Genomic DNA, 230,686 nt, shown 5'->3' on the forward strand with positions numbered 1-230,686 from the left:
TACGCGGTGCGTTGATGCGCTTGTAGCTGTTCACCGTCGGGTTGGTGATCGCCGCAAGCGCGCTTGCATGTTTCATGATACCGCCAAGGAAATACTTGCCCTGTTCGCCAAGTCCAACCTCGCCGGTCGGACCGTCGCCTTCGCCCGCAAAGACGTTGGTTTTGGCGTCCGCTCCGGGTGCATCCCAGACCGAGATATGAGCATGGCAGCCATTACCGGTCAGCCCTTCGACAGGCTTCGGCATGAAGGTGGCCCGCAGCCCATGCTTTTCGGCCACTGACTTGGTCATGAACTTGAAGAACGAGTGCTTGTCGGCGGTTTTCAGAACGTCATCGAACTCCCAGTTCATTTCGAACTGGCCATTGGCGTCTTCGTGGTCGTTCTGATAGGGCCCCCAACCGAGTTCCAGCATATAATCACAGATCTCACGCACCACGTCATAGCGGCGCATCACCGCCTGCTGGTCATAGCAGGGCTTTTCGGCGGTATCGAACGGATCACTGATCTGCTCACCATCGGGGGTCAATAGGAAGAACTCTGCCTCGATTCCGGTTTTGACATGCATGCCCATCTCGGCGGCCTCGCTAATCAAGCGGCGCAGCACATTGCGTGGGGCTTGGGCGACATCCTTGCCTTCCATCACGCAGTTGCCTGCAACCCAGGCGACCTCAGGCTTCCATGGTAGCTGAATAACCGATGACGGGTCCGGTACCGCCAGCATGTCAGGATGCGCGGGGGTCATATCCAGCCAGGTGGCGAACCCGGCAAAACCTGCGCCGTCTTCCTGCATCTCGGCAATCGCCTGCGCGGGCACCAGCTTGGCCCGCTGCCCACCGAACAGGTCGGTGAACGAGATCATGAAGTATTTGACGCCTTTTTCTTTTGCGAAAGCTGCGAGATCTGTCGTCACGATGGCTTTCCTTTCCCTGTTGAATATTTAATTTCCAAAGCAAAAACGCGACCCCTGTTAAGGAGCCGCGCAATATCAGTTCAGAACCCTTCCTTGCCCGGGTACCAGTTTGTCCCGGCCAACGGGACACGCGCCATTGCGGCGGCCTCCATCGTCAAAGCACACAAATCCTCGGGTTCAAGGTTGTGGAGGTGATTATGACCACAGGCCCGCGCGATGGTCTGCGCTTCAAGTGTCATCACCTTGAGATAGTTTCGCAGACGGCGCCCTGCCTCGACCGGGTTCAGACGGGCCGCCAAGTCGGGATCCTGTGTGGTGATACCTGCGGGGTCCTGGCCTTCGTGCCAGTCGTCATAGGCCCCGGTGGTGGTGCCCAACTTTTGGTACTCGGATTCCCATTTCGGGTCGTTGTCGCCAAGCGCCACCAGCGCGGCGGTGCCAATGGCCACTGCGTCGGCGCCAAGGGCCATTGCCTTCGCCACATCGGCCCCGGTGCGGATGCCGCCCGAGATCACCAGTTGCACCTCGCGATGCACGCCCAAATCCTGCAGTGCTTGCACGGCAGGGCGAATGCAGGACAGCGTCGGTAGACCTACATGCTCGATGAACACGTCCTGCGTAGCGGCAGTGCCGCCTTGCATGCCGTCCATCACCACCACATCGGCCCCTGCCTTTACCGCCAGCGCGGTGTCATAATAGGGGCGCGTCGCGCCAACCTTGACATAGATGGGCACCTGCCAGCCAGTAATCTCGCGCAGTTCGAGGATCTTGATTTCCAGATCATCTGGGCCGGTCCAGTCCGGGTGACGACAGGCTGAACGCTGGTCGATGCCTTTGGGCAGCGTGCGCATCTCGGCCACGCGGTCACTGATCTTCTGTCCCAGCAGCATACCGCCGCCGCCGGGCTTGGCACCCTGACCAACCACAATCTCGATCGCGTCGGCCTTCCTCAGGTCGTTTGGGTTCATGCCATAACGAGAGGGCAGATACTGATAGACCAGCTTGCTGGAGTGACCGCGTTCTTCGGGCGTCATGCCGCCGTCACCGGTAGTGGTCGACGTGCCAGCTGCCGACGCGCCCCGGCCCAGGGCTTCTTTCGCCGGCCCAGAGAGAGCGCCAAAGCTCATGCCCGCAATGGTTATCGGAATGTCCAGTTCGATCGGCTTCTTGGCAAAGCGTGTGCCCAGTGTCACCGAGGTGTCGCAGCGTTCGCGATAGCCTTCCAACGGATACCGTGACACCGACGCGCCCAGAAACAACAGATCATCGAAATGCGGTACCTTGCGTTTGGCTCCGCCACCGCGGATATCATAGATACCGGTGGCCGCAGCGCGACGGATTTCCGCATTGATCGGATTGGTGAATGTCGCCGACTGAATCGGCAGGGTGCGGGGGATCTGATCGTCCATGTCTTTCATACCCTTCTTCCTCAGTAAGCAGCGGCGTTGTCGACGTCGAAGTTATAAAGCTGACGGGCGGAACCGTAGCGTTTGAATTCTTCGGGGTTGGCATCCGCGCCCGCGCGGTCCAGCAGGTCCTTCAGGATATCCAGATGTTCGGGGCGCATCTCTTTCTCGATGCAATCGGCGCCCAGGCTCTTGACCGAGCCGCGCACGAACAGCTGCGCCTCGTAAAGCGAGTCTCCTAGTGCGTCGCCTGCATCACCGCAGACCACAAGATTACCGGCCTGCGCCATGAAGGCCGACATATGACCGATATTACCATGCACCACGATGTCGATGCCTTTCATCGAGATGCCGCAGCGCGAACTTGCGTTGCCCTTGATGACCAGCAGACCGCCATGGCCGGTGGCGCCAGCATATTGGCTGGCGTCGCCTTCGACAACGACCTGACCGGACATCATGTTCTCGGCCACGCCGGGCCCGACCGAGCCTTCGACCTTGACCGTCGCCTGCTGGTTCATTCCCGCGCAGTAATAGCCAGTTGAGCCCTTGACCGTCACTTCGATAGGCGCATTCAGCCCAACGGCGATCGCGTGGCTGCCTTTGGGGTTCACGACTTCCCAATTGGTCTGGTTAGTCTCGGTAGATTGCGACTGCAGGGTGGTGTTCAACCCACGCAGGCCATCTGCTTCAAGATCATAGGTTTGCATATCATGCGGCCTTTTCGTTGGTCGTGGGGCTGTCATTGTGGGACCAGAAGTAAACCGTTGCTGGCTCCGGCTCCCAGACGCGGGCCTCGTCGATTCCCGGCAGGTTCACCAGCGCCCGATATTCGCTGCCAAAGGCCACGTATTGATCGGTTTCGGCCATCACCGCAGGCTTACAGGCGATCGGATCGCGGACCACGCCGAACCCATCTTTGGTGCCGACGACAAAGGTGAAGAAGCCATCCAGATCCTCAAGGCTGCTTTCCAGCGCCTCACCCAAGGTGGCCCCGTTCATCATCTTCCAGGTCAGATAGGCAGCTCCAACCTCGGTATCATTCTCGGTTTGGATCACTACACCTTCACGGCGCAGTTTGCGGCGCAATGAATTGTGGTTCGACAGCGAGCCGTTATGAACCAGACACTGATCTGGCCCAGTGTTGAACGGGTGCGCGCCCATCGTCGTCACGGCAGACTCTGTAGCCATGCGAGTGTGGCCAATGCCATGTGTGCCGCTCATACTGCTTATGTCAAAGCGCGCGGCCACGTCCTTGGGCAGGCCCACCTCTTTGTAAATCTCCAGCATCTCGCCCCGGCTCATGATCCGGACTGAAGGCCGGATTTCCGCCAACGCAGCCCGTGCTGCTTCAAACTGCCCTGCTGGAATGTCCAGAACTGTGTGCGTGTCATTATCAGTCTGGCTTACCACCACGCCCAAGTGCTGCCCCAGCTCTTCGGCTAGACCGGCAAAGTCGTCCTTGGGATTGGGCGACTGCAGTGTCACCTTGGTCTGACCACCTGATTCCTCGCCATAAATCGCTATCCCCGCGCTGTCGGGCCCGCGATCCGTCATCGTGATCAGCATGTCTGTCAGCATATTGCCCAGTTGGGGCGCAAGAGACTGGTCTTTGAGGAATAATCCAACAATTCCGCACATGGCTGGCAGATCTCCTTGTGTGTTTCGCTATGATTCTACGGTACCAACAATTCAAACGGACATCAATAATCGTAGGAAATAAATTTTCCTGAGAGGCAATGGGCAAGAATTTAGATTTATGCCCATTGCCAGCTTTCAAAGCTGGATCAGTATCGTTCCAGCTGTGCTTTCACTTTTTCTTCGTCGCCAGTGTGGCGGGCCTTCTCGAGGTGTTCGCCTTCTCGGACAAATTGGATGCGATGCCAACCTATCCAGAATACGACACCCACGATGACCATAAGGACTTCGTAACCTTGGAAGGGATAGATCGGTCCGACCTCGGCCAGATCAACAGCCCAGCTTGTATATCCATTTGTAGACATTCTTTTTCTCCCTTACTCAGCTGGTACGCCACGGGCAGCCAGTTCTTCTTTGTCGGCTGCAATGATCGCGGCTTTGGCGTCTTCATAGGCATGGTGTTCAGCGTAATCGAGGCCCTGAAGTTCGACTTCTTCCGGAATTCGAAGCACACCTGCGGCCGATTGGATTTTCGCAAGAATCCAACCAGGCAAGAAGCCAAGAACAAAGAACATGATGACCGCGCCGGTGATCTGGCCGACCGGGTTGATCGTTGCATAGCCTTCGTATGGCGATGAAGGAACTCCCCACAGGACAAAGCCGGAAATCACCAGGCCAACGAACCCTGCATAGCCATGCACGGCAACGGCACCAACGGCATCATCCAGCTTGAACCGACGCTCGACCCAATAGTGCAGCTTGTACACGATCACGACACCGATCGCGGCGATGATCATTGCCTGCACCGGGTGATAAAGATCGTTACCGGCAGATGCGGTGATAATACCGGCCAAACCGCCCGAGAACGTCCAAAAGGCGTCACCTTTGGAAATGACATACGCTGCCATCAACCCGCCAGACAGAGACATCAGGAAGTTGAAGGTAATCGCGGAAAGCGTAGTCGGAGCCAGATAGATATTGGTCGCGGTCCACGTGACACCCGTTATCTGACCGTCGATTGCCTCCGGAGATATCGCCGGGACATTACATGCGGCATAGAATCCCCAGAAACCTGTGTAGATCAGGAATATCCCGATGGTCAGCAGCCATGGGTTATGCGGCGGAATATCCCGCGGCGTACCATCTTTGGCAAATTTGCCTAGGCGGGGACCCAGAACCATGATCACCCCAAGTGCATAGCCGCCTGCGATTGCGTGAATAACCCCGGAAGCATAAGCATCGTGGTACCCAAGAACGCGCACCATCCAACCGCCGTAATGCCAACCCCACGCGGCGTCGATGATCCACCAGACTGAACCAATCATCACGGCATGGACCCACAAGGCCGAAGATCTAATCCGCTCGATCACAGAGCCAGATACAATCGAGGCTGCCGTCCACGAGAACAGCAGGAACGCCGCCCAGAAGACGCCGGTGATTCTGTCGCCCAGATTGGTCGCCATGGTGTCGGCCCATGGCAGATTTGCAGCGCCCGCTTCGGTATCTAAACCGCCCCAGAACGGAAAGTTCGGAAAGGCCCAGTAAATCCACCAGCCGAAGAAGAAGAACGTGACCGTCACCAGTGGGATGATCATGATGTTTTTCATCAATGTGTGCATATGGTTACGGGCACGGCTAGCACCGACCTCGTACATGCAAAAGCCCACATGGATGAGGAACATGAAAACGACCGTTACCCAGTAGTAGAACTCGGTAAAGACCGTCGTTAGTGCATTTAGATTACCATCCACTTCGTAGTCTCCCTGTTGTTGCAGCAGGAGATCTTTCTGCGAAGAATTTCCTGCTGGGAATAATTATCTACTCAGGGGACAATTTCATTGGCGACCTGTCAATAGATATGTGGGGCAAACATCTTTTAGGCATTTGGTTCATGCACTTTCAGACCCGTCAAAATACAACCCATAACATTGATAAATAACCACTTTTACCGTTCTCGATAATTTGTACTAGGGTGCACAAATTACAGCCTAATATTCCCAACAGGAAAAAAATCTGCACATGGGTGTTGATTTTCAATCTGACATCGGCCTCAATATGGCCAACAAAAAAGCAATCAACGGGAGAGCTGAACAATGGCCATTCTTTGGAGGACGTCCGCCCTTGCGCAGCGCCATGCCGAGATCGGCGGCGAGCTTGAGGACTGGAACGGTATGGGAACCGCATGGTTCTATGACCATAGCCCGGAACGCGCCAAAGCGGACTACGAAGCCATCCGCACCAAGGCGGGTCTGATGGATGTGTCGGGTCTGAAAAAGGTTCATGTGGTCGGCGAAGATGCGGCTTATGTCATTGACCGCGTCACCACGCGGAATGTGGAGAAAATCATGCCGGGCCGGTCGACCTATGCGTCGATTCTGAATGCCGAGGGCAAATTTGTCGACGATTGCATCATCTATCGCCTGTCGGTGAACACGTGGCTTGTCGTGCACGGCACCGGAACGGGGATGGAACAGCTGACTTCGGTGGCCGCAGGTAAGAATTGTTCGGTTATTTTTGACGATGACTTGCACGACATGTCGTTGCAAGGCCCGGTAGCAGTTGATTTTCTGGCCAACTATGTGCCGGGTATTCGCGATCTTGCCTATTTCGGGATCATGCAAACCAAATTGTTTGGTTGCCCGGTGATGATTTCGCGGACCGGCTACACCGGTGAGCGTGGGTATGAAATTTTCTGTCAGGCCAAGCATGCCGTGCATCTGTGGGACAGCATCCTGGCCGAAGGCAAGGACATGGGTATTGTTCCGGTCCAGTTCTCGACGCTCGATTTGCTGCGCACCGAAAGCTACCTGTTGTTCTATCCCGGCGACAACTCAGAAACTTATCCGTTCGACGATGAAACATGCGGCGATACGCTTTGGGAACTGGGCCTGGAATTCACGGTCTCACCGGGTAAAACTGGTTTTATCGGTGCCGAGAACCACTATGCCTCGCAAGGCAAAGAGCGGTTCAAGATCTACGGTGTCATGCTGGACGGTACCACTCCGGCGGATGAGGGTGCTGACCTGCTGCAGAACGGTGAAAAGGTCGGTGTTGTCACCTTTGGCATGTATTCCGAAATCAATGGGCACAATGTGGGTATCGCCCGAATGCCAGTTGACTGCGCGTCGCCGGGCACAAAGCTGACGGTCCGCAATAGCGACGGAACCGAGATTGCGGCTACAGCTGAAGAGATGCCGTTCTACGACAGGGACAAGGCCATCCGAACCGCAAAGGGCTGATACTCAGGGGGCGCGACGAAAAAAGATCGTGGCGCTCTTTTCTTTTTTGAGGGCACAATGTCAAAGTTCGAATTTCCCAAGTCAATCGCAAGCCGCCCGGTCTGGGGCACGCTAGAGGTTCGCGCAGGTGAACATCATCTTATGATCGCCGAGGCCGAAGGGGCCGAAGCAGTAATTGACATAGCGACACCCGATCTGATGGCTAAAACCCATCTGATCTACATACCGAAAGGCACAGATTTTTCGGAAAGGCTACAGACGCTAAACCCCGCACAATTCTACGAAAGTCCGTCCTATGCGGCCGCGCTGCATCGTATTCGTCGCGTTCTCGAGGACGCGCATATGGGGTTACAAGTCTATCTGACCGGCACCGAAGGCATAATGGGTCAGGCCATGAACGAAGTGATGGCCGTCGGCCTGCCGCATACTGCGATTCAAACTGAACATCGCGGTTCTGTTGCACGCCGGATGCAATGTGTACATTGCAAAGGTGTCACCGAAGATGTCGAGGTCGATCCGTTTGTTTGTTCGCACTGTGGTCTCAACCTGTTTGTGCGCGACCACTATTCCCGCCGCCTTGCCGCCTATCAAGGCGTCCGAGTTGATGCCGAGGACCATGGCAACGTGCCCGAGCCGAAGGGGATCTACGAATGAGTGGTGCCGAGAAAATTCAGGTCAAAGTGACCGAAATTACCCCGCTGAACGAATTGGTGACGCGCTTCCGGTTTGAGCGCGTTGACGGCAGACAATTGCCAACCTTTTCGGGTGGTGCACATACCGTGGTCGAAATGCAGGATGGCGGCATCACGCGACTCAACCCATATTCCCTGATGTCCGATCCGTTCGATCAATCGTCCTATACGATCTCGGTTCGGCGCGACGATCAGGGCAGGGGAGGGTCGTTGTTCATGCACCGTCAGGTCAAGCTGGGCGACGAGATGACCATCAGTTACCCGGTCAACCTATTCTCGCTTGATTTGCGGGCCCGCAAACACCTATTTCTGGCCGGTGGTATCGGGATCACCCCGTTTCTGGCGCAGATCAAACAGCTCGAATTGCTGCACGGTCATTGGGAACTGCATTATGCGTGCCGTAATCAGGCGCTAGCATCTTATGCGGATCAACTGACAGACAGGCACCCGAACGCAACGCATCTGTACTACGACGATCAGAGCCAGGTGATTGATCTGGAAAACCTTCTCAGCGGGCAACCTTTAGGCACGCATGTCTATGTCTGCGGCCCAAAGGGCATGATCGATTGGGTGCGCAATACTGCCGCCGCCGAAGGCTGGCCCGAAGATTGTGTGCATTACGAAGAGTTCTTGGCGCCTCAGCCGGGCAAACCATTCGAAGTGCGTCTGGCGTCTTCCGACAAGGTCATTCATGTGGGCGAAAACGAAAGTCTGCTTGAGGCCATCGAACGTGAGGGAGTCGACGCCCCGTACCTGTGCCGCGGCGGGGCCTGTGGTCAGTGCGAAACCGTAGTTTTGGATCACGACGGAAATTTTGTTCATCGCGATCACTGGCTGACTGATGAAGAAAAGGCAGCAGGCAAGAAGATCATGCCCTGCGTATCGCGTTTCGAGGGAAAGTCCCTTGTGCTGGACCGCTAAGAGGAGGCCCAACATGACCATTCAATTCAACGACGAGTCCTTCCGCGACGACTATACGTTCCACAATTCGGAGTGGGCGATCAAACGTTTTCCGTTTCCATTCCACGAAGACAGCTACATGTATTCGGTCAACATGGAGCAGCATCGGGGTGGCCCCGAGGGCTCGGTCTACGAGATGCGGTTTGATGTGGACGAACACTACGTGTCCGAGATGAAAGACCGTGCGATTGTTCTGGACCAAGATCCGCTGCGTTGTCAGTCTTTGCCGCATATGACCTTGGCGGGCTGGGATTTGTTGGAACTGATCATGGTCAGCAAATCCGAAGACTATCCGGACCTGTTCGAGCTGCATCGCAACGGCAACCAGTGGCGATGGATCAACAAACCCTTGGGAATAGATCACAGCTTTACCTTCATGGATGAAACCACGCTACCTTACGGGCCAATGGAGTACATAACTCGTCAGGCGCAAGGTGATTTCGCAGTGCTGGACCAGCGGGACGAGATGCTGTGGATGGACGCTGGTATGGTCACGACCCAGGCCGATTGGAGCCTGGATTTCGACATCGGCATGAATTTTTTCGAATGGCACGCACCTGTTCCAAAAGCCCATGAGATGGGGATTTTCAAGCGTGCGCTGAAGTTTCTGTTGAACATTCAACAAGGCGCTCCGGCGCGCCGGCTGAACTGGACCATGACAGTGAACCCGCTGCTGGATACCAGCCCTGAAAACTATCACAAATGGGGTATCCAAAAAACGACTCTGACGCCCGAAAACATCGCGCATAAGCAGCATCTGCGGGTCGAGTTACAGACCTTCTTCCGCCTGCCGCGGTCCAACGCGCTGGTGTTCCCGATCCGCTGCTATCTGTGCAGTTTTCAGGATCTGATGACTGTTCCAAAATGGGGTCGTCGTCTGCACCGCGTTGTACGTGATCTGCCGGTTGAACTGGCGACTTACAAAGGGTTCATCGACAACCGTCCAATGATGCTGGACTACCTCAGTCATTTTGATGATGGATTGCCGACTTCCCCCGGAGTCTGGCCGGATCTGGAAACGGAACCGCCTTTGTCAAAATAAACGAGCATTACGAAGTGTTTTGGCTTTATGACTGAACCGGACAAAACACTTTGGCTCATTCCGAGCGATGATGCCGCATTGTATGACGCGCTTGCGCTGCTCCGTGCGTCATTTCAGTACATGGATGCCCGGATCGACCCTCCGTCTTCTATCCATAGTCTGACCGTGGGCGGGATGCAGGCGCATTGTCGGAAAGGCGGTGAAATCTGGGCCACGGGCCGACCGCTTATTGCGTGCATGTTTTTGACGCCCAAAGCGAACACTTCGTACCTTGGAAAACTGGCGGTGAAGGAAGGAATGCGGGGGCGGGGTATCTGTCGCACATTAGTAGATCACGCTGCAAGTCGTGCAGCAGACCTTGGTCTATCAGCGTTGGAACTGGAAACGCGCGTGGAACTCACTGAAAACCATCGCGTGTTTTCAAGGCTTGGGTTTACAATCGTAGGTGCCGGCAGCCACGTTGGCTATGACAGACCCACGGATTTCTTGTTACGCAAGCCGATCAGTTTGTCTGCGGATAACTGATCACTGAAATGTAGCGTGCTGGCAGGTTAACCAACCGTTCCGGTCCATGCGGCGCATCGGCGTCAAAGAACAAGGTATCACCCGGTTTCAGGTGGTATATCTTGTCGCCGTGTCGGTAATCTACCTCGCCCTCAAGCATGTAGATCGTCTCGATTCCGCCATGTTGAAACGTTGGGAACACGTCGGATTCAACGGTCAGGGTAATCAGGTAAGGCTCTACAATTACGCCAGAACCATTGGCACCAATATGCCCCAACAAATTATATTGATGGTTGGCGCGTGTTCCTTCGCGCTCTAACTCGACGCCCTCGCCTGCTCTGGTATGAACCGCCTCGCGGCGCTCTTCAAATTGTCTGAAAAAGCTTGTCAGAGGAACTGAAAGCGCATCAGCGAGCGATTGGAGAGTCGTTAAGGAAGGCGATGTGTTACCGTTTTCGATCTTGGATAACATACCAATCGACAATCCGGTCAGCTGAGCCAATTCCGCAACCGTAGTATTCTGCTGTTTGCGAAAAGCACGAACCTCGCGACCAATGGCAACTTCAAGAACTTTTTCTCTGTCACCCGAGCGTACAGAATGCGGGTCCTGTGTCAGATTGGTCGCCATTTCTTTGTCGTTATTTTTCAATTTCATTCTTTCAATGTCTTGCTACACTTGTCCAAACGGGCTCTGCAAGAAGACAAGCTGCATTACCCAATCCAGTTCGGGCTACCATAGCATCAATTTTTCCTGTTAGTAAAATATTAATGCTGGCAGAAAAATACTAGAAATCGAAATCCAATGGTTTTACGGCTTTCCGATAGCGTGCCTAACCTCAGTCATAAAGCCGTTGCGAATAGCAAATGAGATTACACTGAATCTGGATTCGTGGTCGTCCATAAGTCTTAATGTTCGTACTGAACGCAACTATTTCATAATCCAAAAGCGGGAAAGAGCCAAACATGGCTATTGGTCTACAACTCGGCTACAGCGGTTCATGCTAGCAGCTTGAGCATTCGGAAGCCTGATTGCGCTCCGGCAGTTAATCGCTCCGCATCAATAATCCGATTTCACCAACTCGCAGTCTTTGGCGTCTGAAACTCCGCCACTTGCTCAGCTTGAAATTCGAACATCAGGATTTCTTTGTTGACCCGAAGTATATGTCACGACGCCTCTGCACCATTGATCCCTTAGAAACCCGGAGATCGCTAATAAAGGATCTAAAGATCTGCCGTTTTTTTCGCCCGCTTTCACGCGTTAGATCCAAGCAATAAAACCTGAATGTCGGCAACATTGGTTCCGGTTGCTCCGGTCATCAGAAGATCACCCGACAGCGTCAAAGCCTTATGACTATCGTTGCTTGCCAACAAGGAGGCAGGGTCATGTCCAGACGCATGGATTCGGGCGATCGTACCTGCATCCACTATCGCGCCAGCTGCCGGGGTTGGGCCGTCGCGGCCATCCGTACCGCCGCTAAGAAAAACCCAGTTGCCGGGTATCGTGCGCTCATGCGCCAATTGGGCGACGCGCAGCGCCAATTCCTGATTGCGCCCGCCGCAACCTGTTCCTGTCAGGCGTACAGTCGTTTCACCACCAAACAGCAAGGCGGTTGGTTGGTCAAATTTGGCAGACATGGCTGCCTGAAAAATCTGTTCGGCTGCATCGGACACGTCTCCAATCAACGCGTCGGACACAATTTCAGCCCTACAGATCTGCGTTGCACAGCGAAACGCGGCTTCAAGACTGATCGTGTTCGATCCAATCAGGTTGTTTGCCGCCTCAACTGCTATAGAACGTTCAGGAATACTCTTCTCCAGGTGGGCACGGGCGGCTTTTGGGAACCGGTGCCAAATTCCGGCCTCGATGCAGGTCCTGCGGGCGTCCGCGTGGCTGCCGATTGGTGAGGCAGTTGGTCCGCTGGCTACGGCCCGAATGTCATCGCCTATGACATCCGACAGGATATACGCCGTGATCGGGGCAGGCGAACCGTGCCGCAAAAACCCGCCGCCTTTGAGCTGGCTCAGGTGCTGACGCACAAGGTTCATCCGAACGATGTCCAGCCCGGAAGATAGCAAAACCTCATTGACCGCGATTTTGTCCGAAAGAGTCAAGCCATCAACAGGCGCGGGGACCAAGGCCGACCCCCCGCCAGAGATCAGTGCAATGATCTGATCCTGCTTACGTGCTGAGCTGAGCAATGCGATGATCTGTCGCCCGGCTTTCAAACCGCGTTCATTCGGGATGGGATGCCCGCTGGTCAATACCGTCGCGCCGGGAACTTCATTCCAGTTGTCGCTGTGGGTTACAATCAGGGCGACGTGATCGCCCTGAACATGCTGCAATGCCTCCTCCATCATGGCAGGGGCAGCCTTCCCAATTGCGATCAGGAAGCTGCGCCCGTTCTGTTCTGGTGATGGCAATGGGTCTGATTGCAACCGTTGGCGCAGGGACATCGCGGGATCTGCTGCTGCGACGGCCTCGGCAAAGATGGCGGCGGCGCTGTCGCGCAGCGATACGGACGATTGCACGGTCATGATGCGATCAAGCTGCAGCAATCTGTCCGGCTTTTTCCACCAGCACTTCGGCCTGACGGATTGAGGCATAGTCGATCAGACGACCATCCAGAGAAACGGCGCCTTTGCCCGCGGATTCAGCCTCGGCCATAGCGACGAGAATTCGCTGTGCTTTGGTGACTTCGGCATCTGAAGGTGACATGACCTCGTTAGCTAGGGCAATCTGGCTGGGGTGGATGGCCCATTTGCCTTCACATCCCAGAACTGCCGCCCGTTTTGCCGCGGCTTTGTAACCGTCCGGGTCCTGAAAATCGCCGAAGGGTCCGTCGATTGGGCGCAGGCCGTTGGCGCGCGCGGCGACCACCATGCGAGCCAGCGCATAGTGCCACATGTCGCCCCAATGCGTCATACGTCCTCCGTCAGCATCCGGGTCAGTCAGAACTGAATAATCGGGGTTTACACCGCCGATGATCGTGGTCCGGGCACGGGTAGAAGCGGCATAGTCGGCAACCCCGAAATGTAGACTTTCGTTGCGTTTGGAGGCGGCCGCAATCTCGCCGACATTCTGCATGCCAAGCGCAGTTTCGATGATATGTTCGAACCCGATCCGTTTCTTGTAGCCTTTGGCGTCCTCGATCTGTGTCACCAGCATATCGACCGCGTAAACGTCAGAAGCTGTGCCAACCTTGGGGATCATGATAAGGTCCAGGCGTTCGCCGGCTTGTTCGACCACGTCCACCACGTCGCGATACATATAATGTGTATCCAGCCCGTTGATCCGCACCGACATGGTTTTGCTGCCCCAATCGATATCGTTCAGGGCTTCGATGATGTTCTTGCGTGCCTGTTCTTTTTCGTCAGGCGCAACCGCGTCTTCCAAGTCGAGGAAGATCACATCTACATCTGTTTGTGCAGCCTTTTCGAACATTCCGGGCTGGCTGCCTGGGACGGCCAGTTCGCTGCGGTTCAGGCGCGCAGGGGCTTGGTCGATGTTATGAAAACTCATGATTTGGGTCCTTCGTATTACAGGTTCGGATAGATCGGAAACTTGGCGCAGAGGTCTGCGACCTCGGCTTTGACCTTTGCTTCGACTGCGGCATTGCCTTCTTCGCCATTGGCGGCCAGACCATCGACGACTTCGATGATCCAATCTGCGATTTGACGGAACTCGACTTCTCCAAAACCTCGTGTCGTGCCAGCAGGAGAACCAAGGCGGATGCCGCTGGTGATAGTTGGCTTTTCGGGGTCAAACGGAACGCCGTTCTTGTTGCAGGTGATATGCGCACGACCCAATGCTTTCTCGGTCGCATTACCCTTAACGCCTTTGGGGCGCAGGTCGACCAGAACAACATGGGTGTCGGTGCCGTGGGTCACGGTGTCGAGACCGCCCTTGATCAACTGATCTGAAAGGGCCTGAGCGTTCACGATAACCTGCTTGATGTAGTCCTTGAACGAGGGCCGCAGCGCCTCGCCAAACGCTACTGCTTTGCCAGCGATCACATGCATCAGCGGACCACCCTGAATACCGGGGAAGATTGCCGAGTTTACCTTTTTCGCGATCGCTTCGTCGTTGGTCAGGATCATGCCGCCACGGGGGCCGCGCAGCGTCTTGTGCGTGGTGGTTGTCGCGACATGCGCGTGCGGGAAGGGCGAGGGGTGCTCACCCGCCGCAATCAGTCCTGCGATATGGGCCATATCCACGTGCAGGTACGCACCAACCATATCGGCGATCTCGCGCATGCGGGCAAAATCGATAATACGCGGAATGGCCGAACCGCCCGCGATGATCAGCTTGGGCTGGTGTTCTTTGGCCAGCGCTTCGATCTGATCATAGTCGATCAGATTGTCTTGCTTGCGCACGCCATAGTGGACTGCATTGAACCATTTGCCCGATTGGTTTGGGGCTGCACCGTGGGTCAGGTGACCGCCGGCATCCAGGCTCATACCCAGAATCGTGTCGCTAGGTTTGATCAGCGCCTGGAACACCCCTTGGTTTGCCTGCGAGCCCGAGTTTGGCTGGACATTGGCGAACTCACAGCCGAACAGCTGCTTGGCCCGATCGATAGCCAGATTTTCGGCAATGTCGACGAATTGGCATCCGCCATAGTAACGGCGGCCCGGATAACCTTCGGCATATTTATTGGTCATCACCGAGCCCTGCGCTTCCATGACAGCGGCAGAGACGATGTTTTCCGATGCGATCAGCTCGATTTCATCGCGCTGGCGGCCCAATTCGGATGTGATCGAGCCAAATAGCTCGGGGTCACGATCGGCAAGGGATTGGGTGAAGAAACCTTCGATGCGTTGCGGGGCGTTCACGTTGAAACCTCCTGAAAAGGGTTAGCCAGTCCAGCCAAGGCCAGCGGAAATGGCGTTCATGGATTGCAGCAAAGGCACAGGTACCGATCCTGCCTGCAGCTCGCTTCGCGCTTGTCGCAGCAGTTCGACTTGCAGTGTGTGAATGCGATCCAGTTCCGCCCGTTTTCGATCGAAGCGCTCGCGCAGGCGGGGGAAACGGTGGCCGATGGTCTGATCGCCGGTCAGAAACTGTACTGCTCTGCAGGCCCTTTCGTATTCCGCTTCGATTGCCTGCGATATGTTCTGGCGGAATTCCTCGTCGCACACCAACTCGCCGTATTTCGCAGCGATGCTCATATCTGCCTGATAAAGCGATTTCTCCATCTCATCGACGGCGAGACGGAACAGACGGGAGTGCTTAAACATGTCCTGCAACACTTCATCACCGCGCTGGCCCCGGAATTTACGGAAGCTAGCCATAGCGGCCCCAAACCCGTACCAACCGGTGATCAGGTGGCGGTTCTGCGACCACGCGAAAACCCACGGAATGGCCCGCAGATCATCCAGACTGGCCGCGCCGAACCGACGGGCCGGGCGTGACCCGATCTTAAGGCGGGCAAGCTCTTCGACCGGGCTTGCCTGCTGGAAATATTCCAGAAAACCCGGCATCTGCAGAAGCGAGACATAGGCTGTCTGCGACAGTTCAGACAAGGCATCCAGCGCATCGTCGAATTCGGGCCGGGCAGGGGTTTCGCCTGGGTTGGCTGTATGGCGCAGCGTGCTTGAAAGCAGCAATTCCAGATGCGCCGCAGCCGTCCCACGGTTGGCATACTTAGTTGAAACAACCTCGCCCTGTTCGGTCACGCGCAACCGTCCGGCAATCGTTCCACTGGGTTGCGCAGCTATGGCGCGTCCGGTAGGTGCGCCGCCCCGACTGACCGAGCCGCCGCGACCATGGAAAAATGTGACCTTGAAGCCTTGCGAGGCAAGTGCCGACACAATCCGGCGTTGGGCGCGCTCCAACTCCCATGTTGAGCAGAAATAGCCACCGTCCTTTCCGCTGTCCGAATATCCAAGCATGACCTCGATTGTGTTGCCGTCGGTTTTGAGACTGCGACGAGCGAGTGGTACGCCCAGTACATCCTGCAGGATCGCCGGAGCATTGCGCAGGTCTGCAATCGTCTCAAACAGTGGGACCACTGATATATCCAGAGTTTCGGATCCAAACCCGGCGTAGCGGGCCAGTAGGTAGACGCCGAGAATATCATCGGCAGAACGGGTCATGGACAGGATGAACGGACCGATTGCCTTGGGATCTGGCTCTGATCGCACGCTGTAGACCAACGCCAGAAGGGCGAGCAATTCCTGTGCCTGATCGCTCAGCGCGTCGCGGTTTTGATAAGGCAGGTTCTGATCCGACAATTCGGTTCGCAAACGGGCAGACCATTCGGCCGTGCCATAGTCCGGAGCCTGGCCGGATTGTGACCAGATTTCGGCCAGAACATCGGTTGTGACGGTCGAATTCTGGCGGATGTCCAATGTTGTGGTTCGGAACCCAAAAACCGTTGCGGCGCGGCGCAAAGGGCGGACATACCGTCGTGCCAGAATATCGGCGTTGACCGCGCACAATGCGTTATCAAGCGCATCAAGATCACTCACAAATTGTGAGATGTGATCATAGCCGCCATCTGTCAGCCGATGGCGAATGGCATTAAGAGCTTGCCGAAACGGTTCGTTACGATTGCGGCCAGCTTCTGGAAACCGGTTGATTATTTCTTGTATACGCGCCCTATTGAGATCGGGCAGCGGCAATATGAGGGCACTGATACTCAGCCTGCTTGCAGCCTGTTCAAGGGCCTGACGGTAGAGGTCCAGAACCGTTTCACGCCCGCGTTGCAAAGCCACTGCGGTCATCTCGGTCGTGACATTCGGATTGCCATCCCGATCGCCGCCGATCCAGCTGTGAAAGCGGATATCGGGTGTTTCGTTCAGGGTCTTTCCCAGCATATGCAAGCAGGCCTGATCGAACCGATCCATGACCTGCGGGACGGCGTCAAAGATTGCATCCCGGAAGAATTGCAAACCCCACTCGATTTCATCGCGCAGGCTTGGGCGCGTCAGGCGAAGTTCACCGGTCAGCCACAGTAGATCGATCTCACCTTCCAGTCCTTTCAGCAATTTGGCGCGCTCGGTTGGGGTCCAGCGTTGCGTTTCAAGACAGACAAGGTTGCGATAAATCCGCCGGTGGATTTCCAGTACAGTGACCCGTTTGGCCTCGGTTGGATGCGCGGTCAGGGTGGGGCCAGCACAAAGATCAGCGGTCAGTTTTTCCATTTGGCTGTCTGTCAGGGACAGGTCGGACAACACCTCGGAAAACCCGCCTTCGACCGCTTCGGGGCCGCTATTGGTCTCGGCCAGGCGACGATCTCTGACTTCGGCGTTTTCGTCGATGATGCGCAACAGTTGGAACCAGATCGACAGGGCCTGCAAATACGGAGTCGCCTCGGGCCCGGCGGGAATAGGCTGCAGCGGCGAAGACTCGGCCCATGTCGCTACATGAGGCGCCCGTTTCAGCAAAATGTTCCGCCACAACACCCGCAATTCCGAACGCAACCCTTCGGCATAGTTCGAAGGTTCTGGGGTGGGCTGAATATTCCGCGCCAGTGCTTGCATCAGATCACCTGATCCCGTGGAGTGCGGCCCGCAAAAAAGTCGCTGAGATTGTCGAGTACACGGAACCCCATGGCTTCGCGGGATTCGCGCGTGGCGCTGCCCAGATGGGGCAACATCACCAGATTGTCGCACTGCAGCAGGTCCGGGCTGATCCGAGGTTCGCCGTCAAAGACATCCAGCGCCGCGCCGCCGATCGTGTCGAACATCAGCGACTGTACCAGAGCGTGCTCGTCCACAACTTCGCCGCGTGCGGTGTTTATAAGGAATGCGTCAGGCTTCATCAGGTCGAGCCTGCGCCCGTTGATCAGGTGCCGGTTCGTCGATCCTCCGGGGCAATGCAGCGAGACGAAATCGCATTGTGGCAGCAAGTCATCGACCGTTTCGACCTGTGCTGCATTGAACTGTTTCAGCACCTCGGCCGACACTGCGCTACGGTTCTGGACCAGAATTTTCATGCCAAAGCCGTGATGTGCGCGCCGCGCCATTTCCTGACCGATCCGTCCAAAGCCGATAATGCCAAGCGTCTTGCCGCTGACCTTCGTGCCGACAAGGTGGGTCGGACGCCAACCGGACCAGTCTCCAGCGCGCAATTCGCGCTCGCCTTCACCGGCGCGACGGGCAACCATCAACAGCAATGTCATGGCCAGATCGGCGGTACATTCTGACAGGACATCCGGTGTATTGGTCACGGTCATCCCAAGATTGCGCGCCGATGGTTCGCAGATATGGCTGTAACCGACGCCATAATTGGCGAGGATTTTGGTCTGTGCTGCGGGTACGTCCAGCGCCTCGGCGCTGAGTGTGTCCGTAACTGTGGGCAAAACCGCGTCATAGCTTTTCAGCGCATCGCGGAATTCGGCCGGGGACATTGGTTTGTCTCCGGTGTTAAGCACAGCGTTGTAGTTCTCGGTCAACTGCGCTTCGACCGCAGCAGGCCAACGACGGGTGACAAGAACCGAAGGCTTGACCATCACGCAGCCTTTCCCATGACACGGGCGATCGTTTCACCGATGACGGCAGGGTTTTCGGCAACGGTCACACCGGCGGCGGACAGAATCTCGACCTTTTCCGATGCACTTTCACCAAAAGCCGAGATAATCGCACCGGCATGGCCCATAGTCCGCCCTTTTGGCGCGGTCAGACCAGCAACATAGGCAATGACGGGTTTCGAGATGTGATCGCGGATGTATTCTGCCGCTTCAGCCTCTTGCGGCCCGCCGATTTCGCCGATCATGGCGATAACCTCGGTGTCCTCATCCCATTCAAAGCGTTCGAGGATGTCACGGAACGAGGAACCGTTGATCGGATCACCCCCGATGCCGACGCTGGTCGAAACTCCGATCCCGCGCTCTTTCAGCTGCGCCGCAGCCTCATAGCCAAGCGTCCCCGAGCGGCCAATTATGCCGACATTGCCCGGCAGGTAGATATGTCCTGGCATGATCCCCAACAGAGCTTTGCCAGGGCTGATCGTTCCGGCACAGTTCGGGCCCGTCAGCACCATGCGCTTGTCCTTGGGATAGCGATACATGTAGCGTTTGACGCGGATCATGTCCTGAGCCGGAATGCCGTCGGTGATGCAAACGCAATAGCGGATACCCGCGTCGGCGGCCTCCATGATCGAATCCGCAGCAAAAGGCGGCGGGACAAACACAAGGCTTGCATCTGCGCCGGTGGCTTCGACAGCCTGTTTGACGGTGTCAAATACGGGCACACCTTCTACGGTTTCGCCGCCTTTTCCGGGAACGACGCCGCCGACTACATTGGTGCCATATTCCAGCATGTCCTTGGTATGAAAGCGCGCCATGCGTCCAGTGATACCTTGCACGATAACGCGCGTGTCGCGGTCGAGAAGAATGCTCATTACACGGCCCTCATCTTGGTGTTTTGGGTCAGATCGTTCTGCCATGCGCCCACGGCCCGTTCGGCGGCTTCCATTAGCGTTGTGGCGCGGATGATCGGCAGGCCGGACTTGGCGAGGATCTTCTGGCCTTCTTCGACATTTGTCCCGGCTAGCCGCACAATAACGGGGATGTCGATTTCCAATTCGCGAAGTGCCTGCACGACACCTTTGGCAACCCAGTCGCAGCGATTGATACCGGCAAAGATATTGACCAAAACCGCCTGGACATTGTTGTCGGACAGAACCAGGCGAAAGGCCTTGGCTACACGCTCCGGCGACGCCCCGCCTCCGATGTCCAGGAAATTTGCGGGCTCGCCACCCGCCAGTTTGATTGTGTCCATCGTGGCCATGGCCAGACCAGCACCATTCACGATACAGCCAATATTGCCTTCGAGACCCACGTATGAAAGCCCCCGATCCGCCGCGCGGCTTTCGCGCGGGTCTTCCTGGCTTTTGTCGCGCAGTTCGGCGATCTGCGGATGACGAAACAGGGCGTTGTCGTCAAAGCTCATCTTGGCGTCCAACGCCAGTACACGGTCATCCCCTGTGATGACTAGCGGGTTGATTTCGACCATGGTCGCGTCAAGTTCGCTGAACGCGGCGTAACAGCCCTGCAACGTCCGGACCATCTGCTGAACCAGACGGGGTTCCAGCCCGAGATTGAAGGCGATCTCGCGTGCCTGAAACTCCTGCAGCCCGACGGCGGGTTCCACGATTGAACGGACAATGCTGTCAGGGCGTTCAGCCGAGATCTCTTCGATCTCCATTCCACCTTCCGAAGAGGCGACGATCATCACGCGCTGGCTGGAGCGGTCCAGAACAAAGCCCAGATAGATCTCGCGATCGATCGGCACGGCGGATTCGACATAAACGCGGTAGATGCCTTTTCCTTCCGGCCCGGTCTGGTGGGTCACCAGCTTGCGCCCGAACATCTCGTCGCAGGCTGCGTGGATCTCGTTTTCGCTGTCGCACAGCTTGACACCGCCGGCTTTTCCTCGACCGCCTGCATGCACCTGGGCTTTGACAATCCACTTGTCCCCACCCAGCTCACGCGCGCGGTAGGCCGCTTGCTCGGGGCTGTAGGCCAGCGCGCCGGATGGTATGGCAACACCGAAATTCGAAAGAACTTCTTTCGCTTGGTACTCATGAATATCCATCTGCATTCCTCCCGTTCATGCAGTGTGATCAGGCCGCAATCGACGTGCCGTATCGGCTTTCGAGCAGCGCCTCGATCTCCTCGAAATCGACGTTGCCACCAAGTTCTCGCATCGCGTCTGCGAACAAACGGATGATCTGACTAATCGCCTGGCGATTGAGTTGATTGAGGATGCCGATCCGGACCTGTACCGGTGCGCTGAGCGTCGGCCAGATGCCGAACCCACGCGCACGGCAATTCTGCACAAGCTCCATCTCGCGCCCCGCCAGTTCCGGTGGCAGATTAAGGACCAGAAGACTGGGCATGTCCGAGGTCACCTCGCATCCCATTGCGGTAACGGCGTCACGCAGCACCTTTTCATGTGTGCGGTACGAGGCTGACCGCTTAGCCAATCCTTCAGTCAGCGTCAGACGAAGGGATTCATGGAAGGCGGCCACAGCGTACCCGGAATGGGTCCGGTGATAGGTGCCTTTCTCGACGTCCTGCCCATCGACGATTCCCCAATGACGGGCCTCGAAAATGGGATTGTGGACATAGCTATAAGCACCCGAAGATTTCAGGCTGTCGATATAAGTGTCCGTAAAGCTGACCGGTGCGTAGGTCAGCGGCAGACAGCACAGGCCCTTTTGCGGGCAAGATGCCCAGCCTGCGATGCCCGGGTTGTCATCAATTTGAAAATCCTCGACACCCAAAGACGAAACTGCATCGATCAGACCCATAGCGCCATGGCGTTCACAAGCATCGGAGAACCCGCGCAGATCATTGATACGACCTGAACCCGTTTCCCAATGCGCCATGAACGCCCATTTGGGTTTGTGCTTGGCCAAAGCAGCCTCGACCATTTCGCCGGTCACCGACTGACCATGCGGCACGTCGATGACAGTGACACTTGCAGCCTGTGGGTCCAGAGGGTTGATTGCATGCTCTTCCGGCGTTGCTGCCTTGATGCGTAGGGTCAGTGTATCGATGCCGGAAAAGGTACCGTTGTTGAATGCAACAACCTTGTCGCCGGGCATGACGGCCGAAAACATGGTATCCAGCGCGCTCCAACCAGTGCCCGCGACCGCGAAGGTATAGGTGTTCGAGGTGCCCCAGATCTCGCGTAACATGAGTTTGCATTCGACCATGCCGCGCAAAACATCACCCTGCATATGGTCAGCTACCCCTGCGCTTGCGAATGCCTGCAGAACGCGGGCGTCGGTATTTCCCGGTCCCGGGCCGGCAGCCAAGGTCTGGGGGATTTTGAGCGTGGGATAAATCTGGGAATTCATTCGATCCTCCTTGATCATTGGGGTGTTCAGCCACACCCAAATACCGTGTTGTGGATCAGGAAAGCCTTGCTTGCATCGGCACGCAACGTAACTTACTACTGCTTTAGGACTTCTAATAGAATGGGGAAAAACCTACCCGTTTTGGCAAGAATACTAGAGTATACTAATTTTGCACTTATACAAATGGGTAGTAAGTTTGAATTTTGGATGTAAAATCAATGTCAGAGCTTCCACAACAACCGATTGACGTTATGTTGGCCGACAACAATCCGCTGGTGTTGTCGGCCATGTCGGAGATTTTTGAACGTGATCCGCGATTCTCTCTAGTTGCCACATCAGCCACCGCCGAAGGGTTTCTGGGCGCGGTCATGAGGGTACCAGTCAAGGTTTGCGTAATTGCATGGAATTTGCCGGTTCTCGGTGCGGCCAAATTGATCGAAGTTCTGCGGGAACAGGAAAACGTACCCCGATTTGTCATCTATGGCGATGAGGTCGGAGATGTTCCGCGCCTCGCCATGCAGGCAGGCGCGGCAGGGTTCGCATCCCGGTCGGGTGAGGTTGAAGTATTGCTGGAAACTTGCGCGGACGTGGCGGCTGGTAAAATGGTGTTTCCATTCATCGATGTACGGAAGATGCAGCAGGACCCAATTCACAGCCTTTCCCGCAAAGAGCGCGTCATCCTTGAAGCGCTGGCCAAGGGCCTATCCAACCGCGAACTTTCGAAGGACCTGCAAATCTCGACAAATACCGTCAAATTTCACCTGAGCAACATCTATGAAAAGCTCTCGGTTAAAAACAGGACGCAAGCGATTGCTTTCTACTATTCTTCTGGCGCAGCCTCAGATTAACCAAATTGCGCCTATGGCCGAGCATCTACTAGCGATCTCGCAATTCCGGTGGGTAAGTTAAACTATGTTAAAAGTGGCAGCATGATCTGCTGATCATACCGCATGAAAGGCAGCCGTCCGACGTCGACCGCCATTGCAAGACGCATCCGATTTTGGCGAAATTGACCGTCATCTACGGCTTTCTGGGCGCCTAGCACATCATAGAGCGGGGTCATGCGGAGTCCGCCTGGACGCAAAGCAAAGCTGAAATTCTTGGCGTGCCCGTCTTTCGCTCCTAAGAGCCAAAACAGCACCTGTGTGCGCAAGAACGCGCGCTCATCTGCCTCGGGGTCATCACTACCCACTAGCAACCCGACGCTTTCTTTGATCCTCGGCCCACCGTCTAATTGGTATTTCTGGCTAGGCAGGAATGTGAGCGCTTGGCAAAAGTCTTCCTGCGGGAGGCGGATCAATCGACCATCCTTGGCCCAACGCCGATCAAACCGTTTCACAACAAGGCTCCGCACGTCCTCGAAGTCGGCAATCTCGACCTCCGCCACCTCCATTCCCATGACGCGACAAAAGCTCATGCAGAAATACTCGTTCTCGACGCTGTCGGATAAATCGATCCCTGCAGGCAGAACACCAAGCTGGGTTTTGAGGATATGGGTTGTAGGGTTGAACCCAGACGGGCGGATCCACGCGCCATCGTAGCGCAGCAGCGCCGTTTTCTCCTGCGCCCCTGCTATGGAAATGCGGAAGTCGTCGTCTGCGTCCAAGCCAAGGGGCGCGCTCGCAAGGTTGCGCAGGGTTCTGTTGCAATCTTTTGGGAACGATGAACTGTTTAAGCGATTGCAGGGGAGCTAAACGGCCAGTGCTGCGAATTGACGAAACGGACAGATTCCGGGCGTGAACTGACCCTTGCGGATCATGTTCGCGACTTCGATTCCGTCCAGCGTCCCGGACGCGGATGCGAAGGCTTTGAGCCCCATCAGCGGGCGCGTTCGCCTCTTGATGAAACGGTGGTCCTGCTCAACGATATTGTTCAAGTATTTCCGTCTGACCATCTCAATAGGGATCAGAGAGCCAAAGCTCTTAAGCATCTTGTTGATGGTCTTAATGCCTGCGGTGTTGGCGCCGCTTTTGTCGATGACGATCTTTCGAGGCAGGCCATTGGCTTCCAGCATTCGGGCGAAGAACTTGGTGGCAGCTTATTTGTTGCGACGCCGGGATAAAATGAAATCTAGTGTCTTGCCGTGTTTGTCGACGGCTCGGTAGAGATAGACCCACGCGCTTTTCACTTTGATGTACGTCTCGTCCATTCTTCAGGAACGGTCGCACGGCCTTTTTCGTCGACGCGCTGCTTCTGCGATTGCAGCGGGATACTGTGTGACCCAACGGTTCAGTGTGGTGTGATCAACCGATAGGCTCGTTCGCGCATGATCTCTTCAAGATCTCGGTAAGACACGCCGTGTCTAACATAGAAGAACACAGCAAAGAGGATCACATCCTTCGGATATTGTTGGCCTTTAAAGGAGATTATGAATAGACTTTCGACTTGATAATTCTGAAGGTCATTCACCTGTTGGTGGCGCGAGCGTCAATGGCTAAAAGTTTGCAACAGATCCCCGAGATGGGCTCGGTGCGGTCGTTCGTCGAATTGTGGTGAGTAACCGCACTGCCGACAAAGTCGCTTTCAAAGGCAAAATATAGAGCGCGTGCCGCTAATCAACCAGTCGCGTAAATCTAGAATGCGAAGGCAAAAGTCGGAATTGTAGAGTGACCCGAAGACAGATGACAGCGGATGCCATTCATTGAATAATCAGTTCATTTTGAAAGCCTATTCTTGATTAGTATCGCGTATCTCAGCATGATCCAAAGATGTCGGCTGGAATAGACAAGTGGTTAAACGATCTCGATCTGAGTCAGTACGCGGATGTATTTGCGGAAAACGATATTGATGCGCGCGTTCTGCCATTACTATCTGGCGACGACTTAAAAGAGCTTGGAGTTAGCCTTGGTCACCGCAAAATCATCCTTGCTGCAATTCACGAGCTAGACGGCCAAAGACCCGCAACCTCACCGTTACCAGCAGCTGGTGTTCAAGCGCCTGAAGACGAACAAGCGCTGACCTTAGACGATTCACAAAGTGATGATCTGCGCAAACAGAAGTATGTTGAACCGCCTACTGCAGAAAGGCGTCACGTAACAGTTTTGTTTGCCGATCTTGTCGGCTCGACTGAACTCACCAATCGCTTTGATCCCGAAGACATGCGGGACTTGCTACAGAACTATCAAGATGCCGTTGCAGGAGCCGTAAGCCGATACGGTGGCTACGTTGCAAAGTACTTGGGTGATGGTCTTCTCGTGTTTTTCGGATGGCCGCGGGCTTATGAAGATCACGCAATTCGGGCGGTAAAAGCCGGCCTTGAGTCTGTTCGCCGTGTCAAAAAACTCAAGACGCCTGACGGAGAGTCTTTGTCCGTCAGACTGGGAGTTGCGAGCGGTGATGTTGTGGTCGGCGATACCATTGGTGAAAACACATATGAGGAAGGGGCCATGACTGGTCCGGTCGTCAACCTTGCGGCACGGCTTCAAGAACATGCAGAGCCAAACTCAGTCATTTTGTCAGTTGAGGAAACCGAGACAACTTTGCATCGGATATTCGAGTTCAAATCTCTTGGGCAGGCAGAGCTAAAAGGGTTTGCTGAACCACGTAGTCTGCAGAAAGTGGTGTCGGAACGCAGTGCGGAAAGCCGGTTCCGCGCCTCACATCGAGACGATGTCGACAGCGTCATGGTTGGCCGGGACTACGAAAAGGGTATCCTACTGCAATCATGGCAACGTTCTCAGAACGGTCACGGAGACGTTGTTCTACTCTCCGGTGAAGCCGGAATTGGAAAGTCACGGCTTACAGAGGAATTCCTTGCAGAAATCACTGAAAACGACCAAGCCGATGTCATAAGGCTGAATTGTTCCCCCTATCTCAGCAGCAGCCCATTTCATCCGGTAGCCCAACGAATATCCCAGGATGCGGGTGTTGAACCGGACTTTGATGACAATCTGATCCTTGATCATGTCAGAAAGATGCTTGAAGGACGGCCAGGGTTGGATTGGGAACAAGTTCTGCCTGTCTTTGCAGCATTGGTCGCACCTCGTAGTGCGCTCGCCCAAAAGGTGCTCGAGATGTCGCCTCAGGAGCAGCGCGACACGACAATCCAAACATTGATCCACACAGTGCAGGTGCGGTCGAGCGTACGCCCGGTTATTCTTTGCGTAGAAGATGCTCATTGGATTGACCCATCCACACAGGCCTTGTTGGAGCGGTTTAAGTCGATATGCACCGATCTTCGTCTGATGATCTTGATAACCCACAGACCCGGGTGGGAATTCGCCCGTGTTGATGGGGACACACACGTACAGTCTCTGGTTTTGCGCCGATTTGATTCTGCGCATGTCTCAAACCTTGTCGAAAACATTACAGGCAAGAGACCGGACAAAGCTTTGATCACCACAATAATTGAAAAAACAGATGGTGTTCCACTATTCGTGGAAGAAGTGACCCGAGCCATTGTCGAATCCGGCGAGCAGGGGCAAGGCTACATACCATCGTCATTGAAAGGCGCTTTGATGGCGCGGCTCGACGCAGTTTCACCAGAGGCAAAACAGGTCGCCCTTACTGGATCGGTTATTGGCCGGGAGTTTGAGCCGAGCATATTATGTGCCGCGAAGGGCCTTGAAGAATCCGATATCAACAAATGTCTCGAAGAGCTTTCTCGAACAGGCTTGATCTTTGAAAGCGGACACAATCGAGGGCACTTCGTTTTCCGCCATGCGCTTATTCGCGATACGGCTTATCAATCCATGTTGAGTTCAACCCGGAGACAACAGCACGCAGACGTGGCGCGTGCTCTGATGCGGATAAGGCCATCTGAGATCGAGCGTCGCCCTGAACTGGTCGCGCGCCACCTTTCAGAGGCTGAGGACTGGAGTGCCGCGTTTGAAAAATGGCAGATTGCGACAGAAATGGCATTGGTGCGATCTGCCAGCCAAGAAGCGATGACGAACGCCAAGGAAACTTTAAGAGCCGCCGAAAAACTTGGCTCAGACTCCAATACAGAATTGATCAAAGGCAAGATCTTGGTCGGCCGCAGCTATGACAGTCTGGGCCAATTGCCTGAAGGTATAGCAGTTCTGAAAGACGCTTCCAACGCGGCCCGGGCGCTGCACAACGTGGAGCTAGCCGCTGACGCGGCCAACCACTTCGCTGACTCATGCATGATGTCCAGCGAAAGGCACAGCGAGGCGATCGAACTCTGCGATAATGCACTGAAAGATTTGCCCGATGATGATGAAGTCCGTCGGTGCAGATTGATGAGCCAACTTGCGCGCGCCCATATGTTCGTAGGTCAGTTTTCCGAAGGTGCGCGTTTCGGGCAGCAATCCATGGAACTGGCCGCAAAATTGGGCGACTATAAATCCCAGTTCTCGGTAATGATGATGCATTTTGGAGCCCCATTCGTTGCGCGTAAGGGAAGAGAAACCCGCCATTGGCGCGAAAACCTGGAGGCTATGCATGGTGTGGCCGAGCATCTTGGCAGTATCGATCAAGGACGAAACCGGACTCTCAGCTTGTTTTTAGGTGCCGAGATGGCCGACCGCGAGTTGATGGACCAATCTCTGGGCTTGCTCACCGAGATTTCGGAAAAGGACAATCATCTGCAACTCTATTGGGTTCAGAAACACGCACGCGCCATGGTTGCAATTATGGACGGCGATTTTGAGCAAGCGGAAAAACACGCCACCGAGGCGGTAAAGATCGGTCGAAAGACCCATGGGGAACATGTTGAGGGCGTCTTCGGGGTTCAGATGTTCACCATCCGCCGCGAGCAAAACCGACTACACGAGGTCGCGCCTGTGATCAAGAAATTGATGGCGGACAGTCCCGAAGACATCTCGTGGAGACCAGGATTTGGCCTTATCGCGTCCGAGCTCGGATACAAGGAACCTGCTGAACGTATACTGAATGAAATGGCCGACAATGGCTTTGATCTTCCACTCGACGCTATGTATTCAACGACCTTATCTTATCTGGCTGACATATGCGTCGCCATTGAACATCAGGGACATGCCAAGACGCTCTATGAATTACTGGCTCCGTACGAAGAACTGACTATCACTGCAGGTGCAACGACGGTGTGCGCAGGTGCGGCAGCGCGACGCCTTGGCGGTCTGGGCACGGTGTTGAAAGACTGGGATGCCGTAGACACAATGTTCCAGAAGGCTATTGAAATTGACACGCGCATGAAATGCCCGCCTTGGATTGCGCACAGCAAAGCGGCTTATGCATCCGCATTGAGGCGACGGGGACGCCCCAAGGATGTGGAACAGGCGTTTCAACTGGAAGGGGAAGCGTTGGCAATTTCGCAGAAATTGGGTATGGTTTCCCTAAGGTCAAAGCTCGAAGGAGTAGCGAGTTAAGGTACTTAAACTGTTTGGGGGACTTAATGCCTAGATACATAATTGAAAGAAATTTTGCCGAGCAGCTAAACGTCAGTGAAGATGACAAAATTCACATCAAAGAAATCAATGACGAAGTCGGCGTCGAATGGATTTTTTCGTTCCTCAGCGCAGATAAGCGCAAAACATACTGCTTGTACGAAGCCCCTGATGAGGAGAGCCTCAGAAAGGCGGCTGAGCGACTGAATATTCCTGCCGATGTCATAACACCTGTGGATCGGATTGATCCGGCAATATTTGCCTGATCCGCAGTCATTTTTACCCACCTCAATGAAACGACTTCGCGAGACAACGCGACGGAAATAGCAATTAGCTGAGGCAGCCTTGCAAGAAGCCCGACCTGACTATTGGGAGGCTTACGCATGTTTGATCTGAAAACACTCGACGGTGGTACGGCAACAGTGGACCAAGACGCGTTGGGCGCTCTTGATGCATCGCTTCGTGGCGGGGTCTACCAGAAAGGCACCCCGGAATACGAAGACGCAAGAACAACGTGGAACAGCATGTTCGAACGTTACCCAGGTTTCGTGATCCGCGCTCTGGGAGCAAGCGATGTGCAGAAGACAGTGAATTTCGTACGAGACACCGGCCTCGTTATGTCAGTTCGGTCAGGTGGGCATCAGATTGCAGGGCACGCCGTCGCAGATGAAACAGTCATGCTCGATTTGTCCCAGATGCGGTCGGTTCACGTAGACCCTGTCAGCAAGACTGCTCGGGTTGAACCGGGTGCTCTGCTAGGAGATGTGGATCGTGAAACCCAGGCACATGGACTTACCGTTCCCGTTGGCATCAACTCGACCACGGGCATCGCGGGCCTTACCCTTGGTGGCGGTTTTGGATGGACCACCCGGAACTTTGGCATGACGATCGACAACCTGCTCTCAGCGGAAGTCGTGACTGCGGACGGAGCCATTGTAACCGCATCCCCTGCAAGCCACCCGGAACTTTTCTGGGCAATCCGCGGTGGGGGTGGAAACTTTGGCGTGGTGACCTCATTTGAGTTCCAACTGCATGAGCTAGGACCCGATGTCCTGTCTGGCCTCATTGTTCATCCGATAGAAAATGCGCCAGAGCTCCTCGCTGAATTTGCTACGATTGCTGACAATTCCCCGGATGAGCTGACCGTCTGGAGCGTGATGCGAAAAGCGCCCCCGCTACCGTTCCTGCCAGATGAGTGGCATGGGCGAGAGGTTTTGATCTTTGCTGCCTGCTATAGCGGGCCCATGGACGAAGGTGAAAAAGCTATGGCGGCACTACGCGCGCTAGGTGAACCAATCGCCGATGTGATATCTCCCCACAAGTTCGTAGACTGGCAGGCCGCCTTTGATCCTTTGTTGACGCCAGGCGCCAGGAACTACTGGAAGAGCCATGATTTCGATGCACTTTCTTCGGATGCAATATCAGGGCTCTTGGAGGCGATTTCCAGCCTTCCTGACCCGGCGTGTGAAGTTTTTATTGCCCATGTGGGCGGAGCAATGGCGCGCGTCGAGGCCGGTTCCACCGCTTATCCCCAGAGATCTGCTCACTTCATCATGAATGTTCACACGCGTTGGGAGGATCCCAGCAAGGATGCCGAGTGCATTGCTTGGGCGCGAGATCTTTACGACCAGATGCGACCGCACGCGACCGGTAGTGCGTATGTCAACTTTATGCCCGAAGACGAAGCGGATCACATGGCAGGAGCATATGGTGACAACGGTGAGAAGCTTTCTAAGATCAAGGGCACATATGACCCCACCAACTTGTTCAGGGTAAACCACAATATCTTGCCTGCGTGATCGAATCCAGAACTGTATAATTTGATCCAGATTGATGTTGATTGGTCTGCTTTGTCGTCACGCCGCATTTCTCGTTCCTGCCGATCATCCAACCGGATCCAGGTTGCGTTACGCCCGTAAAAGCCGCCATCTGTTGTGTTCGCAGTAGTGGGGTCACGTGATCCGCGAAAGCAGCTGAAACACTGGCATCAGTTTGGCGAACTCGGCGGCTGTGAGTTCCGTCAGATTCGACTTCAAAACAAAGGCTGGGGTCTCGGTATCCATCCAAACTGCAAAGCCCTTGCGCCGCAACGCTTCCTCATGGGGGTGGTCTTTGTCGAATCCGGGCGGGATGCGCTTCAACTCCGGGTCACCGATCCTGAAACCCCGATTTCGCATCTCTAATGTGATCTGGGTTAACTCTGCGCCCAGAGGACCCGCCATCGCATCGCGGAAAGTGTCCAAAGCCCCTTTGTCGTACTGCAACACCCCACATCCGAGTGACAGCTTTTCTGGGGAAAGGCCAAAGAGCCACATTGGCGGCTGAACCGCCTGTCCTGTCGGTAGGAACGCAAGGTGCAGATGCGCGTTATAGGGTGTCTTGTCTTTGGAAAACCGAACATCGCGATGAATCCGAAAGATTTTGCTGCTATGATCCTGCCCAGTCAAGTCGCGTAGCGCCAACTCCATATCTTCGGCGAACAGCTTGCTGGGTGCTTTAATGTGAGTCTCATACGTCGCCTTGTTCGCTGCAAACCAGTCCTTGGTATTGTTGGCCTTCAGTTCTTGCAGGAAGCCCACTGCCTCGGCATCAAAACAATCGAATTGGGCCATATGATCCTCCGTTCAGTCTTTCTTGGGCAACGCCGCGGCATGTTCGAGGCATAGCTGTAGCCACCGTAGTAAGGCTGCGTCATCGCAATCTGATGCGTCAACGCGAACAAAACCGCCCAGCTTGCGGGTTCCGTGAATCACAGCGCGGGCTGTGGGGTCCTGCAATGCCGTGGGCTCGTTCACCTTTCCCACCCTAAACATGAACCGACCCACGCCATCCTGATGTCTGCGCGCACCACAAACCATGTTGCCATTCAAAAAGAAGCACAGGCCGCCCATCATCCGCTTTTCGGAAATGCCCACATGCGCGGCCAGAGGATCTCGCATGCGGGCGTTGAGTGTTTCATCCACTGGCATCAGCTGTAGATCCAAAGCTGCCAGAGGATTGCCAGCGCAAGCACCAACATGGCCAAGGTCGTCAGCGCCGCCCCTACCGCACGCCCCTTGCCATTCACCGAAGTGCTGAGGCTGAAATAGTGGACGAGGCGGGCAAGCAGCAGCACACCACCGCAGGCGGCGACCAGCCAGGATGGGGTTCCTGCGATTTCTGCCCCCGCCAGGGCAAGCAATGCAAGCGGCACGTATTCGATGAAGTTCCCATGCGCCCGCATCAGCCTCAGCAAGTTTTCATCCTCACCGTGAAGCAAAGAGATCCCGGTCTTGGTGCGACGCACACCAACGGCGATCGCCATCGGAATACTCATCAAAACAAAAATAGCAGTGACGACCAGCGCGATCTGCGGAAACTGTTCCATGTTATGCCTCCTCTTTGATTGCGCTTAGGACGCCATGCTCTCATATGTGATTAGCGCAAACCGTGCCCCTTGCGGGTCAGTCAGAGTGGCCATGCGACCGACCCCCGGCATATCCATAGCAGGCTGGACAATCGCGGCACCTTTGGCCTCAGCCTTGGCGACGCTGGCGTCCACGTCGGCCACGGTAAAGAAGATCGTCCAGCTACCGTTATCCTCTGGCATTGGGGAAAAGCCACCAATTGCGGTTTCGCCAACAACGGCGGCTGAATAGCTTGATCCGTCCTGCATGGGCATGTCATTGATCGTCCAGCCCAGCACCTCTTGATAAAAGGCTTTGGCTTTGCCCTGATCGGGGCCGGAATGTCCGATCCAGCCGGAGTTTCCGACAGTGGTCATCTCAAGAATACTCATGTGCTTCTCCCTTGGTTACGCCCGCCACATACGGGTCTGATCCAAGGACGCGCGATATCCAGCGATCCCTACACGCCGCGTAATTTTTTCTGGCAAATCTCTATTTTTTCCGTGATCGCAACACGTTCGGGTGCGGTTGGGCCAAGATTCATTACCGTTTCAAAGGCGGCAATCGCCGCGTTGTGATCGCCGGTTTCCTGCAAAAGCCCTCCGCGCATTGCGTGGAACCAGCGATAGGTGGACAAATCCTGCGCCAGAGTCTCCATCGCCGATAACGCATAATACGGGCCGTGCAGCTTGGCCTGAGCCGCAATCTGATTGAGACGGATGACAGGTGTTGGCTGCAATGCGTAGAGAGCAGCGTAATGACTTTCGATCGACGCCCAGTCCGTGTCATCTACCGAATCCGCATGGGCATGTGTTGCGGCGATTGCAGCCTGTACGATGTAAACACCATGATGACCAGTCCGCTGAGCCTTCTGCAAAAGACCCGTCGCCTCGGTGATGCCCGAGCGATCCCAAAGGCTGCGATCCTGATCGTCCAACGCGACAAGCTTTCCGTCCGTATCAATTCGCGCATGACGCCTAGCGTGCTGGAACAGCAACAATGCCAGCAAGGCAGCCTGTTCCCCCATCGCCGGAAACAGTGCCGCAAGCAGACGGGCCAAACGGATAGCCTCTTCGCACAAGGTAAGCTTGATTTGATTTTGACCCGCTGAGGTTGACCATCCTTCGTTGAACATCAGGTAGACCATCAAGGAAACTTCACCCAAGCGTGCACCCCGCTCAGCTGGGCTGGGTGTTTCGAAGGCAACCGGATTGCTCGCAATCTTCTTTTTTGCACGGGTGATCCGCTGTTCCATAGTTTTTGGCCTGATCAGAAATCCGCTCGCGATTTCGTCTACGCTCAGCCCCAAAACCACGCGCAAGGCAATGGCAATCTGGTCCCGCCGGTCGAGTTCCGGATGGCAGCAAATGAACAGCAGTCGCAATACATCATCACGCATTTCGTCAGGGTCCGGTGTTTCGGCGGGCATCAACTGAAATTCCTCACTGCGACGCGCCAGAATTGCCGCACGACGCTGTGATTTGCGCACATGATCAAGGCCCGAGTTGCGTGCGGTCGTCAGCAACCACGCCAACGGATCACGCGGCGCACCGTCTTTGGGCCAGACCGTCAGCGCCTTCAGGCAAGCTTCGGCAAATGCCTCTTCTGCCGTGTCGATATCCCGGAACAATCGGGTCAGGGCCGCAAGCGCGCGCGGTCGGTGCAGAGTAATTGTAGCCTCAAGCCAGTCCGACATGACTTATTCCGATGAGATCACGCCACCCGCCCAGGCAACCGGGCGCACCTCTAGCCGTGCGACAGGGGATGAGATCATCTTTGCGTATTCCAACGCTTCATCAAGGTTTTTGAAATCAGCGGCATAGAACCCAAGGAAATTCTCTTTTGTCTCTGCAAACGGACCGTCGGTGATCAGGGGAGCCGCGCCTTCGGTCGTAGCTGGCTCGACCATAACAGCAGAGGTTGGCGGCATCAGTTTCATCGACACAAACTCGCCCCGGTCCGTTAATGCCGATTGCAGCGCGCCGTGTCCCGACATCACCTCCTCCTGGCGATCTTTGGGCAGCGCTTCGAACACGCCCGGCTCCCCATAAATCGTGATTGCGTATATCATTTTCGCCTCCATGCATCAGTCCCATGGTGCAAGGACGCGCGAGGACATGCAAATCCGACAACCGATCCCAAGATAGCCAGTTGGAACACCGAGAGGCTAATCAAATGCTAGGCGGGTTCCCAAAGCTCAATTGGGTTTCCTTCTGGATCATTGAGCCACGCGAATTTGCCATTCGGATATGGCGATTCCGGATCTCGGCGGACGTCAACACTATTGGATTCGAGCTGCGCGATCATTTTCTCAATGTCACGAACACGAAAATTCAGCATAAATGCCTTTTCGTGGTCCCCGAAATACTCTGTTACTTTTTCGAACGGGGCGAATACGGTCTCGCCTGCTTCCCGCGTCCAACACTGTGTTTCATAGTCGTTTGGTACGAGATCAATGCCCAAATTGTCACGGTACCATGCCGCCAAAGTAGCAGGCTCGTCTGCCCCGAAGAACAACCCGCCAAATCCCAGCACTTTTTCCATCTTCGATTTCAAACCCGGATACGCTATCGGAAAAGACTACTCCCATATGTGGAATTTGATAAGCGCGGCCCGTAAGAGACATTCGTCGCCCACCCGCGATGCTGCGGGCGCAGCCCGCTTTGCGGACCTACGCTGCGACTGCGAAAGTGGGCGCCAGTAGAACTGTCACTACAAGCACAGAGCCTCTGATCAATGGATGTGACCATTCAGTTATGGATGGTCTAATACCACACCGGTCGTTATGCAGAGGAAGGGAGGTGAATTTGGAGCGACGGCTTGCAGCAATTCTGGTCGCCGATATGGTCGGCTATACTCGTCGCATGGAGCGAGACGAAGCTGGAACGCTTGATGCGTTGACCGCTCACATAGATGGAACAGTTGCAACACTGATCAATCGTCACCACGGACGGATTGTCAAACTTATGGGTGATGGCATTTTGGCGAGCTTCACTAGTGCTGCAGACGCGGTTTCTTGCGCCGTTGAATGGCAACAATCACCCATGGAAGAGCCAGACCCGTTGCTTTTCCGCATTGGCATCAATCTTGGTGACATCCTCATGCAAGAGGATGATGTCTTCGGCTCTGGTGTTAACCTTGCCTCGCGTTTAGAGCAACTTGCCCCGCCAGGAGGTGTGCTCGTCTCGGACGCTGTCTATCGCGTGGTTGGCAACCGCATTTCGGTCGTGTGGGAGGATGCGGGCACACATACCATCAAGAACATTGCCGAGCCCGTTAGGGCCTGGCGCATTGGGGGAGCGGAGCAAGCACAGCCTGACGCGAAGCCAGCAGCTACACCCCGTAAAGCTACCATCGCAGTCTTACCACTGCACAGTTTGAGTGACGACCCGGAGCAGGCATTCTTCAGCGATGGCATCGCAGAAGACATTATCACCGGATTGTCTCGATTTCGTACTCTTCAGGTTGTCTCCAGAAACGCATCTTTCCGTTTCAAAACACGGGAAACCGATCCGGCAGAGATCGCAGCAGAAGTGGGAGCCGATTATCTCGTAATAGGCAGCGTTCGAAAGGCCGGTAGTCGGGTAAGAATTTCCGTACAGCTTGCGGAAGCCAGTACGGGCTCGCAGCTATGGTCAGAACGATATGATCGCGAGTTGGAAGACATCCTATCCGTTCAGGACGAGGTGGCCCGCAACATCGTTGCGGTCCTTCCGGGACGTGTTCAACACAACGTTGCCGACCGATCATCGCAAAAACCAGCAGATGAGATGAAGGCCTATGAGCTGATGCTTCGAAGCAAAGCTCTTCGAGATGGCCTAAATGCCAGGGATACGGCTAAAGCACGCGCTTTGCTGGAACGGGCCATTGCGCTCGATCCGTCCATCGCTCGGTCTTACATGTACCTCTCAGACACCTATGTTATCGATCTTTGGCTGGGATTGGCGGGCTCTGACGCTTCCGATCACATCCTGCATATCGCCCGCAAGGGTGCTGCACTGGACAACCAGGACGTCTACATTCAAGACCAACTGGGTTTTGCTTATCTCTGCGCAGGCCTCTGGGACGAAGCAAATGCACAGTTCGAAAAGACGTTATCGCAGATCGAAAACGAAGCAGAGTCCATGGCGTGGTGCGGTTATGCATTTCTGTTGCTGGGGAGGCACGAAAAAGCGAGAGAAGTCGTATCGCAAGCGATGCGGTTAGATCCGTTGCATCCCCCTTCGATCGATTGGATCATGGGGCAGATAGAGTTCTTCTGCGGAAACTACGAGGAAGCAATCGGCTTTTTGATGGGAGAGGCACGGCTCAACTCGTTAGCTGCGGCATTCGTGGCAGCATCTTACGCGCATCTTGGTCGGCAATTTGAGGCGGCGGCTGCATTGCAGGAATTTATCGCGGAGCGCTATGACGAATTTGGGAGTCGTGGCATCGAAGTGCCCAAAGACAATCTCTCCTCTCTTGCGCGTGGTTATGAATCTATGTGGCGGTGTCGAGACGATTTCGAAGTTTTGGCGACTGGTCTGCATAAAGCTGGTTTACCGGTCTGACTTACTTAATCAAAGGTCCGTGTAAGGCGTTATGCAAATCGATCTCGGCGTCTGAGATCCCGGAATCTTGCCGTTCAACCCTGCTCATTCTGGTAGGATCAATTCGCTTTGCTAGCAATAATCGGAGCAACTCTTTGACTTTTTCGCATAAGGCATACGCACTTTTGACTCCTGAGACCGGGACTTCACGATGTGGTACAAAATCACGAGAATAGGCGTACTTCATGGATCTCTCCTTTAGTAATCATGCACCTACTTTCTTAAGAATCTTGACATCCCACAAACGCCGTTTCTTGACATCCATTGTTCCAAAAAGTCACAATCGATCATGCCAAGAAACTTACCTCCCCTAAATCCGCTGCGTGCCTTTGAGGCAGCTGGGAGGTTGGGTAGCTTTACCCGTGCAGCGGAGGAATTGAACGTATCGCACTCCGCAATTTCCCGTCACATACGCGGGTTGGAAAAGCGGTTGAACGTGCATCTTTTCCGGACGCAAAAATCTGGTGTTGCCCTCACCGAACAGGGACAAATCTACTTGGGACAGATCACGCCTGCTCTTGACCAAATTGCCATCGCAACTGACGCTCTGACGTCTGCGCCCAAAGGTGTTGTTACCATGACAACAGAGAGCGCCGTCGCGCAAAAATGGTTGGTGCCACGGCTACCACGACTGAAAGCCGCGCATCCAGAGATAGACTTACGTCTTTCGATCACAACAGAGGTCATGGATATTGAGGCGCACGATTTCGATCTGGGCCTAAGATATCTTCGCACCCACCCAGACGAAGGGTACGACATGTTGTTTCCGTCACTGGTCAGAGCTTTTGCCGCGCCAAACTTTGCGCCAATTGTTGGTTCTGAGACCGACCTTAAAGTTCTGGCCACGGGCCCATTGATTGAAGAGGCAACATTCCGTCTTTGGCCAGAATGGTTCTCGAAATCTGGTTTAAAAGAGGTTCCTACTCTTGATCCGCCTCATCCATTAGGAGCACTCCTGTCAATCCAATCGGCCGTGGCGGGCCTGGGGGCTGTTCTGATGGACAAGCACCTTTGTCAAATAGAAGTTGAGACGGGTGCGTTGGTGAGCCTTAACGACGTAGAAATTCCCTTTGGAGGGTATTACCTCGCCACCAACCAGCGCGCGGGACGGCGGCGAGCCGTCCGTGTTGTTCGAGAGTGGTTGCAACAGGAGGCGCAATCCCCGGAAGGTGTGGCTACTGCTTAATTTTGCTATGCGCAGAATCAAACCGTGCGCACCGGTCGGTCCGCCTTGAATCCCTAATCGACCTCAGAGAAAACGAAGTGTCTTTTGATTTGATTGCTCGTTAGCGGCGGGCTCCACAGCGAAACCTGCCAAACCCTATATTAGAAGTAGTCTGATCCGCGCCTGCGGAAATCATTCCAAAAAATGGAAGCTCAAGAGATGAGAAACTCTCCCCTTATCACCCAAGGCTAGAGTGCGTAGCTTCTGCAATGACGCAAGAGTATCGAGACCCCAACGGTTCGGCGTGGCGTAATCTACTGATATACCGCGTTCACTCGATATTTCTTCCGAGTCTCGGTATGAAACACCGCACCGGACATAAAAGAACACGGAGACAGGATCACGTCCTTCGGGTATTGCGCGCCTTTATACGAGATCATGAGCTGATAGTCGGCCTGACACTTAATTGTATCATGAGCTCACGACATCCATGCCCGACATAGTAGTTCGTGGAATTGGTTGTTTAACCTTTTGGTCGGGTGGCCTTTCCATGGTAAGCAACGAATGTAAGGTCAGAACCAAAACATACCGCTAAAATAAATCGAAACGCACCGGGTTTCTGGCCCAGTACACTCTTGCCGCTAGCAAGAGCCGTTCTTTCGGATCCTCCAGTGCGGCGTAGGGAATGGGCACTCTGTTCAAAGCAGTTGCGTTTTCCAGAGATTTTAGAGTCTGCGCTCCAACCTGGCCGTCTACTTTGATACTTTCACCTAATTCGTTCAGTGCCATCTGGAGAGCACGGTCCAAGGCCTCGCGTGGTACATTGTCCAACTGCGATTGTGCCTGGGCGGCTGCTTCAGTATCTGCCAACAACGCCGCTTTTGCAGCTCTGAGGGCGGCGTCTGCCGGGCCTTTTCCAGAAACCTGACCGTCGAGAATGATATAAGCGCCGTTTGCCCCACCCCAAGCATCGCCCCTTGCAAGTGATACATCATACCACTCCAACGCTTCAGAGCGAGATCGGCCTTCAAGCTGGCCACGCAAGATCATCCGCGCGATGCTAGCCGGGGCAGTTGGGTGACCGCCTTCGGAGGCTGCCATGAAATATTGCAATGCCTTGTCATAGTCGACAGGGTTTCCGCCGAGGCCAAGCAGTGCGACATAGGCGAGGTTGTCGTAGCCATAGATGTCTTTTCGCAATTCAGACGCCCGGAGATATCGCATGCCTCTCTCCGGTATGTAATGCGCCGAGTCTTCCCGCAGGAAATACAGTCCAAGCTCGTTCATCGAAAATGTGTGTCCAAGTTCAACTGCACGCTCGAGAAGCTCAAACCCACGGCTCTTTTCCTGTTGGGTATCACCTTCTCGAAGCAGCTTTTTCCCAAGGCGGTGCATGGCGTACGGGTCTTGTTCGGCGGTGCCCTGTTCCAGCAGGCTGAGCGCTTGTTGAGGGTCATACGGAATTTTGGTTACACCACGGTCGATCCGTTCCGAGTCGAGGAGCATGGCCAAGGCAAATTTCGCCCGTATGTGGCCAGCTTGTGCCGCCGCAGATATATTGGCATGTGCATCTACCAGTTGCCCGGCGGCCTGTTGCACCCGCCCAAGCTGATATCGAAAACGGGCATTATCGGGATATTCGGCGACAGCTGTGCCACACGCCTTCAGGCCGGCCGGGATGTCCAGTTCGTTTGGAAGGCGAAATACACCGACACCATTGAGATCAAGTGCATCACCTGCCTCGATGTCGCATGCGTTAATGTCCAGCTGCAATGAGACGTCGACGCGTTTACGTTCCTGATCGGAAGTGACAACTTCAACGCTAAAACTGTCCCGAACGCCATTATTGCTTATCTCGACCGCTCGGACATCTGAAATTTCAGGAGCATATGAAATCGAGGCGGTTTGCTGAGTATCTTCCAGCGCGATTACACCTTGTTCAGGGCGTTCGACAATCTGAACATCAGTGATTTCGGTCCCGAGCGCTTGCGACAACGTTTGGATCAGTGGAATGCTTTTGTCGAACTGCTGAACGAGGTCCAGCGACTGGCTGGTTTCGCTCGGAACGGCCTGGGGTTGCTGTTCAACCTGGTGTTGGGCCAGGTAAAAAGGTTTCACCAGCGTAGAGCTTTCCCACGGTATTTGGCGCCCACCCGTCGCTTGGTGGACACGTTCCCTGATGACCGGGAACAATTGTTGGATGTTTTCATATGGAGTGGCCCGTGCAGCTTCTAATACGGCTGAAGTGTAGGGGCTGTTCTGGCCGATGTCGCCATCGCTGGCGACGGCACCGGGTGAGGTCGAATATGCGACTAGTGAATTCAAAGGCGTGCTAAAAACATCAAAGCCTGGTCGCGTTTCGAACAGGTTTGCATCAAGATCCGCTGCCAACCTGATATCGCTGAACGGATTGTCCCGGCATGAATCAAGGATCGCCACATGGGCTGAACTTCTGGCAGATAATGTGTCGATAATCCTGTCCAGTGTCATCGTTGCCAAAGGAACGTCGTAAATGCTTTCGAATTTTGCATCGACCGGTAACAGGTAGTTGCGTCGTCCAATCTGAATGCCATGGCCGGCATAATAAAATAGGACGTTGGCTGAATCAGGAATGTTTAGAACCGCAGTTCGAAGAAGCTCCTCGAATTCTCGCTTTTCAAGATTGTATCCGTCGTAAACCTTAAAGTTGAATTCCCGTAACAGAGCAGCAATGTCTTCTGCATCTTTTTGCGCATTAGCAAGGTCGACGACTTCGGAGTAATCCTGATTACCAATCACAATTGCAATCCGAGGCGCTTCAGTAATCTGCGCTGTGCTCTCAGAACTTGATTGCGCCCAAACAGAGTCGCTTGCCGCAGACAAAGCGACTGTGCCCCCGAAGAGCGCGCCTAGCAGACTACGCTTCAACATGTTTTATATCCCTGCGCTAGTTCCAGCTACCGCCGCCGCCGCCGCCGGTTCCACCGCCGCCGCCACTACCGCCACCACTGCCGCCATCATTTCCTCCACCGCCATCATTTCCTCCACCGCTATCGCCACCTCCGTCGCCTTGGCGCTCTTCGCCGGAGATCAACGTGCTTTCGGTTGGTGCGGGAGCAGTTTGGACCACTGGGGCCGACACTTGGGTAGGTGTTGGCGAAGCCGCTGAAACAGGTTGTGTTGCGGGGCTTGATGGAACGGTTTGTGTCTCTGCAGTCCACGGCAGTTCGCATCCTGCCAAAATGAACGTACCCGACAATAGTATTGGCAGTGAAACTCGGGCCATAATAGCCTCCCAACTCGCTGAACTAATCAATTTCATCTCCAAGCTTACGCTTGGTAAACTCTCTCTGTCCATTGTTGTTTGCCACACAACCTAGGCCCAGACTGTAATCTGCATCACATCAGAAGTTATGTTGCAATCTTGCCGTGCGAACAGATCCGTGCTTTGCGGTGAAAACGAGTATCCGCGCACCTGCCAAGGCATAGGTTTGTGGCTGATACGAAACGTATCCATCGATGTGTGCCTCAATTAACTCTTATGTAAAAAGACGATGTCTACCGCTCGGTCGTAGTGATGAAGAAGTAAACCCATTCTCCTTTGAAGTTCGGGTTGCTTTTGCGTGCTTCGGCAATTCGTGATTTCAGGAAATTCAGATATCCCTCGGCAGGTTCAACCAACGGTCGATCGTCTTGATACAGCGGTTCCGACGCTGCGAAGGCGACAGCTATTTCCTGCCCATAAGGTGGCCCTATCGTAACAAAGAGGCCCGCGTCACCCGGTTTCGCTGCGCCGATCTGCAAAGCAGCCTTTGCAGGCGTCGGCGCCATTGGAGTTGACACGTTTGGCCTGAGGTGGATCACCTGACCTTCGGCATCGAAATAATCGACATAGACGAAAGCGTCGTAATCCGCCCCGGTCAGGTCCAATATCAGCTGCTGTCCTTTAACATAGTGAAATTCGCGCGCATGAATGTCCTTTCCGATGAGAAGCGGATTGGTGATTTGATCTGTAGATTGCGGCAATCCGACATCCGCGATGCCACTGAGCGCGCCACATTGTGGGCGAGGTAGGATGTGAAGCTTGTCGTCAACCCGTATGTTGTTTCCCATTTGTGCCTGAAGGGCTGTCAGTACAGGATTGCGCAATCCGTCTTCGGGGATATGACCGACGACCTGCAATGTGTTGGTGTCGGGTTGAAATTGAACTTGCAACCGCGCACACGGGATTTGCGCCAGCAGCCCATCGATTCCATCCCGCAGATTCTGAGCGCTATTCCCGGCGTCTTCGGGTCGCATGAAACTCTGGATCGCCGCCAGAGAGACGGGGTCGATCGGTTCATTGCCCGTGGTTGAAAAAACCTCGGACGCGTTGGTGGAAGGGATATCAGGGACTGTCTGCTTTAGGGCGACGGGTTGGGGTCTCACAGGCTGGGCCAATTCCTGTTTTGGAGGTTTGGGGGGCAAAGCCTGCTCTTGCGGTGAGCTTGAAAGGATCGGATTCGCCTGCAAAGTAGCTGGGACCAACCGAGATGGTGACACTGCTGCGGCTTGTAAGGGCTGAGGCGCGCCGGTGACTTGCTGTATCGGCTTGGCCAAATTTTCAAGCGGTGCCAGAGCATCCGGTTTCGCCTGGGTTGCCGCAAGCGTCTGCTGTGGGAGTTGCTTCGAAGCTGCGGTCGATTGATGTATCGCGCTTTGATCCAGCTGCGCCCCAATTGCATCCGTTGTCGGCGCAGCCTCGACTTCCGGTCGTGCTTCGATAGCCTCGCTTTGTTTGACCTGATGGGCGGACAATTGCATCCGGGTCTCGGGCACGGGCTGCTTCGTCACCGGGTCTGGCTCAACACTCCAAATCAGGGCCAGAGCGCCGCCGACATGAAGGGCAAGCGAGCAGACTAACCCAACCCCCCATATGAACGGCCCCTTGATCACCGTGCAGGCCCCGGAGGTGTCACCACCAGAACTACGTCGCGTGCACCCATCGCCTCGAATTGGGCGATCCGGGGCAGGATGTCGCGTAATGCAGCGTCGCGATGCGCGTTGATCCGGATCAGAATGTCTGGATCGGCCTCCAGTTGGGACTGAATGCGCTGATTAATGTCTTGCAGAAATACCTCTTCGCCGTCTAGCGCCATCGTCCCATCGGCCGCTACGGATAACGTGATGCCTCCCGCTGGCATGTCCGCCCCGGTCAGGGCCGTTGGTGGGGTTACATCAAACGGCGCAGTGGCGTCCATGCGGCCGATCAACATAAAAAAGACCAGCAGGAAGAACACCACATCGATCAGGGCGATGATCGTCTCGGGGTGATGGCGACGAGCAGGGCGAGATATCCTCACTGGCGGGCCTCCAGTCGGACCACGCGCATGTTCACGGCCCCAGCGCTTGTGATAATATCCATGACAGTTACAAGCGACTGTAGTCGAGCACCTCCGGTCGGCAGGATGATGACCTGAAGCGCAGGGTTCCGATCAAGGCGGACTGTCAGCAAGCTGATTAGTTCGTCCCGGGTGTAATCCTTACCTTGATGAAAGGGGGAACCGTCTGTTCCGATGCGAATAAGCAGTGTTTCGGATACAGTTTCGGTTTTGGCTGCCTGCGAGGGGACCGGGCGGTTGGACTGTGCCAGCGCCGGAATCATGTCTAGGTTCAGATAAGTCGACGTGACCATGAAGAACACCAGCAGGATCAACATTACGTCGATCATCGGAACCAGAGAGATCAATGGCCGGGTCGGCTTGCTTCTGTTCAGGCTGATATCGCTGTACATCGAAGCTTCCTTAATGCGCGCCGCGCTCCTCAAGCACCATCAGATTGCCAACAGCGTTCTCTATGGACTGCGCCCCTGCTTCGGCACGTCCGGACAGCAAAGAGGCGCCAATGGCAGCTGGAATGGCGACCAACAACCCGGCAGCGGTCGTCAACAGCGCCTGCCAGATACCACCCGCCAGGACCGAGGCGTTAGCCGCACCCTGCGCCAGCTCCAATTCCTGAAACGACTGAATCATTCCGGTCACCGTGCCTAAAAGCCCCAGCAAAGGTGAGATCATGGCGATCAATTCTAAAACGCGAATCCAGCTGTTCATTACGGCGAATTCTTGATTGCCGCGACGCGTCAGCTCGGCCATCAGCGCAGGCCCTTTGAAGCCATCGATAAGCGCTTGCATGGCATAGGCACAAACACGGTCCGCCGGTGATTTACCTGCGGCGACGGCCTGTTGCGCAGATTTTTTGTCTCCGACCGACCATTGGACAAATGCCGCGTCCCGAGCGGGCCCTCCAGCGCGTACCGGCGCGAGCCTGATAACCTTGACCACGATCACTGTCAGCGACAGCAAGGACAGTAGGCCAAGAAGGACGATGATTGGGCCTCCGGTGCCCAGATTTTCCAACCCCGGCATGGCTTATTGCGCCAGATTCGCTGTTGTCTTGCTGTCCAACGCTAATAGCGGGAAGCAATCCACAGGGTTTTCGTTCTGAGGTTTGCACGCGGGCAGGTCGTGTAAAAGCACCTCGGAAATATCTGAGCAATCAATCTCGGGAATCTCAAAGAGCTTTAGAACGGTCCGTTGTACCGGTAGGGGGGCTGCGTCGATGGACAGCAAGCGATCGATCACTCCGTCGCCGTCGAGGATCGCCAGTGACATTTCAAATTCTTCAAAGCTGTTACCGGTCTGGTTGCGAAACAAAAAGAAAGCGCGGCAGCCCCCAGCCTCGCCAGTTTCAAACTTGTTCAACTCAATGGACAGTTTACCTTCGTCAGCCTGCGCCATCAAGGCTGCAAGTGTCAGTGCAATGACTGCAAATATCCCTGTTTTCATTTTATTCCCGTTCTCGATTGCCGATTTCTCCTAGTCGTCCGCAGGCGTCGTCTGTGAAGACGGTGTGCCAGGGTCCGTTCGATCGGGTTCGGACCTTCCATGATAATTGCAGCATCGGACTGCATGCGAGAAGAGGAAATTTTAGTCCTCGGCATCTAACTTCTTCGGCGAAACGAAAAAAGCGTGCCTTATAGGCGTAGCGGCCAAACCATGTCGTAAAAAAAACGTATTTATTAGGTTTGACTTTGGGCCTGGTATGGGGCTGATTCATAACAATGACTGCGCATAAAACGCGAAATGTTTGCAAGCTTTGTCATCGTGTGAAGTAGTTCATATCGGTTGTCGGGAATATCACGTTAAGCGGTGCCAACAAACGGACAAGCGGCAGACAACCGCCACGTTATTGGGGAGAGTATGGAACTATCATCTTATCTGGAGCCTAGAAGCGAAGATCAGCCAAGCGGTGAAAACCTGGAATATGATCCGGCATTTACTGATCTTGAGATCGCGGCTCAGCCAGGGGAAGAACGTCAGATGGGCGACGAGGTCGTCGCCGCTGAAGAACAAGATTGGGCTGATGTCGAGGCCAAAGCGCTAGCGGTTATGGAACAGAGCCATGATTTGCGCGCCGCGATCTACCTGGCCGAAGCGGTTTTGCATACAAAGGGTCTTACTGAATTTTCAGCTTCGATAAATTACGTCAGATCTCTGCTGGATGAATTCTGGGATACTTGTCACCCTGAGTTGGACGAAGATGATGGCGACGCGACGATGCGGATCAACGCGGTGCGTGGTCTGGCCTCGACTGAACGTATGGTACGAGCGCTACGTCGCACTGGCTTGACGGAAAGCAGAACTTTCGGACGCATCACCCTACGTCATCTGGATGTTGTCGATGGCCGTATAAACATGCCAGCCGATCTGGACGACATCCCGGACGAAAACAGCGTTGCCGCCGCTTTCAAGGATACTGATGAAGAAACACTTTCCGCCAACGCGGAAGCGGTTGCATCAGCGCTTGAGAATGTAAACTCTATCGATGCTGTCTTTGCCGACAAAACGCCGGGAGAAGGCCCGAATCTGGACCCTTTGATTGACGCATTGAAGAGCATCAAGCAGGCGTTGTCCCGTTACGCTGATGTCGGTGACGCCGCAGATGATGACGTGGACGAAATGGATGCACCAACGGCTAAATCAGGATCAGGTCCGACTGCTGCGCCTGCAGGCGGTGGTGCGGTCAACTCGCCCGAAGACGTTACACGAATGTTGGAACGCATTATGGATTATTATGCGCGCTGCGAACCTTCCAGCCCGCTACCGATTTTGTTGGAACGGGCAAAGCGGCTTGTGAATGCAGATTTTATGACGATTATCGAAGATATGGCCAAAGAGGGTCTGGACGAAGTGCGCCAGATCGGCGGATTGAAAGATGATGATGACGATGGATTTTGATACGTTTCCGGCGATAGCGCTGGAACGTGGATCGAAACAAAAAGCTGACGGATGAGTCGAGGAGCAACAGATGGCTGACAGTTCACAAAAATTCATAGCCCGGAACAGGGCTCCGAGAGTTCAGATCGAATATGATGTCGAGCTTTATGGAGCCGAGAAGAAAGTACAGCTGCCGTTTGTCATGGGCGTCATGAGCGATCTGGCTGGTAAATCCGAGGTCGAGCAGCCCGCCGTTGCAGACCGGAAATTCCTGGAAATTGATGTAGACAATTTCGACGACCGGATGAAATCGATGGCGCCGCGCGCTGCGTTCACGGTGCCCAACACCCTGACAGGCGAAGGCAATCTGGCAGTAGATATCACCTTTGAAAGCATGGATGATTTCAGCCCGGCCGCGATCGCGGCCAAGGTCGAACCGCTGAAAGAGCTGCTGGATGCGCGCACACAATTGTCCAACCTCATGACCTATATGGATGGCAAAACCGGGGCCGAGGATCTGATTTCAAAAATTATGCAGGATCCCAGCCTGCTAAAGACACTGGCAGCCCAGCCCAAGCCGGGCAACGACGCTGCCGAGGAGGAGTAAAAGATGGCCGATGAAGAAGCCAAGGTAGAAGCCGCCGAAGGCGCAACCGCATTTGGATCATCCGAGTTCGAAGCTCTGCTGACCAAGGAATTTCGCCCGAAATCGGACCAGGCCAAGACTGCCGTTGAAAGCGCAGTGAAGACACTGGCCGAACAGGCCCTGGCCAACACCGGCCTTATTTCGGACGATGCGCTGCGCTCGATCGAAGGCATCATTGCTGAGATCGACAAGAAGCTGACCGAACAGGTTAACCTGATCTTGCACCATGCCGATTTCCAGCAGATGGAAAGCGCGTGGCGTGGTCTGCACTATCTGGTGAACAACACCGAAACCGACGAGATGCTGAAAATCCGCGTGATGAACATCTCGAAAAAGGACATGCACAAGACTTTACGCAAGTTCAAAGGTACCGCGTGGGATCAATCGCCGATCTTCAAGAAGCTCTACGAAGAAGAGTTTGGCCAGTTTGGTGGTGAGCCTTATGGCTCATTGGTTGCAGACTATCATTTCGATCACAGCCCTCAGGATATCGAACTGTTGGGTGAAATGTCGAAGATTGCCGCTGCTGCCCATGCGCCGCTTATCACCGGTGCCAAGCCCAGCCTGTTCCAGATGGACAGCTGGTCAGAATTGGCTAACCCGCGCGACCTGACCAAGATCTTCCAGACCCCGGAATATGCTGCTTGGCGGTCTCTGCGTGAAAGTGAAGATTCCAAATATGTGGGCCTGGCCATGCCGCGCTTCTTGGGGCGTCTTCCCTATGGTTCGAAAACCGAACCGGTTGAGGAGTTTGCTTTTGAGGAAGACACCACCGGTGCGAATAGCGACAGCTATAGCTGGGTGAATGCGGCCTATGGTATGGCGGTAAACATCAACCGGTCCTTCAAGGAATATGGTTGGTGCTCGCGGATCCGCGGTGTGGAAAGCGGCGGTACCGTTGAGGGCCTGCCAGCGCACACCTTCCCGACCGACGACGGTGGCGTTGACATGAAATGCCCAACCGAGATTGCGATTTCGGACCGGCGCGAAGCGGAACTGGCCAAGAATGGCATGATGCCGTTGATCCACCGCAAAAACAGCGACGCTGCCACCTTCATCGGTGCGCAATCGCTGCATAAACCCGCCGAGTATGACGATGCTGACGCGACTGCGAACGCCAATCTGGCTGCTCGTCTGCCATATCTGTTTGCGACCTGCCGGTTTGCTCACTACCTAAAATGCATGGTGCGGGACAAAGTTGGTTCGTTCAAAAGCCGTCAGGATATGGAATCCTGGTTGCAGGACTGGATCAACCAGTATGTTGACTTCAACGCTGATATTTCTGCTGAAGCTGAGAAGGCGCGCAAACCGCTGGCTTCCGCCGAGGTTGTTGTTGAGGACGTAGAAGGGAACCCCGGATACTACACGTCCAAGTTTTTCTTACGCCCACACTACCAGCTTGAGGGGCTATCGGTGTCTCTGCGCCTAGTTTCGAAACTTCCGTCGGAAAAAGCCGGTTAAACCGAAAAAAAAGTGGCGGCGGGTGAAGTGCTTCACTGCCGCCATTTCAAACCTCGAATATCTCAGTGTCATCATTAGCCCTTGAAGGAAGGTAAAATGGAAAACGTATTCATCAAGATGGACTTCCCCGGTGAGGCCAGGGAAAAACAACATACCGATTGGATCGCTTGTAAAGAGATCAGCTGGGAGGTTGCGCGCACCCTGGATATGGGCGACATGGGCACCACCCAGCGTGGTTATGCGAATGCAAATTTCGGCAAAGTCACGCTGAGCACCGAGCTCAGCAAAGCCTCGGCCAAGCTCATGACCTATGTTGCTTCGGGCAAGTCCAACGGCGAGATGACGATTCATCTGTGCCGGTCGGGTGACGATGAGAAGAAAGGTATGGAGCCATATCTGATCTTCACCCTGCGCGACGCTATCGTCGACAGCTATTCGGTTAGTGGGGGCGAAGAATCGATCCCATCAGAACAGTGGACCGTTGCGTATCGCGGCATCTCGATCAAGTACAAGATCGCCGATTTCAAAACCGGCAAACTCAGCGACTGCAACGAGTTCAAGTGGAATCTGGAAACCGGCGACGTCAGCTGATTTTTGGAGAAAAAATTGGCCTTGGCGGTATATTGTCCGCCAAGGCTATTTCCTTTTTTAACATCCTGACGACGCGAGGGCTTCATGACGCCGGAAGAACATCTAAGAACAGGCGATCTGACTGCCACGCTAACTGCGTTGCAAGATAAAATCCGCACAAATCCAGCCGATGCTAAGCTCCGGATTTTCCTGTTTCAATTACTTTGCGTCATGGGAGATTGGAAACGCGCGATCACTCAACTGAAGCTGAGCGCGGAAATGGATGAGGCGGCCACAATGATGGCCAAGACCTACCGCGAGGCCATCATTTGCGAAGTGTATCGCGAAAAGGTCTTTGCGGCCGAGAAAACTCCGATGATCTTTGGCGAGCCCGAAGAATGGCTGGCGCATCTGATCGAAGCCCAGAAGCTGACCGCGGGTGGGAACCTTGAACAGGCTGCCGAGATGCGGGCGAAAGCCTTCGACGCGGCCCCCGCAACGTCAGGTACTGTGAATGGCGAAACGTTCGAATGGATCGCGGATGCCGACATGCGTCTGGGTCCGGTGCTGGAGGTTATTGTGAACGGGCGCTATTTCTGGCTTCCGTTTGCTCAGATTGCCCGACTTGAAATCGAACCACCCAGCGACCTGCGTGACGCCGTCTGGACGGCCTGCACTTTGACTGTTGCCAGTGGTGGAGAAATTGCGGCGTTGATCCCTACCCGATACCCGGGCACGACGGAACACGGAGACGATGCCGCTCGGTTGGCGCGCGCGACAAGTTGGGTCGATGCGGGATCTGATACCTTTACCGGCCTGGGTCAGCGCATACTGACCACGGACAAATCCGATATTGCTTTGTTGGATGTGCGCGAATTGGTACTGAACGTGGCCGCCGAGGCCGGGGAAACGGCGGGAGATGGCTGAGAAGACCCTTGCCGAACGCTTGCAGCCTTCGCTTCTGGATCGGCTGACGGACGACGCGCCGGATCAGAAAAAGGAAGGGCGTGACTCTCGTGTGATCGACGTGGGCCGCCTGAGAGAAATCATTCAGCGTGATCTGTCCTTGTTGCTCAATACCACAGATCAATCCGATCTGATTGACGAAGATACTTATCCCTACGCGTCGAAATCTGTTCTAAATTACGGCATCCGCGAAAGCTCGGGGTCGTTTTCAACACTGCGACAAGCCCAGCGAATCCAACGCTCTATCGCGGATTCGATCGAGGTATTCGAACCTCGTATTATGAAGGGCTCGGTCTCGGTTGATTTGCGGTCCGAAAAAGGATCGGGCGAAATGCATGTAGAATACGATATTCGCGCTGTAATGTGGGCTCAGCCGATGCCTTTGGAGCTCTACCTACGCAGTCGCGTTGATATTACGACCGGCGAAGTCGCGATCGAGCGGAGTTAGTGCGATGGATACCCGCCTGCTCAAACACTACGAAACTGAACTGGCCTTTCTTCGCGAAATGGGGGCAGAGTTCGCTGCCGCTTATCCCAAGATCGCGTCCCGTCTGGGGATGGAAGGGATCGAAGTTGTCGATCCCTATGTAGAACGCCTGCTAGAGGGGAGCGCTTTTCTGGCGGCGCGCGTGCAGTTGGAACTGGAAATGCAGTTCCCGACATTCACGTCGAACCTTCTGGAAATTGTCTATCCGCATTATCTGGCGCCGACACCATCCATGATGATTGCGCAGTTTGAACCGGACGTTGGTAATGCAGCCCTCAAAGAGGGCTATACGATTTCACGTGGTGCGACGTTGCGTTCTTACTTGGCAGAAGGGGAGCAGACCGCGTGTGAATTCAGGACCTCGGCCGACATGACGCTGTGGCCGATAGAGATTACCGAAGCCGAATACATTGACGGGCGCGGTGAACTGGTCGCAGCAGGTGTGGCCAAGGAAACTGACGCCCGGGCTGGCATCCGGTTGCGTTTGAGGCGCACCGACGGCGAACCTATGGCAGAACTGGGTTTGGACGATCTTGTGCTGCATCTGGACACCCAGAGCGGCAAGGCATGGGCGCTTCATGAATTGCTGGCGACTCAATGCGTAGGCCTGACAGGGCGGTCGACAGATCGGCGTGCGGACTGGACCGTTCGCCTAAACCAGGCAGATGTTATCCCCAAAGGGTTCGAGCCTGACGAAGCTTTGCTGCCGACACCGCGTCAATCCTTTGACGGCTATCGTCTGTTGCAGGAATATTTCGCAATGCCCGAACGTTTCCTGTTCGTCGAATTGACCGGTTTGCAACAGGCTTTGAAACAGTCGGCGGGCAGTGATGTTGATATTTATATCCTGCTGCAGGACGGGATGCGCGATGTCGCTCCGGCGGTTACGCCTGCGGCATTTGCGCTGAACACAGTTCCGGCTGTCAATCTGTTTCACCGCCGATGTGACCGGGTTCATATCACGCAAATGGACACCGAGCACCATGTTGTGCCGAACCGGACAGCTGGTTTGGATTATGAGATATTTTCGATTGATCGCGTGACCGGGATTCAGTCCGATGAAGAAGGGGACATTCCTTTCCGCCCGTTCTACAGCGACACCGATCTGACAGCTGCGGGCGATAACCACTCGGCCTATTACACGGTCAAGCGTCGGATGCGGCAACGGAACGAAAAAGAACGGTTGCGCGGAGTTCGCACATCTTATCTGGGCTCTGAAGTGTATCTGACGCTGGTAGATCGGGCTCAGGCACCTTACCCCGGATCGCTTGACCAGTTGGCGGTTGAGGCGCTGTGCTCGAACCGGGATCTTCCCATGCTGCTTGCGGCGGGTGGGACAGATGTGTTCCATCTGCCAGAAGGTGGGCCAGTTAAATCGGTACGCACACCCGTAACCCCAACTCGACCTCATGCGACGTTGGCTCAGGGGGATGCAGCCTGGAAATTAATCAGCCATTTGAGCCTGAACTATCTTTCGATCTCTGGTGATGGCGCGGAAGGCGGTGCAGGCGCGCTGCGCGAGTTGTTAGGGATCTATGCTCCTCTGGGAAATCGGGTGACCGAAAAACAGTTGGAGGGCGTGGCGTCTGTTACCAGTCGCCCAATCGTGCGTCGGATGAGCGACGAAGTGCTCAGCACAGCCGTGCGCGGTTTGGAGATTACGTTGGGGTTTGATGAAAGCTTTTACGAAGGTACCAGCGTATATGTTCTGGGTGCCGTGCTTGAACGGTTCTTCCGTAAATATACGACGATCAACAGTTTCACGGAAACCGTTCTGAAAACCGAAAGACGAGGAGAGATTGCCAGATGGCGACCAGCAGCCGGTCTGGGCAGGATCATTTGAGCCTGCTTGCCGCGCTGGCGGCAGACCCTGAAAGACATCATGTCTTTCAGGCGCTTCGGGTGATCGAGGCGCATTATTCCGATGCACCGAGGTTGGGTGAATCCCGCCGTCCGCGCGAAGATAAAGTGCGGTTGGGGCAGGATGTCTCACTGGCCTTTCCTCCCAATACTCTAACCCGATTTGAACCGGCGTCAGAAAACGCACCCAGCAAGCTGAACAACCTATTCTTTGGATTCTTCGGCCCGCAAGGCCCTTTGCCGTTGCACTTGACGGAATTCGCCCGCGACCGGCAACGTAATCACCGCGATCCTACATTTGTCGCTTTTGCCGACATGCTGACGCACCGAATGATGAGCTTGCTGTACCGCGCATGGTCAGCAGCCGAACCGGCACCCAGCTTCGATCGTGGGGATGATCCGTTCGAACAGCGGGTGGCTGCTTTGGCCGGTTTTAAAGGGCAGTCGTTCGTAGATCGCGATGCGATGTCGGACATTCTACGCCGATTTTTCGCCGGGCATCTGGGATCGGGCACCAAGACAGCTGAAGGTCTAATCGCGATACTGTCCGACTATTTCGGCGTCGAGGCACACATCCAACAATTTGTAGGATCCTGGTTGGAACTTGAGCCCGATGATACCTGGCAACTGGGTGGGCCCGCTCGTCTGGGACAGTCAACCAGCATCGGAAGCCGGGTTTGGTCTCGGTCGGCCAAATTTCGAATCCGGATAGGGCCGGTTTCACTAGAAGACTACAAACGCCTGCTTCCCGGCGGCCTGTCGCAGCAGCGGTTAGAGGCGATCCTACGCACCTATGTCGGCGACACTCTGGATTGGGAGATCAATCTGGTTCTGGCCGGTGACGAAGTGCCCCGCGCATCGCTGGGCGGCACGACGCAGCTGGGTCACACAAGCTGGATCAAAAGCCGCGATGAAGCGGAAACAACCCAACCGGATGCAGATGATCTGATTCTGTACCCCGGCTACACGACACAAGAATTCGAGGCCAAAGAACTGGCCCCCAACGAGAGGTATTGAATATGACGGAAATCAGCCGTGTTTCGCTTTTCGGCAAGCTAAACAAGCTGGGCTATCAAGCGATCGAAGGGGCCACTGTATTTTGCAAGATGCGGGGCAATCCTTATGTCGAGATCCAGCATTGGTTGCATCAAATCCTCAATGGTCAAGACAGCGACATTCACCGGATCATCCAGCACTATGATCTGGATCCGGGCAAGATCGCGTCGGAACTGACCCGCAGTCTGGATATGCTGCCGCGCGGGGCGTCCTCGATCTCGGACCTCTCCGACCACTTAATGGATGCGATGGAACGCGGCTGGGTCTGGGGGTCGCTTTTGTACTCCGATAGTAAAGTACGCACGGGTTATCTGATTTTGGGCATGCTCAAGACGCCCGCACTGCGCAATATTCTGGGCAGTATGTCGCCCGAGCTTGCGAAGATAGGCGCGGATGATCTGGCCGACAGCTTTGCCGAGGCCACAGATGGTTCTCCTGAGGATACGTTGGGCGCACAGGATGGTTCCAATGTTGGGGGCGGGGCCGAACCTGGTGAGGCCAGCAGTGCGATGGCACCCGGCGCGATGGGTAAAGGTGAGGCGTTGGAGCAGTTCTGCACTGACCTGACCGAACAGGCGCGCAACGGCGAGATCGATCCGATTGTGGGTCGCGATGAGGAAATCCGTCAGATCGTCGACGTGTTAATGCGCCGCCGTCAGAACAACCCGATTTTAACTGGTGAGGCTGGCGTCGGTAAAACGGCTGTGGTTGAAGGGTTTGCGCTGCGGATTGCCCGTGGTGACGTGCCACCTGCATTGAAGGATGTGCGCTTACTGGTGTTGGATGTGGGTCTCTTACAGGCCGGGGCCTCGATGAAGGGTGAGTTCGAAAACCGCCTACGTCAGGTGATTGACGAGGTGCAGGCCAGCCCGACGCCGATCGTAATGTTTGTTGATGAAACGCATACATTGGTTGGTGCTGGTGGTGCCGCAGGGACAGGAGATGCGGCCAACCTACTCAAACCAGCGCTTGCGCGTGGTACATTACGTACAATCGGTGCGACTACATGGGCTGAATACAAGAAATACATCGAGAAAGACCCGGCCCTGACCCGGCGTTTTCAGGTCGTGCATGTTGAAGAGCCAGATATTCCAAAAGCTGTCCTGATGATGCGCGGTATCGCCTCTATGCTGGAGAAACACCATCGTGTGCAAGTTCTGGACGAAGGGATCGAGGCGGCGGTGACGCTATCGGCTCGCTACATCCCCGCGCGTCAGTTACCCGACAAATCAGTCAGCCTTCTGGACACCGCCTGTGCCCGCGTTGCGGTATCCCAGCACGCGGTTCCGGCGGAAGTCGACGACAGCCAAAGGCGGATCGAGGCATTGACGACTGAGTTAGAAATCATCGAGCGGGATGAGACAGCAGGGTATGACGTAGCCGAGCGGCGCGAAGCGGTGAATGCCGCGAAAGTGGCTGAGGAAGCGCGACTGGCAGAATTGACTGGACGTTGGGACGCCGAGAAAAAGGTGGTCGAAGAAATTCTCGACCTGCGTGCCAAGCTGCGCGAGGGTGGTCAGGAGGTTGAAGGAACTGGAACAGCCGAGGGTGAAGCCGCGACCGATGAAGCCCCGGATACGCAACCCGTCGACCGGGAGGCACTGCTGGCCGAATTGAAGGCCAAGAATGCAGAACTGGAAAAGTTACAAGGCGATATCCCGCTGATCCTGCCCATCGTCGATCATCAGGCGGTGGCCAGCGTCGTCGGTGACTGGACAGGTATCCCCGTCGGCCGCATGGTCAAAGACGAAATCGAGACCATCCTGAATCTCGAAGAGCGCCTGGCCAAGCGTGTGATCGGTCAGGACCATGCGATGAAGATGATCGCCAAGCGGGTTCAAACCAGCCGTGCGGGACTGGACAATCCGAACAAACCGATCGGTGTGTTCATGCTCGCAGGTACCAGTGGTGTTGGCAAAACGGAAACCGCGCTGGCACTGGCCGAGGTTTTGTATGGTGGCGAACAGAACGTCATTACGATCAACATGTCCGAATATCAGGAAGCTCATACCGTCAGCAGTTTGAAAGGGGCACCTCCGGGTTATGTCGGCTACGGCGAAGGCGGTGTGCTGACCGAAGCGGTAAGACGCAAACCGTATTCGGTAGTTCTGTTGGATGAGGTCGAAAAGGCGCATCCTGATGTACACGAAATTTTCTTTCAGGTCTTCGACAAGGGCGTGATGGAAGATGGCGAGGGTCGCGTAATTGATTTCAAGAATACTTTGATTCTGCTGACTTCGAATGTCGGGACCGAGATGATCATGGATATGTGTGCGGACCCCGACTTGATGCCCGACCCCGAGGGGATGGCCAAAGCGCTGCGTGATCCGCTGCTCAAAGTTTTCCCGCCCGCGCTTTTGGGACGTTTGGTCACGATCCCCTACTACCCGCTGAGCCCTGAAATGTTGGGCGAGATCACCAAACTGCAACTGGGCCGGATCAAAAAACGTGTTCAGGACGCTCATGGCGTGCCCTTCGAATACTCCGACTCAGTGGTCGAAGAGATCGTCAATCGTTGCCAGGAATTGGACAGCGGAGGCCGTATGATCGACGCGATTGTGACCAATACGATGCTGCCTGATATCTCGGCTGAGTTCCTTCGTCGTATGATGGAAGGGCACGAAGTTTCAAAAGTGGTGATCGAGGTCACAGACGGCGAATTCACTTATGGGTTTGACTGACAAAGGCCGCCATTCGGACGGATCATAACTCAATAGATTATCGCCAGTGGAGGAGTCCCAATATGGCAAAGACAACAGTTACCAAGCACAAGTTTTACGTCGTCGATCTGATCCGGTCGAAGCCAAAGCTTGAATACATCGAAATCCCAAAATACCGGGTTGATGTAGATTTCGAGATCACGAAATCGGGTAAGCTGAAAAAGCCCGCACCGGTACCCTCAACCGCGCTGAAACGTCTGGAAGATGCCGGCATGAAGGTGCTGGACGACTACGAAAAGACGATCACTCAAGAGGCTGTCCGGCTCGACAAAAAAGTCGGGGAGTTGATGAAGACGCCTGGGAAAAAATCCCAGGACGAGGCGGAAAAGCTGATCCAGGGCGTCAATCAGTCGATCAAGAATGCCATGGCCTCCGCCGAAGGTGCGGCCAAGGTGGCGATCGAAAAGAAGCTGAAAGACGAAGCGAACAAAGACAAGCTGCTGAAAGAGGCGCGCATAAAAACCACGGTGAAGGTAACCATGGGCGTCATCAAGATCAGTGGCGCAGTCGCGAGGTTGGTGGCATCTTCGGGTGCAGATGCGATGGCCTACAAGACCATTGCCAAGCAAGTGTATTCTCTGGGCAAGGAGCTTCAGCAACAGCTCAAGGGTGAGGAAAAGCTGCGCAAGGATCTGTATAAGGCAATCCAGAATTACATGAAGTTGCGTGAATCTGTCATCATGCAGGCGGCCGAGCGACAGGGTATCACGGATACATCCGGTATTTCGCCGAAAAAGCCGTTGGAGGCGATTAAGAAATTCACCGCCAAAGCTATTGCGATGGGTGAGGAAGTTACAAAGGGCAAAGACCCCAAGACCATCGCCAAGAACATGCTGGATTTTGCAGCGAAAGCGGTGAAAGGCAAGGCGGAGGACGCAAAGAAAGCACGCGAGAAATACCGCGAGCATACGACGAAGACACGTCATAAAGTGGATGATCTGGGCGCTTCGGCAGACAAATTGATGAAGGCGGCCAGAGGCTCCAAGACCCTCAAAGAGGGGATCAAGTTGGGTGCTGAATGTATGAACGTCAAACGCTCGGCCAGTGAACTTTCAAAGAAGCTGGAAGATCGCGAGAATTTCCTAAATGATATGAACGCGTTGATGGAAGGCAATGGTCTGAAAGTGGACGACACCGCGATCATCGACAAGATCAAGGCGTTGGATAAGAAAACCATCGCGACGGAAGCCAAGAACATGTTCACCAACATCAAGACCGTGAAAGGTATGATCGACAACATCAGCGACGCTGTAGGTTGATCGAACCCTTACACGTTGGGCGCGCCACTTGTGCGCCCAACTGATGCTAGACGACAGGAGGCCATGTTGGATACCGGTATCGAGAAGAGCGAAACGCTCCGCGACACCGTGCGTGCATTTGTTGAACGCAAGGCTGTGACCAACACCATTCTTGGCGTGATCATTTTCAATGCGATCACGCTGGGATTGTCGACTTCGGCGTCCATACAGGCCAGTGTTGGCCATCTCCTGACCACGTTTGACAGCATCGTCCTTGGTATTTTCGTAGCCGAGTTGCTGCTGAAATTTTATGCTTACCGGCTGAGTTTCTTCAGAAATGCATGGAACATCTTTGATCTTGTGGTCGTGACACTAGGCCTGTTGCCCAATCGCGATGGCCTTTCAGCCTTGCGAGGGCTACGGGTCATTCGCGCTATGCGCCTTTTGTCAGTCATTCCGCAGATGCGCGCTGTGGTACAGGCGTTGCTTGATGCGTTGCCGGGCATGGGCGCAGTGATCATCATGATTTCGATCGTGTTCTATGTCTTTGCTGTCATGGCTACGCTGATGTATGGCCCCGATTTTCCCGAATGGTTCGGCACGCTGGGCCGGTCCTTGTATTCGCTGTTCCAGATCATGACGCTGGAAAGCTGGTCGATGGGCATCGTGCGTCCCGTGATGGAAACACATCCAACTGCGTGGTTATTCTTTGTTCCATTTATCGTCATAACTGCGTTCTCAGTGTTGAACCTGTTCATTGGTTTACTGGTCAATACGATGCAGTCAGCGGTCGAAGACGAGTCAGTCGAAGAGTTTTCGCATCTTCGTGAACTGGTACGCAGCGAAACGGACATAGTTGACGATCGCGTTAAGGAACTGCTTGTCGAAGTGAAAGCATTGCGTCGCGAGGTTGCGGAGTTGAAAGGGCAGGGCGATGGCTGACAGTTCTCAGAAGTTCATTGCACGCAACAGGGCGCCGCGGGTTCAGATCGAATACGATGTCGAATTGTACGGGGCCGAGAAAAAGGTTCAGCTACCGTTCGTGATGGGAGTTCTGAGTGATCTGTCCGGGAAGTCCAAGGCCGAAGCCGTCTCGATTTCCGACCGCAAATTTCTCGAGATCGACGTCGACAACTTCGATGACCGCATGAAGGCGATGGCTCCTCGTGTTGCATTTTCGGTGCCCAATACTCTGACAGGTGATGGCAATCTGTCGGTGGACCTGACATTTGAGAAGATGGGTGATTTCAACCCGGCCCAGATCGCGGCCAAGATTGAACCCCTGCAGAAACTACTGGACGCGCGCACTCAGCTAGCCACGCTCATGGCCTATATGGACGGCAAGGCCGGAGCCGAGGCGTTGATCGAAAAGATTCTGGCCGATCCTGGACTGTTGGCGACGCTGGCAAGCGGCCCGGTTGAAGATCCTGACCCAGCGTCGACACTGGATGCATTGCGGGAGTTGGCCCCCGAAGACACCCCCGAGGATCACTCGGTGGCCGAGGCATTGGCGACGCTGCCCCAAACTGAGGTCGTCGAACATCCGGATGAGACGTCAGACGTCTTATCGAACCTATCTGTCAATGCTCCCGAAGACCCGCCTGAGGATACGTCCCTGGACGATGCTTTGGCTTCATTACCGGAAGCGATTACAAGCGACGACGAAACCGACATGACCGCTGGCGTGCTGTCTGATCTGGCAGGTGCAACCCCCGAAGAGGCCGTAGAAGATACTTCGGTTGAAGACGCCTTGTCTTCAGTTCCAGACGTGGCAGAAGACGAGGCGCAAGATGAGGCAGCAGGCATTTTGTCCGACCTCGCAGATCAGGCCTCAGATGCTGTTGCCGAGGACAATTCCCTAGAAGAGGCGCTATCGTCCCTCCCAGAGACAGAAGAAGCAACCGAAACCGATTATTCCGAAATCCTGTCCGACCTTGCCGAAGCAGAGCCGGAGGTCGAGTCTGAAGACAGTAGTGTTGATGATCTGCTTGGTGAACTTGCCGAAATGGCGCCGGTTGAGGACACCGCCGAGGATAGTTTAGCCAGCGATGCTCTGGCGTCGCTGCCTGATGTTGTCGAAGCCGAGGACATCGACGACAGCAGTGACATCCTGTCCGATCTCGCTGATGCTGCGCGAGATGATGCCCTGGATGACAGCACTGCAGATGGCCTGCTGAGCGACCTCGCGGATTTGGCACCAGATGACGAAGCGCTGGAGGATACCTCCTCAGCAGACGCGTTGGCCTCGCTACCGGTCGTTGAAGAGGCCGATGACGACGACGAGAGTGATGACATACTATCCGACCTTGCCGACGCTGCGCCCGAGGAGGACACTGAAGACAGCAGCATCGATGATCTTTTGGGCGATATTGCCGACATGGCACCAGAGGACATGGATCAGGATGATGAAGCGGATGATATCCTTGCAGCAATTCCGGATCTCGATAGCGCGGATGATGCAGAAAATTTAGATGATGTTCTCGGCGATCTGGCAGAGAACGTGCCCGAGGAAAGTGCGGATGACGGTGACGATCTGGATGCTTTACTAGGCGATTTGTCAGACAGCGCGACCGAGGAGGAGACCTCGGATGAGGTTGAACTGGACGATCTGCTCGGAGACCTGGCCTTGGATGATGAGGGTTCCGAGGCTACTGCGGAGGAAGCAGACGGGGACGATTTGGACCTCGATGATATTTTCGAAGATGACTCGTCAGACGATAACAGTCCCGTATCAGAAGGCGATACCGACGACCTCGATCTCGACGACCTGCTAGACAGCGACGCGACCGAAGGAGAAGACGCTGGGGATACTTCTGAGGCGGACCTCGACGACTTGGATTTGGACAGCCTGCTTGGCGATGACGACGCGACCGGCGAAGCGGAAGAAGCTGAAGGCACCGAGACCGGTCAGGACGATTTGGATTTAGACAGTCTGCTGGACGACACGGATGAAGAAGATCCTGTGCCTGATGAGCTGGATGACCTCGATCTGGACGATCTGCTAAGCAGCGACGCGTCTGAGGATGATGAAGCGGCGGATATATCCGAGGAAGACCTCGACGATTTGGATTTGGACGATCTGTTCAACGAGGATGACTCCTCCGATGACGCATCAGGATCCGAAAGTGCCGAGACTGATCTGGACGATCTTGATTTGGACAGTTTGCTGGAAGACTCGGATGAAGAAGAGACTATGTCCGATGACGCAGATGACTTTGATTTGGACGATCTGCTGTCGAACGATGACGAATCCGAGGGCACCGATAACGAGGTCGCTTCGGAAGGGGCCAAACCGGATGGGGAACCGATGCTCGCATTTGGTCGGATGAGCGCCGACAGGCCCGATCCTGAACGCTTGAAGCGTAGCCGTTTTCGTATAGCAGTTTTTGGCGATTTCTCGGGCCGTTCTGCGAGGGGCCAGATCGAGACGGGGGACGCTTTGGCCGCGCGCAAACCGATCCTGCTGGATTCGGATACGGTTGAGGATGTGATCGCCGGCTTCGCCACCACCCTTGTGCTGCCTATCGGGAAGGATGGCGCAGGGATTGAGGTGAAACTGAATGAGCTCGACGACCTGCATCCCGATGAGCTTTACGAAAACGTTGAGCTATTTGAGGGTCTGGCGGGCCTGAAAGGCCAATTGAGTGCCGGAGCAACGGCGGATCATGCGGCAAAACAGTTGACGGCATGGGGAGAGGAATTTGGCCAGGCTGTGGTTCCACCGCGCAAGTCTTCGGGTGGCAACACCGTACGAGCTGATCTGAAACTGAGCGATTTTCAGAAGCTAATCGGTGATACCGGCGGTGAATTGGCGCAACCCTCTCCGGTGGACGATCTGTTGAAGCGCGTGGTTGGGCCGCATATCCACAAACTACCCAGTCCCGATGTCGCCGCTATGCAGATTGCGGTAGATGACGCGCTGAGTACGGCGATGCGGCTGGTTCTGCATCATCCCGAATTTCAGTCAGTCGAGGCGCAATGGCGCAGTCTGGATTTGATCGCCCGCAGCGTCGAAGATGACGATACGCTGGATGTGATCCTCTACGATGTATCCGCTGAAGAAATCGCCGCCGATCTGGCCGCCGAAGAGGATCTGGCCCAAACCGGGCTTGTGCGTTTGCTGACCGAAGAACCCCTGGACGAGGAGAACGGACGCGGGGGATATTCTGCGCTGATCGGTCTTTATACTTTCGAGGAGACACCGCCCCATGGAGAACTTCTCGGGCGCGTGGGCCGGGTTGCTGCACATGTGGATGCGCCCTTTATCAGCGCTATTACACCCGCCTATCTGGACATCAAGAAAGACGACCGCCACCCATTGGTGGTCAAGGCTTGGGACACGTTTCGCATGATGCCTGAAGCCGGGCACGTAGGGCTTGCATCGCCACGTTTTCTGCTACGTCGGCCATACGGGGCCAAGTCCGAACCAATCTATGAGTTTGAATTCGAGGAATTCACCGAGGCTGAAGGATTGCGCGGAATGCTCTGGGCCAATCCAGCGGTGCTGGTGACGATCTTACTTGCACGGTCTTTCAAGCAGAATGGCAAAGCGATGAATTTGGGTTCAGTCATGAGCCTTGGTGGAATGCCTTATCATTTCGTAAACGACCGCTATGGCGATCAAGTGGCTCTGCCCTGCACCGAGCGCAATATCAGTTTGGACAAGCACGAACATTCGGTTCAGCGCGGTTATATGCCCCTGCTGTCTGTCAAAGGGCGGGATGAGATCAGGCTGGGATCCTTCAATTCGGTCGCGGGTCAGGAGCTGCTAGGGCCGTGGTCAGGCGTCCCGGCTCCGGCGCCATCACCGGATGTGCCGGATGAGCCCGAGGCGGAAGAGGCGGCCTCGGACGATGAGTTTGATATCGATGATCTGGGTCTGGACGATGATTCCGATCCAGATCTGGCCCTTGACGATGACGACACATCGGATCTGGATGACGATGACTTCGACCTGGATCTTGAGGACGATGACTCTGGCGGTCTGGATGATTTTCTCTCGGCATTTGATGATGATGCCGGGGATGACGGGGATGAAGATGAAATGGACCCGGAACTGGCGGCTCTGCTGGCCGATCTGTAACGGCGTGTCGAACGAGATTTGGAAGGAATGGTAAATGGCGGAAAGTCTTCAAAGTAAAGAGTGGCCCCTTCGGATCACCGGTTCATATCCATACAAGGGTAGTGACGACAAAGACGATCTGGTCCTCAGGCGCGCCATCGTGACCGAAGAGCTGGGAACACTAACCGAGATTCAGGTCGAATTCATGTCGGAGAAGACGACGATTGAACTGGACAAGCTGTTGGGAAAGGTGATGACGATTCACCTGGCCGCAGAGGACGGGGCAAAACGCAAATTCACCGGTACCATCGTTCGGGTAGAGCGTCTGGCCCTGCGAGACGGGTTGGTGCAGTTCTTGGCCGAGCTGCGCCCGTGGTTCTGGTTGCTGACACAGAGAACCAATAGTCGAATTTTTCAGGATATGTCGGTCGTCGAGATTTTTGAGAAGATTTTCAAAGAAGATCACAATATCTCGGATTACAAAAAGAGCCTGACCAACACACACCCCAAGCGTGAATACTGCGTTCAATACCGAGAAACCGATTTTGATTTCATCTCGCGTTTGATGCAGGAAGAAGGGATTTATTATTACTTCGATTGTTCGGACGCCGACGGTAAAAACGAAAAGCTGGTTCTGTGCGATAGCCCTTCTGCGCATACGCCAATAACAGGAGAGCCCAAGGTAGAGTTTCGTGGCGGTGACGATTATGAACAGCGTCTGGGGGACTTTATTACAGAATGGGCTGCATCTGAATCGATCAGATCGGGTGTTGTGTCGCTCGGGGATTTTGATTTTGAAAAGCCCTCGGCATCTTTGGACGCCCGTTCGAAAACGGGCACAAAGCCGGGCCATTCCTTCAAAGAGGACTTGGAGTTGTACGACACGCCCGGGCACTACAAGGAAACTGGGCTGGGTAATACCAGAGCAAAAGTGCGTATGACCGCACAGGATGCATTGTTTTCTCGACGCCGGGCACGGGCTTCGGTTCGATCTCTGGAAACAGGCCGGAAATTCACGCTCAAAGACCATCCGGACAAAGAGCAGAATGGGGAGTATTTGATAACAAGTGCCAAGTATTTCCTTCAGACCACCGAAGGATACGGATTTGAGAAGAAGGATAAAGATCTGGACACTGGCGCGCTGGAGTTTCCAGAAGACAACAGCGAAATGTTCATGGTCGAGTTCGAGGCTCAGCCCGCCAAGACCGAATTCAAATCCCTTTGTACCATTCCCTGGCCCGAGATATCGGGTCTGCACACTGCCATTGTGACCGGCAAATCCGGAGAGGAGATCTGGACTGATAAATACGGTCGCATCAAAGTTCAGTTTCACTGGGACCGCGAGGGTAAAAAGGACGAAAAAACTACCTGCTGGGTTCGTGTGGTGACCCCGTGGTCAGGTAAGAACTGGGGCATGGTCCATATACCGCGGATCGGACAGGAGGTTGTAATTCAGTTCGAAGAGGGCGATCCGGACCGTCCGATTTGTACCGGTATGCTGTATAACGCGGAAACCATGCCGCCGTACAAGCTGCCGGATAATCAAACTCAATCTGGGATAAAAACGCGGTCTACCAAAGGTGGCGCCACCAATACGTTCAACGAACTGATGTTCGAGGACAAAAAGGACGCGGAACTGGTGCGCTTTCAGGCGCAGAAGGATCATGAAAAGCTGGTCAAGAACAAGTCCACAATCACCATTGGCTACGATGAGTTGGACACAGGTGGGAATGGCGGTGATGGTTGCCTGAGCCAGGTGGTTAAGCAGAACGTTGACGAAACGATCAAGAAAGGGGATCACACCTTTACGATCGAAACGGGCAGCCAGACCATCGGCATCAAAACCGATCAAACCGAAACGATTGAGGGCAAATCCACCCGGACGGTCACAGGGAATGTCGCTGAAACCGTAAAGACGGGTAACAAGACAACCACCGTGAGTACCGGCAACATTCAGGTCGATGCGAAATCCGGTAAGATCACAATGACCGCAATGCAGTCGATTGAACTGAAAGTGGGCGGGTCATCGATCAAGCTGGATCCTACAAGTATTACAATCAAGAGTACGATGATCAAGGTTCAGGCGAATGCCAAGCTGGATGCAAAAAGCCCGATGACGACCGTGAACGGCGATGCCATGCTGACCCTCAAGGGCGGCCTGACGATGATCAACTAGGGGGCTGACCGATGAGTGAACGATTTGCAGATATGGTTAAGGTCCCGCAGGTACCCGCCGCCCGGATGTTGGCCGACGCCAACGCGCGGCTCAGTGTTGAACTTGATGCACCGGCCAGCGCTGCATTGGATGTTGTTCTGGCTGAATTGGAAAAAAAGGAAGCCTACATTGATGTGCTGCGTCTGTTGGGTGTTGCGCTGCCGCCACGTGAGCGCGTGTGGTGGTCTTGTCTGGCCGCACGCGATTTCATCGGCAAAGCGCCGGACAACAATACCCGCGCTTTAGCTGCATCCGAGGAATGGGTGTTTCGCCCAACTCCCGAAAACCGGCAAAAAGCGGGGGAAACCATTGATCTGGCCGACCCGGATGATGAAACCGTGAATTGTGCCATTGGCGTGCTCTATTCAGATGGCACGCTGGGAACCGGCGATTTAGCGACTATGCCAGCCCCGCTCGGGGCGGCGGAAATCGTGGCGTTTGCAATGAATGTTGTTGCGATGGACAATCACGAAGGCGATTTTGATGCCTACCTACAGTTGCTGATTGATCGCGGCGTCGATATTGCTCGGGGTGGGAATGGTAATCTGGACCGCGACGGTGCCGGTCCAGGGACGGAGGAATAAACATGGGATTTCCACAGGCCCGTGTAACTGATCTGCACGCATGCACGCTGCCGGCACCGCCGCCAGCGCCGCCGCCTCCTGCGCCGGTACCGATGCCGATCATGCCACCTTGTTGTCCAACCGTTCTGGTTTCGAAACTGCCAGCGGCGCGTGTGACAGATTTGGCGACACCTGCATTTCCGCATCCTATATTGAAAGGATCGGCGACGGTGCTGATTGGCAAGCTTCCGGCGGCGCGGGTTATGGATACTTGCGCCTGCGGTGGTCCGATCCTGCCGCCTTGCTGCCCCACCGTTCTGGTTGGAGGATGAAGACAAACGAATGACGGTCACACTAAAATTTCAATCCACCGGCATAGTGCCGGGCGACGGGCGCCCGGTGTCGATGCAGGGGGGTTCTTTGACCGTGGGGCGTGGACCGGCCAATGACCTTGTCCTCCCCGACCCAGAGCGAACGCTCAGCAAGAACCATTTTGTAATCGAAGATCACAATGGCAACGTGGTGATTGTGGACTTGTCGACCAACGGCACTTTTCTCAACTACTCTAAGATTGCCCTGGGCCGGACGCCCACACCGCTGAACAATGGCGATGTGCTGACGGCGGGTGGGTATGAAATGGTGGTCGAAATCGGCGCTGATCTGCCGTCGTTCGAAGAGATGATTCCTCAGCCGACGCAACAGGATCGAGTCTCGCCGGGGCAGTCGCAAAATGCGCCGGACCCGTTGGCTCTGTTGGACGATTCAGGGCCGGGCGGGGATTTCCTTGATGATTTGTTGGGGGGAGATGCGCCGAAAGGGCCGGGCCAAATTTCAACGCCTGACCCGATGGATGAGCTGTTGCCGCCCTTGGATGATGACGACCCATTTTTTGCGAAACCAAAAGATGCGCATCAGGAAATGGGGGCCAGCGATCCGATGCACAATCCGTCAGCCTCGGATGCGTTTTCAGCTCCAAGCAGTGGCGCAAATCTGATCCCGGATGATTGGGATGATGACCTGCTTTCGCCACAAGGCGCGTCACCCACAGACCCTTCCGGGGGCGCACCACAAAACCCGGCTCCGCCGCCAACTAAACCGACACCGGGTGGGCTGGCTGCTGCACCACCACCGATCCCCAAACCCGAAGCTGCATCTTCCGAACCTGCGCCGCAACAAGCAAAAGTGGACGTACAGGCCGCTACGCCTGTCGCGACTGGGGATCAGGCGGCGGCGCGCGCTTTGCTTGAGGCGCTTGAGGTGGATGATCTACGCATTGACGATGCTGACCTGCCCGCAACGATGGGCCGGTTGGGCCGTGTGCTGCGAACGATGATTGTTGGTCTGCGCGAGATCCTGATGACGCGCACCTCGATCAAGTCCGAATTCCGGATCGATCAGACGATGATCAGCGCTGGTGGGAATAACCCGTTGAAGTTTTCGATCAGCCCAGAGCAGGCAATCGAAGCGCTCGTGAAGCCCCGTGTCAAAGGCTATCTGGCTTCGGAAGAAGCGACCGAGGAGGCGCTGAATGACATTAAGGCGCATGAGATCGCCATGGTGACAGGCATGGAGGCGGCATTGAAAGGCGTGCTGTCTCGTCTTGATCCCGAAGTTTTGGCCGGAAAAATTGAAGGGTCTGGCAAACTTGGGTCACTTTTCAAGGGTAAGAAGACCCAATATTGGGAAGTCTATGAGAAGATGTACGCGGAGATTTCGGATCAGGCAGAGAATGATTTCCACGATCTATTCAGCCGCGAGTTCGCACGTGCCTATAAGGAACAGTTGGAGAAGCTGAAGTAACGTCCAGATTGGGCGCGATAACAAGGGAGGGCAGCCATTGTCCTGGGACAGCAAGGTGCTTTGGACCGAAGGGTTGTTTCTGCAGCCCCATCATTTCCAGCAGGCCGACAGATATACTGAGGCTCTGGTGGCCGGGCTTGCGCGTAGAATGACGCCCTATGCCTGGGGTCTGAGTGCGCTTGAGATTGATGACGAAGTACTCAAGGTCGGTCAGATCGCGCTCAAGTCTTGCGCGGGTCTGACATCGGATGGGCAGGTGTTTCGCGTCCCGCAGGCCGAAGATCATCCACCGGCGCTGGAAGTGCCCGAGTCGATCAAGGATTGCGTGGTATATTTGACGGTTCCGCAAAGGCGGCAAGGCGCGTCCGAAGTAGACCTGAGCGGGGCTGAACAGTCGGTTAGCCGTCTGCGCCCGGCAGAGCAGGAAATCACGGATGTGATGAGCCAGCAAAAAAAGCCGGTGACCCTTGGTGTTGGCAAGCTGCGCCTGCAGTTTGCACTGGCTGTTGACGATTTGGCCGACAAGCTTGCCATTCCGATTGCCCGGATCATCGAAGTGCGTCCGGACAAAGAAATCATAATGGACCGTGGCTTTATCCCCTCGGTTATGGATGTTCGCGCGGCTCCGGCACTGGCGGGCTTCATGAACGAGCTTGAGGGTATGCTGTCACACAGGATGCAGGCCTTGGCCGGAAGATTATCTGAAGGCGGTCCTGCCAAGGGTGCTGCCGAGATATCGGATTTCTTGTTGTTGATGGTGATAAACCGAAACTTGCCTCTTGTTCGCCATTTCGCAAATATCGAAAATGTGCATCCTGAACATGTTTATCGCGTCTGTGCCGCGCTGGCCGGAGAGCTTGCGACCTTTATGAGTGCCGAAAAGGAAGCCGTGCAGTTTCCAGCCTATCAGCATGACAATCTGACCGAGTCTTTTGCACCAGTGATCCGCGTTCTGCGCCAGTACCTGAGCTCAGTTTTGGAGCAGACGGCGATCTCGATCCCGCTGGAGCCACGGAAGTACGGCATAAGCGTAGGGGTAATTGCCGACCGCAAGTTGATCGGAAATGCCGGGTTCGTTCTGGCCGTCAATGCCGATATCCCAGCCGAGGATGTACGGAGGCATTTTGCGGGCCAGGCCAAGACCGGGCCAGTCGAGGAAATCCGTCAGTTGGTGAACTCGGCCTTACCGGGAATCACGCTGCGCCCGCTCCCGGTTGCTCCGCGCCAAATTCCGTATCATTCGGGCGTGGTGTACTTCGAACTGGACGCCGCCAGCCCGTATTGGAGCAAAATGACTACCTCGGGTGGGATCGCGGTGCACGTGTCAGGACAGTACCCAGGTCTGCAGATGGAACTTTGGGCAATCCGCAATCAGTAAGCGTTCGTTTGAAAGACGAGGCCTTGAGTGGTTGCCAAGAAACAATTTGATGGGGCTGTCCGCGTGGGTCACAGTAAGATGCGGGGGCCTTGAGGAAGCAGGTAAACGATGTCCGACAACGATCCTTTTGCCGAACCGGACGACACAGACAAGACGGTGATCCGACCTAACCCGGGTGGGCGGCGTCAGCCCGGCGGTACGCAGCAGCAGCCTGCCGCGTCTCAGCAACCGGCAGGTTACCCGATGGAGACTCCACCTCAGCAGCCAGCGGCGGGCGGGGCAGAAATTGGCGTACCACCTGCGCAGGCTTCGCAACCGCGCACGTCGCAGGGTGGTACAGGGCAGGTGGCAACCACCGGCATGAACCGCCTGAATGCCTGTGCCTCGCCTTTGTTTTCGCTCATCAGTCGAATTCGTAACCGCGCGCAACACATGGACCCCGACAAGCTTCGCCAAAGCGTAGTAGCTGAAGTGCGCAGTTTCGAGAACGCAGCATTGCAGGCGGGTATCCCAGCCCAGTCAGTAAAGATCGCACGCTATGCGCTCTGCGCCACTTTGGACGATGTGGTGTTGAATACACCCTGGGGCGGGCAATCCAGCTGGGCCACGCAGTCTCTGGTCGGGACCTTCCACCGTGAGACGGTTGGTGGCGATCGGTTCTATGATCTTCTGGCGCGGCTGGAACAAGAGCCTGCGAACAACATCGAATTGCTAGAGTTCGTCTACATGTGCCTGTCACTGGGTTTTGAAGGGCGCTTGCGGGTGGAACAGGGAGGTCCGGACAAGCATTTGCAGATTAGGCAAGGTCTTGCGCGGATCATCCGGGCTCAGCGCGGCCCGGTTGAACGTGACCTTGCTCCGCATTGGGAAGGCGAAGATAAACCATATCGAGCGCTCAGCATGTGGAAACCGGTTTGGATCGCGCTTGGCGTGACGGCCCTTTTGCTGATGATCGAGTTTGGTGGCCTGTCCTACGCGCTGTCTAATAAAACAGAAAATCTTGTAGGACAGATGTCGGTAATTGATGCGGGTCCTGTGACCGAATTGCAGCGTCGTGCACCTCCACCTCCACCGCCTCCACCGCAGGCACAGGTGGAAAAGGTCGTGGAATTCCTGAAGCCCGAGATCGACGAAGGATTGGTCGAGGTATTTGAGAAGGGCAATACACTGGTCATTCGCATCAAAGGCTCGGGCATGTTTGGCTCGGGTTCGGATCATCTGCAGGATAAATTCCGCGAGCCCGTGCGCCGGGTTGCGGTAGCGCTGAACGACGAACCGGGTTCCGTGATCGTGGCTGGGCATTCGGACAACGTGCCGATCCGGTCCTCTCGGTTTCCGTCCAATCTGGCCCTTTCACTGGCTCGGGCCAAATCTGTCATGAACCAGATGGCGGCGGATTTGTCCGATCCCAAACGGCTTAGCGCTGAAGGTCGGGCCGACAGTGAACCAATCGCCGACAATTCGACTCGTGAAGGTCGCGCGACCAACCGTCGGATCGAAGTCCTGTTGGTTCAGGAGGAAACCCCATGATCGTCCTCAGATTTCTGAAGTTTGTTTTCCTATCCATCTACACGGTTCTGTTCTTTACCGCGACTGCTCTGTCGCTGAGCTTGTATTTCTTCGGGCCTTTGATCGGATCGGATGAATGGCGCCCGTTGGATGGTGTGGCGGCGCGCCTGATCTGGTGTGGCGTCATATTTGCCATCTTTTTGGTTATCGCGCTGACGGTATTCTTTGTCCGCCGCAGACGCGAAAAGAACCTAACCGAAGAAATCACCGAAGCCGTCAGTGATGGCGGCGATATGATCGACAGCGAGATTTCCGAGCTGCGTGGCAAGTTGAAAACGGCAATGGCGGCGCTGCGTAAATCCAAGAACGGACGACGCCATCTAAACGAATTGCCATGGTATGTGATGATTGGCCCGCCAGGCGCAGGCAAGACCACGGCGATCGTGAATTCTGGCCTTAACTTTCCACTGGCCGATGAAATGGGAAAAACAGCGATTGGTGGCGTCGGCGGAACGCGCAATTGCGATTGGTGGTTCACTGAAAATGCTGTTCTTATCGACACTGCGGGGCGGTACACAACGCAAGAAAGTGACGCTGAAGTCGACAATGCGGCCTGGATCGGTTTTCTTGGGTTGCTCAAGAAATATCGTAAACGCCAGCCCATTAATGGCGCGATGATTGCGATTTCGCTTTCTGATCTGTCTCTGCAGGATGAAATCACTCAGAAAGAGCACGCGAAAGCCGTTCGCCGTCGGCTTGAGGAGCTGCGCGAGAAGTTGGGTGTGCGCTTTCCGGTCTATATACTGTTTACCAAAGCTGATCTGATTGCCGGTTTCGCCGAATTCTACGACAATCTGGGCAAGGAAGATCGTGAACAGGTGTGGGGCTTCACACTGCCATTGGACAAGTCTCGATCCGAGCAATCTCCTGTTGCTGCCTTCGATGAAGAGTTCGCCTTGCTGCTGGGCCGCCTGAACGCCCAATCGCTGGAACGGATGCAGACCGAAACCGACCCACAGCGCCGCGCTCTGGTTGCCGGTTTCCCGATGCAGGTGGCATCCTTCCGGAAGGTTGCGCATGAATTTCTAACCGAGGTTTTTCAGGACAGCCGCTATCAGCATCGCCACATGCTGCGCGGAGTGTATTTCACGTCTGGAACGCAGGAAGGCACACCGATTGACCGGCTGATGCTGGGGATGGCCCGGACCTTCGGGATCGGGCGTCAGGCCATTGGTACGGGGCAGGGTTCAGGGCGCTCGTACTTCCTGACCAGATTGTTTGATCAGGTGATTTTCCGTGAAGCAGGTCTGGTCAGTGCAGATGATAAGGTTGAACGCCGGTACAGGATTACCAAATGGGTTTCGGTCGCCGCGACTGTTATGGCGGCCGTGACGGTTGGCGCTTTGCTTGTGCGCAGCTTCTCGGGAAATTCCGAGCTGATTGCCGAGGCGCAGGAAGGTGTGTCCGCCTATCAGGCTGCTGCAGCAACGCTTCCGCCCAGCCCGGTGGGAGATACCGATCTTGTACCTGTCGTGCAGGCTTTGAATACGTTGCGCGATCTGCCTGCGAATCCGACACTGTCAGATCCGGATCCGGAAACGCGCCTGACATATGGTCTGTATCAGGGTGACGTAATTGGTACGCAGGCGGCGCAGACCTATCGCGCCGCATTGAACCAACGGTTCCTACCGCGCTTGCTGCTGCGTCTGGAGGAGCAGATGAGCGCGAATATCAACAATCCCGATGTTCTATATGAAGCGCTCAAGGTTTACCTGATGTTGGGCTTGCAGGGTCCGATGAACCCGAACCTCGTCAATGAATGGATGAATATCGATTGGACGGTTTCGTTCCCTGGCCCCTCTCGTGAGGAATTTCGCGCCGACCTGAATGATCACCTTGAAGCTTTGCTGAGTCAGCCGATGCAGGCCGTTGCCTTGAATGGGCCGATGGTGGAACAGATCCAAGGTATTTTATCGGAGCTGCCCTTGGCGCAGCGGGTGTATAATGGGATCATATCCAGCCCAACTGCAACGGCCTTGCCGGAGTGGCGCATTACCGAAGTTGGCGGCCCTGCCGTTGGTCGCGTTCTGGTCCGGTCGTCTGGGAAGCCGTTAAATGACGGGATCGAGGGGATCTTCACCTACAAAGGCTTCAACGACGTATTTTTGGGCGAAGCGGTCGGAGTGGCCAAACGGGTACAAAAGGAAAGCTGGGTTCTAGGTCCTCGCGGAGAGGCCGAGCAAACCGAACTGGCCCTTGCGGCGCTTAGTCGAGATGTTCTGGACCTGTACTACAACGACTACATCGCGCGCTATGACGCCATGCTAGGCGATATCGACATCGTTCCTATGGAAAGCCTGAGCCATGCAGTTGAGGTGACCAACGTACTGTCAGGCCCGACGTCGCCTATCGTGAACATCCTAAATTCGATTTCTGACGAGACGAAACTGACAGAAAGCCGTTCAGCCCTGCCCAATACGGATGCGTTGAACGAAGGGTTGTCAAATGCCGCCAGCCTGGAAGTGCAGTCCGCAACCTCCGTCCAGACACAAATCCTGCTGGAAGCGCTGGCCAAGTCCAGCGGTGCAACTTCATCAGAGCCGGTGCAAGAACCGGGCCAATATGTCGAAGATAGGTTCTCTTGGTTGCATCAGTTGGTGGAACAGCAACAGGGACAACCCTCGCAGCTTGATCTTCTGATGGGATCGCTGACCGGTGTGTATCAAGAACTGAACAAGATGTCCTTCAGTGGTGTCACTGGCGCGGAATCCGGTCAAGCGCTGCAGCAGTTCCAGCAGGAAGCGGCGCGTATTCCTGGCCCGATGGAACGCTGGGCATTGCAGATCATCGATGGGTCATCTGGAATCACGTCGGACAGCACGCGCGCATCTATTAATGCGCGCTGGCAGGCTAATGTACTGCCCTTCTGTGAACAGGTTGTGACCGATCGTTATCCGTTCAACCGCAGATCGGGCGCGGATGTTGCCATGGGTGATTTCAGCAAGCTGTTTGGCCCGCAAGGTTTGATTGATACGTTCTTCAACGAAAACCTCGCGAAGCATGTGGATATGCGTACCCGGCCGTGGTCTTGGAAAACCAGTTTAAATGAGGCCGATCTGGGGATCAGTCAGGCAGTACTGACCCAGTTTCAGAATGCAGCAGAGATCCGAGAAGCGTTTTTTGCAGCTGGCCCCCAGCCGCGGATACAGTTTCAGATCATGCCCGAGGCGCTGGACCCCAAGGCCAAGGGCGTGAAGCTGGAGATTGACGGTCAGACGCTGGAGTTCCGTCATCGTGGCGGGCTTCCGTCACCGATGGCCATTGCCTGGCCGGGTCAGGTTGGGCTGGCGCGCGTTAGCTTTGAACCGGAAAAGCGCAACATTGAAAGCGTCTTGTCCAAGGACGGACCGTGGGCCTGGTTCCGGTTACTTGACGCAGCCGAGGTGCGGCGCACAAACGTGTCAGACCGCAAGAAGGTAATATTCAACGTTGGCGGTCGCATCGCGATTTTCCAGCTGCAATCAGGATCGGTCATCAACCCCTTTGCCTTGCCGGCGCTGCAGAAATTCAGCTGCCCCAAGTCTTTCTGATGCCGAAGGCTGGATTTGGCGCATTCGGGAAGATGCCCTCGGTCGGAGATTTCTTTCGGCTCGGGGTAGCACCCGAGTTTGTCCAGCCCTGGGACACCTGGATACAGCACAGCATGCTTGCCGCGTCCGAGTCGCTGGGGCCTGCTTGGGATTCGCATTACATGTCGGCCCCTATCTGGCGCTTCTGCCTTGCCCCAGGCTTGGCAGGTCCGCAGAAAATGCTGGGCGTTCTTATGCCTTCCGTGGACAGAGTAGGGCGACGCTTTCCCCTGACATTGGTTGCAGCGATTTCGAACGAGGGTTCTGCTATTCTATCTCATTTTCGGGCTGCGGAGATTTACGGTCAGCTCGAAGATCTCGCATTGGCTGCGCTCGAGGACGACATGACCCGTGACAAGTTGGCTAAGGAGCTTGAGGCTTTGATCGTTCCAGTGCAGGAGCCAACAGCCCCGGTTCGTGCACAAGGCAACACCTTGGTACTGACGCGCGGAGAAGTATCCGACGGCCTGCTGCCCGATCTTGCTTCGGGATTAGTATCTGATCGTTTTCGGATGCCAACAATTTGGAGCACTGAAATCGGTGGTGTGCCTCGAATGATGGTCTGCGAAGGTTTACCGGAAGGGGCAAACATGCAAGGTTTGTTCAACCTTCACGCTGCAGTCTGGACCGAGGCAAGGCCAATATGAATTCAAGTCACCGCGTTCGGTACAGCGCCCGCAGCCATGTTGGCCTCAAGCGTAAGCTCAATGAAGATGCGGTGCTTGCACTGCCCGAGGAAAACTTGTGGCTGGTTGCGGATGGGATGGGCGGTCACGAGGCGGGTGATTACGCCAGTCGGCTTGTTGCGGATATGGTTGCGGCCATCCCCGCGGGTCTGCCACCTTCAGACCGGATGGTCTCATTGCGCGATGTGCTTCGGCAGGCTCATGCGGCGATCCGCGCCGAGGCCGAAGCACGCGGTGGCGGAACCATCGGTACGACTGTTGCCTGCATGATGTTGGCAAATGGCCATTTTGTTGGGTTGTGGGCCGGAGACAGCCGAATTTATTTGTTGCGGAACAATCAAATTCAGATGCTGACCACCGACCATTCCGTGGTCGCTGATCTCGTTTTGGCCGGTCAGATGAGCTGGGACGAGGCTGAGCAACACCCTCAATCCAACGCCATCAACCGTGCGGTGGGAGTTGGGGATGAGCTGGAATTGGACAAGATCCGTGGCGAAGTTCAACCGGGGGACCGGTTCCTGATATGCTCGGACGGATTAAGCAAATATGCTACTTTTCCGATGCTCGAAAAAGCACTGTCCGAAATGCCGATTGAGACAGTGGCAGATCAGTTGATCCAAACCGCTCTGGATGGGGGTGGCGCAGATAATATCTCGGTGATTGTTGTCGACATTCCTTGAAGGCAAATGATGCCTTCAGGCGTCGCTAATGACCAATGGCTTGCAGTTCGAGGCCAGGTTATTGTTCCAGGGTAGTCAGAATACGGCTGTCCAGCGACAGGATCTGCGTATCGACGTTGCGATCTTGCTCGCGCAGCGCTTCGGCATATCCTGCTGCGGATTCGGTTGTTGGTCGCAGGGTGTCGAATAACTGTTTGTCACTATGCAACACGATGACTTTGCTTTTGCCCAAGGTGGAATCGTCAACCTCGAAAGCAATGCCTCCGTTTTCCTGGCTCTCTGGTATCGAATAAGCAACGCGTACTGACATGGGTCCTGTTTGGCCTTCCCTTAAGGCCGGAATGCCGTTTTCCTGGCGCGTCACATTGGGCAGCAGGTGGAATACGTTTCCTGAGACATCAAGAACTGAAACAGACAGAAATCCGTCCTGCGCATCATCTGGCAGTTTGACGTCGATCACCGGGTTCTGGCCGACGATAAAATCACCATTGGGATTTGGCGCGTTACCCTGTTCACCATTATAGAATGCGATCGAAATATCGCTTGTCGGTGCAGTTGGAAGATAGTTCTCGATCAGACACAGGGTAGGATTCAAGAGCGCAATCTGGTCCAAATCCACGGGTCGCGTGCCAACAAGCGCCGTCAAAGCGGTTTCAAGCGCGATTAAGCTGTCCTGAGACGCCAGTGTGCCGCTCACCCGTACCGAGGTTTCAAGTCCGTATCCGGTTGTAGGCGGGTCAACCAATTGCAACGTGCCACAATCGGCCAAGCCTGCCAAAATTGGTCTGATCTCTGCTGCTGTAACGAATAGAGGTTCAAGTTCCAGATCAACTGTTCCCTGCAGCCCAGCCGGTAATCCTGCGGAAAAAAGCTGCTCCAACTCTGTGTGCAGGGCCTTGTTCGTGGTCTGTCCGGTCAACTGGGCGTCATTGCCGTTTACGACCAGACGCCATTCTTCCAGGTCCATCACCGCGTCTACGACATCGCTGACGGCGCTTCCCCAGTTTTCTGAAATGTCGCCCGATGCCAATGTCAAATCGACCGTACCGCCATCTCCGGTAATCTCGCGTGTCATAGCATCCCGAGTTTCTTCCGATGGTACGAACCCGACCGCACGCGGGGGCTGCCCATCGCGTTTGTCCGCTACCAATGTGTAGGGCGCGACGGCGGGGTATGACGGGCCCAACAGTCCATCGAAGGTGCCGCTTAGATAGCCGCCAATTCCGGCCCCTCCGACGATAACAACGCCCAAAGTCGCCATAATCCCTGTCCGTGACTTTTTTGCGGTTGCAGGCTGAGAGGGCTTCGGCGTCTGCACTTCCTGAGAAGGCGTGGATTCAGGCGCGGCCATCGCAGGTGCGGGAGCGCTACTTTTAGGAACAATTATAGTGGCATCTTCATCAGTGTCAGGGATTGCGCTCTCAACTGGTTCTGATCGTGCAGAGGCAAGCGCCCTTAGTACATCACCGGCCGATTGAAATCGGTCATTTGGATCCGGGGCGGTCATCTTGTCGAGGATGGATTTCAGAGGCTCAGGCACATTTGTTGTGTCCAGGGGCTCTTTCTTGCTTTCGACAACCTCCAGCAGGTTGCGCCCTGAGTTTGCTTTTTTGCCCCGGAAGTTTGCAAGTAGCAACGCGCCCAAAGAGTAAATATCTGTGCGTTGATCGGTTTTACCCGACAACTGCTCGGGCGCTGCATAGGCATATTTGCCGGCAAATTCACCACCCACGATAGTCTCCGCGCCAGGATTGGTGTCCTTGGCAATACCGAAATCGATAATCACCGCCTGTGCAGGATCGCCATCACGTAGGATGATGTTATCCGGGCTCAGATCGCGATGGACGATATTGCGGGCATGGGCGGCCTCCAATCCCTCGCACACCCGTTTGCACACAGTGAGAATTTCAGGCGCAGACATCGGACCCTCGGCCAGCTTCCGGTCCAGTCCGGGTCCGTCAACGTAATCCATCACCAGATAGACATGTCCGTCGGCGGTGCGGTTATTTTCAGAATACCGCACAACCGCGTCGTGGCGGATGTCGCGAATTTCTTCTTCTCGGGTCAGAAGGACAAGATAATCGTCGTTACTGGAGAATTCGGCCTTCAATACCTTGAGTGCGGCAAGGCGCCCCGAAATCTCGGAGCGTGCCCGGTAAACGTCTGACGTTCCACCCCGCCCAAGGATCGCCTCGATCCGATAGGTATTGTTCACCAGATCGCCCGGCTGAAACAGGTCACCTGTGCGGGATTCAGTCATGCCGCCCTCGAATTTAGTTGTTATCAGAGGAGACTAAATCAGCCGAGAGCCTGAAATTCAACGCGGCGATTTTCATCAGCACGCGGGTTATCCTTATTCAGAGGTTGTGCTTCACCGACGCCGAGCACTTCAAGGCGTTGGTCCGAGATGCCGCAATCGCTGACAAGAAAGCGTTTGACCTCTTTTGCGCGCAACAGAGACAGGTTTTGATTGTACTCCGCAGATCCTGCGCTGTCGGTGTGTCCGATAATCTGAAAGACATTCACGTCGACGTTCTTCATCGCCTGACAGAGCGAGGCCAATTTCGGTTTTTCATCGTCCCGCAGTGCGGCCGAGGCGAAATCGAAACGAACCTGAATGTTGACCTGATCTTCTGTTGCGACGGGCTGATACTCGGCGGGCGCTGCAGCAACAGTGGTTTCAGCGGTGTCTTGTGTAGTTTCGGTGCCGGAATTTGAGGGCACGATCACAAGTCCGCGTGTTTTTTGTTTGTTGAATGCGTCGGTGATTTCGTCGGCTGTCAGTTCATTTGACTGCGCCAGTGCAAATTGTGTCGCACATACAAATGCAAAAGCCGAAGCCCCGATAGTTTTCGTCGATGAAAATGCAGGCATTACTGAAGTCCTTCCATATTTGAGACAAAGAGTACCCCTGCCTCTGAGCAGCGACAATGAAGAAAGTCACATATGAGATTAACAATTTCGGGCAAAGACGTGACATCCTGTCCGTCGACTTCTAGGTTGATGCACAAAGGCAGTGAGACACAGGAAAACACAGCAGATGCGCACCGTTCCAGCGATAATCCTTGGTGTGGCGATAATCCTTGCCCCGATCATCTGGTATGTCTTCCCTATAATAGTCCCTATTGAAAGTGATTTTGAGGGGCCCGCAATCGACTCAGGCGCTCGGATCGAGATTGAAATGCTGAGCCAGCAAGTCGAAGACATGCGCAATCAGATTGAGCAGTTATCTCTGGAAATCTCCCGATCGCAAAGCGGTGGACCTTTGTTGCAACAAGGTGCCGACGGTGCCGACGATTTTGGCTATGACAGCACCACACCAAACGACATCATCGATGCCTATGCTCAGGTTGTTCTGATTGCCAATCGTAAAAAGGTGAACCAGCAACTTCAGCTGGCAAATTCAACATTCTTGAAAGAGACGTTTGGTCTGCCGCGCGAGGACTTAACAGACAGTTGCCAGTCAATGACTAATCCGCGTCTGGAAAGTCTGCTGATCCTTGAAGAAGTGGGGCCTGTTCGTGTGCGGATGCTGAAACCTGCAATCGATTCCCTGCGCACTGTATTCGACAATATCCGACGAACCGATCCTGATTTATTTGCCCGTATTAATACGGCAGGGTCTTTGTGTGTCCGCCGAATTCGAGGAGCGACTTCCTCAGCCTCGGCGCATGCTTATGGACTGGCTGTTGATCTGAACATCGACGGTGTGCTGGATACTTTGGGCGATGGGAAAACTCAACTTGGCCTCACTATCCTTGCCGATTTTTTCCGCCAGGAAGGCTGGGTCTGGGGGGCTGCATGGGGGCGCGAGGATTCCATGCATTTCGAAGTCAGTCGAGACAAGATAGAAGAGTGGCTGGAACAAGGTCTGCTGTAGTTGCGCGTTATGTGAAGTGGGACACGGACTTCAAAGCCACTAAACGTGATACCCAGAACAGTAATTCCAACGAGTTTTCGTAAATGGTAAATACAATCTTGCTTTGGCGTATACGCTGGGTTTTTCTGAGTACTGTTTCTCGCCTTCACCAAAGGTCACCAATGTCGAAGCTACTCCCTAGGAAGTTTCAGCGCCTCCAAAATATCAGTGTGATATTTTCACTTGCCGCCGGCAGCTTGAACATTCTTGCGGATAGCGTCTGGGCGCAAAGCGCGTCCAACATTGCGCCTTCGACGTTTCAGCCACAAAATCAGCAAAGCACTGGGCCAGTGACTGTGGCGCGGGATCCGGGTGCTCCGATCCCGGAGGGTGCGGACCGGTTATTCGTGACGGTTGGGCGGGTCGCTATCGAAGGTGCTCTGCCACAGATGGAGAGTGCAAATACCGCCTTTATTGAGCGGTTGTCGGGCAAGCGCGTCGCGGCGTCTGAAATCTTTGCGGCGACCAACCGTCTGGAAAGCGCGTACGCCAATGCCGGGTTTGTTCTAAGTCGTGTGGTTTTGCCGCAGCAGACTCTGCGCGACGGTGGAACCCTTCGCATTGTTGTGGTTGATGGGTTTGTAGAGCGTATCGATGCCCGGAAGGTTCCCGAACAAGTTCGCGACCGGGTGGTGGCGATCACTGAACCACTGATCGGCAAACGCGGTATCAGGCTGCAAGAGATTGAACGGGCACTATTGCTAGCGGGTGATACATTTGGAGTTCGGCTGGCATCGACACTATCAGCCGGGGACGCCAATGGCGGAACGATTCTAACACTGGACGGAGAATTCAAAGAAATTACCGGCTCATTTGGGTTCGACAACACGTTATCGGATGAGCTTGGTCCCGTGAACCTGAGCCTGGGGCTTGAGATGAACGGTTTTCTCGATCTTGGAGAGACCTTCTACTTCAATGTGGGCGGGTCCCCTACGCGGTTTTTCTCGAGTGACCCTGAATACCGAATAGTCGCGGCAGGTACCGTATTCCCGATTGGCTATGATGGTCTGACGTTTAATGCAGAAGTAACATCCAGTAAGGCGCGCCCCGAAACAGACCTTGTTCCGAATGAAAGCGAATTCGAGAGGTTGTCTCTGAGGCTGTATTATCCTTGGATTCGATCGAGGCAGCTAAATCTGACATCGCAGCTGATCTTTGACCGTATCAGCGATTCTCAAGATTTGCTGATCGGATCAGATTCAGTCCCGGTATACGACGACGATACAAGCGTCTTGCGCGCAACATTAGATGTTACGCGAAACTATGATAATGGGGCATTCTTGCGCGGCAGTGCTATCCTGTCTCGTGGGTTAGATGCATTTGGAGCCAGCACATCGGTCGGGCCTGATGAAGCACCTTTGTCTCGGCAGGGTGCCAGTGCCGAATTCACCAAACTCGTTTTGGCCGGTCAATATCAGCGCCCGATAAATGCCAATTGGTCGTTGAATCTAAGCGGCCGCATTCAATCTAGTTTTGGCGATCCGCTGGTTACATCAGAGCAGTTCAGCGTCGCCAGCTCGAGCGAGCTGTCAACGTTTGACGCGGGCTCGCTACGTGGTGATGATGGTTGGGTCGTGCGGTCCGAAGTGGGTCGATCTCAACAGATTGAACTCGCCGGAGTTCCGCTGCTGTTGAAGCCCTATATCTTTGGTGCTTATGGGGAACTGGGATTAGAACAGCCAACGATATTTGAGCAAAGCACCACCACGGCCTATTCCTATGGGATCGGCGCTGATTTGTTTATCATTGAAAACTCGACCTATAAGTCGGGTTCGTTACGAGTTGAGTATGGGAGAGGTGAACGCGATGACCTGGGAGCTGATGGAAACCGCTTCAGTATCGTTGCGAGCCGGAGATTCTGAGCGCACCGACAATATACTTCGGACTGCGATAGTTTCAGCCACGGCACTGCTTTGGGGCACGACTGCGATGGCGCAGTCCTTGCCGACAGGTGGTTCCGTGGCCGCAGGCAGTGCGACAATATCGCAGCCCAGCAGCACACAACTGGACATAACTCAAAGTTCAGACACCGCTATTGTGAACTGGGACGGATTTTCGGTCGGTTCCGGTTCGACGGTTAACATTCATCAGCCCAGACAGCAGAGCGCCATCCTGAACCGGGTGACGGGTGATACCACTAGCCAAATCCATGGGCAGCTGAATGCGAACGGGCAGGTGTTTCTGGTCAACCCCAATGGCATTTTCATTGGGCCGAACAGTCATGTAAATACAGGCGGATTTGTAGCCTCGACCCTCGCTATCTCGGATGATGATTTCCTGAACGGGAGATATCGTTTCGAAGGTAGCGGAAATTCAGCTTCGGTTGAGAATGCCGGAACGATCTCCATCGTTCCCGGTGGCTATGCCGCGCTGATCGGCGGCAAGGTATCTAACTCGGGCTTGATCAGGGTGCCATTGGGCAAGGTCGGTTTGGGTGCTGGTGAACAGGTAACCCTTGACGTCTCAGGCGATGGGTTTTTGCAGGTGGCGGTTCCATCGGACAGCGATGATGCCACGATGGAGGCCTTGGTCACCAATTCGGGGCGGATCGAGGCCGAGGGTGGTCTGGTTCATCTGAAAGCAGCCAGCGCGCGCGATGCCGCGCGGCAGGTGATCAACATGTCCGGTGTGATTGAGGCGAAATCCGTCGGAGGCGTTTCCGGCGCAGTTGTTTTAGGTGGTAGCGGTGGAGCGGTTCGTATCAGCGGAACAATCGACACTTCGGCCCGCGAGACGATTGTTGAAACCTCGTTGCGTCCAAGGGTTCGTGCGCAAGATGGTGGAACAATCACGATCACGGGTGAAGCGATTGCATTAGCCGGTGCCACGCTGAGCGCTGATGGGGCTGGTGGTGGTGATGGCGGCACAATCTTGGTGGGCGGAGACTATCAGGGTGGCGGTACGCTGCAGACAGCGCAGACAACCAGTGTGGACGCAAGCTCTACCCTGACCGCCGATGGTGGTGAGGAGGGCAATGGCGGACGCATCATCGTTTGGTCTGACTATTCTACGATCTTCTCAGGCTTCAACTCAGCCCGCGGGGGCGAACAGGCGGGTGATGGCGGATTTGTCGAGGTTTCTGGTAAAATCGAGCTCAGCTACCGAGGACTGACCGATACGCGCGCGCCCAGCGGTTCTCATGGGACGTTGCTGCTTGACCCGTCTAATATTTTTATCAATTCGAGCGGCGCTCTCGGAACAGTCGACCCGGCGACGATCGTTGCCAACCTCGACCTTGGTGATGTTATCATCACCACTGCCGGAACCGGAGAGCTTATCCCCGGCAGCGGCCCGCCAGTGGATTTGGGTGGACCTGACGGCCAAGCGGGGGACATCACTGTCGAAGAGGCTGTTGTCTGGGCTAGCTCTTCCAACCTTACCCTACGTGCGGACAACGACATTGATATCAACGCCGCTATTACAGCGCCTGATGGCGGATTAACGATCGATGCGGTTGGTGACGTTGAAACCGGCTCTGGCGGTGCAATCGATGTTGCGTCGTTCACTCTGGAAAGCGGCTCATGGGATCAGAACGGCGGCGCGCTCCCTTCTTTCGCGGCGGGCGATTTCTCGATCACGGACGGGGCCACATTCCTGAGGGTGCTGGGTGGTAGCGGAACTGCCGCTAGCCCTTATCAATTGACGGATGTCTATGGTCTGCAAGGGATCGACAGCAGCGGGCTGGATGGTGACAGCTTTGAATTGGTGAATAACATCGATGCGTCGGTCACATCCGGCTGGTCCGGAGGTTTTGATCCGATCGACACGTTCTCAGGCTCGCTGGATGGTAATCGGTTTGCGATTGATGGGTTGAACATTGATCAGGGTGATGGCCTTGCCGCTTTCTTTTTGGCAATTGAGGAGGCGGGCTCGGTATCGAACCTTAGCATTACGAATGCGGACATTGATGGAGGTATTGCGTCCGGGGTCGCTTTGTCGAACTCAGGCCTTATTAGTGGCGTTTCATTCGGTGGAACTGTGACAGCGCAGAACTTTAGCGGCGCATCACAAGCGTCGGGTTTGGTTGGATTCAACGAAGGTACGATTGAGGACAGTTTCTCGACCGCACGCGTCGAAGCAATATTCCCGCCAGATGCCTCTGACGCAGCAATAATTGGTGCCGGGCTTGTCATTGATAATGTTGGCACGATTGAGCGGTCGAACAGTTCCGGGCCAGTCATCCTGACTAGTTTGACAGGCTCTGGCGATGCCCTTGGCGCAGGTCTGGCGGCGTTCAATTCTGGAACAATCCGGGATTCCTATTCAACGTCAGATATTACGGCCAACAACGTCGATGACACTGTGACCATTGGTGGTCTGGTGATCGACAATGATGAAAACCTTGATTTTGGAACCGTTGGTACGATCGAACGCACATTTGCAACGGGTGCCATAACCTCGAACGGGTCGGCGTCAACAACCTTCGGCGGCCTGGTTGTCTTTAACGATCCCTCAGCCTCGGTTACGGCTTCATTCTGGGATAGCCAATCTACGGGGGTCAGCACGAGTGACGGTGGCACCGCGTTGACCACATCGCAGCTGCAGGACACCGAGAGCTTTTACCGACGGGCCTCTTCTCAGGGATGGGATTTCACCAGCGTGTGGGCACCGGGAACAGGCAGCACAAACCCTGCGAATTACACAACTTCGCCCGTGCTCTTCGCCATACCTGACGATGTTGCCGTCCCGGCCGGCCAGACATCTAGCGCCTCCACGACGGGTACGGTCTATGGTGGGCCATCGCTTTATCGGTTTGGTCCGGCATCCGATACACTGAATACTTCCAGCGTTTTCAGTCCGTTGAATTTCGCCAGCACTTCACCCGGGGCGACGACCTTTACATTGGGCAGAAGTTCAGTGACCAGCAGCGGCGGGCAGGTCTATACGATTGCCGCTTTGCCGGGGGCGGCCGTCATTACAAACGGTACGATTATTACAGTTCCTCCGACGCCTACAATTGAGGTTACGCCGACAGTAGACACAACAATCACCGGCGGAGGTGGCGGAGGCACAGCCGTGACAACTGTCGCCGAGGCAGAAGCCGCGTTGGGGACAATCGAAAATGTGTCGCAGGAATTTGACGAAGAGATTGCATCCTGTGCCAGTAGTGGTGAAAGCGTTAGCGAATATCTTGCCTGTCTGGCCCAAGCGATGGATGAGTATGCTGCCGATCTAGATGGGATCGTTAAGGGCCTACCGCCGGGACTGGATTCAGTTGGGGATATCATCCGCGGTGCCAGTGCCGGTATCCGCGAAACTGGCGAAGAAGCCAGCCGCCGTCTGTCGCTTGCCACGACTGCCGAGGAACGCAACGCGATTCGACGCGAAGCTGTCCAGCAAGCACGGCGTCAAATTCGTCAGGCTCAGAGGGAGATCCGAAAAGCTATCACGTTGATAAGAGCAAGCGATCCCGAACTTGCCATCATCCAGAACCAGCAGGTAGAAACGATTGTGGCGGCTGTTGGTCAGGCGGAAATCGGACTGACGCGCGCCATCGGTCTCTAAGACGTCGGAGAACTTAGCCAGTGTACCTGAAACGTTGCCTTGCGGCGCTTCTACTGTTGATGTTCGGTGCTTCAATGGCACTGGCTGACAAACGTGTTGCGCTAGTCATCGGCAACTCGGACTACCTGTCGGTGAGCCCGTTGGACAACCCGATCAACGATGCGTCCGATCTGGCCATCGCGCTTGAAGGGCTCGGGTTTGAGGTGTTTCTGGGCACCGATCTGACGCATGATGAAATGCTGTCACTCGCAGAATCTTACGGTGCAACTGCGGCGGATTCTGATGTGTCGCTGCTTTTTTATGCAGGCCATGGGTTTCAAGTGGGCGGGCGCAATTATCTGGTCCCAGTTGATGCTCAGATCACGGAACCGGATGACATTCCGGAACAGACGATTCAGATGGACGAATTCGTTAGCCGAATGGAACGGTCAGACGGTATTCGACTGGTTTTTCTTGATGCCTGTCGCGACAATCCTTTTGTAGGCACCGGGATTGAGGTTGGCGGTGACGGGCTGGCACGTGTTGGCAGCGCCGCGGATTTCATGTTTGCTTACGCGACCCAACCTGACAACGTGGCCTATGACGGCACTGGTCGAAACAGTTTTTTCACCGAAGCGTTGCTGAGCCATATCTACACGCCCGGACAGGACATCTCGGATCTGATGATTTCGGTCCGCAAGGATGTTCTGGCTTCAACGGGGGGACGTCAAATTCCTTGGGACAACTCGTCTTTGACGCGGCAGTTCCGTTTTGACAACAGCCCAGTTACTGCCTCGGAAGAGACGTTGCTGTGGCAGGTTGCGGCTAATGCGCAGGATGCCTCGCTCATGCAGCTTTACATAGATCGCTATCCGCAAGGCGCACATGTGAACGAAGTTGTGGCATTTCTGGACCGGGCAGGGCAGGCGCAAACGCTGACCCGCGCGGTGACCGTCGAAGAGGAAGACGAGCAAGCCGAACGTCTTTGGAAACTAGCACAGCGCAGCCGCATGCGCCCGCTGCTCGAATTCTATCTGGAGCAATACCCCAACGGTGCTCATGCCGGTCAGGCGCAGCGCTTAATTTCATCAATTCCGCGCCCCGAAGACAGTACCCCGGGCGGTATATGTGAACGTCTTGCGACCCATCCCCGAGACCGAACGGCCAGCATCCCTGGGGTGCCATTCAGCCGCCTTCAGGAAAACGCATTGACGGCTATACAGGCCTGCAGTGCTGCCACTGCGCAGACGCCTGATCTGTCGCACTACGTAGCCTTATTGGCGCGGGCAACCATTGCTGCAGGGGATGTGGATCGCGCCGTTACGCTTTACAAGCAGGCGGCTGAGGCAGGTGACTTGCGGGCGATGGTTTCGCTGGCGCAACTGCATGAAAGCGGAACAGGGGTGCCACAGGATCAGGACATGGCGCTGTCTCTCTACGAACGCGCGGCAGAAGGCGGCAGTTTTGACGCCATGATCAATCTGGCTGTGACACTATTCGAAGGGAATATCGTGCCTAAGGACGAGGCGCGCGCGATCGCGCTATTGCAGCAAGCCGCCGAAGGTGGATCAGCCAAAGCAACCTTCAACCTTGGTGTGCTGGCGCAGGATGGGGTTTCCGGAGAGCCAACAGAGGCGCTGAACTACTTTGAGAAAGCCGCGCGCGATGGTGAATATCAGGGGTATCTGGCGGCGGCGATCTTGTTGGATGAGGGGCGTGGCGTTGCACAAGACCCCGTCGAAGCAGCCCGCATGTTGCTGCGGGGTGCGGCAGAAGATAACGGCACGATTGTGAACCAGTTGTCACTGGCCTCGGATCAGTGGACACGGGACACTTTGATGGAAGTGCAAAAACTGCTGCAAAAAGCCGGCTACTACTCCAGTACCATCGACGGTGTGCCAGGGCCGAATTTCATTTCAGCCCTGCAACAATGGCGCAGCGGCGGTTTCAAACCGATTATTCTGGCCGGGGATTGAGCCCTTGTTCTTCAATTTCGGTTAATTCACCGGCACAAATTCGATCCGACGATTGCGCCGTTTGCCTTCGGCCGTGTCGTTTGAAGTCACAGGACGGCTTTCACCATAACCGACGGTTACAAGACGTTCGGGTGCGATACCCTGATTGACCAGATAGGTGTTGACGGCCTGCGCGCGACGTTCGCTGAGCACCCGATTTGCTGAATCCGAGCCGTCACTGTCTGTATGGCCTCCGATCTCGATCGTCAGTTCAGGGCAGCGATCAACGATATTGTGCAGGTTGGTCAGCAGCGGAATGGACGCATCTGACAAGCGGGCGCTGCCCGAATTGAAGTAGATGTTGCCTGTACGCGAAAGAATCTCCATGCGGCCTTCACAGGCTTCGCGGTCAAGATTGCCTTTGGTTTCAAGCGCTGCGGCCCCGGGGGTCGTCGATGCCGCGACAAGTTGCGGAGGGGTGCCCGCTTGCGCCCGGTCGAACACGAAGCCAAAGCTGACGAAACCGAAGGGCAGGATGTCGACGCCCGCAGCCTCTTGCAGTTTGCCCCGCCCTTCTTCGAGGTTGAAATCGGGCAGTGCGATTGCAATCGGTGTAGTATTTGCCACAGCGACACGGTCATTGTCGACCAATGTGATGGCAACCTGCGCGACACCGTCCTTTGTTACGCCGTGCAGCGACAAGGTATAGGGCAGGTCAATGATTTTGTGACGTGCCTGATGCAGGTCAACCAACTTTTCAGGTGGAAGCTGCGCTGTGATGACAGCCTCAGGATAATTGAAGGTCTCAAAAAACAGAAATCGCATGCGCACATTGCGCAGATCAATGTTGGTGTCGACGCTGTCCATCAGAACTCTGATCTCTGCGGCACCATCCGGGTTGATCACACCTGTGAGTGTTGCAAATCCACTGTTTTCAGCCACCGAATTTTTCTTAACGGACAAAAACTGCAATTCGGAGGTTTCGGCATCAAGCGTCCAGCCATGCTCAAATGGATCAGCGCTCTGTGCCGATGCGGCATTCGAAAGTACCAACAGCGCGATGGCAATAAGAACTCGCATCAAGGTTGAACGTGGCATGTGTGAACCTCTTCCTATGCTTGATACTCAAATCGGAATATGTCAGTCCGTGGCCATAATAAAGCCAAAAGACACATATAACCAATTTCTAGCTGGCTTGATGTCTCGGCGTCACGGATATGCTAGGATGATGGTGGCAAAGGATCTGGCGTGTTTCGCATTTATTACGTTCTGATTGCGATGATATCGATATCATGGGCCGCTCAGGTAGGGGCCGAGACGCGTATTGCGCTTGTGATTGGGAATTCTGCCTATGGTTCAGTCTCGCCGTTGGACAATCCGGTCAATGACGCAAAGCTGATTTCGGAAAAGCTCACTGACCTTGGCTTTGATGTCCGAAATCTGACGGACAGTAATCAGATTGAGATGAAAAGGGCGATTTCCCAGTTTGGCCGCGACCTGCGTCAAAGTGGTGAAGATGCGGTCGGGCTCTTTTACTATGCCGGACATGGCGTACAATCCTTTGGTTCGAATTACCTGCTGCCGGTCGATATCTCACTCAGTGATCCGGCCGATCTGGATCTGATGGCAGTGGAAGCGCGTTCTGTCCTACATCAGATGGCATCAGCACATAACAAGACCAATATTGTCATTCTTGACGCTTGTCGGAACAATCCTTTCGAAAGTCTTTCGAACATGGATGACAATGGCCTGGCCGAGATGAAGGCCCCGACGGGCACTTTTCTTGCCTATGCCACCGATCCCGGTGGGGTTGCACTGGACGGCGAAAAAGGCAACAGCCCGTTCACACTCAGTCTGGCAGAACATATCGAAACACCGGGCATGGCCATCGAACAGTTGTTCAAAAAAGTTCGCGTTGACGTACTGCAAGAAACGCGCGGCCTGCAAACCCCTTGGGATACATCGTCTTTGACACAGGATTTTGCATTCTCACCGCAGATCCAAACGCAAATTGCCAAAAATCAAAGTGAAGATGAACTGTGGCAGGAAGCGATTACCACACGCGACCCTGTTCAAATCATGCTCTTCATGCGGGCGTATCCCAATAGTTCGCGTGCCGAAGAGGCTAGCAGTCTTTTGCAGACGGTTATGGCAGAGTCCTTTGGGACATCCCCGCTGCTTGGAGCGAATGCGCCGGAGCAGCAGGAGGAAGTTGCCGAGGCTAACGAGACAGAACGCCTGATGTATGAGCTCGCTCTGGCCGACGATACCGTTCACGCCTACGAAGTGTATTTGCAGAGCTTTCCCGAAGGTGTGTTTTCGAGCAAAGCGGAGGACCGTCTGGCGGCCCTGCGGTATGGACAGGAATCCGTGACACGTAAGACTGCGCCCGATTCCGACGTGTCAGAGCCCCAAGGCGGGGTTGATGCGTCAGCAGATGTACTGGTTACGCTGGACTCTCTGCTTGATTTTGGAAACGCGTATGTACGCGGGCAAACCATCAATCAACTGGTGGTGGGCACGCCACAATTTCCGCCAATCGAGGGGTTGCCGGACGAGTTGTGGAAAGACCAGAACTGCTCCAATTGCCATCAATGGACACCCGAAGCCCTTTGCGATCAGGCACAGACCTACGTGAATCGCCCCGAGGCCGGGAATGTTACCAAACAACACCCCTATGGAGGTGGCCTAAAGGTCAATCTCCGCCGCTGGGCTCTTGGTGGGTGCCAGGGTTAATGCGCTGAGGCGGATCAACCCGACAGTTTGGCAAGATCGGCACTCAGGGCGCGGGCTTCAGCGATGCTCTTTTGTAATGCAGCCAGTTTATCATCCGGGGTTGCACCGGTAGGCGTGTCGTTAAGCACACGGTCGATGCGGGCAGCCGTTGCGGCGTCGCCCCCTCCGATTGCATCGCGCTGTTGTAGAATATTCAACTTCAATTGTGCCAATTCGGATTCAGAATTCCGGATTTGCGCGGCGAGGGCTTCGTTGCGCGCCTCTGCGGTGGCCACATCCCCCTCGGCAGCAGCGATGCGATCATCATAGGCTCCGGTTGTGATACCTGAGACTCCGGCAAAGAAACCGCCGTCCGCCGGATCGGTCGTGGTCTGACATCCGGCCAGCAATAGGCAGGGCAGGGCGGCGAAACGAGTTGCTGTGCCTATCGTCATAGCGAAGATGCCAGATCGTTTGCGATCCCGCGCATTTGCGTGATCTGGTTCGATAGGGCTGCTAAATCTCCGTCAATCGGTGAGGCGGTCTGACCGCGTTTAATCGTCAGGTTCCGGGCCTCATTGAATTCAGCCTGACGTTTGGTAGCTCCGTCAATTGCAAGCTCCATCTGAGCAAGATTGCCATTAGCCTCGGCAAGCTCTTTTGTGACCTCCGCCTGATCGGCTGTGCCCGCTGCTACGCTGGCGTTCAGTGCATCAAGTTCGGCTCTTTGCGCCGCAAGAACCTGGTTCATAACGTTCAGCGTCGTTTGCATTTCACTGGCATTGCGATCCAGATCTTTTTTGATTTGCCTCAGACGTGCCTCGCGGCCAGCATAGTTGCGCTGAACGAAGGCGACGTAGGTTCCGGCCAGGGCACCCGCCCCGAGGCCAACTGAAATACCTGTCCCAATATCGTCACTACCGCCAAGGCCAAATCCGATCGCGCCACCGGTGACACCACCTGCGATGGCACCTTGCAGGATTGTTTTCTGCATCGCCGCGGCCTGTTTCGCTAGATCGGCCTCAGCCTGTGTTGCTCCCGTGGAGCCAGTCGCAGGGGCCGAGGACTGACTGCTATCCCCGCAAGCCGAGAGGGCAAGAGATACCGCAACAAGTGCAGCACCTATTCGGGAGGGATGAGATCGGTCAGCCATTGGTAACTTCCTTTTCTACTATCTTCTGCCTGCGAAACGTGCCGCAAAAAAAGAGCTGCGTCGTTTGTCATTCGCGCATCGGCGATGTTCAGATCCCGCGGTGCCGATGCTTTGCTTATTATTGACGCATCGATGCCAGGAGGGAAGAAGATGACAGCGCGATTTAGAACTTCTTCGTAGTAGCTTCGGCTTTGGTCCAGACGGCGCAAGATGATTCCGCGCGATCGATAGATATCATAAATGTCGTTGCGCGCCTGTTGCAAAATGGGCAAGGCATTTGCGTCGGTACGGGCAATATCCTCGATTTGCCGCAATGCATCTTCGGCGATACCAAGCGTGCGTTCCAGGCTGCGCAACGCCACAATATCGGTGCGTAGTCTTTGCAGCGTGGTGGTGGCCAGAAAAATCGACACTTGCGCCGCGTCTTGAAGCAGGCGGTCAGCCGAGGCAGTTTCGCGTTCTGGCAATTGGCTACGATAATTGTCCAATGCCGGGCCTAGATCGCGCGTCTGGGGGTCATTCAAATACCCCAGAGCTACCAATGCCGAGGCAATTTTGTAGGGATCGGCTTCGGTTAGCGAGGCGTTGATCGGCGCCAGCGAAGCTGCTGGTTCCGGTAGGGGAGCGGCTATCCTTTCGCGCGCAAATGAAGCAAACAATCCCTCCGGGTGGGCCTCTAGGTATCCCTCGAAATCCTGTGCATCTGAACTGGAGGCGATGCGCCGCCAATGTTCCAGATCAATAGTGTATTCGTCCTTAGGGGCACTGCCAGTCAGAACCGGCGCAAAGCTGTACTCATCCAGAACGGATTCCTCGACCCAGGGAATTTGGCGTCCATCTGTCTCAAGAACGACCTGTTGGCGTACGCGACCCAACATCAGTCGGACGTCCAGATTGGGTGTCGCAATGTGATCGAGAAGACCCGAGGTGAAAACGCTGTTTTCTTCCAATCCATCATAGGCCACATTGCCGGGGTCAGTGGCATAAGCGATCAGCAAACCGGCTCCGCCACGAATTCTGACCAACCCATTTTCGACCATCCCACTTTCGGTAAACGGGTTGTTGCGACAAGCGTCCAAGAGCAAGATCCCGATATCTGGTCCGGCCCTGGACATCACATCGCGCACCAAATCTAGGGTCATCGAGCTTTGCCTGAGCGCCGATAGATCGTTGCCTGCAAAATCTGTGCCAATCAGATGGTTTTCTCCTCCGATCTGAACACCGTGTCCGGCGTAGAAGAAGACCGCCATCTCAGCACCCTTCGCTGCGACGCCGAATTGCTCTACCGCCCTTTGCATGGCCCTTGCGTTCTGATCCGTGGCTTGGATGACGGCAAATCCAAGCTCCTCCAATGCATCGCTCAAGGCTGCGACGTCATTTGCGGGATTGCGCAATGACATTTCTGGGGCTTCATAGTTTGAATTGCCGATTAATAATGCCACACGCTCTTGGGCATATACCTGCGTCGCAAAAAACAAGACGTTCAAGAACGTCATTATGAGAAAAATGCTAGTTCGCTTGGCCGGATGGAGCGGGCTCATGCAGTTAGGTTAGCGCAATAGATTGAAAATTTACAATTGGAGTTTGTATGGTTTGGTTTGCCCGCAAGCTATTCTGATAGATCGGCTCCATTGAAACTCTTTTGACCGCAAAAATCGCTGAGATCAAAGAGAGTACCGTCAAAGGGCAGAGTGAGCAGAAACCTTGGGGAAAGCTCTGCATTCATGTTGTTCCAGAATGATTTTTGTTACGCCAGGTCTGAGCAAGATCAGCATTGAGGCAGCAATTCCTGTAAACGATGACTGATCTAATGGAAGAATTCACGCCAGATTGCTGACTCTACTACCATTTGAGCACCACGCGGCAAAATTAAGAGGCTTTCCCACTCTTTTCCACTTGTGATGCCAGCTGCGAAGGATGGAGGGGCCCGTCCGAAGTAATCATCCAATTGGACAAGGTTTTGTCCATGTGGCGCATGCGATGCCGTAACATCTCCTGCGTCATTTGGGTGAGGACCTGCGAAAACTCAGGTCGTTCTGCGACGTTTTCCATTTCGCCTTTGCCTTTGTGGTCAAAAAGCAGGGGTGGTAGGTCGGCTCCGAATTGGACAAGCGTGAACCGATCGTCGCGCAGAATTCCAAGACAGCTGTCCGAGATGTCCGTGCCAAGCGTCTTCTGCCAAAGGGTTGGCGCGATTGGGTCCGCAAAATCGAGCTCAGAGAAAGAATATTTGCGCCAGTTCTCAAGTAGGTTCCCCTCAAGGAACGGCATCAAAGTCATGCCATTCATTGCGTCATGAGCTGGTTGCCCAACCCAATCGAGGATCGTTGGGACAATATCGATGCTCTCCGTTGGCTTCGAGATCTGTGCGCCTTCGACACCGCCCGGCATCCTGACAATCAGGGGTGTATGGTATGCCGCGTCATAGACCGACATCTTACCCCAACTATGATGGTCACCCAGCATCTCGCCATGATCGGCTGTGACTACCAACAATGTGTTGTCGTATTGGCCGCTGTCTTTCAGAAACTGCACGACACGACCGATGTGGTGATCAACTTCGGTTGCGAGGCCCAGATAGATAGACCGAAGGGTCGCGACGACCTCGTCAGTTGGCTCGAGTTCGGGGAAGCCTTCAACAAATCCTTCAACAGCACTGTTAGCTCTGGCAGGTGCGAAGAACGGATGGAGCGCGTCTTCTGCTTGTGCTGAAGCATGGCGCGTTGGATTCGGCAGTTTGGCCGGATCATACATTTGGTTGTAAGGGGTTGGCGCGACCAGCGGCGGATGTGGTCGTAGATAAGTAAGATGGGCGAACCATCCTTTGTCCTGATCTGCATAAGCCGGCATGGTTTCCAGAAACCGGTCAGTCAGAAATGCTGTGTCACTGTCTTCTGCAGCATAGAGCGCAGGATCATTCAGTTTCGGGGCGTCTCCGGTTGGCGAGACGGGTTTAAAAACATCAAAATAGTCGTCGAAAACATATCCTTTGTTCTTAAGGTGTGATCGCCAGGGAAAAGACATCTCCATGCGCATCTCCACCATTTCCTGAAAACCTGGCAGGTGAAACTCGTAAGAACGCAGTGCCGGATCATTGGTGTCAAATACGCGCGGGTCCTGCGAGGTGTCAGTATATCCAAAAAGCATAGGAAGGTAGCCTGCCTTGCGCATCTCTGATGCGATCGAAGGCGTGTCGTGGCGAAGAGGCGTGCCGTTTCGAACTGAGCGGTGGTTCATCGCATATTGCCCCGTCAGCAGCGATGCTCGCGATGGCCCGCATGGATTTGTAACCGAGAAATGACGGGTGAAGGTGACGCTGTCTTTCATCAGTGCCCGCAAATGGGGTAGATCAACGTGGTTCGCCAGCGCACCAAACACACAATCGGCCCGCATCTGGTCGGTGATAATAAAAAGGACGTTTCTTTTGTCGTGCATCGTTTGACGCTCCAGATGAATTGACCGACGGCTCAGTTGATGTCAGGAATCTAGCTGTTGTGATTCTAACTTGCTTGTGCCGAGCTAAGAATGCGCTGCACGCCCCGTCAAAATCCACATTAAACATCAAAAATCAACATATGGACGCAAGAATTGTTGCATTTGTAAAAACATGTGGGATAACGTGGAAAATGTGAGGGATATTGTGGAAAGCGGATGTCGCAGACGCACCGAGAAATTGAGCTTCTTGAAGCGCTAAGGCGCCTGGGTGGCTCTGCGCGGAACACAGATTTGGCGAAAGCGCTCGACGTTTCCGAGGAAACAGTACGGAGAACGATCAAGTCCCTTTCCAAAACCGCAATGGTGGCCCGCGTGCGTGGTGGTGCTTATTTGGTAGGCACACAGAACGACCCCAGCTTTTTTCGGCGCATTACTCAGCGCCCGACAGAAAAGCGGCTGATTGCCAATGTCGTTAGTACTCGAGTCTCTGACGGCATGACCCTTTTTCTTGATGTTGGATCAACCACTGCATTTGTCGCGGAAGAACTGCGACGGCATCAAAACCTGACAATCGCTACCAATTCGATTGGAGTGGCCCAGACACTGGTCAACGTGAATGGTAACCGGGTGCATATTCTTGGCGGAGAAATGCAGGCCAATGAGCGTGGTGCCTTTGGTCACGTCACCCACAGACAGGCCCAGCGACTGGTATATGACATGGCGATCCTCAGTACGGATGCCGTTTCACCACGCCGAGGCTTTTTGTATCACAGCAATGCAGAGGCAGAGCTTGCGCAGATCGTGGCGGAATGTGCCGACCAGATTCTGATTGCATTCGACCACGGCAAAATCAGCGAATCTGCGCCCTTTGTAGGACCCGCCCCGCGCCAGATTAGTCATATTGTGACCGATAAAGCGCCTGGTAAGGCACTCGCGCAATCACTGGATGCCTGGGGTATCAAAGCAGTAATTGCAGATGGATCGTATTGAATGTTGAGCCCCTCAGAAATGGTTAGATCGACTACGGACGGGAAAACACATGCAGAGCATGCGACGCAGATTGCAGCTTTGGCCGCTGACGCAGCTCGGGGTTATTTTCGTGGCCGCTTGGGCGTTGAATTCAAAACCGATGAAAGCCCTGTGACTCAGGCAGATAAAGGCGTCGAAACCATCGTGCGTGCCTACCTGGCTGAGCACTTTCCAGAAGATGGAATATTTGGTGAAGAACAGGGTGCCGAGGGGTTGAATCGTGATCATGTCTGGATCATCGATCCGATTGACGGCACCCGTTCGTTTCTGTCAGGCCATCCTTTATTTGGCTTCTTGTTGGGTTTGCTTGTTAAGGGTGAACCTTTGCTTGGCGTGATTGGAATGCCCGCACTGAATGAATGTCTGCTTGGTATCAAAGGGCAAGGGGCCATGCTAAATGGCCAGTCGGTTTCAGTCAGTGGAACAGAGAGTTTGAGCCACGCAGTATTCTTCGTGAATGAAGGAGATAAGATTTACCGTGATCACCCTGATTTGTTCGGAGATTTGATGCATTCCGGGCAAACCCGAAGGTTCGCCTACGATTGCTATCCCCATGCCCTGGTTGCGATGGGGCACGTTGATGCGGTTATTGACTATGACCTGCAACCCTACGATTTTCTTCCGGTTGCGGCTGTCATTGAAGCTGCCGGTGGTGTGATTACTGATTGGAATGGTAATCCGCTTAATCTGAATTCGGATGGTCGTGTGATATCAGCCGCGACGCCTGCATTGCATGCCGAGCTATTGGCCATGACTCAGGGACGCTAGATGGTAAATGGCAGATTTCTATTTGAATTTGTGCGCGCGGCGATGCTGATGGTTTTTGTCGTTCATGTGGTGCGTCTTGGCACAAAGTTCAGCCTTGGTGCAAATCTGCACAGGGAGGTGGCAGGCGCATGATCGACCCGGTTGAGATATTGAATCCGAATGGCAAGGGTCGTGTCGTGTTGTTGTGCGAGCATGCAAGTTCCACAATACCCGAAGCCTATGACGAATTGGGCCTTGCCGAAAAAGACAGGTTGAGCCACGCGGTTTGGGATCCGGGTGCACGTGAAGTTACATTGGCCTTGAGTGTCGCCTTGGATGCGCCCGCCATACTATTGCGGGTTTCGCGGTTGGTTTGCGACTGTAACCGTCCACCGGATGCGCCAAGTGCGATACCGGAAAGGTCCGAGCTGATTGAGGTTCCGGGAAATCAGAATCTGAACCAGTCACAGCGCGATGTAAGAATACAGTCTGTCTATGGACCATTCTGTGCGGCCGTGTCAGGCGTTTTAGAAGCCCGCAACAACGATCCGGTGGTTGTGACGATACACAGTTTTACGCCGATATATTACGGCGTAAAGCGTGCGGTCGAAATCGGGCTGTTGCATGATGAAGACAGTCGCTTGGCCGACGCGATGCTGGCGCGGAAAACTCTACTTTCGCATCGTCGGGTAGAACGGAATGAACCTTACGGACCTGGCGATGGGGTTACACATTCGCTCAGGTTGCACGCCCAGTCCCGTGGATTGGCGAATGTCATGATCGAAGTGCGCAATGATCTGATGCGCTCTCCGGAGGATGTGGCGGAGATCACGGAAGAGCTATTGACGCTTCTTCAACCTGCCATAAAGGAAATCGCTCATTTGGAGGAGTTGTCATGGGCGGAACGATGACTTTTGAGGACCTTCAAGCGAAGGTGCAAGACGGCGCCATCGATACTGTTTTGGTCTGTTTTGCAGATATGCAGGGACGTTTGATGGGGAAACGTTTCCACGCGGCGCATTTTGTTGCGGGTGCTTATGAGGAAACGCACTGTTGCAATTACCTGCTGGCAACTGATCTGGAGATGGGAACGCCGGATGGCTACGCTTCGACTTCCTGGGAGCGGGGCTATGGCGACTATGTTATGAAACCTGATCTGACCACGCTACGGCCGGTACCGTGGCTGGAAGGTACGGCACTCGTGCTGTGTGACATTCTTGATCACCACACACATGAGGAGATCCCTCATTCCCCACGCGCGATGCTTAAATCACAGGTAAAACGCCTGAATGCGCTTGGATATGATGCGAAGATGGCGACCGAGCTCGAGTTTTTCCTCTTCGAAAAGAACTTTGATGAAATCCGCAAAAGCGGGTTTCGGGATCTGGAGCCGATATCGGGTTACAACGAAGATTATCACATATTCCAAACCACCAAGGAAGAACACGTGATGCGCCCGATCCGCAATCATTTGTGGAATGCTGGGATTCCGGTGGAAAATTCGAAAGGTGAAGCAGAGACCGGTCAGGAAGAGCTGAACATCAAGTATGCCTCAGCATTGGACACGGCGGCTTATCACACAATCGCAAAACACGCCGTCAAAGAAATCGCGTGGCAGCAAGGCCATGCAGCGACATTTCTGCCGAAATGGCACCATGACAAGGTAGGAAGTTCGTCCCACGTTCATCAATCGCTTTGGAAAGAGGGTTCAAATGCGTTCTTTGATCCAAGCGACAGTTTGGGCATGTCTGAAGTAATGAAGGCCTATACCGCCGGTTTGTTGAAGTATGCGCCAGACTACACCTACTTCATGGCGCCCTACATCAATAGCTACAAACGCTTCATGAAGGGTACTTTTGCACCGACCCGCATCATTTGGTCGGTGGATAATCGTACTGCCGGATACCGACTTTGTGGCGATGGTACAAAAGCTATTCGTATTGAGTGCCGGATCCCCGGCTCCGATATGAACCCCTATCTTGCCATGGCAGGCATGCTTGCAGCAGGTATTGCAGGTATTGAACAGGGCCTAGAGCTTCAAGCTCCAACCAAAGGTGACGTATATCAGGGAGAATCCGGGATGATTCCGGGTAATCTTCGCCAAGCGCGTGACGCGTTACACGCATCTACGATGCTTCGCGCGGCTTTGGGCGACGAAGCCATCGACCACTATGTGCGTGCTGCTGAGGTGGAAATCGAAGAATTTGAACGTGTTGTGACTGACTACGAGATCGCGCGCGGATTTGAGCGGGCATAGCTCCGTATTGCCCTCGGAACATCGCTCGTTGGGTTTATGGGACTATTCTTTGAATAGACGGGGTGGAATCCCTGTATCTGGAGAACTGGCATGGATCAGGTTTTGAAATGTATCTCACCGATTGACGGGTCGGTATTTGCAGAACGTGTGGCTCTGTCGCGGGATGAGGCCTTTGCTGCGGCAGAGCGAGCCCGAGGCGCACAGGCAGTATGGGCTTCGCGCCCGCTACAAGAGCGGATCGATTTGGTTATGGCTGGGGTTGCCGCTGTCGGGGCAATGAATGATGAAATCGTTCCTGAAATCGCAAAAATGATGGGCCGCCCGGTGCGCTATGGTGGCGAGTTTGGTGGCTTCAATGAACGCGCCAGCCACATGGCATCTATTGCCTCGGAAAGCCTTGCTGATATCGAAGTGGGCGAGGATGCGACCTTCAAACGCTATATAAAGCGTGTTCCGCACGGTGTGGTTTTTGTTGTAGCCCCTTGGAATTATCCGTTCATGACCGCGATCAACACGGTGGCTCCGGCACTGATTGCGGGCAATGCGGTTTTGCTGAAACACGCAACTCAGACACTGATTGTCGGGGAACGTATGGCGCAAGCATTTCATTCTGCGGGTGTGCCGGAAGACGTATTCCAGAATGTTTTCCTAACCCATGAAGTGACCAATGATCTGATCGCAGGCAATGCGTTTGATTTTGTAAACTTCACAGGTTCTGTCGGTGGTGGTATTGCCATGGAGAGAGCTGCCGCAGGAACCTTTACTGGGGTCGGGACCGAGCTTGGAGGAAAAGATCCGGGCTATGTGATGGAGGATGCCGATCTGGACGCTGCGGTTGATACCCTGATCGATGGTGCGATGTTCAACTCGGGCCAATGCTGTTGCGGCATCGAACGTATCTATGTGCATGAAAGTCTCTATGATCAATTTGTTGAGAAGGCCGTCGAGATTGTAAAGGGATACAAGCTTGGCAATCCCTTAGATGCTGAGACGACGATCGGGCCAATGGCTAATTTGCGGTTTGCTGCAGAAGTCCGGGCGCAGATATCAGAGGCTCTCGCAGATGGAGCTGTCGCGCATATCGATCTGTTTGCCGAAGATGATGGTGGCGCGTATCTGACGCCGCAGATTTTGACAAACGTCAATCATGATATGCGCGTCATGCGTGACGAGAGTTTTGGCCCAGTTGTTGGCATCATGAAAGTGTCTTCAGACGATGAAGCCGTTGCTTTGATGAATGACAGCGAATTTGGGCTGACAGCAAGTCTTTGGACGCAGGACGTCGACCGGGCAGCCCATATAGGTGATCGGATCGAGACAGGCACGGTATTCTTGAACCGGGCAGATTATCTTGATCCCGGGCTTTGCTGGACGGGTTGTAAAAACACCGGACGTGGCGGCGGATTGTCGGTCATTGGTTATCACAACTTAACCCGACCAAAGAGCTATCACCTGAAAAAGGTGACCAAATAATCTCTGTGGCAACGCAGACATCACATGTTGGGTGCATGCACCCTTTGACTTGAATAGGTGAGAGAATGAGCATCACGGGAAACTGGTCTTATCCGACCGCGATCAAATTTGGCGTTGGGCGCATTTCTGAGTTGGCGGGTGCCTGCAAGGATCTCGGAATAAAACGCCCGCTATTGGTGACGGATAAAGGTTTGGCCAATCTGCCGATCACGGAACGCGCGCTCGATATCCTGGAAGCGGACGGTCTTGGTCGCGGTTTGTTTTCTGATGTGGATCCGAACCCATCAGAGTTGAATCTGGCGGCGGGTGTGGACGCCTACAAAGAGGGTGGCCATGATGGGGTCATTGCATTTGGCGGCGGGTCCGGTCTTGATCTCGGTAAGATGGTGGCATTCCACGCCAATCAAACGCGTCCGATCTGGGATTTTGAAGATGTGGGCGATTGGTGGACACGTGCGGATGCCGATGTAATTGCGCCCATCATTGCGGTACCAACCACTGCGGGTACGGGTTCTGAAGTTGGCCGTGCGAGCATCATCACGAATTCACAAACCCACGTCAAAAAAATCATCTTCCACCCGAAAGTTTTGCCCTCGGTTGTGATTTGTGATCCGGAATTGACCGTTGGCATGCCCAAGTTCATTACGGCTGGCACCGGTCTTGACGCCTTTGCTCATTGTGTTGAAGCGTACTCCTCGCCACATTACCATCCGATGAGTCAGGGTATTGCACTGGAAGGCATGCGCCTTGTCATCAACAATTTGCCGCGGGCCTATGCAGACGGTACGGACCTTGAGGCACGGGCCCATATGATGAGTGCTGCAGCCATGGGGGCCACGGCCTTTCAGAAGGGACTAGGTGCTATTCACGCCTTGAGTCACCCGATCGGCGCGATCTTTAACACTCACCACGGCACCACAAATGCTGTGTGCATGCCAGAGGTTCTCAAGTTCAATGCGGACGTCATTCGCGATCGCTTTAATCTGGCGGCCGGTTATCTGGGTATTGATGGGGGATTTGAGGGCTTTCAGAGCTTTGTGCAGGAATTCAATGACGGTTTTGAAATTCCGCGAAAATTGTCCGAGATGGGCGTAACCGCAGACAAGATGGATGCGCTTGTGGAAGGGGCGATCACTGACCCGTCTTGTGGTGGCAATCCAGTGGAACTGACGCGCGAAAATTTGCGCCACCTGTTTAATGCGCTGATTTGATACACGTCATTTGAGCACGGGTATCATCATAATTATCCTTGCGGCGGCAGTTTTGCATGCCGCTTGGAATACGATCGTTAAGGCAGCCGGTGACCGAACAGTGACGTTGGGGCTGGTCGCGCTTGGGCATGTTTTCCCGGGCCTGATCTTGGTGACCTATCTGCCTTTTCCAGCCATTGAAAGCTGGCCGTATTTGTTGGGATCAACGGTGATCCACTTCGGGTATTTTTATATGCTCGGTCAGGCATATAAACATGGCGATCTCAGCGTGGTTTACCCGATTGCGCGCGGCATCGTGCCTGCATTGGTTTCGCTTTGGGCAATGATTTTTGTGGGTGAGGTGCTACCCGCACAAGCGTGGTTGGGCATAGCGCTGATCGCGGGGGCTATTCAGCTATCCAGTTGGGCGGCGTTACGACAGGGCGTTGGCCGAGCGGCATTGGGATTCGCCCTGGGAACCGGTGTGTGTATTTCAGCCTATTCGCTTGTCGATGGTGTCGGAGTGCGCCTGTCCGAAAATACGCTTGGGTACTGGGCTTGGCACTCTCTGTTGCATGTTTTCATAGCGGCTTTTGTAGGTATCAGGCGTGGCAGGGCGATGTTGAAGTTACCTGCTAAGACATGGGTTATCGGGCTCACGGGTGGATTCGTTTCGATGACAGCCTACGGTCTTGTCCTCTATGCAAAAAACTTCGCGCCTCTTGGTGCCGTTTCGGCTCTGCGGGAAACATCCGTGATATTTGCGGCTCTGATTGGGTATTTGCTGCTTGGTGAAGGTCACCCGGTCCGTCGAATCATGGCTGCAATCATTATGGCAGTCGGCGTGGCATTGATCGCTTTGGCGTCCTGAGCTGTCAGGAAGTAATACAACAATCATTTTGTGCCGTAATGCCTCGCCCGTTGGGCAGTTGATGGCGTGACCGTTTATGTTTGAATTAGATATATATTTTTGTGAAAAACCAAAATTGTCACAAAACTATTACTTTTTTTGTGGATTTATAAATGGAATTATGGCGAAGTTAAAAAATGAACGATGATAGTGGAAACATACCACATCGAGGGCGGGAGCTTCTCGACGTGTTGGCACGGTTGGGCGGCTCTGCACGCAACACCCAAATCGCCCAGGTCATGGATGTGTCCGAAGAAACCGTTCGCCGTCTTGTCAAAGCGCTCGCACGCGAAAACATGGTCGAACGTGTTCACGGAGGGACGTATCTGTCGCGAGCTCAGGACACGCCAATGTTCTCTGGGGCGCTCGAACATAATGCGAAAGAGAAGACCCTTATTGCAAATCGGGTCAGCCAGATCATCGAAGACGGAATGGTGATATTCGTTTCGGTAGGCTCGACCATGACGCATGTTGCAGAACAACTTCGCGATCATAAGGACCTTTTGGTAGTGAGCAATTCGCTGTCGGTTATCGCATCTTTGGCAGATCACAACGGTACGCGCGCCATTCTTGCCGGAGGCGAAGTCATCCGCTCAGAACGCGGAAGCTTTGGGCGTGCCGCCGAGCAACTGGCGTGTCAGTATAGCTATGACGCCATTATCTGTGGTGCCGATGCCTTGTCGCTGAAAGGCGGAGTGCTGACCTCGAATCTGCTGGAAGCCGAGCTGACACGCGCGCTTTTGGACAACACCGCCCGTACGATTGTCGCAACGGACAACACAAAATTTGGAGCGCGAGCGGCCAATATCGCTTGTCGGTTTGATCAAGTGACTGATCTGGTCACAGATATTACCCCACCCGCCAACTTTGGTTCGGCGCTGCATGAGGCTGGGGTCAGGGTCCACGTCGCTTCTGAAAGGGATGGAACCAGCAATGGCGCAAGTGCAGATGATGCCAATGCCGCCATAGATGAAGAAAACTGAGAAACAGAGCTATCTTTAGGGAGGTTATCATGAAGAAGCTTTTGATGTCCGGAGCCGCATTTGCGACTCTTGGAAGTGCTGCCTGGGCAAATTGTCCGCCTGCGACGGTGGCAGATATGCAGGGCCTGTCGGATGGGGCATATCCTCAGCAATTTGATCTGTCTGAATTCCAGTCCGCAGGAAATTGTACGCTTGGATTTTCGGAAAACCCATCTATCGCAGATCTCAACGGCATGATCCGAGGCAACGAAGCCCTACCAGCAGTTGCGGATCGTTTGCCAGTTGATCCACTGGTTATCGTACCCTACGACAGCATTGGCCAGTATGGCGGTCAGCTGGACGCGCTGTCCAACGCTACGGAAAGCGGTACATCCGACTTCTTGTCTGTGCGCCACGTCAATCTGTTCCGTTATTCCGACGACTTGCAAACCTTGGTGCCCAATGTTGCGAAGTCCTGGGAATGGAATGACGCATTCACCGAGCTGACGGTTCATCTGCGTTCAGGTCACAAATGGTCGGATGGCGCGCCATTTACATCTGCAGATGTTGTATTTTGGTATGATAACCTGATGATGGACACCAACGTTATAGCCGAAGCGAAGGACTACGCGCTGGCGGGTGGTGAACCGATGAAGGTTGAGGCGCTTGACGATACTACCGTTCGTTTTACGCTGGCAGCGCCGAAGCCGGGTCTGACCGAGACGTTCTCATTCACGTATGTTCAGCCGTTCCAGCCAAAGCATTTCTTTGAACAGTTCCATCCGGCTCTGGATGCAAATGCGGACGCCAATGCACAAGCACTTGGATATGAGAACGGTTATGAGCTGATTAAAGCTTATTACGGTAATTCCGACTGGATGGACACGCCATCTCCGATGCTGACCGCGGGAGATAAACTGGCAGGTCTGCCCAAGGATGCGATGCCAACATTGGAAAGCCACATTCTGGTCAAGGAAAGCACAGAGGGGCGCCACTACGTTGCGAACCCATATTTCTTCCAGGTGGATACGGCAGGAAACCAGCTGCCGTATATCTCTGAGATGGATGAGACCTATGTTCCAGATGAAGAGGTGCGGAACCTTAAACTGTTGAACGGCGAGGTGGATTACAAGTCGCAGGGCGTAAACCTGACATCTGCTCCGGTTCTGTTGGAAGGTCAGGAAAGCGGGAACTACACTTTAGAAGTGAAACCGGCAATTGGCTACCCGGTGCTAACGTTCAACGTTACTGCTGAGGATGAAGCTAAAAGAGCGATCTTCAATGACATTCGTTTTAGAACAGCGATGTCGGTTGCGATGGATCGCAATCAGCTAAATGAGGTAACCGCATTCGGCCTTGGTGAACCAACACAGTATATTGGTTTTTCTCCGCGTCCGGATTTCATCGACGAAAAGTGGTCGAACTACGAGATCAACTTTGATCAGGAACGTGCAAATGCTCTTCTGGATGAAGTTGGCCTTGTTGATCAGAACGGAGACGGTTTCCGCGATCTGCCAAACGGTGATCCGTTTGTGCTGGACTGGCAGTTCTCGACGCAATCCGCATCGGCTCAGCTGGTGGAGCTGATCGCACAGAACTGGAAAGATGTGGGCGTAAACACGGCAATCAAAGAGGTTACCTCGGATGAATTCCGTGCCGCGCAATCGGCAAACACTCTGGACATGGGCATGTGGCTCAAAAGCCAGCCAGCCGGTTCGGTTCTTGGCGATGGTGAAATCTGGGTGCCGCCGTTTGACGGGTATTTCGACGTGCGTACCGGTATGCTGTGGGCGGAGTACATCAGTTCAAATGGGGAAAATGGTGTGCAACCACCAGCTTGGGTTGCTGATCTGAAAGCGGCATTGGACACCTACCAATCCAGTGCGCCCGGATCAGACGCCTCGGTCGCCGCTGCGCAGAATATGGTCGAGATCATGACTGGGGAGATGCTGTTCATTGGTACAGTTAATGCTCCGGCCCCGATCTATCATTCGAACAACCTGCAGAACTTCACTGAATTCAAAACGCAGTCCTACGAGTTCTATAGAACCTATCCGTACCGCCCTGCCCAGTGGTGGCTGTCGGAGTGATAGGCGTTTCAATCTAAGACAACGGTTAGGGGCGTCAGCGCCCCTTTCCACATGCTAGCCAGGAACTAAGAAATGCTCCAATTCGCTCGCTTTGCCGCCACGCGCGCAGTGATGGCTGTGGTTACTCTCGTGTTGGTCTCGCTCATCGTTTTTACACTGATGGAGCTTGTGCCGGGTGATTGTGCTGAACGCTATCTCGCCTACAAAAACACGCAGGGCTCGGCCATTACGCTGGCTGATATCGAGGCTGAGAGGGTAAGGCTGGGGCTTGATCGTCCTTTTCTGGTACGTTGGGCTACTTGGTTAAGCGGCGCTTTCCGCGGTGATTTCGGGGATAGCTGCATTTTGCGCGTCAATATCGCGCAACTTCTAGGTGACAAGTTTTGGATCTCTTTGTGGATCTGCTTGGGCTCTTTGACACTGGCATATATGAGCGCAATCCCGGTGGGCATTATCTCGGCGGCGTCAAGGAACGCTTTCCTCAACAATTCCCTGCGACTGGTCAGCTATTTGGGTCTGGCAATGCCGAACTTTCTGCTGGCGTTAATGGTGATGTTGTTTTCCACCGTGTATTTCGGAGAGACACTGACCGGCCTGTTCAGCCCTGAATATCGTGAAGCGCCATGGTCATGGGCCAAGTTTGTGGATCTTTTGAAGCATGCCTGGCTGCCGATTTTCATTCTGGGATGGTCGGCAACCGCATTTGCTCTGCAAACCGTTCGTGCACTGATGTCGGACGAGATCGGCAAGCTTTACGTGACCGCCGCCGCCGCGCGCGGGATATATGGTCGCCGACTCTTATGGCGCTATCCCGCACGCCATGCGCTGGGGCCGATCGTCAACTCGCTTGGGTTCGACCTGAACCGTATCTTCAATGAACTGCCCATTGTGGCCCTGATCCTGACACTCACCGAAGCTGGATCTCTACTGCTTGAGGCGCTGGCACGGTCGAATGACCAGCAGTTGGCTGGTGCGATCATATTCTTGCTGACAGCTGCCATTGTCACGCTGAACTTCGCGACCGACATCCTGTTGGCTGTAATTGACCCGCGCGTACGCAAGAGCATTCTGAGGTAACGCCCATGTCTGCAAAAACGTCTACGAAAATTGACGATCAGAAGGCGAAAGAAGCTTACTTTACGGCTTCACAGCGCCAACTGATCTGGGCCAGATTCAAAAAACAACGTGCGGCCATGATTGCCGCTACAGTGCTGGTTGTATTGATCCTGTCAGGGCTATTTGCACCATTCCTGTCGCCCTATGATCCGACAGTCGCTGGGCGGGATAAGGATTACTTGAATGGGGCACCTCAGATCCCGAAATTCTGCGACAAGAATGGCTGTTCCATACGTCCTTTCCTGCACACTGTGACACGCGAACGATCATTGGCGACAAATTTTCGATGGGTTGAGAAGGTCAACGAGGATGAACGCCGCTATATGGAGTTCTTCGTAAAGGGCGAAAGCTACAAGCTATTCGGATTTATCCCTGGCAACATCCATTTGTTCGGTATGGAGCAAGGATACGTTCACCTATTCGGAACTGATAGTGCGGGCAAAGACATCTTCTCGCGTACGCTTCATGCAGTCTGGACGTCGCTTCAGGTGGGAACTTTGGGCGTTGTGATCTCATTCGTTCTTGCGCTGATGATCGGGGGGATTGCTGGCTACTACGGTGGCGCGATTGACAGCGTGATCCAGATGATTACTGACGCGGTCAGGACGGTGCCTTCGATCCCGCTCTTTATGGCTATTGCGGCCTTTATTCCGCCCGAGTGGTCGGCTGAGACCCGATTTTTCGTTATTACCCTGATACTGGGATTGGTCGGGTGGCCGACGCTGGCGCGAAGGGTGCGAACGCATCTGCTGACCGAGCGTAATCAGGAATATGTTTTGGCGGCTCAACTTTGCGGAGCATCTGCAGGGCACGTTATTCGGCGACATCTCCTTCCCAGCTTTACCAGCTATATCATCGTCGATCTGGTGATCTCGTTTCCGTATGTTGTCCTGTCCGAGACCGCTCTCAGTTTTATTGGGCTAGGGCTTAAGGATCCGGTCAATTCATTGGGTGTAATGCTCCAGAACGTGACCAAGGCGGACGTTTTATTGAACTATCATTGGTATTTTATTCCGGTCTTTTTCTTCATCGCTCTGGTCATGGCTTTCGTCTTCGTTGGTGATGGATTGCGTGATGCCGCTGATCCATATTCGGAGGCCCGCAAATGAGCCTGATCGACGTCGAAAATCTTACGCTGCAATTTAAGACCGACGAAGGTTTGATCACTGCGGTAGATGATGTGTCTTTCTCACTGGCGCCCGGCGAAGTCATGGGCCTTGTAGGGGAAAGTGGTTCTGGAAAGTCCGTGACTGCGAAATCTCTGATGAAGCTTAATCCGGGAAATGCGGTCTATTCTCCGGAAAGTCGGATCACCTTGCATCTTGATAGCGGCCCAGTGGATGTCATGAGCCTGAAACGCCCCCGCGATATGGAAATTGTACGGGGTGGGTCGATCTCGATGATCTTTCAGGAACCCATGGCCAGTTTTGCGCCGGCGATGACAGTCGGCAGCCAGATGGTCGAGCAGTTGTTGATCCACACTGACTTGTCCAAGAAACAGGCTAAAGAGCTATCAATTGAAATGCTGGACCGGGTCGGTATCTCTGACGCATCCACTCGGTTTGGGCAATATGCGTTTGAGATGTCCGGCGGTATGCGGCAACGGGCGATGATAGCCATGGCCCTATCGACCAAACCCAAGCTGCTGATTGCGGATGAGCCCACGACGGCCTTGGATGTAACCATTCAGGCGCAAGTAATAGACCTGATGAAAGACCTCGTGGCCGAGTTCGGCATGGGGATTATCTTTATCACTCATGATCTTGGCGTCGTTGCACAAACCGCTGACAAAGTGGCGGTGATGTATCTGGGCAAGGTGATTGAGCAGGGACCGGTGCGCGAAGTTATTCGGAACCCATATCACCCCTATACCAAAGGTCTGATCGATGCCCTGCCGCAGTTGGATGACCTGGAGAAACCACTCATGCCGATCCCAGGAGATATACCGTCACCTCTGGAACGGCCTGCGGGATGTGTCTTTCACACCCGTTGCGGCAAGGTGATCGGCGACATTTGTCGCACTGTCGTGCCGCAATGGTCTGATACGGGCGAAAATCACCGCACCGCGTGTCACTTGTGCGCTGAAAGATAATTGAATGAGTTCTGAATACCTAATCCAAACACGCGATCTTTCGGTTGGTTTCCCGGTGGGTGGTCAACTCTTCAATAGGCGGGTCCTGAAGGCGGTTAATCATGTTACTCTCGACATCCCAAAGGGGTCGTTCTTTGGGGTGGTCGGTGAAAGCGGGTCTGGAAAAACGACATTTGGTCGTGCCCTGTTGAACGCGGTACCGATCACAGGCGGTTCAGCGCATTATGATGATGGCGAAGTAAACTATGACCTTGGAGATCTGGCCGGAGCAGGTCTTAAAGAATACCGGCGAAGGGCACAGTTGATTTTTCAGGATCCCTACGCAGCGTTGTCGCCACGCATGACGGTGCGCGACATTATCGCTGAACCTCTTGAAGTTATGGGGCTCTGCAAGTCGCGCGATGAGGTGGACGAGCGGGTTCGCGAAGTGGCCGCGATGTGTCGGCTCAATATCGAACACCTGCGCCGTTTCCCACATGCGTTCTCCGGTGGACAGCGTCAGCGTATTTCGATCGCACGTGCCCTAGTTTCCAGACCTCGGTTTGTTATTGCAGATGAAAGTGTCGCGGCATTGGACGTATCGATTCAGGCCGATATTTTGAATTTGCTTAAGTCGTTGCAAGATGAAATGGGCCTGACTTACCTGTTTATCAGCCACGACCTGTCCGTGGTCGCACATACATGCGATCATGTGGCGGTAATGTATCTTGGTCAGATTATGGAAAGTGCCCCGACGCGGCAGTTGTTCGAGGCACCTCGGCATCCTTATACGAAGGCGTTGTTTTCCGCGATCCCTTCTCTGGACCCCGATGACAAAGGAAAAGTACAGCGGTTGGAGGGTGAGATCCCATCGCCGACAAACCGCCCAACAGGATGTCAGTTCCACACACGATGCCCCTTTGCGACAGACCTGTGTAGACAGAAAGAGCCTGAGATGGAGATATGCGAAGCCGGCCATTCCGTTTCCTGTCACCGCTGGCAGGAACTTCAGACCGCAGTCTAAGTTAAGTCGGATTGCGTCCTGTTAAGATGTTGAAAAAGAATTCTTTTTCAATTGGCTCTGCCTTCGAATTAGGGCTTTGCGCCAAAATATTTCCCTCTTACCGTTAAGTTGAATCCCGTCATTGGGCTGATGGCTCAGAGGGTAAGATCATGCACTAGCGGCTTAATTGGGCCAGTCAGCAGGAGTTGCCTGTACTGCCTCGAATAGTCCACTTTTCGAAAGTCTAGCTGCCCAACGGGGTGAAAGCGTAGAAGAAACCTGCAATCATCGCCATGGACAGAATGACAAATAGAAAAGCCGCGATCATGGGCAGTTTGAAGATAGAACGTAGCAGGATGACTTCGGTTAGGCTTGCCCCAGCACTACCGATGATCAGCGCCATTACAGCACCTAAAGACATGCCTTTGGCAGCAAGGGCGGCGCTCAGCGGGATGACCGCTTCTGCACGAATGTAAAGCGGGATGCCAATTACGGCGGATATCGGGATTGCTAGCAGATTATCGTTCCCGGCATACTTCGTGATCAGATCGGTGGGGAGGAAACCGTAAATCATGGATCCGATTAATATACCGACCAACAAATAGGGCAGCACGGTTTTAAAATCTTTCCAGGTGCTTTTCCATACCCGCCCCCATTGGCTGTTGGGTTTGATCTCGGCCGATCGGCTTGCCCCACACCCAGCGGATGGAGCTGGGGCCTCATATGCGGCGGGCTCTACAAAGCGTTCAAAGCCAAGTTTTTCGAGCGCGAAACCGGCGAATATCGAAACGCCGAGGGCGATTACAAAATAGACCAGGGTCACTTTGAGGCCGAACGTGACAGCGAACAAACCGATGATGATAGGGTTCAACAAAGGGCTGGAGAATAAAAAGACCATCATTGGCCCAAATCCGGCCCGCGCTCTGAGCAGTCCTTTCAGAAATGGGATGGTGGAGCACGAGCAGAATGGGGTTATTGCACCCAACATAGCTGAAATTACATAGCCACGACCATTGCGTGAACTGAGGATGGCTTGAATGCGCGCGGGCGAGACATAAGCCTGCAGAAGGCCGACGCCATAGCTGATGATCAGAAAAAGCAATGTCAGTTCAACCGCGAGGAAGGTGAACATACTGAGTGTTTCCTGCACAGCAGTCAGGGTTGATTGGGACATGATGTCATACTCTATTATATTACTAGAAATATCGAAATAATAGCAATTCAAACTTGTGTCAAGGTATTACGGGTAATATCGTAATATTGAGATTGTGAGGTGAGAATGCAGATAGATGATGCTGCCAAAGTGCTGAAAGAGCTTGGCCATAGCCACAGAATTAAGATATTCAAAAGGTTGGTGAAATCAGGATACGAAGGTCTACCGGTGGGGGTTCTCAGGGAAGATCTGGACATTCCGCATTCATCCATGACCCATCATATCGCAAGCTTAGTTAGCGCGGGTTTGATAACGCAAGAGCGTGAAGGGCGTATTCTCCGTTGTGTACCGCAATATAATCGCCTGTGGGAAGTGATCGAATTTCTTCAGGACGAATGTTGCGCTGATCAAGGGGGCGACCCAAACCGACCGGTTTTTAAGGCACCTCCTACCGATTGAGTGCCCCCGCAGCGATGTGTTTTTGACAGTCGATAGTCCGATTTAATAAGGCGGCTGTTGATCAGCCGCCTTTCCATCTTTGCATTATCGATGCGATTACTCGCCCAATGCGATGCCTTCGCGACGCGGATCTGCGCCGCCCTCCAATCCTGTCGGGCTGATTTTGATCATATGCAATCCACTGGTCAGAGCGCGGCTGTTTGTTTCAAATCCCATTTCTTCCAGCGCCGGAGCCAGGGCTTCGGCATCCGTCCCTTCTTCGAGATCATATGTGCCAAACCGATTGATCAGATGAGGAGCGGCTGCGGCGCTTTGGACATCCATGTCCCAGTCCAATACGGAAATAATAGCCTGTGCCACATAACCGATGATCCGTGACCCGCCCGGAGATCCAACCGCTAGAACCGGCTCTCCGTCCTGCATTACAATCGTCGGTGCCATCGATGATCTTGGTCGTTTTCCCGGCGCAACTGCATTTGCAATCGGGACACCATCACTATGTGTGGCAAACGAGAAATCGGTCAATTCGTTGTTCAGCAGAAAACCGCCCTTGGTCATCAAATGTGAACCAAAACCTGTTTCGATGGTCGTGGTCATCGACAACACATTTCCATAGCGATCTACGATTGAAATATGAGATGTGGAGGGCATCGACATATCGATATTGTCGGCCCAAAGCAGCGCGTGGTCGAACTCGGGTTGTCCAGGTGAGACGGTATCCAGCGCCGCTGGGCCTTCTAGTAACGATGCACGGTCTTTCAGGTAGGTTTCGTCCAGCAGGCCACCAACCGGAACTGGAACAAAATCGCTGTCTGCGATATACCGCCCACGATCAGCAAAAGCGAGCCGCGAGGAATCCCCGATCAGACGCCATGCCTCTGGGCTTTCGGAGCCCATTGCGGCAATATCATAAGGTTGCAAATGGCCAAGGATTTGCCCGACACTTAGGCCCCCCGATGATGGCGGTCCCATACCACAGACCTCAAAGCTCCGATATGTCGCGCAGACCGCAGGTCTTTCCACCACACGGTAGTTTGCCATATCCAGCATGCTAAGAACCCCTGGGTTGCGTACGGCTCCACGCACTGTTGCCACAATATCCTCGGCAATTTCACCCGTATAAAATGCATCGGCCCCTTCGACCGCAAAACTACGTAGAGTTTGCCCGTAGGCCTGGTTCTGCAGATGATCGCCAACCTGTAGTGCTGCGCCATCGGGCATGAAATATGCGGCTGTTGACGGCACTTGACTGAGTCGCTCAGCATCCCACTCGATCATACCTGCAAGGCGGGGCGTAACTGTGAACCCGTTTTCGGCCAAGTCTATTGCATCCTCAAACAATGAGGGCCAGTTTGCGCTGCCCCAGCGGCGATGTGCGTCTTCCATAAGGGCAGGGGTGCCTGGCACGCCGACCGAGATGCCACCGATGGCCGCGTCATAGAACCCCCGTTTTTCGCCTTCGGCATCCTGAAACAGGCGTGGGTTCACTTCAATTGGAGCGGTTTCGCGGCCATCCAATGTGGTCAGTTCACCAGTTTCGGCATCAAACCAGACAAGAAATGCACCACCTCCCAGCCCCGAAGACTGTGGTTCTACCAATCCAAGTACAGATTGTACGGCGACCATGGCGTCCGCTGCAGTTCCGCCTTCTGACAAAACACGAGCGCCAGCCTCTACAGCCAACGGGTTCGCTGCCGAGACCATCCAGTCTGAAGCGACAACGGGCTGCCCGGCATCGCGCTTAACCAGGGCGGCTTCAGCACGCTCTGACAGTTTATCCAGTGCACCGGCGGTGGCTGCTTCGGGTGCGACCGCATCTGTGGTCTGTTGGGCGAAGGCAGTACTGTTCAACAGCGCACTCAGAATTACAGCAGAGGCTGTTAGACCGCGCTTTTGTTTCGGTTTGGTATTCATTGTTGGGTTCCTCCAAGAACACTTTAAAACAAACAGTTGGGCAAAAAGGTGCGAACCAATTAAGAAATACGATCACCGTAATGATACTGATGCAAAAGACAACGCAACAAATTCAATGTGGCGATTACACACGGGCCCGGGGCTATTCGAAAGACGTGCGGGGCTTTGAACGAGGCCTTCTGCACAGTTCTTTGAAGAACCGTCTGGTCAACTTAAAGAAGAAGATGCAGACAGAAAACGTGGGTGGATCTGGATGGCATTCCAGTGTTTTTCTTGGGTTGGCCCGTTCAAGTGATGGTTTCTGTGGCGAATGGAACGCTTCTCTCTTCGAGCCGCCTCAGATAGCCGCTGACCTTTTCAAGACCGGTCTTGAGAATTTCAGGGTTGTTGGCGTAACCGATACGTAACCAACCCTCCATATGCAGAACTGAGCCAGGTGTGAACATCACCCCAGTTTCTTCCAGCAATGAGACACAGAATTCGCGAGACGACATATCGAAATCGTACTTAAGCAACGCGGTGGTGCCAGCCTGCGGCTTGACATAAGAAATCCTGGGTTCATTCGATACCCAATCATCAAGGATTTTTAGGTTTCCGCGGGTAATACGGTGGCTGCGCTCCAAGATGCGGGATTTGTTTTCCAGCGCGAGGGCGGCGAAATAATCGTCAAGCATTCCAACGCTGATCGTGTTGTAATCGCGATGGATGGAGACCGCCTCCAGCACCTCCGTTGCCGCTGCGATCCAACCCAGTCTCAATCCTGCCAGCGAAAAGGTCTTGGACATACCGGCCACGCTGATACCTCGTTCATAGAGGTCCGCTATCGCGGGGCAGAAACCGTCACCGGTTTGGCTGGTGCCACGATACACCTCGTCGCACAGCACATAGGCCTGACTGCGCCGGGCAATCTCAATGAATTGCTCCAGGTAGCCGGCATCCATCAATGCGCCGGTCGGATTGTTGGGGTTGTTGATTGCGATCAACTTTGTGTCTGGTCGGATTAATGCGGCGAACTCATCGAGATCGGGCAAAAAGCCGTTTTCCGGCCGCAGGTGAAGGATATCAACTGTGGCGCCATAACTCTCGGGGATCGAATAATGCTGTTGATAGGTTGGCCGGACCGAGATCACGTGATCGCCCGGTTCGACCAGCGTTTCATGGACCAGCGCATTAGCCCCAATCGCCCCGTGTGTGACGACAATATTTTGGCGCTCTTGCCGTTCATAAAGCGTCGCAATCGCATCACGCAATCGGTCAGACCCTTCGATCGCGCCATAGGTCAGCTTCATTGGTTTGAGGTCATCTAGAACGTCGGAGTTCTTGCCAGACAATTCCAAAAGCTGCTCGATCGTCAGAGATGCAACACAGGTTTCGGCCAGATTGAACTCGCAATGGTTTTCGAATTCATTCATCCAGATCTCAACGCCAAAAGGCTTGATTTTCATCTCATCTCTCCCTGTTGTTCAGTCCTTGCGCCTGAGGAAGTTTCCAGATGCCACAAACCATGGCGATGCCCTCAAGGCCCAAGCCGACTGAACGGAAATATGCTGACCTGGTGTAGTCAGGTAACCGAGCCTTGCCGCAGGGCAGTGAACCCAGATCGCCACTGTTCTGATCCGACGACCATCCATGGTCAACCCTTGCGATCCATATCTCCGCCGCTGCCTCCAGTGGCTCAACCGATTTCCTCAAAATAGCGTACAGTCGCCGACAGGCCCACCAGCACCTCGTATTGAGGGGTGCCCATCGCATATCGGTTCGGGTTTGCATCCGACACGCACCGCTGCTTGTAGGGGAAAAGCGAATTCAACAACGCCAGACGTCCCCAGACGATACCCAAATGCGGTCTGAAAAACTTGTACGAGGAGAAGGCCAGAAAATCATAGCCCAGTTCTTTAACGTCGACCAAGTGATGCGGCGCAAATTGCACCGCATCTACAAAGGTCAACGCACCTGTATCTTCCAACGTCTTTCCGATGTTGATTGCCGATCTAGAAATGTACGGACAGACCAGCCAAGGGCTTCTGGATTGGAGGTGCGAACTTGGTCAGATCGATGCCTTCAACTGCTGTTTTGTATTCATCCAGCGTTGGTGTACGTCCCAGAATTGCCGATAGGACGACAACAGGAGTTGAGCCCAACAAGGATTCACCCTTTTTGGTTTCGGAATCCGCAACCACCCGGCCTTGGAACAGGCGTGTCGATGTGGCTAGAACCGTATCCCCTTTGGCTGCTTTTTCCTGATTGCCCATGCAAAGGTTGCAGCCCGGACGTTCAAGATAAAGGATGTTTTCGTATTCGGTACGGGCCTGGACCTTAGGCGCAGCATCGTCGAACTCGAATCCGCAGTACTTCTGCAGAATTTCCCAGTCGCCCTCTTCCTTCAATTCATCAACAATATTGTAGGTCGGAGCGGCCACGACGAGCGGAGCCTTAAATGTGACATCGCCCTGATCAGCCTCGAGATTGCGCAGCATCTGAGCGACGATCTTGATATCACCCTTGTGCACCATGCATGACCCTACAAACCCAAGGTCCACTTTCTTTTCAGCGCGATAGAATGAAATCGGGCGGATGGTGTCGTGGGTATAACGCTTTGAGACATCCGCATTGTTGACGTCTGGGTCCGCGATCATTGGTTCCACGATTTCATCCAGATCGACAATGACCTCGGCAGCGTATTTGGCATTTTCATCGGGAGTCAGCGCGGGTTTCTCACCCGACCTGATCTGCTCGATGCGCTTGTCCGCGATCTCGATCAAGCTGTTGAGCATCCGGGCATCGTTCTCCATGCCCTTTTCGATCATGATCTTGATGCGCGATTTGGCAATCTCCAGTGACTCAATCAGGGTCTCGTCGTTGGATATGCAGATTGAAGCTTTGGCTTTCATTTCCGCAGTCCAGTCGGTGAAGGTAAAGGCCTGGTCCGCCAACAGCGTTCCAATATGCACTTCGATAATCCGACCCTGGAACACATTGTCACCGTGCTGTGCCAGCATCTGCGCCTGTGTTGCATGAACCACGTCGCGAAAGTCCATGTGATCAGCCATCTTGCCCTTAAAGGTCACTTTTACTGATTCAGGGATTGGCATGGTTGCTTCACCTGTCGCCAGAGCTAGTGCCACGGTGCCAGAGTCCGCGCCAAACGCGACACCTTTGGACATCCGGGTATGACTGTCACCACCAATGATGATTGCCCAATCGTCAACAGTAATGTCGTTGAGAACCTTGTGGATAACGTCCGTCATCGCATGATAGACGCCCTTCGGATCACGACCGGTTATCAAGCCGAATTTGTGCATGAAGGCCATCAATTTGGGCGTATTGGCCTGCGCTTTGGCGTCCCAGACCGATGCAGTGTGGCAGCCCGACTGATAGGCCCCGTCGACCGACGGGGATAGGACCGTGGCGGCCATGGCCTCAAGTTCTTGTGCCGTCATTGGTCCGGTTGTGTCCTGACTACCAACGATGTTGACGCGCACCCGCACGTCAGACCCTGCGTGCAGCACCTTGTCGGACGCTACACCCAGTGCGTTTGCGTTAAAGATTTTTTCGACCGCGGTCAGACCTTGATCCACGGCGCTGATTTCCGTCGAAGGCGCAAAGACACGCGGTGCTTCGATCCCCAGAGTTTCAGCGGCGAAAGTCTGCAGTTTTTTGCCGAACACGATGGCATAAGACCCACCAGCCTTCATGAACTCCATCTTTTGCGGTGTGAATGATCCGGCCATATCGACCAGTTCATCGCTGCCATCTTCGCTAAATAGTTTCTTTTGCTTTGTGTTGATTGTCAGAACGGTTCCGGTCGCAACCGAGTATTTCTGTTCCAGCACCGGGTTGCCGTCATTGTTCAGGATCGTCTTGCCGTCTTCGTCCGTCTTTCTGACCCAGTTCTTAAGGTCCACACCGATCCCACCGGTCACGCCTACCGTGGTCAGGAAAATGGGAGAGATGCCATTCGTTCCCGCCACGACGGGTGCGACGTTGACAAACGGAACATACGGGCTTGCCTGCTTGCCGGTCCAAAGGGCGACGTTGTTAACCCCAGACATGCGCGATGATCCGACGCCCATCGTGCCTTTTTCAGCGACTAGCATGACACGTGCATCTGGATGCTTAAGTTTCAGTGCCTCAATTTCTTTTTGAGCGTCTTCCGAAATCAGACATTTGCCGTGCAGCTCGCGATCAGCGCGGGAATGTGCCTGATTGCCTGGGCTTAGAAGGTCGGTTGAGATATCGCCTTCGGCCGCCACATAGGTGACAACTTTGATTTCTTCGTCGACCTCAGGAAGCTTGGTAAAGAACTCTGCCTTGGCGTAGCTGTCCAGAAGATCTGAAGCTATGGCATTGCCTGCCTCATAGGCCGACTTGATGCGATCTGTATCGGCCTCGTAAAGAAAGACCTGAGTCTTGAGCACCTCAGCCGCATCTCGCGCTGTCGCTTCGTCGGTGCCCAGTGCAAGATCAAGCAACACTTCGACCGACGGGCCGCCTTTCATGTGGCTCAATAGCTCATAGGCGAAAGCTGCATTGATTTCCTCAACCTCGACAGTGCCCAGAATGATCTCTTTCAAAAAGCGCGCTTTTTCACCCGCGGCGCTCGTGGTGCCGGGCAGGGTGTTATAGATAAAGTGGTGCAGGCAATCATCGCGGTGCGCACTGCCGGTGTCTCTGATATGGTCGATAACTTCGCGGGTCAGTGCACCGTCATCGATGGGCTTGGGGCTGAGACCCTGTTGCTTGCGGTCTTCGATCTCGGTCAAGTAGTCGTTGTAGAGGCTCATGTTATTTTTCCGCATCTCTGGCATGCTATGGGGCGATATTCGCGGCGGCATAATTGTCGCTGGATCAGTATAGTATACTTTCGTATACATTAGATTGACGGAGTTCAAGCGCCGGATTGCCGCATAATACATGAAAATCCTTTAGGCCATCTCGAATCCCGGTGCATTTCCTCTAAGTTTCAAGATTGCAGGGAATGGGAAATGAGAAGGTGGGCGAAATTCTTAAAGCCCTAGAGACAACCCTTTTCTACCTGCGATTAGTCAAGGTTACCTGCCGTTAAACAGCGCTTTTGCGATCGCTCCAGATGCCGAGCAAGGGGGGGTGAGGGCGCGGTTCATAGACCCAATGTGCAGTGCATAGAATACAGTGTTGAGGTCAGCGCGAAGGTGGTGCTCCCATTCTTGAGTATCCGCAACCACGCCCTGTTCGGTGGTCACAGCCCCGGTTAAAACCTGATCAGGCAAAGCCAATCGCACCTTGGCAAGCCACGGAATGCCTGACACATCGCTATCACAGAGGATGCAGGATAAGAGGAGTTCATGTCGTATACTCGTTTTGCGATCTACTATGTTCCCCCCCACGGCCCGTTGGCCCGTTTCGGGGCATCCTGGCTGGGTTGGGACATTATCAGCGCGTGTGAAGCGCCTTTGTTCGATTTTCCCGGTTTGGATGGAATCACGATGACGCCGCGCAAATACGGCTTTCACGGAACGTTGAAACCGCCATTTCGGTTGGCCGGTGACAGCACAGCCGAGGAATTGCACATGCGCGTGGCTGAGTTGGCGTTGGGACTTGCTCCAGCGATATGCGATGGTTTGGAACTAACCAGACTTGGCCGCTTTTTGGCGCTGATACCACGCAGTGAATCTAAGGCGTTGCAACAGGTCGCTGCGGCCTGCGTCCAAGACTTGGATGAATTCCGAGCGCCTTTGTCTGTGGCAGAACTTGAACGGCGGCGGCGACCGGGGATGAGCGCCCGTCAGAATGCCTTACTGACCAAATGGGGTTACCCGTATGTGATGGACGATTTCCGATTCCACATGACCCTTACCGCACGGTTGCCCAAGCTAGATATTCCGGTCTGGACAGAAACGATATTGAGGTCTCTGCCTGAACTGCCGGTTCCGTTTGTTGTTGATCAGATCGCGTTGTGTGGTGAACGCAAAGATGGGCGGTTTGAGTTGATTCATCGCTACAAGCTCGCGGGTTGAATCAGATTGCCTTCCAATCCTTGATCCGAAGCTTCGATAAACGCTCAAATCAAGGTGGGTTGGGTATCTCGGCGTATTTGTCTTTTGGAATTCGGACGATACCACGCAATCCTAGAAGGCCCCGATCGAGCGGATCAAGGAGTTCGATCGCAGATTTCACTGCACTAAATATGGAATCTGCGTCATTTCCATTCGCGGTAATAAGCGGCAATCCAGGTGTCGGCGCGGTCCAATCCAAAACCCGCAATTCCTGCGCGAACGCATCATGCTTCTCCATCAGTTTCCAGGACATAGCGTCTAGCGATGCGATGTCCGCACGTCCTGAGGCGACCGCTTGAGCTGATTTGACATGCTGTTCCGTGTGTAGACGATTTTGAAACCAAAAACCGTGCTTGCGTAGATGCCAGTACGGAGCAGCGTAACCTGACTGCGAGAATGCCTGATTAAACGCAAAGATTGACTCGCTGAATTCTACGATGTCCTGTCGGGCATCATCGGAACGCACGACAAGTGCACTACGATAATATCCTGGGGGGCAGCCATCAAGCCCGTAGTCCGGTGTGCCGACCAGCTCGACCAAGTCATGCAGCCAGATGCGATACGGCATGCCGCAAGTCTGGCTTAATACCAAATTCGGGTTTTTCCACACAAAAAACTCTTCTGCGTTCTGAGAGAGATGTTCGGGGCCATCTATACCTACTTCATTCAAGTTCCGAAGTATCAGCTGCCAATAACGATCATGGGCCGCTGCCAGCTGCGGGCGCTGATACATCATCAGATTTGCAATCATTCTGTTCAGAGCCTTGGTTGGTGCACACTGTTCCTTTGGTTAGCATGTCTGTCTTGCATTGGAAGTCCTGACTCATAGAAAGTAATTGCATCCTAGATATAATTTCAATATTTCACGAAATATGGAATCATATATCTCAAACCAACTTAACACATTAGGCCATCCACATCGGCTAGCGGTGTTTCGGATTCTTATGCGGCGATATCCTGATCGGGTGCCGGCTGGAGAGCTGGGTTCGGCGCTCGATATCAAGCCCAGCACCATGTCGAGCTATCTTAGTGCACTGCAGAACGCTCAGATCATAAATCAACAGAGGGTTGGAACCTCTTTGCTTTATTCAATTGATATGCATTCTGTGCGGGAAATGCTCGACTACTTGTTCTTGGATTGCTGCCTCGGACGACCTGATTTGTGCATGCCCTTCGATTTGGGAATTGACGTCGAGGATGATCGGAAATTCAACGTGCTGTTCCTCTGCGTAGGAAACTCAGCCCGCTCTATCTTTGCGGAATCTCTGCTTCGTGAAATTGCCGGGGATCGGTTCAATGTATTCTCGGCAGGGATCAAGCCTTCGTCTGAATTGAACCCTTTTGCACTTCAGGTGCTGAAAGACAAAGGCCACGATATCTCGGCTTTACGTTCAAAGAACATAGCAGAATTCTCAGGGTCGAATGCACCAGACCTCGATTTCGTTTTTACGGTTTGCAATCAGGCGGCAAACGAGGAATGCCCGGCTTGGGATGGCCAACCGATCAGCGGTCATTGGGGCATGGCGGATCCGGTCAAGGCCGAGGGTACCCATGCGGAGAAGAGCCTCGCGTTTCAAAACGCCTATGGTGCACTTAAACGTCGGATTGAGGCCTTTTCCGCGTTGCCGGTCGAAAGCCTTGATCGCCTCGCCTTGCAATCCGCCATCGATGAAATCGGCAAATCTGCCGCTGAGAGTACAACATGACAACTTATGCAGTGAATGGTCTGGGCCGGATGGGAAAGCTTGCCCTGAAGCCGCTTTTGGAACGAGGGGCACGTGTCGCATGGATCAACGACGCGGTGGGTAACGCCGCAATGCACGCGCACTTGTTAGAGTTTGATTCTGTGCACGGCCGTTGGGCTGGTTCTTTCGATCATGATGACGAAAGCATCACCATCAATGGAACGCGCATACCGTTCGTCAGAACAAACGACCTGACAAAACTGCCACTGGATGGCATCGACGTGGTGATCGATTGCACGGGCGCCTTCAAGACCGAGGTCAAGTTGGCCCCGTATTTTGAAGCCGGTGTTAAGAAGGTGGTTGTCTCTGCACCGGTCAAGGACGGTCCGGCCTCTAACATTGTATATGGTGTCAACGAAGATACATATGACCCCAAAATGCATCACATTGTGACTGCAGCATCCTGCACGACCAATTGTCTCGCTCCGGTCGTAAAAGTCATTCATGAAAACCTTGGAATCCGGCACGGGTCGATGACCACGATTCATGACGTGACCAACACGCAGACAATGGTAGATCGTCCAGCCAAGGACCTGCGTCGTGCGCGCTCGGCATTGAATTCGTTGATCCCAACCACAACTGGATCAGCAACGGCAATTACGCTGATCTATCCGGAACTAAAGGGTCGATTGAATGGCCATGCCGTGCGTGTTCCATTGCTGAATGCGTCGCTGACAGATTGTGTTTTCGAGGTTGAACGAGAAACAACCATTGAGGAGGTCAATGGCTTGTTCAAGGCTGCCGCTGAAGGGCAACTCAGCGGTATTCTAGGTTATGAAACGCGACCCTTGGTGTCGGCAGATTATACAAACGACCAACGCTCTTCGATCGTTGATGCGCCTTCAACCATGGTGGTGAATGGCACTCAGGTGAAAATCTATGCGTGGTATGACAATGAATTCGGATATGCGCATCGCCTGGTCGATGTTGCCTTGATGGTCGGGGCATCATTGTGACGCAAAGACCCGATGGTCTGCCGGCCTACATCGCCGTAACGGCCGCCTATTGGGCGTTTATGCTGACCGATGGCGCGCTCAGAATGCTGGTGTTGTTGCACTTTCATACTTTGGGCTTCTCACCGGTGCAGTTGGCTTACCTGTTTGTTTTGTACGAGATCGCTGGAATGGTGACCAACCTCGCTGCGGGTTGGATTGCAGCCCGGTTTGGGCTCGCGGCAACTCTCTATGCAGGTCTGGCGCTGCAGATCGTGGCATTGCTTGCGCTGACGCAACTTGACCCGCAATGGGCCATGAGTGTCTCGGTGGCATTTGTGATGATTGTTCAGGGGGCAAGTGGGATCGCCAAGGACTTGGCAAAGATGTCGTCAAAATCGGCAGTCAAACTGCTTGCCCCAACCGAAGGTGGCGGTCTATTCCGATGGGTTGCTATCCTGACAGGATCAAAGAATGCCGTGAAAGGTATTGGATTCTTGTTTGGGGCGGCGCTGTTGGCGACTTTGGGTTTCAATTGGGCCGTTTTACTTATGGCGATTATACTGGCTGTGGTTTTGGGTGCTATTCTTGCCTTCATGCCAGTCGGTCTTCCCAATGGGCGAAAGGGCGCCAAGTTCTCTGAGGTCTTTTCGAATTCGGCCAATGTAAACTGGCTTTCGGCGGCACGGGTCTTTTTGTTCGGCGCGCGGGACGTTTGGTTTGTCGTCGGCATTCCAATCTATTTCTATGCCGTGCTTTCCAATGGCACTGAGGAAGCGAACCGCGCAGCCTTCTTTATGATCGGCACGTTTATGACCATCTGGGTGATATTATACGGTGCGGTTCAGGCCAGTGCGCCAAAAATCCTTCGCGCGTCTGAGCGCTCTGAACGAGATTTAATACGCGCCGCACGTGACTGGGCTGCTGTATTGTTCTGCATCCCAGCAATTCTGACTGTCGCAGCCCTGCTGTCTACAGGGGCGCCGGTATGGCTGACTGTCACTTTGGTAATTGGCTTGCTATTCTTTGGGGCGATATTCGCGATCAACTCTTCGCTTCATTCCTATCTGATCCTGGCGTTCACCAAATCTGAAAGGGTCACGATGGATATAGGCTTTTACTATATGGCCAATGCCGCGGGCCGATTGATCGGTACCGTTTTGTCTGGCGTGACCTATCAATTGGGTGGGCTTCCATTTGTGCTGGGAACCGCAGCAATCATGATCGGCCTTTCTGCACTCATATCCTGTAAACTTACAGCACCGACCAATGAGGCAATCTTATGAGTATCTTTGAACGCTACCTGAGCGTCTGGATCGCGCTTGCCATGATCGGGGGTGTATTAATTGGCCAGACAGTGCCCGGGTTGGTCGAGGTTATCGCATCGGCAGAGGTAGCGAGCGTCAATCTGGTTGTGGCGTTGTTGATCTGGGCAATGGTCTATCCAATGATGGTTGGCGTTGACTTTAGTGCTGTCGCGGGCGTTGCGCGTCAGCCTCAGGGCCTGATCATCACCCTTGTCGTGAATTGGCTGATAAAGCCTTTCACCATGGCGATGCTCGCTGTTTTGTTCTTTGAGTTCGTCTTCGCACCATGGATTCAACCTGAAGACGCGGCTCAATACACTGCGGGCCTGATCCTGCTTGGGGCCGCTCCGTGCACTGCAATGGTTTTCGTCTGGTCGCAACTTACAAAAGGGGACGAAACGTACACATTGGTGCAGGTCTCGGTGAATGATCTGATCATGGTTGTCGCGTTCGCGCCAATAGTAGCATTTCTATTGGGCGTCACAGAGATTTCGGTTCCGTGGCAAACGCTCGTTCTGGCAACGGTACTCTATGTAGTTCTGCCCTTGATAGCCGGGTTGATCACGCGCAGGTGGCTTGGGTCGCAAGATGCAATCGATACATTTTCGGCACGTGTAAAGCCCTGGTCGGTTGTGGGTTTGATCACCACAGTCGTCATTTTGTTTGGCCTGCAGGGGCAAACGATTTTGACCCGGCCAATTGTAATTGCGCTGATCGCAGTGCCCATATTGGTTCAGAGTTACAGCATATTTTTCTTGGCTTATGGTACGGCCTATGCGTTGAAAGTTCCGCATCGAATTGCTGCTCCTTGCGCCATGATCGGAACCTCGAATTTCTTTGAACTTGCGGTTGCGGTTGCCATCAGTTTGTTTGGTTTGAATTCGGGTGCGGCGCTGGCAACCGTCGTTGGGGTGCTTGTCGAGGTTCCGGTGATGTTGTCATTGGTGGCATTTGCAAATCGCACTCGTAGTCGGTTTGCAGTGCCGGAATAATCACCAAAAAAACTTCTTACGAACTGTCATGCGCTAATCAAATTTCGTTTCCAACCAGGAGTTCAGCGAAGCATTCCAGATCGCGTGTGTGGGGCTTTTATGCAACGTGCGTGCATTATCGCTTTTGGTCGTTTTGCGCGGAATTCATCACTGACATAATTACAGTTTGTGAGGCTAGGAGTGGACCCGAGGTTCAATCGGGGGATCAATTATGCGCATTGCAGTCGTTATTCCCTGTTTCAAGGTCAAGCGCCACATTGAAGATGTGATCGCGCGTATCGGTCCAGAAGTAGAGCATATTTTTGCAGTCGATGATGCCTGCCCCGAAGATTCAGGTGGTTTCATTGAAAAAACATTAAAGGATCCCCGCCTGACGGTTTTAAGGCATAAGACAAACACCGGTGTGGGTGGAGCTGTCATCACGGGATATCGGGCAGCATTGGATGCAGATGCCGAAATAGTCGTGAAGGTTGATGGGGACGGTCAAATGGCCCCTGAATTGATCTCTCAGTTTGTACAACCGATCGCAGTTGGGGAAGCGGACTATGTAAAAGGTAACCGGTTCTATTCGGGTACTGCGGTGAGGGAAATGCCCTGGGTCAGGTTGTTCGGCAACGCGTTTCTTAGCTTCATAACGAAGCTATCAAGTGGGTACTGGAGCATATTTGATCCAACCAATGGGTTTACCGCGATACATGCCCGTACGCTCGCCTCAATTGATCTCGACAAAGTATCCCAGCGATATTTCTTTGAAAGTGACATGCTCATTCGTCTCGGTGATCTTCGGGCTGTCGTGATCGATATTCCTATGCGAGCGGTCTATGCCGACGAAGTCAGCGGACTTCGTGTCGGACGTGTCATGTTTGAATTTCTTTGGCGCCATTTGGTCGCCACACTAAAGCGCGTTATCTACATGTATTTTCTGCGCGATTTCTCTCTTGCGTCATTAAACCTCCTGTTCGGAGTCCTTCTCTTGAGTTTTGGGATCATGTTTGGTGCGGTGGCATGGTCAGAGTCTGTTGCGACCGGGGTGCCAGCTACGACCGGAACCGTAATGCTTTCGGCATTACCGATTGTCCTTGGATTCCAGATGCTCCTGTTTTTTGCAAGTTATGACATTGCATCTGAACCAACGGTCCCAATTCAACGTCTACGGATCACCCGGCGCATACCGATGCTTGTCGGCAGTGGCGCAAAGACAGACGATAAATAACATGACGTACGATCGGAGTTTGCTTGCGGTCTTGTCAGTGTTCTGTGCCGCATTGTGGATAGGCCTGCTGACACCGCCTTTCCAATCCCCCGACGAATTCGATCACGTCGAACGCGCCTATTTGCTCTCGAAAGGTCAGTTACTGTTAAGCACTGACGAGAGTCGGGCATCAGGCGGGAATGTGGACACTGGGTTGCTCGACTATATGGCGCAGTTTAAATCCTTGCCGCATCACCCGGAAGTCAAGGTCACTTCAGCGCAACTGAATTCTGCGAAAGACATAGATTGGAGCGGCAAGCGCGCCTACGAAACACTGCCTGGAACAGGGTATTATTTCCCTCTTATTTATTTACCTCAAGCACTGGCTCTCGCGTGCGGAGAGTTCTTGGGTCAAAGTGTCGATGCCAGCTATAAACTTGCGCGACTTTTTACTCTTAGCGCGGGGTCGTTGATTTTGCTTGCGGCATTTCGAATTATGGTGCCTTCGGCGTTGGTGATCGCACTATTATTCCTCCCGATGACGCTGTTTCAGGCTGCATCTGCAAGCATTGACTTCATATCCACAGCGATGGTGCTTCTGATAATCGCGCTATACCTCGACATAATGAAAAGAAGCACTCGGCCAAGTATTCAAAGGATGCTTGGATTATCGGCCCTGATTTTCTTACTTGCAGGGTGCCGTTTGCACATGGCGCCACTTGTGTTGTTACCCCTGACGTTCGGGGTTCGCTTTCGGAGCATTCCTGCAATTTCCCTATTCATGGTTTTATGTATCGCGATCATTTCCTGGTATGGATTTGCATTATCCATAACTAAGGATATGCGCGTAGATTTAGGTGCGACCACGACCCAGATCTTGGAATATTATGTGCTCAATCCCTGGCAGTTCGCGGACACTCTTTGGGCCACGCTTTCGGACGGACAAAGAACTCTTTACTACCTTCATACATTTTTAGGAATTTTGGGGTGGCTGGATGTGCCATTCTCTCCTCAGACCTACACTACATTATTTCTTATTGTCCTGTTGATCCTGATGTTTGCGATACTTCAGGGAAGAATAGATGATGGGCTGTCTACATTTGCCTTGATTTCATCTGCATTTGGTGGGTTCTTCATAGTTTTCTTTTCACTTCTAGTAACTTGGACGCCCCATCCCGCCTCAACTATATTGGGTGTCCAGGGCCGTTACTTTTTGCTACCCATCCTACTTATGGCCTGTCTTTTCCAATCGCGTGGAACTATCGATGGCAGGGCAAGAAAATACAGAATGGCTGAGAATGTGCTGCTGATATTACTGTTGTCATTTTCCCTGTTCGCAACGTCTGAAGCCTTGGAAGCAAGGTATTACTTCTCCAGCAACATATAGGCTTGCGTAAAATGCAGGAGGCCAACGAGATGAAAAACTTTGTAGAGAAACCGGATTGGTCGAACTATGAAGAAAATTGGCTGGCGAACTATGACGCCTCAAATTACGGCTCAAACTTAAGTGCGCGTATTTTACGTTCGACGCATAACTTGGTCGAGAAAAATGCCGGCCTTGATGATCACTACGGGACGATTCTTGAGCTTGGCGTTGGTACGATGGCACATTTCGGCTGCGTTCAACATGGTTTCGAGCGATACATCGCTTCGGACCATGATCCAAAAGTAATCGATTGGTTAACCAGGCGTAGTTGGGACCCACGCGTCGAGATCAAGCAGCTTTCAGGTGCCAGGCTGCAATTTGAAGACGATAGTATTGATCGCGTGATCGCGACCCATGTTTTGGAGCACATTCCTGATCCGGTAAGTGCGTTGGAGGAGTGGGTTCGCGTTATCCGTCCGGGCGGGGTACTATCGCTGATCCTCCCGTGTGACCCCGGACTTGCGTGGAGAATTGGGCGAACGTTAGGGCCGCGAAAACGCGGTTATGCAGCGGGCCTGCCTTACGATTATTACATGTCAGTCGAGCATGTAAATGCGATCTATAACCTGCATCAGATTATTAAGTTTCATTTCCCAGAACGCCGTACCAAGTGGTGGCCCATGCGGGCCGCAATTCCGGACATTAACCTGATATACGGGGTTAATTGCTTTGTCTGATGGGACAAAAACACTAACTCGCAATAAACGCCTCCGCTGGACCCTGGCAGGGCTCATTGCAGGATTGGCGCTGCTGGTTGTGCTCATACAAAAAAGTGGAGCAACTCTGTCGGGTATTTCTCAGGTACTGGGCGGCGTACCCTGGCCCATTTACGCGCTGATTATGTTGACGCAAAGCATCATTGTTGTGGCCGCGGCAATGAAGTGGCGGATCGTGCTTTCAGAAACACTGGATATTCAGACAATATCCTTGGGAACGGCCACCTCTGCAACGGCGACCGGTGCGCTTTTGGGGCAGATAATTTCGATACAGATTAGCGTCCCGATTGTCCGCGCGTGGGTTGCGAGCAAAAGCGGCATCCGCGCCCGCGCCGCTGCGGGTACCTCACTATTCGAGCAATCGTTAGAGCTTTTGACGCTGGGAATTGCGGTATTGGCCGGCCTTGTGTTTGTTGCGTTGGGTGCGGCTTTTGCAACATTCTCTTTGATCGTACTTCTCGGGGTTGTTGTCGCTGCGCTAAAGCCTGTCCTGCGTGGGAGTGCACTGGTGGTTCATCGAATTCGTGTGATGATAGGAGAGGGCGCGGCTTTGACGTCGCTCGCCGATGGTTTGAACCAAGCTGCTGACCAAAGATCCGTGGTTCTACATAAACTTATGGGGTTGAGCCTTTTGAGGTATGTGCTGATAGCGGGTTTGAATGTTGGTCTGATGGTGATGTTTTTGCCGGGGCTCGATCCCATGCCGCTTTTCGTCGCCTTCCCTTTGATACTACTCGTTTCGTCGATCCCGTTTTTACCTGCAGGATTGGGAGTGACTGAAGTGACATGGGCTAGCGCTCTATTCCTTCAGGGCATTGACGCGGCGACTGCGGCCGAAGCTGCGGTATCTTTGAGGATCGTAACCGTAAGCGGATTCTTGTTGTGCTACCCCTTACTTGCTGCAGCGGGATTTAGGCGGCATCAGGATCTTTGATCGTAAAAATTCCGTATTTTGTCAGGTGGGTTCAAAGCACCAATTCCCTATCATTCTGGAATCTCCGGACTGAGTAGTTGTCCAATTGGTTTTTTACTCACTGATGTGGATCAAACTATCGCGGCCTATTTGGTCATTTGGGAGAACCACAAATCAGTACGCGTGATGCCCCAATCTAGCCACAATAGCCTGATGAATCGGAAACAATCTGTTCTTGTTTTGGAATTCATAGCGCAAAGGAGTAAAAAAGAATGATAAACCCAATCGCATCAGATCTGACTTGGCAAAAAGAGCCCTGTTCGAAGAGCGGCAGCAACTTGCGCCACAGGTGATCAGATGGTGCAGGCTTTAGAAATTGCTGCTCACACCGCCTGAATTGGAGGAGATGACCTAGATTGATGTACGCGCATAATTTCCGACAGCTAGGTCTCCCAATCGCAACATCAGTTGCGACAGATAATCCTTTGAGACTAGAGTCTTCGCTGACCAGGATTGCCTTCATGATCGGAATACATACTCAATGGCGCTGCACCCCATGACGCAACCATGGCTTACAGTAATTATGCCAATCTATAATGGCGGGGACACTCTGGACGCAGCACTGTCGTCGCTAGATGGTCAATGCGAAGGGCTTGAGATTGTCGCCGTCAATCAAGGTTCAACGGATAATAGCCGGAAACTTCTCGAGGCTGCGCGGTCACGTCTTCCACTCCGGATCATCGACAATCCTGATGCAAAATCGTGGACCGAGAATACAAATCTTGGACTGCGAGAAGCAGCTTCATCCCTTATCACAATGTTGCATCAGGATGATATTTGGTCGCCTGGTCGTGCGGCATTGCTGAAAGAAATGTCCTCACGATACCCGAATGTCGATATATGGGTTCATGGTGCGAATCTCATTGATCTTAAGGGTAATACGGTCGGCCATATGTGTCCTCCGTTCGGAGGTGCTCAGCGCGTTCTTTCATTCGAAGAGGCGCTTTCGTACTTGATTGTTCAAAATACCGTTGCGTTGCCTGCCGTCATGTTCAGGCGGGATGCAGCAATGCGAAAGGGCGGTCTTGATGAAGACCTTTGGTATACTGCCGACTGGGACCTTTGGTTGAGCCTCGCACAGAATGGATTGGCTTGGGATCCCACCTGCGCCGCATCGTTTCGTATTCATGCAGCTTCCCAGACCATGACCGGGTCGCGAGACCTGCAATCGTTCAAGCGACAATTGAAGATCCCAATGGAACGGCATCTTGTGCATCTGCCAGACGATCTCAGAAAGATTGCCCGTAAACGCGCTGATACGGCCAATGCTTTTAACATTTGTTTGGCCAGCCTGCACCATCGCAGATTGCGTGGATGTGGTTCAGCGTTAAAGGCAATAATCTTACTTGGACCGCTTGAATGGCGCGAGTTTCTCACCCGCTCACAGATCGTGAACAGGCTCGTGCCCCGGCTTAAGCTGGCGATGAAAAGAGGAACATGAGATGGGTCCATTCAGAGTGCATATTGATTCCGCATTTGAGGCAGACTCGGGGTTTGCTTTGACATCGCGGCACCGTGTTTTTTTTGAATTGGATTGTTTTTCACATCGCGTGAGAGGTCGGTTAAATCCAGTGGCAGATATTGAGATCACGCGCGGTGAAACAAGCCAGCAGCGTTTTATGTGAGAGTGCACAGAATGACGGTGCGCACAAAGATCTTGCCACAAAACCTGAACCGCTCTGAACGGTTATCGTTTGCACTCAAAGCCTTTATTTTATTAAAGATTGCGTTTCTCGTTGTGCTGGCGGTCAATACTCGTTTTGTGATGGATGAGTTTTGGCATTTTACCCAGCCCGTTTATCTGTTCGACGGAACGTTCGAGACGATCTGGCCGAAAAAGGCGGTCGGATATGCTCTGTTCTATGAATTCTCTCATCTGATCGGATGGGATGCCACCTCGATGCTGATAGTAGGCCGATTGACAACAGCCTGCTTGGCAATCGCGATCATTTGGTGTGTCTACCTATGCGCCCGGTCTTTGGGGGCGGAACGTGTTACGGCTTTGTTAGCCGTTGCACTCTTGCTGAGCTTCAGTAATTTCATCGAACGCGGATTCCGCTTGCGTTCAGAACCGCTTGCCACGCTATTTGCGATTATGGCAATTCTGGTCGTCATTCGGTCTGGAACTGACCGCGCCAAGCCTCTTCTGATTGCTGGTTTGCTAAGTGGGCTTGCATTTGTAACAACCCAAAAATCAATCTACTTCAATTTTGCGTTGGGGGCCGCATTGACTATTGATGCTCTCATCATGCGTTCAGTCGCCCGAGCGGTGAAGCGTGGGGTAATGCTTTTACTGGGGTGGGCAGCCGCAATAGCAGTTTACGGAGTCCTGTTAGGAGGCGCGGCGATGCCACAGGTTCTTGCCGTGCTTTTCTTTGGGCCAGCGGAACTCGCGTTCAATGGGGGCAGTTATTACGAAGGACTTGATGCGTTCGTCTGGCAAACGCTCAAGCGAAATTCCCTGCAATATGGTTTGATAATATTTGGGCTTTTTGTAGCCGCCTCTCGATTTGCCAAATGTGATAGTGCTGCGCGGGTACATTTTGTCTTTACCTTAGTGCTTTCTGCATTGGTCTTTTTTCATAATCAAACATGGCCATACGTTTTCGTCATGGTGCTGCCGTTTCTGGCTTTCTATTGTGCCGACGCCGTCGCCCGATTGATGCTGCGATCAGAAACGTGGTATTCGCGTGTTATTGGCATTCTGGTAATTGTTGCTGTGCTGAGCACGCTGCGAAATGTTCAATATTTGGCCCACGATAACCGTGACCAACTTGCGCTGGTTCAGCAAGCAGAAGAACTACTTGAGCAAGAGGACACCTATTTTGACGGCATTGGCATGATTCCCAGTCGTCGCATGGAGCCGCGCCTCTGGCTTGATGCACAAGCTGTCAACAACACGAAATCTGCAGGCGAAGAATCTGCCCTGTATCAGGCGTTGTTCCGCGCCGAGCCAAAACTTGTGATATTATCTTATCGTACAAACAATCTGGGATCGGAATTTGGCGCCGTGCTTGAGGCGAATTATGAGTTGCGAGCTCCGAACATTATGATGCCCCGTGCAACAAACAATTCGGTTTTGACCGATCCAGGCGATCGTATTTTGCTTTTTGAAGGCGTCTACAGTTACTAAGGTTAGCCTGCGATTTTTTGGGATCAGTATCGACTTAGAAAAGAGCCAAAGGTTCATACTGGGCTCGAGCACCGATTTTCTGGATGCGGGTGGCGGTTTCGACAGGTCGATTGTGGCGCAGGTAGATGACGTTAACCGTGATTTGAAGCTTGAATTGATGATATCTGGCTGGGCATTGCGATCACGGATGTGGAACTGGCCGATGCAGTCGACAATGCATTGCAGGTCGAAGGAAGCGGTCTTTGGCTGCGTGCAGATGGTGCATTAGGGGCCGCACGTGCGCCGTTGTTGTTACGCTCGAATGTAAATATGCGTGCAAAGCATAAGGTTGTTTGTCCGTCAAAATACCCTTTTAACGAGAACTTTGAATAGCACTTTGTTAAGAATATTGACCGATGATTTGTTGTCTGGCGCATAATTAATACCAGGAGCATTGGCATCATGAATGCTTGGTTGTCGGTTTTGATAACCACGATAGTTTTGGCAGGTTGCACTGAAGATATTCAGGGGACTCAGTCCTTTGATCCGACTGCAAAACCCGTGGAAGCACCCGCATCAGGTAGGAACAATCTGAAGGGAAGCGTTGCACATACTGATTTTGCCGAGCTGGTACGAACTTCGGTCGCTACTTCACCTACGACAGCCGCAGGCACCGCGAACGTTCTGGCATCGAAGTCTCGAATCGACGCAGCGCAGGGGGCATTTTTGCCGCAGATAGAGGCCGAGACGTCTTTGACGTCTGGCGGTGATCCGGTTCCAATCCTGCGGTTGAGCCAGATCATATATGATGGGGGCAAAGTCAACAGTCGCGTAGGATTGCGCCAGATCGAAGCCCGGCAGACATGGTTAAGTGAGTTGTCAGAGCTGAACGCATTAAGTTTCGAGGCCATAGAAACCATAGTCAATCTGGACCGCAACCGTCGCCTCGAACAGCAAGCTCGGCAGAATCTGGACCGCACGGATGTATTGGTTGACGACCTCCAGTCACGCTTTGATGCGGGGGCTGGATCTGTTGCAGATCTGCTGGCCGGGCAAGGGCGCAGATCCAATGCCGAGACAGAACTGGCACAAGCGCAGACAGAAGTGGAACTGGCAACCGCAAACTGGGTAGAAGTTTTTGGGACCCGTCCCGGTGTTATTCCGACGATCCCGCCGGCCCCGGCTTTGGCTGGGTCTTCGGCGCAGGAGATGGTTGAGCGCAGCCCACGTTTACGGACTCAGGTTGCCGTTAGCCAGGTGCGCCAGCAAGAAGTTATCGTTGCGGAACGGGCGACTCGGCCGACCCTGTCCGCGATCCTTGAGACTGATTTCGATCAGGGGTTCATTGACGATGGGGCGCAGGCTCGATTGGGCGTGACAGTTCCGATTTACCAAGGTGGTTCCGCACGGGCCAACGTGAAAACGGCGCGCGCGAATCTTCAACAAAGCCAAGCCGATGAAGAGGAGTTGCGCCGCGAGTTGCAGCGTAATCTGTCTCGGGCGCTGGAAGAGACCAATTCAATCCAACGGCGGCTAGAGACAGCCCGACGCGCGGTCGAGATCAATGAGCAGGCGCTAGATGCTGCACGGGATCAGTTTAATATTGGGCGCAGCACATTGGTTCAGATATTGGATGCATTGCGCGAACTGAACCTTGCACAGGTGCGGGTAATTCAACTTGAAGCTCAGGCGCGTCGCGCCGAATATGCTGTGCTGGCGGTCACCGGTGACATCTTGGACGCTTTGGGTGTCGCTCAGCCTACCGATCCGACCTTGTGACAGTCCCGATGAATTCTGCCACATCCGACCCGCTGATCAATCATCTCCGGCTATTAACGGAACATCTAGGCCATGGTCTGTCCGAGGCAGATCTATTTCGGGTTTTTTAGGGCAAGCCTGATGCTTATGCCGTCGAAGACGCTGCAAGTGCGTTGGAGGTGGCGGGTTACAGGGCGGATTTCGGCAAGGCGCGGTTGTTGAAGCTTGATCCGATCCTCTTTCCGGTTCTGGTCCTTTGCTGCCGAGGGCTCCCCTTTTGTAGTGCTGAATCGAAAGGATAGGATCGATTTCCAGTGATTGATGCCTGTACTGGAACATCCGAGCCGAAAATTTGGCGGCTACAGGACCCGCGTCCGAGCAAAGCGCTCGGGGTTCTGCGCGCCGCTCGGAGGAGGACCGTTCAGCGCCACAGGGCATTGGTTTTGGCCGCCTTAGAAACCAGCGTACTTGGACTGGCGACCTCTCCGTTCAAGATGGTTTTCTATGATCGCATCCTGCCGAATGGAGCGGTCGACAGTCTATTGGCCTTGGTTGCTGGTGTGGGCTTTGTGTTGCTGATTTACTTTCTTATCCAAAATCTGCGGCAGCGTTTCATCGACACAGTAGGGAAACGGGTGAATAGGAAGATCGCCGAACGGCTGTTCAATCAGTTGATGGCGCTCAAGATGAAGTCACGTAGGGGTCAGAATGAGCGGATGGGCTCGATCCTGCGGGACTTTGAGGTGGTACGTGACTTTTCCACCTCAGCCTTTCTGGTTGCTTTGATCGATTTGCCCTTCCTATTTGTATTTATCGGTATGATCTGGGCCATCGGCGGTACTCTCGCGCTGGATCCGGCAATTGCTGTGCCTATTACGTTGCTGTCGGGGCTTTTGGCGCAGCCATTCCTCAGCCAATATGCCCGTGAATCTAGTGTTGATGATCAGACCAAACAATCAGTTTTGATGGAAACGCAGACGGGGATGGAAACCCTCAAGACGACCGGTGCCGAACCGGTCATGCGCGCCCGCTGAGAGGAGTCGGTACGCGCGCAGGCAGATAGTTCCGGCAGGAGGCGTTTGCTGTCATAGGGGACGGTGAACCTTACCTTGCTGGTTCGACAGATCGTGCAGGTCGTGATTGTGTTTTACGGTGTGTTCCTGATCCGGGACGGGGTGATCTCCATGGGAGCACTGATCGCTTGCGTGATCTTGACGGCCAAAACCCTGTCGCCTCTGTCCCAGTTGGCGCAGGTACTGACGCGTCTGAACCAAGCGCGCGTGGTTTATCACCAGATCGATGCGATTATGGTGCAAGAGGTCGAGCGTCAGCCTGGCCGACGCTATTTGTCTCGGCGCAGGATCGAAGGTCAGAATGACTTCAAAGGTGTCAGTTTTGCTTACGATGGCGCGTTGGGTTCGATTCTTAAGGATATCGATTTAGCGATCAAACCGGGCGGAAAAGTAGCGATATAGGGCCCGATTGGGTCTGGGAAAAGCAATCTGGCGCGCTTGATCTTGGGTTTGTATGAACCAGATGCCGGGGCGGCCATGCTGGATGGTCTGGATGCGCGTGCCGTGGATCCGGCGGATAAGACGCGCAATATTGGCGCTGTGTTGCAGGATTGCTGGCCGTTCTCAGGGACTCTGAAGGAGAACATCATTTCTGGCCGGTTTAGACAATCTCTTCCGGCTTAGGTCGCTTGTTTGCTATTCTTGGTACTCCGTTTCTTAAACATAGCGGTGGACCATTTCAGATGGGGAGGCTCACAAACTGGCTTCGCTTGAAACCCGTATTCCAGCCTTTCAGACCCGTCTCGCACGTGCCGAAATTCGCGCACCGACACGCAGCATTGTCAATCAGGTTTTGATTTCGACTTTGGGCGGAGTGGTCCAGCAGGGTCAGACCGTAGTTGAAACGTACCGTTTGCCGAAACCGTCACAGTCGAGGCCTTTGTCGCGCCGGATGACATTGCCTTTATTCGATCTGATCTGGAGGTGAAGGTGCGTATTACGGCATATGACGCTTCACGCTATGGTGCACTGGACGGGCGGGTAACGCGCATCGGTGCGGGTACGGTACTTGCCCCGGATGAAGAAACGTCGGTCTATGTCCTGGAGATATGGCTGGTTGGAGCGTTGGCGGATGCGGATGGGCAGAATCTGGGCGTGATACCGGGTATGGTTGCTCAAGTTAATATGCTGTCCGAACCAAAAACAATGCTGGAGTATCTGACGAAGCCAGTCATACGCGTAAAGGAAAGGGTGTTTCGAGACTGACGGATTACGCTGTTCTGTCTCCGCGCTCATTTTGTTACCGCGTAGATATCACTTCACCAATACGTGATGAGCTCTGTGCTGGATTATGGACGTTCCAGTTCCAATCTAGTTTGAATATTCAGCCATCGACTTGATTGCAGCGCACCTAGGCTGGGCCTAAGTCGAACCAAGAACGAGCCAAAGAACATGTTGCAGCTATCCAGTTCTCTCGTTGGCCTTGCAGTTCTTTGGCTCATTGTGATTCACGTCTGGGTAATCACCCAATTCGACAGGGCCATGTGGCGTAATTTTCCCGTGGTCGCCCGGTGTTGTCTCGTTTTTGAGCGTTTGTGCGGGTTATTTTGGCAATATATCTTTGTTCAGGATCGTGCGGAAACGCCCCTCAATCAGTCAGAGCATTCAGGGATTGGGTGCGCCGACAAAAATGTTTCTTCAACTGTTCCGCTCGGGTCGACGCGTGATCTGCACTCCATTGGAGTGGTTCATTTTGCGTATTGCCCATTGCAGACAGTGGAGCAGGGAGCGAAAGGCCACTCAGTTGCGATTGTTAGTCGATAAGCGCGGAACCCAATTCTGAGGACAAGCTGTTTCCCAAGCGATAGCGATTGCAAGCCGGTGGTTAATCGATGGACCTTAACCTCATTCAAAATGGTGGTACATTTAGTTTTGTGGCCACCCCAAGCTCACCGATCTGTCGTGAAATCAGGAGATTACATGTCTACCAATGACCAAATCGTATCGCCAATTAACAAAGCTTCTGATCTGCTGGTCGCAGCGCTTGAGGCGGAGGGTGTTGAGTACATCTTTGCTGTTCCGGGAGAAGAGAACCTGGATGTTCTGGAATCTCTGAGAACCTCAAAAATAGAGTTGGTTCTCACGCGTCACGAACAAGGAGCGGCTTTCATGGCTGCGACCTATGGACGTCTGACGGGTAAGGCCGGAGTCTGCATGGCGACGCTGGGGCCGGGGGCTACGAACTTTGCTACGCCAGCGGCCTATGCTCATCTGGGTGGTATGCCGCTGATCATGATCACGGGGCAGAAACCCATCAAGAAGTCGAAACAGGGCCAGTTTCAGATTGTCGATATTGTTGGGCTGTTCGATCCGATCTGTAAAATGTCCAAACAGATTGTACACGGCAACACTATCCCCTCATTGATCCGTGAAGCCTTTCGTGTCGCGCAAGAGGAACGCCCCGGCGCGGTTTTGTTGGAACTTCCGGAAGACATTGCAGCCGAAGAGACTTCTGAGCATGTTCTTGAACCGCATCAGCGTCACTATGCCGTGGCCGGTGATGCAGTTCTGACCGAAGCGGCTGAGATGATCAGCGCTGCCAGGATGCCGCTTTTGCTTTTGGGGGCCGGGGCGAACCGAAAACACGCCCGCAGCGCACTGAGCAAGTTCGTGAACGATACTCAGATTCCATTTTTCAATACTCAGATGGGTAAGGGTGTCGTGGATGAGCGGTCCGAACTGTTTTTGGGCACAGCCGCTCTGTCGGATGGTGATTATCTGCACTGCGCCATCGAACGCGCTGATCTGATCATCAATGTGGGTCACGATGTTGTGGAAAAACCGCCGTTCTTTATGGAAGAGGGCGGCACCAAAGTGATCCATGTTAACTACAAGGCCGCGCAGGTCGATCAGGTTTATTTCCCTCAAGTTGAAGTGGTTGGTGATCTGGCGCAATCCATCTCCAAATTGGGTGAGTTCCTGCAAGAACCTTTGGAATTTGACCGCAGTTACTTCCAGCGGGTCAAAAACGAGACCGATCTACACACATCAGAAGGCGCTGATGATCCGCGCTTTCCGGTCATCCCCCAGCGGTTTGTAGCTGACACACGCAAAGTCATGGGGGATTGCGATATCATCGCTTTGGACAACGGTATCTACAAAATTTGGTACGCCAGAAACTACCAGGCCTATCAACCCAACACGGTTCTGCTGGACAACGCGCTTGCCACCATGGGGGCAGGTTTACCTTCGGCCATGATGGCAGCAAAGCTATATCCCGAACGCAGGGTCATGGCCATTTGCGGTGACGGAGGGTTCATGATGAACAGCCAGGAGATTGAAACCGCCGTTCGTCTTGGCCTCAATCTGGTTGTTACTGTTCTGAATGACAGCTCGTACGGAATGATCCGTTGGAAGCAGTCGCATGCGGGGTTTGATGATTGGGGATTGGAATTCAAGAATCCTGATTTTGTGCAATACGCCAACAGCTATGGTGCTGCGGGTCATCGGGTTGAATGGACAGAAGATCTGGTGCCTACATTTGAAAAAGCGTTTGAAGCAGGTGGTGTGCATCTGATCGACTTGCCGGTCGATTACAGTGAAAACCAACGTGTCCTCATTGATGAGCTTGCGGCGAAGGTCTGTCTGATATGAGTAATGTTGTTGAAGTTCTGAACCCGTTTGATCTTGAGAAAATCGGTAGTGTCGAGGTTAAAAACTGGAACGATATCAATGTGATGCTGAACGTGGCTTACGGTCTGCACCGTGATCGGGGCACTTGGTTGCCTGCTTACAGGCGGATTGAGGTTCTGAAGAATGCAGCCCGGATCATGTCCGGCCGCGCGGAAGACCTTGCGATGCTGATCGCCAGCGAAGGTGGCAAACCCTTGATTGACGCGCGCATCGAAGTGGCACGTGCTATTGATGGTGTCGAACTGTGTATCCATGAAATCGGGCAGATGGCGGGCCGGGAAATACCGATGGATCTGACAGCAGCAGGATCGGGTCGGATTGCCTTTACACAGCGTGAACCCATAGGCGTTGTGGTTGCCGCAAGCGCGTTTAACCATCCGTTGAACTTGATCGTACATCAGGTGGCCCCGGCTGTGGCCACTGGATGCCCGGTCCTCATCAAACCGGCGCTTGATACACCACTGTCATGCGAAGCATTTGTCGACATCCTGTATGAGGCTGGACTGCCAAAGGAGTGGTGCCATCTGGCGATTTGCCAAAATGATGTAGCTGAACGGATGATCACGGACGCGCGTGTCGGATTCTTTTCTTTTATCGGATCGGCACGTGTCGGGTGGATGCTGCGCTCGAAGCTGGCGCCGGGGACGCGATGCGCGTTGGAGCACGGCGGAGCGGCGCCAGTTATCATCGATGAGACAGCCGACATTGATGCCATGATCCCCTTGTTGACCAAGGGTGGATTTTATCATTCCGGTCAGGTTTGTGTCTCGGTTCAGCGTGTTTTTGCTCCATCAGGGATGGCGGAGACGGTCGCTCGAAAGTTGGCAGAAGCCGCCTCAGCGCTGAAGGTGGGTGATGCCTGTGACGCCAGCGTGGAATGTGGGCCACTGATCCGTCCGGGTGAAGTTGATCGAGTAGAACAATGGGTAGACGAAGCGGTTGCGGGAGGTGCCCGCGTAATGACAGGAGGTAATCGGCTGGGCCGAACGACCTATGCACCGACTGTCCTTCTAAACCCACCCGCTGATGCGAACGTGTCCACCTCCGAAATCTTCGGGCCGATTGTTTGTGTTTATGAATATGATGATCTTAGTGCTGCATACGACGCTGCAAACGCTCTTCCTTTTGCATTTCAGGCGTCGGTCTTTACCAAATCCCTGGATACAGCAATGCATGCCGTGCGGTATTTGGACGCCACGGCCGTCATGGTGAACGATCATACTGCTTTTCGGGTCGACTGGATGCCATTCGCGGGTCGCCGTCAATCAGGGTACAACACCGGCGGTATCGGCTACACCATGCATGACATGACGCAAGATAAGATGGCTGTAATACGGCTGTGATGAAGCTGTCAGGATCGATCCGATACTGATCGAGCGGATGTGGGTACTCTAATTTCGCAAATGGCCTGCTTAGTGACGGAAACGATTGTTGACCGCGCTTTGCATGTTCTGGCATGAACACGCCATGTTCGGTTCCGGGGGATTCCCCTGGAAGCAATAGGGAATGTAGTGCGGTGCTCTTCGCGCCAAATCTGCAACTGCCCCCGCAACTGTAAGCGGCGAGCGCGGCTGACAATGCCACTGGGATATCCCGGGAAGGCCAGCATAGCGCTTTGACCCGCAAGTCAGGAGACCTGCCGAACACGCGCCCTCGGAAAGGGTGCTCATTGTCGGCGACGGGGTGTGCGCTGTATCCGTTTGTCTCGGTCGACGAACGGACGCGGGCCCTCCCCAAGTCAAAACCAAATATGTGCCGGGGAAGGCGCGACCTGAGAAGGACTGAGTTTTGAAGAAATTGTTTTTGGCAGCCGCAGCTGCTGCAGTGATGCCTACGTTTGCGAGCGCTCATTTCCTACTGGAATACACAGAAAACACGATGATCGAGCGACCCGGTGATGTGCCGGTAAAGCTGATATTCTGGCACCCGTTTGAAGCCGGTCATGTGATGACGCTTGAAAAACCGGAAGAATTCTATGTGATCCACAACGGCAGTAAAACCGATCTGCTGGACACATTGGAAGAAACCACATTTGACGGCCCAGACAACAGCGCCAAGGCGTTCAAAGGCTCGGTCCCGGTGAAGCGTTCGGGCGACTATGTGGTGGTGACCGTTGCTGCGCCCTACTACGAAGAATCTGAGGATATTTATATCCAGCAGATCACCAAGGCCTATCTGAACCGAAATGAACTGCCCACCGACTGGGATCAGCCACAAGGTCTGGCAACAGAAATCCTGCCGCTGAACAAGCCCTACAACATAATTGCGGGCTCAACTTTCACGGGTCGCGTGCTGAGCGAGGGCAAACCAGTTGCAGGGGTCGAGATTGAGATCGAATTCATCGCCGCCGCCCCTGACCTGAAAGGCACGGGCGCCGCTGCACCGACAGTGTCACCGCTGCCAGGTGGTGCGCTGGTAGCGATTTCGGACGAGAATGGCTATTTCAGTTTTGGTGTACCCAAGGCCGGTTACTGGGGTTTCGCTGCTCTGGGCTCTGGTCCGAAAACCGAGCATGAAGGTAAAGAGCTGAGCCAGGATGCCGTGATCTGGATCCGCGCCTGGGATCTGGAGTAAATCCTTATGCACATTGTAGATGGTGCTCTTTCGAACCCTGTCGTAATCGGCGGTGCGATCGCTGCTGCAGGCGGGATTGCAATGGGGCTGAGGTCGCTGGATCTGGATCGCATTCCCACAGCGGGCGTTCTGTCAGCCAGTTTCTTCGTTGCTTCGCTGATTCATGTGCCGATTGGCCCATCTTCTGTGCATCTGATCCTGAACGGCCTGGCAGGGCTTTTACTCGGTTGGGCCGCCTTTCCGGCCTTGTTTGTCGGGCTACTGCTACAGGCTGTTTTCTTTGGATTTGGTGGACTGACCGTTTTGGGGATCAATACGCTGAATATTGCCCTTCCGGCGGTACTGACCTGGATGATCTTTGGCCGCCTCATCGCCCGAGGCTCGGCCATTCAGGGGGCGATTTGGGGCGGTATCGGGGGGGCGTTCTCAATCGCAGCCACAACCGCGTTTGTTGCCATTTCACTGGCGATGTCCGGTGACGCGTTCCTGCCTGCGGCTAAGCTGGTGTTTTTCGCCCATATACCGGTTATGGGCATAGAAGCCATGCTTACGGGGTTTGCCGTGATGTTGGCGCGCAAGGTGAAACCGGAACTGTTCGAAAAGGCGATTTTAACATGAAACAACTGGTTGTTATTGCCACGCTGATGCTCACACCGATTTCGGCCCTCGCACACAAGGTCATCGCGGGGGTTTTCCCCGCTGGCGAAGTGATCGAGGGTGAGCTGGGGTTCTCCAATGGCGATATGGCAAGCGACCAGGAAGTTTTCGTCTACGGCCCCGATGGTGCTGAACTAGGTCACACCGTTACCGATGGAGACGGGTTCTTTTTGTATATCCCCACAAAACCTGTTGCGCATACCTTCAAGGCCGATCTTGGCGCGGGCCATGTGGCTGAAGTGACCATGTCCGCAAACGAGGTGGCCGAAATCATGGGAGTTGCCGCTGAGGTTGCGGAGATCGGTGCTCAGCCGACGACTGTTGCAAGCGTTGGAACCGTGATGGTTGCGTCTCTGTCCGATCAAGAACGCGCCGCGATCGCTAAAGTGGTGCGCGACGAAACTCGCCCCTTGCGCCGAGAAATTGCCGCCTATCGCGAACATAACGATATGCAAAGTATTTTGGGGGGCATCGGGTATATCGTTGGTCTCTTTGGTGTCGGGTTCTATTTCGCCGCACGTCGCAAGTTGGTCGCCTGATGGCACATGCGCTGGAACCCCAGGCCAAAACTCTGGCCGAGGCAGGTGGGATTGAGCCCTACGGGGTGATCGCGGATTTGGATCCGCGGATGCGTATCGTAGTCACATGTCTCTTTGCCGTCGTCACCGTTGCACTAAGTTCAATCCCCTCGTTGTTGATCGCGCTTTCAGTTTCGATCGGGCTGTTGCTGATGTCGCGGTTGCCCATTCGCCGAACTCTCAAACGTATGGCGATGATGGACAGCTTTATCATCTTCATGTTGGTGCTTTTGCCATTCTCCATGCCCGGAGACGCCATGTTCACCCTCTTTGGATTTGCAGCAAGCTGGCAGGGGTTCTGGAAAGCCATTGAGATCGCGCTGACGGCAAACGCAGTGATACTGGCGCTTATGGTCCTGGTAGGGTCGATGGAGCCTGTCACATTAGGTCATGCATTGCACAAACTTCGCTGCCCGGAGGTGCTTGTGCATCTGTTGATGTTCACGATCCGCTATATCGAGGTGCTGCGAGAAGAGTACCTGCGTCTGCGCGGCGCGATGAAGGTCAGAGGTTTCCGTCCGGGCACCAACTGGCACACCTATCGCAGCTTTGGTTATCTGGTCGGTATGATGCTGATCCGCGCCATTGAACGTTCCGAGCGCATTCTGGACGCGATGAAGTGCCGAGGGTTTTCGGGCCGGCTTCTGTTGTTGCAGGAATTTAACCTGACCCGACGGGATTATTGGTTTGCCACGATGATGTGTGCGATTTGTGTCAGCCTTCTTATTCTGGATTTTCAATGACGATCCTTAAGCTCGAAGACATTTGCTTTTCGTACCCGGGTCACGCCCCGGTTCTGGACAGAGCGTCGCTGCAGCTTGAGCCTGGTCAACGGTTGTCGATTGCAGGTCCAAATGGATCAGGAAAATCCACATTTTTTCGCATTGTCCTTGGCCTTCAAGCGCCCTCTTCTGGGCGCGTGAACATCTTTGGTAAGGATAGGTGTGTCGAGGCTGACTTTCACGAGGTTCGCCGCCGTATAGGATTGGTGTTCCAAGACCCTGACGACCAGTTGTTTTGCCCGACCGTGGCGGAAGATATCGCTTTTGGCCCGCTCAATCTTGGGCGCAGCACGACCGAAGCGCTTGCCATCGTTGACAAGGTGCTGAGCGATCTGGATTTGGTGCATCTGCGCGACCGTATCACGCATAAACTTTCAGGTGGTGAAAAACGGTTGGTGACCCTTGCCACCGTACTCGCGATGGAGCCTGAGGCGTTACTATTGGACGAGCCGACCAACGCGCTTGATGCCAAGAATGAAGCACGGCTTCTGGAAATTTTGCAGGGATTACCTCAGGCGATTCTATTGGTCAGTCATGCCCCTGCGTTCCGCCGCTCGTTGGCGCCCGAGACCCTCGAACTCCGACGTGGGAAGCTTGTAACGGTGTAAGGCTGATACGCTGCGATCGGATGCCGCGCGTTGGCGGTACCATCAGATCCAATGGAATAGGCAGATCAGCCGAAGATCATGTTGGTTGGTTCAACGCCATTAGATCGGGATTGGCAGAGACATTCCCTCGTTTGGGTAGAACCGCTGAATGACGCGAGCGATTGCCCGCAATCATAGACAGCAAGAACCCGGAAAAAAATGTTTGCACCCCAATAACAATCATCGTGAACGCAGCGATCAAAGTGCGCATCTCGTTCAATGCCGCAAAGTCCGAGGCAATCCAGCTAGAGGTGATAGTGGCCGCCCATATCAAGCCGCCAAATGTCAGGACAAGCCCGGCCAGAATCCAATATTGCAAGCGCGAATATCCCAACAATACCCGAGCGCGTTCTGTTGGCAGTCGAAGCCCATCCCGATAGCTGCACATCAGTGCCGCCAGCCACAGCACCACCGTCTGAAAGGCCAGGACCATGGCTGCACTCGCTGCAACCGCCCAGTGATCGCCGATCCTGAAGCCACCGATCAGCGCCATTTCCTGATCTCCGCTAAGTTGCAGTAGAACGGTGATTGCAAATCCTGCGAGGAACAGGACCAGTGCAGGCACCAGAAACAGCCAGGTTGGGCTGAGCAAAAACATGTATATCAGGTGCCGAAGCCCATCTCTCCACGGATTCAAATGTGGTGCCCTACCGCGTCCGTCAGGAGACAAAGTTACAGGAACCTCGGCTATATTCAGCTTCCGCAGCACAGATTTCAGCAGCATCTCGGAAGCAAATTCCATCCCGGTTGAAGATAGGTTGAGCCGCTCCAATGCCTCTCGCCGGATGGCGCGGATGCCGCAATGGGCGTCACCGATACCAGTGCGAAACAAAATTCTAAGAATGCCCGACAAGGCCGGGTTGCCGATATAACGGTTCTTCCAAGGCATTGCGCCTGGCTTGATTTCGCCACGAAAACGGTTGCCCATGCATAATTCGACACCATTCATCAACTGTTCGATCATCGGAACCGCTTCGACGAAATCATAGGAACAATCGCTGTCGCCCATCACCAGATAAGTGGCGTCGCTTGCGGCAAAACCACCAATAAGGGCAGCGCCATAACCGCGTTCTTGAATGTTTACGACCCGGGCACCGGCCTTTTCAGCTAGGGCTTGACTGCCGTCCGTGCTGCCATTGTCTGCAACGATTACTTCGCCTGATATCTGGTATCGCTCAGCGAGTATCTGCAAGGCTTGTTGCGCTCTGATTACACAGGAAGAAATCGTTGCCGCCTCGTTCAGGCAAGGCATAACGATAGCGACCGAGTTTTCGGCTGGCACCATGGTTCAGATAGCTCCCAATAGCGGATCGTAACATCAACAATAAAAGATAATAGCCATAATAGTGTCCAAATCGTGGCCTTAACTGGCCGCAGTTGGAACATTTCGCTTGAAAGGGCTTGCTGGAAATTCTCCGAAGCGGCGGGCGCTAGTTAGAGACAAAGCTACAATAACAGGCACGGTCGCAGGAACTTGCCTTGTTAAACTTTGCAAACCAAGAATTGACGATTAAGAAGGTCATATGAATACTCAGTCTCATACCAAAAGTACCGCCCGATCTCTTCCAATTGCGCTTTTGCGCGCGCGTGAAACTGTTATGGCACCCATCCGGGATATGCTGCAGGGTATTCGCCTGACTGAACAGAAATGGCGAATTCTGCGCGTACTGGATGAGTTGGGAGAGGTGGAGCAAAGTACTATTGCACATGAGGCTTGCCTGCTTTTACCCAGTGTGACCCGAATTCTACGGACGATGGAGACAGATGGGCAGATTACGCGCCGTCAAGACAACGAGGACAAGCGCCGGACTATGGTGCAGATCACCGACGCGGGTCGAATGATATTAGAGAACAATCTCGCCACATCGCTTGCAATATCGAACAATATCGAAGCGCAACTGGGGCGTGAAAAGCTAGATCAACTTCTGGATCTTCTCGAGGAGCTGCAAGAGGTTAAAGTCTGACCCCGTCCTGGGAAAAAACGAGGTCAGTAGACAAGTCAGAGACTGGCCAGTCCGGTATCAAGCGCCGAGAGGATTTTGGCCACATCTTCCGAAGTGATCACCAGAGGCGGTGACAGGATGATGTTATTGCCGGACACACGAACCATTACACCGTCTTCATAGGCTGTTTTTTGTACCTGCAGAGGCAAGTGTTTCGCGATCGGTGCCTTTGTTTCGCGGTCTGAGACCAATTCCAGCGCACACATGAGGCCCTCACCCCCACGCACGTCACCGATGACGTCATATTTTTCGGTCAGCTTTTGCAATCCGGAAAAGAGTTCGTCTCCGCGTGCGGCGGCGTTTTCCCAGACCCGAAGGCGGTTAATTTCGGACAGTGCGGCAAGTGCTGCCGCCGCGCCGACTGGATGGCCCGAATATGTATACCCTTGATCAACCGACGCCAGACCAGTTGTATCGGTTTCAAACAACTCAGCCACTGCGCCAGAAATCAACGTTGCACCGAATGGAAAATAGCCATTTGTAATCGCCTTGGCTGTGGTCATTATGTCTGGTTTCACGCCCCAATGCCGCGCGCCGCTTTCGCTGCCTGTTCGGCCAAAGGCGGTGATGATTTCGTCCGAAATCAACAAAATACCGTGTTTTGAGCAAACCTCGCGCACCATGGGCATGAAGCTGTGATGTGGTGGGATCACTCCCCCTGCGCCGAGAACGGGTTCCATAATGAACGCCGCGACTGTATTTGCACCCTGAAATGCGATTTCGGCTTCTAACGCTTTTACGCAAAGCTGCGCTAGCCGTGCTGGATCGGTCTCATCAAACGGGTTGCGATAGGTCCAAGGCGCGGGGACGTGAAAACATCCCGGCAACATGGGCTCGTAGGCTGCGCGAAACTTTTGATTTCCATTGACCGACGCAGCTGCAAAGTGGGTGCCGTGATAACCCTGCTTCAGACTGATGAACTTGGTGCGGCCGGCCTCACCGCGAATTTTGTGGTATTGGCGGGCCATTTTCAGGGCGATCTCTACCGAGTCCGAACCGCCAGACGTGAAAAACGCGCGTGTCAGGCCATCAGGTTCAAAGAACTGCGCAAGCTCATAGGATAGTTCGATTGCCTTGTCGTTGCTGGTCCCACGAAACGTGGAATAGTAGGGTAGGGCGTTCAACTGGTCCGCAATGGCCTGCTTTACTGGTTCGCAGGAATAGCCCAGATTCACGTTCCACAGACCACCGACTGCATCCAGTGCCCGGTGGCCATCAACATCCACGATGCTGACCCCTTCACCGCCACTTAGAATAGTGGGAGGGTTTTTTTGACTGTCCGCCGGATGGGCCATCGGATGCCAGAAATATCGCGCGTTGTTTTCTTTCAGGAAGTTTGAGTCTTTCATGGCTCTCTCTGTCGTCGTGTCGGTATCAACTGGTCTGCAACTGATTCAGGCGGTAGGTGGCAGGAAACTGTCCGCCATAGACTGATGTGATCTCCTTTGAGGCAATGCTCAGTGCGTCGAGCACGGCACTCCGCAAGTCCGATGTGACCCGAGGCTGCGGAATGACGCAGGCGATGGCTCCAATCGCGGTTTGTTCCTCGCCGAAGATCGGTGCGGCGAACCCGTGTACGCCTGTTTCATAGCCGCTCACACTTTCGCACCACCCTTTCTGCCGTGTTTCATTGACCAGATCCATCAGGCGATCGGGGTTTGTCAGGGTGTGTTCGGAATAGATTGGTAGCGACCCATCCAGTACGTGTTGCAATAGATTTCTGGGGCCAAACGCCAGTGAAACGATGCCCGAGGCGGTCGCATGCAAAGGCAAAATTTCAGAGGCGCCGATACTTATGCGAACGGAATGAGCCTGTGTTTCTTCAACCAAAGTGGTTTGCAGAAGATCGGATTTCAAAAGTGACATGTGCATCGTTTCATGCACTTTCAGCACCTGCGCCTTCATAATTTTTCGGGCCGCTGTCAGCCGTGGTTTGGCGGCCTCTCGTAGATTGGCCAAACGAAGGGGGGCGGTTCCAATCGAATACAGTTTGGATTGTGGGTCCTGTTCGACCATGCCGTAGTCCGCCAGATTCGTCAGATACCGCAGTGCAGTCGCCTTGTTGATCTGATTCATCCGAGCAATCTGCGACAACCCAAGCTCAGGTTGTTGCAGAGAAAAGCTATCCAAAAGTTTCAGTACTTTCAGTGCAGTCCCCATGATCCAGTCCTTTGTTTCACAATTATCTTGACAGAAAGAGCTTAACACAGCAACAATAAAGCTTAACACAGCAATAAAAAAATTGATACTGTGTTTCAAAATATGAACCGCTTGGGAGGACGTAATGAAAAAATTCATGGCTACTGCCGCAGCAATGGCCCTAAGTGCCAGCGCTGCTTTGGCTGAATATCCTGAAAAACCCGTTTCTTTTGTTGTGCCATGGCCACCGGGTGACCTTGAGGATGTGCTTACCCGCCTCATCGCCGACGAATTTCAGGCGATGTATGGTGTTCCCGCAGCAGTGGTTAACAAGCCCGGCGGTGGCGGAGGCCCGTTTCCCGGCGCGGTTGAAGTGGCTACAGCTCCGGCGGATGGATATACAGTGGGCTCTTTCGTCATAGGCGTACCGGTGATCGGCCCTGACATTGGTATTCCCGAGCTGAACCCCAATCCCTTTGACCCGATTGGTATTTTCCTGACCTACCCATTTGTGATCGCATCCAGCAAGGATGCGCCCTTTTCGACTTGGGCGGAATTGGTAGAGCACGGTAAGGAAAACGACGTTGCATTGGGGCATTTCGGCTCTGTGCTGCCACCCACACAGGTAACATTTGCAGCTGCTGTCAGCAGCGGGTTTGATTTCGCGAGCGAAGCCGCTTTCGACGCACTGGACTGCAACACATTGGCTTCGGGCGACGTGGATGTGATCAACACCACGCTTCAACTCATACTTCCCTGCTTGGATCAGGTGAACGTCCTGGCCAGCATCGGAGGAGAGCGGATATCGCTGGTTCCTGACACGCCAACCGTTGTTGAACTTAACCCTGATTTGCCTTTGGCACTTTGGAACGGTCTGTTCGTGCACAAAGACACTCCAGCCGATGCACGTGAAAAGATCACCGCAGCCGCGCAAAAGGCCCTGAGTTCCGATAAGGCCAAGCAGCTTGCTGAGGAAACGGGTGCGCTGATCTACTGGCAGGATCCAGATGCCTCCAACGCACAGATCGAACAAGACAAAGCCTCGTTCGCCAAAATCGAAGAGATTCTGGGCGAATAACATGAGACTGGCCCGGCAGCATCAAATCTGCCGGGCCTTTTTCAATCAGGGGAGAGGTTTAGATGATCGCGAAGACCTTACAGGACATGTTCAAACGGTATCGCCGACCTGGTGATGTTGTATTCGCAGTGCTCTTCCTTGGTTTTTCGGTTTTTCTTCTGACGCAATTGGGCGAGCAGACCAAAGCCGTAAAGCGGACCAAATGGTTTGCCCAGCCTAACCTCTGGCCAATGATCTCGCTCTGGGCGATGGTCATCTTTGGGTTGCTTCACTGGCTGAGCTCAGCCATGTCCCCCCGTCTTCTTGGTCGCTGGACAGAAGTCGGGTTCTGGGTGCGATCGTTTGAATATGTCGCATATTTTTTGGTTTACGTGATGCTGGTTCCCATTTTGGGATACCTGCCGTCGACCGTTTTGTTTGCTGTTTTTCTGGCGTTACGAACTGGGTTTCCGGACGCGAGAACAGTCGGTATCGCGGCTTTGTTCGGCGTTTTTGTCACTGTCATTTTCCGAGGCTTCCTGCAGGTCAAAATCCCTGCTGGTGCTGTTTATGAATATCTGCCCGACAGCGTTCGCGCCTTTGCGCTGACATATCTCTGAGGTTCGAAATGGAAACACTATTTTCTGGACTTTCGATCCTGGCGCAATGGCAGGTAATTATTGCGCTGCTGATCGGGTCAATCGGCGGGGTCATAATAGGTGCTCTTCCTGGAGTTGGCGCACCCGTTGCCATCGCAATTCTATTGCCAGCAACATTTGCTTTTGAGCCGATTGTCGGTCTGACATTGCTGCTCGGAATATACGGGTCGTCCATGTATGGCGGCGCAATCCCGGCGATTTTGATCAACACGCCAGGGACGGCCGTGAATGCGCTGACAACGTACGACGGTTACCCAATGACTAAACGCGGGCAGGGGCACCGGGCGCTCTCACTGGCATACTCGGCCTCGTTCTTCGGTGGGGTCTTCTCGATCATCTGTCTGATGATCCTGTCGCCGGTGCTGGCTTTGATTGCGCCGCATTTCGGTAGCCGCGAAATTTTTCTAGCTGCTTTGCTGGGAATTATCTTGGTGGTGCTTGCCCACCGCGGACAAATATTTGCTGCGGGAATGCTGGCCGCCTTTGGCATTTTTCTGAACACTGTGGGTTTGGAACCGGTCAAGTACACGCGTCGGTTCACATTTGACCAAAGTTGGCTTGCTTCAGGTATCGACTTGATCGTTGTGGTTTTAGGCCTGTTTGCGATCAGTCAGGCGTTGCTGTTGCTTCTGGAAAAAAACCATGCACCCGGTAAAGCGCATGTTAGCGGCAGCATTTTCGCGGGCTTGAAAGAGCTTTTGCGCATCAAGCGCGTAGCGACGGTGTCTTCAAGCATTGGTGTTCTCATGGGTATGGTGCCAGGCACTGGCGAATTCACCTCGCAGTTTTTGTCATACACCTATGCTCAGAAATCCTCGAAGGATCCCGATAAGTTTGGCGATGGATCACCCGAGGGGCTGGTGGCATCCGAAGCGGCCAATAACGCGGTGCCGGGTGCTGCGATGATCCCGCTGCTTGCGTTGGGCATTCCGGGTGAAGCGCTGACGGCGATGATGCTGTCGGTGTTTTATGTCCACAACGTCATTCCTGGCCCTCAGCTGTTTGAATCTCAGATGGACTTTGTGATGGCGCTGTATATGGCGCTGATCTTGTTGAATGTTATCGTTCTGGTGTTCCTGCTGTTTTCGACAAACCTGCTTCTCAAGATTATCCAGATACCAACTCGCTTTCTGGGGATCATGATATTGGTGTTGTCTTTTGTTGGTGTTTATTCGCTGAGGAACTCGATAACAGATTGTGCGCTTGCGGCGGGTTTTGGTGTCTTTGGCCTTATTCTGAAACGGTTGGATTTGCCGATTGTGCCAATCATTCTTGGAATGGTTCTTGGCGGTATCATGGAGGTGAAACTTCGTAGCGCCATGGCGCGGGTGAAAACCCCACTCGACTTTGTCGACCGGCCAATCGCAGCGATCTTGTTTGCCCTGATACTGCTGATCCTGATCCTTCATTTCCGCACTCTGTATTTCGAGTTCAGAAACAAGTTGCGGCCCGAGCCTACGGCTGAGCCTGTTGATGCCGACCACCCAAACCAACAAGGGTAATCCTTTAATGATCCAGTCAGAAATCGACGCTCTTCGCGGCAAGGTGTTGACGCCCCGAAACCATTTTATCAATGGGAGTTCTGTCCCTTCGAATGAAGGCAGAACACGCGATGTTCTGTCGCCGATTGATGGTCAGGTTCTGACGCAGATTGCCGAGGGTACACCTTTTGATATGGATGCGGCCATCGCTTCCGCGCGGGCGGCTTTTGAAGATGGTCGTTGGGCACGGCGCGCACCATCTGAGCGTAAGAAAATCCTTCTGAAGCTTGCCGATCTGATCGAGAAACATGCGCTGGAGCTTGCGGTTCTGGGAGTGCGTGACAATGGCTCCGAAATAACGATGGCCATGAAGGCCGAACCCATGTCTGCGGCTGGAACATTCCGCTACTACGCCGAGGCAATAGACAAGGTCTATGGCCAGATCGCGCCCACTGCCGAAAATGTCCTTGGGCTGATCCACCATGCGCCGGTCGGCGTCGTCGGGGCGATTGTGCCTTGGAACATGCCGATGATGATCGGAGCGTGGAAGCTGGCCCCGGCCCTGGCGGCGGGTAATTCGGTAGTTCTGAAGCCTGCGGAAAGCGCATCTTTGACGCTGTTGAAACTGGCTGAACTGGCGGTCGAGGCGGGTATTCCAGAAGGCGTATTAAGTGTCGTCACAGGCTCGGGTCGGGTCGTGGGCGAGACCCTGGCGCTGTCGATGGATGTGGACATTCTTGTTTTTACGGGTTCGGGCGCAACGGGGCGTAAGCTGCTTGAGTATTCGGCGCGTTCAAACCTCAAACGTTGCTACCTTGAACTTGGTGGAAAATCCCCGAACATCGTATTCAATGATGCAACTGATCTTGCGCAGGCGGCGAAAGTGTCGGCCGCGGGGATATTCCGGAACTCAGGTCAGATTTGCGTTGCGGCGTCACGTTTGCTTGTTCAGGCAGATATTCATGACGATTTTGTCGCAGAGTTGGTCGAGAACGCCGAAGCGATGCAGGTCGGGGATCCTCTAGACCTGAACAACCACATTGGAGCGGTGCACTCCCTGTCCGAATTGGATGCGAACCTTGAATTTGTCAAAAAGGCGCAGGTGGAAGGTGCTGAACTACAACTTGGTGGTGGCCAAATTCTAAAGGACACTGGTGGTTACTATATGGCCCCGACCGTTATGACGGGAGTCCGCTCGACTGACACTCTGTTTCGAAACGAGGTGTTCGGCCCAGTTCTGGCCGTGACCCCGTTTGAAACAGAGGAAGAGGCGATTCAACTGGCCAACAGTACAGAATATGGACTGTCCGCTGGTGTCTGGACATCTAACCTCAGCCGTGCGCACCGGATGGTGGCAGGCATCCGCTCGGGTGTGGTGCATGTCAACACATATGGCGGTTCGGATCTCACTGTTCCCTTGGGTGGGGTGAAGCAATCCGGCAATGGCCACGACAAATCCCTTCATGCGCTGGAGAAATACAGCGATTTGAAAACAGCGTGGATTCAACTCTGATCCCAGAACTTCAAAGGAGAACCCCCATGGGTGACAAAACCATTTTGTTGATCGGGACCTACGACACCAAGGACCCAGAGATGCGGTATCTAGAGGAATGCATCGTAGCACAGGGGGGAAATGTTCTGACGATGGATGTATCCGTATTGGGCGACCCGTCCCAACCCACGGACATTTCCAAACATGATGTTGCTGCAGCATGCGATATGACCATCGAAGACGTGATCGCGTTGGGCGATGAAAACAAGGCTTTTCGTGTTATGTCAGAAGGGGCAGCTAAAGTCGTTCGCGACGCCCGGTCCGAAGGGCGCTTTGATGCCATGTTGGCAACCGGTGGCACAATGGGAACCGATTTGGCGCTTGATTGTGCGCAAGCGATCCCCATGGGAGTGCCTAAATACATTGTGTCGACCGTCAGCTTTTCCCCATTGATCCCACCACATCGCTTAGCACCGGACATCCAGATGATCTTGTGGGCCGGGGGCCTGTACGGGATGAACGCGATCTGTCGTTCCTCTCTTTCGCAGGCTGCGGGGGCTGTACTTGGTGCAGCGCGTGCTGTTGAGCCACCAAAGTCCGAACGCCCGGTGGTGGGTATGACGTCACTGGGTTCAAGCTGTTTGCGCTACATGAAGATCCTGAAACCGGAGCTGGAAGCCCGCGGTTTTGATGTGGCCGTTTTTCATTCGACAGGGATGGGGGGTATGGCGTTCGAAAAGCTCGCGGGCGAAGGCGCCTTTGCGTGCGTGATGGATTTCTGCATGCAGGAATTTGCCAATATGTTGGCGGGCTCGCTGGTCTCATCAGGCGAAGATCGCCTGACCAATGCGGGCCGGGCCGGAATTCCGCAAATGGTTGCTCCGGGCGCGCTGGACTTGCTGGATTTTGCGGGTTGGCAAGACATCCCGCCGCAGTTTTCCGACCGCCCGTTCCACGAGCATAACCGCCTGATAAAGAGTGCTGTGTTCAACGCGGATGAACGTCGCAACGGAATCCGGGAGATGGCAAAACGTCTAGAACAAACCACTGGTCCGACCCATTTCTTCCTACCGGTTGGTGGAGTTGAGGAATGGGATCGCGAGGGTCAGGAGGCCCACGATCCCGAGGGTCTTGCCGCCCTGATTGACGAGGCACGTAATGTGATGCCTGCGGTCGTAAATACAACCGAGATTGACGCGCACATCAATGATCAGGCCTTTGCGGATGCCGTTCTCGCACAGTTCGACGAATGGGTCGCTGAGGGCGTTGTGCGTAAAGTGTAACCTCATCTGGAGGGTAAAAATTGACCAGATCGAACGCTGAGTTGATCGCAGATCGCGCCCGACTGCTGGGTCCAAATGTCTCCACATTTTATGACAACCCAGTTCACATCGTGAAGGGCGAGGGTGTTTGGCTGTGGGACGCCGACGGGCGCAAGTATCTGGATTGCTACAACAATGTGCCACATGTTGGGCATTGCAACCCGCGCGTGGTCGATGCGATTTGTCGTCAGGCCAGTACACTGAACACTCATACGCGTTATCTTCATGACGGCATTCTCGACTATGTCGAAAAGCTGACCAGCACCGTGGATGACCATCTGGATACCGCCATTCTGACCTGTACTGGTTCCGAGGCCAACGATATTGCCCTGCGAATGGCCGAAAGTATGACGGGCAAGCGTGGAATCATCGCAACGGATGCGACTTATCATGGCAATACCTCACTCGTCAGCCAGCTTAGCAAATCAAACGTTCCGACGGTTGGATTTGGCCTTGGTCAATTTTTTCGTTTTGTCGCTGCGCCAGACAGCTATCGCAACCCTGATCCCGAGGGGATGAGATTTGCAGAATCTGTAGCTGAGCAGATTGCCGAGCATGAAAAATCAGGTATCGGGTTTGCCGCATTGGTTGTCTGCCCGTATTTTCTGAACGAAGGTTTCCCGGATAATCCGGACGGTTGGCTGAAACCTACTGCCGAGGTTGTGCGTAAGGCAGGTGGCCTGCTGATTTGCGACGAAGTTCAATCCGGGTTTGGTCGTACAGGCACGCATATTTGGGCGCATCAGAAGATGGGCGTGGTACCGGATGTCATGACATTGGGTAAACCGATGGGGAATGGCCATCCGATCGGAGGTGTTGTCACCAACTTGGAAATACTGGGAACTTTCAGAAAAGGTTATCGCTATTTCAATACGTTCGGAGGCAACCCGGTCTCTTGCGCTGCAGCCATGGCCGTATTGGAAGAAATCGAGGACAAACAACTGCTTGAAAACGCCAGAAAAGTCGGCGCGCACGCTCGTATGAGGATGACTCGATTAGCGAAAAAGCATGAGTTCATTGGTGACGTACGCGGTTCAGGCCTGATTTTCGGCGCCGAGATGGTGCTGGATCGGGAAACGAAGCAACCCGCCAGTGCATTCACGGATCGGGTAATTAATGGCATGCGTGAACGGGGCATCATCCACTCAAAGCTGGGGCGTCACAAGAATACGCTGAAGATACGTCCACCGATGCCGTTCTCGATTGAGAACGCAGATTTTTTGTTTGATACGCTGGATGAAGTTCTGGCCAAAACTCCGCTATGCGCATGAATTTGGCGGTTAATCAGGCGTTGGAGCTATGGGGGATGCAGGGTGCATCTTACCATTTGATCGCGGCCCGCGAAAATCAGGTTTTCCGCGTCGATATCAATGGTTTCCCTTATGCGCTGCGATTGCATCGAGCGGGGTATCGTACCAATGAGGAATTGCGATCGGAACTACAGTGGATGGACGCGGTATCGCGCGGCGGATTACATGTGCCAGCGCCGATTGCCTCGGCGTCAGGAGATTTTCTGCATATCGCTGATGGGGTCCAAATTGACGTTTTGTCCTGGCTGAACGGTGCGCCAATGGGCGCAACGGGTCAGCCGCTGGAGACAAAAGACCGAACCTCACTATTCCTAGGCATCGGGCGTGAAATGGCGCGGTTGCATGACGTTTCGGACAGGTGGGTGTTGCCTGACGATTTTGACAGATGTTCCTGGGATCGGAATGGACTGCTGGGGGATAACCCGTTGTGGGGCAGATTCTGGGAAAACCCGACTTTGTCTGCCGAGGACCGCGAATTGTTTGAGGCTTTGCGCGGAAAGATGGCGACCGAATTGACCCAACTGGAAGATACGTTGGACTACGGTCTGATCCATGCGGATTTGGTGCGCGAAAACATTCTGGTTGATGGAGATCGTCTTCAACTCATTGATTTTGACGACAGTGGCTTTGGGTTTCGCCTGTTTGATCTGGCTACGACATTACTCAAGAATTTGCAGGAGCCAGACTATCCTGAATTAAAAGAGGCTTTGCTTGCGGGTTACCGGTCTGAACGACCCCTGGATGACAGCGCGCTTGATCTCTTTTTATTGCTGCGTGCGGCGACCTACATGGGTTGGGTAATCGACAAACTGTCGGAAGAAGGCTCTGAACTCCGAAATCAGAGATTCATTGATACAACACGCAAGCTTGCGCTTCGGTATCTGGGTTAGGGGTGCTTTGTGCACCGACATATTGAGTGACCAACGACCATAAAACCGCCCAGAGGGCCATCAAACCTCAAGTCGCTTACCGGTATCCGGATCAAACAGGTGCATCTGCTCGGGGGCGACCGAGAACCTTACCGCAGGATGCCGCCCTTCGATTGGGTGTACGCCGGGGAGGCTGGCCGTGATCACATCTTGGCTGCCTGTCAGGCGACCGTGTAGCAGCGTATTTGCGCCCAAAGGTTCAGCCATCTGAATTGCGGCTTCCAGCGGGCCATTTTCATCCATTGACAGGTGTTCTGGCCGGATTCCCAGTTTTACAGAGGTATCTGGGCCTTGAGATGGACCAATTTCCACGCCTTCAATTTTGATCACTCCACCTACACGCTGCGCGTCAAAGATATTCATCGCGGGACTGCCGATGAATTGAGCCGCAAACAGGGTTTTTGGGGATTCATAGACGTCCAGAGGTGTACCAATTTGCTCGGCGATCCCGCCGTTCATTACGATCATTCTGTCTGCCATCGTCATGGCTTCGACCTGATCATGTGTGACATACAGGGACGTAATCCCCAGCTTTTCCTGAAGTTCGCGGATCTCCAGGCGCATTTGAACGCGTAGTTTCGCATCAAGGTTTGAAAGCGGTTCATCAAAAAGGAACACGGCTGGTTCACGAACGATGGCGCGTCCCATTGCAACCCGCTGCCGCTGCCCGCCCGACAACTGTCTGGGCTTTCGGTCTAGCAAAGGTTCTAATTGCAACAGCTTTGCTGCTTCGGTCACCTTTTGATCGATCTCCGCCTTAGGTAACCCGGCAATTTTTAGTCCATATCCCATGTTCTGGCGTACAGACATATGCGGGTATAGCGCATAGTTTTGGAATACCATCGCGATATCCCGATCCATCGGTTCTTTGTCATTTGCCCGCTCGTCTCCGATGCGGATTTCACCCGAAGTCACGGTTTCAAGACCTGCCACCATGCGCAAAAGCGTGGATTTGCCACATCCTGAAGGCCCGACGATAACGATGAATTCGCCGTCTGCGATATCAATGTCGATACCATGAATGACGTCTGTGGTGCCAAAGCTCTTTTTGACGTTTTCTAGGGTTACAGTTGCCATTTCTTACTTCTCGCTATCGACAAGGCCGCGAACAAACAGTTTTTGCATCGACACCACCACAATGACCGGTGGGATCATGGCCAATATCGAGGTTGCCATGATGACGGGCCATTCGGCCACATCATCGCCGGATGGGAACATCTGTTTGATGCCCATCACAATGGTATTCATCTCGGGATCCGTGGTGATGAGCAACGGCCATAAGTATTGGTTCCAGCCATAAATGAAGAGAATGACGAACAAGGCCGCGATGTTGGTTCTGCTCATCGGCACTACAATGTCGACGAAAAACCGCATCGGCCGCGCACCGTCTACCCGCGCCGCTTCAGCAAGTTCATCCGGGATTGTCAGAAAGAATTGCCGGAACAGGAAAGTGGCAGTGGCTGAGGCGATCAATGGGAAAATCAGCCCGGAATAGCTGTTTAGCATGCCAAAACCCGCCACAACTTCGAATGTTGGAACAATCCGTACTTCGACAGGTAACATCAGTGTCAGAAAGATCAGCCAGAAGAAGGTCGTTCGCCCCGGGAAGCGGAAGTAGACGATTGCAAAGGCCGACAGAAGTGAGATCACAATCTTGCCAACGGCAATACCGATAGCCATCACCAGACTGTTGAACAGCATGGTAGCGACGGGCACGTTTACGCCGGCAAAAAGGGCTGCTCGGTAGTTCTCCCAAAATTGATCACCCGGCCAGATCGGCATAGGGGGCGAGACGATTTCAGGCTGGGATACTGTTGAGGCAACAAAAGCCAGCCAGATCGGAAAGAATATGATCAGGACGCCCAGGACCATAAAGGCGTGGGTTAGCCAGATACCCGCGCCTCGTTTCTCGACCATTCCGTGTTGCTGGGCCGCCATCAGTAATGCACCCTTTTTTCGACGTATTTGAACTGGATCACCGTTAGCAAACCAACCACGATCAACAGGATGACGGATTGAGCCGACGAAGACCCGAGATCTTGCCCGACGAACCCATCGGAAAACACCTTGTAGACCAGGATCGTTGTTGCTTGTTGCGGACCACCTCCGGTGATTGTGTGGATAACACCGAATGTCTCAAAAAACGCATAGACGACGTTGACCACCAGCAAAAAGAAGGCCGTTGGCGACAGCAGTGGCAAAACAATTGTGAAGAACCGGCGCCAGAAATGCGCCCCATCGATTGCGGCTGCCTCGATGACTGACTTTGGCACGGATTGCAGCGCCGCAAAGAAAAACAAAAAGTTATAACTGATACGCCCCCACGCGGATGCGACAACGACCAGCCCCATTGCTTCGGCGTCATTCAGAACGTGGTTCCAATCATAGCCGAGTTGGCCAAGATACCAGGAAACAACTCCGACGCGTGTGTTGAACATGAAAAGCCAAAGCACACCAGCAACAGCTGGTGCGACTGCGTAGGGCCAGATTAACAAGGTACGGTAAACACCTGAGCCTTTGATCAACCTGTCGGCAATGACTGCAAGAAAAAGTGCCGGAATCATCGAGCACAAGGTGACAAGCGTCGAAAAGATCGCCGTTGTTAAGAAGGATGCACGATAGAATTTGTCGCTGAGAAGGAATTCAAAGTTGCCGAGCCCGACGAATTGAGATGACAGCCCGAACGGGTCAGGAATAAACAGCGACTGCCAGATTGCCTGCGCCGCTGGATAGAAGAAAAATATGGCAGAGACGATCACCTGAGGTGCGATCAGAAGCAGAGGCAGCAACCAGCCCCGAAAGGTGACGCGTTTTTCCAATTTAGTGTCCCACCAAAAAAGAAATGCGGGCCGTTAAAGGCCCGCATGATATCATTTTTATTGATTGGCTGATTCAAACCGGCGCAACAACGCGTCGCCACGTTCCTTGGCGCTGTCCATCGCTTCCTGAGCCGTCTTGTCACCAGACCAGATGGCCTCGAGCTCTTCGTCAATGATTCCGCGAATCTGGTCGAATGACCCCAAACGCAGACCTTTTGAGTTTGCGGTTGGTTCTTTCGCAGTCATCTGGATAACCGCGATATCTGTGCCGGGATTGTCTTCATAGAATCCTGCCGCGCGGGTTGCATCTCCCGCTTCAGCAGTAATCGGAAGATAGCCGGTATTCTGGTGCCAATTGGCCTGTACATCTGACGATGACAGGAAGCTCAGGAACTCTCCAACTCCTTTGTAGGCTTCGGGGTCGTGCCCTTCCATCACCCACAGAGAGGCACCACCGATAATGGTGTTCTGAGGTTCGGCTGTAACACCTTCCCAATAGGGCAGGGGCCGTACGTCAAAATCGAACTCAGCTTCCGAGCTGATGCCCGCGTAGCCTGCCGAGCTTTCTGTGAACAAGGCGCATTCTCCGGCCCGGAAGTTGGCTCCACCTTCGTTTCTGCGACCGGTGTAGATGAATTTACCGTCCTTGGCCCAATCACCCATTGCGCTTAGGTGGGCCACTTGCACCGGGCCATTCAGCATCAATTCGGTGTCCAGACCGGCGAAACCATTATCTTTCGATGCAAATGGTACATCGTGATAGGCTGACATGTTTTCCAGGTGAACCCAGCTTTGCCAAGCAGTGACAAGCGGACATTCTTCACCGCCTGCCTTTAATTGATCAAGAACCTCGCCAACTTTTTCCCAAGTGGAAAGATCGGTATCAGGATCGACTCCTGCCGCCTCCATCGCATCGCGATTGACCCAAAGAACGGGTGTGGAAGAGTTGAAGGGCAATGACAACATGTCGCCATCGGTAGTGGTATAATACCCTTTTACAGCGCCGATATACGCGTCGGGATCAAATGACGCGCCACTTTCGGCCATCACTTCATAGACTGGTTTGATGGCGCCTTCAGCCGACATCATTGTTGCGGTGCCAACTTCGAATACCATCAGAATGTGGGGCTGTTCGCCAGCGCGGAACGCGGCGATACCTGCATTCAGCGTTTCCGAGTAATTACCTTTGTGGCTTTCAACCACGACAAACTCGTCCTGGCTCGCGTTGAATTCTTCAACCTGGGCTTTCACCAGATCACCAAGACGGCCGGTAAAGGCGTGCCAGAACTGGACTTCGGTTTGAGCCATTGCCGCTACAGGGGACAAGGCAGTTGCTACGGCGAGAGCGCCGAAAAATCTCTTTTTCATGATTCCTCCCATGCATCAGGTTCGATGCTTCGTTGAATACCGACCGCTACGGGTAAACGGCACACATGACGATTTCACGACGTTAGCGTTACAGAAATATAATTCAAGACCTTAGTATTGATAAAAAAAATAACACGGCATTATATTCGTGAGCGAAAAACTGGGAAATACTGGTTCAAACATGCGACAAACCCTGAGAATCAGACAGCTTGAAGCCCTTATGGCAGTGACGACCAATGGATCGATCACTTCTGCAGCCACTGATCTTGGGGTCAGTCAGCCAGCTGTGAGCCGATTAATATCTGATCTGGAGAAGTCACTTGGGTTTCAGCTTTTTGATCGCCGCGAGGGGCGGTTAGTGCCGACGCAGGAAGTTCGGTATTTGCAGCCCAGCGTAGAGCGTGTTCTGGAACTGATGAAGCAGATCACCGACGTCAGTCAGGACATCACGCAACGAAAGGCGGGACATATTCGCGTCGCTTGCCTGCCCGGATTTGCAACCAGCCACCTGCCACAAGTTGTCGCCGAATTTCTGAAAGACCGCCCCGGCGTCACCATGACAATCGAGCCGGATCGGCCCGAGCGCATTCTTGAATGGATGATCGGTGAGCAATATGATTTTGGGATCACCGACAGTTTTATCAGCCACCCTGCCGTGCAAAATACAGATGTGCACTTACGCACGGTTTGTGTATTTCCGAGCGGTCACGAGCTGGAAAGCGTTTCGGAAGTTACACCCAAAGAGCTTGAGAACGAGAAAGTCATTCACACCCGCCGTGATAGCGACTTTTTTGCGCGCCTATCGAAAGCGTTCCAAAGCGCAAATATCTCACTGAACTCTCACATCGAGGTCAGGCAATTTACAGCAGCCTGTGAACTCGCCTTAAGAGGTGTGGGTGTCTCAGTAGTGAGCGAACTGGATGCGGTTCAATATGCCCATCTTGGACTGTGCTACAGGCCATTCGTACCGGTGTTACCTCATACACTTTCCTTAGTGCGCCCTATATTGAAACAACCATCTTTGGTAACTTTGGAATTTATCGAACAGTTCAGCGAAAGCTTGAACCCGTTTCGCGTCAAATCGATTATGCGCTGATCGCTAAGGACTTGTAATTCGGGGGTGTTTGTCGATTTGCCATGTAACTGCCTGCGCTTCATCAGTTTTGGTCTGGCTGATATCACAAAATAAATTCCAAATTGAGACCTTGATGAGCTTTACGCTCATAGGGTTTGTCGGCACAGTATCGTCAATCTTAACCATAGTTCGATGCTTGATCGGCTTAGGTGATCTTTATTCATCTTTGTTACAATCGCCATCTACAAAGCGTTTCGAACATATTTCCAGGAAGGTGTGATATGCCCTTTTCCAGCAGTAAGCTCTCTCGCCGTAAGTTTCTTGCCACAACGACAGCCAGTGCAGCTGCGATTACTCTGCATCCGTTCTCTGCGTCTGCTGCCAACAATCAGGCTCATCTAAGGATCATGGAAACAACAGACATCCATGTGCATGTTTTCCCTTATGATTACTACGCAGATAAACCACGGGACACCGTGGGCCTGTCACGCACGGCATCTATTATCAACGACATCCGATCAGAGGCGACTAACTCGCTTCTTGTTGACAATGGCGACTTTCTGCAGGGCAATCCGATGGGTGACTATATCGCCTATGAGCGCGGAATGAAGGCGGGTGACAGCCACCCGATTATCACTGCATTCAACACGGTCGGCTACGATGCTGCCACCTTGGGCAACCACGAGTTCAATTATGGTCTGGAGTTTCTTGATAAAGCGCTTGCCGGGGCCGACTTCCCAGTGGTTCTGGCCAATATTGCCAAGAAAAAAGGGGCCAGCCCGCGCGATGACGAAACTCTGGTGAAGCCCTATGCCATTCTTGATCGCGAGATTGAAATGGGGGACGGCTCCAAACATCCGATCAAGATCGGCGTCATCGGTTTCACTCCGCCGCAGGTCATGAATTGGGATCGTAAACACCTTGAAGGCAATGTCGAAGCCCGCGATATCGTCGAGACAGCGCAGGCTTACGTACCCGAGATGAAAGAGCAAGGCTGTGATCTGATCATAGCACTTTCGCATTCAGGTATAGGTGAGGCCGATCATTCGGAAGGAATGGAGAATGCCTCGGTCGTTCTTGCCGGTGTTGACGGTATCGATGCCTTGGTCACCGGGCACAACCATTTGGTCTTCCCATCTCCAACATTTGCGGACCGTCCCGGTATTGACGTGGAAACCGGAACTTTGATGGGTAAGCCCGCCGTCATGGGTGGATTCTGGGGATCGCATCTTGGCCTGCTTGATCTGTTGCTGGAACGAGATGGTAACGCCTGGCGTGTGGTCACCACCACTTCCGAGGCGCGGCCGATCTCCAAACGCAACGAAGATCGGTCAATAACTGCGCTGGTCGGAGATGATCAAAAGGTTCTCGACTCGGTGGCGAAAGATCACGACGAAACGCTGGCCTACGTCCGCCGCGCTGTGGGTAAGACTTCGGCCCCATTGCACAGCTATTTCGCATTGGTTGCCGATGATCCGTCTGTGCAGATCGTTTCGATCGCGCAGAAATGGTATGTCGAAGAGATGATGAAAGGCACCGAGCACGAGGGTCTGCCAATCCTTTCGGCAGCGGCGCCATTCAAGGCTGGCGGCCGTGGCGGCCCGGAATACTACACTGATGTTCCCGTCGGTGACGTTGCGATCAAGAACGTGGCCGATCTTTATCTTTACCCAAACACAGTTCGTGCCGTACGGGTAAACGGGGCGCAGGTTCGAGGCTGGCTTGAACGTTCGGCGGGCATGTTCAATCAGGTTGAGGTAGGTTCTGAAGACGCGATCCTGCTGAACCCGGAATTCCCATCATATAATTTCGATGTGATGGACGGTGTGACCTATCAGATCGACCTTTCACAGCCGTCCCGCTTCGGTCCAAAAGGCGAAGAACTTAATCCAGATGCAGTCCGGATCGTGAATCTTGCCTTTAATGGTGCACCGGTCACGGATGACATGGAGTTCATTATCGCCACCAATAACTACCGAGCATCGGGCGGGGGCTCTTTCCCCGGCGCAAAGGGTGACACAGTTGTTTTTGAGGCTCCGGACACCAACCGGGATGTCATCGTCCGCTATATTGTCGAGCAGGGTACAATTGATCCTAAAGCAGATGCCAACTGGTCATTTGCGCCGCTCACCGACACGACCGTATTGTTTGAAACCGGGCCAAAAGCGCGGGACTACATGAATGATGTTAAAGGCGTTGTCATCGAAGATGCGGGAGAAGGTGCAGATGGCTTTGCAGCGTTCCGCATTAAGCTCTGACCTGTACGAGATTAAAAAACCCCCGCTTTTTTGGCGGGGGTTTTGAGAGTTTACTCTGCGGCTTCTTCGTATTCTGACATTGGCGGGCATGTGCAGATGAGGTTTCTGTCACCGTATGCGTTGTCGACGCGGTTGACGGGGGACCAGTATTTGTCGACGCCCATGGAGCCCGGAGGGAAGCAGGCCTGTTCGCGTGTGTAGGGGCGGTCCCAGCTGCCGACCAGATCGCGCACCGTGTGGGGGGCGTTTTTCAGCGGGTTGTTTTCCGCATCGATCTTGCCGTCGATGATATCCTGCGCCTCGGCCCGAATGGACAGCATGGCCTCGCAGAAGCGGTCGAGCTCGTCCATGGGCTCCGATTCCGTGGGCTCCACCATCAGGGTTCCGGCCACCGGCCAGGACATGGTTGGGGCGTGGAAGCCTGAATCGACCAGGCGCTTGGCAATGTCATCGACGCTGACATGCGCGGCCTCGTCCAGCGGACGGGTGTCGAGGATGCATTCATGCGCCACCCGGCCCGTGTCCGACGTGTAGAGGATCGGGTAGGCATCCTTGAGCCGCGCCGCTATGTAGTTGGCGTTCAGGATTGCCACTTTCGTGGCCTGGGTCAGACCTGCGCCGCCCATCAGCAACACATAGGCCCATGAGACCGGCAGGATCGAGGGCGAGCCAAAGGGTGCGGCTGAGACCGGGCCCACGGCGGTGCCGTATTCCGGGTGGCCGGGCAGGTGCTCGGTCAGGTGCGCCTTGACGCCGATCGGGCCCATGCCGGGGCCGCCGCCGCCATGCGGGATGCAGAAGGTCTTGTGCAGGTTCAGGTGGCTGACGTCACCGCCCACATCGCCCGGACGCGCCAGGCCAACCATGGCGTTCATGTTGGCGCCGTCGATATAGACCTGACCGCCGTGATCATGGGTGATCTGGCAGACCTCCTGCACGGTGGTCTCGAACACGCCATGGGTGGATGGATAGGTGATCATGCAGGCGGCCAGATGATCCGAGTGCTTTTCCGCCTTGGCGCGGAAGTCGTTCAGGTCAATGTTGCCCTTGTCATCCGCCTGCACCGGCACAACCTGCCAGCCGACCATCTGGGCCGAGGCCGGGTTGGTGCCATGCGCCGAGGTTGGGATCAGGCAGACATTGCGCTGCCCCTCGCCACGAGCGAAGTGATAATTGCGGATGGTCAGAAGGCCCGCGTACTCACCCTGCGCGCCCGAGTTGGGCTGCTGCGAGATCGCGTCATAGCCGGTGATCTGGCACAGCTTGTCGTTCAGATCGTCGATCATCTCGTGATAGCCCTGCGCCTGATCTTGCGGCACAAACGGGTGCAGGTTGCCGAACTCGGGCCAGGTGACCGGGATCATCTCGATCGTGGCGTTCAGCTTCATGGTGCACGAGCCCAGCGGGATCATCGCCCGGTCCAGCGCCAGGTCGCGGTCGGCCAGACGGCGCATATAGCGGGTGATCTCGGCCTCGGCCCGGTTCTTGTGGAAGATCGGATGGGTCAGGTATTCGCTTTCGCGCAGCGCGTAATCCGGCAGGCGGTACTGCTTGTTCGAGCTGTCATCCTTGCGGTCGATGCCAAAGGCCCCCCAGACCGCCTCGATGGTCTCGGGCCGGGTCTGTTCGTCCGGCTAATGCCCACTTTCGTGTCGCCCACTTTACGCAGGTTCACACCGCGGGCCACGGCGGCCTCCATCACGACGTTCTGCAGATGGCCAACCTCAACCGTGATCGTGTCGAAGAATACCTCGGGTTCGACGGCAAAGCCTGCCTCTTCCAGACCGGCAGCCATGCGCGAGGTCTTGCGGTGCACCGATTGCGCGATGGCCTTGATGCCGTCGGGGCCGTGATACACCGCATACATCGAAGCAATCACCGCCAGCAGCGCCTGCGCAGTGCAAACGTTCGAGTTGGCTTTCTCGCGGCGGATATGCTGCTCGCGGGTCTGCAGCGCCAGGCGATAGGCCTTGTTGCCGCGGCTGTCGATGCTGACACCGATGATCCGGCCCGGCATCGAGCGCTTCAGCTTGTCGGTGGTCGCCATATAGGCGGCGTGCGGGCCACCATAGCCCATCGGAACGCCAAAGCGCTGGGTCGAGCCGATGGCAATGTCGGCGCCCATCTCACCCGGTGACTTGAGCAGCGCCAGCGACAGGATATCGGCGGCGACAATTGCGATGGCCTTGTGCTCATGCAGCGCCGCGATCTCGGCGGTGAAGTCACGCACATGGCCGTGGGTGCCGGGATACTGGAAGATCGCGCCAAAGACCGCGCCTGCATCCAGCGTGTCCGGATCGGCCACCTGCACTTCGATGCCCAGAGGCTCGGCCCGGGTTTTAATGACCGCGATGGTCTGCGGGTGGCAGTTCTTGTCGACAAAGAAGGCTGCATTGTTGGCCTTGGACCGACCACCGCGCTTGGCCATGGCCATCGCTTCCGCCGCAGCTGTGGCTTCGTCCAGCAGCGAGGCGTTGGCCACATCCAGCCCGGTCAGGTCGCTGACCATGGTCTGGAAGTTCAACAGCGCCTCAAGGCGGCCCTGGCTGATCTCGGGCTGATAGGGCGTATAGGCCGTGTACCAGGCCGGGTTTTCCAAGATGTTGCGCAGGATCGGCGCCGGCGTGGTGGTGCCATAATATCCCTGACCAATCAGCGAGGTCAGAACCTTGTTCTTGCTCGCCACCTCTTTCATGTGGAACAGAGCGTCGCGTTCTGTCATCGCCGGGCCCCAGTCCAGCGGCTCTTTCTGCCGGATCGCAGGCGGGACGGTGGCGTCGATCAGCTGGTCCAGTGTCTTGAAGCCGATCACCTTGAGCATGTCGCGCATCTCGGTCGGGCTGGGCCCGATATGGCGGCGGTTGGCGAAGTCATAGGCTTCGTAATCGGTCAGTTTGAAGGCCATCGTTGCGCTCCTCAAGGATAGATCAGGTTCGGCGGCTGCGGGAGCCTCCGGCGTGGGGTGAGGGCCGTCTTGGAAACTGTCCAGGGGACAGTTTCAGGCCCGAACGGGCGGAGCCCCGGAAACAGGGCCCCAATTGAGAGTTAACCGATGAAGGCCTTGTAGCCGGCCTCATCCATCAGATCTTCGAGCTGCGAGGCATCCGTAATCTTGATCTTGTAGATCCAGGCTTCGCCTTCGGGGTCGTCATTCAGAGAACCGGGATTGTCAGCCAGCGCCTCGTTCACCTCTGTGATCTCGCCATCGACCGGCGCATAAAGCTCGGACGCGGCCTTGACGGATTCAATCACGCCGATCTCGCCGCCTTTTTCGAACTCGTCCCCTGCTTCCTGCTGTTCCACGAACACCACGTCGCCCAACTGCTCGGCGGCGTGTTTGGTGATGCCCAGCGTGGCGGTGTCGCCCTCAACAGCCAGCCATTCATGTTCTTCGGAATAATAGGTTGCCATGTCTCTCTCTCCTGACTTCAACGCTTGTAATTCTGTTTGACGAAGGGCAGCGCCACGATCTGCGCCGGTTGCGGTTTGCCCCGGATGATCAGGTTCACCGTCTCGCCCGGCTCGGTGTGACCTGCCGCGACATAGCCCATCGCCACCGGTCCACCCACGGTGGGGCCAAACACGCCCGAGGTGATCTGGCCGATTGTATTGCCATTGCTGCACTGGATCTCAACGCCCTGACGCGCTGGCGCCCGGCCTTCGGGCTTGATGCCCACCAGCTTTTTGGCGGGACCTTCGGCCAGTTCCTTCTGCACACGGTCCGCACCTGGAAAGCCGCCCTCTTCCTTGCGGCGCTTCTGGATCGCCCAGGCCAGGGAGGCCTCGATCGGCGAAGTGCTCTGGTCGATGTCATTGCCATAAAGGCACAGACCCGCCTCAAGCCGCAGACTGTCGCGCGCGCCCAGACCGGCCGCCTCGCAATCTTCATGCGCCAGGAAGGCCTTGGTGATCTCTATCGCCTTGTCCTCGGGGATCGAGATCTCGTACCCGTCCTCGCCGGTATAGCCCAGCCGCGAGATACGGCATTCAACACCGTTGATATCGGCCACCGTGGTTTCCATGAACTTCAGATCCCGCGCCGCAGGGCAGAGCTCGCCCACAACGTTTTCCGCTGCGGGGCCTTGGACAGCTACCAGCGCGCGGTCGAAGATCTCGATCACTTCAACACCGTCGAGATGTTCGCGCATATGCGGAATGTCCTGATGCCGCAGCGCCGCGTTCACCACCACAAAGTAGTGATCGCCCGCATTCGACACGATCAAATCGTCCATGATCCCGCCATCCGCGTTCGTAAAGAACCCGTACCGCGCCTTGCCTTCCTTCAACGTCGCATAGGCCTGCGGGCACAAAGCTTCCAGCTTCTCGCCCACATTCTCGCCCTTCAGGATCACCTGACCCATATGGCTCACATCAAACACCGCCGCCTTCTCACGGCACTGCTTATGCTCACCCATAATCCCCAATGGATACTGAACAGGCATCTCCCACCCAGCAAAATCAACCAACTTACCACCCAACTCAACATGCAAAGCGTGAAGAGGCGTGCGTTTAATCTCGCCCATAGCCAGAGCCTTTCTAATCAGCGGGATTGGTCACGAACGACTGTTACAGTGCAATGCGCGTTACGCACGACACGTGACAAGTTCGGGCCAATCTCATAATTCGGGAAATCGCCTTTGGTCGATGCCATGACGATCAGATCGAAGCCTTCCTTGTACGCAAGCTTCAGGATTTCGCGGTAGACGCTGCCTTCTTCGACATGTACCGGAACGTCTCCGGCATTGCCGTGATCCAGAATGGCCTGAACCGCGTTGCGTACATGCTCTTTGGCACCCGCACCATAGTTGGCAGGCAGGTTAGGGAGCTGGATGATCTCGGGGATAACGGCCACTGCGTGCAATTCAGCACCATAGAATTTTGCCTGTTCCAGCGCGAGCGGCAGGGCGTTCTTCCATGAGCGGTCGTCGGTGTGATCAATGGGCAGCAGGATTTTCGTGGCCATCACGTCTCTCCTCGAGATATAGAAATCTGTTTCAAAGCCCGGGGGCCACTCTGGCCCCCGGGGTATGTTTATCCAGGTTTATTCGGCTGGTGTGCCACCTGGCTCTTCGGACTTGCCACCCGAAGAGAAGAACTCTTTTGTCAGCTTGATGACGATCGGGCTCAGCAGCGCCAGGGCGATCAGGTTCGGGATAGCCATCATGGCGTTCAGCGTATCGGCAAGCAGCCAGATGAAGCCTAGATCCGCGGTCGCTCCGAAATAGATCATGACAATCCATAGGACGCGGTAAGGCATCAGCGATTTGACGCCGAGCAGGAACTCGACACATTTTTCGCCGTAGAACGACCAGCCCAAGATGGTGGTGAAGGCAAAGATCGACAGAGCGATGGCGATCAGATATCCACCGATCCCCGGCAATGATAGCTCGAACGCGTGGCTGGTCAGAGCGGCACCGGATTCACCAGACGTCCATGCACCCGACGAGATGATCGCCAGACCGGTGATCGAGCAAACGATGATAGTGTCGATGAACGTCCCCAGCATCGCGATCAGGCCCTGGTTGACCGGACCTTTGGTCTCGGCTGCGGCGTGCGCGATCGGAGCGGAACCCAGACCCGCTTCGTTCGAGAAGACACCACGTGCCACACCAAAGCGGATCGCAGCCCAAACAGCGGCACCCGCGAAACCACCTTCGGCGGCCGAGGGGGTGAAGGCGTAGGTGAAGACCAGTGACAGCGCATGTCCGATGTTGCCGATGTTGATCAGCAGTACCAGCAAGCCCGCGATGATGTAGGCGATTGCCATGAACGGAACCAACTTACCGGCAACTGCACCGATCCGGGTGATGCCGCCCAAGATCACGGCTGCTGTCAGAACCATCAGAACAACACCGGTGACCGAGGTGTTGAAACCGAAATTCGCTTCCAGAACCTGGGCAACACCGTTGGCCTGTACACCGTTACCGATGCCAAAGGCTGCGACAGCTCCGAACAGAGCGAATGCAACGCCCAGCCAGGCCCATTTCGCACCCAGACCGTTTTTGATGTAGTACATCGGACCGCCGACATAGTTGCCCAGCTCGTCTTTCTCGCGGTATTTCACGGCGCAGACAGCTTCGGCATATTTGGTGGCCATGCCCACCAGGGCGGTCATCCACATCCAGAACAAGGCGCCCGGACCGCCCAGGAAGACAGCAGTGGCCACACCGGCGATGTTACCCGTACCGATTGTCGCCGACAGCGAGGTCATCAACGCGTTGAACGGGCTGATCTGCCCTTCGCCCTGACCTTCACGGCCTTTGAACAGCAGGCTGAAGCCTGTGCCGATGCGCAGGATCGGCATGAACTTCAGCCCCACCTGCAGGAAGAAGCCAACGCCGAGGATGAGGACCAGCATTAGCGGCCCCCACACGACGCTATTAATAGCCCCTACGATTGAATTTAACGCTTCCATGGTTTCCCTCCCATTTGCGTCAGGTTTATGCCCTGTTTGCGATGGCCCGCTGGCGGGCTTGCTTAAGGGCGGCAAAGTCTTCGTCCGCGTGGAACGACGAACGGGTCAGCGGGGTTGCTGACACGTGCAAAAAGCCCTTGGAACGCGCGATTTGTTCCAGTTGGGCGAATTCTTTCGGAGTCCAGAATCGGTCGATCGGGTGATGTTTCGGTGTCGGCTGCAGGTATTGACCAACTGTCAAGAAATCGACGTTTGCGGCGCGCAGATCATCCATGACTTGTCGGACATCATTCAGTGTTTCACCTAATCCAACCATCAAACCGGATTTGGTGAAAACTTCGGGATTTGCGCGTTTGGCATCGTCCAGCAACCGTAGCGAAGTATAGTAGCGCGCACCCGGGCGTACAGTTGGGTAGAGGTGCGGAACAGTCTCAAGATTGTGGTTGAACACATCCGGAGCGGCCTCGAACACCACTTCTGAAGCTTCGCCCTTACCCAGAAAATCGGGTGTCAGAACCTCGATCGTCGTGGTAGGGTTCTGATGGCGGACCGCACGGATTGTCTGTGCAATATGCTCAGCCCCGCCATCGTTTAGGTCATCGCGATCAACAGATGTGATGACGACATGACGCAAGCCCAGTTTCTTCACCGCTGCGGCCACCCGACCAGGTTCGAAAACATCCAGGGCATCGGGACGCCCGGTTGAGACATTGCAGAATGAACAGCCGCGCGTGCAGACTTCGCCCATAATCATCATGGTAGCGTGCCGCTTAGACCAGCATTCACCGATGTTTGGGCAGGCTGCCTCTTCGCAGACCGTCACGAGATCGTGGTCCCGCATCAGGCGGCGGGTTTCATAAAACTCGGGGCCTTCTACCTTTTTCTTGCGAATCCACTTGGGTTTGCGTGGGATGACGCTATCTGCCTTTTTGGCTTTTTCCGGGTGACGGGGACGAAGCTGGATGGTCATCTGGCGGCTCCGGTTTAGGCGTGAATCGCGCGGCCTAGGGCGTCGAGGCAGGCTTCTTTGACAGCCTCACCCATCGCAGGGTGCGCATGGCAGGTTGCAGCAACTTCGGACACGGTTGCCTCCTTGGTCATCGCCAACACCAATTCTGCGATCAGATCGCCACCATGAGCGCCACAGATATGCGCGCCCAGAATCTTGCCGTTAGTCTCTGCCAGTACTTTCACCGCACCGTCTATTTCTCCGGTCGAGCGCGCGCGCGAGTTCGCCATGAAGGCGAATTTGCCGACGGAATACTCGGCCCCGGCGTCTTTCAGCGCTTCTTCGGTCAATCCTACCGAGGCGACTTCGGGATCTGTGTACACAACGCCCGGCACGGTGTTGTAATCGACGTGCCCGGCTTCGCCTGCCAGCATCTCAACGCAGGCAACACCGTCTTCCTCAGCTTTATGTGCCAACATTGGGCCAGGAATGCAGTCACCGATGGCGTAAATGCCTGGCACTGATGTCTGGAATGTATTGTCAACTTCTATGACGCCACGTTGGTTCACAGCCACACCCAGCTCTTCCAAGCCAAGCCCTCGGGTGACGGGGCGGCGACCGACAGCGATCAACACCTTGTCGGCCTCAATCGCTTCTTCCTTGTCCTTGCCAACGCGATCCACTGTCAAGGTCAGACCTGCATCCGTTTTGTCGACCGATTTCAACGCCCGACCCAATTGGAACTTCAATCCACGTTTGGACAGGGCGCGCTGCGCCAGTTTGGCAATCTCACCGTCAATTCCGGGCAACACCCGATCCAGATATTCGACCACCGTGACCTTAGCGCCCAGACGTGCCCAGACCTGCCCCAGCTCCAGACCGATAACGCCTGCACCGATCACCACCAGATGTTCGGGAACCGTCTCCAATGCGATCGCACCTGTTGAGCTGAGGATGTCCTGCTCGTCTATCTCGATTCCCGGCAATGGTGTGGGTTCCGAGCCCGTGGCAATCAGGATGTTCTTGGCTGTGTGGACATCTTCTCCAACTTTAACTTGCCCGGCGGTGGGAATGCTGGCCCACCCCTCGATCAGATCGACGCCGTTTTTCTTGAACAGGAACGCGATGCCTTTGGTCAGGTCGCCTACGATCTTGTCCTTGCGGCCCATCATCGCTGGTACATCGATGCTGGCCCCCTCGACCGCAATACCGTGGGAGGAGAGATGTGCAAGTTCGGCATATTTGGCCGAGGAGGTCAGCAACGCTTTGGAGGGTATGCACCCCACATTCAAACAAGTCCCGCCGAGCGCACCACGGCCCTCAACGCATGCTACTTTCATGCCCAATTGAGCCGCGCGGATCGCGGCGACATAGCCGCCTGGTCCGCCCCCGATGACAATAAGATCGTAAGTCATTTGGTCTTCTCTCAGTAGATCGGGTGGCTCGCGCAAAGGGCGCGGACTTTTTCGCGGGTTTCCTTTTCGACGGCTTCATCCCCGTCCGGCGATTGGGCCAATGCGTCCAATACATTGCCGATCAGGTGACCGATCTGCTTGAACTCTTCCGGACCAAAACCCCGACTGCAGCCAGCTGCGGTGCCCAAACGAATGCCGCTGGTGATCGTTGGTTTCTGGGGATCACCCGGAACGCTGTTTTTGTTGCAAGTGAAGCCTGCACGCTCGAGCGCAGCTTCAGCGTCTTTTCCGGTTACGCCGATTGGGCGCAGGTCGACCAGCATCAGGTGGTTTTCGGTTCCACCCGAAACGATATCGCAGCCGCGCGCTATCATTACATTCGCCAATGCTGACGCGCTATCCACAACACGCTTCATATACTCTTTGAATTCGGGTTTCAGTGCTTCTCCAAATGCAACGGCTTTTCCTGCAATAACATGCATCAGAGGGCCGCCCTGCAAGCCGGGGAAAACGGCTGAGTTCATCTTTTTTGCTAACGCTTCGTCGTTGGTCAGAATAACCCCGCCACGCGGTCCACGCAGGGTTTTGTGCGTGGTTGATGTTACAACGTGGGCGTGGCCAACTGGCGAAGGATGCAGACCTGTCGCGACAAGCCCTGCTATGTGGGCCATGTCGGCCAGCAACCAAGCACCAACTTCATCCGCGATGGCGCGGAAGCGTGCAAAGTCAATTTTTTGCGAATAGGCCGATGCGCCTGCAATGATCAGTTGGGGTTTTTCGGCTTTGGCAAGTGCCTCAACCTGATCATAATCAATCAGCCCGGCTTCGGTCAGTCCGTACTGGACCGGACGGAACCACTTGCCGGATTGGGCAGGTTTTGCGCCGTGAGTCAGGTGGCCACCAGCATCCAGCGACATTCCCAGGATGGTATCGCCAGGGCTAAGTAGCGCCAGTTTGACGGCCCCGTTGGCCTGTGCACCCGAATGGGGTTGGACGTTTGCATACTCGCAACCGAACAATTGTTTCAACCGTTCGATCGCTTCGGCCTCGACTTCATCCACATATTCGCATCCACCATAATAGCGGCGGCCAGGATAGCCTTCGGCATATTTGTTGGTCAGCACAGAACCCTGTGCATCGATCACAGCCTGAGAGACAATATTTTCAGAAGCGATCAGTTCGATCTGTTCAGCCTGACGTTTGCCTTCGCGCGCAATCGATGACGCGATGACCGGATCGGCTTCATTGAGCGACTTTTTGAACATTATCTCCTCCATCGATCATTCTCCCCAAACAGGAAACTAAGTTTCCTATAGTGGAGGATGTACTGATAAGGCAACAAATATTTAGCAGCAGGAAAGTTGTAGGATGTTGTGGAAACCTTTAACCTTCAGAAAAAGGGGAGAATTATATGGTTGAGGACCACCCAAATGATACTTCTGGACCGGATGAATTGGGCGATGGAGCTGTACTAGGGCGCTCGATCCGTGATGCGCGTCGTGAAAAAGGCTGGACTTTGGAAGAGGCTGGTCGGGCAGCGGGAATCGGTCGATCCACGCTTTCGAAAATTGAAAACAATCAAACGCGACCAAGTTTTGACATCGTGCGAAGGCTGACACAGGCACTGGGTATGAGCACGCCTCAACTGTTCCTGCAGTCAGGACAGACCGGCATATCAGGGCGACGCGATTTCACCGCCAAGGGTGAGGGTGAAATCAAGGACACACCTACCTATTTGCATGAGCTTCTGTGCACAGAGCTCACAAGCAAGCGGATGCTTCCCTATATCGCGACGATCAAAGCCAGAGATATTTCAGAGTATGATACTTGGATCAGGCACAGTGGCGAAGAGTTCATGTATGTAATCAGCGGCGATTTGACGTTTGTATCCGAACACTATCGACCATTGCCCATGAAAGCTGGGGATTCACTATATTACGACAGCAGTATGGGGCACGGATGCATCTCAACCAGCAAAGAAGATGCCCAGGTGTTGTGGGTATCGCTCGAGTGAAACCGATGTGACGGTTTGTTTTGATAACCGCGTTGTTGTTGGGACGGAATTAGAATTTGAGCACTCTCAATCCGAACAAAAGAAGAAGCACATGACACAGAATATCTTTGCCGGCACGATGCCTGCATTAATGACACCCTGCCTGCCTAATCGGGCGCCGGATTTCAATGCTTTGGTCAAAAAGGGCAAAGAGATGATCGACGCCGGCATGTCTGCCGTGGTGTATTGTGGATCGATGGGCGATTGGCCTTTGCTAACGGATGCGCAAAGGATGGAAGGCGTTGAAAGGCTGGTTGATGCTGGATTGCCTGTGGTTGTTGGCACCGGTGCCATTAACTCAAAATCAGCGGTCGCGCATGCAGCTCATGCGCAGAAAGTGGGCGCATCAGGTGTGATGGTTATTCCACGTGTTCTTTCGCGTGGCTCGTCGATCGCGGCACAAAAGAACCATTTCAAAGCCATCTTATCAGCAGCACCCGACGTACCAGCGATTATCTATAACAGCCCAGTATACGGTTTTGCGACCCGCGCTGACTTGTTTTTCGCACTCCGGGCCGAACATCCAAATCTGGTCGGTTTCAAGGAATTCGGAGGCAAAGACGATCTGAGATATGCTGCCGAATTCATTACATCTAAGGACGATCAGGTTACGTTAATGGTCGGTGTAGACACCGAGGTCTATCACGGTTTCGTAAATTGTGGAGCCACAGGGTCAATTACCGGGATCGGCACCGCGCTGCCGAAAGAGGCACTGCTGCTGGCGGCACTGGCCAAGAAAGCCGCGACTGGTCACGCCGAAGCCCGCCTGCGCGCACGCGAATTGGATGAGGCGTTTGGCGTATTGGCCAGTTTTGACGAAGGTACGGACCTCGTTCTGTATTATAAACATCTTCTGGTTTTGAATGGCGAAGATGAATACCGCCTGCATTTCAACGAAACAGACGAGTTGTCTGACGCGCAGCGAAACTATTGCGAACAGCAGTATGAACTTTTCCGCAACTGGTTCAACGACTGGGTCCAACAGGGTGGGGTCATCGCTGAATGCATGTGATCGACAGCCATACCGGGGGAATGCCAACGCGTGTCATTCTGGATGGCGGTCCCGATCTGGGGTCTGGCTCGGTGGCAGAGCGGGCAGAACGATTGGCGATGCAGCACGAGCAGTTCTACAAATCCATTCTGCTAGAGCCGCGTGGCCAGCCCGGAATGGTTGGTGCACTTCTTGTGGAGCCCACAAACTCGGCCTGTGCCGCGGGCGTTATCTATTTTGACGCTGATGCGGTGCTGGGGATGTGCGGGCATGGCACGATCGGTCTGGGTGTGACACTGGCTCATTTGGGTCGGATCGGTATCGGTGTGCACCGGATCGAAACCCCCGCAGGAGAAGTGGTGATTGACCTGAAGGACCCAAACACCGTTGAGGTTACGAATATCGAAAGCCGCCGGGTGCGTCATGCGGTTACTGTTGATGTCGACGGCTACGGGCCAGTGACCGGAGACCTAGCCTATGGCGGCAATTGGTTTTTTATTGTCGACCCGAGCCCAATGACAGTTGAACCTGCAAACATCCGCTCATTGACTGACTTTACCATTGCTATCCGCGAAGCCTGTAATTCCCATGGTGTTGGCGGTGAGAATGGCGAGCCTGTCGACCATGTTATTTTGCAGGGCAAATCTCCGAATAAAGGGGTCCACAGCCGAAACTTTGTTTTATGCCCTGATAACGATTATGACCGCTCACCCTGCGGCACCGGCAGTTCGGCGCGTTTGGCTTGTCTGGCGGCCAGCGGGCAGCTGCAAGCCGGAGAAGAGATTGTGCAGGAGAGTGTGATCGGAAGCAGCTACCGGTTGTTCTATAAACCCGGGAAGGGTGGGGGTGTTGTTCCAAGTTTAACCGGGCAAGCATACGTGATGGCTGAAAGCACATTGATCTTTGCTGAGGACGATCCGTTCCGAACCGGAATAATCAGACCGTAACCAAAGGGCAGAAATGAATGTCTGTTTCCAAAATCGTGGCGGGTGGGCAAACGGGCGTTGATTTGGCTGCACTGGATTTCGCACGAAAGCACCATATCCTTTATGGTGGTTGGGTTCCAAAAGGCAGAACAAACGAGGCCGGTCTGATCTCTGTTGAGTACGCTGGATTGGTCGAGACCCATTCACCGGAAGTGATCGAGCGGACAAAGCTGAACGTTCAGTCCAGCGATGCAACGCTGATAGTTGTGAATGGTTCAGACAGTCCTGGCACGCAACAAACAGTTGTTTTTGCAAGGGAGGCCGGAAAGCCTTACCTGGTGCTTGATGTCAGGCAGGGAACGGAGTTTTGCCAACAAAAACTGCGGGATTGGTTGCGCACAAATCCAGTTGAAGTCTTGAACATTGCCGGTCCGCGCGGGTCGGAGGCGCCCGGTCTGGATGTGCAGGTGCGAGATCTACTTGAGGGTTGTCTCGATGAATTTGCCTACCCCAGATAATCACGCAGCGCTGGAGGTGGATTTTCAAATAGCTGCTTGGTTGCAACAGGTGCGTGTGCAACCTGATCCGTAATAAATACCGTTTGCTCGGTTATCCGAAGCGCATCCTGAGGATCATGACTGACCATAAGCAGCGTTGTTCCGGTCTCAGCCACCAGATCCACCACCAGATCTAACATCTCGGCCTTTAGCGCAGGACCAAGGGCCGCAAAGGGTTCGTCCAGCAACAAGACATCTCGCTTTTGAACTAATATTCTAGCCAGCGCGACCCGGCTCTGTTGTCCTCCGGACAATTCGGCAGGTTTTCTGGTTCCCATTTCCGGTAGGCCAACGCGATGCAAGGCCGTCCTTACCATTTCCTTTTCTTCATCTGACAAGCGCCCATTCGGGCGGATGCCCAAGCCAACATTTTGGGCCCCGGTCAGATGCGGGAACAAATTTCCGTCCTGAAACAGCATCGCAAACGGTCTTTTTCCCGGAGACAGTGTGGTCAGACTTTGGTCATTCCAGTGCATCTGCCCGGCCTTTAAATCCCGAAATCCGGCAATGGTTTCCAGCAACGTAGATTTCCCTGCGCCAGATGGGCCAATGACCGCGACCTTGGCTCCGGTTTCGATTTCAAAATCGGCATTCAGCAGAAAGCTGCCGTTCGAGATGATGCATTCATCAAGCTTCAGCATGCCAACGCCCTCCACGATCCAGTATCCAAAACACACCCATCGAAAGTAGAAGCAGCAACAACGCTCCGCCCGCAGCCGCTTGCATTTGGTAGGCCCCCATAAGGCGATAAATCTGCAATGGAAGGGTTGCGATCTGCGCATCAGCGAACAATGCGATAACGCCAAGGTCACCCATCGACAGGGCAGCAGCCAAACCTGCAGCAAAACCGATTTGTGGGCGAAGACGCATCACTATGATGCGGGTGAAAAATGTGCGTTTGTTCATATCCAAAGACAAGGCCAAACGTCTGTGCCGTTCTATCGTGTCGCGCGCAGCGGGCGCGAGTATTCGAAGCGCGAAAGGCAAGGCCATCACGGCGTTAACCAGTGCAGTGACGGGAAGGGCCAGCATAGCTGGATTGGCGACAGGGCGGATCAGAATAAACAGACCGGTGCCGATAACCAGTGGTGATGCAGCGAGGCCGAGAATGCCGCACAGTTCAACGATGCCGTACCTTCCGGTCGCCGCAGAAATAGCCATAGGCACCGCGAGCAGCAACAAAAGCATGGTGCTGATGGTGGCCACGAGGATCGAAGTTGCGGCTGCGCGAAACACTAGGGTGGGTAGTTCGAACAATCCCAACGCGCCTGAAATCACCACAGATGCCAATGGCAAAAGTAGGAATGTTGCTGCGGCGATAATCCAAAACGCGTCCAACAAAGGCGGTCCACCATCCCAACGGCGGATTGCACGGTTGAGGCCCGCCCCAAAGCCGTCCCCTCTCGAAAACTTCAGGGCCGCCAGTGCGGCAGCCGCGGTCAGGGCCAGTTGCAACGCGGATAGCAGCGCTGCACGGCCAAGATCGAAATCATATGTAAACGCCTGATAAATAGCGAGTTCGATCGTGGTCGCGCGCGGGCCGCCGCCTAACGTTAGAGCAACGGCAAAACTGGTCAGGCAGATGGCAAAAATAACGGCCAGCACGCCGGGCAAAACGCGCCGCAGCATGGGCAATTCGATCAATCGAAACATTGCCATCCCATCGCATCCAAGCTGTGCGGCAAGACGAAATCGTTCTGCTGGAACCTCCTGCCATCCTTGCAAAATCAACCGCGTTGCAAGAGGGAGATTGAAGAACACGTGGGCCAGAACGACACCATGCAACCCGTAAATTTGGATTGGGGTAAGGCCAAATACGCCCAAAACATCCGAGATCCATCCAGAGCGGCCAAATACCTGTAGCAGTCCCAATATCGCGACGATCACCGGGAGGATGAATGGCGCCCCCAAGAGCGCTATCAATACCCGTCGTCCACGAAACCGCCGCCGCGCCAATGCACGCGCCACTGGGATGGCCAGTATAGAACTGAACGCTGCAGAGAGCGTTGCTTGCAAAAGCGTAAAGCGCAGTGCCGCCCAGTCAGAGGGATTGAATCCGCCGCTGGTTTCGGCACGTAAGCCAACGGTGGCCAAAGTTCCCAATATCAGCGCGGCGACAAGGGCCGCCGCGCTGATGCCTGGCCATGAGCTTACTGGCTGAGTGCGCCCAGCCATTCCGTCAATGCCTCATCTCTTTTGGTTGCAGCTTCGCTGGGATCAATAATCAGAGATTTCTGAGGAACCACCAGAGTGTCAAAACCTTCGGGCAGCCCCGAGGACGGGGTGACGGCTGGATACATCCAGTTGGTTGTCGGGATGATCTGCTGGAACGCGTCGGATACCATGAAATTCAAAAACTGGTCGGCCAAATCTGAATGATCCGAGCCAGCCAACTTTGCCGCAACTTCGATCTGCATATAATGGCCTTCGTCAAAGGCTGCAGCTGCTTTGCTGGCATCTTCCTCGGCGATCAGATGATAGGCAGGAGATGTTGTGTAGCTCAACACCATGTCAGCCTCGCCATCGAGAAACAGCCCATAAGCTTCGGACCAGCCTTTGGTCACAGTCACGATGTTGTCGGAAAGGTCAGCCCAGATTGCCGGGGCTTCATCACCATAAGCCGCCTTGACCCACAATAGCAGGCCCAGACCCGGCGTAGATGAGCGCGGGTCTTGAATGATGATTTTAGCCTCGCTGTCCGCCAGTTCCCGAAAATTGGCGGGCGCTGACGCATCAGCGTTGTGAACAAAGGCAAAGTAACCCCAATCAAAAGGAACGAAAGTATCGTCGGTCCATTGGATTGGCAGCGCGTAATCAGCGGTTACCGAATGAGGGGCAAACAAGTCGGTTTCCTTGGCGGCGGCGATCAGATTGGTATCTAGCCCCAGCACAACATCTGCATCGGTGTTCTCACCCTCAAGACGGATGCGTGACAACAGGGCAGCACCGTCTTCGACACCCACAAGATTAAGGTCACAGTCACATACTGCCTCAAATGCTTCTTCGACTTCTGGGCCAGGGCCCCAGTCCGAGACGAAGCTGTCATATGTATAAACGGTCAACTGTGGTTTGTCGGCTGCAACAGCCGATGTCGCAGTCAGTATTCCCGCAGCAATTGCCAGATGTTTCATATCATCCTCCAATGCGGCGAGAGGGTAAGGATGGACAAAACCTGTACCTTTCCCTCCGCCGGTTCTAGCCGGTTCAGGTTCAACGGGTTTGCCAGTGGACATCTCAGCGCAGTATCGCGCGCACCCCGAGGTAGGGCTGTGATTAGGGTGACACGAGCGCAAATACAACCAAAATCCTGAGGTTCAAGCCTGCAACATGTCGATTGTTGCCAACTAATCGTTCAGTTTGATGTTGAACTTGATGCGCGTTTTTATACGCATATTTGACGCGCATAATATATGGTGTTAAATTTGCTTATGAGGAGGTTGATTATATGAATGTCCAAGCACGGAAACCGACCAATCTGTCGCTCGATCCCGCTTTGCTTACCGAGGCTCGAAAACTGAAAGTGAACCTTTCGCGGGCCGCGGAGGAGGGGGTTCGTGCAGCCGTGGCGGCAGCCAAGGCAGAGCAATGGCAAGCGGAGAACGCCGAAGCTCTGCAAAGCTCCAACTCTTATGTTGAAAAGCATGGATTGCCCCTGGAGCGGTTTCGTCAGTTCTGATGCCGAAATACGATGTGTTTCCCAACCCCTCTGGCGATGGCTTCTTGTTGGATGTCCAATCGGATCTTCTGAGCGATTTGAACACACGTGTGGTCGTACCCCTATTGCCGAAACCGTACGCGCCGAAACCTGCAACCCGTCTTAATCCAGAGTTCATGATCATGGATGAGCCGGTTGTCATGGTGACCCAGTTTATGGCGGCTGTTCCGACAGGGGTACTCAAATCGCCAGTAGAGAATCTCGTTGACGAGTTTGAAAAAATTACCGTTGCTGTCGATATGCTGATGCAAGGCTTCTGAAAAGCGATGGCCGGCCAAATAGGCCAGCCATCAACAATTTGCAGAAGCGGTAGGTTATTGGTCTTCGGTCCTATTTTCCACGAAGTACAACAACGCTGCATTGGGCATGCCGGACAACACGTGCAGCCGTTGAGCCGATCAGATAGTCCGAAAGACCCGGTTGATGCGACGCCACGATGATGCAATCCGCTTTGTGCTTTTCAGCCCAATCGAGGATCGAGTTTGTGGGATGCCCGGTCACGACATGCGTACTGATGTTCGAAGCCTCCACGGCTGTGCCCAGTCTTTCTTCAAACTCTGAAACGCTTTTCTGAACCTGTTCCGCAGGAAAGTACGAGCCGATATACGAAGGAAGTTCTTCGAGAACCGATAGCACCGATACGGTCCCTCCGTCTGCCAGCAAACGGCTTGCAGCATCCAGAGACAAGGAGCAGTCGTTGATGTGATCGGGTGCGACTGGAACGAGGATATGTTTATACATCGGAACCTCCGAATTATTTCAGGATGCTTGGCAGCCAGGTTGCGATCTGCGGGAAGATGAAGATTAGTGTCAGACCAACAAACTGCAGCACAACAAACGGGCCAACCGAGTTGTAGACATCGCCCATGCTGACATCTTTGGGCAGAACCCCTTTAATCCAGAACAGCACGAAACCAAACGGAGGTGTCAGATAGGCGATCTGGATGTTCACGATGAACAATGCACCAAACCACAGCTTGTCAATTCCCAACTCGTCAATGATTGGAATGAACAGCGGGGTACACAGCATGATGATAGCCCAATCGTCCATCACCATACCCAGAACGAGGATGATCAGCATCATCATCAGCAGGATGCCTGTGCTGCCGCCCGGCATAGAAAGTACCAGGTTGGTCAAAAGGTCCTGGCTGCCCAGAGTATTGAACACATTCAGATAGACAGTTGCACCTATCAGGATCCACAGACCCATGCCGCTGAGTTTCAAAGTGGAAACCAGCGATTCCTTCAAAACTTCCCAGGTCAGCTTTCCAGGTCAGCTTTCCGTAGATCAGGTTGATGACAAATGCACCCGCCGCACCAAATGCCGCTGCTTCGGCAGGCGTTGCGATTCCGCCCCAGATGACACCCAGAACGATGATGATCAGCAGTGCAAATGGCCAGATGCTGAGAACTGCGGTCAGTTTTTCGGCGCGGGTGAATTTCTGATCTGCAGGCAGCGCGGGGCCCAGTTCAGGCTGAATTTTGCAGCGTACGCCGATATAGATCGTATAGAATGTCGCCAGCATCAGGCCCGGCAAGAGGCCTGCCATGAACAGATCACCGATCGAAACCTTGGCCAGCAAACCATAAAAGATGAAGGGAACGCTGGGAGGGATCAGCGCGCCCAACGCACCGCCAGCCGCGATACAGCCAATCGCGATACGGCGATCATATTTATAGCGCATCATTGACGGGTAAGCGATTTGACCCATTGTGGTCGTTGCCGGAGGTGTGATGCCGGTGATGGCAGCAAACACCGTACAAACCTGTACCGTGCCCATCGCGAGACCGCCATGAATATGGCCGATCAGTTTGTAAACGGCATCATAGGCCGTCTCGGCTATCCCAGAAAATCGTATGAGTGAACCCATAAACAGGAATAGGGGAACTGTGACCAGAACCGAGTTCCAGGGCGTTGAATAGAAGGCACTTGGTACCGAAAGCAGCGCGCGAGGTTCAAAGACTAAGGCAAACAGCACCGCCGTTCCACCCAAACCGAACGCAACCGGCAGGCCCATAAAAAGGATCCCAAACAGTATTAAGAAATACAGCGCTGTAATTAGTTCGAGGCTCATGATCTTTAGTTTCCTTACCTAGTGGCCGTTCGCGCGGTCTATGTCAGGTTGCTTGCCTGCAATCTTTCGAACGCTGGCATGCGCCTATCTAATCTGCTGGCCCAATAGTCGGGCCAGCAGAAGCGTTTTAAGCAATGCGTGAGCTTTCACGCGGCGCGGGATTATTGCGCGTTTGCCTTGTCTTCCAGGAACTTCTTGTAGATTTCGACTCCTTTGGCGTTGCCATCCGAAGCAGCTGCAACCTGAGGCCACACTTCCGCAATGGACTTCTCGCGCATACGAGCAACTTCTTCGTCGCTCAGCTCGATCACTTCACCACCGGCATCACGCAGGATCTGCAGCGCTTCTTCCACGCCTTCCGCATGCATGCGGCTGGTTTCGAAGTAGGTTTCTTCAAAGACGCCATCGATCTTTTCGCGCTGCCAGTCGGTCAGGGCATTCCAGCTTTGCAGGTTGATAAAGATTTCCTGATGCTGGGCAGGGTTCCAGCCGGGCATGATCGCATAATCGATCACTTCGTGGAACGACATGTCGTCGATGCCGCCGGTGTCCCAGTATGTGCCTTCGATCGTGCCCAGTTTGATGGCAGTATAGATTTCGCCACCATTCATCGATACCGGCGCACCGCCCATGGTCGAGTGGAAGATGGCCTGAGGACCACCGGCACGCATTTTGTGCCCTTCCAGATCTTCCATCTTTTCGACACGGAACTTGGTGAACATCGCGTTCGGGCCCTGGTTGGTCCAACCAGCCCAATGCAGGTTACGGGCATGCGCCGCTTCCTGAACGATGTCGCCTACGCGATAATCAGGGTTGCCCCACATCACTTCCCAGGCTTCTTCGGTGTTGTTGGCGCCCATGGCCATACCAAAGGCCAGCATGCCTTCGGGCATATCGCCACCATAGACAGAGCCCCATCCGGCATAGCCGTCGGTCAAACCCGCTGCGGCAGCGCCAAAGGCCTCTGCGCCACTGACCAGTGCCCCGGCGGGCTCAACGCGGATTTTAACGGTGCCTTCGGTCGCTTTTTCAACAGCTTCAACCCAAGGGATCAGGCCGTTGTCCCAGCCAGCATCGGTCTGGTCAAATGCGGGTTGGAAAGTCCATTCAGTGACTTCATCCGGCGGCCCGTCCTGAGCGACGGCTATGCTTGCGGTCACCGCAAAGGCGCCCGCCCACATCGTGGTATGCATAAACCTGTTTGGTTTCATGTTAGTTCCTCCTCGTTAGTGGATCAGTTTGTTTTCGTGAAATTATGTGTATCCGGGCAAACGGCCTTAGCCCCGCCCGAAGATCGTTTGCAGATCGCGGAGCAAGTGTTTCAAGACCACCAAAAGTACCATTACACCGCTAAGCGGAATGGCAAACTTGATTGGATAGATCGGGATCGGGATAGATGTCGGAGTTTTCTGGTTGAGCATCAATGACAATGACGCGGCCTCGTATCCTTTCCAGATCAAGGCGACCAGAAACAGAATAGCGATCGGCGCCGTCAGGACGTCCAAGATCGCTTTTGATCGCTTGCTTGCATTTGCGTAGAACAGGTCAAGTTTGACAAAGCTGTCATGCTGCAGCGCGTAAACACCTCCGGTACAGGCCAACAATACCATTGCTGCCTGCAAAGTGGTTCCAATCCACTGTGACGGTGCGTTGAGTACGTAGCGCATGAACACATCCGACACACCAAATGCCATGCAATACAGGATCAGGAACCAACCGATACGGCCCATGACCTCTGAGATTGCGCTTGTCAGTTTTTCCAATCCGCGCATCAGCATTCCGACCTCACTGTGTTTTTCATGGATATGGTTCTCCCTCAAAAATTCCGAGTGTAACTTCGATGTTCTCTGTCTCTGGCGGCAAAGTTCAAAGGTAGCTAACTCAGACGTATACCATGCAGTCGTTGGCTGAAGCTCATCTCAGAGTGTTGACGCGTATTCCACTCATGCAAAACCATGCGAACGGTCTCCCTCCCTTATCGCATCGAACGATCCGAACTACTCCTAGTTTCGGTGTGGAGCCTTCCGGATCGCTACAGCAAACGCGATGGAGTACCGCTGAGAAAGATACAGTTGCTTGTAATAATGGGTACAGATTGTATCGCGCGAGGCGTTCGGTGATCGCCATAATTTGTATCTGACCGCATACTGATGGCGGGTGAACATACCCACCTACCGGACACTTATTGAAGTCACGTTTTGGTAGAAGCGCTTTTATTACATGAAGTTGGTGGAAGTTTCTTTTTGAGTTATCATCAATCGACTCGTAATCAGATCACCTGTTTCCGACTGCGATTCCGGAGCGACGATTGGGTATAACTTGCCTTTTGCCTTTCGCAAGGAACACTTGAAAACAAGGATACAGTTTGCAAGTCGCGCGGCGGAAACTGTGACTGGGACCCTGTAGGATATGACACAACGATTGAGTATTGATAAATCTCAGTCCAGCGGCTTGCGTGACCAAATTGTCTCGCAGATATCGCGGCTCATATTTGAAGGTTTGATGCCGTCCGGTCTGAAGCTTGCGTCCTGCCGCGTGTTGGCGCGGGATTTAGATGTTTCTATTAATACGGTTGTCGCAGCCTATCGTAAGCTAGAGGAAGAACAACTGATCGAGGCACGGCCAAGATCCGGCTATTTTGTGTGTTCTGACCGCGGGATACGAACGGACAGTGATGCGATTGGCCGGTCGAATACCAGGCCCGCTACATCAATTAGCCAGAAACTGAACAAACTGCGTCGTACTGAAGAGATTGAGACAATCCCGCGCCCAATAGACTGGTATAAATATGCTTATCCCTTTGTGTGTAATCAGATCGATGATGGTGTGTTTCCAGTTGCGGATTGGCGTGAGTGCACCCGGCTGGCAATGAACCGAAAAGACCTCAAGATCTGGTCCGCAGATGGACTTTATGATGACAGCCTAGAGCTTGTCGAACAGGTCAGGCAACGCATTTTGCCACGGCGGGGAATTTTCGAGCCCAGTGAATCGATACTGATTACATTGGGTTCACAGAATGGGCTTTTTATTACCAGCCTGCTCTTTGGCGGGCGTGAACGTACTGCGGTAATGGAAGATCCGGGTTATCCGGATGCTCGGAAGATTCTTCAGGCCAATTTCGGCAAGGTGAGCTTTCAACCCGTGGATGAGGAAGGTCTCATTGTTGACGAGCGGCTGCGCGGCGCGGATCTGGTGTTCATCACGCCTAACCGGCAACACCCAACCACAGTCACGTTGTCTGAACGCCGTCGGCGAGCACTGTTGCAAGCTGCTGAGGATTATGACTTTTACATTGTCGAAGATGACTACGAATGCGACGTGGACTATCGTCATTCACCGCTTCTGCCGTTGCGGAGCCTGGATGATACCGACCGCCTGATCTATCTGGGCAGCTTATCCAAGGGGCTCTCGCCAGGTTTGCGACTGGGGTATCTGGCAGCCGCGCCTGAGTTTATCGATGCAGCGCGAGATTGCCGGGGCATGATGATGCGCCACCCACCCATGATACTGCAACATACTGCCGCCGCGTTCATCAGGTTAGGATATTACGACGGTTTGCTACGCCGGGTGCGGCAGAACTATGAACAACGCTGGCATTTGGCAGACTCGATGATTCGTGAGCGGTTACCCAGCTTTCTGAGAGCAGGTGAATTCGGTGGTACTGTTTTCGTTCTAGCCGATCCCGATGAAAAACTCGAGGCTAAGACAATTTGTGATGCAGCACTCAGACGGGGCGTAATCGTAGAGCCGATTGGAGCGTGTTTCTCGAAGGCAGCGGAAGGGAAGCATCATTTCCGAGTTGGTGTCTCATCAATCCAACCGGGGTTAATCCCGCAAGGAATTGAGCTGTTATCCAACGTCGTGACTGAGTTGCAGGGTACGTGAAGGCTTGTTTGAAATGAAGCCCAAGCTGATCCCGAGAAGTCTGTGTGTAGGAGTTCGGTAAGTTTAATCGCCGAGAGCGGAGTTTTCACCCGTGAAGACCCGCACAAGCAGGCTCGAGATCCAGCTTAGGGCGTACCATGTCAGTAAGAAGCCAACACATTCCAATGCAAATGAGCCCCATTTATAAAATAAGTCGGCTATGACGAATGCACTCAACAACCACGGTCCTTCTTGGCGCAAAAAAGACTTTATTCCTTGTGATTTCATCGCTGTATGCATGGTATGATCCAATCTTTTGAAACTAATCTAGTTGGTTAGACTATTGCAGGAGGATGACGTCGAGGCGCGTCATAGCGCTGCTGTGAGAACCAAGTCATTGTTGGTTCGATGTCGCTTTGCGTGCTCCCACCTTGCAGCGTGTAGCCAGCGGCAAGCCAGGTAAATCCGTCATCTGCAATCTCGGCACAGTTCGTGTAGTCTCCCCATTTGCCCAAGGACGGCGTATGCGTTCCTTGCCGCGCGAGGGACAAGCGCCAAACTCCATCTATATCGTCATAGGTACCAATGACATGACTTGGATGCAGATTGCCCCCACCGGCGAAAATCGACAGCCCGACGTCGCCGAACCGATTTACGGCTGTCGAGGGGTAGGAAAACGCGATCTGATCATTCCAGATGTCAGGCTCGTCGATCAGGGACATTGTGGCTTCGTTGATGCGAACGGTCCGGACAAATGGGTTTGGCCTGTTGGCTTGTTTGTTGGCTGTCCACATGAACCCCAGCGCGCCTCGCCCTAACCAACCGGCCATTATGCGTGGATCGGTCCTGGACATCCAGTCGCCGCCTCCGACTGTAGGCGCGGAATAGCTGCCCGCAAACCACGGGGTGACATCGATGTCGAATTCATCAACGTCCGGTGAGTTCTCTGGCCACCTGAACACACGGATTTGCGAGTTCGAATTGTGGCTGGCGAAGTACATCGAACCGCGCGCGCCCTGAACACAACGAAGTGAGAAATTGTGCTGCGTTTCGAATATGTCAAAAGATAATCCAGCGGCAGCTGCAAGTTCGTCCAGCGATATTCGCAATATGACGCACCTCCTAAAAAGGTTGCTGCTGGCCGAGAACACGTTGGTTCCCGCATACAGGTAATTTTCTGAAAGAGAGACATGGTTGTAGTCAAACCATTCGCCGTTCCACGATGGGTCAATTCCCGCCGGTGTGAAATCCCAGAGGTTCCAGTTGTCATTTCCAAGTGTGCGGCCTTGCTTGACCGCAACACGTAATGTGTTGGTCCCGTTCTGTTCGATATATTGAAGCAGCCAGATCAATAAATCCCGGCTTGGGTCATAAATGGTGGTCTGATCGCAGCAGAAACCTCCATCTGCTGGCGGAAACAAGGTGAAAGGGCTCATATGCGACCAGCTTTGGCCACTATCCAAAGACCGGCTGGCGTACCAGTTTCCAGTGGCCAGTATCTGATTTCCGTTGTTTGAGACCGTGGGCTCGCCGACTGTCGACGTTTGCCCGTTTGTATCAAAATCTGTTAGATTTACTGTATTGAATATCCTTGGCTGATGGGTCGAGGGCATGGCAGCCTCCGTAATAGTAATGTCAAAATGTGTCAGTAATCCAATTCGGTTGGGTCCGCCTCGCTTGCAGAACTGGCAGAGTTGTCTTCCTCCAATGGCGGACCACCCTTTCGGCGAACCTTTGAAACCTTCTCGTCGCGTTCACTAAGAGTTTGGGGTGTCATCAGGCCAGATGCTTCTGCCCTTTCACCTAAAGCGGAATGGGCAGACGGTTGCGGTCGAACCTCGACATTTCCTTTGCGGGTACTGTGCTTTTTGCTAGCTTGATTTGCCATTCATCTCTCCTATCCGTTCGTTTGGAAACGTATCCGAATTGGCAGGTCGTCAGATGATGTTGAATATGCCTACATTACCAGATTTCCCCCGATTCTTCAATTGAAGGGCTTCTGCACGCTTTTGAATGACAGGGATTGGCAGGTCAAAACGGCAGCATTCTCGATAGGCGACCTGAACACGGAAACAGGCAGGCCTGTAGGGAATGATAGATGTCTGGTTTCCCGTTAAAGATGGATGTTACGACCTTGCCGTTTTCGTCCACCGCCGGAAACCAGCCGCCATTTTGATGGTCCACAAATCGTTCATTCGCATAACCCCAGAGAGTTCTGTACCAGTGCTCATCTTCTGCTTTTTTATCAATTCTGATCAATGCAGCGACGGCACTGATCGCTTCGGTTACAGGCCACCAGAACCGGTTCTCGTTTGAGACTTGTCCATCAAAGTCCAACGTATAAGCGATGCCTCCGCCGGGAAGCCAGGCATCACGCAGGGCCTGTTCAATCAACTGACGCGCAGAATGCGGTGCGCCGGTGTTCGGGCGACCCGACAGATCCCAATATTGCAGTTGCAACCGTCCCAATTCAAACGAATGTCCCGGAGTTGTACCGGCTGGCCTAAACATCGGATTGCCCGCATATGCGCGATCAATCTGCCAGTCGCTCGTGTAATGTTCTGGCAATCGCCAGTTTTCTTTGGGTGCGACTCTGCCGACAAAGAAATCCAGAATGCGGCCTGCACGGGATAAATACACCTTGTCCCCTGTTGCTTCAAACGCGGTAAGCAGGGCTTCGACACCATGCATATTTGCATTCATCCCGCGATAGTCGGAGAACGGCGTCCAATCTCTGTTCCATTCGTCGCAAAACAGCCCCGCTTCTTCGTCCCAAAATTGTGTATCCAGAACCTTTCGAGCGTAAGTCATGAGCATGTCCGCGCCCGGATGACCTGCCTGCTTTGCGCTCGCCGCCGCAAGAAGAACAAAGACGTGCCCGTAAGCCAGTTTGCGATCATCAACGACGCGGTCACCTTCCAGCGCCCAGAAAAATCCACCAAATTCCGCGTCTCGGTGATAGCGCTCAAGATATGCCATACCGTGGTCAACTATCTTTTCGGCACCCTTAAATCCGAAGAGATGACCCAAGGCATAAGAATGGATCATTCTGGTGGTCGTGTGCAGTTCCTGCACCTCGCCAGGCAGGGGGGTGCCGTCATGATCAAGCAGAAAGAAACCAGGCCCATTTCGGCAGCTTGCACTGAAAAATTCAAGCTGATGACGAGCCTGTTCCATCAACCAGTTCTGGTGCTCTGGCGTGTCCAGCCAAAAACCTGTTTCAGAATCCAGCCCGACCGGAAGTAGCTTATCAGTTGTCATTCTTATCGTCCCACCTGCGTTAAACGACGGTGCACGCCGCGTCTCACAATACCGCCATTGAGGCTTTCAATGCTGCAATCGCATCAATTCTTCCAGAATGGTAGATGCCTAATTTTGAGGAAACACTACCACCCCCGATTTGTTTGACCAGACCACGGGAGTTTAGGGCAATTTTTGTGTAGTGATTGGTGAAATTGGACCAATGAAGTTTCGCACGGGAAGGCAGTCTGCACCTGAGTAACGCTGGACATAGCCAGATAGCCTTGCATCATATAGGCTGTGTTCGCAGCTTACATGTCGCCAGACTGCAATGGCGAGTGCAGGTTTATATGAGGCTTTGCGAGGGGGGCATGTTCTCATTGTTCAGTGTTAGTTCAATTGTGAGCAAACAATCGCATAGTCATGCGATGTCTGAAAACGGTGTGAGCTGATGGTACTACACCCGGCTGGTCCTGATACTGATCTTGGCGCGATGGAGCATCGCCATCTCACAGTCATGATGGTGGATCTTGTCGGATCAACTGTTCTTGCCCAGACCCTTGATCCCGAGGATTTGCTATCGACCACGCTGCGCTATCAGAAATTGGTCGAACATGCCACCCATGCCTTTGGAGGCAGCGTGCTGCAGATCGTCGGTGACGGAGTTTTGGTGGTCTTTGGGTGGCCTTCTTCCTGTGAAAACAATGCCGAAAGGGCCATGCGCTCGGCTTTGCGCATACATTCTGATCTGGCCGAGTTGTCTGGCCCGACCGAATTGAAGTGCCGCATCGGAATCGCTTCTGGCGTCGTGCTGGTCGGGGATATTGCACTCGGGAGCAACATCCAGCCGGATGCGATCTTTGGATCTACGCTGAATCTTGCTGCGCGGTTACAGGCCCTTGCTGAACCCGGTGGGACGCTGATATCCGCTGCGACCCGCGCACTGGGGGGCGAGCAGCTTGAGTTCGATGGCCTGGGTGCAAAGAGCCTCGCAGGATTTGATCGGCCCGTTCCAGTGTATCGCTTGGCAGGTGAGACCCGAATTCAGGTATTGGATAAAGACCGGATACCTTTGATCGGGCGGGACGCTGAGAGAGCACAACTTCATGCGGCTTGGTCTGACGTGGAAACCGGCAAAGGAAGGGTAATTTATCTGCAAGGTGAAGCAGGAATTGGAAAATCCCACTTGATCCGGGACCTGCGTACGTCGGTGGGCCCCCAGGCCTGGGTGACGTATCATTGCAGTCCTTTTCATGTGAGCTCACCCTTTTTTCCATTCATCTCACAAATTGAACGCTGGTGCGGAATTCTCGACAGCGACGACATCGCGATCCGACGAAACCGAATGACGGAACATCTGGGCTATATTCTGGATGACGGCCAGTTGGGCACCTTGTTTTTTGTTCTCGCGCCAGGACCCGGCGATCATGGACCCGCCAGCGAAGAGGCGCTGCGCGCCGAAATCGTTACGATATTCTGTCGTGTCTTTGAAGGGTTAAGCCGCGAAGGGCCGGTGCTTGTCGTGGTCGAGGATTTGCAATGGGCAGATCCGTCGACCCTTTCGGTTCTTCAAACTGTGGCAGAGCATCTTAGCAAATTACCTGTTCTGCTATTGTTGGCCGGGCGAAATCCTGTCACGCGGGCTATGGAAGAAAGCATCCCTTCGCTGCAGATAACTGCACTATCACCGCTGGATGATGACACCGCTGCGGTTTTGGCCGGTGCCGCATCAAATGCGCAGCTTAGTGATGAAACCATGGCGCAGATCGTGACCCGCGGGAACGGCATTCCACTTTTCATCAAAGAATGCGCGACTGCTATGGCAGCTTCACCCGAACGTGGGCTGGGGGCCATTCCCGCGACACTTCACGACCTATTGTCGCAGCAAATAGACGAAGTGGGTGAATTGCGCCGTACAGCTGTCGAGGCGGCAGTCATAGGTAGTACATTTGGCGTACCAATGATGGCGCATGTCAGCGGCATCTCAGAAGCTGAAGCTGATGAGGCAATACACCAGTTAGCATCAACAGGTTTACTGCAACACCTTCCGGGTTCAGGGAAAAATGCGAGCGGGGCCTGGCGGTTTAGGCACGAACTTGTCCGCGAAGCAGCCTATCAAAGCCTCGTACGGGACCGGCGTGCGCATTTACATCGACGCGCAGCCGAAGCCCTGAATGAACAGCCGGAGGCGGCCCGCAAACCGGAACAGATTGCACGTCACTGGGAGTTGGCAGGTGCGCCCGACAAAGCCGTGGCTGCCTGGATCGAAGCCGCTCGCAAAAACCTGCGTCGCCATGCCAATCAAGAAGGTGCGCAGCACGTTAGAAACGGACTGCGATTGCTGCAGAAACTGCCTGCCGAACATCGTGAAGAGGCAGAACTTTCCTTGCAGTTTCTGCTTGCAGCCGCCGAACGCGTCCGGATCGGATATGGCGCGGATTCTGCAATTTCAGCGTTCGACCGTAGCTTTGAACTTTCCAAGAAACTCGGAGATCGCCGCACTTTGGTGCGCGCCGGCAGGGGTCTCTTTACCGCCGCGATGGTCAAAGGGGATTATCGCAAGGCCGAGCATTGGGGACAGGCGATGATCGATGCCCATGATGATCACCATACGTGCATGGTCGGCAATTACATACGTGGATCAGCGCTTGCACCGCGTGGACAGTTCATAGCCGCGGCGACTGCGCTGGAAAAAGCAGCTTTGCACGCCGAAGCACACGCTGCTGAGGCAGGAAACGATCCGGATGTCGCGGCGATGTTACAGATCGAGAGCATGGCTGCCTTGGTCGACAGTTTCCTGGGGAATACTGAACGTGCTTTGGCTCGCGCCAAAAGTGCGGTTGATGCTGCAGGGGCATTGGGGCAGTCGCTGACAGTGGCAAATGCGATGCATTGGCAGACCGAGATCTACATGCAGACCGATCATCCGGATTATCCGCATATGGCAAAGACTTTTGCAAAGATCGTGCGAGACAGTGTTGGCCCATATTACAACGCGGTTGCAACCGCGCATCTCGCGGGTGCGTCGATACGTTCGGGCGAACCGGCAAAGGGCGTCGCCTTGCTGCAATCGGCCTGGGAAAAAATGCATGCAACTGGAGCCAAGGCGGCAGGTGTTCTTGTCCATACTGAACTTGCGCGTGGCTTTCTCGCGCTTGGTCAAATCCCACAAGGTCTGGAAGCAGTTGATGCTGGTTTAAGATTTGCGGATCAAACCGGAGAGCGGAATTACGAAGCCGAGCTAAACCGGATCAGAGCTGCGCTGCTGGCAAAGCAGGAAGACGCTTCTGACGAGGCCGAGGCCGCGTGCCGAAGGGCGATACAGGTGGCCCGTGATCAGGGAGCCGCTCTATATGAGAAACGAGCATTGGAAGATCTGGCCCGTCTGCGACCAGTTGACCCTGAGATTGCTGCACGTCTTGCCAAGCTGAATGATGCCGGGGTTTCGGCCTAGAGCCTTCGGCCCAATGCACAGTCATCCGGGGCAAGATTCAGACCAACAAATTCAGCGACCTGCGCAAATGAAGAGGTTTTTAGCAGCAGCCGATGACCCGTTTGCGAAAAGGTCTTGACCGAGTACAGGTTCTTTGAGACCATTGGGTTGTTCATGAGTTGCGTGATCGCGTCATACCCCACCATTGACGTCATCAAGTCACCCATAATGACGGTCCCCTTGTGCTGCTCGGCGAACAAGCCCGGAAACAACTCGATCCGGTCAACATTGCAATACATTCTGCTCAGGTCGGCGATTAGCTCGTCGGCGAAGGGCTGATCCCCCACAAGATCCGCAATGCTCGAGTGTACTCGACGTTTAAAATGATGACGATAGGCGTTCAGCGAGGGAAGTCGTGCTTTGCGTGTAAGGGCAATCGTTGCTTCGACCGGTGAGGGCACACCTTCTGCAGGCCTTTCGAACAGAAAATCAGGTGTATTGCGCAGCGATATCCTGGCTGCGGGTTGGCGCGAGAGAGAGCGGATCATTTCCTCAAGTCCCGTTTGTTCGACGAGTCGAGGGTTGAACCGGAATCCAGTCGGCTCGACCTGAGCGCCGTCGATGATGAAACGCTCGGGGATCATTGAATGCCAACGGTAAAGCAAATTGAATTCAATCGCGATTTGGTTTGAATGATGCCAACGCTGCCAGCGGTTGACGCCGACCGGCAGATGAAAAGGCATGTTTGCCACGTGGCTGATATAGTCCTCAATCACCAGCTTGATCAGCAGCGCGATCAGAGTGCACCGCGTGGTTTGGAACACGCGCTCTTTATCCCAACCGTCAGTGCCGCGTTTCTCGCGCAAGAGAAGATCGGCAAATGTATTGTGCGCGCGCATCATCAATGTGTTGATGGCAGTATAGCCGATCGTGCCGTTGCCGTTGTCCAGGCCGGTTGCGTGAAAATCAAGCAGCCTTTGATCGACTTGTTGGCGCGTCAGCTCGGGATGCGCGCGTTTCAAGGAGTTACGCAGCTTGCAAGGATCATGCAGGGGCCGCGCGGCATTATCACCCTCGGCGAGACTGCCATCAAATGGCGGGGCCAGCTTAACTCCACCGGATTGATCTTTCTGGAACAGCTTCGGTGGCCACATCTCGCCGTTCTCATCCATCCGAAACGCCAGTCGGTGGGTCATTTCGCCTGTTTCGGGGTCTCTTTCGCGCAACATATCAGTTTGAAAATCATTCAACCCGTAGATCTGGCAAAGATCGACTTCGTGGTTTGAATCAGTCTGATCAAACGGTCCGGTTGGCCCGAAGGTCCGCAGAAAGCTGTCGGTGAACCATTGCGCGACCGAGATGAAAAGAACGGTCGTGCCTTGCGGGCACAATAGGGTGAGCGGGCTGCCATCTATCTGTGTTCTGCGGCGAAACAAGTCGGCCACTTCACTTTCCGATGGCAGGATCGGCGAAGGATCTTCGGGCGGTGTGTGACGACCAATCCAGCGGTTGGAATAGACGCCTGGCCAGCTGGTATAGTCCGCACCCAATGTATAGGGCCGCGGCCGGTGCACCCGCGCTGCATTCGCAAGCCTCATAGCTGAGATATAGCTTGTCGTGCGTGGTGCGATCTTGAACCCAAGATTGATAAGATCATCAATATTCAGCATCTAAATGGCTCCAATTGATCATCGGTTTGGAAAACGGGCGCGGGCGAGGCTGAGGTAAGTCTTAAGCCGGATTGCGTTGATCGGGCCCAGAGGTTTGTGCTCGGCGGTCACACGCCATGGTGAAAATGACAGGGTATCACCATCGAGCGGATCAAATGCTGCATCTTTTTCGATGGTAATATCTGCGATGGGTGTAACCGTGCGATGAAACGGGTCAAGTGGTGCGTCTGGCTGTGGATCGCAGGCCCATCTGACGCGGTTATCGAGCGGATCGAAGTCGCCATCGTTACGCGGTGGTTCGATTATACAGAACTCAAATCGATTGCCGTCACTGGCGACGTCCTGACGGAGTTTCAGGCTGATGCCGTCATGCTCGTCCACCGGTTTAGTTGCTACCTTATGTCGAACGCTGCGGGCGAGGTATCGTACTGTCAGGTCAGTCCCCAGCCGATAGGGCGTCGTTGACCAGAAATGCGCCTCGAATGGCGACTGCATGTAGTTCGAGGCAAAATCGCTCGCAGTCTGAAGACGTCGCCTGCCTTTTTGTGTGGCAAATGCGCGAAACAGGGCCACCAACCCTCGAGTGATCAGCTTCAATGACCAGCTGCGACGCTTATTTGCCGCGTGCTGTAGGGCTTGCAGTGTGGCGATCAGGCTGCTTAGCCGTTCATAATCGTCGGAAAGGTAGCTGGGGAAAGTGTCCCGATCGACAAGAACAAAGTCGAACTCATCGCTGATTTGAGAGATGTTGAGTTGTGAAAGTGCCTCGACGTCGATCAGTTTGGTGCCCGGCACATCAAATAGTTTGACCGCCATTCCATGGGCATCGGTTTTGCGATCATCCAGATGCGCACCGTTGGAAAAGCGAACTGCTGCAGAATAACTTTCTGCTTTTTCGAAAAGGCCATGGCGCAACCTTTCCGGCAGATCGTCCCGGATTGTGAAAGTGGCTTTGACACATCCATGGCTGCGCCCATGTTGCGCTCTTAACCTTCGACCTTTCCACTTCGCGATCGCTTCAAAATTCTGATCGATGATATCGTCAACCACGTCTTCAGGTGAAGTGTTTGGCAAAGAATGTGTCAACGAACCCCCTTTTCCCGAGCAAGCCCAGGCAATAATTAACCTCTACAAAGATATCTGACAGCCAACCCCTTCTAAATGCCCGCAGATTAACCCTTTTTGGTTTTTCTTTCAAATAAAGTGACTTATGGCAGCCTTATTGCCTCATTCCTTTTGATCCCAAACAGCCGTTTTCGCGTCAGAATGAAGTATACCGGTCAATAATTGGTCGGGTGGGATCAATCGATTTACGACTTCGAAACGGACGCGGTTGGCGCCGTAATCGCTGGCGTTGCGTTGGCTTACCTTCGAAGACTTAAGCTGACAGAAAGTTATTGACGCATTTCTTGATCTCGGGCACTCAGGCAACAGATGGTTCCCAACGATACGTCAGAGGGATGAAAAGGGAATACGGTGAGGAATGCCAAGCGGCGCCAATTCCGTAACTGCCCCCGCAACTGTAAGCGGTGAGCTATGCCAAATAGCCACTGACCCCAAGGGTCGGGAAGGTTGGCCAAGCGCGGACCCGCAAGTCAGGAGACCTGCCATCAATTGTTCAACCAACCCGGGGCGGGGCGTCCTGGAAGGAGGTATTGATGACACGTTTCACACGTGTGCACACGACTGGCAGCTTCCGTCTGCGCTTGGAAACAAGCGGAGTGAGAAATGCGAAAATCGCTGATCAATACATTGTCGACAACGTGAACCGCCGACGCGGGGTGCCCAAAGCGGTGTTCAGAATATTCAAAGCGTTACGATATAACATTGCAAAAACCTTAATTGCGCAATAAACGGTGGCGAGATGACGAACAATGTTGATCATATCCTTCTTGTCTGCGCGAGCTGCAGAAGTGGCGAAAGTGCAAACAAAGTACCCCAGGCGTTGAAGCATAGATTGCCGAGGGAATTTGTGATCCGCTCTGTGAATTGTATGGCGGGTTGTGAAAGGCCAACCACCATCGGCTTTCAGTCCCTTGGCAAAGCACAATATCTATTTGGTGACATTTCTACAGATGAAGATTTGGACGCGATCGTTGAATTTGCCCATCAGTATCTGCGCAGTGGCGATGGTTGGACAAATGCCACTGATCGGCCACGGGCATTGTTCACAAAAACTCTCTCACGCCTGCCGCGTATTGAGCTTGAGGAAGCGCTATGACCAAGCAAAGCTTTCTGATTGCCGAAAATCTGGAATATTACGCGCTTAACGGAGATATCTTGTTGCAAGGCGTGTCGTTCGCCTTGGACGAGGGCGCTATTCTTGCGATCGCTGGTCCGAACGGGGCAGGTAAAACTACGCTTTTGAATCTACTCTGTGGTGCCGAGGCACTGGCATTGGGGGATGTGCGTATGAATGGACAAAGCCTCAAGCACCTATCCGCAAAAGAACGCGCCCGCATGATAGCCGTTGTCAGCCAGCAGGAATTTCCTGACGGGCGTCTGTCACTGCGTGATTATGTGGCATTGGGTCAGATTCCCATTCGCGCAGATCGCTCGGCCGAAGATCATGCATGCGAACTGAACCGGATACTTGACCTCACTGATCTGGCTCCATTGGCAGAAAAGCGGATGGCTCAGCTTTCTGGGGGCGAGCGTCAGCGTGCGCATATTGCGCGCGCCTTGGCACAAAACCCCTCATTGCTGTTTCTCGATGAACCCACAAATCATCTGGACCCTGACGCAAAGGGGCGGATGCTATCGCTGGTCGCTGATCTTGGGGTCACAGTGGTAATGATCGTGCACGATCTGGTCATGATCCCTGAATTCGCCACACATGTTGCTTTGATGAAATCCACGCGCCTGACCGGATTTGGCACGGTCGCCGAAGTTCTGACGACCGAACGGGTCCGTGAAACCTTTGGCGTGGATTATCTGTGCTTTCACCATGAGGGTCGCGTGATACCGGCTCTTGATATCCGAAGAACCACTGTTTCTACATAAACTCAGGAGAATATTGATGAAACACATCTGGTCCGTGGCTTTGGTCACTGCCATTGCAAGCAGCGCTGCAGCGCAGGAAGTCACCGTGGACAATTGCGGCGAACCCCTTGTGTTTGAGACGTTGCCGGAACGGTTGGTCGTGCATGACATGAACATGACGGATATGGCTTTTGCTTTGGGGCTACAGGACAAGATCGTCGGCCTCACCGGGATCACCGGCTGGTACAAGACCAGCCCGGAATTCGATACCTTGCGGGGTGACATTCCGGAGCTCGCGCCGAAATACCCCACTGTTGAGAACCTCGTCGCAGCGGACCCAGATTTGTTTTTCGCGGGCTGGTATTATGGAATGAAACCGGGTGGGGATGTGACACCAGACACATTGGAACCCTTCGGGATCAAAACCATGATCCTGACCGAAAGCTGTGTGCATTTGGACAAGGATCGCCCCGAGTCCAGCATGGACCTGCTGTTTGACGATGTTCTGCGTCTTGGCAAGGTTATGCAGGTCGAGGACAAGGCCGAGGCGCTAGTGAGCGAATGGAAAGACGAATTGGCCGCGATCGAGGCGCAAACGACCGAGTTGCCGAAACCTCGAGTTTTCTTGTTGGATGGTCCGGCGGATGCACCGTTCACTGCTGGGAAGTTTGCCATTCCCGATGCTATGATCGCTGCGGCGGGTGGTGAGAATGTCACCCATGACATGGATACAAGCTGGGGGCGTAGTTCCTGGGAAGCCGTGGCCGCATCTAACCCCGAATTCCTGGTGCTGCTGGATTATCAGACCGGCAACGGCGCGGCAGATACCTTCAAATTCCTGCAAGAGCATCCGGTGATGTCGCAGACAGATGCCGTCAAGAATGAGCGTTGGATCGGGTTGCGGTACGAAGAATTGACACCTGGCCCCGCAAATATTGAGGCGATCTCGAAAATGGCTCAAGCGATGCATCCGGGCCTCAACTGATATGGGCCGATTTGGCCTAACACTTCTGCTGGGGGCGGCTATTTTGGCCGCCCTTGTGCTGGTTTCCACGATTTACGGAACCACCTCGATCCCGGTGTCTGAGACATTTACTGCTATTATGCGTGGCACGGGTATCGACGACGGCGAGATGTCTCCGATGCACCGGATCGTGTTTGATCTCAGGTTGCCCCGTGCATTGTTCGCCGCTGTGATAGGCGCCGGACTTGGTATCGTTGGCGTCGTCCTACAAACCACCACTCGCAACGATCTTGCCGACCCTTTTCTCTTTGGTTTGTCTTCGGGGGCCGCCGCAGGTGCGGTGTTTGTCATCACCGTAACCGGAGATGTGCTGGGTTTTTGGACACTGCCGCTCGCCGCCTTCTGCGGAGGGCTCGTCGCGTCAGGCGTTGTATTGGCGCTGGTTCACGGTTTGCGCACAAGTGCGCCAGAGAAACTAATCCTGGCAGGATTGGCGGTTTCATTCCTCTTTTCAGCCATCACCAACTACTTGATATTTGCGGGTGACAACCGCGCTGCCCACTCGGTGATCTTCTGGATGCTAGGTGGATTGGGCCTGGCCCGCTGGGAGACGTTCCCCCTTGTTTGTGTTGGGCTGATCCTGATCTTAACGTATTCTCTGTATCGCAGTCGTTGGTTGGACGCGCTGCTTACGGGGGATTTAACTGCAGCAACTCTTGGGGTCCCTGTTCAGGGATTGAGATTCAGCATGTTTTTCGCGGCAGCTTTGGCAACTGCAGTTTTTGTCTCGGTGGCGGGTGTGATCGGATTTGTTGGCCTAATGGTGCCACACATAGCCCGCGGAATTGCGGGACCTTTGCACAGCCACCTTGTACCGACTGCCGCAATTGTTGGCGCTGCGTTATTGACCGGTTCGGATATTCTCAGCAGGCTTTTACTGGCGCCACAGGAGTTGCCAGTAGGGATTGTCACGACTTCCATAGGTTCGGTTTTTGTATTTTTGCTTTTGTTCAGAACAGCAAGAAACCAGCGGTGAATTTAAGTGACTAACAGCCGCAGCTATCGCTTTCCGGATTTAATCGCATCTCCGCTTGTTAATGGTTACAATGAGCCTAAAATTGATTGCTTCTCAATAGTTTACTTTATCTAAAAGATGCAGTCGGGTTACAAGTTTGACAATCAAATGATCATTCTACTCTTGGCGAGATACGCCACAGAAAAGCGCCGCCGATAAAGAATGCCAGATCACCTAGTGATGTGACCACGCGGAACAACCCGATTGCAATCAGCGCTTCTGCCTCAGGTATGTAGGCCTGTAAGAAGATGAGCAGAACAAACTCACGGATTCCGATCCCTCCAGGCGCGCCAGGAGTGACATAGCCTAACAGCCATGACGTAACGGCAATGACTATGATCGCAGGGTCATAGTCACCGGAAACCAACCCTACCAATACCAACAGAGTAAAGCCCATGGCTAAGAAGAAGATGGAAGCAAGCAACGATCCGTAGATAAGCCTTTGTCGCGACGGCGCGTTGGGGAGTGTTCGAAGTTTTCTTGTAATCAGTATGATCATCAAAATGGCAATAACCATCGCTGTCGGTACAAGCCAATGAATAGGTATGACATCAGATATTTCTAGTGAGTGGGGAGCTGCACCAAATGTAAATCCAATTAGAGCGAAAAGCCCCGCGACCAGAATAAGAGTGCAAATTTCAAGAATATTTGCGAGCGCCAACCCACCCTGACTTGCTCCATGGTCAGCCATAACGATATGTCGGCCCAAATATTGAAACACGTTTCCCGGTAGATATTTCGCGATCTGCGTTTTGGAGTAGGTTGAAAACGTCAGTGCACGTGAAAATGTTTGGTCTTGCGTTCCCTGGACCAGCCCATGCCAAAGCTCGGCCAATAGCAGCAAAGCGGTTGCATAATAAAATATTGCCGCAAATACGATTGCCCACGCCTGCCAGCCAGGAGACCAAGCCGCAATTTGGGACCAGTGCTGTGCAACCGCGACGGTAAAATAGTACAAAGTCACGGCAACAATGGCCCAGCCTATCACGCGTAGCGCGCGGCGCTGTCCACGCCCTAACTTGTTTGGAAGTGTCATTTCTCTGCTACAGGGGTGGGTTGGATCAGTGTCGTTTGATCGGGGTAGGGCAGTGATGGAACACGCCCCCGGTAGGTCTTGATCTGTGCCTTCACCGCTTCAATCGGGCGACGATATTCCCGTCTGCCGGAGTTATCAAATACGATCATGCCACCAGGTGCAACGTGTGCTATCGCGTGCCTCAAACAAGCCACCCGTGCGCGTCCGTCTATGATGATGACGTCGAATGGACCTTCTGCGCCTTCGATTGCAGTGACATAATTTTCGAAACTGCGCGAAGTATTGCCGGGTTTTTTTGATCCGTACTCTGGATTGTAGTTGGCATCGGGCTCAATCAGCCTCAATTCAACGTTGGAAAACGCGCTCAGCCGGTTGGAAATTACAGGATGCCAATCGACATCATGTTCGACACTGGTGACATGATGAGCGCGCCGCGCGGCCCAGATTGTGCTTGCACCGCTGCCGTATTCAAAAACGCGTGGATTGTCTCGCTGGGCGAGAAAAGCGTCGACCTTGTCGATGGCGCCATAACTCCACCAGGGCACGTCCAGATCAACCATTGCATCAATATCGTGAATGGCAAAAAGGCTCAGCCACCAATGAGCGCGTCGATCCGGAAGGCGTCGTTGAAGCGCGCTATAGACCCCGGCAGTGCGGGCAATTTTGCCCGCTCCTCGAAGGGTTGAAACATAAACTGACTTGGCGATACGAGAGGCGGTCATTCTTCCATGTCCGATCGCTTGCGTGAGACCTCTGCGGAAGCCAGTTCCATGCGGCGTATAGTTTCCAATGTCTGCTCCTGCAGCCGCCGATTAACTGCAATCGCATCGGCCAGAAGCGCGACCGCAAAATTGATTACCCCTAGAACGATCAGAACGCCACCCAAAACGAGCGATTGAATGTTTCCCTGTCCCTCGCCCATCATGAATAGAACGAGGAAGCGAGCGATTGGTAGCAAGCCGAAGCATATCAAAACAACGCTTATCAGCGTAAAGAACTGTAAGGCCCGATGCATCGCGTAAGACCGCAGCATCGTAAACACCTGTTTACGGATAAAGCTGCCCATATTTTTTGCCAGTCGCGATTCGCGCAGCTGTGGGTTCGTGCCCACGGGAACAGAGACCACACACAGATCGCTGTTTCCGGCTTGGATGAGGGTCTCTACCGTATAGCTGAAGCTGGAAACTACGTTGGTGCGCAGGGCCGCCTCACGGGAATAGGCACGAAAGCCTGAAACTGCGTCTTCTACATCCAGACCGGACATTCGACGCACGACAGCGCTGCCGAGCTTTTGTAAACGCTTTTTTAACGGGCCAAAATGTGTGATCTCGGAGGTGCCGCGGTCGCCTACAACGATATCAGCTTGATTGTTTAGGATCGGTTGCACTAGATCACGTATTGATGCCCCTTGGTACTGATTGTCACCATCAGTGTTGACAACAATGTCTGCCCCACGTTCAAGGCAGGCCCGAAGTCCATACGAAAAACTACGCGCCAACCCTTTGTTGCCCTTATTTCGCAATATGTGGTCGACGCCGCAGGACTTCGCTATCTCAACCGTTTCATCGGTAGAGCCGTCATCAATGATCAGAACTTCTACTTCATCGATACCATCAATCTGACGGGGGATGTCAGCGACAGTCTGGGCCAAACTGCCTGCCTCGTTGAAGCATGGGATTTGAACGATGAGTTTGGTCATGATTTTTTTATATCTGTTATGATTATAGGTGAAGTGGCCTGCGCGTGTTTTTTCTACATGTACGGGCCCGCTGCTTGTGTGCACTCACCAACGATTTCTATCTGCGATGGCGCATGGCTGTCGTTCCGAACATACATCAATCCAAAATACAACTGTTTGAAATCTTGTTTTTCTAAGTTGCAATAGTTGGGTGGAAGCTCCTTCCCATATGTTTCGAAGTAGGCCATCCAACTTACCAAAGTATCTCTGGCAGATGGATTGAGTGATATACGCTCGTCATCTAACCGGGACGACAACGCTCGGATTTCTCTTTGATGACTGGAGTATCCGATGGTCAGGTACATCAACGCGATAAGAACTAAGAAGCGTAAGTCGCGCAGAACACGGCCGACTCTCATCTCGCGTGCGACATAGACCAAGGCAAATGCCGAGAACGGAAGTAAGATCGCAACATAGCGAGGCCTCAGGGGCTGCCCTAAACGCAGCGGATCAAATGACACTATGAAAAAAGAGGTCAATACGACAAAACTAAGCGCCGTTAGGGCGATTGCGAAGGCGACCCGACCCGTCGAATCCGAGAATGGCGAGACAAATCCTGAGATCACAATCGCACCAAAAGCCAAAATTGAAGGGATGTAGACTGGTACATGCACAGCCAGAACCCGATACCAGCGCGATATGATGCCTGCGTCCCAGAGCGCTTCTTGCTGTTGGACGTGAGATGAGGACTCAAACATTATCTTCAGGTGATTGCTTCCGCCCACTAACAGCTCAAGCAGTCTGCCTCCGACCATGATTTGGCCTTGAAGCGCGCTCAGAGCGATGGCCTCGATTACATAGAATATCAGGCAAATGGCTGTGAGTTTGAATGCAGACCTTGGTCCGGCCAAAACCCAGACCGCGATGAAGAGGCCCGGGGCAAAAAAGATATTCGTCTCTTTCGCTCCATAGAGCCAGAACAGGCAAAGAGAAAGCCAAAGCACCAACCCGCGTTTGGTCAGCTTTTCATCAATGAAACGCTGGAAGCCTAATGCAATCAACGCCAATGGAAGAAGGCCTGCCCCGGTTGGTAGAAGCTGGAACAACGCGCGATTGAGCTGAGGATCCAACGCCCAGAGTATTGCCAAAGCGGAAGCCACCTTCAAACCGAAGTGGCGGTAGTAGAGGTTCAGAAAAATACTGGCTGCAAGTGCCGCAGGGATAAAGGTCGAAAGATAATAAAACGCAACCGAGTCCCCGAAAGACCAAACTAGCGCCAGGGGAAATAGCCAGGTCCCCCACCGAAAAAAGTGATGGCTGGCGTGTTCATTCGCACGGAAAACCTCTAGCGATCCCTCGGACAAATCCTTGGCCAAAAACCATTTTCGTGCAGCGTCTCCACCAACCTCGGGTGAAGGCAAAAAGTATATCAATTTGAGCAACTGAAATGCTAAAAACAATGAGATTAGTAGGAAATAGACCTGTCGAGAGTAATCGGAGGTTGATGTGATGGAAGACGCCGAGACATCTATCTTATTGGCCAAAAGACACACTCCAACGTGGCGACAAGAATTCGACCTCCAACTTAACGCGGATCAAATGCTCGGCTTTTGCAGCAGATCCCGCGTCTGAGAACAGCGACCAGTACCGTATTAGTGTTTCACACTTGATTGTTATTTGACGATTGTGTCAACGCCTGTCGCGAACGATGTTCCGAGGCGTTTGAGATGTACACTATATGCACAGCTCAATGAGTTGCTTTCCCAGAACCTCGTCGGGCAACTAACGACCGTGTTCGCCAATGCAGGTCAGTGTAGTGTACTAAAATAACGCTCTTGAGAAGGCGTCGCTGATCACGCGAGGTTTGTCGGGAGATTCTGGAAAGATAGGCTCTAGACAGGTCATCTACCTTTGGCCGAGCCGGATAGTCAGACATATTCATCGCTATTATTAAGCGCGGTGCTTCGTGCAACTCTATGGAAGTCAGTCTGGCACTTGATAGGGCTCGATTCATTTCGTGGGGTCAGAGAAATCGTGACAGACCCAATACTATTGTGTTGTATGTAAGAGATCCCTGTGTTTTTTGTTGTTTTGTGGGTCAATTGAATGAATTGCGTGCGTAGATGGATGACAAAGACTTAAAAATCATTGAGGCATTACAAAAAAACAGTTCTCTTTCCCAGCGAGAGCTTGCCGAAAAGGTCAACTTGTCTCAGAACGCCTGTTGGCGACGCTTGCAGCGGTTGAACGAAACCGGAGTAATCGTTGGTTCGACGGTGCGCGTTAACCGCGAGAAACTTGGCCTCGGCTTGGTGGTCTTCATGATGGTGAAAACGCGCCATCATTCGACGGAATGGCTTGATGCATTCCGCCGCGCCGTATTAAAAATTCCGGATGTCGTAGATTTTTTCCGGATCGGGGGCGATTACGACTACATGATAAAGGTCATCACTGAGGATATGAACTCGTATGATCTGGTATATCAGCGCTTGATTTCAGAAGTAGAGCTTGACTCGGTTACCTCCTATTTCTCGATGGAAGCAATCGCTGAGCAGCGGCCACTAAAAATCTCTTGAACTTTGATATTCACGTGAACAGCCAGATTTGGTTGGTCCAAACTAATTGTAAGTGCATGATTGGATTGTTTTCGATTGGGAAGAATCGCACTAGGGGCGATCGTAAGCTTTAGGCGAATTTTTCCCCATTCTTGTGGTCACATACACAGGATAATCTGAAATCGGTTGATATTTTGGTGATAATAATCACCAGGTCGCAGATATCATTTCCATCAGGAGGACACGATATGAATAGACTTATCCAAGCTGCCGCATTCGGTATTTCGGGTATAGGAGCAGCCATTTCGCCAGCGATGGCCGATGAGTGGCGCTTTAACAACTTTCTTCCGGAAACGCGCCCGGAAACGGCTGAGCTGGAGCAATTCGTTGAAGATGTGAACGGCGCACTCGCAGAAGGCTCTGAGATTACTCTCTACAGCGGCGGTTCGCTGGGTTTGCCAAACACGGATACCCTGCGTTTTTTGCCCAAAGGCGCAGTGGAAATGAGCCTGATGTGGGCCAACTATTTAGGGCGTGACGCTCCTGCGCTAAGCTCCGTAGTTGTTCAGGGCACCATCGGCTCGATCGAAGAGTTCGAAAAAGCAATCCCGACAGTCCGCGATATCTATGAAGAAGAGTTTGCTGACTGGGGTGTGTCCTCAGTGGGTTATGTCGCAATCCCGATGCTGTCGGTTTCAGTTTTCTGCCGGGATGAGCCCGTGCGTACCCTTGAGGATCTGAAATCAAAGAAGCTGCGTGTCTGGGCGCGTGATCAGGTCGAAACCTTCACCCGTCTGGGTGTTGCAGCGCAGATCATCCCGCAAGAAGAAATGTATGTGGCGCTCAAGACCGGGGTCGTTGACTGTGCCCTTTACCCGGCGCTCTATGCGCATACGGTCTCGTTGCAGGAAGTGGCCAAGTATGCGTCATTCCTTTATCCGATGGCATCCGGTCCATATGTAATCGGTGTGGCCACCGACAAATGGGACGCGACGGATGAGGCGACCAAAGCGGCGATCACCGCAGCAGCAGATGATTTGTGGGACCGCACCAACCAGTATGAAGATGACTTCGAGCGTGAGCTTGCTGCCCGTGAAAAACTTGGTGAAGAGGGTGTGACCTGGGGTGAAGACTTCTCTGACGAAGACCGGGCCCTCTTTGTGTCCTCGGTAACCGAAACATGGAAAATGCTGGCGGAAGAAGCTGGTGGAAACGCACCGGCCTACCGCGAACGTATTCTGAGCGCTTTGGGCCGCTAATTCAAAGATGGCAACAAGATTAAAACACTTTATCGCGCGAGGGCTGGATCGTCTGGCCCTTGCGTGTGCGGCGGCATCAGCACTGGGAATGATAGCCATTGTTGGCATTATCGTAACCAGTGTCCTGATGCGTAAGTTTGCCAACTCGCCTCTTCACATCACCGAGGAAGTGGTTGGACTGTTATTGAGTGTCTCGTTATTTTTGGGTTTGCCGATGGTCACCTTGCGGGCCAAACATGTGCGCGTTTCGCTGTTGGCCGACAGGCTAAAAGGCAAGATGCATGTCGTTGTGCAGATAGCCGCGCTGCTGGTTGGTATAGTCTTCTTTCTCTGGTTGATCGTCGAGACGATTCCTTGGTTCGAGTTTGCTTTCAAGCGCAATCTCAAGACGGAAACCACCCGGATTCTGCTCTATCCCTGGATGGCGTTAATGCCGATCTCTCTGACGCTAACCCTATCCATTTTTGTGGCCCGTCTGGTCGGTGTTCTAGACCGAGTGGATGACTCAGAAGCAGATATGGAACAAAGCTTTACCGACGAGGCCCGCTAATGTCATTTTGGCTTACTCTGATTGGGGTGCTGGTTGCCACCGCCGGTACTGGCGTCGCTTTGGGTGCCGCATTGGGCCTGACGGGGCTTATTATCCTTTACTTTTTCTCAAACGGCGCGACCTCGCTTGCAATCGACGCAATCTGGAGCGTTTTCAACTCGTTCACACTCAGCGCGGTGCCAATGTTCATCTTGCTTGGTGAGGTGTTGCTGCGGAGCGGAATCAGCGAGAAAGCCTATTCCGCATTCTCGCCTCTGTTTCGGCGAATTCCAGGTGGGTTGCTGCACACTAACATTGCGGTTTGCACATTGTTTGGAGCCGTCAGCGGTTCGAGTCTTTCGACAGCAGCCGCGGTCGGATCGGTTGCTTATCCTGAAATGTCCAAGCGCGGCTATGACAAAGACACCGTGGTTGGAAGTCTGGCCGGCGGAGGCACACTGGGATTACTAATACCGCCGAGCCTATCTTTCTTGATTTACGGCGCATTGACGGAAACCTCGATCGGCCGCCTGTTTGCCGCAGGCATTATTCCGGGTTTCCTAGTGGGTCTGATGTTCATGGCCTATCTCTTCGTCAAATGCTCTCGCAACCCGTCGATCGCTCCACGTGACCAGGAGCCGGTATCGTTGTGGCAAGCCTTAGCAGGCTTCAAACAGATTTGGCCACTTCTGGTCCTGATTTTTGCCGTGATCGGCAGCATTGTGGGTGGTTTGGCAACGCCAACCGAAGCCGCAGGTGTGGGCGTTGTGCTGGCAGTCATTATCTCTTCGATTTGGGGGGATTTGACCTGGAAGAAATTGGTTGAGGCGGTGTATCAGTCCGTTCTGTTGTTCGCTGCAGTTGGTTTTCTGGTGCTGGGCGCAACCATTTTGGCAAAATCCACAAGTATCCTGGGTGTCCCTCAGCAAATTCTCGAGGTGGTCGCAGAAAGCGGCATGGGAACCTACAGCGTGCTGTTAATCGTCGTACTGATTTATCTGATCCTGGGATGTTTCTTCGATGGATTGTCCCTGATGATCATGACGTTGCCTGTGGTATTCCCGCTCTTGACGGGCTTGGGGTTTGACCCGACCTGGATCGGAGTAATCATCACCATCGTGATCGAGATTGGACAGGTCACACCCCCGGTGGGACTTAATCTTTCTGTCCTGACGGCGCTGACCAATAATGAAGTCAGCTTGGGACGCGTCGCGGCGGCAACAGTGCCTTACTGGTTGATCCATCTGTTCGCCATTCTGGTGCTGACGATGTTCCCTGCATTGGCGCTTTTCCTGCCAAATTTGCTATTCTGATAAAGGAGCTAAGCCCTATGGTTCTGAAAGTGAGGCCCAAAAGTTTCGGACCGGTCTTTGTGTTCTTCAATGGAGGTGCACAACTCAGCTATGCCTATGGGGATACTGACGACATTACTCCTCATCCGCCGCATGAAACTCCAGTGGACACGATGATTGCTTCGCTTGGTTCTTGTATCATACGTTCAGTCGAGTGGGCGGCTGCGCAACGTAAATCGCAGTTGAATCCTTTCACAGTCAAAATTGTAGGCACCAAGTCTCCTGAATTGCCCGGTCGGTTGGAGAAGGCCGAGATCACGATCATCGGCGATGTGGTGGATGATGAGGTGATGGCCACCCGCATCTTGAAGCAGGCCAAAGCTATTTGCACTGTCAGCAACTCATTGAACACCGAAGTCGAGATCAACATTCAGGCGGCCTGATCGCCTGAATGCCGCTGCGAGCCAATTTCTGGGTACAAGGAGCAGAGCCATGACCGAAATCTCTGCTGCGAGGCACGAAGTTCCCGTAGATTCCGACACGACCCTTGAAATGCTCGACAGAGATCCAGCCTCTGTCTATCGGCGTTTGCGGCGCGAAACGCCTGTGGTCCGGATAGAGGCGATCGGCCGGATTGTTTTGACTAAGGCAGACGACACCTATCTGGCCAAAACGGATACACAACATTTTCATTCCACCGATTCCAGGACGGCAATGGAACGAGCGTTTGGTGGCAACACGTTGATGCGTAAAGATGGTCCGGCGCATCTGGACGAGCGAAATGCAATGGTGGAAACCTTTCATACTCGCCACATTTGCGACACCTGGAGGGCTAGGTTCCAAGCAGTCACTGAATTGGCTGTATCCGCTTTGCGCGATCAAACCAGAACGGACCTTCGCCAGACCTTGGCAGCTCCGTTATCGGCGCTCTACCTGCAACACGTGTTAGGCATCCAGCCTGACGATCAGGATCAACTTTTCAGTTGGGCGAATGCCTTGATCACGGGGGCCATGAACTCAGGTTTTGACCCGGCCGTATTTGCGCTCAGCGATCGTGCCAACGATGAAATGAACCGGTGTTTTGACAGGATGGTCGATTTTCATCGCGAAAACCCCAATCCTTCCGTTTTGTCAGCAATGGTCAATGCACCTAATCCACTTTCGCTGAGTCAAATACGCACAAATCTGAAAATCTGTATCGGGGGTGCAGTGGTCGAAAGCCGCGATGCGATTTCAACCACGGTCCACGGGCTTCTACGCAATCCGGATCAGCTAAATCACTGTATAGAATCCGATCGTTGGGATTTGGCATGTGAGGAAGGGCTGCGCTGGGTTGCCCCTATTCAGGCCAGCCCACGTATAGTTGCCAGTGAAATTGCCCTACGCGGAGTAACGTTGCCCAAAGGTGAAACAATCATGGTTGTGCAGGGCTCGGCCAATCATGATGAAGACTACTGGCAGGACCCCCATCTCTTCAATATTCATCGCCCGCTTATTGCAAACCAGACCTTTGGGTTGGGTCCGCATCGGTGTATGGGGGGCGATCTGTATCGTCGACTGGTAAGCGATGCGCTGCTGCCGTATTTGTTCCGGTGTTTTCCGAATATGCAGGCCGATCCCTCGCGGGAAGTAGAGTTCAGGGGTTTTGCTTTTCGTGGCCCGACTTCACTGCCGGTTTTTCTCCGTTGAGTTTGACAAATGCGGAGGTGGCGCTAAACGAGCGCCTCGATAACGGTGTGGCAGAAAATTAGAGTTGGCGAATTAACCCAATATCGACCCTATTATTCGTTCATAATTATCGATTAATATGCCAATGGTGATAACTTTGGGTCATATTTTTCTATCTTTGCATATAAAATACTCATCAAAGGAGTATTCTCATGTCGCTTGCAGATTTTCGTAGTTCTCTAAAATCCGATAACCTTGTTCGCAACTTGCGCGAAGGCGTAATTGGTGACGGGGCAAGCATCCCGGGCCTGTTTGGCGATGTATCACTCGTTTACGCAGATTATGTTGCCTCCGGACGGGCTCTTACTCAGGTTGAGGACTATATCCGAGATTCCGTGCTGCCCTATTATGCCAACAGCCATACCGAAGCATCGTTCTGCGGTTCCTTTATGACCCGTCTGCGCGCCGAAGCCCGGGCAGAAATCTCGCGTCTTACCAATGCCGCAGGGTGCAGCACGATATTTACCGGTTCTGGTGCTACTGCAGGCCTTAACCGACTTGTCGCGCTGTTTGGTATCAACGACGCTGCCAAGGCTGTTGTTTTTATTGGTCCTTACGAGCACCATTCCAATCTGCTGCCATGGCGTGAATCAAAAGCTGAAGTAGTGGAAATCCCCGAAGCCGCAGAAGGTGGCCCTGATCTGGCGCTGCTTGAAGCGGCATTGAAGGATCATGCTGACGCTGACGTCAAAATCGGCAGTTTTTCGGCAGCGTCCAATGTCACGGGTATTGTCACTCCGACCGATGAGGTCACGCGCTTGCTCAAGTCCCATGGTGCATTGTCGGTCTGGGACTACGCAGGAGCTGGTCCCTATCTGCCGATTGATATGAACCCCGCCGATGATTGCCAAAAAGACGCAGTCGTTGTTTCACCACACAAGTTTCCGGGGGGGCCTGGAGGCAGCGGGGTATTGATAGTGCGCGATGACACTGTTTGTCTGGATATCCCATCGTGGCCGGGAGGAGGGACAGTAACCTTCGTGTCGCCGTGGGATCATCGGTACTCGTCCGATATCGCAGCCCGCGAAGAGGCAGGCACCCCCAATGTTATTGGTGATGTTCGCGCTGCGCTGGCCTTTATCATCAAAGACGAAATTGGTCAGGCCTTCATCTCTGCACGCGAAGCAGAGATGAACGAAATGGCATTGAAGGCCTGGTCCAAAAACCCGCTACTGACCCTGTTGGGCGTTGATCATCCGCATCGATTGCCAATCTTTTCATTTCGGGTGAACCGTGCTGATGGATCGCGTTTCCACCACCAGCTTTTTACCCGCATGCTAAGCGACGTTTATGGTATTCAGGTACGAGGTGGATGTGCCTGCGCAGGTCCGTATGCGCATCGGCTTCTGGAAATAGGACAACCTGAATCCGAACAGCTATTCAGCGATCTGCGGGAAGGAAAAGAGTTGCTTAAACCGGGTTGGGTACGTCTGAATTTCAGTTATCTGATGGATGACGCGAAAGTTCAGTACATCATCGATTGTGTGAACGAATTGACCGGTCGTCTCGACGAGTTGGAAGTGCGTTACATGTCCGATCCAGCAACCGCTCGTTTCGCCATCAATTCCGACGCGCTTGAAGTGGCGTAATAGGCGATATCCAGAACTTACGGTGGTCGGACCTCCCTCGGTGGGTCTGGCCAATTTTTTAATTGTCTGATTGTGACAACTGCCGGGAACCGGTCGTTTTGCAACGATTGAAATATCGAAGTTCAGTTTCTATCACACACGGGGGCTTGAACATTGAACTTGGTATTAGTTCGACTGATTTTCATTTGTACCGTGACCGGGTAGAAGACGTTGGCCCTTCGAATTCTAAAGCGCAGGTTCGTTCAATGTGAATTGATTACGCTGCTACCAGTTTGTGTGCGATCATTCGCCGAGAAAGAGGCCATATGGCACGGCGCGTCAAATGGTCAGGCTATTTAGTGGTCAATCTGGGTGGATTGGCCATGTCGGCAGGGGCATGAGGAATCATATGGTTGAACCGCGCACTGAAATTGCAATTTCCCGACGATGTATCGTGTTGGAGCAGACATGCGCATCAGTGTAGGGATCGCGGTGACTCTGCTGGTTGCGTTGTCGATTGGCGTGTCAACTTTTCTGGTGCATTCGCTTTGGTGGACGACTGCACGCGAGAACAGCCGAATGCTGGCGGCTGAGATCAATAGTCAGATCGCAAATACTGTTCGGATCGAAGTTGGCCTGACGCTAAGATCTGCCGAGGCAGCCTGGGCAGCCGTGCGAACCATCTTTGTTCAGGATGTCATCGCCACGCGACAGGCCGACAAACGCGAGTTTGTCTTTCTGTCGCAACTGCAGGCGCAACCAAACATTTCGTGGATCATGTTTGGTTGGCCAGACGGGAATTACTTCGCCGCTCACCGCTTGGGGGATGGTGGGCTTGAGATGATCGAGATCGACAGCGAAATCCGAGATGGAATGCTGCGGACCGACCGATACATTTTTATTCCGGGTGATATTCAGTTCGAAGAACGGGCTTTCTCGGCGACAACCTTTGATCCGCGTGATCACGCTTGGTATCGGAATTTCATAGGCCGGGGCACTGCCGACTGGATCGAAGCCCGCGATCTGCCCGGTGGTCATAAGACGGTTTATGCGTTTGCAGGCCCCGTCGACGTAAATCGCAAGCGTCAGGGTGTTCTGGCTGTTGTCATCGAAACTGACAGGCTGTCGCGTTTTCTGGGCACACTGCGACCTGGTGAATTTGGCGCTGCATTTATTCTTGACGCTGACGGGAAAGTGATCGCAGTTCCTGATCCCGAGGCGGATGAGATCACACCTGCCCGGATGGGTGAAGGTCAGCTTTACGAAGTTGCCAAGAAGTCCGGGCAGCAACTGCTGGGGAATTCGATTTCGCGCGCGTCCATGAACTCTACAACTAGGATTGTGAACGATGGTGTGCCCTATGCAGTGGCTTTGACACCGTTGGGGTTTTATGGGTGGCGCGTGGCGACGGTTATTCCCGAGTCTGCTTTCTTGTCCGGAATCAATCAGACACTGGTGAACTTGCTCTATATTCTGGTCGGAGTCGTCGTCGTTGCAACGGCGCTGGCAATTTGGCTTGTCCGAACGGTTGTCGCAAATCCTTTGGCACGCATCGTCGAAGACCTGAGCCGCGTTGAAAGATTTGATACTGAAAAGATCACCCGCAGACCCTCAAAGCTTCGCGAACTTTCGAATCTTTCAGCGGCAACCGCGAATATGGCGGCAGGCCTATCGGCCTTTCGCAAATATGTACCAACTGATCTTGTTCGGATGTTGGTTGCAGAGGGGATCAAAACGCAGCCGGGCGGAGACCTAAAGCGAATTTCAGTTCTGTTTTGTGATGTGGCTGGTTTTACAGGGCTTTCGGAAAAGCTGGGCCCCGAAATTGTTCAGTTAATGGCGCCGTTCTTCAGCGCTGCATCTTCCGCTATCGCCCGACATGATGGGACGATTGATAAGTTTATGGGTGATGCTGTCATGGCCTTCTGGGGTGCCCCGCGTGCCGACGCCGATCACGCCGAACATGCCTGCAGGGCGTCTTTGGATCTTGTCGAATCCGTTGCCGCAACAGGTATCAAAGATGATGAGGGGCGCCCCCTGAGCATACGTGTGGGACTAAATACAGGCGATGCGCTGGTCGGGAATATCGGTTCAGAAGAGCGATTGAATTATACAGCGATAGGCGACGCTGTTAATATTGCCAGCCGTCTGGAAGGTGCCAACAAGATTTATGGAACTTCGGTTCTGATCGGCCCGGAAACGCGCCGTGCTGCAAGTGATTCAATTGTGGTACGCGAGCTCGACACATTGGCAGTTTATGGTCGAACAGGTGGTCTGGTGATTTATGAGTTAATCGAAATGGCCGACAGTTCTGCGGGATCGCATTCATGGATAAAAGCTTACGAAGAAGGACTTGAGCACTACCGAAACCTCCGTTTCGAAGCGGCGATCCGGGCTTTCGAAGCTGCAGAACGAGGCCGGGGCGGTGATCAGGCTTCAGCTATTATGATAGAGCGCTCAAACACCTATCTGGTGTCGCCACCACCGGCAGACTGGAACGGGGTTGCTATAGCGGACTCCAAATGAATTGACCGGCTCGGGCGATCATCAAGAAATGGTGCTTACACCGCAGTTTCCAGCGCCGCCGAACTATACACCACGGTGCTGACACCAAGGTTTCGGATTTATCAGATTTCCAGCGTGCAAAATGCGACACGAAGGAGATCGTCTCCCGATGTTTCATTTTCAGGTAGGTGAGGGAGAGACGCATTGGCGGAGACCATTCAGACAGGTCCTTCAAGTGTCTTGAATGGGTCGCTAGCCTGTCAAAACTGAAGGCCAGGTGCCTGATTTTAGGATTCAAGCGCCTGAAGGATGGTCACAGCGATAATCTGTGTCACATCCTCTGCACTACAGCCCCGCGATAGGTCGTTGGCTGGTTTGGCTAGGCCCTGAAGAACCGGTCCAATTGCCAGATAACCGCCTAACCGCTGGGTCATCTTATAGCCAATATTCCCGGCATCCAGATTTGGAAAAATCTTGATGTTCGCCTGTCCGGCAACTGTCGATCCGGGTGATTTGCGTTCGCCGATCGATGGAACAAATGCGGCGTCGAATTGCAGTTCTCCATCAACGTTCAATTCCGGGTGTTTCGCGCGGAGTATTTCTGTTGCGTTGACTACTTTGTCGACCGACGGGTGGCGTGCGCTGCCCTTGGTTGAAAAGCTCAGCATCGCGATTTTTGGTTCTTCCCGCAGCAAGGCACGCGCGGAAACCGCCGACGCAGCAGCAATACTCGCCAATTCTTCCGAATTCGGGTCTATTACTAATCCGCAGTCAGAATACAGCATCGCACGTGCACCGGGTTGTGCGTTTTCGGGCGGGTACATCAGAAAAAAGGATGACACCATTCCAGCGCCAGGTTTCATGCCAATGACCTGAATTGCGGTCCTGACAACATCGCCAGTTGTATGTACCGCTCCTCCCACTGTGCCTGTTGCGTGTCCGAGTCTCACCAGCATCGCCGCATAGACCAATGGCGTTTCCGCCGCCTGCCGCGCCTTGGCTTCGTCAACACCCTTGTGTTTTCGCAGGTTATAATACTCGGCTGCAAAAGCCTCAGTCAGGGAAGATTGGGTCGGGTCGTGGATCGAGATACCGTCGCCTGCTGATGCGTCTTCGGCCTGCAATGCGGCTTCAACCTCTGTTTTTGGTCCGACCAGAATGATATCGGCGACACCCGCACTATGAGCCGCCAGCGCCCCTGCTACTATCCGCGGGTCTGCTCCTTCGCTCAGCGCCACAACAGGGCGGGTTGTCGGCGCATTCGCCTTCAGCAGCTCAATTGGCGTCAAGGTCATCGGTACCCGTCCTTCTCCACTAAAATTGGCAGCAACGCTCGGTTGAGGACATTGGAGTACACCAATTGGCTTGCCCGTAGTTGCACTGCGCCGGTTCGTCTCACAAACAATGGTTTTGTTCAATGCGTCAAACGGCGCGACGCTGCCAGTAAGCGACCAGAAGTGGGCCAGTTGTTGACTCGTCGCTGTCAAATCTGCGTGAACGGATCAGGAAGAACTCTGATCCCAGATCGGCGTGCAGTCTTCGCGGAAGGCGAAGCGTAAGAGGTGTTGTTCAATAATCTGTTTCCAATGCTCCAGATCACCGCGCGCGCCCGTTGTAGCGACAATCGACAGATAGTCTTGGGTCGCCGACATCTCGACAGATTTGCCATCCGAAAAGTTGATCCGGCCGTGCGTCTCGTTGAATTCAACCTCGGCCTTGTGCGACCAGTGCTTGCAGAGTTGTTGCAGATATTTGCTGCTGTTGGCCGAGGTCATCCGTCCCGATGCTGTCTGGTCAGGAAGCAGGCTCAACGCTTGTTGCGCGCTCGTGCGAATAGCACTAGCAAACCGGGTTACATCAATGTCGGTGGCTACAAAGGTTGCACCCAGATCAAGACATTGGCGTTGCATCTCGGGGTCCGTGGTCAGAATACCTGCCGCCTTGCCAGCGGCCACTGTGCGTTTTATGGCATCAAGCACGGCGGCCTTGACCTCTGGGTGTCCTGCCTGGCCGATATGGCCCATATCAGCAGCCAGATCTGCTGGTCCAATAAAGACCCCGTCAACCTCGGTCTCCAGTATTCCGTCAAGTGCCGCCATGCCGGCACGGTTTTCAACCTGAACGATCAGACATATCTGGTCATCTGCAGTGGTGAGATAGTCGTCGATTGCGGCGAACATCGACGCCCTAGCTAAAGACGAACCGACACCGCGTGACCCAATAGGCGGATACCGAACCGCCCGAACCAGTTCTTCTGCCTGATCCTTAGTTTCAACCATTGGTACAAGGAGACTTTGAATACCCGCATCCAGATATTGCTTGATCAACCATGTTTCGCCGATCGGCAAGCGGGCGAGTGGTATGCTGTCGGAGGCTTCAATCACGCGCACCTGTTCCAGTATCGAGCGCAGATCATTCGGGGCATGTTCGCCATCTACTAGCAGCCAATCAAATCCGGCGGTTGCCGAGATTTCGGCGGCGTATGGACTTGCCAAGCCAATCCAGCAGCCCATTTGGGGGAGTTTTTCTTTTAGCGCGATCTTAAAGCGGTTTGTTGGGGCAGGCATGGCGAACTCTCTTTTAAGCGAAGCGAATGTCAACGGACCCAAACGCGCCGAAATCAGCATGGATTTCGGTCCCGGAAGGGCATTCGACCGGTCGGATAAAACTACCGGACAGGATAATCTGGCCGGGCTCAATGCTTTGGCCATATGTGGCCATGCGGCGCGCCAGCCAAACAACGCTTTCGATTGGGTCGTTCAGCACACCCGCTCCCAGTCCGGTTTCTTCGATTTCACCGTTGCGGAATGTCAGAGCTCCGACCCATCGCAGATCAGCAGCATCGATCTTATGACGCACGGCACCCAACACAATGCCAGCGTTGGCCGCATTGTCACTGATGGTATCGAACACGGTTCGGGTCTTGCCGGTTTCAGGGTCTACACGCTGGATCCGTGTATCGAGAATTTCGATGGCAGGTGCGACATAGTCAGTGGCTGCAATCACATCTTCTCGGCTCACGTTTTCTCCACCCAACGGAGATTTGGTGACAAAGGCGATCTCAGCTTCGATGCGGGGCTGAATGAATCGGTCGGCAGGCACGGTTGCGCCATTGTCAAAGATCATGTCGTCAAACAGGATACCGCTGTCAGGGATATCGATGTTTAGCGCGGATTGCATCGCTTTCGAGGTCAGGCCGATCTTCCAACCAACCACGCTGCGACCCTCGGCCAACTTGGCGCGATAGATTGCGTTTTGTACCTCATAAGCATCATCCATCCCCATCTCAGGATGACGCAAAGACAGAAGGCCGATCTGATTGCCGCTGCGTTCGGCTTCAAGCAAGTCTGCAGCGGCTTTTGCGTGCTCGGCGGGTGTCATACAATTTCGTCCTCGATGCCATTGCGCAAAGTCCCAATGCCTTCGACTTCGATTTCGACCACGTCACCGGGCTTGAGGTATTTAGGCGGATCAAACCGTGCACCCGCGCCTGTGGGCGTGCCGGTAACGATTATATCCCCAGGCTGCAGGGTCATGAAGGTCGAGATATATTCGATCTCGCGTCGGATCGGAAACATCATGCGGTTCAGCGTATCGTCCTGACGTACCTCTCCGTTGACGCGGGTGACGATACGGGCGTCATCCAGCTGAGAGGCGTTGGTAAATGGCACCAGCCACGGCCCGATGGACCCAGAACGATCCCAGTTCTTGCCTTGCGTGACGTTAAATTTCGCGTGCCGGACCCAATCGCGGATCGTGCCTTCGTTGCACAGTGTCAGCGCTGCAATATGGTCATAGGCCTGATCCTGAGGGATACGTCGCCCCGTTTTGCCGATGACAATCGCAACCTCGCCTTCGTAGTCCAATGTGTGGTTTTCGGGAGGACGAACGAGGTTTTGTTCATGGCCCGTAAATCCACTGGCGAAACGTGGAAACAGCGACATGTATTTCGGTTGCGCGCTGCCATCTTTGTACTCGGCATTCCGATCAGGGAAATTTACTCCAACGCACAGGATGCGCCTCGCATTGGGCATGACCATTTCATACGTGAACTCGGTGTGTGTCACAGGTTTGCCTTTGGCAACCGCCCCTAGCTGGTCCAATGCACCTGCAGCTATAACATCATACAGAGATGGCCAGTGGGGAAAATCCGGCGAAAGAGCGATCATGCCCTCATCGGCAACCGCCCCGTAGAATAGCTCTTCATTGGCTGTGTAAGTTGCATAGCGCATTGATTTGTATCCTCGTTAGCGGGGTCCGGTCTTATGCTGAAATTCAACTGTTAGCCGCCACACTCAGGTTCTGATTGAGCAATTCGAGGGCTCAAACAGGGAAGATGACATTGGTCTGTCCGGTGCCCGAGCTGGGGAAGTACTCAGTCACGACCTCGCACTTCTTGTCATAGGCATCCCATCCCAGTGCGCCATAAAGCATCGCCGTGTCGTGCATCGAACCTTCACCACAGCAGAAATTGGCATAGTCACCCAGCATTTTGAGGAATGTGGCGTGGTCGCCGTTCTTCCACATTTCAAGAACGTGCAAGTCCATCTGGCGGTTGAATTCCGAGCTGATGGTAAATGTGCCGTTATTGGCAGCGTAATCCTTGTTGGCCCAGATCTTGTGCGACAGGGAACCGGACGCGACCAGCAGCACCTTCTCATCGCTGGCCTCGACCGCCTCGCGAATGGCTTCACCGATGATCCGACTTTCGTCGTGATCGTGAACCGTGGCCCAAGCAGCGACGGAGACGACCTTCATGTCATGCTCGCGGCTCATGAACCGCATCGGGACCAAAGTGCCATATTCCAGTTCAAGACTGTCCAGATGATGTGCAAGAGTATAGGCGCCCTTATCCGATGCGATTTTGGCAATCGCGTCCCCCATTTTCGGGTTGCCCCGATACGAGTAAGGCAGGTTCTGAATGAACTGAGGGAATTCGTTTGAGGTGAACAGCCCCTCGAACTTCTCGTTCGCATTGATGTGGAACCCGGCATTGATAACCCAGTGGGTGTCACAAATAACCACTGTGGTTGCACCCAGCTCTTTCGCGCGACGTGCGATTTCGCGGTGACCGTCAATGGCTGGCTGACGTTTGCCTTTTATCGGCCCTTCCTGCTCGGACATAAGCAGCGTGGGTACGTGGGTCATCTTTGCAGCAAGAACGATTTCGCCCATGATCTCCTCCTGAATTTTTAGTCTTTCGAGCGGGTTGGCCTACTATAGCTTACCCAATTGCATGATTTTGTGTTGCCCTGTGGCAAAACCGATATGCTTTTGTTCCATATAGAACTCAAAGCTCCAATCGCCGCCATCGCGACCTATGCCGGATGCCTTTACCCCGCCAAACGGTGTGGGTAGGTGTCGAACATTCTCCGAGTTTACCCAAATCATCCCAGCCTCGAGCTTGTCGGTAAAGCGTAGGGCACGGGTCAGATCGTTGGTCCAGACATAGCCGGTCAGGCCATAGTCTGTGTCGTTCGCCATAGTCAGCGCCTCGTCCTCGGTCGAGAAGGGGATTGAGGTCAGAACGGGCCCAAATATTTCCTCGCGCGCAATCCGCATCTGGTTATTGGCGTTAGTGAACAGGGTGGGGCGGATAAAATAGCCTTCGTCGCCGACTTTCTCGCCACCTGCAGCGATCGTAGCACCGTCCACCTTGGCGATGTCAAAGTAGCTGGTGACTTTGTTGTAGTGTTCTTCGGTTACAATCGGGCCAATCTCGGTTGCTGGGTCCAGCGGATGCCCGACCTTGATGTTGTTGACACGTTCAATCAAGCGGGCTTCGAAATCCTCTTTGATCGTATCTTGCACCAGCAAACGCGACGACGAAGTACAGCGCTCACCGTTGATCGAATAAATCATGAAGATTACCGCATCCAGCGCACGATCCAGATCGGCGTCATCAAACACTATCACCGGATTTTTTCCGCCTAGTTCAAGATGCATCCGCTTCAATGTATCTGCCCCTTGCTTGGTGATAATGCTTCCGGTGCGGCTTTCACCTACAAAAGCAATTGCTTTGATCGCAGGATGCTCAGTCAGACGTTTGCCTGCATCATGACCAAAACCGTTTACGGTGTTCAGAACACCTGGTGGAAGCCCGGCCTCTTCTGCAATCTCTACCAGCAGTCTTGCGGTTAGCGGGCTATCTTCGGCCGGTTTGTGAACCACGGTACAGCCCGCAGCCAACGCAGGAGCGATCTTCCATGTGCTCAGCATGAACGGCGTGTTCCATGGCGTGATCACACCCACAGGACCAATCGGTACGCGGGTGGTAACATTCATCAAGGTTGGTGATTTCAACTGCTGACCATCGCGGGCCTGCACCACCTGATCAGCAAAATAGCGAAAGTTCTCGGCCCCGCGCAAAGCTGCCTTGGACATGAACCGCCATGTCTGTCCCGTGTCCCAGCATTCGCATAGGGCAATCTCTTCGGCGCGCGTCTCGATTGCGTCAGCAATGTTGATCAGAATTTTCTTTCGTTCTGTTGCGGGCATGTCCCGCCACGCTGGAAATGCGTCCTTTGCGGCTTGGACCGCCGCATCTACATCAGCCTCAGTGCTGCGGGCCACATCACAGATGGTGCTTTTATCAACTGGTGTCGTGGATTGAAACACACCACCAGAGCCATCGTGGTCTTTCCCATTGATCCGGTTTCTGATTCCAGTTTCCTTGAAACGGGTCAGATAGCCAACCAGTTTTTCGATATTGCTGTCCAGTGCGCTCATGTATCAGGTCTCCTGACGGGCCGCGCCCATATGGTCGCGGATCGTGCCGGTTTTTGGGGAAAGCTCAGGGTCTATGTCACGCATTTCCAGCGACAATGCGATTGAATGGCGGGCCATAGCCGGGGCCAGATAAGTATTGGCTGCCTCAAAGATGCGCCGAGTGGCATCTTGTTTCACATCTTCACTGCGACCTGCGCGCAGGCGGATCGAGATATCGATAAACCCGTGGGCCGGGTTTCCATCGGCGATGGCATAGTGATCGACCCGCACCGCGCGAATGCGAATTCCGGGCGTTGGGAAGGTATCAATATCCGCCGCTGCCGCGCGGAGGCATTCGCACAGACCGCTCATGTCCACGATATTTTCGAGGTTTCCCGAGTAGTCGACGTGAAGATGCGGCATAGCCCCTCTCTCTGCGTTTATTTGATAAACATGTTAAGTAATGTGCCCGCTGAGGTCAAGCGCTTTCCTTAACATATTAACCGTAGGGAAGGTGATATGGGCTTCCTAAGTTAAGTGTGTAGGGGCAGTTCCTGTGTTCTGGGACTTTACAGGTACTCAGGCGGAGTTAGTCCGGCATGAAACCAGTTTATGAAAGACACGATGGAAAATACGGGCAGGCCTGTCGCTTTTTGAATATCCGGCGCGTAGGGACACATATTGGTGCATTCCAACACGATGGCGCCAAGGTCGGGATTGTCGGACTGAAGGGCAAGCGCCGCTTTGACATTGTCGGTGCGGGCTTTGTCCACATCCAATGTCAGTTTGTTTTCAAGGATCGCCGAGGTAAATTCGATACCTCCTTCGGTTGTGCCGATTGGTGTGCCCTCGGGAACACGAGCTTTTCTTAGGTGTTCTTTGCTCAGCGTCGATGCGGAAATGGTCAGTACTCCGGCATGTTTTCCCGCAGGCAAAACGCGATTGACCATCTCAACCTGCATCAAAGAGGAGGTTGCTACAGGGACAGATACCGCGTCGGCCAGTTCTTCCTGAAACAGCGAGAGAAAGCCGCAATTGGTGGTGATCCCGTCCACCCCATCTTTGACAAGGTCTCTTGCGGCGTCGATGAACGCGTCCAGCAGCCCTTCTGCCCGTTGCCGGACCACAAGATCAGGTGAAGCGTTGCGAACAATGCGATACAACACCGGGAACGACCATGTCTGCGCATTCCCCATATCGCCGGGAACCCGCGGAAACTGGGCGTCCAGCATGAGAATCCCGACGGATGCACCATAGATAGATTTGCCGCCCTTCGCGATCATGACTGCGCCTCCTGAATGATGCGGGTCGAGATATCTTTGGACCCTTCCATGTAGATACTGGATATCCCATGGCGCACCGCATCCTGCACCTGATCCATCCGCTTGTTGATGTGGGTGCCCAAAACCCGTGCAGCTTCATCGGCATCTCGGTCCATCAGTGCCTGCATGACACGTTTATGCTCGTCTTTCGATCGCTGAACCCGGTCAAGGCTCATGGAAATCCAGCGAATATAGCGAATGCGCTCGTTGATCCGTGTCAGCGTCTGCAGCAACTCTTTGTTTCCGGATAGTTTGGCTATTCCTAGATGGAATGCCTCGTCCCGGGTCACCGCTTCTTCGACCGTCAATCCGGTGATATCGATACCGGTTGCATACAGCTCATCATGGAGCGCCTGCAATTGTTCTAAAGAGGCTTTAGTACACGCCGCTCGGACTGCGGCGGTTTCGATGATTTGGCGCAACTCGAACAAGTCAAAAATGCTTTGGGCATCCAGAGCGCGGCAAAAAAAACCCTGTCCTGGGCGAAAGTCGAACAATCTCTCTGCGACCAACCGGTTCAAAGCCTCACGCAATGGGGTCCGGCTGACGCCCAATTCTTTCGATAGTGCGACTTCGTTCAATCGATCGCCGGGACGCAGGCGGAATGAGACCGCCATCGCCTTCACCTGATCGTAGATGTCATCAACGCGTGGACCCGCCATAAGCATTTCTCCTTGATCTACAGGTGCCACACGCCGTTCTTGAAATCAATATACAAAACTGTATACAGTACTGTGTGCAGGAAGAATCGAAAGGGCATCTACCATGACGGGAACGAATTATCTGACCGGAGCCGAAGCAATGGTTCGTATGCTGGAAGCGCATGGTGTGAAGCACATGTTTGGCTTGTGTGGTGATACAACCCTGCCGTTCTATGACGCGCTGGCCCACATGGATCATGGTATTCAGCACATTCTGACCCGGGACGAGCGTCATGCAGCCTATATGGCAGATGGTTACGCACGGGTGACTGGTAAGCCAGGTGTATGCGAAGGCCCTTCTGGGGGTGGGGCGACCTACATTCTACCCGGTGTGGTCGAGGCCAATGAAAGCTCGGTCCCTATATTGGCAATTACCTCAGATGTGGCAACGACCAGTCGGGGGAAGTATCCGCTCACCGAATTGGACCAGCCCGCGTTGTTCAAACCGCTGGCTAAGTGGAACGCATCACTGGATGATGCCACGCGACTGCCAGCCATGGTGCGTGCTGCTTTTCGAGCGATGACAACTGGAACTCCCGGGGCCACACATCTTGCTCTGCCCTTTGACACTCAGAAAGCGCCGGTCGATGAGGCCGAAATCTGGGCGGATGCCCGGCATCGCAGTTATCCAGCCGAGCGCGCAGGGCCTGATCCGGACGCGATCGAGGCGGCTGCAGAAATACTCGCGGAATCGAAATCCGCAGTGGCGGTCTGCGGGGGAGGACCTGTTTTGTCCGGAGCAACAGACGCCCTGCGCCGTGTCGCGGCGCTGTTGGATATGCCCGTTGCCACGACAGTATCCGGGCAGGGTTCCATCGCCGAAACAGATACTCTTGCCTTGGGTGTCGTCGGGTCGAATGGCGGGGTACCTGCCACCCGTGCAGTGGTGGACGCAGCCGATGTCGTTCTTTTCATCGGCTGTCGTGCAGGATCAGTTACGACTGAACGCTGGAGAAGCCCCGCGCGCAATGCCACTATCATTCATATCGACAGTGATCCGATGGTGATCGGGGCCAATTATCCGACCGAGGTTGCAATTTGTGCCGACGCCCGATTGGCACTTGAGGCTTTGGCCGAAGCGCTGGAAGAACGGAGTGATCTGCCAAAGCTTGGTGGTGCTGCCAAAGCCAGCGCCGCATGGGCGGCCAAGATGGCGGCCTTCGGCCCGCTCGCTGCTAGCCACGAAACACCGATCCGTCCCGAAGCGGTTATGGCCTCGCTGATGGATATTTTGGATGACGATGCGATTGTGGTCGCTGATCCAGGCACGCCATGTCCTTATTTCAGTGCACATTACCGCTGGCGGAAACCCGGGCGGCATTTCATTACCAATCGGGCCCATGGGGCGCTGGGGTATTCTTTGGGTGCCGCTATGGGCGCACATGTCGGGCGGCCTTCGGTCAAGACGTTATCCGTAATGGGGGACGGCTCTTTTGGATTTACCTGTGGTGAGTTCGAAACCATGGTGCGGCACAACATGCCGATCACATCGATCGTGTTCTCGAATTCAGTCTTTGGCTGGATCAAAGCGGGACAGAACGCGGGGTTTGGCCAGCGCTACTACAACGTCGATTTCAACCGCACCGACCACGCCGCCGTCGCAAGTGCCTTCGGTGTGAAATCCTGGACAGTCAAAGACCCTGAGGATCTACCGAAAGTTCTGAAACAGGCGATTGAGCATGATGGACCCACACTGGTCGACATCCATTCGCAACAGCTTCACGAGGCCGCTGCGCCGGTTTCGGAGTGGGTAGCGTAAGAGGCAATTGAAGGGGTCAGTTGGGCCAGAAAATCCTGAGCAATCGTTGAAAGAGGGCGTCCTTTGGCGGTGATGATTGCCAGATCCAGCATCACGGCGGGTCGGAAAGGGCGGGTTTGATACCCGCGCTCGCCATCAAAAGTAACGGTAAAGGGGTCGATCATCGCAACCCCCATACCTTGCTTAACGAAGCTCAGCAGATTTTCGGACAGATGGGTGTGGATCTGAGTCCGCCAGGTGCGCCCCGCGGATTGGAAGATGTCCCTGGTCCGCCTGTGTGTTTGATGTTCAGGACCCATCACGATGAACGGTTCGTTTTCGAGTATCTCGGGTGTGAGCACATCATGGGCAGCCAATGGGCTTCCTTCTGGGAAGGTTGCCAGCGTTTCAAACTGAAAGACTTGGTAGTTTAGCGTGTCATGCAGAATGGGCATCTCGACAATGCCGATCTCAAACAAGCCAGAGATTACCCACTCTTGAATCTTCGAGGAATATTGCGATTGAAAACTTACCGATAGGTTCGGGCGGCTTTTGGCGAAGCGAGCAATCTCACGCGGCATGAAGCCGAAGGATAAAAGATGTGGTGCGGCGATCTGCAATTGGCCGGGGTGCTTGTTCTGCAGATCCGTGACGGCCTGCGCCACGTGGTCCAGGCCTCGAACAACGGTATCAACCTCGCGATACAGCAATTCAGCTTCTGGCGTAGGCAGAAGGCGCCCTTTGTTACGCTCAAATAGAGGTAGCCGCGCTTCTCGTTCGAGTTGGGCCAAAAGGTTACTGATACCCGGCTGTGAAATTCCAAGCACCGAAGCCGCGCCTGTCACGGTTCCGGTCTCCATTATTGCATGAAAGGCTTGAAGCTGACGAAAACGCAGGGACATGTTTTACAGTATCATTTTTTCTGATGATCTCTAGATAATATAGTATTTGAAATGATAGCTCGGTCAAGGCAGGCTCTCGCCATAGGCTGGGGGCGCAATGGGCAATCTGTCACAGAAAATCATTGGCTATGATCTTTGGCACCTTGAGTTGCCGGTTACCTCGCGCCGAGATCACGGTATTGGGTCCGTTGAAGGCGTCTGCGAAGTCGTTGTTCTGCGTCTCAAGTCCGAAGACGGCAACGAAGGGTTTGGTGAAGCGTCCCCTTGGTCCGTTTTCACAGGCACCCCCGAAGCCACCTACGCAGCCCTGGATCGTTATCTGCGCCCACTCGTGGTCGGACAGGTGGTCGCTAATCGGTCAGCGATCATGGCGCGGGCGGCTTATGCGGTCGCACATTGCACCGAAGCGAAGGCCGCATTGGAGACTGCGTTGCTTGATCTTGCAGGCAGGATCAGCGGAGTTCCGGTTTGGTCCCTTCTGGGTGGGCGGTGTCGTGAGACCATCCCGCTCAGTTGCTCTATCGCGAATCCAGATTTTGTGCAGGATATTGACCTCTTGGCTCGGTTGCAGGCGGATGGCGTTCGCCTTGTGAAGCTCAAAACCGGGTTTAAGGATCACGCCTTTGATATCATGCGACTAGAGTATCTCGCTCAGAATTATCCGGAGCTTTCGGTTCGAGTGGACTATAATCAGGGGCTCAATATTGAGGACGCTCCCGCTCAGGTACGTGATGTTGCGCAATTCGCTCCGGATTTCATCGAGCAACCCGTCCGGGCCCACCATTTCGGTATGATGGGCAAGCTACGACAAATGATCGACGTACCGCTGCTGGCCGATGAGAGTGTCTTTGGCCCTGAAGATATGGAACGTGCCGCGCGCGAGGGCATTTGTGATGGGGTATCTGTGAAAATCATGAAATCCGGTGGTCTGACCCGGGGGCAGTCTGTGGCCCGTGTTGCTGCAGCACACGGTCTGACAGCCTATGGCGGCGATATGTTCGAGGCTGGACTGGCACATCTGGCAGGAACGCACATGATTGCGGCAACTCCTGAGATCACGTTGGGCTGCGAGTTCTACCAAGCTTCCTATTTCCTGAAAGAAGACATTCTGGAAAGCCCCTTCCAAGTCAGCGGCGGCCAGGTGGTCGTCCCTGACGCTCCTGGTCTCGGCAATAGGCCAGATATAGCCAAACTTGACCATTATGCAGTGGCAAAGGCGGTGGCGGCGTGAGCGAGAAGAAGACCATAGCGATCATCGGTGCCGGGATCGTCGGCGTGTCTGCTGCGGTATGGCTGCAGAGGGAAGGACATAAGGTAATCCTGATCGACAAGGCGGGACCGGGGGAGGGGACCTCCCACGGCAATGGGGGCGTGCTGGCGTCCTGCTCGATTGTGCCAGTGACTGTTCCGGGGCTTCTCAGAAAAGCGCCCAAAATGCTGCTCAGCCCGTCGCAGCCATTGTTTTTGAAATGGGGGTACCTGCCAAAGCTGGTCCCTTGGATGACCCGCTATCTGAGTCATGCGAATGCATCAGATGTGGAACGCATCGCTGCAGCTCTGACACCAATTGTTGGCGACAGCCTGAACGACCATAAAGCGCTGGCCGAGGGCACTGGCGCTGAAAAGTGGATCGTGCCATCCGACTACCTGTTCCTCTACAAAGACCGGACGCATTACAAGGAAGACGCATTTGGGTGGGACATTCGTCGTCGGAACGGTTTCATATGGGACGAGTTGGAAGGCCCAGCCTTCCATGCCTATGACCCGGTCTATAGTGAAGACATCGGTTTTGCTGCGAAGCTCTCGGACCACGGCCACATCACTGACCCGGGTCGCTATGTCAAAGATCTGGCGGCGTATGTGGAAGCAAATGGAGGCACGATCCTTCGTGCCGCAGTCGATGATGTGGTTCAGGAGAATGGAAAGGTAACCGGCGTTCGTACGGGCGGGGAAACCATCGCGTGCGACACTGCGATCGTAACCGCAGGCGTTTGGTCAGGACCTTTAGCCAAGCGTCTGGGCATTTCTGTTCCCCTTGAGAGCGAACGCGGCTATCATCTTGAATTGGTGGAGCCTTCTGCCATGCCGCGCAGTCCGGTCATGGTGGTTTCTGGCAAATTTGTTGCCACACCGATGGATGGCCGCATTCGTTTGGCTGGCATTGTGGAGTTTGGCGGACTTGATGCGCCACCCTCGCGCGCGCCGTTTGAACTGATGCGCAAGAATGCCCGGATGGCCTTTCCGGGTTTGACATGGAAGGAGGAAGTGGAATGGATGGGGCACCGCCCAGCACCAACTGACTCGATCCCAATTATTGGTGAGGCTCCGGGGATCAGCGATGCGTATATGGGCTTTGGGCACCATCACATAGGCCTGACAGGCGGGCCGAAAACGGGGCGACTTCTGGCCCAGATGATTGCGGGCAGAACCCCGAACACAGACATGAGCGTCTATGCACCCTCGCGTTTCGCAATATAGAAATGACTGGCGAAGAACGCCGGCGCGTCAAAACTTAACAGGGAGAAACATGATGAAAAAACTGACAAGCCTTCTGGCGGCAACCGCTCTGACAGCTGCCGCAGCCGCACCTGCAATGGCCGAGAAATGGGATATGCCGATGGCCTATTCGGCATCAAACTTCCACTCGGCCACGGGCGCGGAGTTTGCCAAATGCGTCACCACCGGCACAGGTGGCGAGATTGAGATTGTCACGCACCCTTCTGGCTCGCTGTTTAAAGGTGCCGACATCAAGCGTGCGATCCAGACCGGGCAAGCCCCAATTGGTGAGCGTCTGCTGTCTGGTCACCAGAACGAAAACGCGCTGTTTGGCTTTGACTCGATCCCGTTCCTGGCAACGTCATTTGATGACAGCGCCAAGCTTTGGGACGCTGCTAAACCTTCGATTGAAAAGCTGCTGGCCGAGCAGAACCTGACCCTGCTTTATGCCGTGCCATGGCCACCGCAAGGTCTGTACTTCAAGAACGAAGTGAACTCGGTTGCGGATATGGAAGGGATCAAGTTCCGGTCCTACAACAATGCCACTTCGCGGCTGGCCGAGTTGACCGGGATGCTGCCCGTCACCATCGAGGCGGCTGAGATCAGCCAGGCCTTTGCCACCGGTGTGGCGGATTCCATGGTGTCGTCCGGCTCAACTGGATATGACCGCAAGGTCTGGGAAAGCCTGAACTACTTTTATGAGGTGGATGCCTGGCTGCCGCGCAACTATGTGATGGTCAACTCAGAGGTGTGGTCTGGTGTTTCGGACGCCAATAAGAATGTGATCAAAGGCTGTGCGGAACTGGCCGAGTATGCCGGTAACTGGCGCGCCAAGGAATATACCGGCTTTACGCTTCAGGGTCTGCGCGATGGCGGTATGACCGTTGGTCCTGCGTCCGAGCAGATGACGAATGAGCTGAAAGAAATCGGCGTCACCATGACGAACGAGTGGCTTGAGGCCGCTGGTGACGAAGGCAAAGCCATCGTCGACGCGTTCAACTCTCAGTAACCACTCCAATGCGGGCGGCGGTCCAACCTGCCGCCAGCTCCCAATCTACAAAACACAGCGGGGACAGCATGGCGGCAATGCGAGGGCTCAGGTCCGTACTGGATTTCATCTATCTGGCAGCAGGGGTTCTGGCGGCGCTCAGCCTGATTGCCATTCTGGTGTTGATTGTGGTGCAAATGCTGGCCCGTTGGACCGGCGAAGTTTTTCCCGGCGCTCCGGATTATGCAGGATACGCGATGGCTGCTGCGTCGTTTCTGGCCTTCGCCAACGCCCTGAACCGGGGCAGCCATATTCGGGTTTCCATCCTCTTGAATGCGGTTCCCGATGGCTTTCGCAGAATTCTCGAAATCTGGTGCTTTGCCATCGGCTCTGCCGTCATGTGGTACTTCTGCTGGTACGCCTATCGATTTGTGTACTGGAGTTGGAAGTTCAACGACATAAGCCAGGGGCAGGACAAAACCGCCCTTTGGATACCTCAATCAACCATGCTGATCGGAGCCGTCATTCTCGCCATCGCGCTCACCGATCACTTGTTCCACGTCCTGTTCAAGGGTGATCACCGCATCACCCGTGATCTGGCCGATCAGAGCCACGGAGAGTAAGAGCATGGAGAATATATCCGTCATTATCCTCTTCCTCTTTGTCCTCTTCACCTTGTTGGGCACCGGTGTCTGGGTCGGTCTGGCCCTTATGGGCGTCGCATGGGTCGGGATGGAACTATTCACAACACGCCCTGTGGGCGATGTGATGATCACGACTATCTGGTCAGCGTCGTCATCCTGGACGCTGACCGCCTTGCCGATGTTCATCTGGATGGGCGAAATCCTCTACCGCACGCGATTATCTGAAGACATGTTCAAAGGGCTCTCACCGTGGATGGCACCTTTGCCTGGCGGGTTAGTGCATACGAATATCGTAGGCTGTACTGTGTTTGCTGCGGTCTCGGGGTCTTCTGCGGCCACGCTGACTACGGTTGGCAAGATGTCGATCCCGGAACTGCGAAAGCGCAACTACCCCGAACGCATGGTCATCGGTACACTAACCGGAGCGGCAACGCTTGGGCTAATGATCCCGCCGTCGCTGACGTTGATCGTCTATGGGGTGACAATCAATGAATCGATTACCAAGCTGTTCTTTGCGGGTATTCTGCCTGGCCTTGTGCTGGCTGCGATGTTTATGGGCTACGTCGCCATCTATTCCAAAGTTGGCAAAGACTGGAACCCCAACGACGAGGGCAAGTTGACCTTTTCCGAAAAGGTCAAGAACTCTCGTTTCCTATTACCGGTGATCTTGCTGATTATGGTCGTAATCGGGTCCATGTATCTGGGATATGCCACCGCGACCGAGGCGGCCGCATTTGGCGTGATCGGAGGTCTGTTGTTGGCCGCGGGGCAGGGGTCTCTGAATTGGAAGACCTTCACTGAAAGCCTGATGGGCGCGACCCGCACCAGCGCAATGATTGCCCTGATCCTTGCGGGCGCTGCATTCCTGTCTCTGTCGATGGGCTTTACCGGCCTACCGCGTGGGCTGGCGGACCTAATCGCGGGGTGGGAGTTGACACGGTTCGAACTGTTGATGGTCCTGCTGGTTTTCTATGTCATTTTGGGTTGTTTTCTCGATGGGATTTCTTCGGTCGTGCTGACCATGGCCGTTGTCGAACCGATGATCCGTGACGCCGGAATTGATCTCATCTGGTTTGGGATTTTCATCGTGGTCGTCGTCGAGATGGCGCAGATCACACCGCCCATCGGGTTCAACCTGTTCGTGATGCAAGGGATGACCAACCACGAGATGAGCTATATCGCGCGTGCTGCAATACCAATGTTCCTGATCATGGTGCTCATGGTTTTTGTTCTGATCTGGTTCCCTGAACTGGCCACCTGGTTGCCTGAAAACCTGCGCCAAAGTCCGGGCGGGTAGAACGCCTTGAACCCGCTTCACCTCGCGGCACGTCACGGCCCATATGTCTTGGTGTCGGGGCTTGTCGCAGGTCTTTTGTTGCCGGGGCTGGCCGAACCAATGCGGCCGTTCTTGCCACCCTTGGTCATGGTGTTGCTTTTTCTAACGCTGCTGCGGATGAAACCAGGTGCCATTTTGGGTTCGCTGGTTGATCTGAAGCAGGTTGCCGTAACAATCGTTTCCTTTCAGCTGGCCATGCCGCTGTTGGTGGCGGGGGTAGGTATTGTTGGTGGCTGGACTGATACTCCGGTCTTTCTGTCGTTGCTAATCATGGCAGCGGCTCCATCAATTTCGGGCAGTCCCAATATGTGCCTGATGATGAGATATCCCGCAGAATACGCGATGCGGCTGGTCTTGGCGGGGACTGCTCTGCTGCCAATTACCGCCTTACCAATTTTTTGGCTGATGCCTGAATTGGGTGATATGCAAGCTGTGCTGATGACCACCCTTCGTTTGTTTCTTACCATCGTGGTCGCTATCCTCTCTGCCGTTGTGTTGCGGAGGACGGTTCTTCGCGAGCCGTCAAACGCCACGCTTCTGAATATGGAAGGCGCGGCAACGATCACGCTTGCCGTATTTGTGGTCGGCCTGATGCCATCATTGAGTGCGGTGGCCATAGTTAACCCAGGTGTGGCGATATTTTGGATTGTGTTTGCTTGTGTTATAAATTTTGGCGCTCAGGTGGTCTCGTTCCGATTGACGCGCGCTAGTCTCCCTCCCGCAAAGGCAACAGCGGTTTCCTTGATAGCTGGAAACCGGAACATTGCTATCTTCTTCGTCGCGCTACCCCCCGAACTGACTTTGCCTATCATGGTATTTATCGGCGCCTATCAGATCCCGATGTATCTTACGCCGCTGATCATGGGTCGGTTGTATCGGCAGGCAGATTCAGTGGCTTGACTTTCTAAGTTACGGATGCGGTCAGCAAACTCGTCAGAATGCTTATTCAACAATCAAAGAAACGAATGTCTAATTCTAACTAAGAAATGTTGCCCGTATAGCGACCAGATTTCAACGCATGCCTGATGCGCGCGGTACTTGGAGTGTAGAAGCAAATCGGAAATTTAAGTCGGACAATTTAGGAGCCGATTATTAGGGGTTGTTGCTGGCTTGATCGTTGGACCAAACGATGCGTTCGTGATTTTTCTGACAGCCCGTTTAGATGGATGGCTGCGCTGCTGACCCGACCTGGTGGATTAGCCCTGAATAACCCAGCTTTCAACAAACTTGAATGGCCTCCAATTGAGCCAGGTGGATTTCATAAAATCCTCTTTTGTGCCGATGCTCATCGCTCTGATTTCGTAGGCTGGCTCTCTGGGGAATGGCTCTGTGACCTCAGGCGGCCATTGCAACGGGCTTTCCGTTCGCGATTGTTCTGGCGCTGACTTGCGTGTCGATCTTTATCGGCCTGACGAATAAACGACGCCGTCGCTAGGGTGTAATAAAAATTTGCCCGGCTAAATGCCGGGCAATTTTCATTGTTAGGTATAAAATTACATCTCGTGGCTGGTCACATCTGTGTGTGATCGCCAACTCCGACGCCGACATAGGTCTCAAACCCTGAGCCTAACACCAACGCGGAAGAGTAGATGTTGCGCAGATCAACCATGCGGGCCGATTTCATAGTTTCTGCCAGGTCATTCAGATTCAAGGCACGGAATTCGTTCCACTCTGTCAGCAAAACAACAACATCAGCTTCTGCGGCCGCAGCATAAGGATCATCCAACCATTCGACACCCGGCAGCAGCGCCTCGCCTTCGGCACGACCTTGCGGATCAACCACGCGCACACGGGCACCGCCACCAATTAGGGCCGGAACGATCGTCAGAGACGGTGCATCGCGCATGTCGTCAGTGTTGGGTTTGAAGGTCA

At 54.0% G+C, this 230,686-nt stretch carries 194 protein-coding genes, 5 pseudogenes and 3 riboswitches (2 of these 202 cut by a window edge); of the genes and pseudogenes, 111 read left to right on the forward strand and 88 right to left on the reverse strand.

From position 1 onward, the window contains the following. The 6 genes from glnT to ACR3EJ_RS21715 all read right to left on the reverse strand — a co-directional run. Positions 1-910, reverse strand: the 5' portion of a protein-coding gene (gene glnT, locus ACR3EJ_RS21690; protein WP_170474700.1) for a type III glutamate--ammonia ligase. The gene continues 419 nt to the left of window position 1, outside the view; the window shows 910 of its 1,329 coding nt (coding positions 1-910); its start codon is at positions 908-910; the stop codon falls past the left edge of the window. Between the two features lie 80 nt (positions 911-990). Next, complete coding sequence (locus ACR3EJ_RS21695) at positions 991-2,319, reverse strand: FMN-binding glutamate synthase family protein (protein WP_170547549.1); 1,329 nt, start codon at positions 2,317-2,319, stop codon at positions 991-993. A 20-nt stretch (positions 2,320-2,339) separates the two neighbouring features. Continuing rightward, positions 2,340-3,023, reverse strand: coding sequence for a GltB/FmdC/FwdC-like GXGXG domain-containing protein (locus ACR3EJ_RS21700; protein WP_170547539.1), 684 nt, complete (start codon positions 3,021-3,023; stop codon positions 2,340-2,342). 1 nt (position 3,024) lies between these two features. Beyond that, positions 3,025-3,954 (reverse strand): class II glutamine amidotransferase, encoded by a 930-nt coding sequence (locus ACR3EJ_RS21705; RefSeq protein ID WP_170547537.1) that lies wholly within the window; start codon positions 3,952-3,954, stop codon positions 3,025-3,027. A 146-nt stretch (positions 3,955-4,100) separates the two neighbouring features. Beyond that, entirely contained in the window at positions 4,101-4,316 is a 216-nt protein-coding gene (locus ACR3EJ_RS21710) for a hypothetical protein (RefSeq protein ID WP_010437786.1), read from the reverse strand. Positions 4,317-4,328: 12 nt separating this feature from the next. Continuing rightward, positions 4,329-5,702, reverse strand: coding sequence for an ammonium transporter (locus tag ACR3EJ_RS21715; RefSeq protein WP_010437788.1), 1,374 nt, complete (start codon positions 5,700-5,702; stop codon positions 4,329-4,331). A 342-nt stretch (positions 5,703-6,044) separates the two neighbouring features. Here ACR3EJ_RS21715 and ACR3EJ_RS21720 point away from each other — a divergent pair, with 342 nt between their 5' ends. Genes ACR3EJ_RS21720 through ACR3EJ_RS21740 form a run of 5 tightly spaced genes read left to right on the forward strand, consistent with a single transcriptional unit; the run spans position 6,045 to position 10,409 of the window. After that, a complete protein-coding gene (locus ACR3EJ_RS21720; protein ID WP_170547535.1) occupies positions 6,045-7,190 on the forward strand; it encodes an aminomethyl transferase family protein in 1,146 nt (381 codons plus the stop codon). Positions 7,191-7,247: 57 nt separating this feature from the next. Then, on the forward strand, positions 7,248-7,844 hold the full coding sequence (locus tag ACR3EJ_RS21725) for a dimethylamine monooxygenase subunit DmmA family protein (protein WP_170547534.1): 597 nt from the start codon (positions 7,248-7,250) through the stop codon (positions 7,842-7,844). Further along, positions 7,841-8,803 carry a PDR/VanB family oxidoreductase gene (locus ACR3EJ_RS21730; protein ID WP_170547533.1) on the forward strand — a complete coding sequence of 321 codons (963 nt, stop codon included), beginning with the start codon at positions 7,841-7,843 and terminating at the stop codon, positions 8,801-8,803. The genes ACR3EJ_RS21725 and ACR3EJ_RS21730 overlap by 4 nt, the downstream gene beginning before the upstream one ends. Positions 8,804-8,816: 13 nt before the next feature. After that, on the forward strand, positions 8,817-9,884 hold the full coding sequence (locus tag ACR3EJ_RS21735; protein WP_170547532.1) for a heme-dependent oxidative N-demethylase family protein: 1,068 nt from the start codon (positions 8,817-8,819) through the stop codon (positions 9,882-9,884). Positions 9,885-9,911: 27 nt separating this feature from the next. Continuing rightward, positions 9,912-10,409 carry a GNAT family N-acetyltransferase gene (locus ACR3EJ_RS21740; RefSeq protein WP_170547531.1) on the forward strand — a complete coding sequence of 166 codons (498 nt, stop codon included), beginning with the start codon at positions 9,912-9,914 and terminating at the stop codon, positions 10,407-10,409. Here ACR3EJ_RS21740 and ACR3EJ_RS21745 read toward each other — a convergent pair. The 9 genes from ACR3EJ_RS21745 to ACR3EJ_RS21785 all read right to left on the reverse strand — a co-directional run bounded on the left by ACR3EJ_RS21745 (position 10,387) and on the right by ACR3EJ_RS21785 (position 22,200). Then, positions 10,387-11,043, reverse strand: coding sequence for a helix-turn-helix domain-containing protein (locus ACR3EJ_RS21745; RefSeq protein ID WP_170547530.1), 657 nt, complete (start codon positions 11,041-11,043; stop codon positions 10,387-10,389). The genes ACR3EJ_RS21740 and ACR3EJ_RS21745 overlap by 23 nt on opposite strands. 596 nt (positions 11,044-11,639) lie before the next feature. Further along, positions 11,640-12,923, reverse strand: a complete 1,284-nt coding sequence (locus tag ACR3EJ_RS21750) for a DUF4147 domain-containing protein (RefSeq protein WP_170547529.1) — start codon at positions 12,921-12,923, stop codon at positions 11,640-11,642. A gap of 7 nt (positions 12,924-12,930) precedes the next feature. After that, complete coding sequence (locus tag ACR3EJ_RS21755) at positions 12,931-13,908, reverse strand: HpcH/HpaI aldolase/citrate lyase family protein (protein ID WP_170547527.1); 978 nt, start codon at positions 13,906-13,908, stop codon at positions 12,931-12,933. Between the two features lie 17 nt (positions 13,909-13,925). Then, the gene (gene glyA / locus ACR3EJ_RS21760) at positions 13,926-15,221 is read right to left on the reverse strand and encodes a serine hydroxymethyltransferase (RefSeq protein ID WP_480423527.1); all 1,296 of its coding nucleotides are present in this window, start codon (positions 15,219-15,221) and stop codon (positions 13,926-13,928) included. A 21-nt stretch (positions 15,222-15,242) separates the two neighbouring features. Beyond that, positions 15,243-17,873, reverse strand: coding sequence for a phosphoenolpyruvate carboxylase (locus ACR3EJ_RS21765; protein WP_170543667.1), 2,631 nt, complete (start codon positions 17,871-17,873; stop codon positions 15,243-15,245). Continuing rightward, entirely contained in the window at positions 17,873-18,844 is a 972-nt protein-coding gene (locus ACR3EJ_RS21770; protein WP_170543885.1) for a 2-hydroxyacid dehydrogenase, read from the reverse strand. The genes ACR3EJ_RS21765 and ACR3EJ_RS21770 overlap by 1 nt, the downstream gene beginning before the upstream one ends. Continuing rightward, a complete protein-coding gene (gene sucD, locus ACR3EJ_RS21775) occupies positions 18,844-19,734 on the reverse strand; it encodes a succinate--CoA ligase subunit alpha (RefSeq protein ID WP_170543669.1) in 891 nt (296 codons plus the stop codon). Before sucD ends, ACR3EJ_RS21770 begins: the two co-directional genes overlap by 1 nt. After that, positions 19,734-20,930 (reverse strand): malate--CoA ligase subunit beta, encoded by a 1,197-nt coding sequence (locus ACR3EJ_RS21780; RefSeq protein ID WP_170543671.1) that lies wholly within the window; start codon positions 20,928-20,930, stop codon positions 19,734-19,736. The genes sucD and ACR3EJ_RS21780 overlap by 1 nt, the downstream gene beginning before the upstream one ends. 28 nt (positions 20,931-20,958) lie before the next feature. Further along, the gene (locus ACR3EJ_RS21785) at positions 20,959-22,200 is read right to left on the reverse strand and encodes a pyridoxal-phosphate-dependent aminotransferase family protein (protein ID WP_170543673.1); all 1,242 of its coding nucleotides are present in this window, start codon (positions 22,198-22,200) and stop codon (positions 20,959-20,961) included. Between the two features lie 218 nt (positions 22,201-22,418). Between ACR3EJ_RS21785 and ACR3EJ_RS21790 the strand changes: the two genes are divergently transcribed. Continuing rightward, on the forward strand, positions 22,419-23,048 hold the full coding sequence (locus ACR3EJ_RS21790; RefSeq protein ID WP_010443368.1) for a response regulator transcription factor: 630 nt from the start codon (positions 22,419-22,421) through the stop codon (positions 23,046-23,048). A 62-nt stretch (positions 23,049-23,110) separates the two neighbouring features. Here the strand turns inward: ACR3EJ_RS21790 and ACR3EJ_RS21795 are convergent, their stop codons facing one another. Both ACR3EJ_RS21795 and ACR3EJ_RS21800 read right to left on the reverse strand, forming a co-directional pair. Continuing rightward, positions 23,111-23,806: a HipA domain-containing protein gene (locus ACR3EJ_RS21795; protein ID WP_480423530.1), complete on the reverse strand. Its 696-nt coding sequence runs from the start codon at positions 23,804-23,806 to the stop codon at positions 23,111-23,113. 84 nt (positions 23,807-23,890) lie between these two features. Beyond that, positions 23,891-24,570: pseudogene (locus tag ACR3EJ_RS21800) on the reverse strand (IS6 family transposase). 338 nt (positions 24,571-24,908) lie between these two features. Between ACR3EJ_RS21800 and ACR3EJ_RS21805 the strand changes: the two are divergent. From ACR3EJ_RS21805 to ACR3EJ_RS21815, 3 genes are all read left to right on the forward strand, one after another. Then, complete coding sequence (locus tag ACR3EJ_RS21805) at positions 24,909-28,508, forward strand: adenylate/guanylate cyclase domain-containing protein (protein ID WP_170543675.1); 3,600 nt, start codon at positions 24,909-24,911, stop codon at positions 28,506-28,508. 26 nt (positions 28,509-28,534) lie between these two features. Continuing rightward, a complete protein-coding gene (locus ACR3EJ_RS21810) occupies positions 28,535-28,792 on the forward strand; it encodes a DUF4242 domain-containing protein (protein ID WP_010443373.1) in 258 nt (85 codons plus the stop codon). Positions 28,793-28,909: 117 nt separating this feature from the next. Then, positions 28,910-30,325, forward strand: a complete 1,416-nt coding sequence (locus ACR3EJ_RS21815; protein ID WP_170543677.1) for an FAD-binding oxidoreductase — start codon at positions 28,910-28,912, stop codon at positions 30,323-30,325. A 153-nt stretch (positions 30,326-30,478) separates the two neighbouring features. On the opposite strand, the gene ACR3EJ_RS21820 is transcribed toward ACR3EJ_RS21815, so the two are convergent. From ACR3EJ_RS21820 to ACR3EJ_RS21850, 7 genes are all read right to left on the reverse strand, one after another. Further along, complete coding sequence (locus ACR3EJ_RS21820) at positions 30,479-31,138, reverse strand: DUF2461 domain-containing protein (RefSeq protein WP_170543679.1); 660 nt, start codon at positions 31,136-31,138, stop codon at positions 30,479-30,481. A gap of 12 nt (positions 31,139-31,150) precedes the next feature. After that, positions 31,151-31,495 carry a TfoX/Sxy family protein gene (locus ACR3EJ_RS21825; protein ID WP_170543681.1) on the reverse strand — a complete coding sequence of 115 codons (345 nt, stop codon included), beginning with the start codon at positions 31,493-31,495 and terminating at the stop codon, positions 31,151-31,153. Beyond that, a complete protein-coding gene (locus ACR3EJ_RS21830; protein ID WP_170543683.1) occupies positions 31,495-31,893 on the reverse strand; it encodes an MAPEG family protein in 399 nt (132 codons plus the stop codon). Before ACR3EJ_RS21830 ends, ACR3EJ_RS21825 begins: the two co-directional genes overlap by 1 nt. A gap of 24 nt (positions 31,894-31,917) precedes the next feature. Next, a complete protein-coding gene (locus tag ACR3EJ_RS21835) occupies positions 31,918-32,304 on the reverse strand; it encodes a VOC family protein (RefSeq protein WP_010443378.1) in 387 nt (128 codons plus the stop codon). A 68-nt stretch (positions 32,305-32,372) separates the two neighbouring features. Further along, complete coding sequence (locus ACR3EJ_RS21840; RefSeq protein ID WP_170543685.1) at positions 32,373-33,608, reverse strand: sigma-70 family RNA polymerase sigma factor; 1,236 nt, start codon at positions 33,606-33,608, stop codon at positions 32,373-32,375. A 3-nt stretch (positions 33,609-33,611) separates the two neighbouring features. After that, on the reverse strand, positions 33,612-33,983 hold the full coding sequence (locus tag ACR3EJ_RS21845; RefSeq protein WP_170543687.1) for a YciI family protein: 372 nt from the start codon (positions 33,981-33,983) through the stop codon (positions 33,612-33,614). 107 nt (positions 33,984-34,090) lie between these two features. Continuing rightward, complete coding sequence (locus tag ACR3EJ_RS21850) at positions 34,091-34,456, reverse strand: VOC family protein (protein WP_170543689.1); 366 nt, start codon at positions 34,454-34,456, stop codon at positions 34,091-34,093. A 257-nt stretch (positions 34,457-34,713) separates the two neighbouring features. Here ACR3EJ_RS21850 and ACR3EJ_RS21855 point away from each other — a divergent pair, with 257 nt between their 5' ends. After that, positions 34,714-36,462: an adenylate/guanylate cyclase domain-containing protein gene (locus ACR3EJ_RS21855; protein WP_480423534.1), complete on the forward strand. Its 1,749-nt coding sequence runs from the start codon at positions 34,714-34,716 to the stop codon at positions 36,460-36,462. Positions 36,463-36,790: 328 nt separating this feature from the next. After that, positions 36,791-37,687, forward strand: coding sequence for a LysR substrate-binding domain-containing protein (locus ACR3EJ_RS21860; RefSeq protein ID WP_170543693.1), 897 nt, complete (start codon positions 36,791-36,793; stop codon positions 37,685-37,687). 270 nt (positions 37,688-37,957) lie between these two features. Here the strand turns inward: ACR3EJ_RS21860 and ACR3EJ_RS21865 are convergent. The 8 genes and pseudogenes from ACR3EJ_RS21865 to ACR3EJ_RS21900 form a co-directional block, all read right to left on the reverse strand. Continuing rightward, a pseudogene (locus ACR3EJ_RS21865) lies at positions 37,958-38,106 on the reverse strand (IS6 family transposase); the annotation flags it as partial. A gap of 151 nt (positions 38,107-38,257) precedes the next feature. After that, complete coding sequence (locus tag ACR3EJ_RS21870; protein WP_170543696.1) at positions 38,258-40,576, reverse strand: caspase family protein; 2,319 nt, start codon at positions 40,574-40,576, stop codon at positions 38,258-38,260. 16 nt (positions 40,577-40,592) lie between these two features. After that, positions 40,593-40,931 carry a hypothetical protein gene (locus ACR3EJ_RS21875; RefSeq protein WP_480423537.1) on the reverse strand — a complete coding sequence of 113 codons (339 nt, stop codon included), beginning with the start codon at positions 40,929-40,931 and terminating at the stop codon, positions 40,593-40,595. Positions 40,932-41,203: 272 nt separating this feature from the next. Continuing rightward, the gene (locus ACR3EJ_RS21880; protein WP_480423539.1) at positions 41,204-42,478 is read right to left on the reverse strand and encodes a DUF4384 domain-containing protein; all 1,275 of its coding nucleotides are present in this window, start codon (positions 42,476-42,478) and stop codon (positions 41,204-41,206) included. 98 nt (positions 42,479-42,576) lie between these two features. Next, positions 42,577-42,987, reverse strand: coding sequence for an ExbD/TolR family protein (locus tag ACR3EJ_RS21885; protein ID WP_170543700.1), 411 nt, complete (start codon positions 42,985-42,987; stop codon positions 42,577-42,579). Beyond that, a complete protein-coding gene (locus ACR3EJ_RS21890; protein ID WP_170543702.1) occupies positions 42,984-43,418 on the reverse strand; it encodes an ExbD/TolR family protein in 435 nt (144 codons plus the stop codon). The genes ACR3EJ_RS21885 and ACR3EJ_RS21890 overlap by 4 nt, the downstream gene beginning before the upstream one ends. Positions 43,419-43,428: 10 nt before the next feature. After that, positions 43,429-44,049, reverse strand: a complete 621-nt coding sequence (locus tag ACR3EJ_RS21895) for a MotA/TolQ/ExbB proton channel family protein (protein ID WP_170472021.1) — start codon at positions 44,047-44,049, stop codon at positions 43,429-43,431. A 3-nt stretch (positions 44,050-44,052) separates the two neighbouring features. Further along, positions 44,053-44,469, reverse strand: a complete 417-nt coding sequence (locus ACR3EJ_RS21900; protein ID WP_170543704.1) for a hypothetical protein — start codon at positions 44,467-44,469, stop codon at positions 44,053-44,055. A 414-nt stretch (positions 44,470-44,883) separates the two neighbouring features. Here ACR3EJ_RS21900 and tssA point away from each other — a divergent pair, with 414 nt between their 5' ends. From tssA to ACR3EJ_RS22005, 21 genes are all read left to right on the forward strand, one after another. Continuing rightward, complete coding sequence (gene tssA / locus ACR3EJ_RS21905) at positions 44,884-45,921, forward strand: type VI secretion system protein TssA (RefSeq protein WP_170543706.1); 1,038 nt, start codon at positions 44,884-44,886, stop codon at positions 45,919-45,921. A 70-nt stretch (positions 45,922-45,991) separates the two neighbouring features. Next, a complete protein-coding gene (gene tssB / locus ACR3EJ_RS21910; RefSeq protein WP_010443394.1) occupies positions 45,992-46,507 on the forward strand; it encodes a type VI secretion system contractile sheath small subunit in 516 nt (171 codons plus the stop codon). A 3-nt stretch (positions 46,508-46,510) separates the two neighbouring features. After that, positions 46,511-48,007, forward strand: coding sequence for a type VI secretion system contractile sheath large subunit (tssC, locus tag ACR3EJ_RS21915; RefSeq protein ID WP_010443395.1), 1,497 nt, complete (start codon positions 46,511-46,513; stop codon positions 48,005-48,007). A 96-nt stretch (positions 48,008-48,103) separates the two neighbouring features. Further along, positions 48,104-48,598 (forward strand): Hcp family type VI secretion system effector, encoded by a 495-nt coding sequence (locus tag ACR3EJ_RS21920; protein WP_010443396.1) that lies wholly within the window; start codon positions 48,104-48,106, stop codon positions 48,596-48,598. Between the two features lie 84 nt (positions 48,599-48,682). Further along, complete coding sequence (locus ACR3EJ_RS21925) at positions 48,683-49,504, forward strand: type VI secretion system accessory protein TagJ (RefSeq protein ID WP_480423543.1); 822 nt, start codon at positions 48,683-48,685, stop codon at positions 49,502-49,504. After that, the gene (tssE, locus tag ACR3EJ_RS21930) at positions 49,497-49,991 is read left to right on the forward strand and encodes a type VI secretion system baseplate subunit TssE (RefSeq protein WP_010443398.1); all 495 of its coding nucleotides are present in this window, start codon (positions 49,497-49,499) and stop codon (positions 49,989-49,991) included. Before ACR3EJ_RS21925 ends, tssE begins: the two co-directional genes overlap by 8 nt. Before the next feature lie 4 nt (positions 49,992-49,995). Next, a complete protein-coding gene (gene tssF / locus ACR3EJ_RS21935; RefSeq protein ID WP_170543733.1) occupies positions 49,996-51,873 on the forward strand; it encodes a type VI secretion system baseplate subunit TssF in 1,878 nt (625 codons plus the stop codon). After that, positions 51,837-52,907 (forward strand): type VI secretion system baseplate subunit TssG, encoded by a 1,071-nt coding sequence (gene tssG, locus ACR3EJ_RS21940; RefSeq protein ID WP_170543735.1) that lies wholly within the window; start codon positions 51,837-51,839, stop codon positions 52,905-52,907. Before tssF ends, tssG begins: the two co-directional genes overlap by 37 nt. A gap of 2 nt (positions 52,908-52,909) precedes the next feature. After that, the gene (gene tssH, locus ACR3EJ_RS21945) at positions 52,910-55,627 is read left to right on the forward strand and encodes a type VI secretion system ATPase TssH (RefSeq protein ID WP_170543737.1); all 2,718 of its coding nucleotides are present in this window, start codon (positions 52,910-52,912) and stop codon (positions 55,625-55,627) included. Positions 55,628-55,689: 62 nt separating this feature from the next. Further along, positions 55,690-56,925, forward strand: a complete 1,236-nt coding sequence (locus tag ACR3EJ_RS21950) for a hypothetical protein (RefSeq protein ID WP_170543739.1) — start codon at positions 55,690-55,692, stop codon at positions 56,923-56,925. Positions 56,926-56,988: 63 nt separating this feature from the next. Then, the gene (locus ACR3EJ_RS21955; RefSeq protein ID WP_170472001.1) at positions 56,989-57,846 is read left to right on the forward strand and encodes an ion transporter; all 858 of its coding nucleotides are present in this window, start codon (positions 56,989-56,991) and stop codon (positions 57,844-57,846) included. Beyond that, positions 57,839-61,987, forward strand: a complete 4,149-nt coding sequence (tssB, locus tag ACR3EJ_RS21960) for a type VI secretion system contractile sheath small subunit (RefSeq protein ID WP_170543741.1) — start codon at positions 57,839-57,841, stop codon at positions 61,985-61,987. Before ACR3EJ_RS21955 ends, tssB (ACR3EJ_RS21960) begins: the two co-directional genes overlap by 8 nt. 34 nt (positions 61,988-62,021) lie before the next feature. Further along, a complete protein-coding gene (locus ACR3EJ_RS21965; protein WP_170543743.1) occupies positions 62,022-64,142 on the forward strand; it encodes a type VI secretion system Vgr family protein in 2,121 nt (706 codons plus the stop codon). Positions 64,143-64,153: 11 nt separating this feature from the next. After that, a complete protein-coding gene (locus tag ACR3EJ_RS21970; RefSeq protein WP_170543745.1) occupies positions 64,154-64,765 on the forward strand; it encodes a DUF6931 family protein in 612 nt (203 codons plus the stop codon). 2 nt (positions 64,766-64,767) lie between these two features. Then, entirely contained in the window at positions 64,768-65,076 is a 309-nt protein-coding gene (locus ACR3EJ_RS21975) for a PAAR domain-containing protein (RefSeq protein WP_010443407.1), read from the forward strand. 10 nt (positions 65,077-65,086) lie between these two features. Continuing rightward, positions 65,087-66,544, forward strand: coding sequence for a type VI secretion system-associated FHA domain protein TagH (tagH, locus tag ACR3EJ_RS21980; RefSeq protein ID WP_170543747.1), 1,458 nt, complete (start codon positions 65,087-65,089; stop codon positions 66,542-66,544). Between the two features lie 37 nt (positions 66,545-66,581). Continuing rightward, positions 66,582-67,922: a type VI secretion system baseplate subunit TssK gene (tssK, locus tag ACR3EJ_RS21985; RefSeq protein WP_170471990.1), complete on the forward strand. Its 1,341-nt coding sequence runs from the start codon at positions 66,582-66,584 to the stop codon at positions 67,920-67,922. A 108-nt stretch (positions 67,923-68,030) separates the two neighbouring features. Then, positions 68,031-69,452, forward strand: coding sequence for a type IVB secretion system protein IcmH/DotU (icmH, locus tag ACR3EJ_RS21990; protein ID WP_170543749.1), 1,422 nt, complete (start codon positions 68,031-68,033; stop codon positions 69,450-69,452). Beyond that, on the forward strand, positions 69,449-73,021 hold the full coding sequence (gene tssM / locus ACR3EJ_RS21995; RefSeq protein WP_170543751.1) for a type VI secretion system membrane subunit TssM: 3,573 nt from the start codon (positions 69,449-69,451) through the stop codon (positions 73,019-73,021). The genes icmH and tssM overlap by 4 nt, the downstream gene beginning before the upstream one ends. Next, a complete protein-coding gene (tagF, locus tag ACR3EJ_RS22000; RefSeq protein WP_170471984.1) occupies positions 73,021-73,707 on the forward strand; it encodes a type VI secretion system-associated protein TagF in 687 nt (228 codons plus the stop codon). The genes tssM and tagF overlap by 1 nt, the downstream gene beginning before the upstream one ends. After that, positions 73,704-74,426, forward strand: coding sequence for a protein phosphatase 2C domain-containing protein (locus ACR3EJ_RS22005; RefSeq protein WP_170543753.1), 723 nt, complete (start codon positions 73,704-73,706; stop codon positions 74,424-74,426). The genes tagF and ACR3EJ_RS22005 overlap by 4 nt, the downstream gene beginning before the upstream one ends. A gap of 58 nt (positions 74,427-74,484) precedes the next feature. Here the strand turns inward: ACR3EJ_RS22005 and ACR3EJ_RS22010 are convergent, their stop codons facing one another. Both ACR3EJ_RS22010 and ACR3EJ_RS22015 read right to left on the reverse strand, forming a co-directional pair. Then, positions 74,485-76,686, reverse strand: a complete 2,202-nt coding sequence (locus ACR3EJ_RS22010; RefSeq protein ID WP_170543755.1) for a serine/threonine protein kinase — start codon at positions 76,684-76,686, stop codon at positions 74,485-74,487. Between the two features lie 38 nt (positions 76,687-76,724). Further along, positions 76,725-77,300 (reverse strand): OmpA family protein, encoded by a 576-nt coding sequence (locus tag ACR3EJ_RS22015; RefSeq protein ID WP_170543757.1) that lies wholly within the window; start codon positions 77,298-77,300, stop codon positions 76,725-76,727. Positions 77,301-77,466: 166 nt separating this feature from the next. On the opposite strand from ACR3EJ_RS22015, the gene ACR3EJ_RS22020 reads away from it, so the two are divergent. The 4 genes from ACR3EJ_RS22020 (at position 77,467) to ACR3EJ_RS22035 (ending at position 85,805) form a co-directional block, all read left to right on the forward strand. Continuing rightward, entirely contained in the window at positions 77,467-78,306 is an 840-nt protein-coding gene (locus tag ACR3EJ_RS22020; protein ID WP_170543759.1) for a M15 family metallopeptidase, read from the forward strand. A 209-nt stretch (positions 78,307-78,515) separates the two neighbouring features. Beyond that, complete coding sequence (locus tag ACR3EJ_RS22025; protein ID WP_170543761.1) at positions 78,516-80,207, forward strand: ShlB/FhaC/HecB family hemolysin secretion/activation protein; 1,692 nt, start codon at positions 78,516-78,518, stop codon at positions 80,205-80,207. Beyond that, complete coding sequence (locus ACR3EJ_RS22030) at positions 80,152-83,850, forward strand: two-partner secretion domain-containing protein (RefSeq protein ID WP_170543763.1); 3,699 nt, start codon at positions 80,152-80,154, stop codon at positions 83,848-83,850. The genes ACR3EJ_RS22025 and ACR3EJ_RS22030 overlap by 56 nt, the downstream gene beginning before the upstream one ends. A gap of 20 nt (positions 83,851-83,870) precedes the next feature. Then, entirely contained in the window at positions 83,871-85,805 is a 1,935-nt protein-coding gene (locus tag ACR3EJ_RS22035) for a caspase family protein (protein WP_170543765.1), read from the forward strand. A gap of 21 nt (positions 85,806-85,826) precedes the next feature. On the opposite strand, the gene ACR3EJ_RS22040 is transcribed toward ACR3EJ_RS22035, so the two are convergent. Next, positions 85,827-86,882 carry an OmpA family protein gene (locus ACR3EJ_RS22040; RefSeq protein ID WP_010443420.1) on the reverse strand — a complete coding sequence of 352 codons (1,056 nt, stop codon included), beginning with the start codon at positions 86,880-86,882 and terminating at the stop codon, positions 85,827-85,829. Positions 86,883-87,032: 150 nt separating this feature from the next. Between ACR3EJ_RS22040 and ACR3EJ_RS22045 the strand changes: the two genes are divergently transcribed. Next, positions 87,033-88,520: a caspase family protein gene (locus ACR3EJ_RS22045; RefSeq protein ID WP_170543767.1), complete on the forward strand. Its 1,488-nt coding sequence runs from the start codon at positions 87,033-87,035 to the stop codon at positions 88,518-88,520. A 14-nt stretch (positions 88,521-88,534) separates the two neighbouring features. On the opposite strand, the gene ACR3EJ_RS22050 is transcribed toward ACR3EJ_RS22045, so the two are convergent. The 4 genes from ACR3EJ_RS22050 to ACR3EJ_RS22065 form a co-directional block, all read right to left on the reverse strand. Further along, positions 88,535-88,954, reverse strand: coding sequence for a hypothetical protein (locus ACR3EJ_RS22050; protein ID WP_170543769.1), 420 nt, complete (start codon positions 88,952-88,954; stop codon positions 88,535-88,537). After that, positions 88,951-89,652 (reverse strand): hypothetical protein, encoded by a 702-nt coding sequence (locus tag ACR3EJ_RS22055; protein ID WP_170543772.1) that lies wholly within the window; start codon positions 89,650-89,652, stop codon positions 88,951-88,953. Before ACR3EJ_RS22055 ends, ACR3EJ_RS22050 begins: the two co-directional genes overlap by 4 nt. Then, positions 89,622-91,193 carry a caspase family protein gene (locus ACR3EJ_RS22060; RefSeq protein ID WP_480423550.1) on the reverse strand — a complete coding sequence of 524 codons (1,572 nt, stop codon included), beginning with the start codon at positions 91,191-91,193 and terminating at the stop codon, positions 89,622-89,624. The genes ACR3EJ_RS22055 and ACR3EJ_RS22060 overlap by 31 nt, the downstream gene beginning before the upstream one ends. Positions 91,194-91,521: 328 nt before the next feature. Beyond that, the gene (locus ACR3EJ_RS22065) at positions 91,522-93,087 is read right to left on the reverse strand and encodes a sulfatase-like hydrolase/transferase (protein ID WP_170543776.1); all 1,566 of its coding nucleotides are present in this window, start codon (positions 93,085-93,087) and stop codon (positions 91,522-91,524) included. A 216-nt stretch (positions 93,088-93,303) separates the two neighbouring features. On the opposite strand from ACR3EJ_RS22065, the gene ACR3EJ_RS22070 reads away from it, so the two are divergent. From ACR3EJ_RS22070 to ACR3EJ_RS22130, 13 genes are all read left to right on the forward strand, one after another. Then, positions 93,304-94,077 carry a DeoR/GlpR family DNA-binding transcription regulator gene (locus ACR3EJ_RS22070; RefSeq protein WP_170543778.1) on the forward strand — a complete coding sequence of 258 codons (774 nt, stop codon included), beginning with the start codon at positions 93,304-93,306 and terminating at the stop codon, positions 94,075-94,077. Between the two features lie 18 nt (positions 94,078-94,095). Further along, on the forward strand, positions 94,096-94,884 hold the full coding sequence (locus ACR3EJ_RS22075) for an inositol monophosphatase family protein (RefSeq protein WP_480423552.1): 789 nt from the start codon (positions 94,096-94,098) through the stop codon (positions 94,882-94,884). Positions 94,885-95,012: 128 nt separating this feature from the next. Then, positions 95,013-95,774 carry an N-formylglutamate amidohydrolase gene (locus ACR3EJ_RS22080; protein ID WP_170543780.1) on the forward strand — a complete coding sequence of 254 codons (762 nt, stop codon included), beginning with the start codon at positions 95,013-95,015 and terminating at the stop codon, positions 95,772-95,774. Then, on the forward strand, positions 95,759-97,120 hold the full coding sequence (locus ACR3EJ_RS22085) for a glutamine synthetase family protein (protein WP_170543781.1): 1,362 nt from the start codon (positions 95,759-95,761) through the stop codon (positions 97,118-97,120). Before ACR3EJ_RS22080 ends, ACR3EJ_RS22085 begins: the two co-directional genes overlap by 16 nt. A 90-nt stretch (positions 97,121-97,210) precedes the next feature. Beyond that, entirely contained in the window at positions 97,211-98,593 is a 1,383-nt protein-coding gene (locus tag ACR3EJ_RS22090) for an aldehyde dehydrogenase family protein (protein ID WP_170543783.1), read from the forward strand. A gap of 65 nt (positions 98,594-98,658) precedes the next feature. Beyond that, a complete protein-coding gene (locus ACR3EJ_RS22095; RefSeq protein WP_170543785.1) occupies positions 98,659-99,804 on the forward strand; it encodes an iron-containing alcohol dehydrogenase in 1,146 nt (381 codons plus the stop codon). A 10-nt stretch (positions 99,805-99,814) separates the two neighbouring features. Beyond that, positions 99,815-100,654: an EamA family transporter gene (locus ACR3EJ_RS22100; RefSeq protein WP_170543787.1), complete on the forward strand. Its 840-nt coding sequence runs from the start codon at positions 99,815-99,817 to the stop codon at positions 100,652-100,654. A gap of 176 nt (positions 100,655-100,830) precedes the next feature. Next, complete coding sequence (locus ACR3EJ_RS22105; RefSeq protein ID WP_170543789.1) at positions 100,831-101,676, forward strand: DeoR/GlpR family DNA-binding transcription regulator; 846 nt, start codon at positions 100,831-100,833, stop codon at positions 101,674-101,676. Positions 101,677-101,705: 29 nt separating this feature from the next. Further along, positions 101,706-103,745: an ABC transporter substrate-binding protein gene (locus ACR3EJ_RS22110; protein ID WP_170543791.1), complete on the forward strand. Its 2,040-nt coding sequence runs from the start codon at positions 101,706-101,708 to the stop codon at positions 103,743-103,745. A gap of 72 nt (positions 103,746-103,817) precedes the next feature. Beyond that, positions 103,818-104,822, forward strand: coding sequence for an ABC transporter permease (locus ACR3EJ_RS22115; protein ID WP_170543793.1), 1,005 nt, complete (start codon positions 103,818-103,820; stop codon positions 104,820-104,822). A gap of 5 nt (positions 104,823-104,827) precedes the next feature. After that, positions 104,828-105,970: an ABC transporter permease gene (locus ACR3EJ_RS22120; protein ID WP_170543795.1), complete on the forward strand. Its 1,143-nt coding sequence runs from the start codon at positions 104,828-104,830 to the stop codon at positions 105,968-105,970. Then, positions 105,967-106,953: an ABC transporter ATP-binding protein gene (locus ACR3EJ_RS22125; protein WP_170543797.1), complete on the forward strand. Its 987-nt coding sequence runs from the start codon at positions 105,967-105,969 to the stop codon at positions 106,951-106,953. The genes ACR3EJ_RS22120 and ACR3EJ_RS22125 overlap by 4 nt, the downstream gene beginning before the upstream one ends. Before the next feature lie 4 nt (positions 106,954-106,957). Further along, positions 106,958-107,956, forward strand: coding sequence for an oligopeptide/dipeptide ABC transporter ATP-binding protein (locus ACR3EJ_RS22130; RefSeq protein ID WP_170543799.1), 999 nt, complete (start codon positions 106,958-106,960; stop codon positions 107,954-107,956). Between the two features lie 223 nt (positions 107,957-108,179). On the opposite strand, the gene ACR3EJ_RS22135 is transcribed toward ACR3EJ_RS22130, so the two are convergent. Next, the gene (locus tag ACR3EJ_RS22135; protein WP_170543801.1) at positions 108,180-109,109 is read right to left on the reverse strand and encodes a permease; all 930 of its coding nucleotides are present in this window, start codon (positions 109,107-109,109) and stop codon (positions 108,180-108,182) included. Positions 109,110-109,214: 105 nt separating this feature from the next. Here ACR3EJ_RS22135 and ACR3EJ_RS22140 point away from each other — a divergent pair, with 105 nt between their 5' ends. Continuing rightward, complete coding sequence (locus tag ACR3EJ_RS22140) at positions 109,215-109,547, forward strand: winged helix-turn-helix domain-containing protein (protein ID WP_170543803.1); 333 nt, start codon at positions 109,215-109,217, stop codon at positions 109,545-109,547. 96 nt (positions 109,548-109,643) lie between these two features. Here ACR3EJ_RS22140 and ggt read toward each other — a convergent pair whose 3' ends face one another. The 4 genes from ggt to ACR3EJ_RS22160 all read right to left on the reverse strand — a co-directional run bounded on the left by ggt (position 109,644) and on the right by ACR3EJ_RS22160 (position 116,245). Next, a complete protein-coding gene (gene ggt / locus ACR3EJ_RS22145) occupies positions 109,644-111,461 on the reverse strand; it encodes a gamma-glutamyltransferase (protein ID WP_170543804.1) in 1,818 nt (605 codons plus the stop codon). A gap of 287 nt (positions 111,462-111,748) precedes the next feature. Further along, a complete protein-coding gene (locus tag ACR3EJ_RS22150) occupies positions 111,749-112,906 on the reverse strand; it encodes an aminotransferase (protein WP_170543806.1) in 1,158 nt (385 codons plus the stop codon). A gap of 230 nt (positions 112,907-113,136) precedes the next feature. Continuing rightward, positions 113,137-113,475, reverse strand: coding sequence for an aminotransferase class V-fold PLP-dependent enzyme (locus ACR3EJ_RS22155; RefSeq protein WP_170543887.1), 339 nt, complete (start codon positions 113,473-113,475; stop codon positions 113,137-113,139). Beyond that, complete coding sequence (locus tag ACR3EJ_RS22160) at positions 113,453-116,245, reverse strand: bifunctional aconitate hydratase 2/2-methylisocitrate dehydratase (RefSeq protein ID WP_170543807.1); 2,793 nt, start codon at positions 116,243-116,245, stop codon at positions 113,453-113,455. The genes ACR3EJ_RS22155 and ACR3EJ_RS22160 overlap by 23 nt, the downstream gene beginning before the upstream one ends. A 540-nt stretch (positions 116,246-116,785) precedes the next feature. Here ACR3EJ_RS22160 and ACR3EJ_RS22165 point away from each other — a divergent pair. Further along, complete coding sequence (locus ACR3EJ_RS22165; protein ID WP_170543810.1) at positions 116,786-117,457, forward strand: DUF1045 domain-containing protein; 672 nt, start codon at positions 116,786-116,788, stop codon at positions 117,455-117,457. 49 nt (positions 117,458-117,506) lie between these two features. On the opposite strand, the gene ACR3EJ_RS22170 is transcribed toward ACR3EJ_RS22165, so the two are convergent. Beyond that, positions 117,507-118,247 (reverse strand): PhnD/SsuA/transferrin family substrate-binding protein, encoded by a 741-nt coding sequence (locus ACR3EJ_RS22170; RefSeq protein WP_170543812.1) that lies wholly within the window; start codon positions 118,245-118,247, stop codon positions 117,507-117,509. Positions 118,248-118,368: 121 nt separating this feature from the next. On the opposite strand from ACR3EJ_RS22170, the gene ACR3EJ_RS22175 reads away from it, so the two are divergent. The 22 genes and pseudogenes from ACR3EJ_RS22175 to ACR3EJ_RS22280 all read left to right on the forward strand — a co-directional run bounded on the left by ACR3EJ_RS22175 (position 118,369) and on the right by ACR3EJ_RS22280 (position 141,554). Further along, entirely contained in the window at positions 118,369-119,202 is an 834-nt protein-coding gene (locus ACR3EJ_RS22175; protein WP_170543813.1) for an arsenate reductase/protein-tyrosine-phosphatase family protein, read from the forward strand. Continuing rightward, positions 119,199-120,197 (forward strand): ArsJ-associated glyceraldehyde-3-phosphate dehydrogenase, encoded by a 999-nt coding sequence (locus tag ACR3EJ_RS22180; protein WP_170543815.1) that lies wholly within the window; start codon positions 119,199-119,201, stop codon positions 120,195-120,197. The genes ACR3EJ_RS22175 and ACR3EJ_RS22180 overlap by 4 nt, the downstream gene beginning before the upstream one ends. Then, entirely contained in the window at positions 120,194-121,459 is a 1,266-nt protein-coding gene (gene arsJ / locus ACR3EJ_RS22185; RefSeq protein ID WP_170543817.1) for an organoarsenical effux MFS transporter ArsJ, read from the forward strand. Before ACR3EJ_RS22180 ends, arsJ begins: the two co-directional genes overlap by 4 nt. After that, on the forward strand, positions 121,456-122,472 hold the full coding sequence (gene arsB, locus ACR3EJ_RS22190) for an ACR3 family arsenite efflux transporter (RefSeq protein WP_170543819.1): 1,017 nt from the start codon (positions 121,456-121,458) through the stop codon (positions 122,470-122,472). Before arsJ ends, arsB begins: the two co-directional genes overlap by 4 nt. A 211-nt stretch (positions 122,473-122,683) precedes the next feature. Further along, positions 122,684-123,685: a glycosyltransferase family 2 protein gene (locus tag ACR3EJ_RS22195; RefSeq protein ID WP_170543820.1), complete on the forward strand. Its 1,002-nt coding sequence runs from the start codon at positions 122,684-122,686 to the stop codon at positions 123,683-123,685. A gap of 1 nt (position 123,686) precedes the next feature. Continuing rightward, positions 123,687-125,051: a DUF2142 domain-containing protein gene (locus tag ACR3EJ_RS22200; RefSeq protein ID WP_170543822.1), complete on the forward strand. Its 1,365-nt coding sequence runs from the start codon at positions 123,687-123,689 to the stop codon at positions 125,049-125,051. A gap of 11 nt (positions 125,052-125,062) precedes the next feature. Next, positions 125,063-125,767, forward strand: coding sequence for a class I SAM-dependent methyltransferase (locus tag ACR3EJ_RS22205; RefSeq protein WP_480423556.1), 705 nt, complete (start codon positions 125,063-125,065; stop codon positions 125,765-125,767). Beyond that, a complete protein-coding gene (locus ACR3EJ_RS22210) occupies positions 125,760-126,740 on the forward strand; it encodes a flippase-like domain-containing protein (RefSeq protein ID WP_260027141.1) in 981 nt (326 codons plus the stop codon). The genes ACR3EJ_RS22205 and ACR3EJ_RS22210 overlap by 8 nt, the downstream gene beginning before the upstream one ends. A 520-nt stretch (positions 126,741-127,260) precedes the next feature. Then, positions 127,261-128,220, forward strand: coding sequence for a glycosyltransferase (locus ACR3EJ_RS22215; RefSeq protein ID WP_170543826.1), 960 nt, complete (start codon positions 127,261-127,263; stop codon positions 128,218-128,220). A 195-nt stretch (positions 128,221-128,415) separates the two neighbouring features. Further along, on the forward strand, positions 128,416-129,912 hold the full coding sequence (locus tag ACR3EJ_RS22220) for a DUF7056 domain-containing protein (protein WP_170543828.1): 1,497 nt from the start codon (positions 128,416-128,418) through the stop codon (positions 129,910-129,912). Between the two features lie 441 nt (positions 129,913-130,353). Further along, positions 130,354-131,670, forward strand: a complete 1,317-nt coding sequence (locus tag ACR3EJ_RS22225; protein WP_480423559.1) for a TolC family protein — start codon at positions 130,354-130,356, stop codon at positions 131,668-131,670. A gap of 422 nt (positions 131,671-132,092) precedes the next feature. After that, entirely contained in the window at positions 132,093-132,683 is a 591-nt protein-coding gene (locus ACR3EJ_RS22230; RefSeq protein ID WP_170543832.1) for an ABC transporter transmembrane domain-containing protein, read from the forward strand. Between the two features lie 63 nt (positions 132,684-132,746). Then, positions 132,747-133,124, forward strand: a complete 378-nt coding sequence (locus tag ACR3EJ_RS22235; RefSeq protein ID WP_170543833.1) for a hypothetical protein — start codon at positions 132,747-132,749, stop codon at positions 133,122-133,124. Between the two features lie 6 nt (positions 133,125-133,130). Beyond that, complete coding sequence (locus ACR3EJ_RS22240) at positions 133,131-133,346, forward strand: ATP-binding cassette domain-containing protein (RefSeq protein ID WP_260027346.1); 216 nt, start codon at positions 133,131-133,133, stop codon at positions 133,344-133,346. Between the two features lie 255 nt (positions 133,347-133,601). Continuing rightward, a pseudogene (locus ACR3EJ_RS22245) lies at positions 133,602-133,928 on the forward strand (beta-barrel domain-containing protein); the annotation flags it as partial. Positions 133,929-134,642: 714 nt separating this feature from the next. Further along, on the forward strand, positions 134,643-136,316 hold the full coding sequence (locus tag ACR3EJ_RS22250; RefSeq protein WP_170543837.1) for an acetolactate synthase large subunit: 1,674 nt from the start codon (positions 134,643-134,645) through the stop codon (positions 136,314-136,316). Beyond that, positions 136,313-137,698, forward strand: a complete 1,386-nt coding sequence (locus ACR3EJ_RS22255; RefSeq protein ID WP_170543839.1) for an aldehyde dehydrogenase family protein — start codon at positions 136,313-136,315, stop codon at positions 137,696-137,698. Before ACR3EJ_RS22250 ends, ACR3EJ_RS22255 begins: the two co-directional genes overlap by 4 nt. Before the next feature lie 112 nt (positions 137,699-137,810). Beyond that, positions 137,811-138,013, forward strand: a riboswitch (cobalamin riboswitch). A gap of 130 nt (positions 138,014-138,143) precedes the next feature. Then, entirely contained in the window at positions 138,144-138,929 is a 786-nt protein-coding gene (locus ACR3EJ_RS22260; RefSeq protein WP_170543841.1) for a DUF4198 domain-containing protein, read from the forward strand. Between the two features lie 6 nt (positions 138,930-138,935). Next, the gene (gene cbiM, locus ACR3EJ_RS22265) at positions 138,936-139,547 is read left to right on the forward strand and encodes a cobalt transporter CbiM (protein WP_170543843.1); all 612 of its coding nucleotides are present in this window, start codon (positions 138,936-138,938) and stop codon (positions 139,545-139,547) included. Further along, on the forward strand, positions 139,544-140,125 hold the full coding sequence (locus tag ACR3EJ_RS22270; protein ID WP_170543845.1) for a cobalt ABC transporter permease: 582 nt from the start codon (positions 139,544-139,546) through the stop codon (positions 140,123-140,125). Before cbiM ends, ACR3EJ_RS22270 begins: the two co-directional genes overlap by 4 nt. Then, positions 140,125-140,907: a cobalt ECF transporter T component CbiQ gene (gene cbiQ, locus ACR3EJ_RS22275; RefSeq protein WP_170543847.1), complete on the forward strand. Its 783-nt coding sequence runs from the start codon at positions 140,125-140,127 to the stop codon at positions 140,905-140,907. The genes ACR3EJ_RS22270 and cbiQ overlap by 1 nt, the downstream gene beginning before the upstream one ends. Next, on the forward strand, positions 140,904-141,554 hold the full coding sequence (locus tag ACR3EJ_RS22280; protein WP_170543849.1) for an ABC transporter ATP-binding protein: 651 nt from the start codon (positions 140,904-140,906) through the stop codon (positions 141,552-141,554). Before cbiQ ends, ACR3EJ_RS22280 begins: the two co-directional genes overlap by 4 nt. 76 nt (positions 141,555-141,630) lie before the next feature. Here the strand turns inward: ACR3EJ_RS22280 and ACR3EJ_RS22285 are convergent, their stop codons facing one another. Next, positions 141,631-142,878 carry a glycosyltransferase family 2 protein gene (locus ACR3EJ_RS22285; protein WP_170543851.1) on the reverse strand — a complete coding sequence of 416 codons (1,248 nt, stop codon included), beginning with the start codon at positions 142,876-142,878 and terminating at the stop codon, positions 141,631-141,633. Between the two features lie 238 nt (positions 142,879-143,116). Between ACR3EJ_RS22285 and hpaR the strand changes: the two genes are divergently transcribed. Then, positions 143,117-143,557, forward strand: coding sequence for a homoprotocatechuate degradation operon regulator HpaR (hpaR, locus tag ACR3EJ_RS22290; RefSeq protein ID WP_170543853.1), 441 nt, complete (start codon positions 143,117-143,119; stop codon positions 143,555-143,557). Positions 143,558-143,592: 35 nt separating this feature from the next. On the opposite strand, the gene ACR3EJ_RS22295 is transcribed toward hpaR, so the two are convergent. Together ACR3EJ_RS22295 and ACR3EJ_RS22300 are read right to left on the reverse strand one after the other, a co-directional pair. Further along, positions 143,593-144,945 (reverse strand): aminotransferase class III-fold pyridoxal phosphate-dependent enzyme, encoded by a 1,353-nt coding sequence (locus tag ACR3EJ_RS22295; protein WP_170543856.1) that lies wholly within the window; start codon positions 144,943-144,945, stop codon positions 143,593-143,595. 25 nt (positions 144,946-144,970) lie between these two features. After that, positions 144,971-145,756 carry an IclR family transcriptional regulator gene (locus ACR3EJ_RS22300; RefSeq protein WP_170543858.1) on the reverse strand — a complete coding sequence of 262 codons (786 nt, stop codon included), beginning with the start codon at positions 145,754-145,756 and terminating at the stop codon, positions 144,971-144,973. A gap of 124 nt (positions 145,757-145,880) precedes the next feature. Here ACR3EJ_RS22300 and ACR3EJ_RS22305 point away from each other — a divergent pair, with 124 nt between their 5' ends. The 7 genes from ACR3EJ_RS22305 to ACR3EJ_RS22335 all read left to right on the forward strand — a co-directional run bounded on the left by ACR3EJ_RS22305 (position 145,881) and on the right by ACR3EJ_RS22335 (position 153,946). Then, the gene (locus tag ACR3EJ_RS22305; protein ID WP_170471878.1) at positions 145,881-146,813 is read left to right on the forward strand and encodes a tripartite tricarboxylate transporter substrate binding protein; all 933 of its coding nucleotides are present in this window, start codon (positions 145,881-145,883) and stop codon (positions 146,811-146,813) included. Positions 146,814-146,875: 62 nt separating this feature from the next. Then, complete coding sequence (locus ACR3EJ_RS22310) at positions 146,876-147,412, forward strand: tripartite tricarboxylate transporter TctB family protein (RefSeq protein ID WP_170543860.1); 537 nt, start codon at positions 146,876-146,878, stop codon at positions 147,410-147,412. Positions 147,413-147,420: 8 nt separating this feature from the next. Continuing rightward, on the forward strand, positions 147,421-148,953 hold the full coding sequence (locus ACR3EJ_RS22315; RefSeq protein WP_170543862.1) for a tripartite tricarboxylate transporter permease: 1,533 nt from the start codon (positions 147,421-147,423) through the stop codon (positions 148,951-148,953). A 7-nt stretch (positions 148,954-148,960) separates the two neighbouring features. Further along, entirely contained in the window at positions 148,961-150,445 is a 1,485-nt protein-coding gene (locus tag ACR3EJ_RS22320; protein ID WP_170543864.1) for an aldehyde dehydrogenase, read from the forward strand. Positions 150,446-150,471: 26 nt separating this feature from the next. Next, positions 150,472-151,707 (forward strand): Tm-1-like ATP-binding domain-containing protein, encoded by a 1,236-nt coding sequence (locus ACR3EJ_RS22325; protein ID WP_170543866.1) that lies wholly within the window; start codon positions 150,472-150,474, stop codon positions 151,705-151,707. 20 nt (positions 151,708-151,727) lie between these two features. Continuing rightward, on the forward strand, positions 151,728-153,017 hold the full coding sequence (locus ACR3EJ_RS22330; protein ID WP_170543868.1) for an aspartate aminotransferase family protein: 1,290 nt from the start codon (positions 151,728-151,730) through the stop codon (positions 153,015-153,017). Further along, positions 153,008-153,946, forward strand: coding sequence for a phosphotransferase enzyme family protein (locus ACR3EJ_RS22335; protein WP_480423565.1), 939 nt, complete (start codon positions 153,008-153,010; stop codon positions 153,944-153,946). Before ACR3EJ_RS22330 ends, ACR3EJ_RS22335 begins: the two co-directional genes overlap by 10 nt. Positions 153,947-154,006: 60 nt before the next feature. Here ACR3EJ_RS22335 and ACR3EJ_RS22340 read toward each other — a convergent pair whose 3' ends face one another. From ACR3EJ_RS22340 to ugpB, 4 genes are read right to left on the reverse strand one after another with little or no spacing between them, the layout of a single operon-like run. Continuing rightward, positions 154,007-155,062 (reverse strand): sn-glycerol-3-phosphate import ATP-binding protein UgpC, encoded by a 1,056-nt coding sequence (locus ACR3EJ_RS22340; RefSeq protein WP_170543870.1) that lies wholly within the window; start codon positions 155,060-155,062, stop codon positions 154,007-154,009. Positions 155,063-155,065: 3 nt separating this feature from the next. After that, positions 155,066-155,902 carry a sn-glycerol-3-phosphate ABC transporter permease UgpE gene (gene ugpE, locus ACR3EJ_RS22345; protein WP_170543896.1) on the reverse strand — a complete coding sequence of 279 codons (837 nt, stop codon included), beginning with the start codon at positions 155,900-155,902 and terminating at the stop codon, positions 155,066-155,068. A gap of 20 nt (positions 155,903-155,922) precedes the next feature. Continuing rightward, a complete protein-coding gene (gene ugpA, locus ACR3EJ_RS22350; RefSeq protein ID WP_010443484.1) occupies positions 155,923-156,804 on the reverse strand; it encodes a sn-glycerol-3-phosphate ABC transporter permease UgpA in 882 nt (293 codons plus the stop codon). A 57-nt stretch (positions 156,805-156,861) separates the two neighbouring features. Further along, positions 156,862-158,172 carry a sn-glycerol-3-phosphate ABC transporter substrate-binding protein UgpB gene (ugpB, locus tag ACR3EJ_RS22355; RefSeq protein ID WP_010443485.1) on the reverse strand — a complete coding sequence of 437 codons (1,311 nt, stop codon included), beginning with the start codon at positions 158,170-158,172 and terminating at the stop codon, positions 156,862-156,864. A gap of 181 nt (positions 158,173-158,353) precedes the next feature. Between ugpB and ACR3EJ_RS22360 the strand changes: the two genes are divergently transcribed. Beyond that, positions 158,354-159,268 (forward strand): LysR substrate-binding domain-containing protein, encoded by a 915-nt coding sequence (locus ACR3EJ_RS22360; protein WP_029622250.1) that lies wholly within the window; start codon positions 158,354-158,356, stop codon positions 159,266-159,268. Between the two features lie 260 nt (positions 159,269-159,528). Continuing rightward, entirely contained in the window at positions 159,529-161,505 is a 1,977-nt protein-coding gene (locus ACR3EJ_RS22365; RefSeq protein WP_170543872.1) for a bifunctional 2',3'-cyclic-nucleotide 2'-phosphodiesterase/3'-nucleotidase, read from the forward strand. Between the two features lie 50 nt (positions 161,506-161,555). Here the strand turns inward: ACR3EJ_RS22365 and gcvP are convergent. From gcvP to glyA (ACR3EJ_RS22405), 8 genes and pseudogenes are all read right to left on the reverse strand, one after another. Beyond that, positions 161,556-164,410, reverse strand: a pseudogene (gcvP, locus tag ACR3EJ_RS22370) (aminomethyl-transferring glycine dehydrogenase). A 140-nt stretch (positions 164,411-164,550) separates the two neighbouring features. After that, positions 164,551-164,916: a glycine cleavage system protein GcvH gene (gcvH, locus tag ACR3EJ_RS22375; protein ID WP_170547673.1), complete on the reverse strand. Its 366-nt coding sequence runs from the start codon at positions 164,914-164,916 to the stop codon at positions 164,551-164,553. A 17-nt stretch (positions 164,917-164,933) separates the two neighbouring features. Next, positions 164,934-166,028, reverse strand: a complete 1,095-nt coding sequence (gene gcvT / locus ACR3EJ_RS22380; RefSeq protein WP_480423568.1) for a glycine cleavage system aminomethyltransferase GcvT — start codon at positions 166,026-166,028, stop codon at positions 164,934-164,936. 17 nt (positions 166,029-166,045) lie between these two features. Further along, positions 166,046-166,468 (reverse strand): universal stress protein, encoded by a 423-nt coding sequence (locus ACR3EJ_RS22385; protein ID WP_170543899.1) that lies wholly within the window; start codon positions 166,466-166,468, stop codon positions 166,046-166,048. A 78-nt stretch (positions 166,469-166,546) separates the two neighbouring features. Then, positions 166,547-167,920, reverse strand: a complete 1,374-nt coding sequence (locus ACR3EJ_RS22390) for an alanine/glycine:cation symporter family protein (RefSeq protein WP_170543901.1) — start codon at positions 167,918-167,920, stop codon at positions 166,547-166,549. A gap of 25 nt (positions 167,921-167,945) precedes the next feature. Beyond that, entirely contained in the window at positions 167,946-168,890 is a 945-nt protein-coding gene (lipA, locus tag ACR3EJ_RS22395; RefSeq protein WP_170543903.1) for a lipoyl synthase, read from the reverse strand. 14 nt (positions 168,891-168,904) lie between these two features. After that, positions 168,905-170,284: a dihydrolipoyl dehydrogenase gene (gene lpdA / locus ACR3EJ_RS22400; RefSeq protein WP_170543905.1), complete on the reverse strand. Its 1,380-nt coding sequence runs from the start codon at positions 170,282-170,284 to the stop codon at positions 168,905-168,907. An 11-nt stretch (positions 170,285-170,295) separates the two neighbouring features. Then, positions 170,296-171,549: a serine hydroxymethyltransferase gene (gene glyA / locus ACR3EJ_RS22405; protein ID WP_170543907.1), complete on the reverse strand. Its 1,254-nt coding sequence runs from the start codon at positions 171,547-171,549 to the stop codon at positions 170,296-170,298. A 146-nt stretch (positions 171,550-171,695) separates the two neighbouring features. Here glyA (ACR3EJ_RS22405) and ACR3EJ_RS22410 point away from each other — a divergent pair, with 146 nt between their 5' ends. The 4 genes from ACR3EJ_RS22410 to ACR3EJ_RS22425 all read left to right on the forward strand — a co-directional run bounded on the left by ACR3EJ_RS22410 (position 171,696) and on the right by ACR3EJ_RS22425 (position 174,772). Next, positions 171,696-172,298 (forward strand): XRE family transcriptional regulator, encoded by a 603-nt coding sequence (locus ACR3EJ_RS22410; protein WP_170543909.1) that lies wholly within the window; start codon positions 171,696-171,698, stop codon positions 172,296-172,298. Positions 172,299-172,389: 91 nt separating this feature from the next. Next, positions 172,390-173,349 carry a dihydrodipicolinate synthase family protein gene (locus ACR3EJ_RS22415; protein ID WP_170543910.1) on the forward strand — a complete coding sequence of 320 codons (960 nt, stop codon included), beginning with the start codon at positions 172,390-172,392 and terminating at the stop codon, positions 173,347-173,349. Continuing rightward, entirely contained in the window at positions 173,340-174,275 is a 936-nt protein-coding gene (locus ACR3EJ_RS22420) for a 4-hydroxyproline epimerase (protein ID WP_170543912.1), read from the forward strand. Before ACR3EJ_RS22415 ends, ACR3EJ_RS22420 begins: the two co-directional genes overlap by 10 nt. A 17-nt stretch (positions 174,276-174,292) precedes the next feature. Then, positions 174,293-174,772, forward strand: coding sequence for a putative molybdenum carrier protein (locus ACR3EJ_RS22425; RefSeq protein ID WP_170543914.1), 480 nt, complete (start codon positions 174,293-174,295; stop codon positions 174,770-174,772). Here the strand turns inward: ACR3EJ_RS22425 and ACR3EJ_RS22430 are convergent. The 3 genes from ACR3EJ_RS22430 to thiB are packed head-to-tail and all read right to left on the reverse strand — an operon-like array spanning position 174,760 to position 177,942. Next, positions 174,760-175,452, reverse strand: a complete 693-nt coding sequence (locus ACR3EJ_RS22430; protein ID WP_170543916.1) for an ATP-binding cassette domain-containing protein — start codon at positions 175,450-175,452, stop codon at positions 174,760-174,762. The two genes, ACR3EJ_RS22425 and ACR3EJ_RS22430, sit on opposite strands and share 13 nt — an antisense overlap. Further along, complete coding sequence (locus ACR3EJ_RS22435; RefSeq protein WP_170543918.1) at positions 175,439-176,986, reverse strand: ABC transporter permease family protein; 1,548 nt, start codon at positions 176,984-176,986, stop codon at positions 175,439-175,441. Before ACR3EJ_RS22435 ends, ACR3EJ_RS22430 begins: the two co-directional genes overlap by 14 nt. Beyond that, the gene (thiB, locus tag ACR3EJ_RS22440) at positions 176,962-177,942 is read right to left on the reverse strand and encodes a thiamine ABC transporter substrate binding subunit (RefSeq protein ID WP_170543920.1); all 981 of its coding nucleotides are present in this window, start codon (positions 177,940-177,942) and stop codon (positions 176,962-176,964) included. The genes ACR3EJ_RS22435 and thiB overlap by 25 nt, the downstream gene beginning before the upstream one ends. A 32-nt stretch (positions 177,943-177,974) precedes the next feature. Further along, positions 177,975-178,080: riboswitch (TPP riboswitch) on the reverse strand. 176 nt (positions 178,081-178,256) lie between these two features. Between thiB and ACR3EJ_RS22445 the strand changes: the two genes are divergently transcribed. Both ACR3EJ_RS22445 and ACR3EJ_RS22450 read left to right on the forward strand, forming a co-directional pair. Continuing rightward, positions 178,257-178,487 carry a type II toxin-antitoxin system CcdA family antitoxin gene (locus tag ACR3EJ_RS22445; protein ID WP_170543922.1) on the forward strand — a complete coding sequence of 77 codons (231 nt, stop codon included), beginning with the start codon at positions 178,257-178,259 and terminating at the stop codon, positions 178,485-178,487. Next, the gene (locus ACR3EJ_RS22450) at positions 178,487-178,786 is read left to right on the forward strand and encodes a CcdB family protein (RefSeq protein WP_170543923.1); all 300 of its coding nucleotides are present in this window, start codon (positions 178,487-178,489) and stop codon (positions 178,784-178,786) included. Before ACR3EJ_RS22445 ends, ACR3EJ_RS22450 begins: the two co-directional genes overlap by 1 nt. A gap of 70 nt (positions 178,787-178,856) precedes the next feature. Here the strand turns inward: ACR3EJ_RS22450 and ACR3EJ_RS22455 are convergent, their stop codons facing one another. From ACR3EJ_RS22455 to ACR3EJ_RS22475, 5 genes and pseudogenes are all read right to left on the reverse strand, one after another. Continuing rightward, positions 178,857-179,267, reverse strand: a complete 411-nt coding sequence (locus ACR3EJ_RS22455) for a universal stress protein (protein ID WP_170543925.1) — start codon at positions 179,265-179,267, stop codon at positions 178,857-178,859. Positions 179,268-179,280: 13 nt separating this feature from the next. Further along, complete coding sequence (locus ACR3EJ_RS22460) at positions 179,281-179,736, reverse strand: TRAP transporter large permease subunit (protein WP_480423572.1); 456 nt, start codon at positions 179,734-179,736, stop codon at positions 179,281-179,283. A gap of 64 nt (positions 179,737-179,800) precedes the next feature. Beyond that, a pseudogene (locus ACR3EJ_RS22465) lies at positions 179,801-180,601 on the reverse strand (TRAP transporter large permease subunit); the annotation flags it as partial. 161 nt (positions 180,602-180,762) lie between these two features. Continuing rightward, the gene (locus tag ACR3EJ_RS22470) at positions 180,763-181,812 is read right to left on the reverse strand and encodes a TRAP transporter substrate-binding protein DctP (RefSeq protein WP_170543927.1); all 1,050 of its coding nucleotides are present in this window, start codon (positions 181,810-181,812) and stop codon (positions 180,763-180,765) included. 66 nt (positions 181,813-181,878) lie between these two features. Beyond that, positions 181,879-182,379 (reverse strand): TRAP transporter small permease subunit, encoded by a 501-nt coding sequence (locus ACR3EJ_RS22475; RefSeq protein WP_170543928.1) that lies wholly within the window; start codon positions 182,377-182,379, stop codon positions 181,879-181,881. A 643-nt stretch (positions 182,380-183,022) separates the two neighbouring features. Here ACR3EJ_RS22475 and ACR3EJ_RS22480 point away from each other — a divergent pair. Then, positions 183,023-184,486, forward strand: coding sequence for an aminotransferase-like domain-containing protein (locus ACR3EJ_RS22480; RefSeq protein WP_260027071.1), 1,464 nt, complete (start codon positions 183,023-183,025; stop codon positions 184,484-184,486). Positions 184,487-184,800: 314 nt separating this feature from the next. On the opposite strand, the gene ACR3EJ_RS22485 is transcribed toward ACR3EJ_RS22480, so the two are convergent. The 3 genes from ACR3EJ_RS22485 to ACR3EJ_RS22495 all read right to left on the reverse strand — a co-directional run bounded on the left by ACR3EJ_RS22485 (position 184,801) and on the right by ACR3EJ_RS22495 (position 187,726). Then, on the reverse strand, positions 184,801-186,078 hold the full coding sequence (locus ACR3EJ_RS22485) for a hypothetical protein (RefSeq protein WP_170543932.1): 1,278 nt from the start codon (positions 186,076-186,078) through the stop codon (positions 184,801-184,803). 32 nt (positions 186,079-186,110) lie between these two features. Beyond that, positions 186,111-186,353: a hypothetical protein gene (locus ACR3EJ_RS22490; protein ID WP_170543934.1), complete on the reverse strand. Its 243-nt coding sequence runs from the start codon at positions 186,351-186,353 to the stop codon at positions 186,111-186,113. A 143-nt stretch (positions 186,354-186,496) separates the two neighbouring features. Then, positions 186,497-187,726 (reverse strand): AGE family epimerase/isomerase, encoded by a 1,230-nt coding sequence (locus ACR3EJ_RS22495; RefSeq protein ID WP_480423574.1) that lies wholly within the window; start codon positions 187,724-187,726, stop codon positions 186,497-186,499. A gap of 430 nt (positions 187,727-188,156) precedes the next feature. On the opposite strand from ACR3EJ_RS22495, the gene ACR3EJ_RS22500 reads away from it, so the two are divergent. Then, complete coding sequence (locus ACR3EJ_RS22500) at positions 188,157-191,159, forward strand: adenylate/guanylate cyclase domain-containing protein (RefSeq protein ID WP_170543938.1); 3,003 nt, start codon at positions 188,157-188,159, stop codon at positions 191,157-191,159. Here the strand turns inward: ACR3EJ_RS22500 and ACR3EJ_RS22505 are convergent. Together ACR3EJ_RS22505 and ACR3EJ_RS22510 are read right to left on the reverse strand one after the other, a co-directional pair. Next, positions 191,156-192,808 (reverse strand): peroxidase family protein, encoded by a 1,653-nt coding sequence (locus tag ACR3EJ_RS22505; protein ID WP_170543940.1) that lies wholly within the window; start codon positions 192,806-192,808, stop codon positions 191,156-191,158. The two genes, ACR3EJ_RS22500 and ACR3EJ_RS22505, sit on opposite strands and share 4 nt — an antisense overlap. Positions 192,809-192,826: 18 nt before the next feature. Next, positions 192,827-193,894 carry a catalase family protein gene (locus ACR3EJ_RS22510; RefSeq protein WP_170543942.1) on the reverse strand — a complete coding sequence of 356 codons (1,068 nt, stop codon included), beginning with the start codon at positions 193,892-193,894 and terminating at the stop codon, positions 192,827-192,829. A 332-nt stretch (positions 193,895-194,226) separates the two neighbouring features. After that, a riboswitch (cobalamin riboswitch) is annotated at positions 194,227-194,434 on the forward strand. Positions 194,435-194,672: 238 nt separating this feature from the next. Here ACR3EJ_RS22510 and ACR3EJ_RS22515 point away from each other — a divergent pair. The 4 genes from ACR3EJ_RS22515 to ACR3EJ_RS22530 are packed head-to-tail and all read left to right on the forward strand — an operon-like array spanning position 194,673 to position 197,790. Beyond that, on the forward strand, positions 194,673-195,029 hold the full coding sequence (locus ACR3EJ_RS22515; RefSeq protein ID WP_170543944.1) for a DUF1636 family protein: 357 nt from the start codon (positions 194,673-194,675) through the stop codon (positions 195,027-195,029). Further along, entirely contained in the window at positions 195,026-195,811 is a 786-nt protein-coding gene (locus tag ACR3EJ_RS22520; protein WP_170543945.1) for an ABC transporter ATP-binding protein, read from the forward strand. The genes ACR3EJ_RS22515 and ACR3EJ_RS22520 overlap by 4 nt, the downstream gene beginning before the upstream one ends. Before the next feature lie 16 nt (positions 195,812-195,827). Then, positions 195,828-196,775, forward strand: a complete 948-nt coding sequence (locus ACR3EJ_RS22525; RefSeq protein WP_170543947.1) for an ABC transporter substrate-binding protein — start codon at positions 195,828-195,830, stop codon at positions 196,773-196,775. A 1-nt stretch (position 196,776) separates the two neighbouring features. Continuing rightward, complete coding sequence (locus ACR3EJ_RS22530) at positions 196,777-197,790, forward strand: iron ABC transporter permease (RefSeq protein WP_170543949.1); 1,014 nt, start codon at positions 196,777-196,779, stop codon at positions 197,788-197,790. A gap of 151 nt (positions 197,791-197,941) precedes the next feature. Here the strand turns inward: ACR3EJ_RS22530 and ACR3EJ_RS22535 are convergent, their stop codons facing one another. The 4 genes from ACR3EJ_RS22535 to ACR3EJ_RS22550 are packed head-to-tail and all read right to left on the reverse strand — an operon-like array spanning position 197,942 to position 202,087. Beyond that, positions 197,942-198,865 carry a lysylphosphatidylglycerol synthase domain-containing protein gene (locus ACR3EJ_RS22535; RefSeq protein WP_170543951.1) on the reverse strand — a complete coding sequence of 308 codons (924 nt, stop codon included), beginning with the start codon at positions 198,863-198,865 and terminating at the stop codon, positions 197,942-197,944. Continuing rightward, positions 198,862-199,587 (reverse strand): class I SAM-dependent methyltransferase, encoded by a 726-nt coding sequence (locus ACR3EJ_RS22540; protein ID WP_170543953.1) that lies wholly within the window; start codon positions 199,585-199,587, stop codon positions 198,862-198,864. Before ACR3EJ_RS22540 ends, ACR3EJ_RS22535 begins: the two co-directional genes overlap by 4 nt. Continuing rightward, the gene (locus ACR3EJ_RS22545) at positions 199,584-200,564 is read right to left on the reverse strand and encodes a glycosyltransferase family 2 protein (RefSeq protein WP_170543955.1); all 981 of its coding nucleotides are present in this window, start codon (positions 200,562-200,564) and stop codon (positions 199,584-199,586) included. Before ACR3EJ_RS22545 ends, ACR3EJ_RS22540 begins: the two co-directional genes overlap by 4 nt. Positions 200,565-200,617: 53 nt before the next feature. Beyond that, positions 200,618-202,087: a hypothetical protein gene (locus ACR3EJ_RS22550; RefSeq protein WP_170543957.1), complete on the reverse strand. Its 1,470-nt coding sequence runs from the start codon at positions 202,085-202,087 to the stop codon at positions 200,618-200,620. 579 nt (positions 202,088-202,666) lie between these two features. Here ACR3EJ_RS22550 and ACR3EJ_RS22555 point away from each other — a divergent pair. The 8 genes from ACR3EJ_RS22555 (at position 202,667) to ACR3EJ_RS22590 (ending at position 212,000) form a co-directional block, all read left to right on the forward strand. Continuing rightward, positions 202,667-203,119, forward strand: a complete 453-nt coding sequence (locus tag ACR3EJ_RS22555) for an Lrp/AsnC family transcriptional regulator (RefSeq protein WP_010441613.1) — start codon at positions 202,667-202,669, stop codon at positions 203,117-203,119. Positions 203,120-203,346: 227 nt separating this feature from the next. Beyond that, the gene (dctP, locus tag ACR3EJ_RS22560; protein WP_170543958.1) at positions 203,347-204,357 is read left to right on the forward strand and encodes a TRAP transporter substrate-binding protein DctP; all 1,011 of its coding nucleotides are present in this window, start codon (positions 203,347-203,349) and stop codon (positions 204,355-204,357) included. Between the two features lie 7 nt (positions 204,358-204,364). After that, on the forward strand, positions 204,365-204,907 hold the full coding sequence (locus ACR3EJ_RS22565) for a TRAP transporter small permease (RefSeq protein WP_170543960.1): 543 nt from the start codon (positions 204,365-204,367) through the stop codon (positions 204,905-204,907). Further along, entirely contained in the window at positions 204,907-206,199 is a 1,293-nt protein-coding gene (locus ACR3EJ_RS22570) for a TRAP transporter large permease (RefSeq protein ID WP_480423579.1), read from the forward strand. The genes ACR3EJ_RS22565 and ACR3EJ_RS22570 overlap by 1 nt, the downstream gene beginning before the upstream one ends. A gap of 17 nt (positions 206,200-206,216) precedes the next feature. Further along, on the forward strand, positions 206,217-206,621 hold the full coding sequence (locus ACR3EJ_RS22575; RefSeq protein WP_170543964.1) for an OsmC family protein: 405 nt from the start codon (positions 206,217-206,219) through the stop codon (positions 206,619-206,621). A 49-nt stretch (positions 206,622-206,670) separates the two neighbouring features. Next, complete coding sequence (locus ACR3EJ_RS22580) at positions 206,671-207,867, forward strand: cytochrome P450 (protein WP_170543966.1); 1,197 nt, start codon at positions 206,671-206,673, stop codon at positions 207,865-207,867. Positions 207,868-208,058: 191 nt separating this feature from the next. Beyond that, positions 208,059-209,495, forward strand: a complete 1,437-nt coding sequence (locus ACR3EJ_RS22585; RefSeq protein WP_170543968.1) for an aminotransferase class V-fold PLP-dependent enzyme — start codon at positions 208,059-208,061, stop codon at positions 209,493-209,495. 447 nt (positions 209,496-209,942) lie between these two features. After that, positions 209,943-212,000, forward strand: coding sequence for an adenylate/guanylate cyclase domain-containing protein (locus tag ACR3EJ_RS22590; protein WP_170703419.1), 2,058 nt, complete (start codon positions 209,943-209,945; stop codon positions 211,998-212,000). A gap of 266 nt (positions 212,001-212,266) precedes the next feature. On the opposite strand, the gene pta is transcribed toward ACR3EJ_RS22590, so the two are convergent. The 9 genes from pta to ACR3EJ_RS22635 form a co-directional block, all read right to left on the reverse strand. Then, complete coding sequence (gene pta, locus ACR3EJ_RS22595) at positions 212,267-213,274, reverse strand: phosphate acetyltransferase (RefSeq protein WP_170543971.1); 1,008 nt, start codon at positions 213,272-213,274, stop codon at positions 212,267-212,269. A 207-nt stretch (positions 213,275-213,481) separates the two neighbouring features. Further along, positions 213,482-214,546 (reverse strand): aldolase/citrate lyase family protein, encoded by a 1,065-nt coding sequence (locus ACR3EJ_RS22600; protein ID WP_170543973.1) that lies wholly within the window; start codon positions 214,544-214,546, stop codon positions 213,482-213,484. Between the two features lie 13 nt (positions 214,547-214,559). Then, entirely contained in the window at positions 214,560-215,360 is an 801-nt protein-coding gene (hpaH, locus tag ACR3EJ_RS22605) for a 2-oxo-hept-4-ene-1,7-dioate hydratase (protein WP_170543975.1), read from the reverse strand. Continuing rightward, entirely contained in the window at positions 215,357-216,211 is an 855-nt protein-coding gene (locus tag ACR3EJ_RS22610; RefSeq protein ID WP_170543977.1) for a fumarylacetoacetate hydrolase family protein, read from the reverse strand. The genes hpaH and ACR3EJ_RS22610 overlap by 4 nt, the downstream gene beginning before the upstream one ends. Positions 216,212-216,302: 91 nt before the next feature. Further along, the gene (gene hpaD / locus ACR3EJ_RS22615; RefSeq protein ID WP_170543979.1) at positions 216,303-217,154 is read right to left on the reverse strand and encodes a 3,4-dihydroxyphenylacetate 2,3-dioxygenase; all 852 of its coding nucleotides are present in this window, start codon (positions 217,152-217,154) and stop codon (positions 216,303-216,305) included. Positions 217,155-217,196: 42 nt separating this feature from the next. Then, on the reverse strand, positions 217,197-218,708 hold the full coding sequence (gene hpaE, locus ACR3EJ_RS22620) for a 5-carboxymethyl-2-hydroxymuconate semialdehyde dehydrogenase (RefSeq protein ID WP_170543981.1): 1,512 nt from the start codon (positions 218,706-218,708) through the stop codon (positions 217,197-217,199). Positions 218,709-218,711: 3 nt separating this feature from the next. Beyond that, on the reverse strand, positions 218,712-219,110 hold the full coding sequence (locus ACR3EJ_RS22625) for a 5-carboxymethyl-2-hydroxymuconate isomerase (protein ID WP_170543983.1): 399 nt from the start codon (positions 219,108-219,110) through the stop codon (positions 218,712-218,714). 146 nt (positions 219,111-219,256) lie between these two features. Next, positions 219,257-219,970, reverse strand: a complete 714-nt coding sequence (locus ACR3EJ_RS22630) for an aspartate/glutamate racemase family protein (RefSeq protein WP_170543985.1) — start codon at positions 219,968-219,970, stop codon at positions 219,257-219,259. Next, positions 219,967-220,671, reverse strand: a complete 705-nt coding sequence (locus tag ACR3EJ_RS22635) for a GntR family transcriptional regulator (protein ID WP_170543987.1) — start codon at positions 220,669-220,671, stop codon at positions 219,967-219,969. The genes ACR3EJ_RS22630 and ACR3EJ_RS22635 overlap by 4 nt, the downstream gene beginning before the upstream one ends. Positions 220,672-220,774: 103 nt before the next feature. Here ACR3EJ_RS22635 and ACR3EJ_RS22640 point away from each other — a divergent pair, with 103 nt between their 5' ends. Further along, complete coding sequence (locus tag ACR3EJ_RS22640; RefSeq protein ID WP_170543989.1) at positions 220,775-222,469, forward strand: thiamine pyrophosphate-binding protein; 1,695 nt, start codon at positions 220,775-220,777, stop codon at positions 222,467-222,469. On the opposite strand, the gene ACR3EJ_RS22645 is transcribed toward ACR3EJ_RS22640, so the two are convergent. Next, complete coding sequence (locus ACR3EJ_RS22645) at positions 222,430-223,350, reverse strand: LysR family transcriptional regulator (RefSeq protein WP_170543991.1); 921 nt, start codon at positions 223,348-223,350, stop codon at positions 222,430-222,432. The two genes, ACR3EJ_RS22640 and ACR3EJ_RS22645, sit on opposite strands and share 40 nt — an antisense overlap. 97 nt (positions 223,351-223,447) lie before the next feature. On the opposite strand from ACR3EJ_RS22645, the gene ACR3EJ_RS22650 reads away from it, so the two are divergent. The 6 genes from ACR3EJ_RS22650 to ACR3EJ_RS22675 all read left to right on the forward strand — a co-directional run bounded on the left by ACR3EJ_RS22650 (position 223,448) and on the right by ACR3EJ_RS22675 (position 229,714). Next, complete coding sequence (locus ACR3EJ_RS22650) at positions 223,448-224,581, forward strand: enolase C-terminal domain-like protein (RefSeq protein ID WP_170543993.1); 1,134 nt, start codon at positions 223,448-223,450, stop codon at positions 224,579-224,581. Then, positions 224,578-225,828: an NAD(P)/FAD-dependent oxidoreductase gene (locus ACR3EJ_RS22655; RefSeq protein ID WP_170543995.1), complete on the forward strand. Its 1,251-nt coding sequence runs from the start codon at positions 224,578-224,580 to the stop codon at positions 225,826-225,828. Before ACR3EJ_RS22650 ends, ACR3EJ_RS22655 begins: the two co-directional genes overlap by 4 nt. A gap of 52 nt (positions 225,829-225,880) precedes the next feature. After that, positions 225,881-226,855, forward strand: coding sequence for a TRAP transporter substrate-binding protein (locus ACR3EJ_RS22660; RefSeq protein WP_170543997.1), 975 nt, complete (start codon positions 225,881-225,883; stop codon positions 226,853-226,855). A 68-nt stretch (positions 226,856-226,923) separates the two neighbouring features. Continuing rightward, on the forward strand, positions 226,924-227,457 hold the full coding sequence (locus ACR3EJ_RS22665; RefSeq protein ID WP_170406962.1) for a TRAP transporter small permease: 534 nt from the start codon (positions 226,924-226,926) through the stop codon (positions 227,455-227,457). A gap of 4 nt (positions 227,458-227,461) precedes the next feature. Next, entirely contained in the window at positions 227,462-228,775 is a 1,314-nt protein-coding gene (locus ACR3EJ_RS22670) for a TRAP transporter large permease (protein WP_010441588.1), read from the forward strand. A gap of 78 nt (positions 228,776-228,853) precedes the next feature. Beyond that, positions 228,854-229,714 (forward strand): hypothetical protein, encoded by an 861-nt coding sequence (locus ACR3EJ_RS22675; protein WP_480423585.1) that lies wholly within the window; start codon positions 228,854-228,856, stop codon positions 229,712-229,714. A gap of 610 nt (positions 229,715-230,324) precedes the next feature. Here the strand turns inward: ACR3EJ_RS22675 and ACR3EJ_RS22680 are convergent. Continuing rightward, positions 230,325-230,686, reverse strand: partial view of a UDP-glucose dehydrogenase family protein gene (locus ACR3EJ_RS22680; RefSeq protein WP_170475271.1) — the end only. 961 nt of this gene lie beyond the right edge of the window; the window shows 362 of its 1,323 coding nt (coding positions 962-1,323); the start codon falls outside the window, past its right edge — the gene reads right to left on this strand; it ends in the stop codon at positions 230,325-230,327.

The sequence above is a fragment of the Ruegeria sp. AB11 genome, from assembly GCF_056536325.1.

Coding starts and splice junctions, on each gene's coding strand:
- ACR3EJ_RS21695 (WP_170547549.1), bottom strand. CDS start 2,319: ATGGACGATCAGATCCCCCGCACCCTGCCGATTCAGTCGGCGACATTC.
- ACR3EJ_RS21700 (WP_170547539.1), bottom strand. CDS start 3,023: ATGCAAACCTATGATCTTGAAGCAGATGGCCTGCGTGGGTTGAACACC.
- ACR3EJ_RS21705 (WP_170547537.1), bottom strand. CDS start 3,954: ATGTGCGGAATTGTTGGATTATTCCTCAAAGACCAGTCTCTTGCGCCC.
- ACR3EJ_RS21710 (WP_010437786.1), bottom strand. CDS start 4,316: ATGTCTACAAATGGATATACAAGCTGGGCTGTTGATCTGGCCGAGGTC.
- ACR3EJ_RS21720 (WP_170547535.1), top strand. CDS start 6,045: ATGGCCATTCTTTGGAGGACGTCCGCCCTTGCGCAGCGCCATGCCGAG.
- ACR3EJ_RS21725 (WP_170547534.1), top strand. CDS start 7,248: ATGTCAAAGTTCGAATTTCCCAAGTCAATCGCAAGCCGCCCGGTCTGG.
- ACR3EJ_RS21730 (WP_170547533.1), top strand. CDS start 7,841: ATGAGTGGTGCCGAGAAAATTCAGGTCAAAGTGACCGAAATTACCCCG.
- ACR3EJ_RS21735 (WP_170547532.1), top strand. CDS start 8,817: ATGACCATTCAATTCAACGACGAGTCCTTCCGCGACGACTATACGTTC.
- ACR3EJ_RS21740 (WP_170547531.1), top strand. CDS start 9,912: ATGACTGAACCGGACAAAACACTTTGGCTCATTCCGAGCGATGATGCC.
- ACR3EJ_RS21745 (WP_170547530.1), bottom strand. CDS start 11,043: ATGAAATTGAAAAATAACGACAAAGAAATGGCGACCAATCTGACACAG.
- ACR3EJ_RS21750 (WP_170547529.1), bottom strand. CDS start 12,923: ATGACCGTGCAATCGTCCGTATCGCTGCGCGACAGCGCCGCCGCCATC.
- ACR3EJ_RS21755 (WP_170547527.1), bottom strand. CDS start 13,908: ATGAGTTTTCATAACATCGACCAAGCCCCTGCGCGCCTGAACCGCAGC.
- ACR3EJ_RS21765 (WP_170543667.1), bottom strand. CDS start 17,873: ATGCAAGCACTGGCGCGGAATATTCAGCCCACCCCAGAACCTTCGAAC.
- ACR3EJ_RS21770 (WP_170543885.1), bottom strand. CDS start 18,844: ATGGTCAAGCCTTCGGTTCTTGTCACCCGTCGTTGGCCTGCTGCGGTC.
- sucD (WP_170543669.1), bottom strand. CDS start 19,734: ATGAGCATTCTTCTCGACCGCGACACGCGCGTTATCGTGCAAGGTATC.
- ACR3EJ_RS21780 (WP_170543671.1), bottom strand. CDS start 20,930: ATGGATATTCATGAGTACCAAGCGAAAGAAGTTCTTTCGAATTTCGGT.
- ACR3EJ_RS21785 (WP_170543673.1), bottom strand. CDS start 22,200: ATGAATTCCCAGATTTATCCCACGCTCAAAATCCCCCAGACCTTGGCT.
- ACR3EJ_RS21790 (WP_010443368.1), top strand. CDS start 22,419: ATGTCAGAGCTTCCACAACAACCGATTGACGTTATGTTGGCCGACAAC.
- ACR3EJ_RS21805 (WP_170543675.1), top strand. CDS start 24,909: ATGTCGGCTGGAATAGACAAGTGGTTAAACGATCTCGATCTGAGTCAG.
- ACR3EJ_RS21810 (WP_010443373.1), top strand. CDS start 28,535: ATGCCTAGATACATAATTGAAAGAAATTTTGCCGAGCAGCTAAACGTC.
- ACR3EJ_RS21815 (WP_170543677.1), top strand. CDS start 28,910: ATGTTTGATCTGAAAACACTCGACGGTGGTACGGCAACAGTGGACCAA.
- ACR3EJ_RS21820 (WP_170543679.1), bottom strand. CDS start 31,138: ATGGCCCAATTCGATTGTTTTGATGCCGAGGCAGTGGGCTTCCTGCAA.
- ACR3EJ_RS21825 (WP_170543681.1), bottom strand. CDS start 31,495: ATGCCAGTGGATGAAACACTCAACGCCCGCATGCGAGATCCTCTGGCC.
- ACR3EJ_RS21830 (WP_170543683.1), bottom strand. CDS start 31,893: ATGGAACAGTTTCCGCAGATCGCGCTGGTCGTCACTGCTATTTTTGTT.
- ACR3EJ_RS21835 (WP_010443378.1), bottom strand. CDS start 32,304: ATGAGTATTCTTGAGATGACCACTGTCGGAAACTCCGGCTGGATCGGA.
- ACR3EJ_RS21840 (WP_170543685.1), bottom strand. CDS start 33,608: ATGTCGGACTGGCTTGAGGCTACAATTACTCTGCACCGACCGCGCGCG.
- ACR3EJ_RS21845 (WP_170543687.1), bottom strand. CDS start 33,983: ATGATATACGCAATCACGATTTATGGGGAGCCGGGCGTGTTCGAAGCG.
- ACR3EJ_RS21850 (WP_170543689.1), bottom strand. CDS start 34,456: ATGGAAAAAGTGCTGGGATTTGGCGGGTTGTTCTTCGGGGCAGACGAG.
- ACR3EJ_RS21860 (WP_170543693.1), top strand. CDS start 36,791: ATGCCAAGAAACTTACCTCCCCTAAATCCGCTGCGTGCCTTTGAGGCA.
- ACR3EJ_RS21870 (WP_170543696.1), bottom strand. CDS start 40,576: ATGTTGAAGCGTAGTCTGCTAGGCGCGCTCTTCGGGGGCACAGTCGCT.
- ACR3EJ_RS21875 (WP_480423537.1), bottom strand. CDS start 40,931: ATGGCCCGAGTTTCACTGCCAATACTATTGTCGGGTACGTTCATTTTG.
- ACR3EJ_RS21890 (WP_170543702.1), bottom strand. CDS start 43,418: ATGTACAGCGATATCAGCCTGAACAGAAGCAAGCCGACCCGGCCATTG.
- ACR3EJ_RS21895 (WP_170472021.1), bottom strand. CDS start 44,049: ATGCCGGGGTTGGAAAATCTGGGCACCGGAGGCCCAATCATCGTCCTT.
- ACR3EJ_RS21900 (WP_170543704.1), bottom strand. CDS start 44,469: ATGAAAACAGGGATATTTGCAGTCATTGCACTGACACTTGCAGCCTTG.
- tssA (WP_170543706.1), top strand. CDS start 44,884: ATGGAACTATCATCTTATCTGGAGCCTAGAAGCGAAGATCAGCCAAGC.
- tssB (WP_010443394.1), top strand. CDS start 45,992: ATGGCTGACAGTTCACAAAAATTCATAGCCCGGAACAGGGCTCCGAGA.
- tssC (WP_010443395.1), top strand. CDS start 46,511: ATGGCCGATGAAGAAGCCAAGGTAGAAGCCGCCGAAGGCGCAACCGCA.
- ACR3EJ_RS21920 (WP_010443396.1), top strand. CDS start 48,104: ATGGAAAACGTATTCATCAAGATGGACTTCCCCGGTGAGGCCAGGGAA.
- ACR3EJ_RS21925 (WP_480423543.1), top strand. CDS start 48,683: ATGACGCCGGAAGAACATCTAAGAACAGGCGATCTGACTGCCACGCTA.
- tssE (WP_010443398.1), top strand. CDS start 49,497: ATGGCTGAGAAGACCCTTGCCGAACGCTTGCAGCCTTCGCTTCTGGAT.
- tssF (WP_170543733.1), top strand. CDS start 49,996: ATGGATACCCGCCTGCTCAAACACTACGAAACTGAACTGGCCTTTCTT.
- tssG (WP_170543735.1), top strand. CDS start 51,837: ATGGCGACCAGCAGCCGGTCTGGGCAGGATCATTTGAGCCTGCTTGCC.
- tssH (WP_170543737.1), top strand. CDS start 52,910: ATGACGGAAATCAGCCGTGTTTCGCTTTTCGGCAAGCTAAACAAGCTG.
- ACR3EJ_RS21950 (WP_170543739.1), top strand. CDS start 55,690: ATGGCAAAGACAACAGTTACCAAGCACAAGTTTTACGTCGTCGATCTG.
- ACR3EJ_RS21955 (WP_170472001.1), top strand. CDS start 56,989: ATGTTGGATACCGGTATCGAGAAGAGCGAAACGCTCCGCGACACCGTG.
- tssB (WP_170543741.1), top strand. CDS start 57,839: ATGGCTGACAGTTCTCAGAAGTTCATTGCACGCAACAGGGCGCCGCGG.
- ACR3EJ_RS21965 (WP_170543743.1), top strand. CDS start 62,022: ATGGCGGAAAGTCTTCAAAGTAAAGAGTGGCCCCTTCGGATCACCGGT.
- ACR3EJ_RS21970 (WP_170543745.1), top strand. CDS start 64,154: ATGAGTGAACGATTTGCAGATATGGTTAAGGTCCCGCAGGTACCCGCC.
- ACR3EJ_RS21975 (WP_010443407.1), top strand. CDS start 64,768: ATGGGATTTCCACAGGCCCGTGTAACTGATCTGCACGCATGCACGCTG.
- tagH (WP_170543747.1), top strand. CDS start 65,087: ATGACGGTCACACTAAAATTTCAATCCACCGGCATAGTGCCGGGCGAC.
- icmH (WP_170543749.1), top strand. CDS start 68,031: ATGTCCGACAACGATCCTTTTGCCGAACCGGACGACACAGACAAGACG.
- tssM (WP_170543751.1), top strand. CDS start 69,449: ATGATCGTCCTCAGATTTCTGAAGTTTGTTTTCCTATCCATCTACACG.
- tagF (WP_170471984.1), top strand. CDS start 73,021: ATGCCGAAGGCTGGATTTGGCGCATTCGGGAAGATGCCCTCGGTCGGA.
- ACR3EJ_RS22005 (WP_170543753.1), top strand. CDS start 73,704: ATGAATTCAAGTCACCGCGTTCGGTACAGCGCCCGCAGCCATGTTGGC.
- ACR3EJ_RS22010 (WP_170543755.1), bottom strand. CDS start 76,686: ATGACTGAATCCCGCACAGGTGACCTGTTTCAGCCGGGCGATCTGGTG.
- ACR3EJ_RS22015 (WP_170543757.1), bottom strand. CDS start 77,300: ATGCCTGCATTTTCATCGACGAAAACTATCGGGGCTTCGGCTTTTGCA.
- ACR3EJ_RS22020 (WP_170543759.1), top strand. CDS start 77,467: ATGCGCACCGTTCCAGCGATAATCCTTGGTGTGGCGATAATCCTTGCC.
- ACR3EJ_RS22030 (WP_170543763.1), top strand. CDS start 80,152: ATGACCTGGGAGCTGATGGAAACCGCTTCAGTATCGTTGCGAGCCGGA.
- ACR3EJ_RS22040 (WP_010443420.1), bottom strand. CDS start 86,882: ATGCCACGTTCAACCTTGATGCGAGTTCTTATTGCCATCGCGCTGTTG.
- ACR3EJ_RS22050 (WP_170543769.1), bottom strand. CDS start 88,954: ATGACGATAGGCACAGCAACTCGTTTCGCCGCCCTGCCCTGCCTATTG.
- ACR3EJ_RS22055 (WP_170543772.1), bottom strand. CDS start 89,652: ATGGCTGACCGATCTCATCCCTCCCGAATAGGTGCTGCACTTGTTGCG.
- ACR3EJ_RS22060 (WP_480423550.1), bottom strand. CDS start 91,193: ATGAGCCCGCTCCATCCGGCCAAGCGAACTAGCATTTTTCTCATAATG.
- ACR3EJ_RS22065 (WP_170543776.1), bottom strand. CDS start 93,087: ATGCACGACAAAAGAAACGTCCTTTTTATTATCACCGACCAGATGCGG.
- ACR3EJ_RS22070 (WP_170543778.1), top strand. CDS start 93,304: ATGTCGCAGACGCACCGAGAAATTGAGCTTCTTGAAGCGCTAAGGCGC.
- ACR3EJ_RS22075 (WP_480423552.1), top strand. CDS start 94,096: ATGGTTAGATCGACTACGGACGGGAAAACACATGCAGAGCATGCGACG.
- ACR3EJ_RS22080 (WP_170543780.1), top strand. CDS start 95,013: ATGATCGACCCGGTTGAGATATTGAATCCGAATGGCAAGGGTCGTGTC.
- ACR3EJ_RS22085 (WP_170543781.1), top strand. CDS start 95,759: ATGGGCGGAACGATGACTTTTGAGGACCTTCAAGCGAAGGTGCAAGAC.
- ACR3EJ_RS22090 (WP_170543783.1), top strand. CDS start 97,211: ATGGATCAGGTTTTGAAATGTATCTCACCGATTGACGGGTCGGTATTT.
- ACR3EJ_RS22095 (WP_170543785.1), top strand. CDS start 98,659: ATGAGCATCACGGGAAACTGGTCTTATCCGACCGCGATCAAATTTGGC.
- ACR3EJ_RS22105 (WP_170543789.1), top strand. CDS start 100,831: ATGAACGATGATAGTGGAAACATACCACATCGAGGGCGGGAGCTTCTC.
- ACR3EJ_RS22110 (WP_170543791.1), top strand. CDS start 101,706: ATGAAGAAGCTTTTGATGTCCGGAGCCGCATTTGCGACTCTTGGAAGT.
- ACR3EJ_RS22115 (WP_170543793.1), top strand. CDS start 103,818: ATGCTCCAATTCGCTCGCTTTGCCGCCACGCGCGCAGTGATGGCTGTG.
- ACR3EJ_RS22120 (WP_170543795.1), top strand. CDS start 104,828: ATGTCTGCAAAAACGTCTACGAAAATTGACGATCAGAAGGCGAAAGAA.
- ACR3EJ_RS22125 (WP_170543797.1), top strand. CDS start 105,967: ATGAGCCTGATCGACGTCGAAAATCTTACGCTGCAATTTAAGACCGAC.
- ACR3EJ_RS22130 (WP_170543799.1), top strand. CDS start 106,958: ATGAGTTCTGAATACCTAATCCAAACACGCGATCTTTCGGTTGGTTTC.
- ACR3EJ_RS22135 (WP_170543801.1), bottom strand. CDS start 109,109: ATGTCCCAATCAACCCTGACTGCTGTGCAGGAAACACTCAGTATGTTC.
- ACR3EJ_RS22140 (WP_170543803.1), top strand. CDS start 109,215: ATGCAGATAGATGATGCTGCCAAAGTGCTGAAAGAGCTTGGCCATAGC.
- ggt (WP_170543804.1), bottom strand. CDS start 111,461: ATGAATACCAAACCGAAACAAAAGCGCGGTCTAACAGCCTCTGCTGTA.
- ACR3EJ_RS22150 (WP_170543806.1), bottom strand. CDS start 112,906: ATGAAAATCAAGCCTTTTGGCGTTGAGATCTGGATGAATGAATTCGAA.
- ACR3EJ_RS22160 (WP_170543807.1), bottom strand. CDS start 116,245: ATGAGCCTCTACAACGACTACTTGACCGAGATCGAAGACCGCAAGCAA.
- ACR3EJ_RS22165 (WP_170543810.1), top strand. CDS start 116,786: ATGTCGTATACTCGTTTTGCGATCTACTATGTTCCCCCCCACGGCCCG.
- ACR3EJ_RS22170 (WP_170543812.1), bottom strand. CDS start 118,247: ATGATTGCAAATCTGATGATGTATCAGCGCCCGCAGCTGGCAGCGGCC.
- ACR3EJ_RS22175 (WP_170543813.1), top strand. CDS start 118,369: ATGGAATCATATATCTCAAACCAACTTAACACATTAGGCCATCCACAT.
- ACR3EJ_RS22180 (WP_170543815.1), top strand. CDS start 119,199: ATGACAACTTATGCAGTGAATGGTCTGGGCCGGATGGGAAAGCTTGCC.
- arsB (WP_170543819.1), top strand. CDS start 121,456: ATGAGTATCTTTGAACGCTACCTGAGCGTCTGGATCGCGCTTGCCATG.
- ACR3EJ_RS22195 (WP_170543820.1), top strand. CDS start 122,684: ATGCGCATTGCAGTCGTTATTCCCTGTTTCAAGGTCAAGCGCCACATT.
- ACR3EJ_RS22200 (WP_170543822.1), top strand. CDS start 123,687: ATGACGTACGATCGGAGTTTGCTTGCGGTCTTGTCAGTGTTCTGTGCC.
- ACR3EJ_RS22205 (WP_480423556.1), top strand. CDS start 125,063: ATGCAGGAGGCCAACGAGATGAAAAACTTTGTAGAGAAACCGGATTGG.
- ACR3EJ_RS22215 (WP_170543826.1), top strand. CDS start 127,261: ATGGCGCTGCACCCCATGACGCAACCATGGCTTACAGTAATTATGCCA.
- ACR3EJ_RS22220 (WP_170543828.1), top strand. CDS start 128,416: ATGACGGTGCGCACAAAGATCTTGCCACAAAACCTGAACCGCTCTGAA.
- ACR3EJ_RS22225 (WP_480423559.1), top strand. CDS start 130,354: ATGAATGCTTGGTTGTCGGTTTTGATAACCACGATAGTTTTGGCAGGT.
- ACR3EJ_RS22250 (WP_170543837.1), top strand. CDS start 134,643: ATGTCTACCAATGACCAAATCGTATCGCCAATTAACAAAGCTTCTGAT.
- ACR3EJ_RS22255 (WP_170543839.1), top strand. CDS start 136,313: ATGAGTAATGTTGTTGAAGTTCTGAACCCGTTTGATCTTGAGAAAATC.
- cbiM (WP_170543843.1), top strand. CDS start 138,936: ATGCACATTGTAGATGGTGCTCTTTCGAACCCTGTCGTAATCGGCGGT.
- ACR3EJ_RS22270 (WP_170543845.1), top strand. CDS start 139,544: ATGAAACAACTGGTTGTTATTGCCACGCTGATGCTCACACCGATTTCG.
- cbiQ (WP_170543847.1), top strand. CDS start 140,125: ATGGCACATGCGCTGGAACCCCAGGCCAAAACTCTGGCCGAGGCAGGT.
- ACR3EJ_RS22280 (WP_170543849.1), top strand. CDS start 140,904: ATGACGATCCTTAAGCTCGAAGACATTTGCTTTTCGTACCCGGGTCAC.
- ACR3EJ_RS22285 (WP_170543851.1), bottom strand. CDS start 142,878: ATGGTGCCAGCCGAAAACTCGGTCGCTATCGTTATGCCTTGCCTGAAC.
- hpaR (WP_170543853.1), top strand. CDS start 143,117: ATGAATACTCAGTCTCATACCAAAAGTACCGCCCGATCTCTTCCAATT.
- ACR3EJ_RS22295 (WP_170543856.1), bottom strand. CDS start 144,945: ATGAAAGACTCAAACTTCCTGAAAGAAAACAACGCGCGATATTTCTGG.
- ACR3EJ_RS22300 (WP_170543858.1), bottom strand. CDS start 145,756: ATGGGGACTGCACTGAAAGTACTGAAACTTTTGGATAGCTTTTCTCTG.
- ACR3EJ_RS22305 (WP_170471878.1), top strand. CDS start 145,881: ATGAAAAAATTCATGGCTACTGCCGCAGCAATGGCCCTAAGTGCCAGC.
- ACR3EJ_RS22310 (WP_170543860.1), top strand. CDS start 146,876: ATGATCGCGAAGACCTTACAGGACATGTTCAAACGGTATCGCCGACCT.
- ACR3EJ_RS22315 (WP_170543862.1), top strand. CDS start 147,421: ATGGAAACACTATTTTCTGGACTTTCGATCCTGGCGCAATGGCAGGTA.
- ACR3EJ_RS22320 (WP_170543864.1), top strand. CDS start 148,961: ATGATCCAGTCAGAAATCGACGCTCTTCGCGGCAAGGTGTTGACGCCC.
- ACR3EJ_RS22325 (WP_170543866.1), top strand. CDS start 150,472: ATGGGTGACAAAACCATTTTGTTGATCGGGACCTACGACACCAAGGAC.
- ACR3EJ_RS22335 (WP_480423565.1), top strand. CDS start 153,008: ATGCGCATGAATTTGGCGGTTAATCAGGCGTTGGAGCTATGGGGGATG.
- ACR3EJ_RS22340 (WP_170543870.1), bottom strand. CDS start 155,062: ATGGCAACTGTAACCCTAGAAAACGTCAAAAAGAGCTTTGGCACCACA.
- ugpE (WP_170543896.1), bottom strand. CDS start 155,902: ATGGTCGAGAAACGAGGCGCGGGTATCTGGCTAACCCACGCCTTTATG.
- ugpB (WP_010443485.1), bottom strand. CDS start 158,172: ATGAAAAAGAGATTTTTCGGCGCTCTCGCCGTAGCAACTGCCTTGTCC.
- ACR3EJ_RS22360 (WP_029622250.1), top strand. CDS start 158,354: ATGCGACAAACCCTGAGAATCAGACAGCTTGAAGCCCTTATGGCAGTG.
- ACR3EJ_RS22365 (WP_170543872.1), top strand. CDS start 159,529: ATGCCCTTTTCCAGCAGTAAGCTCTCTCGCCGTAAGTTTCTTGCCACA.
- gcvH (WP_170547673.1), bottom strand. CDS start 164,916: ATGGCAACCTATTATTCCGAAGAACATGAATGGCTGGCTGTTGAGGGC.
- gcvT (WP_480423568.1), bottom strand. CDS start 166,028: ATGGGCGAGATTAAACGCACGCCTCTTCACGCTTTGCATGTTGAGTTG.
- ACR3EJ_RS22385 (WP_170543899.1), bottom strand. CDS start 166,468: ATGGCCACGAAAATCCTGCTGCCCATTGATCACACCGACGACCGCTCA.
- ACR3EJ_RS22390 (WP_170543901.1), bottom strand. CDS start 167,920: ATGGAAGCGTTAAATTCAATCGTAGGGGCTATTAATAGCGTCGTGTGG.
- lipA (WP_170543903.1), bottom strand. CDS start 168,890: ATGACCATCCAGCTTCGTCCCCGTCACCCGGAAAAAGCCAAAAAGGCA.
- lpdA (WP_170543905.1), bottom strand. CDS start 170,284: ATGACTTACGATCTTATTGTCATCGGGGGCGGACCAGGCGGCTATGTC.
- glyA (WP_170543907.1), bottom strand. CDS start 171,549: ATGTTCAAAAAGTCGCTCAATGAAGCCGATCCGGTCATCGCGTCATCG.
- ACR3EJ_RS22410 (WP_170543909.1), top strand. CDS start 171,696: ATGGTTGAGGACCACCCAAATGATACTTCTGGACCGGATGAATTGGGC.
- ACR3EJ_RS22415 (WP_170543910.1), top strand. CDS start 172,390: ATGACACAGAATATCTTTGCCGGCACGATGCCTGCATTAATGACACCC.
- ACR3EJ_RS22420 (WP_170543912.1), top strand. CDS start 173,340: ATGCATGTGATCGACAGCCATACCGGGGGAATGCCAACGCGTGTCATT.
- ACR3EJ_RS22425 (WP_170543914.1), top strand. CDS start 174,293: ATGTCTGTTTCCAAAATCGTGGCGGGTGGGCAAACGGGCGTTGATTTG.
- ACR3EJ_RS22430 (WP_170543916.1), bottom strand. CDS start 175,452: ATGCTGAAGCTTGATGAATGCATCATCTCGAACGGCAGCTTTCTGCTG.
- ACR3EJ_RS22435 (WP_170543918.1), bottom strand. CDS start 176,986: ATGGCTGGGCGCACTCAGCCAGTAAGCTCATGGCCAGGCATCAGCGCG.
- thiB (WP_170543920.1), bottom strand. CDS start 177,942: ATGAAACATCTGGCAATTGCTGCGGGAATACTGACTGCGACATCGGCT.
- ACR3EJ_RS22445 (WP_170543922.1), top strand. CDS start 178,257: ATGAATGTCCAAGCACGGAAACCGACCAATCTGTCGCTCGATCCCGCT.
- ACR3EJ_RS22450 (WP_170543923.1), top strand. CDS start 178,487: ATGCCGAAATACGATGTGTTTCCCAACCCCTCTGGCGATGGCTTCTTG.
- ACR3EJ_RS22455 (WP_170543925.1), bottom strand. CDS start 179,267: ATGTATAAACATATCCTCGTTCCAGTCGCACCCGATCACATCAACGAC.
- ACR3EJ_RS22460 (WP_480423572.1), bottom strand. CDS start 179,736: ATGGGTCTGTGGATCCTGATAGGTGCAACTGTCTATCTGAATGTGTTC.
- ACR3EJ_RS22470 (WP_170543927.1), bottom strand. CDS start 181,812: ATGAAACCAAACAGGTTTATGCATACCACGATGTGGGCGGGCGCCTTT.
- ACR3EJ_RS22475 (WP_170543928.1), bottom strand. CDS start 182,379: ATGCTGATGCGCGGATTGGAAAAACTGACAAGCGCAATCTCAGAGGTC.
- ACR3EJ_RS22485 (WP_170543932.1), bottom strand. CDS start 186,078: ATGCCCTCGACCCATCAGCCAAGGATATTCAATACAGTAAATCTAACA.
- ACR3EJ_RS22490 (WP_170543934.1), bottom strand. CDS start 186,353: ATGGCAAATCAAGCTAGCAAAAAGCACAGTACCCGCAAAGGAAATGTC.
- ACR3EJ_RS22495 (WP_480423574.1), bottom strand. CDS start 187,726: ATGACAACTGATAAGCTACTTCCGGTCGGGCTGGATTCTGAAACAGGT.
- ACR3EJ_RS22500 (WP_170543938.1), top strand. CDS start 188,157: ATGGTACTACACCCGGCTGGTCCTGATACTGATCTTGGCGCGATGGAG.
- ACR3EJ_RS22505 (WP_170543940.1), bottom strand. CDS start 192,808: ATGCTGAATATTGATGATCTTATCAATCTTGGGTTCAAGATCGCACCA.
- ACR3EJ_RS22515 (WP_170543944.1), top strand. CDS start 194,673: ATGACGAACAATGTTGATCATATCCTTCTTGTCTGCGCGAGCTGCAGA.
- ACR3EJ_RS22520 (WP_170543945.1), top strand. CDS start 195,026: ATGACCAAGCAAAGCTTTCTGATTGCCGAAAATCTGGAATATTACGCG.
- ACR3EJ_RS22525 (WP_170543947.1), top strand. CDS start 195,828: ATGAAACACATCTGGTCCGTGGCTTTGGTCACTGCCATTGCAAGCAGC.
- ACR3EJ_RS22530 (WP_170543949.1), top strand. CDS start 196,777: ATGGGCCGATTTGGCCTAACACTTCTGCTGGGGGCGGCTATTTTGGCC.
- ACR3EJ_RS22535 (WP_170543951.1), bottom strand. CDS start 198,865: ATGACACTTCCAAACAAGTTAGGGCGTGGACAGCGCCGCGCGCTACGC.
- ACR3EJ_RS22540 (WP_170543953.1), bottom strand. CDS start 199,587: ATGACCGCCTCTCGTATCGCCAAGTCAGTTTATGTTTCAACCCTTCGA.
- ACR3EJ_RS22545 (WP_170543955.1), bottom strand. CDS start 200,564: ATGACCAAACTCATCGTTCAAATCCCATGCTTCAACGAGGCAGGCAGT.
- ACR3EJ_RS22555 (WP_010441613.1), top strand. CDS start 202,667: ATGGATGACAAAGACTTAAAAATCATTGAGGCATTACAAAAAAACAGT.
- dctP (WP_170543958.1), top strand. CDS start 203,347: ATGAATAGACTTATCCAAGCTGCCGCATTCGGTATTTCGGGTATAGGA.
- ACR3EJ_RS22565 (WP_170543960.1), top strand. CDS start 204,365: ATGGCAACAAGATTAAAACACTTTATCGCGCGAGGGCTGGATCGTCTG.
- ACR3EJ_RS22570 (WP_480423579.1), top strand. CDS start 204,907: ATGTCATTTTGGCTTACTCTGATTGGGGTGCTGGTTGCCACCGCCGGT.
- ACR3EJ_RS22575 (WP_170543964.1), top strand. CDS start 206,217: ATGGTTCTGAAAGTGAGGCCCAAAAGTTTCGGACCGGTCTTTGTGTTC.
- ACR3EJ_RS22580 (WP_170543966.1), top strand. CDS start 206,671: ATGACCGAAATCTCTGCTGCGAGGCACGAAGTTCCCGTAGATTCCGAC.
- ACR3EJ_RS22585 (WP_170543968.1), top strand. CDS start 208,059: ATGTCGCTTGCAGATTTTCGTAGTTCTCTAAAATCCGATAACCTTGTT.
- ACR3EJ_RS22590 (WP_170703419.1), top strand. CDS start 209,943: ATGCGCATCAGTGTAGGGATCGCGGTGACTCTGCTGGTTGCGTTGTCG.
- pta (WP_170543971.1), bottom strand. CDS start 213,274: ATGACCTTGACGCCAATTGAGCTGCTGAAGGCGAATGCGCCGACAACC.
- ACR3EJ_RS22600 (WP_170543973.1), bottom strand. CDS start 214,546: ATGCCTGCCCCAACAAACCGCTTTAAGATCGCGCTAAAAGAAAAACTC.
- hpaH (WP_170543975.1), bottom strand. CDS start 215,360: ATGACACCCGCCGAGCACGCAAAAGCCGCTGCAGACTTGCTTGAAGCC.
- ACR3EJ_RS22610 (WP_170543977.1), bottom strand. CDS start 216,211: ATGCGCTATGCAACTTACACAGCCAATGAAGAGCTATTCTACGGGGCG.
- hpaD (WP_170543979.1), bottom strand. CDS start 217,154: ATGGGCGAAATCGTTCTTGCTGCAAAGATGACCCACGTACCCACGCTG.
- hpaE (WP_170543981.1), bottom strand. CDS start 218,708: ATGAGCGCACTGGACAGCAATATCGAAAAACTGGTTGGCTATCTGACC.
- ACR3EJ_RS22625 (WP_170543983.1), bottom strand. CDS start 219,110: ATGCCGCATCTTCACGTCGACTACTCGGGAAACCTCGAAAATATCGTG.
- ACR3EJ_RS22630 (WP_170543985.1), bottom strand. CDS start 219,970: ATGATCGCGAAGGGCGGCAAATCTATCTATGGTGCATCCGTCGGGATT.
- ACR3EJ_RS22635 (WP_170543987.1), bottom strand. CDS start 220,671: ATGGCGGGTCCACGCGTTGATGACATCTACGATCAGGTGAAGGCGATG.
- ACR3EJ_RS22640 (WP_170543989.1), top strand. CDS start 220,775: ATGACGGGAACGAATTATCTGACCGGAGCCGAAGCAATGGTTCGTATG.
- ACR3EJ_RS22645 (WP_170543991.1), bottom strand. CDS start 223,350: ATGTCCCTGCGTTTTCGTCAGCTTCAAGCCTTTCATGCAATAATGGAG.
- ACR3EJ_RS22650 (WP_170543993.1), top strand. CDS start 223,448: ATGGGCAATCTGTCACAGAAAATCATTGGCTATGATCTTTGGCACCTT.
- ACR3EJ_RS22660 (WP_170543997.1), top strand. CDS start 225,881: ATGAAAAAACTGACAAGCCTTCTGGCGGCAACCGCTCTGACAGCTGCC.
- ACR3EJ_RS22665 (WP_170406962.1), top strand. CDS start 226,924: ATGGCGGCAATGCGAGGGCTCAGGTCCGTACTGGATTTCATCTATCTG.
- ACR3EJ_RS22670 (WP_010441588.1), top strand. CDS start 227,462: ATGGAGAATATATCCGTCATTATCCTCTTCCTCTTTGTCCTCTTCACC.